This is a genomic window from Mycobacteroides sp. H001 (assembly GCF_001440005.1).
Lineage (GTDB): Bacteria > Actinomycetota > Actinomycetes > Mycobacteriales > Mycobacteriaceae > Mycobacterium > Mycobacterium gwanakae.
In genome coordinates, this window is sequence record NZ_LJYH01000021.1 from 567,721 (window position 1) to 792,736 (window position 225,016).

At 63.5% G+C, this 225,016-nt stretch carries 236 protein-coding genes and 5 tRNA genes (1 of these 241 cut by a window edge); 151 read left to right on the forward strand and 90 right to left on the reverse strand.

The annotated features are described in order from the left end of the window. The 13 genes from AOT83_RS04745 to dnaN all read left to right on the forward strand — a co-directional run. Positions 1-368, forward strand: partial view of a hypothetical protein gene (locus tag AOT83_RS04745; RefSeq protein WP_240483006.1) — the final stretch only. 1,768 nt of this gene lie to the left of the window's left edge; only the last 368 of its 2,136 coding nucleotides appear in the window; its start codon lies off the left edge, out of view; the stop codon is at positions 366-368. Then, the gene (locus tag AOT83_RS04750) at positions 368-2,113 is read left to right on the forward strand and encodes a hypothetical protein (RefSeq protein ID WP_240483004.1); all 1,746 of its coding nucleotides are present in this window, start codon (positions 368-370) and stop codon (positions 2,111-2,113) included. Before AOT83_RS04745 ends, AOT83_RS04750 begins: the two co-directional genes overlap by 1 nt. 76 nt (positions 2,114-2,189) lie before the next feature. Next, entirely contained in the window at positions 2,190-2,597 is a 408-nt protein-coding gene (locus AOT83_RS04755) for a hypothetical protein (protein ID WP_057965035.1), read from the forward strand. Then, the gene (locus AOT83_RS04760; RefSeq protein WP_057965034.1) at positions 2,594-2,872 is read left to right on the forward strand and encodes a hypothetical protein; all 279 of its coding nucleotides are present in this window, start codon (positions 2,594-2,596) and stop codon (positions 2,870-2,872) included. The genes AOT83_RS04755 and AOT83_RS04760 overlap by 4 nt, the downstream gene beginning before the upstream one ends. Further along, positions 2,872-3,021 carry a hypothetical protein gene (locus AOT83_RS27780; RefSeq protein WP_157858363.1) on the forward strand — a complete coding sequence of 50 codons (150 nt, stop codon included), beginning with the start codon at positions 2,872-2,874 and terminating at the stop codon, positions 3,019-3,021. Before AOT83_RS04760 ends, AOT83_RS27780 begins: the two co-directional genes overlap by 1 nt. 4 nt (positions 3,022-3,025) lie before the next feature. Beyond that, positions 3,026-4,486, forward strand: a complete 1,461-nt coding sequence (locus AOT83_RS04765) for an N-acetylmuramoyl-L-alanine amidase (RefSeq protein ID WP_057965033.1) — start codon at positions 3,026-3,028, stop codon at positions 4,484-4,486. Further along, positions 4,483-5,559 carry a peptidoglycan-binding protein gene (locus AOT83_RS04770; RefSeq protein WP_057965032.1) on the forward strand — a complete coding sequence of 359 codons (1,077 nt, stop codon included), beginning with the start codon at positions 4,483-4,485 and terminating at the stop codon, positions 5,557-5,559. The genes AOT83_RS04765 and AOT83_RS04770 overlap by 4 nt, the downstream gene beginning before the upstream one ends. Before the next feature lie 21 nt (positions 5,560-5,580). Next, positions 5,581-5,793, forward strand: a complete 213-nt coding sequence (locus tag AOT83_RS04775) for a hypothetical protein (RefSeq protein ID WP_046253082.1) — start codon at positions 5,581-5,583, stop codon at positions 5,791-5,793. Position 5,794: 1 nt separating this feature from the next. Then, complete coding sequence (locus AOT83_RS04780) at positions 5,795-6,121, forward strand: DUF2746 domain-containing protein (RefSeq protein WP_057965031.1); 327 nt, start codon at positions 5,795-5,797, stop codon at positions 6,119-6,121. Continuing rightward, on the forward strand, positions 6,111-6,431 hold the full coding sequence (locus tag AOT83_RS04785) for a hypothetical protein (protein WP_057965030.1): 321 nt from the start codon (positions 6,111-6,113) through the stop codon (positions 6,429-6,431). Before AOT83_RS04780 ends, AOT83_RS04785 begins: the two co-directional genes overlap by 11 nt. A gap of 3 nt (positions 6,432-6,434) precedes the next feature. Next, positions 6,435-6,755, forward strand: a complete 321-nt coding sequence (locus AOT83_RS04790) for a hypothetical protein (protein WP_057965029.1) — start codon at positions 6,435-6,437, stop codon at positions 6,753-6,755. Then, on the forward strand, positions 6,752-7,447 hold the full coding sequence (locus AOT83_RS04795) for a hypothetical protein (protein ID WP_057965028.1): 696 nt from the start codon (positions 6,752-6,754) through the stop codon (positions 7,445-7,447). The genes AOT83_RS04790 and AOT83_RS04795 overlap by 4 nt, the downstream gene beginning before the upstream one ends. Positions 7,448-7,530: 83 nt before the next feature. Then, entirely contained in the window at positions 7,531-8,709 is a 1,179-nt protein-coding gene (dnaN, locus tag AOT83_RS04800; RefSeq protein WP_057965027.1) for a DNA polymerase III subunit beta, read from the forward strand. Between the two features lie 11 nt (positions 8,710-8,720). Here dnaN and AOT83_RS04805 read toward each other — a convergent pair whose 3' ends face one another. The 4 genes from AOT83_RS04805 to AOT83_RS04815 form a co-directional block, all read right to left on the reverse strand. Continuing rightward, positions 8,721-8,966, reverse strand: coding sequence for a hypothetical protein (locus AOT83_RS04805; RefSeq protein WP_057965026.1), 246 nt, complete (start codon positions 8,964-8,966; stop codon positions 8,721-8,723). Between the two features lie 158 nt (positions 8,967-9,124). Beyond that, the gene (locus tag AOT83_RS27785) at positions 9,125-9,292 is read right to left on the reverse strand and encodes a hypothetical protein (RefSeq protein WP_157858362.1); all 168 of its coding nucleotides are present in this window, start codon (positions 9,290-9,292) and stop codon (positions 9,125-9,127) included. Then, positions 9,289-9,561: a hypothetical protein gene (locus AOT83_RS04810; RefSeq protein ID WP_057965025.1), complete on the reverse strand. Its 273-nt coding sequence runs from the start codon at positions 9,559-9,561 to the stop codon at positions 9,289-9,291. The genes AOT83_RS27785 and AOT83_RS04810 overlap by 4 nt, the downstream gene beginning before the upstream one ends. Then, the gene (locus AOT83_RS04815; RefSeq protein ID WP_082628278.1) at positions 9,561-10,640 is read right to left on the reverse strand and encodes an ADP-ribosylglycohydrolase family protein; all 1,080 of its coding nucleotides are present in this window, start codon (positions 10,638-10,640) and stop codon (positions 9,561-9,563) included. The genes AOT83_RS04810 and AOT83_RS04815 overlap by 1 nt, the downstream gene beginning before the upstream one ends. Positions 10,641-10,893: 253 nt before the next feature. Between AOT83_RS04815 and AOT83_RS04825 the strand changes: the two genes are divergently transcribed. From AOT83_RS04825 to AOT83_RS04835, 3 genes are read left to right on the forward strand one after another with little or no spacing between them, the layout of a single operon-like run. Continuing rightward, positions 10,894-11,691 (forward strand): DUF2786 domain-containing protein, encoded by a 798-nt coding sequence (locus tag AOT83_RS04825; RefSeq protein ID WP_057965022.1) that lies wholly within the window; start codon positions 10,894-10,896, stop codon positions 11,689-11,691. Between the two features lie 57 nt (positions 11,692-11,748). After that, positions 11,749-12,117, forward strand: coding sequence for a hypothetical protein (locus tag AOT83_RS04830; RefSeq protein ID WP_057965021.1), 369 nt, complete (start codon positions 11,749-11,751; stop codon positions 12,115-12,117). Further along, positions 12,114-12,401: a hypothetical protein gene (locus AOT83_RS04835; protein WP_057965020.1), complete on the forward strand. Its 288-nt coding sequence runs from the start codon at positions 12,114-12,116 to the stop codon at positions 12,399-12,401. Before AOT83_RS04830 ends, AOT83_RS04835 begins: the two co-directional genes overlap by 4 nt. Before the next feature lie 86 nt (positions 12,402-12,487). On the opposite strand, the gene AOT83_RS04840 is transcribed toward AOT83_RS04835, so the two are convergent. Further along, positions 12,488-13,909 carry an ATP-binding protein gene (locus AOT83_RS04840; RefSeq protein ID WP_057965019.1) on the reverse strand — a complete coding sequence of 474 codons (1,422 nt, stop codon included), beginning with the start codon at positions 13,907-13,909 and terminating at the stop codon, positions 12,488-12,490. 279 nt (positions 13,910-14,188) lie between these two features. Next, positions 14,189-14,374, reverse strand: a complete 186-nt coding sequence (locus tag AOT83_RS04845; protein ID WP_057979732.1) for a hypothetical protein — start codon at positions 14,372-14,374, stop codon at positions 14,189-14,191. Between the two features lie 206 nt (positions 14,375-14,580). On the opposite strand from AOT83_RS04845, the gene AOT83_RS04850 reads away from it, so the two are divergent. After that, complete coding sequence (locus tag AOT83_RS04850) at positions 14,581-14,778, forward strand: hypothetical protein (protein ID WP_057965017.1); 198 nt, start codon at positions 14,581-14,583, stop codon at positions 14,776-14,778. A 131-nt stretch (positions 14,779-14,909) separates the two neighbouring features. On the opposite strand, the gene AOT83_RS04855 is transcribed toward AOT83_RS04850, so the two are convergent. The 6 genes from AOT83_RS04855 to AOT83_RS04880 all read right to left on the reverse strand — a co-directional run bounded on the left by AOT83_RS04855 (position 14,910) and on the right by AOT83_RS04880 (position 18,787). Then, positions 14,910-15,263, reverse strand: a complete 354-nt coding sequence (locus tag AOT83_RS04855; protein ID WP_057965016.1) for a hypothetical protein — start codon at positions 15,261-15,263, stop codon at positions 14,910-14,912. 80 nt (positions 15,264-15,343) lie between these two features. Next, complete coding sequence (locus tag AOT83_RS04860) at positions 15,344-15,817, reverse strand: hypothetical protein (protein ID WP_057965015.1); 474 nt, start codon at positions 15,815-15,817, stop codon at positions 15,344-15,346. Then, positions 15,814-17,856, reverse strand: coding sequence for an HNH endonuclease (locus tag AOT83_RS04865; protein ID WP_346424250.1), 2,043 nt, complete (start codon positions 17,854-17,856; stop codon positions 15,814-15,816). The genes AOT83_RS04860 and AOT83_RS04865 overlap by 4 nt, the downstream gene beginning before the upstream one ends. Positions 17,857-17,867: 11 nt before the next feature. Continuing rightward, positions 17,868-18,188 (reverse strand): hypothetical protein, encoded by a 321-nt coding sequence (locus AOT83_RS04870; RefSeq protein ID WP_057965172.1) that lies wholly within the window; start codon positions 18,186-18,188, stop codon positions 17,868-17,870. Positions 18,189-18,336: 148 nt separating this feature from the next. Next, positions 18,337-18,585, reverse strand: a complete 249-nt coding sequence (locus AOT83_RS04875; RefSeq protein ID WP_057965014.1) for a hypothetical protein — start codon at positions 18,583-18,585, stop codon at positions 18,337-18,339. A 129-nt stretch (positions 18,586-18,714) separates the two neighbouring features. Continuing rightward, positions 18,715-18,787 (reverse strand) — tRNA-Lys (locus AOT83_RS04880). 157 nt (positions 18,788-18,944) lie between these two features. On the opposite strand from AOT83_RS04880, the gene AOT83_RS04885 reads away from it, so the two are divergent. After that, positions 18,945-20,162 (forward strand): Ig-like domain-containing protein, encoded by a 1,218-nt coding sequence (locus AOT83_RS04885; RefSeq protein ID WP_030094998.1) that lies wholly within the window; start codon positions 18,945-18,947, stop codon positions 20,160-20,162. 69 nt (positions 20,163-20,231) lie between these two features. Here AOT83_RS04885 and AOT83_RS04890 read toward each other — a convergent pair whose 3' ends face one another. From AOT83_RS04890 to AOT83_RS27245, 4 genes are all read right to left on the reverse strand, one after another. Further along, positions 20,232-21,119 (reverse strand): DivIVA domain-containing protein, encoded by an 888-nt coding sequence (locus AOT83_RS04890; RefSeq protein WP_030094999.1) that lies wholly within the window; start codon positions 21,117-21,119, stop codon positions 20,232-20,234. Positions 21,120-21,564: 445 nt separating this feature from the next. Continuing rightward, positions 21,565-22,536 (reverse strand): hypothetical protein, encoded by a 972-nt coding sequence (locus AOT83_RS04895; protein ID WP_057965013.1) that lies wholly within the window; start codon positions 22,534-22,536, stop codon positions 21,565-21,567. 1,358 nt (positions 22,537-23,894) lie between these two features. After that, the gene (locus AOT83_RS04900; RefSeq protein WP_162295409.1) at positions 23,895-25,127 is read right to left on the reverse strand and encodes a site-specific integrase; all 1,233 of its coding nucleotides are present in this window, start codon (positions 25,125-25,127) and stop codon (positions 23,895-23,897) included. Beyond that, on the reverse strand, positions 25,120-25,611 hold the full coding sequence (locus AOT83_RS27245) for a helix-turn-helix transcriptional regulator (RefSeq protein ID WP_070914457.1): 492 nt from the start codon (positions 25,609-25,611) through the stop codon (positions 25,120-25,122). Before AOT83_RS27245 ends, AOT83_RS04900 begins: the two co-directional genes overlap by 8 nt. 91 nt (positions 25,612-25,702) lie before the next feature. Between AOT83_RS27245 and AOT83_RS04910 the strand changes: the two genes are divergently transcribed. From AOT83_RS04910 to AOT83_RS04945, 8 genes are all read left to right on the forward strand, one after another. Next, positions 25,703-25,951, forward strand: a complete 249-nt coding sequence (locus AOT83_RS04910) for a helix-turn-helix domain-containing protein (RefSeq protein ID WP_030095003.1) — start codon at positions 25,703-25,705, stop codon at positions 25,949-25,951. A gap of 84 nt (positions 25,952-26,035) precedes the next feature. Next, positions 26,036-26,281: a glutaredoxin-like protein NrdH gene (gene nrdH, locus AOT83_RS04915; protein WP_030095004.1), complete on the forward strand. Its 246-nt coding sequence runs from the start codon at positions 26,036-26,038 to the stop codon at positions 26,279-26,281. 240 nt (positions 26,282-26,521) lie between these two features. Continuing rightward, positions 26,522-27,154, forward strand: a complete 633-nt coding sequence (locus tag AOT83_RS04920) for a hypothetical protein (RefSeq protein WP_030095005.1) — start codon at positions 26,522-26,524, stop codon at positions 27,152-27,154. Between the two features lie 11 nt (positions 27,155-27,165). Next, the gene (locus AOT83_RS04925) at positions 27,166-28,008 is read left to right on the forward strand and encodes a GIY-YIG nuclease family protein (RefSeq protein ID WP_030095006.1); all 843 of its coding nucleotides are present in this window, start codon (positions 27,166-27,168) and stop codon (positions 28,006-28,008) included. A 2-nt stretch (positions 28,009-28,010) separates the two neighbouring features. Continuing rightward, entirely contained in the window at positions 28,011-28,634 is a 624-nt protein-coding gene (locus AOT83_RS04930; protein WP_044104306.1) for a hypothetical protein, read from the forward strand. Between the two features lie 86 nt (positions 28,635-28,720). Further along, entirely contained in the window at positions 28,721-29,038 is a 318-nt protein-coding gene (locus AOT83_RS04935; protein ID WP_230325251.1) for a hypothetical protein, read from the forward strand. Positions 29,039-29,221: 183 nt separating this feature from the next. Then, the gene (locus AOT83_RS04940; RefSeq protein ID WP_057965012.1) at positions 29,222-29,785 is read left to right on the forward strand and encodes a recombinase family protein; all 564 of its coding nucleotides are present in this window, start codon (positions 29,222-29,224) and stop codon (positions 29,783-29,785) included. 17 nt (positions 29,786-29,802) lie between these two features. Continuing rightward, positions 29,803-30,393, forward strand: coding sequence for a hypothetical protein (locus AOT83_RS04945; RefSeq protein ID WP_057965011.1), 591 nt, complete (start codon positions 29,803-29,805; stop codon positions 30,391-30,393). Positions 30,394-30,729: 336 nt separating this feature from the next. On the opposite strand, the gene AOT83_RS04955 is transcribed toward AOT83_RS04945, so the two are convergent. From AOT83_RS04955 to AOT83_RS04990, 9 genes are all read right to left on the reverse strand, one after another. Beyond that, positions 30,730-31,101 carry a DUF3887 domain-containing protein gene (locus AOT83_RS04955; protein WP_052399456.1) on the reverse strand — a complete coding sequence of 124 codons (372 nt, stop codon included), beginning with the start codon at positions 31,099-31,101 and terminating at the stop codon, positions 30,730-30,732. Positions 31,102-31,184: 83 nt separating this feature from the next. Then, entirely contained in the window at positions 31,185-31,748 is a 564-nt protein-coding gene (locus AOT83_RS04960) for a hypothetical protein (RefSeq protein WP_230325250.1), read from the reverse strand. Positions 31,749-31,887: 139 nt separating this feature from the next. Beyond that, positions 31,888-32,310, reverse strand: coding sequence for a hypothetical protein (locus AOT83_RS04965; protein ID WP_057965010.1), 423 nt, complete (start codon positions 32,308-32,310; stop codon positions 31,888-31,890). Positions 32,311-32,312: 2 nt separating this feature from the next. Then, a complete protein-coding gene (locus AOT83_RS26660) occupies positions 32,313-32,870 on the reverse strand; it encodes a hypothetical protein (RefSeq protein WP_070940791.1) in 558 nt (185 codons plus the stop codon). 44 nt (positions 32,871-32,914) lie between these two features. After that, positions 32,915-34,570 carry a DUF4185 domain-containing protein gene (locus tag AOT83_RS04970; RefSeq protein ID WP_057980016.1) on the reverse strand — a complete coding sequence of 552 codons (1,656 nt, stop codon included), beginning with the start codon at positions 34,568-34,570 and terminating at the stop codon, positions 32,915-32,917. Between the two features lie 48 nt (positions 34,571-34,618). Next, on the reverse strand, positions 34,619-34,969 hold the full coding sequence (locus tag AOT83_RS04975; RefSeq protein WP_030095016.1) for a hypothetical protein: 351 nt from the start codon (positions 34,967-34,969) through the stop codon (positions 34,619-34,621). Positions 34,970-35,033: 64 nt separating this feature from the next. Further along, on the reverse strand, positions 35,034-35,444 hold the full coding sequence (locus AOT83_RS04980) for a hypothetical protein (RefSeq protein ID WP_030095017.1): 411 nt from the start codon (positions 35,442-35,444) through the stop codon (positions 35,034-35,036). 62 nt (positions 35,445-35,506) lie between these two features. Further along, complete coding sequence (locus AOT83_RS04985; RefSeq protein ID WP_030095018.1) at positions 35,507-36,172, reverse strand: hypothetical protein; 666 nt, start codon at positions 36,170-36,172, stop codon at positions 35,507-35,509. Between the two features lie 210 nt (positions 36,173-36,382). Then, positions 36,383-36,640 carry a helix-turn-helix transcriptional regulator gene (locus AOT83_RS04990; RefSeq protein ID WP_052399462.1) on the reverse strand — a complete coding sequence of 86 codons (258 nt, stop codon included), beginning with the start codon at positions 36,638-36,640 and terminating at the stop codon, positions 36,383-36,385. Positions 36,641-36,736: 96 nt separating this feature from the next. Between AOT83_RS04990 and AOT83_RS04995 the strand changes: the two genes are divergently transcribed. From AOT83_RS04995 to AOT83_RS27595, 4 genes are all read left to right on the forward strand, one after another. Further along, entirely contained in the window at positions 36,737-38,116 is a 1,380-nt protein-coding gene (locus tag AOT83_RS04995; protein ID WP_057965008.1) for a hypothetical protein, read from the forward strand. Between the two features lie 17 nt (positions 38,117-38,133). Next, positions 38,134-38,508, forward strand: coding sequence for a hypothetical protein (locus tag AOT83_RS05000; protein WP_030095021.1), 375 nt, complete (start codon positions 38,134-38,136; stop codon positions 38,506-38,508). A gap of 4 nt (positions 38,509-38,512) precedes the next feature. Beyond that, positions 38,513-38,965, forward strand: coding sequence for a hypothetical protein (locus AOT83_RS05005; RefSeq protein ID WP_030095022.1), 453 nt, complete (start codon positions 38,513-38,515; stop codon positions 38,963-38,965). 401 nt (positions 38,966-39,366) lie between these two features. Further along, complete coding sequence (locus AOT83_RS27595) at positions 39,367-39,624, forward strand: hypothetical protein (RefSeq protein WP_125911107.1); 258 nt, start codon at positions 39,367-39,369, stop codon at positions 39,622-39,624. Positions 39,625-39,640: 16 nt separating this feature from the next. Here the strand turns inward: AOT83_RS27595 and AOT83_RS05015 are convergent, their stop codons facing one another. Then, a complete protein-coding gene (locus AOT83_RS05015) occupies positions 39,641-39,874 on the reverse strand; it encodes a hypothetical protein (RefSeq protein WP_234795682.1) in 234 nt (77 codons plus the stop codon). 207 nt (positions 39,875-40,081) lie between these two features. Beyond that, complete coding sequence (locus tag AOT83_RS05020; protein WP_052399464.1) at positions 40,082-40,639, reverse strand: hypothetical protein; 558 nt, start codon at positions 40,637-40,639, stop codon at positions 40,082-40,084. Between the two features lie 214 nt (positions 40,640-40,853). On the opposite strand from AOT83_RS05020, the gene AOT83_RS05025 reads away from it, so the two are divergent. Beyond that, positions 40,854-42,155 carry a hypothetical protein gene (locus AOT83_RS05025; RefSeq protein ID WP_030095026.1) on the forward strand — a complete coding sequence of 434 codons (1,302 nt, stop codon included), beginning with the start codon at positions 40,854-40,856 and terminating at the stop codon, positions 42,153-42,155. 2 nt (positions 42,156-42,157) lie between these two features. Here the strand turns inward: AOT83_RS05025 and AOT83_RS05030 are convergent, their stop codons facing one another. After that, positions 42,158-42,970 (reverse strand): TIGR02391 family protein, encoded by an 813-nt coding sequence (locus tag AOT83_RS05030; RefSeq protein ID WP_030095027.1) that lies wholly within the window; start codon positions 42,968-42,970, stop codon positions 42,158-42,160. Between the two features lie 228 nt (positions 42,971-43,198). Here AOT83_RS05030 and AOT83_RS05035 point away from each other — a divergent pair, with 228 nt between their 5' ends. Continuing rightward, a complete protein-coding gene (locus tag AOT83_RS05035) occupies positions 43,199-43,396 on the forward strand; it encodes a hypothetical protein (RefSeq protein ID WP_057965007.1) in 198 nt (65 codons plus the stop codon). A gap of 78 nt (positions 43,397-43,474) precedes the next feature. Here AOT83_RS05035 and AOT83_RS05040 read toward each other — a convergent pair whose 3' ends face one another. Then, positions 43,475-44,524, reverse strand: coding sequence for a CPBP family intramembrane glutamic endopeptidase (locus AOT83_RS05040; protein WP_030095029.1), 1,050 nt, complete (start codon positions 44,522-44,524; stop codon positions 43,475-43,477). A gap of 208 nt (positions 44,525-44,732) precedes the next feature. Between AOT83_RS05040 and AOT83_RS05045 the strand changes: the two genes are divergently transcribed. The 17 genes from AOT83_RS05045 (at position 44,733) to AOT83_RS27790 (ending at position 59,645) form a co-directional block, all read left to right on the forward strand. After that, positions 44,733-45,173: a hypothetical protein gene (locus AOT83_RS05045; RefSeq protein WP_131726906.1), complete on the forward strand. Its 441-nt coding sequence runs from the start codon at positions 44,733-44,735 to the stop codon at positions 45,171-45,173. Positions 45,174-46,245: 1,072 nt separating this feature from the next. After that, a complete protein-coding gene (locus AOT83_RS27250; protein WP_074247806.1) occupies positions 46,246-46,440 on the forward strand; it encodes a helix-turn-helix domain-containing protein in 195 nt (64 codons plus the stop codon). A 103-nt stretch (positions 46,441-46,543) separates the two neighbouring features. Further along, positions 46,544-47,248, forward strand: a complete 705-nt coding sequence (locus tag AOT83_RS05050) for a hypothetical protein (RefSeq protein ID WP_030095031.1) — start codon at positions 46,544-46,546, stop codon at positions 47,246-47,248. Between the two features lie 16 nt (positions 47,249-47,264). Further along, positions 47,265-49,628: a phage/plasmid primase, P4 family gene (locus AOT83_RS05055; protein ID WP_057980017.1), complete on the forward strand. Its 2,364-nt coding sequence runs from the start codon at positions 47,265-47,267 to the stop codon at positions 49,626-49,628. Positions 49,629-49,736: 108 nt separating this feature from the next. Next, a complete protein-coding gene (locus AOT83_RS05060) occupies positions 49,737-50,015 on the forward strand; it encodes a hypothetical protein (RefSeq protein WP_030095033.1) in 279 nt (92 codons plus the stop codon). Between the two features lie 34 nt (positions 50,016-50,049). Further along, positions 50,050-51,000 (forward strand): hypothetical protein, encoded by a 951-nt coding sequence (locus AOT83_RS05065; protein ID WP_030095034.1) that lies wholly within the window; start codon positions 50,050-50,052, stop codon positions 50,998-51,000. A 48-nt stretch (positions 51,001-51,048) separates the two neighbouring features. Next, positions 51,049-51,300 carry a hypothetical protein gene (locus tag AOT83_RS05070; protein ID WP_030095035.1) on the forward strand — a complete coding sequence of 84 codons (252 nt, stop codon included), beginning with the start codon at positions 51,049-51,051 and terminating at the stop codon, positions 51,298-51,300. Between the two features lie 717 nt (positions 51,301-52,017). Next, positions 52,018-52,350 (forward strand): hypothetical protein, encoded by a 333-nt coding sequence (locus AOT83_RS05075; RefSeq protein ID WP_057979729.1) that lies wholly within the window; start codon positions 52,018-52,020, stop codon positions 52,348-52,350. Further along, positions 52,347-54,218 (forward strand): hypothetical protein, encoded by a 1,872-nt coding sequence (locus AOT83_RS05080; protein WP_057965006.1) that lies wholly within the window; start codon positions 52,347-52,349, stop codon positions 54,216-54,218. The genes AOT83_RS05075 and AOT83_RS05080 overlap by 4 nt, the downstream gene beginning before the upstream one ends. Further along, entirely contained in the window at positions 54,215-54,844 is a 630-nt protein-coding gene (locus AOT83_RS05085) for a hypothetical protein (protein WP_030095038.1), read from the forward strand. Before AOT83_RS05080 ends, AOT83_RS05085 begins: the two co-directional genes overlap by 4 nt. A gap of 8 nt (positions 54,845-54,852) precedes the next feature. Further along, positions 54,853-55,086, forward strand: coding sequence for a hypothetical protein (locus tag AOT83_RS27600; RefSeq protein WP_030095039.1), 234 nt, complete (start codon positions 54,853-54,855; stop codon positions 55,084-55,086). A gap of 17 nt (positions 55,087-55,103) precedes the next feature. Next, entirely contained in the window at positions 55,104-55,325 is a 222-nt protein-coding gene (locus AOT83_RS05090) for a hypothetical protein (protein ID WP_030095040.1), read from the forward strand. 8 nt (positions 55,326-55,333) lie between these two features. After that, a complete protein-coding gene (locus AOT83_RS05095) occupies positions 55,334-55,855 on the forward strand; it encodes a hypothetical protein (protein ID WP_125911109.1) in 522 nt (173 codons plus the stop codon). 39 nt (positions 55,856-55,894) lie between these two features. Next, positions 55,895-56,389 carry a hypothetical protein gene (locus AOT83_RS05100; protein ID WP_030095042.1) on the forward strand — a complete coding sequence of 165 codons (495 nt, stop codon included), beginning with the start codon at positions 55,895-55,897 and terminating at the stop codon, positions 56,387-56,389. 338 nt (positions 56,390-56,727) lie between these two features. Continuing rightward, the gene (locus tag AOT83_RS28105; RefSeq protein WP_230325269.1) at positions 56,728-57,231 is read left to right on the forward strand and encodes a hypothetical protein; all 504 of its coding nucleotides are present in this window, start codon (positions 56,728-56,730) and stop codon (positions 57,229-57,231) included. Positions 57,232-58,225: 994 nt separating this feature from the next. Continuing rightward, positions 58,226-59,200: a hypothetical protein gene (locus tag AOT83_RS28110; RefSeq protein WP_234795683.1), complete on the forward strand. Its 975-nt coding sequence runs from the start codon at positions 58,226-58,228 to the stop codon at positions 59,198-59,200. A 130-nt stretch (positions 59,201-59,330) separates the two neighbouring features. Then, complete coding sequence (locus AOT83_RS27790; RefSeq protein ID WP_070914459.1) at positions 59,331-59,645, forward strand: hypothetical protein; 315 nt, start codon at positions 59,331-59,333, stop codon at positions 59,643-59,645. A 50-nt stretch (positions 59,646-59,695) separates the two neighbouring features. Here AOT83_RS27790 and AOT83_RS05120 read toward each other — a convergent pair whose 3' ends face one another. The 5 genes from AOT83_RS05120 to orn form a co-directional block, all read right to left on the reverse strand. Next, on the reverse strand, positions 59,696-61,213 hold the full coding sequence (locus AOT83_RS05120; protein WP_057965005.1) for a PIN domain-containing protein: 1,518 nt from the start codon (positions 61,211-61,213) through the stop codon (positions 59,696-59,698). Between the two features lie 188 nt (positions 61,214-61,401). Then, the gene (locus AOT83_RS05125; RefSeq protein ID WP_230325278.1) at positions 61,402-61,791 is read right to left on the reverse strand and encodes a hypothetical protein; all 390 of its coding nucleotides are present in this window, start codon (positions 61,789-61,791) and stop codon (positions 61,402-61,404) included. Positions 61,792-61,793: 2 nt separating this feature from the next. Continuing rightward, on the reverse strand, positions 61,794-63,317 hold the full coding sequence (locus tag AOT83_RS05130) for a GNAT family N-acetyltransferase (RefSeq protein WP_234795684.1): 1,524 nt from the start codon (positions 63,315-63,317) through the stop codon (positions 61,794-61,796). 238 nt (positions 63,318-63,555) lie between these two features. Beyond that, a tRNA-His gene (locus tag AOT83_RS05135) sits at positions 63,556-63,631 on the reverse strand. 47 nt (positions 63,632-63,678) lie between these two features. After that, entirely contained in the window at positions 63,679-64,305 is a 627-nt protein-coding gene (gene orn / locus AOT83_RS05140; RefSeq protein WP_030095049.1) for an oligoribonuclease, read from the reverse strand. 127 nt (positions 64,306-64,432) lie between these two features. Between orn and AOT83_RS05145 the strand changes: the two genes are divergently transcribed. Then, positions 64,433-65,956: a helicase HerA-like domain-containing protein gene (locus tag AOT83_RS05145; RefSeq protein ID WP_057965004.1), complete on the forward strand. Its 1,524-nt coding sequence runs from the start codon at positions 64,433-64,435 to the stop codon at positions 65,954-65,956. A 23-nt stretch (positions 65,957-65,979) separates the two neighbouring features. On the opposite strand, the gene AOT83_RS05150 is transcribed toward AOT83_RS05145, so the two are convergent. Further along, entirely contained in the window at positions 65,980-66,930 is a 951-nt protein-coding gene (locus tag AOT83_RS05150) for a diiron oxygenase (protein ID WP_057965003.1), read from the reverse strand. Between the two features lie 79 nt (positions 66,931-67,009). Between AOT83_RS05150 and AOT83_RS05155 the strand changes: the two genes are divergently transcribed. Further along, entirely contained in the window at positions 67,010-67,735 is a 726-nt protein-coding gene (locus tag AOT83_RS05155) for a TetR/AcrR family transcriptional regulator (protein ID WP_057965002.1), read from the forward strand. On the opposite strand, the gene cmrA is transcribed toward AOT83_RS05155, so the two are convergent. Beyond that, complete coding sequence (cmrA, locus tag AOT83_RS05160; RefSeq protein ID WP_030095053.1) at positions 67,714-68,517, reverse strand: mycolate reductase; 804 nt, start codon at positions 68,515-68,517, stop codon at positions 67,714-67,716. The genes AOT83_RS05155 and cmrA overlap by 22 nt on opposite strands. Positions 68,518-68,573: 56 nt before the next feature. Here cmrA and AOT83_RS05165 point away from each other — a divergent pair, with 56 nt between their 5' ends. Then, positions 68,574-69,947: an MFS transporter gene (locus AOT83_RS05165; RefSeq protein ID WP_057965171.1), complete on the forward strand. Its 1,374-nt coding sequence runs from the start codon at positions 68,574-68,576 to the stop codon at positions 69,945-69,947. On the opposite strand, the gene AOT83_RS05170 is transcribed toward AOT83_RS05165, so the two are convergent. Then, positions 69,944-70,675: an MmpS family transport accessory protein gene (locus AOT83_RS05170; RefSeq protein WP_057965001.1), complete on the reverse strand. Its 732-nt coding sequence runs from the start codon at positions 70,673-70,675 to the stop codon at positions 69,944-69,946. The genes AOT83_RS05165 and AOT83_RS05170 overlap by 4 nt on opposite strands. Before the next feature lie 136 nt (positions 70,676-70,811). On the opposite strand from AOT83_RS05170, the gene AOT83_RS05175 reads away from it, so the two are divergent. Beyond that, positions 70,812-72,191, forward strand: coding sequence for a cation:dicarboxylase symporter family transporter (locus AOT83_RS05175; protein WP_057965000.1), 1,380 nt, complete (start codon positions 70,812-70,814; stop codon positions 72,189-72,191). 15 nt (positions 72,192-72,206) lie between these two features. Here the strand turns inward: AOT83_RS05175 and AOT83_RS05180 are convergent, their stop codons facing one another. Beyond that, positions 72,207-74,042: an APC family permease gene (locus AOT83_RS05180; RefSeq protein WP_057964999.1), complete on the reverse strand. Its 1,836-nt coding sequence runs from the start codon at positions 74,040-74,042 to the stop codon at positions 72,207-72,209. A gap of 133 nt (positions 74,043-74,175) precedes the next feature. Between AOT83_RS05180 and AOT83_RS05185 the strand changes: the two genes are divergently transcribed. After that, the gene (locus AOT83_RS05185) at positions 74,176-74,517 is read left to right on the forward strand and encodes a DUF732 domain-containing protein (RefSeq protein ID WP_030095058.1); all 342 of its coding nucleotides are present in this window, start codon (positions 74,176-74,178) and stop codon (positions 74,515-74,517) included. A gap of 22 nt (positions 74,518-74,539) precedes the next feature. Here the strand turns inward: AOT83_RS05185 and cysC are convergent, their stop codons facing one another. From cysC to AOT83_RS05210, 5 genes are all read right to left on the reverse strand, one after another. Beyond that, entirely contained in the window at positions 74,540-76,417 is a 1,878-nt protein-coding gene (gene cysC, locus AOT83_RS05190; RefSeq protein ID WP_030095059.1) for an adenylyl-sulfate kinase, read from the reverse strand. Then, complete coding sequence (cysD, locus tag AOT83_RS05195; RefSeq protein ID WP_057964998.1) at positions 76,417-77,343, reverse strand: sulfate adenylyltransferase subunit CysD; 927 nt, start codon at positions 77,341-77,343, stop codon at positions 76,417-76,419. Before cysD (AOT83_RS05195) ends, cysC begins: the two co-directional genes overlap by 1 nt. Continuing rightward, entirely contained in the window at positions 77,340-78,143 is an 804-nt protein-coding gene (locus tag AOT83_RS05200; protein ID WP_057964997.1) for a Stf0 family sulfotransferase, read from the reverse strand. The genes cysD (AOT83_RS05195) and AOT83_RS05200 overlap by 4 nt, the downstream gene beginning before the upstream one ends. Positions 78,144-78,219: 76 nt before the next feature. Continuing rightward, the gene (locus tag AOT83_RS05205; protein ID WP_057964996.1) at positions 78,220-79,581 is read right to left on the reverse strand and encodes a sulfatase; all 1,362 of its coding nucleotides are present in this window, start codon (positions 79,579-79,581) and stop codon (positions 78,220-78,222) included. A gap of 88 nt (positions 79,582-79,669) precedes the next feature. Further along, the gene (locus AOT83_RS05210; protein ID WP_057965170.1) at positions 79,670-80,611 is read right to left on the reverse strand and encodes a LysR family transcriptional regulator; all 942 of its coding nucleotides are present in this window, start codon (positions 80,609-80,611) and stop codon (positions 79,670-79,672) included. 83 nt (positions 80,612-80,694) lie between these two features. Here AOT83_RS05210 and AOT83_RS05215 point away from each other — a divergent pair, with 83 nt between their 5' ends. Then, a complete protein-coding gene (locus AOT83_RS05215) occupies positions 80,695-80,961 on the forward strand; it encodes a hypothetical protein (protein ID WP_057964995.1) in 267 nt (88 codons plus the stop codon). Between the two features lie 12 nt (positions 80,962-80,973). Here AOT83_RS05215 and AOT83_RS05220 read toward each other — a convergent pair whose 3' ends face one another. Further along, positions 80,974-82,173: an AAA family ATPase gene (locus AOT83_RS05220; RefSeq protein WP_057964994.1), complete on the reverse strand. Its 1,200-nt coding sequence runs from the start codon at positions 82,171-82,173 to the stop codon at positions 80,974-80,976. A 56-nt stretch (positions 82,174-82,229) separates the two neighbouring features. Between AOT83_RS05220 and AOT83_RS05225 the strand changes: the two genes are divergently transcribed. Next, positions 82,230-82,952 (forward strand): hypothetical protein, encoded by a 723-nt coding sequence (locus AOT83_RS05225; protein ID WP_057964993.1) that lies wholly within the window; start codon positions 82,230-82,232, stop codon positions 82,950-82,952. Positions 82,953-82,959: 7 nt separating this feature from the next. Here AOT83_RS05225 and AOT83_RS05230 read toward each other — a convergent pair whose 3' ends face one another. Next, complete coding sequence (locus AOT83_RS05230) at positions 82,960-85,308, reverse strand: Tex family protein (RefSeq protein ID WP_057964992.1); 2,349 nt, start codon at positions 85,306-85,308, stop codon at positions 82,960-82,962. A gap of 45 nt (positions 85,309-85,353) precedes the next feature. Between AOT83_RS05230 and AOT83_RS05235 the strand changes: the two genes are divergently transcribed. Beyond that, on the forward strand, positions 85,354-86,043 hold the full coding sequence (locus AOT83_RS05235) for a hypothetical protein (RefSeq protein ID WP_057964991.1): 690 nt from the start codon (positions 85,354-85,356) through the stop codon (positions 86,041-86,043). Positions 86,044-86,050: 7 nt separating this feature from the next. On the opposite strand, the gene AOT83_RS05240 is transcribed toward AOT83_RS05235, so the two are convergent. The 3 genes from AOT83_RS05240 to AOT83_RS05250 form a co-directional block, all read right to left on the reverse strand. Continuing rightward, positions 86,051-87,112: a hypothetical protein gene (locus AOT83_RS05240; protein WP_057979728.1), complete on the reverse strand. Its 1,062-nt coding sequence runs from the start codon at positions 87,110-87,112 to the stop codon at positions 86,051-86,053. A 98-nt stretch (positions 87,113-87,210) separates the two neighbouring features. Next, on the reverse strand, positions 87,211-87,555 hold the full coding sequence (locus tag AOT83_RS05245) for a DUF732 domain-containing protein (RefSeq protein WP_057964989.1): 345 nt from the start codon (positions 87,553-87,555) through the stop codon (positions 87,211-87,213). A gap of 77 nt (positions 87,556-87,632) precedes the next feature. After that, positions 87,633-88,382 carry an SDR family oxidoreductase gene (locus AOT83_RS05250; protein ID WP_057964988.1) on the reverse strand — a complete coding sequence of 250 codons (750 nt, stop codon included), beginning with the start codon at positions 88,380-88,382 and terminating at the stop codon, positions 87,633-87,635. A 191-nt stretch (positions 88,383-88,573) separates the two neighbouring features. Between AOT83_RS05250 and AOT83_RS05255 the strand changes: the two genes are divergently transcribed. The 8 genes from AOT83_RS05255 (at position 88,574) to AOT83_RS28015 (ending at position 98,060) form a co-directional block, all read left to right on the forward strand. Beyond that, positions 88,574-89,401 carry a helix-turn-helix transcriptional regulator gene (locus tag AOT83_RS05255; protein WP_057964987.1) on the forward strand — a complete coding sequence of 276 codons (828 nt, stop codon included), beginning with the start codon at positions 88,574-88,576 and terminating at the stop codon, positions 89,399-89,401. A gap of 76 nt (positions 89,402-89,477) precedes the next feature. Then, the gene (locus AOT83_RS05260) at positions 89,478-90,368 is read left to right on the forward strand and encodes an aldo/keto reductase (protein WP_057964986.1); all 891 of its coding nucleotides are present in this window, start codon (positions 89,478-89,480) and stop codon (positions 90,366-90,368) included. Between the two features lie 4 nt (positions 90,369-90,372). Beyond that, the gene (locus AOT83_RS05265; protein WP_057964985.1) at positions 90,373-91,206 is read left to right on the forward strand and encodes an LLM class F420-dependent oxidoreductase; all 834 of its coding nucleotides are present in this window, start codon (positions 90,373-90,375) and stop codon (positions 91,204-91,206) included. Positions 91,207-91,357: 151 nt separating this feature from the next. Then, positions 91,358-92,338 carry a GNAT family N-acetyltransferase gene (locus AOT83_RS05270; RefSeq protein WP_057964984.1) on the forward strand — a complete coding sequence of 327 codons (981 nt, stop codon included), beginning with the start codon at positions 91,358-91,360 and terminating at the stop codon, positions 92,336-92,338. A 106-nt stretch (positions 92,339-92,444) separates the two neighbouring features. Beyond that, on the forward strand, positions 92,445-93,074 hold the full coding sequence (locus AOT83_RS05275; RefSeq protein ID WP_234797628.1) for a hypothetical protein: 630 nt from the start codon (positions 92,445-92,447) through the stop codon (positions 93,072-93,074). 299 nt (positions 93,075-93,373) lie between these two features. After that, positions 93,374-96,991, forward strand: a complete 3,618-nt coding sequence (locus tag AOT83_RS05280; RefSeq protein ID WP_081343695.1) for an HNH endonuclease — start codon at positions 93,374-93,376, stop codon at positions 96,989-96,991. Beyond that, complete coding sequence (locus AOT83_RS05285; RefSeq protein ID WP_046253145.1) at positions 96,988-97,467, forward strand: hypothetical protein; 480 nt, start codon at positions 96,988-96,990, stop codon at positions 97,465-97,467. The genes AOT83_RS05280 and AOT83_RS05285 overlap by 4 nt, the downstream gene beginning before the upstream one ends. A gap of 329 nt (positions 97,468-97,796) precedes the next feature. Then, the gene (locus AOT83_RS28015; protein ID WP_082628281.1) at positions 97,797-98,060 is read left to right on the forward strand and encodes a hypothetical protein; all 264 of its coding nucleotides are present in this window, start codon (positions 97,797-97,799) and stop codon (positions 98,058-98,060) included. Positions 98,061-98,122: 62 nt separating this feature from the next. Here the strand turns inward: AOT83_RS28015 and AOT83_RS05295 are convergent. Continuing rightward, positions 98,123-98,196, reverse strand: a tRNA-Arg gene (locus AOT83_RS05295). A 73-nt stretch (positions 98,197-98,269) separates the two neighbouring features. Between AOT83_RS05295 and AOT83_RS05300 the strand changes: the two genes are divergently transcribed. Next, a complete protein-coding gene (locus AOT83_RS05300) occupies positions 98,270-100,276 on the forward strand; it encodes a cytochrome c oxidase assembly protein (protein WP_057964982.1) in 2,007 nt (668 codons plus the stop codon). Here AOT83_RS05300 and atzF read toward each other — a convergent pair. After that, positions 100,273-101,886, reverse strand: coding sequence for an allophanate hydrolase (gene atzF / locus AOT83_RS05305; RefSeq protein WP_057965169.1), 1,614 nt, complete (start codon positions 101,884-101,886; stop codon positions 100,273-100,275). The genes AOT83_RS05300 and atzF overlap by 4 nt on opposite strands. Before the next feature lie 190 nt (positions 101,887-102,076). Here atzF and ssb point away from each other — a divergent pair, with 190 nt between their 5' ends. The 5 genes from ssb (at position 102,077) to AOT83_RS05330 (ending at position 110,359) form a co-directional block, all read left to right on the forward strand. Further along, entirely contained in the window at positions 102,077-102,559 is a 483-nt protein-coding gene (ssb, locus tag AOT83_RS05310) for a single-stranded DNA-binding protein (protein WP_057964981.1), read from the forward strand. Between the two features lie 118 nt (positions 102,560-102,677). Continuing rightward, entirely contained in the window at positions 102,678-104,351 is a 1,674-nt protein-coding gene (ettA, locus tag AOT83_RS05315; protein ID WP_030095083.1) for an energy-dependent translational throttle protein EttA, read from the forward strand. Positions 104,352-104,578: 227 nt separating this feature from the next. Further along, a complete protein-coding gene (locus tag AOT83_RS05320; protein ID WP_030095084.1) occupies positions 104,579-109,249 on the forward strand; it encodes an NAD-glutamate dehydrogenase in 4,671 nt (1,556 codons plus the stop codon). A 37-nt stretch (positions 109,250-109,286) separates the two neighbouring features. Next, positions 109,287-109,715, forward strand: coding sequence for a thioesterase family protein (locus AOT83_RS05325; protein WP_030095085.1), 429 nt, complete (start codon positions 109,287-109,289; stop codon positions 109,713-109,715). Then, entirely contained in the window at positions 109,712-110,359 is a 648-nt protein-coding gene (locus AOT83_RS05330; RefSeq protein ID WP_030095086.1) for a hypothetical protein, read from the forward strand. Before AOT83_RS05325 ends, AOT83_RS05330 begins: the two co-directional genes overlap by 4 nt. Here the strand turns inward: AOT83_RS05330 and AOT83_RS05335 are convergent. Then, positions 110,356-111,945 (reverse strand): glycoside hydrolase family 13 protein, encoded by a 1,590-nt coding sequence (locus AOT83_RS05335; RefSeq protein WP_057964980.1) that lies wholly within the window; start codon positions 111,943-111,945, stop codon positions 110,356-110,358. The genes AOT83_RS05330 and AOT83_RS05335 overlap by 4 nt on opposite strands. Positions 111,946-111,997: 52 nt before the next feature. After that, positions 111,998-112,405 carry a globin gene (locus tag AOT83_RS05340; RefSeq protein ID WP_030095088.1) on the reverse strand — a complete coding sequence of 136 codons (408 nt, stop codon included), beginning with the start codon at positions 112,403-112,405 and terminating at the stop codon, positions 111,998-112,000. Between the two features lie 237 nt (positions 112,406-112,642). On the opposite strand from AOT83_RS05340, the gene AOT83_RS05345 reads away from it, so the two are divergent. The 4 genes from AOT83_RS05345 (at position 112,643) to AOT83_RS05360 (ending at position 114,928) form a co-directional block, all read left to right on the forward strand. Further along, the gene (locus AOT83_RS05345) at positions 112,643-113,194 is read left to right on the forward strand and encodes an HNH endonuclease (RefSeq protein WP_101312223.1); all 552 of its coding nucleotides are present in this window, start codon (positions 112,643-112,645) and stop codon (positions 113,192-113,194) included. Between the two features lie 31 nt (positions 113,195-113,225). After that, positions 113,226-113,492, forward strand: a complete 267-nt coding sequence (locus AOT83_RS05350; RefSeq protein ID WP_030095090.1) for a hypothetical protein — start codon at positions 113,226-113,228, stop codon at positions 113,490-113,492. Continuing rightward, a complete protein-coding gene (locus tag AOT83_RS05355; protein ID WP_030095091.1) occupies positions 113,479-113,946 on the forward strand; it encodes a DUF5130 domain-containing protein in 468 nt (155 codons plus the stop codon). The genes AOT83_RS05350 and AOT83_RS05355 overlap by 14 nt, the downstream gene beginning before the upstream one ends. 112 nt (positions 113,947-114,058) lie before the next feature. Further along, positions 114,059-114,928, forward strand: a complete 870-nt coding sequence (locus tag AOT83_RS05360) for a hypothetical protein (protein ID WP_030095092.1) — start codon at positions 114,059-114,061, stop codon at positions 114,926-114,928. Positions 114,929-114,971: 43 nt separating this feature from the next. Here AOT83_RS05360 and pepN read toward each other — a convergent pair whose 3' ends face one another. Beyond that, the gene (pepN, locus tag AOT83_RS05365; RefSeq protein ID WP_057964979.1) at positions 114,972-117,533 is read right to left on the reverse strand and encodes an aminopeptidase N; all 2,562 of its coding nucleotides are present in this window, start codon (positions 117,531-117,533) and stop codon (positions 114,972-114,974) included. A gap of 103 nt (positions 117,534-117,636) precedes the next feature. Here pepN and AOT83_RS05370 point away from each other — a divergent pair, with 103 nt between their 5' ends. Next, a complete protein-coding gene (locus tag AOT83_RS05370; RefSeq protein WP_030095094.1) occupies positions 117,637-118,254 on the forward strand; it encodes a DsbA family protein in 618 nt (205 codons plus the stop codon). On the opposite strand, the gene AOT83_RS05375 is transcribed toward AOT83_RS05370, so the two are convergent. Beyond that, complete coding sequence (locus AOT83_RS05375) at positions 118,251-119,207, reverse strand: M48 family metallopeptidase (protein ID WP_030095095.1); 957 nt, start codon at positions 119,205-119,207, stop codon at positions 118,251-118,253. The genes AOT83_RS05370 and AOT83_RS05375 overlap by 4 nt on opposite strands. A gap of 47 nt (positions 119,208-119,254) precedes the next feature. Here AOT83_RS05375 and AOT83_RS05380 point away from each other — a divergent pair, with 47 nt between their 5' ends. From AOT83_RS05380 to AOT83_RS05390, 3 genes are all read left to right on the forward strand, one after another. After that, on the forward strand, positions 119,255-119,734 hold the full coding sequence (locus AOT83_RS05380; RefSeq protein ID WP_030095096.1) for a ribose-5-phosphate isomerase: 480 nt from the start codon (positions 119,255-119,257) through the stop codon (positions 119,732-119,734). A gap of 6 nt (positions 119,735-119,740) precedes the next feature. Then, on the forward strand, positions 119,741-120,538 hold the full coding sequence (locus AOT83_RS05385; protein WP_057964978.1) for a zinc finger domain-containing protein: 798 nt from the start codon (positions 119,741-119,743) through the stop codon (positions 120,536-120,538). Positions 120,539-120,616: 78 nt separating this feature from the next. Further along, on the forward strand, positions 120,617-121,279 hold the full coding sequence (locus tag AOT83_RS05390) for a TetR/AcrR family transcriptional regulator (RefSeq protein ID WP_030095098.1): 663 nt from the start codon (positions 120,617-120,619) through the stop codon (positions 121,277-121,279). Positions 121,280-121,285: 6 nt separating this feature from the next. Here AOT83_RS05390 and AOT83_RS05395 read toward each other — a convergent pair whose 3' ends face one another. Further along, a complete protein-coding gene (locus AOT83_RS05395; protein ID WP_030095099.1) occupies positions 121,286-122,158 on the reverse strand; it encodes a hypothetical protein in 873 nt (290 codons plus the stop codon). Positions 122,159-122,179: 21 nt separating this feature from the next. After that, positions 122,180-122,253: transfer RNA gene (locus AOT83_RS05400), tRNA-Gly, on the reverse strand. Between the two features lie 142 nt (positions 122,254-122,395). Between AOT83_RS05400 and AOT83_RS05405 the strand changes: the two genes are divergently transcribed. The 7 genes from AOT83_RS05405 (at position 122,396) to AOT83_RS05435 (ending at position 128,103) form a co-directional block, all read left to right on the forward strand. Further along, positions 122,396-122,469, forward strand: a tRNA-Pro gene (locus AOT83_RS05405). Positions 122,470-122,535: 66 nt separating this feature from the next. Then, positions 122,536-124,005 carry a trigger factor gene (tig, locus tag AOT83_RS05410; RefSeq protein WP_057964977.1) on the forward strand — a complete coding sequence of 490 codons (1,470 nt, stop codon included), beginning with the start codon at positions 122,536-122,538 and terminating at the stop codon, positions 124,003-124,005. Between the two features lie 141 nt (positions 124,006-124,146). Further along, the gene (locus tag AOT83_RS05415) at positions 124,147-124,740 is read left to right on the forward strand and encodes an ATP-dependent Clp protease proteolytic subunit (RefSeq protein WP_030095101.1); all 594 of its coding nucleotides are present in this window, start codon (positions 124,147-124,149) and stop codon (positions 124,738-124,740) included. Then, positions 124,737-125,390 carry an ATP-dependent Clp protease proteolytic subunit gene (locus AOT83_RS05420; RefSeq protein ID WP_030095102.1) on the forward strand — a complete coding sequence of 218 codons (654 nt, stop codon included), beginning with the start codon at positions 124,737-124,739 and terminating at the stop codon, positions 125,388-125,390. The genes AOT83_RS05415 and AOT83_RS05420 overlap by 4 nt, the downstream gene beginning before the upstream one ends. Before the next feature lie 242 nt (positions 125,391-125,632). After that, entirely contained in the window at positions 125,633-126,913 is a 1,281-nt protein-coding gene (gene clpX / locus AOT83_RS05425; protein ID WP_030095103.1) for an ATP-dependent Clp protease ATP-binding subunit ClpX, read from the forward strand. Between the two features lie 6 nt (positions 126,914-126,919). After that, a complete protein-coding gene (locus AOT83_RS05430; RefSeq protein ID WP_030095104.1) occupies positions 126,920-127,543 on the forward strand; it encodes a maleylpyruvate isomerase family mycothiol-dependent enzyme in 624 nt (207 codons plus the stop codon). Positions 127,544-127,563: 20 nt separating this feature from the next. Further along, entirely contained in the window at positions 127,564-128,103 is a 540-nt protein-coding gene (locus AOT83_RS05435) for a GNAT family protein (protein WP_044104318.1), read from the forward strand. A gap of 48 nt (positions 128,104-128,151) precedes the next feature. Here AOT83_RS05435 and AOT83_RS05440 read toward each other — a convergent pair whose 3' ends face one another. From AOT83_RS05440 to AOT83_RS05450, 3 genes are read right to left on the reverse strand one after another with little or no spacing between them, the layout of a single operon-like run. Beyond that, a complete protein-coding gene (locus AOT83_RS05440; protein WP_030095106.1) occupies positions 128,152-128,382 on the reverse strand; it encodes a hypothetical protein in 231 nt (76 codons plus the stop codon). 10 nt (positions 128,383-128,392) lie between these two features. Next, positions 128,393-129,568: an acyl-CoA desaturase gene (locus AOT83_RS05445; RefSeq protein ID WP_030095107.1), complete on the reverse strand. Its 1,176-nt coding sequence runs from the start codon at positions 129,566-129,568 to the stop codon at positions 128,393-128,395. Positions 129,569-129,591: 23 nt separating this feature from the next. Continuing rightward, positions 129,592-130,683, reverse strand: coding sequence for a ferredoxin reductase (locus AOT83_RS05450; protein WP_030095108.1), 1,092 nt, complete (start codon positions 130,681-130,683; stop codon positions 129,592-129,594). A 104-nt stretch (positions 130,684-130,787) separates the two neighbouring features. Between AOT83_RS05450 and AOT83_RS05455 the strand changes: the two genes are divergently transcribed. After that, on the forward strand, positions 130,788-131,444 hold the full coding sequence (locus tag AOT83_RS05455) for a TetR family transcriptional regulator (protein ID WP_030095109.1): 657 nt from the start codon (positions 130,788-130,790) through the stop codon (positions 131,442-131,444). On the opposite strand, the gene AOT83_RS27265 is transcribed toward AOT83_RS05455, so the two are convergent. After that, positions 131,441-131,617 (reverse strand): hypothetical protein, encoded by a 177-nt coding sequence (locus AOT83_RS27265; protein WP_044104320.1) that lies wholly within the window; start codon positions 131,615-131,617, stop codon positions 131,441-131,443. The two genes, AOT83_RS05455 and AOT83_RS27265, sit on opposite strands and share 4 nt — an antisense overlap. A gap of 40 nt (positions 131,618-131,657) precedes the next feature. Here AOT83_RS27265 and AOT83_RS05460 point away from each other — a divergent pair, with 40 nt between their 5' ends. Continuing rightward, entirely contained in the window at positions 131,658-132,344 is a 687-nt protein-coding gene (locus AOT83_RS05460; RefSeq protein WP_193606310.1) for a guanylate cyclase, read from the forward strand. On the opposite strand, the gene fdhD is transcribed toward AOT83_RS05460, so the two are convergent. Both fdhD and AOT83_RS05470 read right to left on the reverse strand, forming a co-directional pair. Then, positions 132,341-133,162 (reverse strand): formate dehydrogenase accessory sulfurtransferase FdhD, encoded by an 822-nt coding sequence (gene fdhD / locus AOT83_RS05465; RefSeq protein ID WP_057964975.1) that lies wholly within the window; start codon positions 133,160-133,162, stop codon positions 132,341-132,343. The two genes, AOT83_RS05460 and fdhD, sit on opposite strands and share 4 nt — an antisense overlap. Further along, positions 133,155-135,491 (reverse strand): FdhF/YdeP family oxidoreductase, encoded by a 2,337-nt coding sequence (locus AOT83_RS05470; protein WP_057964974.1) that lies wholly within the window; start codon positions 135,489-135,491, stop codon positions 133,155-133,157. The genes fdhD and AOT83_RS05470 overlap by 8 nt, the downstream gene beginning before the upstream one ends. Before the next feature lie 274 nt (positions 135,492-135,765). Between AOT83_RS05470 and AOT83_RS05475 the strand changes: the two genes are divergently transcribed. From AOT83_RS05475 to AOT83_RS05500, 6 genes are all read left to right on the forward strand, one after another. Continuing rightward, on the forward strand, positions 135,766-137,727 hold the full coding sequence (locus tag AOT83_RS05475) for a 2-oxoacid:acceptor oxidoreductase subunit alpha (RefSeq protein ID WP_057964973.1): 1,962 nt from the start codon (positions 135,766-135,768) through the stop codon (positions 137,725-137,727). After that, positions 137,724-138,821, forward strand: a complete 1,098-nt coding sequence (locus tag AOT83_RS05480) for a 2-oxoacid:ferredoxin oxidoreductase subunit beta (RefSeq protein ID WP_030095113.1) — start codon at positions 137,724-137,726, stop codon at positions 138,819-138,821. Before AOT83_RS05475 ends, AOT83_RS05480 begins: the two co-directional genes overlap by 4 nt. A gap of 192 nt (positions 138,822-139,013) precedes the next feature. Further along, positions 139,014-139,322, forward strand: coding sequence for a hypothetical protein (locus tag AOT83_RS05485; protein ID WP_030095114.1), 309 nt, complete (start codon positions 139,014-139,016; stop codon positions 139,320-139,322). A 765-nt stretch (positions 139,323-140,087) separates the two neighbouring features. Then, complete coding sequence (locus AOT83_RS05490) at positions 140,088-140,420, forward strand: transglycosylase family protein (RefSeq protein ID WP_030095115.1); 333 nt, start codon at positions 140,088-140,090, stop codon at positions 140,418-140,420. A 101-nt stretch (positions 140,421-140,521) separates the two neighbouring features. Continuing rightward, positions 140,522-141,088, forward strand: coding sequence for a molybdenum cofactor guanylyltransferase (mobA, locus tag AOT83_RS05495; RefSeq protein WP_030095116.1), 567 nt, complete (start codon positions 140,522-140,524; stop codon positions 141,086-141,088). Positions 141,089-141,093: 5 nt separating this feature from the next. Then, a complete protein-coding gene (locus AOT83_RS05500; protein WP_196325585.1) occupies positions 141,094-142,353 on the forward strand; it encodes a YibE/F family protein in 1,260 nt (419 codons plus the stop codon). Between the two features lie 20 nt (positions 142,354-142,373). Here the strand turns inward: AOT83_RS05500 and AOT83_RS05505 are convergent, their stop codons facing one another. Both AOT83_RS05505 and AOT83_RS05510 read right to left on the reverse strand, forming a co-directional pair. Continuing rightward, positions 142,374-143,060, reverse strand: coding sequence for a VOC family protein (locus tag AOT83_RS05505; RefSeq protein ID WP_030095118.1), 687 nt, complete (start codon positions 143,058-143,060; stop codon positions 142,374-142,376). A 9-nt stretch (positions 143,061-143,069) separates the two neighbouring features. Beyond that, positions 143,070-144,224 carry an FAD-dependent monooxygenase gene (locus tag AOT83_RS05510; RefSeq protein ID WP_030095119.1) on the reverse strand — a complete coding sequence of 385 codons (1,155 nt, stop codon included), beginning with the start codon at positions 144,222-144,224 and terminating at the stop codon, positions 143,070-143,072. 127 nt (positions 144,225-144,351) lie between these two features. Between AOT83_RS05510 and AOT83_RS05515 the strand changes: the two genes are divergently transcribed. The 6 genes from AOT83_RS05515 (at position 144,352) to AOT83_RS05540 (ending at position 153,264) form a co-directional block, all read left to right on the forward strand. Continuing rightward, on the forward strand, positions 144,352-144,963 hold the full coding sequence (locus tag AOT83_RS05515) for a DUF937 domain-containing protein (protein ID WP_030095120.1): 612 nt from the start codon (positions 144,352-144,354) through the stop codon (positions 144,961-144,963). A gap of 125 nt (positions 144,964-145,088) precedes the next feature. After that, a complete protein-coding gene (locus AOT83_RS05520) occupies positions 145,089-147,728 on the forward strand; it encodes a valine--tRNA ligase (protein WP_030095121.1) in 2,640 nt (879 codons plus the stop codon). Beyond that, entirely contained in the window at positions 147,725-149,161 is a 1,437-nt protein-coding gene (locus AOT83_RS05525) for a folylpolyglutamate synthase/dihydrofolate synthase family protein (protein ID WP_030095122.1), read from the forward strand. The genes AOT83_RS05520 and AOT83_RS05525 overlap by 4 nt, the downstream gene beginning before the upstream one ends. A 74-nt stretch (positions 149,162-149,235) precedes the next feature. Then, complete coding sequence (locus AOT83_RS05530) at positions 149,236-149,580, forward strand: DUF4233 domain-containing protein (RefSeq protein ID WP_101312220.1); 345 nt, start codon at positions 149,236-149,238, stop codon at positions 149,578-149,580. Positions 149,581-149,590: 10 nt separating this feature from the next. Beyond that, on the forward strand, positions 149,591-150,001 hold the full coding sequence (gene ndk / locus AOT83_RS05535; protein ID WP_057964972.1) for a nucleoside-diphosphate kinase: 411 nt from the start codon (positions 149,591-149,593) through the stop codon (positions 149,999-150,001). A gap of 575 nt (positions 150,002-150,576) precedes the next feature. Then, the gene (locus tag AOT83_RS05540) at positions 150,577-153,264 is read left to right on the forward strand and encodes an Rne/Rng family ribonuclease (protein ID WP_057965167.1); all 2,688 of its coding nucleotides are present in this window, start codon (positions 150,577-150,579) and stop codon (positions 153,262-153,264) included. A gap of 14 nt (positions 153,265-153,278) precedes the next feature. Here the strand turns inward: AOT83_RS05540 and AOT83_RS05545 are convergent, their stop codons facing one another. Together AOT83_RS05545 and AOT83_RS05550 are read right to left on the reverse strand one after the other, a co-directional pair. After that, the gene (locus AOT83_RS05545; RefSeq protein WP_057964971.1) at positions 153,279-153,608 is read right to left on the reverse strand and encodes a heme-binding protein; all 330 of its coding nucleotides are present in this window, start codon (positions 153,606-153,608) and stop codon (positions 153,279-153,281) included. A gap of 46 nt (positions 153,609-153,654) precedes the next feature. After that, positions 153,655-153,996, reverse strand: a complete 342-nt coding sequence (locus AOT83_RS05550; RefSeq protein ID WP_109394431.1) for a hypothetical protein — start codon at positions 153,994-153,996, stop codon at positions 153,655-153,657. 316 nt (positions 153,997-154,312) lie between these two features. Between AOT83_RS05550 and rplU the strand changes: the two genes are divergently transcribed. From rplU to AOT83_RS05590, 8 genes are all read left to right on the forward strand, one after another. Then, entirely contained in the window at positions 154,313-154,624 is a 312-nt protein-coding gene (gene rplU / locus AOT83_RS05555; protein ID WP_030095128.1) for a 50S ribosomal protein L21, read from the forward strand. Between the two features lie 13 nt (positions 154,625-154,637). Further along, positions 154,638-154,895, forward strand: coding sequence for a 50S ribosomal protein L27 (gene rpmA / locus AOT83_RS05560; protein WP_030095129.1), 258 nt, complete (start codon positions 154,638-154,640; stop codon positions 154,893-154,895). A gap of 55 nt (positions 154,896-154,950) precedes the next feature. Beyond that, the gene (obgE, locus tag AOT83_RS05565) at positions 154,951-156,399 is read left to right on the forward strand and encodes a GTPase ObgE (RefSeq protein ID WP_030095130.1); all 1,449 of its coding nucleotides are present in this window, start codon (positions 154,951-154,953) and stop codon (positions 156,397-156,399) included. Beyond that, positions 156,396-157,502 (forward strand): glutamate 5-kinase, encoded by a 1,107-nt coding sequence (gene proB / locus AOT83_RS05570; RefSeq protein ID WP_057964969.1) that lies wholly within the window; start codon positions 156,396-156,398, stop codon positions 157,500-157,502. Before obgE ends, proB begins: the two co-directional genes overlap by 4 nt. Before the next feature lie 89 nt (positions 157,503-157,591). Beyond that, positions 157,592-158,230, forward strand: a complete 639-nt coding sequence (locus tag AOT83_RS05575; protein ID WP_030095132.1) for a hypothetical protein — start codon at positions 157,592-157,594, stop codon at positions 158,228-158,230. A 34-nt stretch (positions 158,231-158,264) separates the two neighbouring features. Further along, positions 158,265-158,882 carry a hypothetical protein gene (locus tag AOT83_RS05580; protein WP_125911111.1) on the forward strand — a complete coding sequence of 206 codons (618 nt, stop codon included), beginning with the start codon at positions 158,265-158,267 and terminating at the stop codon, positions 158,880-158,882. A gap of 171 nt (positions 158,883-159,053) precedes the next feature. After that, on the forward strand, positions 159,054-159,647 hold the full coding sequence (locus AOT83_RS05585) for a hypothetical protein (protein WP_030095134.1): 594 nt from the start codon (positions 159,054-159,056) through the stop codon (positions 159,645-159,647). A 70-nt stretch (positions 159,648-159,717) separates the two neighbouring features. Beyond that, positions 159,718-160,260 (forward strand): hypothetical protein, encoded by a 543-nt coding sequence (locus tag AOT83_RS05590; protein ID WP_030095135.1) that lies wholly within the window; start codon positions 159,718-159,720, stop codon positions 160,258-160,260. Positions 160,261-160,262: 2 nt separating this feature from the next. Here AOT83_RS05590 and AOT83_RS05595 read toward each other — a convergent pair whose 3' ends face one another. Next, on the reverse strand, positions 160,263-161,129 hold the full coding sequence (locus AOT83_RS05595) for a ribokinase (RefSeq protein WP_075907706.1): 867 nt from the start codon (positions 161,127-161,129) through the stop codon (positions 160,263-160,265). 56 nt (positions 161,130-161,185) lie between these two features. Here AOT83_RS05595 and AOT83_RS05600 point away from each other — a divergent pair, with 56 nt between their 5' ends. The 10 genes from AOT83_RS05600 to AOT83_RS05645 all read left to right on the forward strand — a co-directional run bounded on the left by AOT83_RS05600 (position 161,186) and on the right by AOT83_RS05645 (position 170,578). Further along, positions 161,186-162,490, forward strand: a complete 1,305-nt coding sequence (locus tag AOT83_RS05600) for a glutamate-5-semialdehyde dehydrogenase (protein WP_057964968.1) — start codon at positions 161,186-161,188, stop codon at positions 162,488-162,490. A gap of 38 nt (positions 162,491-162,528) precedes the next feature. Further along, entirely contained in the window at positions 162,529-163,377 is an 849-nt protein-coding gene (locus AOT83_RS05605; protein WP_057965166.1) for a MoxR family ATPase, read from the forward strand. Between the two features lie 31 nt (positions 163,378-163,408). Further along, positions 163,409-164,821: a VWA domain-containing protein gene (locus tag AOT83_RS05610; RefSeq protein WP_057964967.1), complete on the forward strand. Its 1,413-nt coding sequence runs from the start codon at positions 163,409-163,411 to the stop codon at positions 164,819-164,821. Between the two features lie 71 nt (positions 164,822-164,892). Further along, a complete protein-coding gene (nadD, locus tag AOT83_RS05615) occupies positions 164,893-165,522 on the forward strand; it encodes a nicotinate-nucleotide adenylyltransferase (protein ID WP_256364560.1) in 630 nt (209 codons plus the stop codon). Beyond that, positions 165,519-165,932 carry a ribosome silencing factor gene (gene rsfS, locus AOT83_RS05620; protein WP_030095141.1) on the forward strand — a complete coding sequence of 138 codons (414 nt, stop codon included), beginning with the start codon at positions 165,519-165,521 and terminating at the stop codon, positions 165,930-165,932. The genes nadD and rsfS overlap by 4 nt, the downstream gene beginning before the upstream one ends. Next, positions 165,929-166,594, forward strand: a complete 666-nt coding sequence (gene gpgP / locus AOT83_RS05625) for a glucosyl-3-phosphoglycerate phosphatase (RefSeq protein ID WP_057964966.1) — start codon at positions 165,929-165,931, stop codon at positions 166,592-166,594. Before rsfS ends, gpgP begins: the two co-directional genes overlap by 4 nt. Then, positions 166,581-167,324: a diglucosylglycerate octanoyltransferase gene (gene octT / locus AOT83_RS05630; protein WP_030095143.1), complete on the forward strand. Its 744-nt coding sequence runs from the start codon at positions 166,581-166,583 to the stop codon at positions 167,322-167,324. The genes gpgP and octT overlap by 14 nt, the downstream gene beginning before the upstream one ends. Positions 167,325-167,327: 3 nt before the next feature. Then, entirely contained in the window at positions 167,328-168,164 is an 837-nt protein-coding gene (locus AOT83_RS05635; RefSeq protein WP_057964965.1) for a DegV family protein, read from the forward strand. An 87-nt stretch (positions 168,165-168,251) separates the two neighbouring features. Next, positions 168,252-169,046, forward strand: coding sequence for a ComEA family DNA-binding protein (locus AOT83_RS05640; protein ID WP_057964964.1), 795 nt, complete (start codon positions 168,252-168,254; stop codon positions 169,044-169,046). Between the two features lie 104 nt (positions 169,047-169,150). Beyond that, positions 169,151-170,578, forward strand: coding sequence for a ComEC/Rec2 family competence protein (locus tag AOT83_RS05645; RefSeq protein WP_081343714.1), 1,428 nt, complete (start codon positions 169,151-169,153; stop codon positions 170,576-170,578). Positions 170,579-170,585: 7 nt separating this feature from the next. Here AOT83_RS05645 and AOT83_RS05650 read toward each other — a convergent pair whose 3' ends face one another. The 6 genes from AOT83_RS05650 to AOT83_RS05670 all read right to left on the reverse strand — a co-directional run bounded on the left by AOT83_RS05650 (position 170,586) and on the right by AOT83_RS05670 (position 176,541). Beyond that, positions 170,586-171,320: a maleylpyruvate isomerase N-terminal domain-containing protein gene (locus tag AOT83_RS05650; RefSeq protein WP_057964963.1), complete on the reverse strand. Its 735-nt coding sequence runs from the start codon at positions 171,318-171,320 to the stop codon at positions 170,586-170,588. 6 nt (positions 171,321-171,326) lie between these two features. Beyond that, positions 171,327-172,742 (reverse strand): FAD-dependent monooxygenase, encoded by a 1,416-nt coding sequence (locus tag AOT83_RS05655; protein ID WP_057964962.1) that lies wholly within the window; start codon positions 172,740-172,742, stop codon positions 171,327-171,329. An 84-nt stretch (positions 172,743-172,826) separates the two neighbouring features. Then, positions 172,827-174,152 (reverse strand): hypothetical protein, encoded by a 1,326-nt coding sequence (locus AOT83_RS05660; RefSeq protein ID WP_057964961.1) that lies wholly within the window; start codon positions 174,150-174,152, stop codon positions 172,827-172,829. After that, positions 174,149-174,520 carry a hypothetical protein gene (locus tag AOT83_RS05665; RefSeq protein WP_044104329.1) on the reverse strand — a complete coding sequence of 124 codons (372 nt, stop codon included), beginning with the start codon at positions 174,518-174,520 and terminating at the stop codon, positions 174,149-174,151. The genes AOT83_RS05660 and AOT83_RS05665 overlap by 4 nt, the downstream gene beginning before the upstream one ends. A gap of 12 nt (positions 174,521-174,532) precedes the next feature. Beyond that, positions 174,533-174,691 carry a hypothetical protein gene (locus AOT83_RS27270; protein WP_044104331.1) on the reverse strand — a complete coding sequence of 53 codons (159 nt, stop codon included), beginning with the start codon at positions 174,689-174,691 and terminating at the stop codon, positions 174,533-174,535. Then, positions 174,688-176,541, reverse strand: coding sequence for a hypothetical protein (locus AOT83_RS05670; RefSeq protein WP_057964960.1), 1,854 nt, complete (start codon positions 176,539-176,541; stop codon positions 174,688-174,690). Before AOT83_RS05670 ends, AOT83_RS27270 begins: the two co-directional genes overlap by 4 nt. A 131-nt stretch (positions 176,542-176,672) precedes the next feature. Here AOT83_RS05670 and holA point away from each other — a divergent pair, with 131 nt between their 5' ends. After that, entirely contained in the window at positions 176,673-177,623 is a 951-nt protein-coding gene (gene holA, locus AOT83_RS05675) for a DNA polymerase III subunit delta (protein ID WP_057964959.1), read from the forward strand. 73 nt (positions 177,624-177,696) lie between these two features. On the opposite strand, the gene rpsT is transcribed toward holA, so the two are convergent. After that, a complete protein-coding gene (gene rpsT / locus AOT83_RS05680) occupies positions 177,697-177,957 on the reverse strand; it encodes a 30S ribosomal protein S20 (protein WP_030095153.1) in 261 nt (86 codons plus the stop codon). A gap of 244 nt (positions 177,958-178,201) precedes the next feature. Here rpsT and AOT83_RS05685 point away from each other — a divergent pair, with 244 nt between their 5' ends. The 4 genes from AOT83_RS05685 (at position 178,202) to AOT83_RS05700 (ending at position 182,440) form a co-directional block, all read left to right on the forward strand. After that, positions 178,202-179,857 (forward strand): circularly permuted type 2 ATP-grasp protein, encoded by a 1,656-nt coding sequence (locus tag AOT83_RS05685; protein WP_030095154.1) that lies wholly within the window; start codon positions 178,202-178,204, stop codon positions 179,855-179,857. After that, on the forward strand, positions 179,857-180,834 hold the full coding sequence (locus AOT83_RS05690; protein WP_030095155.1) for an alpha-E domain-containing protein: 978 nt from the start codon (positions 179,857-179,859) through the stop codon (positions 180,832-180,834). Before AOT83_RS05685 ends, AOT83_RS05690 begins: the two co-directional genes overlap by 1 nt. 56 nt (positions 180,835-180,890) lie before the next feature. Then, the gene (locus AOT83_RS05695; RefSeq protein WP_046253206.1) at positions 180,891-181,730 is read left to right on the forward strand and encodes a transglutaminase family protein; all 840 of its coding nucleotides are present in this window, start codon (positions 180,891-180,893) and stop codon (positions 181,728-181,730) included. Between the two features lie 62 nt (positions 181,731-181,792). Then, the gene (locus tag AOT83_RS05700) at positions 181,793-182,440 is read left to right on the forward strand and encodes a TetR/AcrR family transcriptional regulator (RefSeq protein ID WP_057964958.1); all 648 of its coding nucleotides are present in this window, start codon (positions 181,793-181,795) and stop codon (positions 182,438-182,440) included. A 19-nt stretch (positions 182,441-182,459) separates the two neighbouring features. Here AOT83_RS05700 and AOT83_RS05705 read toward each other — a convergent pair whose 3' ends face one another. Continuing rightward, positions 182,460-183,059: a type II toxin-antitoxin system PemK/MazF family toxin gene (locus tag AOT83_RS05705; protein ID WP_030095158.1), complete on the reverse strand. Its 600-nt coding sequence runs from the start codon at positions 183,057-183,059 to the stop codon at positions 182,460-182,462. A 77-nt stretch (positions 183,060-183,136) separates the two neighbouring features. Between AOT83_RS05705 and lepA the strand changes: the two genes are divergently transcribed. Continuing rightward, positions 183,137-184,990, forward strand: coding sequence for a translation elongation factor 4 (gene lepA, locus AOT83_RS05710; protein ID WP_030095159.1), 1,854 nt, complete (start codon positions 183,137-183,139; stop codon positions 184,988-184,990). Positions 184,991-185,089: 99 nt separating this feature from the next. Here the strand turns inward: lepA and AOT83_RS05715 are convergent, their stop codons facing one another. Further along, a complete protein-coding gene (locus AOT83_RS05715; RefSeq protein ID WP_057964957.1) occupies positions 185,090-185,854 on the reverse strand; it encodes a DUF899 domain-containing protein in 765 nt (254 codons plus the stop codon). A gap of 55 nt (positions 185,855-185,909) precedes the next feature. Here AOT83_RS05715 and AOT83_RS05720 point away from each other — a divergent pair, with 55 nt between their 5' ends. The 5 genes from AOT83_RS05720 to AOT83_RS05740 are packed head-to-tail and all read left to right on the forward strand — an operon-like array spanning position 185,910 to position 190,673. Continuing rightward, entirely contained in the window at positions 185,910-186,920 is a 1,011-nt protein-coding gene (locus AOT83_RS05720; RefSeq protein ID WP_070925812.1) for a nitronate monooxygenase, read from the forward strand. After that, positions 186,917-187,099 (forward strand): hypothetical protein, encoded by a 183-nt coding sequence (locus tag AOT83_RS05725; RefSeq protein ID WP_030095162.1) that lies wholly within the window; start codon positions 186,917-186,919, stop codon positions 187,097-187,099. Before AOT83_RS05720 ends, AOT83_RS05725 begins: the two co-directional genes overlap by 4 nt. Positions 187,100-187,139: 40 nt before the next feature. Then, positions 187,140-189,110, forward strand: coding sequence for a glycoside hydrolase family 15 protein (locus tag AOT83_RS05730; protein ID WP_030095163.1), 1,971 nt, complete (start codon positions 187,140-187,142; stop codon positions 189,108-189,110). Beyond that, the gene (locus AOT83_RS05735; protein WP_057964956.1) at positions 189,107-189,871 is read left to right on the forward strand and encodes a hypothetical protein; all 765 of its coding nucleotides are present in this window, start codon (positions 189,107-189,109) and stop codon (positions 189,869-189,871) included. The genes AOT83_RS05730 and AOT83_RS05735 overlap by 4 nt, the downstream gene beginning before the upstream one ends. A gap of 16 nt (positions 189,872-189,887) precedes the next feature. Next, on the forward strand, positions 189,888-190,673 hold the full coding sequence (locus tag AOT83_RS05740) for a hypothetical protein (protein WP_030095165.1): 786 nt from the start codon (positions 189,888-189,890) through the stop codon (positions 190,671-190,673). Here the strand turns inward: AOT83_RS05740 and AOT83_RS05745 are convergent. The 5 genes from AOT83_RS05745 to AOT83_RS05765 are packed head-to-tail and all read right to left on the reverse strand — an operon-like array spanning position 190,663 to position 195,540. Next, a complete protein-coding gene (locus AOT83_RS05745) occupies positions 190,663-191,916 on the reverse strand; it encodes an FAD-dependent oxidoreductase (RefSeq protein ID WP_057964955.1) in 1,254 nt (417 codons plus the stop codon). The two genes, AOT83_RS05740 and AOT83_RS05745, sit on opposite strands and share 11 nt — an antisense overlap. Next, positions 191,903-192,424: a hypothetical protein gene (locus tag AOT83_RS05750; RefSeq protein ID WP_052399474.1), complete on the reverse strand. Its 522-nt coding sequence runs from the start codon at positions 192,422-192,424 to the stop codon at positions 191,903-191,905. Before AOT83_RS05750 ends, AOT83_RS05745 begins: the two co-directional genes overlap by 14 nt. Then, the gene (locus AOT83_RS05755; RefSeq protein WP_057964954.1) at positions 192,421-193,578 is read right to left on the reverse strand and encodes a hypothetical protein; all 1,158 of its coding nucleotides are present in this window, start codon (positions 193,576-193,578) and stop codon (positions 192,421-192,423) included. The genes AOT83_RS05750 and AOT83_RS05755 overlap by 4 nt, the downstream gene beginning before the upstream one ends. A 1-nt stretch (position 193,579) precedes the next feature. Next, on the reverse strand, positions 193,580-193,993 hold the full coding sequence (locus AOT83_RS05760) for a hypothetical protein (RefSeq protein ID WP_030095169.1): 414 nt from the start codon (positions 193,991-193,993) through the stop codon (positions 193,580-193,582). Beyond that, entirely contained in the window at positions 193,990-195,540 is a 1,551-nt protein-coding gene (locus tag AOT83_RS05765; RefSeq protein ID WP_057964953.1) for a hypothetical protein, read from the reverse strand. The genes AOT83_RS05760 and AOT83_RS05765 overlap by 4 nt, the downstream gene beginning before the upstream one ends. Before the next feature lie 75 nt (positions 195,541-195,615). Here AOT83_RS05765 and AOT83_RS05770 point away from each other — a divergent pair, with 75 nt between their 5' ends. The 5 genes from AOT83_RS05770 to AOT83_RS05790 all read left to right on the forward strand — a co-directional run bounded on the left by AOT83_RS05770 (position 195,616) and on the right by AOT83_RS05790 (position 200,039). Beyond that, positions 195,616-195,861, forward strand: a complete 246-nt coding sequence (locus AOT83_RS05770) for a hypothetical protein (RefSeq protein ID WP_324610064.1) — start codon at positions 195,616-195,618, stop codon at positions 195,859-195,861. A 395-nt stretch (positions 195,862-196,256) separates the two neighbouring features. Beyond that, the gene (locus tag AOT83_RS05775; RefSeq protein ID WP_044104336.1) at positions 196,257-197,300 is read left to right on the forward strand and encodes a sulfate ABC transporter substrate-binding protein; all 1,044 of its coding nucleotides are present in this window, start codon (positions 196,257-196,259) and stop codon (positions 197,298-197,300) included. Continuing rightward, a complete protein-coding gene (gene cysT / locus AOT83_RS05780; RefSeq protein WP_078285302.1) occupies positions 197,297-198,193 on the forward strand; it encodes a sulfate ABC transporter permease subunit CysT in 897 nt (298 codons plus the stop codon). The genes AOT83_RS05775 and cysT overlap by 4 nt, the downstream gene beginning before the upstream one ends. Next, the gene (gene cysW, locus AOT83_RS05785; protein WP_030095174.1) at positions 198,190-199,005 is read left to right on the forward strand and encodes a sulfate ABC transporter permease subunit CysW; all 816 of its coding nucleotides are present in this window, start codon (positions 198,190-198,192) and stop codon (positions 199,003-199,005) included. The genes cysT and cysW overlap by 4 nt, the downstream gene beginning before the upstream one ends. A gap of 14 nt (positions 199,006-199,019) precedes the next feature. After that, on the forward strand, positions 199,020-200,039 hold the full coding sequence (locus AOT83_RS05790; protein WP_030095175.1) for a TOBE-like domain-containing protein: 1,020 nt from the start codon (positions 199,020-199,022) through the stop codon (positions 200,037-200,039). 158 nt (positions 200,040-200,197) lie between these two features. Here the strand turns inward: AOT83_RS05790 and AOT83_RS05795 are convergent, their stop codons facing one another. Then, positions 200,198-201,988 (reverse strand): long-chain fatty acid--CoA ligase, encoded by a 1,791-nt coding sequence (locus AOT83_RS05795; RefSeq protein WP_057964952.1) that lies wholly within the window; start codon positions 201,986-201,988, stop codon positions 200,198-200,200. 297 nt (positions 201,989-202,285) lie between these two features. Here AOT83_RS05795 and AOT83_RS05800 point away from each other — a divergent pair, with 297 nt between their 5' ends. The 6 genes from AOT83_RS05800 to AOT83_RS05820 all read left to right on the forward strand — a co-directional run bounded on the left by AOT83_RS05800 (position 202,286) and on the right by AOT83_RS05820 (position 207,074). Then, a complete protein-coding gene (locus tag AOT83_RS05800; RefSeq protein ID WP_030095177.1) occupies positions 202,286-202,720 on the forward strand; it encodes a nuclear transport factor 2 family protein in 435 nt (144 codons plus the stop codon). Positions 202,721-202,824: 104 nt separating this feature from the next. Beyond that, positions 202,825-203,319 (forward strand): hypothetical protein, encoded by a 495-nt coding sequence (locus AOT83_RS05805; RefSeq protein WP_030095178.1) that lies wholly within the window; start codon positions 202,825-202,827, stop codon positions 203,317-203,319. Positions 203,320-203,503: 184 nt separating this feature from the next. Beyond that, complete coding sequence (locus AOT83_RS05810; protein WP_057964951.1) at positions 203,504-204,742, forward strand: acyl-CoA dehydrogenase family protein; 1,239 nt, start codon at positions 203,504-203,506, stop codon at positions 204,740-204,742. Further along, positions 204,739-205,515, forward strand: a complete 777-nt coding sequence (locus AOT83_RS05815) for an SDR family NAD(P)-dependent oxidoreductase (RefSeq protein ID WP_030095180.1) — start codon at positions 204,739-204,741, stop codon at positions 205,513-205,515. Before AOT83_RS05810 ends, AOT83_RS05815 begins: the two co-directional genes overlap by 4 nt. Positions 205,516-205,556: 41 nt before the next feature. Beyond that, the gene (locus AOT83_RS26670) at positions 205,557-206,315 is read left to right on the forward strand and encodes an SGNH/GDSL hydrolase family protein (RefSeq protein WP_081343692.1); all 759 of its coding nucleotides are present in this window, start codon (positions 205,557-205,559) and stop codon (positions 206,313-206,315) included. A gap of 144 nt (positions 206,316-206,459) precedes the next feature. Then, on the forward strand, positions 206,460-207,074 hold the full coding sequence (locus AOT83_RS05820; RefSeq protein ID WP_057964950.1) for a PadR family transcriptional regulator: 615 nt from the start codon (positions 206,460-206,462) through the stop codon (positions 207,072-207,074). Positions 207,075-207,245: 171 nt separating this feature from the next. Here the strand turns inward: AOT83_RS05820 and AOT83_RS05825 are convergent, their stop codons facing one another. Next, a complete protein-coding gene (locus tag AOT83_RS05825; RefSeq protein ID WP_057964949.1) occupies positions 207,246-207,857 on the reverse strand; it encodes a TetR/AcrR family transcriptional regulator in 612 nt (203 codons plus the stop codon). 186 nt (positions 207,858-208,043) lie between these two features. Here AOT83_RS05825 and AOT83_RS05830 point away from each other — a divergent pair, with 186 nt between their 5' ends. Next, on the forward strand, positions 208,044-209,219 hold the full coding sequence (locus tag AOT83_RS05830; protein WP_057964948.1) for an aromatic ring-hydroxylating dioxygenase subunit alpha: 1,176 nt from the start codon (positions 208,044-208,046) through the stop codon (positions 209,217-209,219). Positions 209,220-209,352: 133 nt separating this feature from the next. On the opposite strand, the gene AOT83_RS26675 is transcribed toward AOT83_RS05830, so the two are convergent. The 6 genes from AOT83_RS26675 to AOT83_RS05860 form a co-directional block, all read right to left on the reverse strand. Further along, positions 209,353-209,505 (reverse strand): hypothetical protein, encoded by a 153-nt coding sequence (locus tag AOT83_RS26675; RefSeq protein WP_057968846.1) that lies wholly within the window; start codon positions 209,503-209,505, stop codon positions 209,353-209,355. 77 nt (positions 209,506-209,582) lie between these two features. Continuing rightward, positions 209,583-210,281: a sirohydrochlorin chelatase gene (locus AOT83_RS05840; protein ID WP_057964947.1), complete on the reverse strand. Its 699-nt coding sequence runs from the start codon at positions 210,279-210,281 to the stop codon at positions 209,583-209,585. Continuing rightward, a complete protein-coding gene (locus AOT83_RS05845; RefSeq protein ID WP_057964946.1) occupies positions 210,274-211,554 on the reverse strand; it encodes a GTP-binding protein in 1,281 nt (426 codons plus the stop codon). The genes AOT83_RS05840 and AOT83_RS05845 overlap by 8 nt, the downstream gene beginning before the upstream one ends. Before the next feature lie 2 nt (positions 211,555-211,556). Further along, on the reverse strand, positions 211,557-212,486 hold the full coding sequence (cysD, locus tag AOT83_RS05850) for a sulfate adenylyltransferase subunit CysD (protein WP_030095185.1): 930 nt from the start codon (positions 212,484-212,486) through the stop codon (positions 211,557-211,559). Continuing rightward, positions 212,483-213,196, reverse strand: coding sequence for a phosphoadenylyl-sulfate reductase (locus tag AOT83_RS05855; RefSeq protein ID WP_030095186.1), 714 nt, complete (start codon positions 213,194-213,196; stop codon positions 212,483-212,485). The genes cysD (AOT83_RS05850) and AOT83_RS05855 overlap by 4 nt, the downstream gene beginning before the upstream one ends. Continuing rightward, positions 213,193-214,875, reverse strand: coding sequence for a nitrite/sulfite reductase (locus AOT83_RS05860; RefSeq protein ID WP_030095187.1), 1,683 nt, complete (start codon positions 214,873-214,875; stop codon positions 213,193-213,195). Before AOT83_RS05860 ends, AOT83_RS05855 begins: the two co-directional genes overlap by 4 nt. A 336-nt stretch (positions 214,876-215,211) precedes the next feature. Here AOT83_RS05860 and hemW point away from each other — a divergent pair, with 336 nt between their 5' ends. Then, positions 215,212-216,387 carry a radical SAM family heme chaperone HemW gene (gene hemW / locus AOT83_RS05865; protein ID WP_057964945.1) on the forward strand — a complete coding sequence of 392 codons (1,176 nt, stop codon included), beginning with the start codon at positions 215,212-215,214 and terminating at the stop codon, positions 216,385-216,387. A 6-nt stretch (positions 216,388-216,393) separates the two neighbouring features. On the opposite strand, the gene AOT83_RS05870 is transcribed toward hemW, so the two are convergent. Then, positions 216,394-216,702: a type II toxin-antitoxin system VapB family antitoxin gene (locus AOT83_RS05870; protein WP_030095189.1), complete on the reverse strand. Its 309-nt coding sequence runs from the start codon at positions 216,700-216,702 to the stop codon at positions 216,394-216,396. Positions 216,703-216,826: 124 nt separating this feature from the next. Here AOT83_RS05870 and hrcA point away from each other — a divergent pair, with 124 nt between their 5' ends. From hrcA to AOT83_RS05915, 9 genes are all read left to right on the forward strand, one after another. Then, entirely contained in the window at positions 216,827-217,852 is a 1,026-nt protein-coding gene (hrcA, locus tag AOT83_RS05875) for a heat-inducible transcriptional repressor HrcA (protein WP_030095190.1), read from the forward strand. 34 nt (positions 217,853-217,886) lie between these two features. Further along, positions 217,887-219,032 carry a molecular chaperone DnaJ gene (dnaJ, locus tag AOT83_RS05880; RefSeq protein ID WP_030095191.1) on the forward strand — a complete coding sequence of 382 codons (1,146 nt, stop codon included), beginning with the start codon at positions 217,887-217,889 and terminating at the stop codon, positions 219,030-219,032. A 3-nt stretch (positions 219,033-219,035) separates the two neighbouring features. Next, complete coding sequence (locus tag AOT83_RS05885; RefSeq protein ID WP_057964944.1) at positions 219,036-219,809, forward strand: 16S rRNA (uracil(1498)-N(3))-methyltransferase; 774 nt, start codon at positions 219,036-219,038, stop codon at positions 219,807-219,809. A gap of 162 nt (positions 219,810-219,971) precedes the next feature. Next, the gene (locus AOT83_RS05890) at positions 219,972-220,937 is read left to right on the forward strand and encodes a PhoH family protein (RefSeq protein ID WP_199340262.1); all 966 of its coding nucleotides are present in this window, start codon (positions 219,972-219,974) and stop codon (positions 220,935-220,937) included. Then, positions 220,934-221,446 (forward strand): rRNA maturation RNase YbeY, encoded by a 513-nt coding sequence (ybeY, locus tag AOT83_RS05895; protein ID WP_005060346.1) that lies wholly within the window; start codon positions 220,934-220,936, stop codon positions 221,444-221,446. The genes AOT83_RS05890 and ybeY overlap by 4 nt, the downstream gene beginning before the upstream one ends. Next, positions 221,446-222,762 (forward strand): hemolysin family protein, encoded by a 1,317-nt coding sequence (locus tag AOT83_RS05900; RefSeq protein WP_030095194.1) that lies wholly within the window; start codon positions 221,446-221,448, stop codon positions 222,760-222,762. Before ybeY ends, AOT83_RS05900 begins: the two co-directional genes overlap by 1 nt. Then, entirely contained in the window at positions 222,755-223,081 is a 327-nt protein-coding gene (locus tag AOT83_RS05905; RefSeq protein ID WP_030095195.1) for a cytidine deaminase, read from the forward strand. The genes AOT83_RS05900 and AOT83_RS05905 overlap by 8 nt, the downstream gene beginning before the upstream one ends. Continuing rightward, positions 223,078-223,992, forward strand: coding sequence for a GTPase Era (gene era, locus AOT83_RS05910; RefSeq protein WP_030095196.1), 915 nt, complete (start codon positions 223,078-223,080; stop codon positions 223,990-223,992). Before AOT83_RS05905 ends, era begins: the two co-directional genes overlap by 4 nt. Positions 223,993-224,125: 133 nt before the next feature. Beyond that, positions 224,126-224,974 carry a DUF559 domain-containing protein gene (locus AOT83_RS05915; RefSeq protein WP_030095197.1) on the forward strand — a complete coding sequence of 283 codons (849 nt, stop codon included), beginning with the start codon at positions 224,126-224,128 and terminating at the stop codon, positions 224,972-224,974. Positions 224,975-225,016: the final 42 nt, after the last annotated feature.

Here is a 225,016-nt window from a genome sequence, read left to right on the forward strand (position 1 = left end):
TCACGGAGTTGGAGATCTACCTCCCGTCTGGCGGTGCAGGCGCTCCCGGTAGGGAGCAGAACGGCAGCGCAGGCGGTGCGCTGAATGTTCACTTCGCAGGTAGTCCATTCACGGTTCTACTGAACATCCCCGGTGGTGTGGGTGGTCGACTGGCATATGGCGGGTTTTTCAATCGCGACCCGGTTGGCGAAGCCCAGGTGAACTACCCGTTCTTTGGTCGGCTCTTCGTGGGCGGTCTCGCGGCGGCAATGGACACCAATGGCAATTCGCCTGGTGGCGGCGGCGGTGGCGGTGACGGTGGCGTGGGTGGATCGGCCAATGGCGGCCGTCCAGGTGGTTCCGGCTTCTGCGCGATAAGGACCGCCTGATGCCCCAGGGTTTCCCGGTCAAGAGTTCAGGCGGCCAGTGGTACGGACGATTCGGTATGTCCGTTCCGTCGATCGCCTCGGCGGAGGCGTTCGGTACACCCGAGCTGGTGAAACTGGTCTACAACCTGCGCCCCGCCAGCATTCCATCGGGTGAGGCGATCGGCTCACCGCTGGTTACGTTCCCGCAGTTCACGTACCCCACCGGCATCCCGTCAGGGGAGTCATTCGGTACAGCGCTGCTGCGCAACACATTCAATCCCGTTGCGATTCCATCGGCGGAAGCGTTCGGCACACCCGTGTTCACCGTGGGACCCGTAACAGTGACCCCCACGGGTATTCCATCGGCAGAGGCTTTCGGCACGGCGAAGATCTCCCATGTCGTCATCGTCATCGCTGGCATTCCATCAGCCGAGGCGGTACCCAGCCCGCAAATAAGCCGCAACGTCGCCCCGACCAGCATCGTCAGCGCCGAGGCGTTCGGCGCGACGACAGTCACCCGCGGCCCGATGACCATCGCCACCACGGGAATTGCATCAGCCGAGGCGTTCGGTGCACCCGCGATAACACAGACGGCACTAGTCGTTTTCGACACGGTGGGCGTTGGATCAGAAACGACTGGCTCGCCAACCTCATGCACCATAAGCCCGGCTGCCGGGGCGGATGTGCTGGCCTTCTACTCGGTGGGCAGCATCGGACCACTCAGCGCCACGTACGGTGCGAGCAACTTGCCGATGATCTGCCTTGGCCAGGCGCTCAATGGTGGTGTTGTCATGGGCGCGTACCTGATTCGCAATGTCGCCGCTGGCAGCGCAACCGTCAACATCAACAAGGCCGGATTCAGTTGGGGCCAAGTGGTGGCCGCGTCCTACACGGGTGTTCAGGGCTACGGCCCGGCCAAACAGACGACAGGCGTCGGTACCGCCTTCTCACAATCAGTCACAGTGCCCCTGAACGGCAGAACGGTGCACGCGTTCACCCCGGGCGAGAACAGCACCACCCTGTCGAGTCTCACGGGTGGTACAAGTCGCTATCTCGACAACGCTGGATTCTTGACCCAATCGGTCAGAGACACAGACGCCGACACATCATTTACGGGCTCACTGAGCGCGTCGCGAAACTGGGCCGCTCTGGCGGTCCCACTTCAACCCGCCGCACAGTCTGGGGTGGCTCTCGGATGCAGCTACGGCACTACATCAGAAGGTAACGGAGGCACCTCCACCTTCGATGTCTATGCCGCAGTGGGCGATTACGTGTACTGCGCCGTCGCACAGGACCGCGCCGGCAACCCGTCTTCGGTTACCTGTGCCGGTGCCGCCATGACGCTGGTGGATACCCAGACGTTCACGTCAGGCGTGGGTACTGGATTCATCAAGATCTACCGGAGCGCAATAGCCATGGGATCGGCGGGCGCTAAGACGATTTCGGTGACGGCTACTGGTAGCGGTTGGTGGCGCATGGCAGGAGTTGCGCTGTCCGGTGTCACAGCCCCATCAGGAACCGTAACTAAGACATCGGGTACTTCATCGCAGCCGACACAGGCTGTGACCTGCACCGCGGGTCAGATGATCCTCCAGGTCTTCGGCACTTCCACGGCCCCCACCGGGACCGAGGGTGGTGGCGCATTGTTCCTCTCCCAGGGCGCATCTCAGATTTATCTGATTATGAACATTGCCTCTGAGACAACGACTTTCAAGCTCGCAAACACCTCTATCAACTGGGGTGCCATGGCCGTCGTACTCAGCTAGTTCGCGAGTTCCCTCCACGCACCGGGTCACCTCTGATCCGGGCGTTAGCCCTGCGCAAAAGAAAGTGGAAAGCACAATGGCAAATGCACTGTACGACAAGGGCCGTGAAGCGTTCGCGACCGGTGGCATCAACTGGACCGGTGACACGATCAGGGCTGTCCTGGTGGACACCGGAGCGTACACGGTCAATCTTGCGACACACCAGTTTCTTTCGGATATTGCAGCCGGTGCGCGCATCGCCACCTCAGCGGCGTTGGGCTCCAAGACGGCGACCGCTGGTGTCTGTGATGCGGCCGACGTTACGCACCCCGCAGTATCGGGTGCGAGCGTCGAGGCGGTGGTTCTCATCAAGGACACCGGCAGTGCGGCCACGTCTCCGCTGATCGCCTACATCGACACGGCGACAGGGCTTCCCGTTTCGCCCAACGGTGGTGACATCAACATCGTTTGGGACAACGGCGCGAACAAGATTTTCAAGCTATGAACCCGCGGGTGCTGGGCAAGTGGATCGTCACCGTGGCGCTGGAGGCTGCCCAGGAATATTTCGAGGAGCGGCCCGAACTGCTCGACAAACTGGCAGACAAGTTCGCGGACATTCTCACAGCGAAAATCGCTGCGGCGCTTCCGAAGATCATCGACAACATGACCAACGTGACCCCGTGGAAGATCGACGATGTCGTGCTAGACGGCCTGGCGCAACGGCTAGCCAAGCTGATGCCCTCGTTCCTGCCCGACTTCTTGAGATTCAAGCGGCCGTAATGAATCAGCTCGTCAAGGCCGCGCTCTTCGGTTTGGGGCTCGTCGGTGTCGCCGGACTTACCGCAGGGGTGACATTCCTGGTGATCACGCGGCTCTATTCGCCCGGCGAGAAAGACCCGCGCCTTGTGAAAGGCAGATACGGATGGTGACCAGATGATGCGATTCACTCGCTCCAAGCCGATGCTGACGCGAGAAGAGATTGCGCGCGAAGTGATCTCAGTGGCCGCGATGCTCGCTGTAGAACCCAAGGGTGTCAAGATCGCCCTCGCCACGATCGCTGTGGAGGTCGGCACCACCAACCCCGACTCTGGCGAGTACGGCTGGTGGTGCTTCGCCAATATCAAGGACCCGCAATGCCTGGCGCTGCCACACGACGCCGAGGGAGACGACGGCTACTCTTCGGGGTACTTCCAGCAGCAGGCGCCTAAGGGTGCCAACTGGGGCTGGGGCGGGCTCTTCGGTGATCCCGTCGGCGCGTTCCGGCGCATGGACATTCGCGAGTCCTCACGCATGTTCCTAGAGGCGCTGTTGCGTCTGCCGTACGACTACCGCGGGAACTCGCGCTCACCGGGCCGGATGGCTCAAGACGTGCAGCGGTCAGCGTTCCCGGATCGCTACGACGAGCGCTGGCGCGAGGCCAACGAGGTCTATGACCGCGCCGTAAGTGGTAATCCCGGCGAGCCGGAACAACCCTCGGGACCGTGGACGGGCGACCCGGTATGGCTGGCTGACGTACTGCGCGCCGAGGGTGTGACCGTCGTCGAGTGCTCGATAGGCGATGTGAGTTGGCTGGAGCGCGGCCACGGCGACATGGGCTCGCTCTGGGGCGTCGTCAACCACCACACCGGAAGCAACGAATCCACATGGCAATCCATCTGGAATGGGCGGCCGGATCTGAAAGGGCCGCTTTCGCATATCCATTTGCGCCGTGACGGAGTGGCGGAGCTTGTCGCTGTCGGTGTGTGCTGGCACGCCGGAACGGGTGCGTACGGCGATCTGAGACCCGGAACGGGCAATCAGCGGACCATCGGCATCGAATGCCAGAACGACGGCGGTGGCTCATCGAAGCTGCCTCTGCGCCACCGCAGCTCGTGGCCCGATGCCCAATACGAGGCGCTGGTCAAGATCAACGCCGCGATCAATCACCGTATCGGCGTCGATGCCAGCCGAAGCATCTCACACAAGGAATACGACGACGGTGACCCACAGACCGACGAGGGCAAGTGGGACCCCGGCCAGATCGACATGGACATCTTCCGTGCTGAAGTTCAGCGCCAAATCGGCTCCAAAACAGGAGGTTTCCTCATGGCACTATCTGACGACGAACAGCGCGAAATTCTCAACTTCGTGCGCGAGCAACAGGAGATCGTGGAATCGCTCTCCCCGCTGCGCCATCTCGGCGAGAAGAAGGCGAACAACGTACGCGGATACATCCGGGTGATGGACGCCAACAGTCACGTCGAGGCTATTGAGAAGCGCGCCGAGTATGGCGACGCCAAGGCGATCGATCTGCTGGAGGAGATCGCCGGGGCCGACCCCGACCAGTACCCGGATCGGCAGCGGGACGCCGAGCTGGCGCGCCGCATCCTGGCCAAGGTCAGGGGTGAGAAGTGATCGTTAACGGTCAGTTCGTCGGCTACGGCGAGGGTGATCAGGGGCCCGAGGTTGAACGAGTCCGGTACTACCTCACTGAGAAATTCCGCTGGGCGCGCGATATGGGCATGACCCACGGCGACTACTTCGATGAGCTGACTGAGCGTGTGCTGATTCAGTTCCAGAAGAATGTTGGACTACCGGCGGTCGGCATCGCGAACTACGCGACTCGGATGCGGCTGTATGGGCTCAAACCGCTGCCGTGGCAGCGCATTACCGTGTACACGTTCGCTGGTACCTGGTCTGCTGCGGACTGGGGTTTCCAAGCCGACGTGGCGCGCGGTCTTGACCCCGGGTTCTTCACGTGGGTACCGATCGACTACCCGGCCAGCTTCGGCCCCATCCCCGGGGGGCTGGTCACTGGTATCACGTCGCTGTCTTACCAGGAGTCAGTCGAGGTCGCCGTACGCGCTGGCATCAAGCGGATCGCGGCCACGCCGGGGAAGTTCATGCTCGGCGGCTACTCGCAGGGTGCCGAGGCGGCGTCGCTACTGTTGCGTGAAGTCATCCACGGTGGCTCGCTGTCGCATCGCTTCGCGGACCTAACCGGCGGCTACACCTTCGGCAATCCGTCCCGCGAAGAGAACCACACATGGCCCGGTGACACGCTACCGGGCCGCGGCATCTCTCCGAGACGAATCGAAGGCACGCCGTCCACCTGGCACGATTACGCGCACGCTGGCGATATGTATACAGCCGTGCCGAAAGGTGATGCTGGTGACGACATTACAGCCGTCTATGACGTGCTGACACGTCTCCAGATTCACGACCCATTCCAGATGGCCACAGACATGGTGGCGGCATTGACCGGAAAGGGTGGTCTGGTTGAGCAGATTACCGAGCTGTTGGGCAACCCGCTGAACCTGATCGACGCCGCACGCGCCGCTGGTATCGCGATCCGATTCGCGGCATCCGGTGCGCGCGATCACGGAACCTACGGGATTGATGACGTGATGGACGGCTCAGGGCGTAGCTCTGTCCGGCACGCCATCGACTCGATGAACGCCTATGGCCGCAAAGCACTTGCGGCATAGCGACTTACGAGAGGAACTATCATGCCAAATCTGAGTGAGAAGCTGACATCGACACAGCGAATCGCGCTATACGGCGTTACTTTCGTTGTTCTCACGGGGCTTGCGGCTGCCAATGTCATCGACAAGGAAGCGGTGCCGCCATTGCTGGACATGGCCGGAACAATGCTGGGGCTCGGAGTGATCGGCGTGGCCGGTCGAGTGCTGCACGAGCAGCGGCGAGACGGGTTGTTCTGACGTGAACTGGAGCGGCATCGGAGCCGACAACCTGATGGACTTGATCGCCTACGGCATCATCAGCATTGCCTACGTGCTGTCGCAACGGCAGACGCGCAATCAGTTGGAAGCCATTCGCGGTCAGGTCCAAAACGGTCATAAGACACCGATGCGCACCGACCTTGACGAGGTAAAGGACGACGTTCGCGGTATACGAAAGGACTTCGGCGACTTCCGCTCTGAGGTCCGCACTGGGTTCCGCAATCTTCGCGAAGACCTCAATGCCGAACGCGACGAACGTATTGCATCGGACCAGGAACTAGCGAAAAGGCACCGAAATGATAGGTAATGTCGCGATCGTCGATCGCATCAACCTCATTCAGGGCCAGGACCTCGCGCACCGATGGGACGTGCCCGCGGGTGATACGCTCCCCGCTGGCACCACCGTCACGCTGTACATGTACTCGCACAATTTCAGTGAGACGCTGGGCATCTGGCCATCTATCGATGTTGATACCTCCGGTGCAAGCTTCTTCATCGAGGCTGATGATCTAGAGCCGATCCCAGCCGGGGCGCGATTCCGCGTCTATGTCGTCTACCCGGACGCGCCAAAGCCGCGTCTGGTCTGGATTCTCGGCACCGTCTCAAGGCAGGGGTAGCAGATGATTGATGAAGCTGTTCTGAATGCCATGTGCACCACAATGGTTGGCTACTTCGATGAGGTCTCACTACACAACGCCGAGCCTGGTGCCGGTGGAGCCAACGAGATGCCAGGCATCGTGCGGAAAGTGCCGACGTGGGCGACAGCCGACAACGGCGAGTCAACCTCGGTGGTCACGTTCGCGGCGTACGTCGGGACATCGACACACATCGGGTTCTGGAATGCTGGCGCGTTCGTCGCATCACGGCCGTTCGTCACGAACTTCGAGACTGCTGCCGATCTGGTGGTGGCGCTCAATCCGTATGTGCAGGAACGCGCATGACCCTAGTTCGGCCGCCCAAGCCGTTCACGCGGATGGTTCACGCGCGGCCCGGTGTGCTGTCTCAACCCATCGAGGGTGTCGGCAAGGGCGCTCGCATCGGCGTCGTCGCTGACGTTCGCGTGACGGGCAAGATGCACGTCACCGACACCTTCACGAACCTGGACAAGTTCACGATGGTCTACGGTGGCCTGCCGTTCTTCGGTGGCGATCCCTACATCGACGGCGGAAAGCTGGCTGGCCGCGGCCTGGTGCGCCACAAGGTGCAGGCGATGAGCGACAACGGCCGCGCCAACGCCGTCATAGGCTCGCTGGCGGGTGGGAAGACTCGGCTGGTGATCTGTGGTGACGCGCTGTTCAACACGTACTACGGCATCGAGGTTGAGACCGGCATCATCAACAACAAGCTGCACATCATCAAGGGCCGCGGCAACGCAGCCACGGTGACCAAGCACGCGACGGTCAGTGTTGCGTGGGCCAACAGCGATTCGGTGTCGGTGTGGTACGACGAGCCCAACCACACCATTCGCGCATACCGGAACAGCACGCAGGTGACGAGTCTGCCGGTGCGCGCCAATGAGATCAACCACGGGCCGGGGTTCAGAAACCACGGAGTCGCGGTCGGCGTCGATCTGTTCCTGGGTGTGATCAACGTCGGCGCGCTGTTCACATCGTACGAATATCTCGACGTGTAGCACTGCCAAAACTGTAGGACATGCACTGTCAACTACCGGGCTACATTCAGCTCTGAGACCCATCATCCGAGCCTGGAGTAGAGATGCCCGATCTGTCATTCACCATGGACCGCGACGCTTTCACAGAGGCTGTCACCTGGGCCGCACGCATCATCCCTGGTAAGCCACAGACACCGATACTGGCCGGAATGCTGGTCACGGGCGGGCCGCCCGGGCTGACACTGAGCAGCTTCGATCTGGATGTGAGCGCCGAGATCGGCTTACCCGACGCGCAGCACGTGACGCCGGGTAGCTCTCTAGTCAGTGGCCGACTGCTCGCGACGATCGCCAAGGTGCTGCCACGCAAGCCGGTCACCTGGACCGACAACGGCTCAACCGTGGCTATCCGGTGCGGCAAGGTTGACTTCAGTCTCCCGACGATGCTCGCTGACCAGTACCCCGTACTGCCGGCGCTACCCGAGGACACCGGCACCGTCAGCGCCGACGAGTTCAGCCACGCAGTAACGCAGGTGATCGGCGCGGCAAGCAGCGACGAGGCCAAACCCGGTCAGATGTGCGTGAGCCTGGAGATCACCAGCGAGTCCACGCTGACACTCACAACGACCAACGGCCACCGGATCGCCATGCGTGAGATCGACTGGACGCCGCTGTCTGACCACCCAGCCATTGGGCAACGCTTATTGATCCCAACGCGCGCTCTGGCGGAGATCGGCCGACTCGGCGACGATCAGGTCTATCTCGCCATTAGCGGCGATGAGAGCAACGCGCAGCTTCTCGGCATCCATGGCGGCACCCGACGCATGACTTCACGACTCGTCGATGACAAGTTCCCCAACTGCCGAGCGGCGCTTCCGAAGCAATATCTGACCACCGCGGCCGTTGTCGTTCCTGAGATCGCCGAGTCCGTCACTCGCGCACTAGCCGTCACCGGCTCGTCGGCTGACAACCATCCGAGAATGAAGTTGACCTTTGGTGACAACACGTTGAATGTCTACGCGAGCACGTCGATCGGCACGGTCAATGAGGACATTGACGTGCAGCTCACCGGAGAGCCTGAGACCGTGTGGATCAACCCCGTGTACCTCATGGATAGCCTGAATGCTCTCGACAGCGACAAGGCGACCATCGGTCTGCAAGGTGGTCTGCGCGGATTGATGTTCGCGCCGGATGTTGTCGAGGCGGATGATCTACTGGCAAATCCGCTTGCCGGTGAGACGATTCAGATGATTCAGCCGATTCGCCACACCGAACCGGCCGCGTAGATCGTTGGAAATCAGGTGATTTCGCGAATCTCTTCTAGGATGTCTATGTCGGACTTACCGGTGGCTGTTGACACCGCGGAGAGAAGGATGGTCACCAATATCCTGAGTCCACGGGACACGTCGTCCTTGAAGTTTGGATTACCAAGATCTTTCGCTAGATCGATCAAAGGTTCCGATTTCAGCTGCGAGACGCAGAGCCCAATTGCAAGATCGAGCGCTTCCTTCTCTTCATCTCTTTCTTCATCATCATTGTTCATCGCGGGATTGTGTCACGAAATCGCCTCCATAGACCACCCCTGACGGTCGTAGTACTGGAGCCCGTCCGGTGAACCGGGTTATCTGGCGCTCCCGTCAGGGGTCCTAAAACGAAACGCCCCAACCGCATTAAGTTGCGGTTGGGGCGTATCTTTGCGTTCTACTGCAATGTCTCATAGGCGGTGGCGATCTGGCCTTTCAGATCATCGATCGTGTCCAGCGCCTCAAGGTGCGAGTCGATGAGCTGGTGTTCACGCTCCGGGCTCGGATGGTAATCCATCTTGCTCACGACTCGACGCCAACTGGTGAGCGTTTCGCGTTTGATCATGAGTAGTCCTTGTCCAATTCGGTTGTGATGTCGGAGATCAGACGCTCTCCCGGTTCTGGTGTGTAGTTGTCAGTCCAACCATCTTGCACGCCTTCGGCATACGCGTGAGCAGCCTCCGGCCATCCGTCAGACCGCTTCGGTCCCGGATCTGCTGACCACCGCATAGGGATGGACACGCAGGCTGGGAACTTTTTCACGAACGGCGCCATCTTCTTGCCGTTGTCGTAGCCGTGTTTGTACGGTTCGCTGTCGTGATCTGCATGGATCATCAGAACTCGAACCCTTCTGCCTCTGAAATCTCTTTCTGGTAGCGCATTTCCAGCCGATCGAACCAACCGTCAGGCCAGGGGTCAGGATGGATCGCACCGAGGATGGACCCAGCGACCGCAGCGATCGAGTCACTGTCTCCACTGGTGACCGTCGCGCGACGTAGCGCGGAGATCGGATCTTCCGGGAAAAGGTCGACACACAGCAGCGCGGTTGAAAGCGCGTGGTGCGCACGCCATCCCGGACCTGCTAGCTCGCACGGGTCCAGGTCCCAAGGATCTAGATCCTTCGCGCGAATGTTTCTCAGCGCAATGTCCGCGTCTACCAACGTGTGTGCGAGATTCAGCATCCCGCGCGTGATGAATCGGCGTACACCCTCTTGATGCGCTGGACCGTAGTAGTCGCCATTCTCATCGATCCACTGGTCAAGACCGCTCAACAGCAGATCATCCGGGTTGCTGATTGCATCCATAGTGAGATCAAGTGCGAATTCCACCGACTCACCCGGCGTCGGTTCCAGACGAATCAGCGCAGCACCTAGCAGTGATGCTGCTGCGCCGGTCGGTGACCCATGTGTGGTGAGGGCCTGCCAGGTTGAAATACCTTGCCAGCTATGGAATTTACTGCTCACGAGAGCGGCTGGACTGACGCGCATCACGGTTCCACAACCGTCCGAGTCGGGCACCGCGGCGTCCAGCCAGTGCGTACCTTGCTTGATAGCGCCAATCGCGCGCATGCAGGTATTGCCAGGTGCGCGGTTGTTATCAGGGTCGCCGTACCAGTTGACCCATTCTGAGAGCACATCGTCACGGATCTCACTGTCAGTCTTGTTACTCGCATCGCGTAGACCGCGCGCGAGCGCGAGTGTCATCTGAGTGTCGTCGCTGATGATCAGCTTCTCAGGCAGCGCAGGACCCATGAGACCGTGCTGGGTGAGCTGAGCGTACGACCTGAATTCATTGCGGTAGCCCCACGCGTCGCCAAAGGCGACACCGCGGAGCACGTTGGACCATTTAATGGGCATTTGGGTTCCTCGTGTGGAAGGGGACGCAGGTTTCGCACTCGTACTTTCCGGACTCATCTGCGACGTACACACCGAGAGGTGTGGTGTGCCGCTTCGCGCTGGGTCGCTCCTTGATGGCGAAACGCATGTACATACCCGAGTGCTCGTCGCAGGTGACCATTCCGCCGTTATCGATCCAAACCCTCTTGGCCATGAGCAGCCCTTTCGTCCGTTGTTTGGTAGACCAATCTACCGTAGCACAATGGTAGAGATGTCTACTAGCATGTCGGTAGAATGAACTACCAATACAACGCGACATCAGGGGACACCCATGACCGACGACAAGATCGTGGACAAGATCGCAAAGCTGTTGCGACAGGCCGAGGATGTGACAGGGACGCCCGAGGAGGAGGCGTTCCAGGGCCGCGCCTTCGCGCTGCTCGCCAAACACGGCATCGATCTGGCGACCGTGCGCGCACACCAGCGCGGTCTCGACATCAGCGACATCCCGAACGCCATCGACATGCTGTTACTGGTGCGCGATCCCTATCCGGCCGAGCAGAAGCACATGCTGTCCGTCCTCGCGGAGGCGCTGCACTGCAAGACCGTTGGTCTGAATAACATGCCGCTCGTGCACGTGTTCGGCATGTCTCACCATGTCGAACGCCTGAGGATGCTCTGGGAGATATTGCAACCACAGGCGACGCGCTTGGTCGCCAAAGTGGAGATGCCTAAACGAGAGACGTTCCGCGCGGCCACCGTGGATGAGTGGGCGGCCATGAATCGGGCAGAGCGGTTGGACCACCTGGTGCAGATGACGCGCGACAAGCGAGCGCCGCAATCGTTGCACGTCTACCGTCAATCCTGGCTCATTGGGTTCGCGGCGTCGATCGCTGAGCGCATCAAACAGCAGGAAGGTGACGCGGCCAACCAGGCGGGCGTCGTCGCGCTGTACAAGTCCGACCGTGAGCGCGCTCGCGACGCGATGCGAGACGCGTATCCGGATGCGGTCAACACGATGGTGGATCAGTTCAGTGACGACGGATTCAAACAGGGCGCGCGCGCTGGCTTAACCGCGGCGATGGACCGTCCGATTGATTCGGTAGACCCTCTAGGTTTGCCGCGCTAGTAGCTTGGACTACCGGCCGCGTCACTAGACTAGAAGGTGACAACTGGAGGACACTTCATGACCATGGCAACAGCTCCCACCAACGCGACCGGATGGCTACGCGAGAACGGTTTCAAGCTGTCTCGCGCAGCGTCGGTGCGTTTCGCGGACACGTTCAACGATCTGGTCGAACGCTACGCCGACCCTGCCGAGTATCCGATGCGGGACGCCGCGATGATGGCCGCGGCGCGGTACCTCGCGGAAGAGCTGACACTAGAAGACGCGGGGCAAGCGCTGGAGCGCGCGCGGAGCCGCGCCGACACGGGCATGGCCGTCGCGCGCGTCGTGGCGCTGCTGTCGATGGAAGACGGACTGAGCGAGCATGGCGCACAGCGCGCAGCACGCGTCGACCGCATGACGGTGCGCCGCTGGAGAGGCAAGCGGTGACGGAGTATCTGGGTCTCACGGACATCTGCGCGTGCGGCCACGATCTGGATAGTCACGACCTTGGCGACCCGCATCACCGCGCCGGCGCGTGCGCTGGCCATGAGCTGGATGGCCCCTGCGACTGCACGCACTACCGGGAGAAGTGCCGGTGTCCCGAGTGTGACGACCTGGAGGAGATTGAGGTCGAAGAGATGACCACGCGAACCTTGCTGACGACCCTGGGTGTACTGGTCGGGTTCGGCGCTCTGCTCGGTATGTCGTTCGGGAGACTGATCAGGCGCTAGATGCGCCACAGTGGCGAAATGCGTTGATACGGAAGCACCCCCGAGATTCGCTCTCGGGGGTGCTTCTTTGTATCTGCGGTGCGGATTCAGCTCTTCTTGAGCTTCAAGGTACCGACATAATCGTTGTCGTAATCCCGGATCTCGAAGTCGCTCATGAGACCCTGGATCTGATCGTCGATCGTCGGCTTGGCGATACCCTCTTCGGCCTCAAACTGGGCCTTGAGCTGGTTGTGCAGCGAGACCGCCGCGCCGACCAGATCGGTGGTGTCCAGCTTGTAGTTGGTTCCACCGTTGAGCCGACCGATGGCGAACGTCTTGGCGCGCTCCAGCGCCTCGCGCACGAACGCTGGATAGAAGCCGACCACCACACCATCACCAAGTTGGATCGTCATCGCCTCATAGACCTTGTCATAGTCCACGTCCTCGGCAAGACGCTCGGACGCAACGACGGCCTTGATCAGACGCTCAACACCGTTGCGGTCCAGTGCCGCGACCTCCACCACTGCATCGATGCGACCCGGACGAAGCATGCCCTTGTGGATGCGCTCAAAGTGGTTGGTAGTCATCAGAAGTGCGACCTCGGACCCCTTGGATGTCACACCATCGAAGGTCTCCAGCAGCTTGGACACCTGATCCACGTCGCTGGTCGATGTCTGGTTGTCCACATCCTCGATGAAGACCACTGCGGGCTGGTACAGCTTAGCGGTGCGCAGCACATCGTTGATGTCGTCGCCCGGTCGAGCGGCGATGAAGGTCCAACCGTTCTGGACGGCCTCCAGTGCGGTGAGCTGACCGGCCGAGGTCTTACCGGTACCGTATGGACCCTCCAGTAGCAGCGCACGCTTGATGCGTACACCCTCGCCCTTGAGCGCCTTGCGGTGCCGAATCACTGACCACAGAGTGCCTTCCAGCGTGCTCATCACCTCGTCGGAGAAGACGATCTCGCTCGGCACGATGGTCGTAAGGTTCAGGAACTCCGGTTCTTCGGTGCCGACGATCGCCTTACCGCGATAGATCGAGTTGGTTTTCAGCTCCTCACCGATCGCATCCAGGAACTCACGCGCGATCTTGGCGTTCTTCTTCGCCGTGATGACGGTGACATGCGTGACAATCCCGTTGTCGCGATCGCGTTTGCCGCCGACGTTGACCAACGTCCGGTTGTCAACGCTGGGCAGGTAGACGTTGCCCCATGGAACTTCCAGGGTCTCGGTTGCCGAAATCTGCACCGTGCGGGTTTCCGGGGGTTCGGGCGGGGAGAAGAAGCCTCCACCGCTCGGAGCGCCGATGGTGATACCGAACATGCGCTTCATCACCCGAGAGGTGGCGACCGCGCCGTCAAACGGACGGAACTGGTAGGTCCGGCTGGTCTGCTGCACCGACTCGGCCTCATCCTGCATGCGCTCCAGGATCTCCTTGGCGCGACCGTATGTAATGCCTTCCGGCAGAACGATCTGCGGGTTCTTGTGAAAGGTAACCTCATCACCAGTGATGATGTCGGTATCGTTCATTGGTTTTCTCGCTTTCATTGCATGCACCTTTCGCGCCTTGCGAAAGAGGTTGTTGTTGATGATGTTTGAACACCCCCGCCCGCCACCCGGTATAGAAAGAACGGGCGGGGGTGCGTTGTGTTGGTGACGTGAGCCAGTCGAAACGGAGCGCGCCCAATGATCACCTAGCGCGCTAGCTCGCGTCCTTGCCGTGACCGCGACCAACGAAATCACCTCTCGGACAAGCGAGACGAGACCAGGGGCCGAGAGGGTCGCTTCCGACCCCTGGTGATCTGCTGACTAGCTAGACAGCAGATCTTCGCCTTGTTCGATGTGGGCTAGCTCTGTCTCCAGAGATTGCACTTCGGCCACGAGAGCACGAAGCTCACGTTTGCGATTTGCAATCTTCTGGGTGACAACCCTGCGCCGTTGGCGCAGCGCTGCTAACGCCTCATCTCGGCTCATCCCGTCAGGCAGTTGAACCATGTTCACCTCCTTGTTTCCGCTTGTCGTCGTTGTGATTGACACCTTGCGGTGTCGCTGATCAGTGTAGCAGTACTGGTAGAGCAGTCTACCAATATCAACACACCGGAGTTGTTGTACAAGGCAACGCTACGTCAAACAGTGGACATAGACCTTGCACAGTTTCGGCAGTAGAGTGATCTACTGTCAGGCTATGAAGGAGGTTCACCATGTCAGAACAGGTCTTCACCGCGACCGACCCGGATGGCGACACGCTGGACGTGCAGCACTGGGCCAAGGCGCAGAAGATCACCGTCAAGGTTCTGGACCGAGACGGCGATTTTCAGTCGGTCGAGCTGGATTATGGCGACGCCGCTGAGTTGGCGACCGCCATCACTGGAACACTTACGGAGGTGGCGGGGGCGTGACTGAAACCCCTACGCGGCGATGTGTACGACTCTCTGGCGCGCAGCCATTCTTGGCGTTCTCGTCGTCATCGCGTTGGGCGTTTGGGCGCGCTGACAAAAAGGAACTGAGACCTGCTGTATAGCAACAGGTCTCAGTTTCCGTCGTCTACCTTAGTGATCGCTTGATCGATGTGAGATACGCGAGCGGGACAGACGTAACTCATGCCCATGCGCGTCGCGTCGATGACCCCGTTGCTGCCTTTGTCGTGATTGAGCGCGACCCACTTGGCCATCTCTTCGGCGCTGTAGTTGCAATGCTCGACCGCTTGGTCATAGAGCGCGTCAAAGCGGAAATTACCATTTGGGTAGGCGCGTCTGAATTCAGTGCCCCAGGCCTGCTGGTTGACCTCGGACTTCGTTTTGAGCGCATCAGGTGCGCTAGCCGGCGCTGAGCACGCCATGACGCAACCAGCGGCCACCGCGGCTAGTGCGATCTTGGTGAACATGGCGTGATGCTAGTACCAACTGGGAACCCAGGGGAGGGGTATCGACATACGAAAAACCCTCCAGACCCGAACGTGCGAAGCTACAGCACAATGTCTTGTGGGCCGACCTCAACGACTTTCTCGTTGACTATCTTCACGGCTAAGCCGTGGCCCGGGTCCCAAGTGCAGTTGGACAACAAACCGATCACGCGGTCATCTGTCACCACTGGCTCACGAACAAAGAAGGCGGTCGGAGTTACCAGTCGCGCTAGGCCAGACTTGTCTCCGAGGATGGGCATGAGATTGTCGGCGCTGTCACCGAGCTGTGCGCGCATTTCAGAGAGACGTTCGGTGTAGTAGGCGTAGATGGCGTCATCGGCTTGCGCCGAAAGCGTTTCCTTTAGGTCGGTGAACCGTTCGACCGCGTCGCGCTGGATTGGATCAACTGGCTCTCCCTCGTCGCCCCCGAGTTCGAGGGGGACTGTGACCTCAGACCCGAGGAAGGGATAGGTGTAGCTGCCTGCCCACCCGACCGAACTGGTGTATGTGATTTCACCGAGCACGGGGTCGATCACGGTCCGTCGCCTCCTATCGGGGGAACTGCCCCGCGGTTGAGTTCACCAATGCCACCAAGGTGGCCGAGTCTGCCATTAACAATAGTTGGTACAAGTTGCATTGTTTTCAGGTCCGGTTCTTCGTGCCACGTGTACTCGTTCTGGATACGCCAGCGCTCGACTTCCTTGCGCGTCATACCCCACTCGTGGCCGAGTAATTCGTCCGCACTCCGGAAATTGGCGTTTCGGTTGGTGGTCATCTCGGGTATCTCGACCTGCCCCTTCGCAACCGGGCTGAAGTCGGGTTGACCGTTGCTGTAGTGGATCCCGTCAACATTCGCGTCTTGCAGGTGTTGGTTGACTTCCGGGTTTTGCGAAATCCACTGGGACTCACCGCGTTCACCGGTCCAGTGGCCGTTATTGACCGGTGTCTGGTCGATGCGTTCCTTGTACGAAGACCCGCCGCCATCATCAATGTGTGGATGCTCAATCGGAGCGAGATGCACGTCGGTAGGGGTGTGATCATTGTGATCCGATGGGAGGGACGTATGGTCACCTCCGGCTGGTGCCGGGTGGTCCACTGTTGGTGCGAGATGAGTTGGGCCGCTTGGCGGTTCGGTAGGTGCGTGGCCTGTGACTGGCGTGTGGGGTTCGGCGCTATGCGGGGTGGGTGGGTGCCCTGGCGCAGCGTCTTCGAGTCCGTGGGTGAGGGCGCGGCCTTCGGTGCCGAGTAGTGCGCCTTCACCGCCCACGGGTGCTGTGGCGATGCCTGCGGCGATTTCTATGCCGTGTTTGCCGATGAAGGCTTTGGGGTTGTCGATGCCGGATTTGACCTCATCGATAGTGCCCTTAGCCTGGTCGATCCCGCGTTCAACCTGGTGGGCGGGATCGGGGTTGACCACATCCCACAGCCCCTTAGCGACGCCCGTCCACGCCTCTTTCGCGTGGTCGCCACCGTTGATACCCAGCAGGTCATCCTTGGCGCGGCCAGCTTGATCCCACGACTCGGCGAATGCCTCCCCGCCAGATTGTCGGACACGCTCAGGCGTACCGGGTTCGGGTGTTGCGACCATGGGCCGGTCCTGCTGGGCACCCTTGATGGCCTCAGACAGCTTGGCCTCCACCTGATCGGGTGGGTACTGCGTGGCCAAGATGCTGCGGAACTTGTCGATGGCCGCTTTGCCCTGTGGGGTGTTGGGGTCCAGTTTGGTTGCGGGCACGGTGCGCGCATCTGGTGGCGGCGGCGGTTTGTCCAAGGGGCTTTTGGGCTCGTTGATGCCCATCACGCCCAGGTTCCCGGTCAACGACCCCGTCCTTGGATCGACGGGTGGCTTGTCGCCGGGCGAGGGTGGCCCCAGCACGGGTGCGTGCGGATCGGCAGCGGTCGCGGCTGCGGCCTGTGTGCTGGCCGGGTCGGTGGCTTTGGGGTACCAGTCCTTGTAGAAGTTGGCGGGCTGAGCCGACGAGTCACCCGGTTTCGGGGCCGTGGCGTCGCGCAGGATTTTGCGGCCGTCCACCAGGGCGGTTTTGGGGTTGATGCAGCCGGTGATCGTTTGGGCCGTGGCGTCGGCCTGGGTTTTGAGGGTTTGACAGCCCTGCTCCCATTTGGCGACATACTCTTTGATCTGGCGCTCAATGTCGGCGACGTGTTCGCGGTTTCGGGCTATCGACTCATCGCTTTCACCCTCGGCCGGGGTGTAGTGACAGTTGTAGCTCTGATCGATCGAGACACCCTGGTCCTTGTGCGCCAGCACGCTCTCGATGAGACGTTGACCGCCGAGCAGGGGCTCGACCACCTCGTATTGGACGGTGGCAGCAACGAGTTTTCCACGCTCTTCCACGGTGTCGTCGGTGTTATTAGAGCCGTGGCAATCGGTGGATGCCGTGTCATAGGCTGCGTTCGAGGTGCGCCCGGTCCACTCCGTGCCATTAGGAGCCCCGACCCACCGTTTGTATTCGTCGTAGATTTCCTTGAACTGCCGGGTCTGTGGGCGCCAGGTGTCCACCACCGCCATATAGTCATTGGCCTTCTTGGCCATGAACTCATCCAGTGGCGTCACCACGAGTGCTCCTATGCGCGCTTCGGTGGTTGATAGATGCTGGGCAGATTGCTGTACCCGGCCGCCAGTGAACTTTCCGTGATCGCGAAAGCCTGCTGGGCCTCGTCGGCGAAATCGGCGATGGTGTTCAACCGCGCGGCCCCGATCCGCTTCACATCCGCGATGGCCTTGGACACCCCATACAGCGCCGCCAACCCCGGATCTGCACCAGCCGGAGGTGCAACGTTGGCCGCGGTACTACCTGTGAGTTGATCGGCGAGTGTCCGCAGGTGCGGGCCGAGCTTGCCCAACGCCGCAAGGTCAACCTTGAGAACGTTCTCATCACCCGACATCAACACCCCCGGCGCAATAAATTAGAACCGGCCTCTAGTCCGGCCGATTGGCTACTGGAAGCGTAGTGGCAAAAATCGTTTGCCGTCCAGCCAAACGGGGTGAATTCGGGTGACAGAGGCAAATGTGAGGATTCCTATAACCAGAGAATCAGCTCATGAGGTCTGGTGTTGGCGCCCGGTCGGAGTCAACACGCAGCCATTGCCCCTTCGCGAACGCGTAGTACTTCAGACGACCACCGATTGGTTCTGGTTCGCGGGTGTATTGGTGGTCTCTGATGATCAGGGTGCCGCCCGGCTGCACGCACCATGCTGCGCTGGTGCCGAACGCGTCGTATATCTCCGGGACCTCCAAGAAGACCCGAATCGGCATCTCGTCCTTGTTCGTTGCATCAGGCATAGAACCGAAGGCTAGCGGAGTGCGCTGGTTCGCGGGGGAGCGCTTGAAGTTGGCGCTGAAGATTCCTTCTAAGCTACAGGGCAAGCTACAGGATGACCTGTAGCTTGCCCTGAAATAGCCTCTGAGCTGTGCGCCGTCAGGGGCTCGAACCCCGGACCCGCTGATTAAGAGTCAGCTGCTCTACCAACTGAGCTAACGGCGCGTGAACGTGCGTGGAAGACCTTAGCAGCCTCGGAGCCCGTAACGAAAATTGTCATCCCCCCGATAGCCCGGTCGCGGTTATTGAGGTCGTCGCCGACCATCCTGAACCCGTACAATCATCGTTGAGTTTGTGCATCAAGTTTCAAAGGGAGCAAAGCATGACCCAGGGTCGTCCACGCCTGCTAGTTGGCGCGCGTCGGCGGTGGGCCACCGCGCTCGCACTCCCTGTTGTGGCCATGGCTGTGCTGGCCGGATGCACAGACGCCGCCTCCAAGGAACCGCCGAAAGTTATTGACAAGGCAACGCCTTACGCGGATCTGCTGGTGCCCAAGCTGGCGATGTCGGTCAAGGATGGAGCTGTCGGCGTTCCGGTCGATGCGCCGGTGACGGTGACTGCGGGCGAAGGCGTGCTCGGAACCGTCACCATGGTCAACTCCGACGGCAAAGAGATTGCCGGTGAGGTCGGCGCCGACGGTGTGACGTGGTCCACCACCGAGCCACTCGGCTATGACAAGCAGTACACCATCAAGGCCGATGCCAGAGGTCTTGGCGGCGTGGCACGCGCCAACGCGTCGTTCCGCACTCATTCGCCGGACAACATGACGATGCCGTATGTCATGCCGGGTGATGGTGAGGTGGTCGGTATCGGTCAAACGGTCGCCATCCGGTTCGATGAGAGCATCCCGAATCGGGCGGCGGCGGAGAAAGCCATCAAGATCACCACCGACCCGCCCGTCGAGGGTGCTTTCTACTGGTTGAACAACCGCGAAGTGCGTTGGCGCCCAGAGGCGTTTTGGGAGCCCGGAACGTCGATCGATGTGAAGGTCAACACCTATGGGGTGGACCTGGGCAACGGCGTCTTTGGGCAGGACAACGTGACGTCCCGCTTCTCCATCGGCGACGCGATCATCAGCCGGGTGGATGACAACAACAAGGTCGTCAACGTCGAGCGCAACGGCGAGATCATCAAGACGATGCCGACCTCGATGGGTAAGGACAAGGCGCCCACCAATAACGGCACGTACATCATTGGTGAGCGGTTCAAGGATCTGATCATGGATTCCTCGACCTATGGTGTCGCGGTCAACTCGCCCGACGGCTACCGCACCAAAGTGCAGTACGCCACCCAGATGTCCTACAGCGGGATCTACGTGCACGCCGCACCGTGGTCCGTCGGCGCGCAGGGGCGCACCAACACCAGCCACGGCTGCCTGAACGTCAGCACCGCGAACGCGAAGTGGTTCTACGAGAACACCAAGCGCGGTGACATCGTGATCGTTTCCAACACGGTTGGCCCCGTTCTTCCTGTCACCGACGGGCTTGGCGACTGGAACATTCCTTGGTCCCAGTGGAAGGCCGGAAACGCCCGGAACTAGCGTCGCCGCAGACGAAAAAGCCCCCGACACGTCGAGCGTGCGGGGGCTTTTCTGCGAACTGGTCCGCTTCTAGCCTTCTATGACCTTCTGGTCGAGCACTCGCTTGGACGGCACCATGATGATGGACTTGGAGTTGTCACGATCGCGGTAGGCCGACTCCAGGATGGACGGGATGCTCTCGAGCTTGCCGTGTACGCTCATCAGCTGCTCCAGAATCGAAATACGCTGCTGGCCAACCTCTTCCACGGAGCGGCGGGCCTGGTCCAGGCGGCGCTCGATCTGCTCGTCGGCCAGACGCAGGCGGCGGTCAGCTTCTTCCTTGGCGTCGGCGAGGCGCTTCTCGCACTCGGCCTGGGTGCCGCGCCGCTGCTCGTCGACGGCTGACTGGGTCTCTGTACGCAGCTTGGTCAGCTCTTCGTCCAGTTCGGTCTCCGCCTTTTCGCGCCGCTTGGTCTCGGCGGCACGTAGTCGCTCGGACTCGCTGACGGCCTGGGCGACAATCTGATTGGCTTCCTCGCGGGCGCGGGCCATCACCTCGGTGTACTCGGTCTCCAGCGCGCTCTGCCGGGCCGCCATATCGGCCAGCATTTCTTTGTGCTTGGTGCGCATGGCCTCCGCGTCGGACTTGGCCGAGGCGACCAGGGCTGCCGATTCGGTGCGCGCCTCGTTCTGCATCTCGGAGACCTCGTCGACCGCGATGCGCAGCATCTTGGCCATCCGGTCGGTCATCGCGTGCGCCGAGGGGGAGGTGTCGCTGAGGTTGGACACCTCATCCTTGAGCGAGCCGATCTGCTTGGTGGCGTCCTCAAGTCGGCTCTTGAGCGTCTCGACGTCGTTCAGCCCGGACTGATGCATGATCGTCAGCCGGCTGATGTACTCGTTGACCTCAATGGGGTCGTACCCGTTGCGGGTGCGGGTGAAGTTCCGAGTGGACTCGTTGGTGGTGGTCGCGGTCACTGGTACCCCTTGGAAACAGGTGCGGAAAAAGTGGATGGACGTTAGCCCGCGAAGAGTATGACACGCGTTACCAGTTCTCGTATACACCTGTTGGTAAAGACTGGATCATTGCGTAACCAGATTTGTCATCCTTCGACGTGCCTGGTCATAGCGCCAATATTGATCGGAACGTTCAGGATTTCATCGGCATCAGCATGCGGGTAGAAGGTTTCCTGCGGCCGCGATGCTCTGTATTCATGATTAGCTGACGGCTTCTGGCGGCGGTCACTGTCGACGTGCACTTTTAGGGCCTGCCGGTTTGCCATGGATCGCGTAATGAAACGTATCGCCTACACGGGGCGTTTCCTGAAATCGATCTTGATCGCTTAATCCCAGGTAGCGATGGTGTGAATTACCCGATCGCGGTATGGGTTATCTGGCTAGCGGCGGGGGTGTCCAGTCGTCGTCAGCAGGAAGGAAGCGGTACGCCATCTCGGTCTTCGCTCATGTCACTGCTTGGTTGTGACCCCGATCCGCCCACGGGCTTGTCGCCGAGAAGGCGCACCATAATCGAATCGTCGTCGGCCGGCAGGATCGCGGTGTACGTGTGCTGACTCCAAGGTTGGCGGTAAAGGAACCAGCGATCATTCGCGTAGACAAGCACCTTGTAGCCAACATATGTGTACCGCCATGGGTATTGGTTATCGACCGGGGCTCCTGGAAGGGAAAGGTCGGCAAAGCCTTCCAGCATGAGTTGATTTTTGCTGTAGATGATGATGCCTCGACCGGCATTATCACAAGCATATGCGCGTGCGGCTTTCAGACCTTCATCTTGCGCATAGATAGTGGTCCACCAGAATGCTGCCGCGCCAATCAACAGTGCAGTGGCGCCGGTCATTACCATTTCAGTTGAACGACTCGTCTTTCGGCCGCTGCGGTACATCTTGTACTGAACAATCGCCAAAGCGGCAGAAAGGCCGAGCGCTATCGCGGCTCTCTTACCGTTGCCGACGCCCAGGAGGCCGCAGATCGCGTAGATGGCCGCCACTAACGTTGCAAGCGCTAGGGTGCAACGAAATCCGGTACGAAATTTTCCGACCGTCTCTCGCTCGATGTAGACAGCGCCGACGGTCAGCGCGTAAAAAGCAACAACAGCCAGAGTGATCCAGACCAGGGGATGAAAAAACAATTGGGCCGCGCGTAGATTGTAGTCTGTCGCACTTAGGTGTAGTGCGCCGACATCAACGCCAAAAAACAAGTATAGATCTCGAGTTCGAATGTAGCCGAAATATAGCATTAATGCCGATATCACGGCTGCGTACCCTACGAGTGTTGTGACCAGTCCGATAATTGTTTTTGCTGTCGATGCGGCGTCGTTGGCGTAGTTGCCGTCTAGCGTGCTCGGGTCTTGTGCTTCGTCAGCGGCGTTGGCGCTCATTTAGCACCGAGGTGCACAGCTAGAGTGTCCAACTTGGGTTTCTTTCATCACCAGTTAATGCATCGATAGTACGAATGATTGTCTACGTGATAAATCCCGACGCCTGGAGTGCCTTGCCATACTTCGGGCGGGCGCGCTCCTGGTCCGGTTTCTGCCGGAAGAAGATGTGTTCCAACGGGAAGTTGGCTGATCGGAGGGGCTGGAATGGCGTTGATCGGGGGAGCTGATTGGGGAGCTTCGGCTCCATCTCTGTCGTGGTCGACGCCGACGTCCAGCATGGGGCCGTCCGGTCTTTGGGGGAGGCCGCCAATCGGCAGGTAATCCACAAAAACGCACACGGGGGTCTGTGCTTGAGCACGTCCCGGATATCCAATCGCTCCCGCCGACGCGGCAATCGCGATTACGGCTGCCAAGCCAGATCGTCGTGCGAGCATGTTTCCCATGGCCTTGAAGCCTCTCTGACCTGGGCTGCCGTTGGCCGGCAGTCATGCCGAATCCTACTTTGGTTGAGGTTCTGTCACATCGCTTTAGTTGAATTTATCGATGGTGTACATGAGCGGGTGGCATTACCTCGGATGGATTCGAGATACGAGTGAAAGTGATTGGTAATAGTGGTATTACGGTGATTTTTCTGTCGCATCGGCTCGGACGCATTCGGTGGCGGTGCCCAACTAAAGCGTGCCGCGTTACCGGTACATGCATCGGTAGTACGAGTGGCTGTTTATGCGAATAACCCGGACTCCTGGCGCACCTAGCCACGTCTCGGGTGGGGTCGCGAATGTGCCGGTTTCGGGTGGAAGAAAGCGCGATCCTGCAGGAGGTCTGGGGACCGGCGCGTCCGCATCGTGATCGACGCCAGCATCGAGCATCGGTCCGTCTGGCCTTTGTGAAACGCCGCCATTGGGCACGTAATCCACAAAGACGCATACAGGGGGCTGGGCGTCGGCGGGTCCGGCGTATCCAACTGCTCCCGCCAACGCGGCAATGGTGGTCGCGACTGCTACACCAGATCGTCGCGTGAGTACGTTTCCCATGGTCTTGGAGCCTCTCTGACCTGGGCTGCCGTTGGCCGACAGTCATGCTGGATCTTACTTTGGAGGGGGTCTGCCACGTCGCTTAACTGAGTTCTCCAAGTCGCCAAAATGAAGATCGCCCCATCTGCGATTGCGCAGATGGGGCGATCTTCTTGGTGGGGTGGCTGACGGGACTCGAACTCCTGTCACGGTCAGTGACCTGCGCTTTCCGCATGTTACGGAAATAAGATCTGAGCAGGTGTTTTAGTGGTGTTGCAGCGGTGTATCGGGGGAGTCGAGACGAGGTTTTCTCGAACGCATTACGCATCGGATTACGCATTGTGCTCAACCGAAGTCCAGCAGCGCGGCGGCGCGATCATCGGACTGCTTCGTCACGTGCGTGTAGATGTCTAGGGTGATGCGGACGGACTCATGGCCGAGGCGTTCGGCGACCGTCTTCGGGTCGGTGCCGTGGGCGATCAGAATGGTCGCGGCGCTGTGCCGCACCTCGTGCAGGTGAATCGTCGGGAGCACATCCTCACCGCCGAGCGCCGCTTGTGCCCATTCGACGCGGCGGGTGAACATCTCGGACGTGCTCGCCGGATTGCGGTGACGCTCCCAATCGCCGGGCATCGGGAACACCCACCGATCACCACGTACGAGATTCAGGTCACGCGCAGCCAGCAGCCGCCGCCAGTCCTTGAGGACAGTCACTGTGGACGGCGACACCCCGAATGAGCGGGCCTTGCCGTTCTTCGGCTTCTTGGTCTCGCCCGGACGGGCAGTGTCCAGGGTGCGCCGGATGTGTACCTTGCCGGTCTTGAGGTCGATGTCCGACCATCGCAGCGCCAGCACCTCAGAGCGCCGGGCACCGGACGCGGCGTACAGGTTCCACAGCGGGTGATCCGGGTCGCGGCGGACCTCTCGGTTCCAGGTGAGGAACGCGGTCATCTGCTCAGCGGTCCAGACCGTCATCTCGGCGGACTGCTCCGTCACTGCCTGCTTGCTCGGCTTGCGGATTCCGTCGCTCTTGGCGGGGTTGTCCAGGATGTGTTTATCGGCAATCGCCGCGTCCAGGAGTGCCCCGAGAGTGGTGGCGATCTTACGAACCGAGTTCGCGCCCAACGGCTTCGGATCAGACCACCGCCCCGAGATGGCGGGCGGCGCTTCGGTCTGCATCTGCCGGTACAAAGTGTTCAGACCCGTGGTGGTGATGGCGTCCAGCGTCAGGTCACCGATGCGGGGGAGTACGTGGCGGTAGAACTGGCGGCGGTATCCCGCCACGGTTGCTGCCGCCAAGTCCAGGGAATCCAGCCACTGCGCCGAGTAGTCCCGCAGCGTCGGGACCTTGGTGCCGATACGGAGTCCACGGGCGGCATCGCGCTGCGCTTTCTGCTTGGCCGTGTCGGCGGCTTTCTCGGTGAGAAACCCGGCCTTGGTGATGGTTTTCGTGCCGCGTTCAGGATGCGCAGGGTCACGCGGCACCTGAATCTGGTACCGCCAGCGGGTACCGCCCTTGATCGCGTAGCTGCGGGTGTATCCCGCCCCGTGGTACGCCTTCTTTCTCTTCTCAGCCACGGCGGTCACCTGGCCGCATCCGGTGCGCGAATGGCGGCACCTGCGCCCGCCGCCACGCTTCGACGGCGAACTCGTCTCGCCCGGTGTCCGTGTGCAGGGGTTCACTCAAAGGAGCGTCAGCGGTCAGCCAGTCCCAGAACTGGCCGGACTGAATGGTCGGTACCGTCTCTTCGCCACGGTCCGGTTCGGCGCTGGTGGGAATGAGCCATGCGATTCCGCCGTCTTCGTCCTCATCTACTTGAGGCATGAGTAGGGCAGCGGGAGACACCTCAAGGGCGGCGGCAATGGCCACTAGGTCGTCCACATCGGCCCTGCGGTCGAGGTTCTCGATGGCCGAGAGGGTGTTACCAGTGAGCGGACGCCCCACCTCCACCATCCGGTCGGACAGCTGAGCCAAGGTCAGCCCGCGAAGGCCACGGAAACGGGTGATGTTCGTGGCTACGGTGCGCCCGGTTGCGCCGAGTTCGATGGCTTTCCTGCCCATGTCAAGGGAGTATGCCACATCTTTCCGAATCTTCTCCCCGTATTGATCTATATATCTGTATCTTACGGAATTATCTGATAGATTGGAACTCATGATGGAGATGGATGCGGACCTGAGTCCGCTGCTGAGCTACACCGAAGCAGGCCGGTACCTGCGGAAGTCGGCGCGGTTCGTTCGTGACCTTGTGTATGCCGGTGAGCTGAGCATCCGTCGTATCGGACGCACGCCCTATGTGCACCGCGCCGACCTGGATCGCTACGTCGCTGATCGGGTGGAAACCGGGGACACTGCGCGTCGTCCGGGGATGACTCCGGCGCACAAGCGGCGAGGTGCCGCCTGATGACGAGTGAAACGATCGCGCCGCGCGGCAACGGATACGACGGATACTCGATGTCCAACAATGCTCGTGCGGCGGTGAGCTGCGATGCATGAGATCGTCGTGTACACCAAAACCGCGTGCCCCCAGTGCAACGCCACCAAGAAGGCGTTCGGCCACCATGGCATCTCATATCGTGCGGTAGACGTGGACGCTGATCCGTCAGCGCGGGATGAAGTTCGGGCGCTCGGATATTCGAGTCTGCCGGTGGTCGTGCTCCCTGATGGTCGGCACTGGGCGGGATTCCGCCCAGACAGGATCGCCGAACTGACGGAGAAGAAGCACGCCGCGTAAAGGATGAGCCGATCTCCCGGATTGACGTGATCCCGGCCAGCCAGGTGCCCGCGTGGATAGCCTGGCTCGCGATCTCAGGCTCAGCAGGGCGATGTGCAATGGTTCGTGCACGGGCAATGGGCGCCAAGAGTGTTGTGGGCGAACCGGATTGCGCGAAGCGGGGACAGAGGGGCGTTCGGTGACTAGCGTTCTGGGTAGGTCGGGGAGGCCACTCGGTTTTCCGAGGATTGAGGGGATTCGATGTCGGACGAGGTTGCGTTGTTGTTGGCGCGTGTTCGTGCGGAGTTGCCGCCGTCACTCGATCACGTTCCCGATGGTTGGCCGGGTGCGATTGAGTTGGCGTTGATTGATGCGGTGCTGTCGATACAAGCCCGCTATGGCACGTCTGCCGATACGGGGGTTCGGGGCGCTATCGGCAGATACAAGAAGGCTTTCCCAGATCGCGCTCCGTGGGACGATTTGCGGGTGCTGGCGGCTGTAGATGAGCAGTCCCTCGCAGAGGTACTGGGGAACCGTCAGAGCACGGGTGGTGTCCTTAAGGCTGTGGCCATTGTGGATGCGGCAGGAAGGCTTGCAGCTTCCGGTGCGGTGCACGCCCGCGATGTGCGGGACAGTCCCGGCCACCGGGGTGCCTACGTGGGGACAAAAGGGTTGGGGCCGGTCACCTGGTCGTATTTCCTGATGCTGTTGGGCCATGACGGGGTGAAGGCGGACACGCTGGTGACTCGCTTTGTCGCCCAGGCGATTAACCGCGAAGTGTCCGCAGAGCAAGTCGCTGAGCTGGTGACGGATGTCGCGAAGGAGCTTGAGGTTTCCTCTACGGTGCTCGATCACGCGATCTGGCGATATATGAGCGCGCCGCGCAAGAACTGAGAGGGGCTGGGATGTCAGGTGAGCCCGGCGCGTTGCCGATACCGCTTCGCGGGTTGCTCGGTGATCTGAACCCTGCCGAATGCAAGCTGCACTGCGCGGTGTGGAACGGCAAAGAGCATCCGATTGACGTTCTTGCCCGTTCTTGGGAGGAATGGGTTCAGTGGAGTCGTTGGCGTGGAGCCCGTGATGATTTCAACCGCAGGTACATCTTCGCGATGGCGCGAGAGAAGAAGGCCACGGAAAGCTGGCTTTTCGGTGGTGTGTTTGAGGTGTTGGGACGCAAGACAACTGCGCACACCCACTCCTACGACCTTGCGCTGCGTGAGGACATCATGGCCCCGTACATCAAGCGGTTAGTAGTGCGCTTCGGCTTGCCTGCGCGGATCACTCGGCTGAACCTGGAAACGTACCTGGAACGGATGAGCGTTGGTTCGGTGCTCGAACAGCCCTACGCGGGTGAGGCATTCCCCGGCCATGACCGGATTGATCATTCGCTGCAAGAGCTGCGCGTCGTGGTCAGTCAGAATCGACCGGATTGGCGTATCGCGCTGGAACACATGAAGGGCGTCTATGTCATTCACGACCAGGTGACGGGCGCACCTTACGTGGGTGCGGCCTACGGGGGCGAGGGTATCTGGCAGCGGCTGCGGCGGTACACCGAGACGCTGCACGGCGACAATGTGGCGCTGCGGGCGCTGGTGGCGGACAAGGGCACCGATTACGCCCTCCAGAATCTGCGGTTCGCGCTCCTGGAATTCTGGTCCAATCGAACCGAGGACCAAGATGTCACCGACCGCGAAACCTACTGGAAGCGCGTTCTGATGTCGCGGACCTTCGGCAACAACAGGAACTAGCCATGGGAGCCCGCGAAACCGTGTTGGCCCGACTGCTGGGCGCAGCGCCGCACACTCGGTCCCGGATCTACCTGCACACGGTGCCGCCGCAGGCCCAGCAGCAGCTTCACCGGCTGTACCGGGCGATGGGCGGGATAGCCGACAACTTGCCGCCCTATTACACGGGCGGCTGGGACGTGACGTTGCCTGATGGCCGGGTGGTCGAACTGGATGAGGAGCAGCATTTCACGTGCTACCGCGAGGTCAGCCTCCAGCAGAAGTGGGGCCGGGAGCTGCCGTGGCGGCAGCAATACCTCGAATACCTGGTCCGTTATGAAGCCGAAGGCGCGCGGGCAGCGGCCTCGCGGCCCGGCTACTGGACCAGCGACAAAGCGGTGCGGATGTTCGGGCCGTCCAGCCCGCGCGGCGTCTGGGAACCACTCGGGTCATCCCGAAGCAGGCAGCGCGCCCTCTACGACGCCACCAAAGATCTGATGGCGCTGCATGGAATGGTGCGCCTGGCCCGCCTGTCGATATGGGACCAGGTGGGTGGGGTACTGATGGGGGACGCGCTCAAGGGCCGCGCCCAGGTGGATACGAAGGCGTTGATGAAGCTAGTGGAGGAGCGGACGTTCCGGGGAGCCTGACCAATTCCCTCAAAATGTCCCGACTAGCTCGGGGACGTGCACCCATCCCAATTGTCCTTGTCGGCCAACCGTTCTAGCGTCGAGGCATGTCCGAAACCCCCACCATTCGAACTCATCTCATGGCACTGGCCGACCTGTTCGATGAACCACAACATCTCGCTGGACCCGACGCCGAGTCGTGCTCGGCTGCTGATCGTCCCGAGGCGTGGGCCGAGCTGACTACGGGGTGGTCTCGTGTCGTCGGTGCTGCTCGGGTCATCCAGAGCCGCCACGAGCTGGACAGCAGAGATGACGTGTTGAGCATGTGCGCCGATGCGGCCAGGGAAGCCGCTGTAGCCGAGCTGCGTTGGGTGTGGGCAAGACTCGTGAACAAGTTCATTGAGGCGGTCGAGTCCGATGCTTGATGCCGAGCCTCCATTGACGCCCGAGGAACGGCTGCTCGTCGTCAGCCTGTATGCCGGTCTCACATCTAAAGATGTGTTACACCCACGACAACACAATGCCGGCAATGGGAAACAGCAGGTCGGGCAGTCTCACATCTTGGTGTCACATACTCTGTCGCACAACCCGTCTCACTGGGAGTGTGCATGAGCACGGCGACCTATGTCCGTGTCTCCACGGGGCATCAGTCCATCGAGCAGCAGCGGGACGCCCTGGACTCGGCAGGAATCAAGCCCGACCGTGAGTTCTGCGATGTGGCATCAGGTCGTGCTGGGTCCGAGCGTCCTGGTTGGGCCGAGTGCCTGGCGTGGCTCAGGGAGGGCGACACGCTGGTCGTCGCGGCAGTGGACAGGATTGGGCGGTCGGTGCGCGAGGTCGCCACTGCCCTGGCCGATCTGACCGCGCGAGGCATCGCGCTGCGGTCGCTTCGGGAGGGTGTGGACACCAGCACACCCACGGGGCGGGCCATCGTGCAGATCATGTCCTCGATTGCCGAGTTGGAACTTGAGCTGGGGAAAGAACGGCGCACCGCTTCTCGTGAGGCGCGAGTGAGCCGTGGACTACCTGCTACCCGCCCACCGAAACTTCCAATGGGGCAGCAGGAACGGCTTGTTCGGCTCTATCAGTCGGGTGAGCCCGTGAGCGAGCTGATGTCGATGTTCGGAGTGTCCAGGGCGACGGTGTTCCGGTATGTGCGACAGGCTGGATGACCTGGTTGTATTGCGGGATGAACGTTCATGGAGACGACGCACCTCAGCGCGAGGACTATGAGGACGTTCGAGAGTTCATCCGCGACCATGACGCGTACTGGAACGCTGCTACGCCGACAAAACTGGCTGTCTTGCAACGGGCTGCGCGGCTGGCCAACGATGCCGCGATGGCCATAAAGATGCAGTTTGATCGCATTGATGGAGGCCCGATGGCTGGCGACCCTGATGGCTTCTGGAAAGCCCTCATCGACGTTGACTTCTTGATCGCGGCGTTGTGGCGTCTACATCTGGCGGGACGCCTCGCACAGTCAGCCCTCGGCGGTCGTTGGGTACCGCTGGAAGAGTTCAACGCGGCGCTGCCTGATTTGAAGCTCATGCGCGATGTGACACAACACATCCACGAGTACGGGACCGACTTCGACAGACGGCACAACCCCAACGTGGGTCGTCGTGCACTGGAGGTGAAAAGCCTTGGCAAAGAAGCATTCAACTGGCTTGGCGGCACACTCGATTTCAACAAGGCAGCGGAAGCATCGTCTGCACTGCTTTCTGCGATTCGTGCCGCACGAGACGATGAATACGAGCAGTCTCGTCGGGATATGACGTGAACTCCGATCACCTCATATCCAGGATCGACGCGCTGCTCGATGATGACGAGCCGCTCGATGATTGGCAGTACGGCTGGTCGGACGCTATGCGGTGGGCTCCCGGCGATGCTGGTACGTACGGGGTCGAGGAGGATCAGCCCGACAGTGAGCTGGATTGCGGGTGGGATTGGCACCTCGACGCCCAGATTCACGCTATTCCTGCCGAGCAGGTTCCCGAGTGGACGAGATGGCTGGAGACATTGGCGGAAGCCGAACGGGGCGAGATTGCTTGGTATGTAGTGTGTTTCCGTTGTGGTGCAGTAGGGGAGCGGTCGGTGGATTGTGGGTGCAGCGAGTTCAGGGTACGGGGACGCCTTCTTTGAGGAAGTACAGGCCCGCGATGGTGCCGTCGGGGTGCACGGTCAGCCTGAACTGGCCAGGCGCACGTTCCATCTGCAGAGGCACGTTGACCACGGTCAGCTCCCCGCGCCGAATGTCTTCGGGTTCCCCGTGTGATTGGTATGTGCCCAGCAGTTCTTGGTAGGTGATCCATGATTGCCCCAAAGCTGGAGCCGACAGCATGTCCGCCATGGTCGGGTCGAAATGGGCTGTGGCGGCTGCATTGTTGCCTTGCACGATCTGATCCAGCGTCGCTAAAGCCAGTTGGTCGGGGCTATCGGCAACGCTCGCTTTTGGTGTGTCCGCCCCACCGCAGGCAGTCGCACTCATGGCAAGAGCACCGAGCGTTTCAGCATCGCCAGCGTTTGCCGCATATGCAAGACGGTACGCGATGGACAACGAGGTCGGGGCGGTTATCCGTCGAGCACCGTGGGGATGAGGTTACGGACTTGCTCGGTGTACTGGGTCTGGGTCTCTTCGAACGCTGTCACTATGCGTGTGATGCGTTCGCGGTAGGCCGTTGCGCGTTCGGTGCGCATGGCCTTCTCAGCCTGACGCTGGACAAGTAGTTCGGGGTCGGCGTCGGCCCCCAAGGCAGGCCAGGTGTGGGCGTCGGTGATTTCCCAGTCGTTGGCGACCTCGAAGCCTTCCGATTGCAGGCGGTCGAGGAATTTGATCATTACCTCGCGGCGCGGTCCCACGATGTCGGCCCATTCGGTGATGAGATTGTCCAGTGCCATGAGGGTGTCCACTAGCGCCGAGAGTGCTTCCACCACCACGGGCATTTCCACGATAAGTCGAGGGTTCACCGCTTCCTCTTCGGGATACTGGTCTGCGATGACTTGTGCGCGACGGGTCAGCTCAGCGAGCACCTCGTGGACAGCGACTCCCACTTCTCCTGCGTGGTGGGATAATTCGGCTGCTTGGTCGCGGCGCGCACGCAGCAGCGCCAACACGTCGTGCGGACTACCTTCCACGCGGTCAGTTTCCCACAGCACGTGATTGCGAGTGTGAAGCTGTCGCCAAGTGCTTTATCCGTTTGCCAACTGACGCTGTTCGACGGCGTGGAGAGGTCAGAGAGGCAGACGGGTGGTGCGCGGGCACTGAAAGGTGTGCCTATTGAACTGATTGCATCCATGACGTAGGACTACCGCCGTCATCGTCGTCGGGATCGTCGCGCCGCTGCAGGTAGGTGCGCCACTCCTGCTGGATTCGGCGTTGGCAGTCCTGTTCAATCTGTTGTCGCACATCGACGGGAACGGTTCGGTCGCCTAAATCGAATAGGGAACCAGCGTCGCGTTCCCGCTCGTCAGCGAGCCAATCCGCAAGTCTCTCATCCACCATTGCGCGGTAGCGTGCGCGGAACACCTCGGCGTCAGGGTCTTCGAGCTCTGCGGTGTTCTTCTCATCCTCGTCGTCTGGACGCGGGATGTCCTCAATCTTCTTGCCCAACAGGCGAGCCAACTCTTCACGGGACGGCACCGCGCCTGTGCGCAGGGCTTCCTGCATCAACGGATGCAGATGCGCAATGTCAGACATACTCAGACTTTGGGTATCCAGCCAGACCACGACGGCGACAACACAAAAGCGCGGCCCTGCGGGTCCTTGCACGCCGTGGTCCCCTTGTCATCAACACCACAGGTCACGTCGCTGACCGTGATGGAATGAAACGGAGGCAGAGCCTTAATCTGCTGCCCGAGAACGACACCGGACGCTGGAGCCGCGTTGGTTTGCTTTAGTCCCCCATCCGTACTGATCCAGTTCACTCCATTGGCTCCGGCAGAGGGATTAGAAGCTGCGGGGGGGACTCCAGGGAAGTTGTTCCCCATACATTGGGCAACCAGAGTGGGGAAGTTGCACATGATGCCATCTGGGGTGAGGAAGTATGTTCCTGAGCTGGGATGTCCAGGGCTTGTAGTGTCGATGCGGTAATCGACAATGTCAACGGGCGTGTAGCTGCTGAGGTCGGGGAATCGGGCTGCGTCGCCGGATTTGGGTGGCTCGGTGGGAGTCGTTGTTGGTTCGGCGGTTGCTGTGCATGCGCTGAGCAGGGCGGCACTGATGAGTCCTACCGTGACGGCGATGGTCTTGGCGGTCATGTGGTGTCCTATCGGCTCAGACGGTGTTGGCGTTATCAACACCTCTAGTTGTGGGGGTTCACTTGGAATTGCTCGACGGTATAGGGGATGCCGTTGTTGTCTGGTGTGGTGTTCCATTGGCTGACCAGGATTCCCATGTTGTCCAGTGTGGCACCGGGCATGATGTAGCCGCCGTAGTTCTGCGGGACTCTGGTGGGATCACCCCACGGACCACCCTGCGCAACTGTTGTGGTCTGGCTCTGGCCAGCGTCAAATATCTGCGTAGCAAGCCCGCTGCTGACGTGCACTTCGGTGTTTCCTGTACTGCCGTTGAAACCTGACAGAACGGGTCGTCCTTCCACCTCGCGGAAGCTGATTTCCCCAAAATTGTCGCCGCTCACACGAGCGGCTGATTGCGCGGAGTTTTCGCCTGGTTGTCCCCAGCCGTTGCCGTTCCAGGGTTGCCAGGCGTTGCGGTCGGTGATGTGGTCGGGATCGACGCTGTACATGGTGACGCTTTGGTGGCGGTCAAAGCCGTCGGCGGCGATGTAGATGCGTCCGTCGTTGCCTTGGTAGCCGCTGATTTGGGTGGGTGGTTTGGTGGGGTCGCTGATCCGTGGGGGCTCCCCCGGTGCCTTGTTGGGGTTTTCTATCGACGCCCAGGGTTTGTAGCTGCCATCCACGGGTTTCCAACCGCCGGCGGGGTTGTTGTTGACTTCGACGAGCCAGGAGCCGCCTTTGGGTGCTAAGCCTTCGTTGGTGTTGGTGCCTACGACCATCATGTAGGTGCGTCCGTCGCGGGTGGTGATACTGCCTGCGGGCAACGAGTTGTTGGCCCCGGCGTCTTTGGCTGCCTGTGGTAGTGGGAACAGGGTGTTGCTGCCGTCTGGTCCGGTAATTGGTGCCCCGAAATGTGCCTTGCCGTTCGCGTCGAAGGTGACTGGCACGGCCACTGAGGGGAAGTGTTCGCCTTCGCCCATCCTGCCGCCGCGATACGAGTCGCCAAGAACCGCGACGTATTGCCCGTTGGGCAGCTGCACGATCTCGCCCAGGTCGGCGGCACCGATACCAGGGATGTTCGCGCCCGTTCCTGCAACAGAGCCGAGGTTGCGCACCTGTCCATCAGATAGACCCGGTGGCAGCACAAGCGGTGTCCCGGTTCCAGTGAGTGCGTCGATGGCGCTACCGATCGCGGTGGCGGTGTTTTGGTCGGCCACGCCAAGTTCGTCGGCGAGGCGTCGCATGTTGGCGGTTTCGGTTTTGGCTTCGTTGGTGCGTTGGGCTTCCAGCTGGTTGATTTGTGCTTGCAGTCCCGCTGTGTCGTTGGGGTCCATCATTTTTGCGAGTCGTCGGCAGGCGGGGTAGTCGTAGGTGTCTTTGGCTTCCCAGTCCTCGGTGACGCTGTAGCCGTTGCCTTCCAACCCTTGGGCTTTGGATTTGAGGCCGTCGATCATCGGCCCCATGGTCTTTTTGCCGTTCTCGTAAGCGTCGGCCAGGGCGTTCAGGTCGGCGGCGACGATACGCTTTTGGGTCAGTTCACGGTCGGAGCGTGCTACAGCGGATTCGCGGGCCTTACCTTCCCAGTCGAAGTTGTTGATGGTGGTGTGCACGCGTTCCCCCGAGGAGGCCACCTTCGAGGCGGCATCGCGCAGGGGTTGGGCCATGTCCCCGAGGGCGTTGACGTTGGCCTTGAACACCTGGCTCTTTGATGGGCGACCCATCAGGCGCTCCTCGTTGACGTGATCGTGGCCGCAGTCGGTGGCATGAGGCTACTTGCGGGACAGGTTCATATCGCCCATCCCGGTCAGTCCGGTAGCGACTTGCTGGGACATCCACGGCGGGGTCAGCAAGCCGGGAGCGAGTGTGCTGGAAACCAACTCGAAGGTGTTGCCGGTGTTGCGTAGCAGGTTGGCCATGATTTCGTCGCGTCCCCCCACGATTTTCAATGCTGATTTCACCGCGTCATCGGCAGCCGAAAGCTTGCTGGCCGTCACAAACCCCTCCAGCCCTGTGACCGCTGCGGTCTCGTCGGGTATCGCGATCCCGGTGATCACTGCCTTTTCGGCGTCAATGCTGTTCGCGCCCGCGCGCAACTCATTCGGTGTGACCTTGAGAGTCATCGACAGCCCCTCCCCGCAGCTAACTGGTGACCGCAGTTTACCGCAACGCTGTTTGCGCAGGGGCTCATCGTGGTCGTTGAGGGGCTGTGCGTGGGCGTTTGCCTGGCGGGGTGTCGTAGTGCTGGGCTATGTCGTCGAGTTTGGTGGCGGTGTCGTTGAGGCGGGCGGCGACCAGGGCATGTTTTTCGTTGATGCGGTCCAGGGCCTCGTTGCAGGCGTAGGCGCTGGCTTGCAAGGCGGTGGTGTCGTAGCGGGTGTCGATAGGCACCAGTTGAGCGGTACGCTCGCGCAGGTCTTGGGCGAGTGGCCGTAAGCCTCGGGTGTCGGCTTTCTCGCCTTTTCGGTCTGTTTCTTCGGCGATGTCGTACATATCGACGGCGTGCCCGTGGGCTACGGCAGCGCTGCGCCAGGCTTTGACCGCTTCCATCATGTTTCGGCGGGTTTCGTCCAGGTGCGCGGTGGGCCAGTTCTCCATCTGGTAGCCCGCCGCACAGGCGGTGGGGGGACACAAGCATGTTGTTGAGCGTCGCAAGCTCTTTAGCTGGCGGCTGCGCCGGTGTCGGCTGTGGTGGTGATGGGTGTCCATAGGTTGGTGTCGCGGTACTGGCGGTGGGCGGTCTGGATGGTGTCGGCCAGGTGAGTCAGGTGTTGTTGCATGGTGGTGGATGTGATGGCCATCGCGGCGGCGTGTTCGACCATGATGGTGTCGAATGCTTCGGTGAGTTCACCGACCAGTAGCTCGCTGCGCACGAAGGTGGTGAATGCCTCGATGCTGGGGGTGGCGAAGGTGTTGCTGACGTGGCGTACTCGTACGAGCACGTCTTCGAGATAGGCGGGGTCGAGGATTTCACCGCCGGCCAGTGGGCGTGGGGCTGCGGCGGTGATGGCGATGGTCAGTTCGGGCAGCTGGGGTGCTCGCAGATCCTCGGGTACGTTCCAGTCTCCGCTGGCTCCGTAGGGGGTCCAGGCCGATGTGAGGGCGGTGGCTGCGGTGCCCATATGGGTGCCGATGGCGTGGATGTGTCGGCGGTACGCGGCCATGACGGTGGCGGTGCCTGAGAGCAGCGCACTAGCAGCCACTTGCTGAGGTTCATGGTGTTGGGCGTCGATGACTGCTTGCAGGATTTCTGCTCCCGCGACGGCCATCGTGTCGGCAAGCTCACTTAGGCCGGTGAGCGCGACTCCGATGATGGGATTAAGCATCGAATACACCAGGGTGTGCGGGGCACCGGGGCAAGTGTTCGGCGAACGGCTCAGCCATGGACGCGATTGTGCAGCAACCCTCGGCGATCTGTCACAATCGGTTCTGGGTGCCGCTCTCTGACGGTCCTCCGTAACCCCCAGTGAACAGAGGGCGGCACCTATCTCATGCTGGAGCCCGGTCCCGACCGAGTGCTGATCTCGCGTGTGGTCCTACCGCAGGTGATTGAGGGGTTTCACCAGCTCACTGATGTTGATTTCTAGCCCGATGGCCAGGCGCAACAGCGCCTTGGCGGTGGGGTTCAGCTTTCCATTTTCGTACCGGTGGATCGTGTTGCGGGGGATGCCCGTGCGTTCGGCAAGCTGGTCCAACGTGAGTCCTGCGGTGACGCGCTGCTTCTGAATCTCGACCGCGAGTGCGGTGATGTCGGTGTCCGGGTCGGGGACAAGGGACACCTTTTTGCTCGGCACCCGTCAAGACTGGATGCCGCGAACCCCCAGGTCATCGACGTATAAGTAGACAAATCTACGTATGAGTTGATACGTTCGGCGTAACACCACGAACTCGTGACACCAGGAACTGAGGGGGCTGGGATCGGCGGATACAAAGCTGTCTCGCTGCTGGCGGGTGGTGCGGGTTTGGTCATCGCGGTGGCGGGATTTCAGACCTGGGTCGAAATACCCAGCGTGGGAGTGAGGGTCTCGGGGACCGGCGCGTTCAGCTCCGTCGTGGCGTGGATGGCGGATACACCCGTCATGGAGCACGGCTATCCCATCGCGTGGGTCACGCTGATACTGGGTCTGGCCATCATCGGTGCGTCTGCGTTGCACTACACCGAGTCTCTCGATTCCGACTCGGCTCTGAAAACCGTTGCACTACCTGGTTTTCTGGGCGTGGCGCTCGCCGTGCTCGCGATATTCAACAAGGCCACTCTCATCAAGGTGCCCGAGGACGAGTTGCAGGGCGTGTCGCTGGACACGGGCAGCGGGGCCATCGAGGTGCTTATGGCCTCCATTGCCGTCCTGGTGCTCGGGTTCGTGTTGTCGGGTCTTGATACATCCACCTATGTGCCTCGGCGTCCGAGCGCTCCTTCACGCCCAGCGAGCACAGCATCAACGACGCAGAACAGGTCCGCTAAGAAGAAATCCACCTCCAAGAAAAAGAAGAAAGCCAAGAAGAAGCCACTGAGCAAGACGGCGGTAAGCGCGGTCGCAGCGCCGAACGCTGATCACGTCACCGCAGCGCCCGAACGGGACATCGCACAGGCAACCGAGGAGTCCAAGACGGTCGAGGTCGCCGAACAGGTGGTGTACACGGGCGGTTCGGACGGGCAGCCGCCGATCTGGGTGACGCACTGGTGCGCACAGCTCCCTGTGTCACTGCGTTCCGCTTTGGCGGTTCCTGGTGTCACGGACAGTGGCCCGGTTCTGCTATTGCATCCCGGTGGCGGTGTGATAGAAGAAGACCTGCTGTCGTCGATTGTGCGCGACGAAAAGCCCTGGCTCCTTGACGATTTGTCGTACGTCTCCTGGGAGGCCGGACTCGGCCCCGTAATCGTCGAAATCGGACGACGGTACACCGTGCTCGAACTCATCCGTGACGACACCTGGCTGACTCCACTGATGCAAGCCGCTGGCATCGCCACCACCGAGACCCGTGTGGAGACCGGAGGCGACGAACGCGGACGCTACGAGCGGCACGTGACGACCATTGACGTTCCAGTGCTCATCGGCGCTGCCGTAGACGAGAGCGGTCTGGTTCTTCGGTTCGCCGAACGGGCAGGCGATTCAGCAGACCGATGGACCCGTGGCCTACCAGCGCTGCGCGAAGGCTTGGCAGCCGAGGGTATGAACACCGCGCACCTGCACGTGGCGGACGGCCCCGAAGGCAGCATCGAGCTGCGGTTCAACGACACCGAAGAACTTGCCGTAAGCGTCAAAGAGTAAGTGACACAGGAGAAACCATGGCACAAAAAGAGCCCGCCTCGGCAGGTCAGTGGGCAGGGAGCCTGATATTCGCCGGGGGCCTGGTGGGAGCTTTCCTGGCTGGTCAGGTGGTCAAGAGCGGCGGCATGGCGGTCGGCGCGTTCTGTCTAGCGCTGGTCGGACTGGGAATCTACCTCGTCAGTGTCGTAGGCCAGGCGGCAGCCGCCAACCGTGAGAGGCACCCACGCCCCGAACAGCCGATCGTCGAGGACTACCCCGACGATGACGACACCGCGTTGCCGGAGAAAGGCATTCGTGCCTCGGGGGAGCAAGCAACCGTGCCACGCAAACGCGGCTTCCTCGGCAGCCTCGGTGACGGGACGACCTCACTTCCACACACCAACGATAGGTAATGCGATGAGCCAAAAGCTGTTCCACACGGCATTCGGGGTGCTAGTCGCGGCCAGTGCTGTGTTCGCACCGTCTGCGGGCGCGGATCCTGGCGAGATGAGCGGTCACTACATCGAGACCAGCACGAACCGTGAAGGTGGCGGAACAGTAAGCAATCATTGGTTTTTCACGTCGTGCGGCCAAGACTGTCGCTCGGTGCAGGTGTGCGACAACGAGAAGCATGAAGGCTGCACCTCCGCGCAGGCGAGGCTCACGAAGGGGCGGTGGGAAATGGATGTCTCTCACCTGGACATAGCGTGCCCAGGCGGCGCAATCATCCCCGATGCCACGAGCTTTCACTACACGTGGAACCCGCAGACTCTGGACGGCGTGGGGGAGGGAACCCGCTACGGTCCAGGCTATCCTGGCGGCATCACACCACCGTCCGCGACCATCGACTTCACGCTCAAACCCGCGTGATGACGATGAACGTCAGCACACGTTCCACACTCGGGTCGTGTTTACCTCCTGCGGTTTATGTAGCCCTGATTTCTGCAGAAGAGCGGGAGAGGTGCAATGCCGAGCTGCGTTGCGCCGACTCAGCGAAGTTTTGACATACTCGTTCAGTGAGGTCGCGGCGTAGGGGATCGTTCACGGGATCACGAGCGAAGGCAAGCATCCATGTGCTCGTCGCTATCTTGTTCATCTCGTCATTTGTTGTCGCGGTGATGTACGGAGCTACCGCATGGAATTGGTTCTTTGCAAGTATCGCACTACTGGCTGGGGTGTTCATGCTCCCCCCTGCGCTAACTAGGATCGCGGAACCCCGCAGCAGGGTGTTTGTAGATGCGGGTAGACACACACGCCCAGAAGATCGTCTCGTGCCGTCTCAGACTGCCCGCCGATCGTGGCTCTATTGGGCCATCCTCGTCGTCGCTGGCCTGATGGCATTGGCGGCGATCGCCGATCTCTGTGCCGCTCCGACCCGTTCTGCACATTGGGTGAGCCTGGCATGGTGGCTCTGGGTAGGCCTGGACCGTGCGGAATTAGTGGACGGTTGGCGGTGGGCACGAGGTGCGTCTTCCGAGGAGCTCATCGGCGGGCAGCTCCCCCATAAGGACAAACCGTGCCCTAGCTGAGCGCTCGGGTTCTCTATCAGTGTGTGCCGATGTATTCCGCGAGCGCAGGGTGCAGGCGGTGCCGGGTGTAGGCGCTGTCGGGGTCAGCTCGCCAGAACACGGGCAGATCGTGGTCATCGACAATCTGGTCGAAGCGGCGCAGCAAGTCATCGGAAAGGGGCTGGTTCGGGTTTGCGCGCAGTTCGGTTTGCAGGGTTTTGGGCAGGGCACGCCACACTGCGGCCGGGTCCAGTTCTGTCACCTTGCTCACGCTAGATCAGCGTTGGGCTAACTCGCGAGTAGACGCGGGCGAGGCGGTGGTCTAGTTGCGGCGCGCCCTTGTGCATGGATAGGGCGTGGGGGACACCAATTTGAGCCGGCGTTGTCTCGTCCAGCGTGCGACTAGCAAGTTTGAATACCGACTCCGTGAATCTCCCCGCAATCCCTTGGGGTGATAGCCCTATCTGCGATGGGGCTTTTACTCGATGGTGCTGTCGGTCGGGCCCAGCACGAAACTCCGGGTCCGGTCGTCTTCGGGCAAGGTGGTGTGCACCGTACAGCTGGTGGTGTCAACATCGACCGCGCACGTGCCCGACCAGACGCTGCTGGTGTAGGTGATACTGCTACCTACAGGCAGCGGGTAGAAGGCTGATTCGCCGGTCGGCTCGCTGGCCAGGTAACCGCCTGCCGTCTGTTCGGCGAGGAATTTATCCTTGGTGGTGGCGAATATGCCCGACCCGACCGATGTGGTACTGATGTCTGCCTTATTACTCCCCTCGACACCAGGCAGTTTACCGAAACACTGTGCATAGGCGAACATTCCACGAGAGATGACCACGATCCGGCATAGCAGCCCGGTCGGTGAGGTGAACTGCACACCCCCACCGCCGTAGGTGCTGTAGGTCTGAAAAGGTTTCGGGTCGATAGCCTGATATGCGGAGTAATCAGGAGGGTCAGCAGCGGCACACGGGGCCGTGATGGTTGCCAGCAAGATCGCAGCACCGATACCGCGCGCTGCCCGGAGTCTAGGTGCCATGGGTGGTAAGGCTACGTCCTCGGGTCTGACCTCTGGCGATTGAGTAGCCCAACGGTCAGCGATCATGCGGACCCTTGTATGGCCTCCGATCAAGCTCGATTTGGAGGCATTGGGTCGTTTGCGCAGGCCATCCGGGCTTGTCGGACGAACTCTCTAGTCTCACCGTATGTTGGACATTGGACGTGCGAGCACCACTGTTCGGGTTTGTATCGGGGTGGCTGCTGCTGCGGTTATCTGCCTGCTGCTGATGGCAGTTGTGAAGTTGCTTGGCTGGAACGGCGAACTGCAGCAGCCTGTCCTGAACTTTGTCTACAACTCGGTGCTTGTTCTGTGGGTGATGTGGGCGCTTCGCAAGCGGCTTGTCAAAGGTGTTATCGCCTACCTTCTGTTCTTCTATGCCGTCGCGGGGATGCTGGCATTTAGTGCTGTTGGGCTGGCAGTGATTGAACCCCGTGTCGCTGATGCTTTCGGCACCGAGATTGAACTGGTGATAGACCAATGCCAACCGCGCGGAAGTCAGTACATCTGTGCCGCAAAGACCACAGAGCGTCCACCTCGGGCGGGTGTAGGTACTCTGAGCGGCTTCCATGAGCATGGTGACATCGTGCGCGGGACGTACTACAGCGGGATCTTTGGCGGCTTCGCGGAGGGCGGGCATGCGCCACCGCGTCCAGCGATTGGTTCCTCGCTCGCGGCGGCAGTGGCACTGCTCGCGGGCATCCTCTTGGTCATGTGGGCTCTGGTGAAGGCTCTCCGCACCCCTCGCGGTTCTCCGGTCTGGGAGCCGAAAGACTCGGTATTCGTCAACGCCCGTCTGGAGCCGCTCTTCGGATGGATCGGGCTGTTGGGTGCGGTCGTGGCCACAGCGGTCAGTGGCTATCTCTTCATGGCGCAGTTGGGTGCAGCCAACGAGACCATCACGGCAATGGGTCTGTCGGTGGGTGACTGGATGACCGTGGCCAGCGTGATGGTCGGACTGGTGGCGTGGGGCTACCGGAAAGCCGAGACTCCGTTTGGCAAGAAGGTCATCGCGATTCTATCGAAGGCTACTCGCATAGGATTGTTGTGCATCTGCGCTATTGGTGCGATATTTGCGGTACTGCAGTCAGCGTCACTGTCGAGGCGATTCATCACGACAGCGCCACAAGCCATCTGGGACTCCACCGAGTACATCGGCAGATTGCAACAGGGCTTCACGGTGCCAATGCTGCTGGCCGCTGCCGCGCTTCTCCTTGCCGCGCATCTGATGACACTTCAGTTCTGGGAAGCGGGGGAAGCGCTCAGACAACAGAGCGAGGCGTCGTCGGTGTTCCGTCCTGACATTCAAGAGTTGATTGACTTCTTGGCGGTGCACGCCAACGGCTACGAACGTGCCCGCCTTGACGAGCGGTTCCCCGAAAGCGAGCCCATCTTGGCGCAATTGCACAGCATTGGGCTGGTCGTACAGGTCAGAAAGCGTCCCCGCCTAACGTCGCAAGGCAAGCGCGTCGCAACCAGCAACATCACTGGGACGTAGCATCACAGCGTTTCGCTGGGACGCAATGTCGCGGTGTCGAGTCGGCGGTGAATCATCGAGAGGGTACCCATCACGTCGAGGGCATCTTGTTCGGTCATCGACCATTTAAGGCGCGGTTCATGTCCTGCCGGATTGCGGAAGGCTGCGAACGTGCCCTTAGCGAGTTGGGCTATGCCGCGCTGCTCATTGCGTAGCGTTCGTGTGGACAGGTCATTGAGCTGAACCGGTGGTGTTGCGCCCTCCAAAGCGCTCTCGATCAGATTCCACCCGTCAGCGTCCAGACCGCTCATCGCGCGCAGCCGGTCACCAAGGCCTTTGATGGACTCGAACACCGCTTCGTAGAAGTCGGTCGTCAGCAGCTCGGGACGGCAGTAGCGCAACACCTCTCCGTGTGCGCCTCGGTGGATCAGCCCGGTGCGTAGCCGTGTGCTGCGTTGGGCAGCTTCGGTGTCGGTTGTCGTGCGGGTCGCGATGCCGACCTTGCCGTTGTCGAGAACGCGGTACCCCGATAGCGATAGCACTTGGTTCAGCTCGTCACGGGCGACGGACGCTTTGTCACGGCGAGACAGCGTTCGGTCCGGGGACATCGCCGCATTGATGAGCGCGACCACAGGTCGTCCGTCGCCTTGCTGAGCTTGTTTCTGGCCCATGGCAGCAGCGAGGCGTTTCCACTTGGTGGCACCTTCGCCGAGCGGGTCGGGAAGACGCACCTCGGCCAACAGGCGGGTCAACTCGCTTCCGCTGTACAGCTCTCCGAGGGCATGCGCCACTGATTCGACAGTGCCGAGGGCGAACACGCAGATGGTCTTGGACATAGACGCAGGCTAAGCCCGCGCTCTGACAAGACGAAGGACTCGACACTCCGAGAGCGACGACGCACACCGGGGGTGTTCGGGTCACTAGCGTCTCGTGGAGGCGGACAGGGGCTCGGCATTTTCACGCACGGCAGATGCGCTACGGCGTGTCGCACACAAGATCACGCCGCACTTTTACGCTTCTCGGGGTGGGGACGATAGGCGTCCCTCGGAGAGAGGAAATCGAGTATGTCAGCGACGCAAGTGGTTCCGGTCGCGCCGGGAATTTTCATTGACGAGAACCCGGTCGTGGCAATCGTGTACGACCCCAGCGAGGGCGCGTCGTTCGCCGACGCTGTGCCGCTGGTGATCAACGGGAGCGGGGGTATTGAGGCATGCGAGCTAGGAGGGGAGAAGCTGCGGACGTACACGGGCTCGTGGTCGTGATCGCCTGACCCTGCGGCGTGCAGGGGACTCGACACTCCCAGCACAACGGCGTGTCGTCGGCGGGTCATTGGTGTTGGGCTAAGGCACTGCGGGTTGTGGTGGTGCACTCTTGGATTGACGGGCTTTGAGAATCTCGTCTCGGACATAAAGCACGATGAAGATGATGAATCCGATGACGGCGGCACCCAGTGCTGTTACCTCGGCAAGCAGGATCGGTACCGGCCAGAATCCTTCGAGGTTCCATGTGGATGGGTCGTTTTCCATGAGGTTGTGCATCCCGTGTCCGATGATGATGGGTAGCAGGCTCTTGGTCCAGTACAAGACGGCCAGGCTGATGGTGGACCACACTGCACACCAGGCGAATTCAGCAGAAACGGTTCCCAGAGTGTTGCCTTGGCCAGAGCCGTAGTACACGTGCAAGAGGGTGCGTGCGATCGAGGTGACGGCAGCGACGGTGGCGAACGACTTCCATGAGCGGACGGCTCCGGGGAACAGCAGGAAGGCCACACCGATGTAGACGGGTTCTTCTTCAAGTCCCGCGACAGCCAGGTCGAGTGTCTGTGCGATCCACCCGCCCGTATCTCCTGTGTCCGGGTGCATGTCGGGGTTTAAGGAGGCACCCGTGAGGGCGAGAACGATCTGACGGGGGATCAGCGCGAAGTAGGAGGCGTACGCCACGGTGAGCACGGCCGCAGATGTCATCGCGTACTTGCGTAGTGCAGACCTCGAATCGGTCCGAGGCGGTAGGTGTTCGCGGATACCTCGCGATAGCCAGGTGCGGACCATTATGAATGCCCACAGTGACAGCGCGCCTGTGGCGAACGAGCACAGGACGGACAGGGCCGCAGGGGCGGCTGGTGCACCAGGACCACGGGGGAACGCCAGGGCGAAAATGGCACTGAGCATTCCCACCGCTTGAGTAGAGAGCACGGCGCAGGTGTAGACCAGGAATCGCCGGCTCATCGCGCGGGGTACTGGGCGTAGAAGGGATGTGACGAAGCCGCAGAGGCTGGCGATCTCGACTGCCAGTAGTGTCCCGCCGCGCCAATTGTGGATGCCGTCGATAGTGACGATGGGGACCACGAGAGCGAGCACCGAATAGACACCGAGCTGGAGCGGGAGCCTCATCGTCCACCACCTTTCTGCCCAGTAGGGCGTGATGGACGCAGTATGTCGAACAGCTCTGACACTTCGAGCCCGACGACGGCGCGCCGACAGCGATGACGCACACCGAGGGTGCTCGGGTCGGTAGCGTCTGCGGTATGCGGGGACGTGACAGGAGTCCCTGGAATCGGGAGGGGATCTGATGTTGGATATGCGCGTTATGACGCGGAGGGTGGCTGGAATAACCGCGCTTGTGCTGGTCGGGTTGGGAAGCGCGGCGTGTAATTCCGAGAAAGACCCGTCATCTGTCGATTTCAAAGACCCCTTCTGGTCGAGCCCTCCCCTGGTCGATTACACGGCGCAGGACTATCAAGACAAGGTGGACTTGGACAGCAGGAAGAGCGGTGGATACACCTGGGAGCAGGCAGTTTCACGCTGCTTCACCAGCGTGGTCGAGCGCAATCTCGCCGCCGTGCGCGTCCAATCGGCCATTGACCGCGACGACCAGGCACGCAAACTCAAGCAACTACCGTCACAGACGATTGCCGAGGTGCCAATTCCGACACCAAGTCTGCACGCTGCTATCGCGAGTGACCCTGGTGTGAGCGGTCACGACCTCACGAAGTGCTTCACGGTGATCTACACGAACAAGTCACTCGCCAGTCCCCGATAGCACCCAATCCAAGGGCATTGGGGGACTCGACATCCCCAGCTCAGCGGGTGTTGTCTGCGCTATCGGACAAATCGGACATCCTCACGGAAACTTGAATCGGCCCCTGGAACGCACGGGGGTTGGTGGGATGAATCCCCAGGTCATCGTGTTCATTGGTCCGAGAGTCCGCGATATCGCATGTCTAGGTGGCCGGACGGAGCCGAATCCGGCAGTCCATCAGCGACCTACATGTCCTGTTTTCGCAGCTCAAAGGCTAATCGGACAATTCGGACACTTCTGGCTCAAGTTACACAGGGTCTGGAAATTCTCTCTCCCTAATGCGACACGCCGTACGACACGCCGAGAATCGGAAGATGGAGAATTTCCAGACCACATGTAACTTCGCTGAATCTTGTCCGATTTGTCCGATTCTCGGGCTAGCAGCAGTGCGGGCATCCGCACGAGCATGTGGGTGAGATGTATCTGGGGTTGTCGACTTTCGACGGGGTGAGGTATCTCAGAGCATCACGTGCCCTGGCGTCGAGCGCCGTAGCGGGATCGTCTCCCCGGCAGATGCTCCCTCCGCGCACCACGCCGTCTTCGTAGTTCCACTGGTTGTCTTGAGGCATCTTGGTCCTCCTTGGTCGAGGGCTCCCTGGTGGAGCCCATCGGGGTGGATGGTGGACTCCACTCCGTCCTGGCGACGAACGCGGCGCGTGATGCGCACCCCCGAATACCGCTATGTGACCAAGGTCACATTCGATTGTCTAGCGATGCGAGGTGTTAACACCCGGCACACCCTCGCGGAACCTTGAATCCGTTGTCTTTTGGCGAGTTTGAGCAGCCGCTTCGTTCCTTATCCCCGTTGAGCTGCGCTTTTGTTGGCGGGGACACCAATCCCCGCTGTGCCCTAAGGCGAGGCTCCAGGTCATTCAGCTAACTCGAACAGGGAGGGTGTTCGAGTGCTCAAGAATACACCCATATGGGTGTATTCCAATGCGTAACAGTTGATTTCGAGCGGACTTCACGTAACAGTGTGGTTATGTAAGTCGTACGAAACCCGTACATCTAGCAACTAGGAAAGGGGCACCTGATGACCGCAGTGTTAGAACCAGTCGCTTTGCGAGACCGCGAGCGCGCTGCCGCTTATCTGTCCATGACAGTCCGCCGACTCGATGACTTGCGCCGAAGTGGCGCAATCCGAGCGGTTCGCGACGGAAACCGTTGGAAGTACACGACTTCGGCGCTGGATGAGTACGTGGACTCCCTGCCCACCAACGCCGCTTAGACCCTCAAAACAAACGGGACCGGTAACACCCGCCTAGACAACGAGTACCGGTCCCGATATCCACCGACCACGCCAGCAGTACGAGTAGATAGGACAAAGATACATGAGCACTCCCTATGCGACGCCCGAAGCGCGCGAAGAAGCCGTGAGTCGCTGCCAGACAAGGCATATCAGCACCAAACATTCCGCCCTGTCCGATGCCGAACGCATTGAACTCGCGGAAGCCGCGCGCCGCAACGCCTTCCTGTACCGGGCGCTCGATGATGAAGATCTTCCCAAAAATGTTGTCCCCGAGGCGCATTACCCCTGGTCCTATGACTTGTATCAAGGTGTTTGTCGGGTGCATGGGGTGCTTCGCCGGTTGGTGGTGGCGCTGGAGAAGGCCGTTGCGATGGGCAGTGTGATGCCCGTGCAGGTGTGGGCTGAGGTGCATCCCGTGCAGGTCCAGGGTGACGATCTGGAAGGTATCACGCTGGCGGTCTACAGGTTCTTGGGATGGCCAAACCCGCTGCTGGTGCCCGAGGAAGACGGATCAGTGGTAGACGACGAGCCTGAGTCGATCACCGTTGAGGATCTGCTGCGTATTGCGAGTGCTTGCTGGACGGGTTACGGCACCGAGTATCTGGACACCGTGGCGCGGGTGCGGCCGGACAACGCCGACGAGGTGGTCGGCGCGGTGACCATGGCGATGTCCGATGTGCATGTGCTGGTGCGGAATTTCCGCGAGTGGGGGCTGTTTAGCCACGCCAACGAGCTGGAGAGCGCCTTGGTTTCGATGGGGCATACCCGGCAGATGCACGCGGAGTAACGGAGGGTGAAACATGATGTCCGAAAACACTTCTGAGGGCGCTGCTGCTGTCGAGTTGCCGGGGCAGCCGCTGACCGTCGAGGACTGCGCGATGCTGCTCGAAGGTGGCATTGGCGCTGAGTACCTCAACGCCGACCCGGCTCCACTCATCCGCAGCGCGGCAACATCCACGGATTTGCGGTTGTTCCCGAGGCCGGGAATGGATGCGACGCCGTGGGATTGGGTGCCCGACCCGGCTGGCATTCTATTCGGCTGGCAGGACGTGAACGGTGTTGTCGAGTGGCAGTTCCGTCCCCACAATCCGCCTGTCGGCGAAGACGGGAGGGCACGAAAGTATCTGTTTCGCAAGGGCGCGGCAGCGCGGTACGCGATTCTGTCTAGCGCGGCCGGAGCCGAGCGGGCCTGGGTAGTCGAGGGAACGAAACAGAGCCACGCTGTGGCAGCCGTGGTCGGCGAGACCGACGTGGTGATCGGGATTCCCGGCTGCTCGGGCTGGTCGGCGGGCGGCTGGACGCTGCCGATGGAAATCGCCACGCTGCTCACGGGCAAGGTGGTGCTCATCGCGCTGGACGCCGACGCTCAGACCAATCCTGCGGTCTATGACGCCGGGGTGAAACTGGCTGACCGGCTTTCCGCATCAGCGTCAGTGAGCTTCGTCCGCACACCTGGTGGCGGGTCGAACGGACTGGACGACTACCTGGCGACACTTGATGTCGAGCGCCGTGCGGGAGCCTTGGCTGCCCTGGCCAAGTCCGCCAAGGGGAGGCCCGCCCGTCAGCGTCCGAAGGCGAAGCTGCGGGTGGTACACGACGATGAACGCGCCGAAGGCTCAAGCGGTGACGGTGAGTCTGACGGTGGCGGTGTTCAGGAGTGGATGTTCACCGAAGCAGGCAAGCTACGGCCGGACACCATCGCCAAGCATGTGCTTGCTGAGCGGCCAGTGGCCGAGGGTGGCGGGCAGCTCGCGGTGTATGAGGGTGGCTACTACCACTTGCACCGCGACGCCGTGACCGCACTAGTGGGAGACCTTCTGCGGGATCAGTACAACTCCGGCCACGAAACCAACATCGAAAAGCGGCTGTTGGGTTTGTGTTTCGAACGCAAACTCTCCCTGCCGAACCGAGCCAATACGGCATTGTTGAACTGCGGCAACGGAATGCTGGACTTGGAGACCGGCGAGCTGTTGGAGCATGATCCCAAGTACCTGTCCACCCGGCAGGTCGCGGTGGACTGGGACCCAGACGCCAAATGCCCCAGGTATCTGGCGTGGTTGGTGGACCGGGTGGGCGAGGCCCAGGTTCCGGTGGTCGAGGAAGCCATCAGCCAGTTCCTGAACCCGAGCCGCACCCCATCCAAGGCGCTGTTCCTGTTCGGTCCATCCCGCAGCGGCAAGTCCACGATGCTGCGGCTGGCCAAGGAAATGGTAGGCGGGGAGGACGGCGGACACGTCTCGGCGGTGAGCTTGCAGCAGCTCAGTGATGACAAGTTTGCGGCGGCAGAGCTTTTCGGCAAGACGCTGAACATCGGAGCCGACCTTCCCAAAGACCATATCAAAGACCTGTCGGCGTTCAAGATGCTTTCCGGGGATGACCCCATCACCGCCAACCGCAAGTACGGCGCAATGCTCACCTTCCGCAACAACGCATTGTTTCTGTTCTCGGCGAACACGATTCCGACCGTGGGTGAAGAGTCGAGCGCATACCTGAATCGCATGGTGCCTGTTGTGTTCCCGAAGACTTATGCGGGCAGTGAAGATCCGCGTATCGAATCAGAGTTGCTTGAAGAGTTACCGGGAATCTTGGTGCGGTGGGTGCGGGCATACCAGGCGTACATGACACGCGGCTACGCGTTCGCGAACGTGCCTTCGCGGGTGGCCGAACACTTCGGTGCCGCGTCTGATCGTGTCGCGCGGTTCATCGCCGAATGCTGTGTGGTGGGTGTTGATGTGCCCTCGACGCGGCAGACCGACGTTGCTCCGGCGCGGCGCACTTTCGGGCCGGACACCGTGTCGGTCACGGCAACCTATCCCACCGGCACGCCGGTCAACCTGACGCAGCTGCACGCCGCGTTCGGCGATTGGGTGGCAGATGAGAAGGCGGGCTCGATGGGACGCAACACGTTCGGCGTGCGGGTCAAGGCCCTGCCGGGTGTTCAGGTGGTCCGCCGCGCAGACACCGACTACTTGAACGTCGCAGTCAAGCCCAAGGAGCAATGGACACAGGCGGGCGGAATCGAAGACCTCATCGCGATGGTCGAGCAGCCCATACACCCAAAATCTCCGATGAGCCAAGCAGTGAGTGGAACTTTTGGAACTTTTCCCATCGAAACCGGAGTGCGGACAAAACTCTTTTCGGCCACAGGGCCATTGGGGAGGAGATGAAAAGTTTTGTGTGCGACAGGTGCTCTAGGAGCAAAGTTCCAAAAGTTCCACTCACACACGTGGAGTCCGCATGTGGCATGTACCCGAAACTCTCGAAAGGACAGCAGCATGACCATCGAACATGACGACTACCCCGAGCTTCCGCCACTCCCGGTGCCGGTCCAGCTCGCGTGCCAGTCCATCGAACCCGAGCATCTCCTTCTCCCAAGGGAAGACATGCAGGTGCTCGCTGATGTCGGCCACGCAATTCATGCGTTCGTAAGCCGTTGCATCCCGCATCTCGACACCGAGACGGTGGAGATGACCACCTACCGAGCGCTACTCGCGGTCCAGGGAGTTGTCCAAGACGCCTGGATGGCCGGCGGGGACGTGACAAGCCGTGAGTAGCGAAATGTTGAGTGACGCAGGGACACTGATTCCCATGAAGGAGAGCGCCCCGATGCTGTCTGTGGTGCCGACCCGCGCTGCGCGGGTCTACTGGACCTTGTGTGCTGTCGTGGGTGGCGTGCTCACCGTTCTGGTGAATGTGGCACATGGTCTTGGCATGGTTCCTGCGCCGCACACGGTGCCTGCCGGTTTGGTCTCGGCGGTGCCGCCGCTCATGACCATCGCCCTCTTTGAGGGGTATTTCATCGCCAAGCGTTGCGCTCCCCAGCGGGTGCTCCGCGTGGTGATGGGCGCGGTCATCGTGCTCGGTGGAGCGGCGTTCAGCATCAGCTACACGTCCATCGCCATGTTCTTGAACCGCCAGTCCGGCGACCTTCCGAAGTGGACTGGTTGGGTGATGCCTGCTCTCCTGGACATCTTCGTGGTGGTGTCCGCGTATGTCCTCTATGTCTTGTCCAAGCACTCGATTCAGACTCCGCAGACCTCCACCGCGCCGAGCACCTCAAACCGCTGGCGCAGGCTCGCGGACGCCGCGACCGCCCGTGCCGAAGCCGCCCTGGCAACCCCCACATCGTTGCAGGCAGAACCCCTCGTAGAGGTTCGTGCAGGCTCCACCGAGCCAGTCTCGGACGCTCCCACTGAGGCAGTCGCGCCCTCCGCAGAGCCCGCCACGACACCCGCCGTGGAGACGCCACGGACGCGCACAAAGCCCGCCGCGAAGCCTTCCGTGGACGCCTCGCTGGAGCCCTTCATAGACACCGCGCAGCGGCTCGTGGACGGGGGTGTGGTGGCTCGTAAGACCGCTGTCGAACTGGCTCGGGTCATCCGTGGCATCGAGCAGGGTATGACCGACAACGCCATCAAGAGCGCGGGGATCGCCTCGGCCAGCACGGCGTCGAAGGTGCGGTTGGCTTGTTCCTTGGACGCTGGTGATGATGGGCAGCCATCAGCCTCCGAACCCGGCAGAGTTCTCACAGCGGTCTAATTTGCCGTCATGTAGACAACGGCCAGATGAGGTGGAACCGTTTTCGCCATGACCGACCAGGACGCCACGATCACCTTCATTCCTGCTCCTCCGGGCTTGACTGTTCTCAATGTTGGCGAGGTGTACCCGATAGCGGCGCTACGGGTGAAGCAGACAGCAGACTCTGTGGAAGTCACTCCGATGATTCTGTATCCCGGTAAGAACTTCCTCGTCGCGGTGCCCGCTGACATGGCGAAGTACGGCATGTCAGCGGACTGGACGCCGAAATCGACTGACAAACAACTTCCTGGGATTCACTAACCCTCTCCGACACCGGTTTCGTAAGGCCGCGTGGAAGACCGTCCGTAAGACGACTTGGAAGATGGCCCGTAAGACGGTCCGTAAGATTCCCGAGCCTCTTGATTTTCATCGGGCACACACTCCTATATGCCCTGCTAGAGAACCCCTTCGCACGCCATCATGAGTCCGTCCGGTCGCCCTCCCGCAAGACCCCGTGGAACGCCTCCCGTAAGACGGTCTGGGAGCCCAATTCCCCGGCCCCATAACGCCTTCTGGCGACCAACCTCCCCATCTCGTAAGCCGTGTGTGCCCCAATCCGTCAGATCAACTGATCCTCATCGACCCGCCAAAAACTTTTCTTGCCAAAAGTTTTTGGCCTTGCGGCGAACTTCTAGCTCACCAAAAACCTTGTGAGCTGCGATATTTCAGCATTAACACCCTCCGGTCAGAGTTGGTCGAAATCCTCTGACCTGCATGAATGGCGAGCCCTTGCCGCCAGTCGCACTCTCTGCACTCAACGAAACCCCAGTTCAGCGGGCATTCTAATGCATATAGCAAAGTCAACTGTTAATGTCAGAGTAACAGAAAGCACTGGTAGGCAAGCAATTTGGTGTGAATCCTGCTTGACATGGCAAAGAGTCGGATTAGACTCATTAACGACGAACTCCCCTAACTCCGTTCGTCGGATTAAGAGAAGGGGCCTCGCAAACGGCCCCAGAAAACCAGGAGGTGAGCACGATGGGCAAGTGGATCGGTGCTGTGATCCTGGGAGTTCTGGGTCTCGGGTCGATTGGCCAGTACCCCTTGGTTGGCTTTGGGATGTTGGGTGCCGCTGGACTTTTGATCTGGATGGGCATGCAGTCCCGCCAAGCTGTCCGGATTGAGCGGTCTCGACCCACAGCCGCGCGCCAGGCGCGGCAGGAAGTCCAAGCAGAGGTCAACGAGGCGCAACGCGACGCGAATCGTCAACTGCGCCGGGAAGTCGCGCGTGCCCGCGCACAGGCCCAAAGGAACGTCGATGACGCGGTGGCGCGTGTGCAGGCCGAGCAGTCTCAAAGGTGGATCGCATGACGCGCCAGCAACGCCGTGCGCTCCGGGCCCGACGCGCCGAAAAGCGTGAGGACTTCCTGTGGCAGCGCTCGGTCAAGCAACAGGACTCGCGCTTGGACGCTATCGAGCGGGACGCCGACCAAGCTGAGCGCGAGTACGAGAAGCTCTCCGAGAAGGTCGCGGCTATCGAGTCGCGAGCGCGCCAGGACATCGAAAAGGCGGTCGCGGAGATTGTGCGTCAGACCGCGTCCGAAGAGAAGCGCGTGTTGAGCGCGCCACTCACGCGGTACGCGGGAGCTGGGCATGGACGCCCGCCGACTTGGGTGTGGCACATCAAGGCCACGATGCCTTCTGGGCTCGCCCAGCGAGTTGGAATCAGCGGACAAGGTGGTGGTCCGTTGCTGGTGCTGCGGCCTGGTGGAGGAGTTGCTGAAACCGACTTGGCCCCCAATGTCATTCGTGCTGAGATGCCCGAGTTGGCGCATGACGCGGCGTTCGTGGGATGGGCTGATGGGGTGCTCGCGCTGCTTCCCGAGGTCTCCGTGCGGTACAGCATCTTGGAGCTTTTGAGGAACGACGACCGGATGGCCGGACTGCTGGAAGCCGCTGGGATCACGTCATCGAGCACCGTCTCGGAATCGGTGCAAGGCGTCTATGGAGTCGTTGACAGAAAGGTCACGACAGCTGTCGTTCCCTCGCTGAGCGATGCATGGATCACCCGTACGGGACTTCGGATGGTGTTCGCGCATCAGCCAGGAAAGAGCGCGAAGGACTGGAACTCCAAGCTCGACGCACTCCGCGCGGGGCTCAAAGCGGCGGGGCTCGACGCATCGAACTTCAAGATTTCTGATGGAACGGATGGAACGGTGGTACTGCATATGAACGACGTGGACCCCTTCGCGGGCACTGCGCCTGAGAGTGGCACGTTCGACTCCGAGCGTGGCCGGTCGCTCCTCGGTATCACCGAGTCCGGTGAAGAATGCTGGATCACCTGGGCTGGTTCCAGTGGTCTCGTGGTGGGTGGTGTACCCGGTTCTGGAAAAACAGCGTCCTTGCTCCCTGTCTTCTCGGGCATGGCCGAGATGTGCGAGCTGCATGTCTTCGATGGCAAGGCCGGGTTCGATCTTCACCCTTTGCGGCACATCGCGAAGACCTACGATCGCTCGGGCGATGTGACGGCTCCACTCGAAACGCTTCGACGCCTGGACGCCCTCCGGACCGCCCGTGCCGAAGCACTGTACGAGACGTTGAGCGCCAGTAACTTCTGGAATCTCACGCAAGTTCAGCGCGACCAGCTAGGCGTAAAGCCTGTCTTCATCGTGCTCGACGAATGTCAAACATGGCTGGACACCAGCGGCATGGACAAGGAAGAGAAGTCCGTGGCTGATGAAGTTCGGAAGCTCGTCAGGACGCTCGTACAAAAGGGTCGGTCGGCGGGAATCGTCGTCGTCCTGACTACTCAGAAGCCGGATGCCACGAGCATTCCCACAGTGATTCGCGACAACGCCGCGTTGAAGATCAGTTTCCGCGTGAGCACTCCCGAGCAAGCCGTCACAGTGCTCGGTCGTCAAGCACCTGGTGCTCCCGACCCGACAGAAATCATGATGTCCACGAAGGGCCGTGGAGTCATGGAGACCGAGGGGATGGGCATCGTCCTGTTCCAGGCGGGCTACCGCGATCCGTCCGACCTGGATGCTGAGCTGGCTCAGCACAAGCCCGTCGAGAGCCAGTCCGCTGTGGCCGCACGGCTCCTCAACCGAACCGAAAAAGCTGCGTTGTCTGCTCCGCACACCCGCCCTTCGGCTTCGCCTCAGTCCGCGTCACGTCCCACCGCACCCGAGACCGGCGAGGACACGGAACCGACTGGATTGGAAGGATTTTCGCTATGAAGCGATTCGTCGTGGGGATTGACGCCGTAGTGACTGGAGTGTCCGTGTGCGCGTTCGTGGAGGGCGCGGACACCCCGGTGACTAAGTTCGTGCCCGCTCCCCGCATCGACAGCTTCGACGTGATGCATCAGGTCGTCCGGATGATCGTGACAACCAATTCGGTGATGGAATCCATTGCCAAGTCGGGAACGCCCGCCCTGGTGGTGATTATGAAACCAAGCATGGGTGATGCCCGGAAAGACACGTCCGCGCCCCGCCGCATGATGCTCGCTGGCGACATTCAGCGCCGCCTTGTGGAAGCCGGAATCCCAGTGGCTGAGGTTTCCTCGATGACGCTCGTCAACTGGCTCATGGGTAGTGGACGTAAATATCCGCCAAGGGATTTCGGCCCTCTAGAGGCCGCTATCCAAGACGCCTGGCGTCCGAGTGGGCTGGATGACGGCTTCCGTTTGACGACAGTCGGAGTGGCCGCTGCGGCAGCCGTGATAGCTGGAATCCCGACGAGGAAGGGTGTCGAGAACTCCAGCTTGGCGGCTCTACAGGAGATCAAACTTCCGCAGGGCTGGGACCTCCCGGCAAGGGCGAGTGAGTGGAACTCACGCTTCACGAAAACGCAAGTGGCATAGGAGGAAGAATGGATACCAAAGCAGCGGCAACCAAGTACATCCGTGGACTGACAGATGGAGCTGCGTTGCATTACATACTGGTCTCGATCCTTGTGGCCGTAGATGGCCACGGAAATATTTCCGTGTTTCAAGTAACCACCTTCGAGACCGCTGCTATGGCTGTTATCGGACTTGTGACGACTGTGACCCTCATCGTGCGGCTGCGGCGATCTCAAAACAGTCAACTTCAGAATCGAAAGTGACAGCAGGAGAAGGAAGAATGGACACCAAAGCAGGGCAGTGGATCGGCAGTTTGATGTTCGCAGGTGGGCTCGTGGCGGCGTTCCTGTCAGGCCAAGTCGCCAAGGATGGCGGGCAGGCCGTCACATGTTTCATCGTGGCAATCGTCGGATTGATCATCTACCTGGCGAGTGTGGGCCGTTCGCTCTCAGAGCACGCGCGTGAGGCCGAGCGGGACGACGATCAGCGGGGGCGGCGATGAAGCGCCGCATGGGGTTGGTGACCGTCGCCGCGTTCGCGGCGCTCCTGCTGGTCGGGTGCGATGGTGGTGGGCGTGCTGTGACCGCCACACCTACGACGACGACGAAGGCCGCGCAGACGCTCTCGCCAGGGTTCCGGGAAAGTTATTGCCCGATCAATCAGGCGACGCAAAAAGCGTGCCGAGACTACGACGCGGAGGCGGCGCACCCCAAGCCGCAGCCTCAGAAGAAGCGAGGCGCACCTCTGATGGCCTGGCTTCTGATCCCAGCCGCACTTGGCGCTGGTTGGTGGGCGCTGGCACCCGTGCGGGAAGCCCGCGCAGCGCGACAGGCCGAGATGGAGGCGCAATTGCGACGTGACCGTGATGAGGATGAGGTCGAGGACTACCCGGAGGACTACCCGGAGGACGATGACGACTTCACTTACGAGGACGAGACACCCGTCGCGCCGGTCGCCGCGCCCGAACCCACGCCCGCACCTCCCGTAGGGAATCTGCTGAGTTCACTGCGACAGCAGCAGCAGAACTCGTGACAGAAGCATCCGAAGTTAACACAAGGACAGGGAAGAACAATGAAGCACTACAAGGTTATTGGAGCAGTAGCAGCCGCGACCATCGCGGTCGGTCTGTCTGCGTGCAGTTCCTCGGACACGGACTCCGAATTGGATCAGAAGGGTCGGTTCCCGATGGAGGAGCCGTGTCAGCATTCGAGCGCCCCTGATCCATATGACTTGCGTCTTGGATCCACTCTCAAGACTGATGATCACTGCACGGTGATGCTCACCAGTGAGCCGGGCGCAGGCGTGAGCCCCGAGCAGGCCCGGAGGATCGTGTACGACGCCCGCCGCAAAGCCGAAGGGGCTGAATGGCGCATCGCCAATCTCGTCACTTTGGGTACCCGGACTATCGACGCGGCTCCCGCTGATCATCGCACGGCTCTCATCGAGCGGTTCCGGGGCCGGGTTGCCGAACAGGTCTACCGTGCGAATCAGGATCAGGCCGGAAGCGGCCTGGCTCTCGGCGGGAAACCCCAGCCCGGTTTCGAGATTCGGTGGGTGCAGAAGTGATGAAAGTCCTTGTTGTCGTGCCCGTCACGATGCTCGTCCTGCTCAGTGCCGCGTGCACTGGGCAGGACGAGCAGCCCACGCCTAACACGACCACGAGTCCGGCCGATCAGCCGAGCGCCAGCCCCGCACTGACTCAAGGCTGTGCGGAGGGCCAGGCGCGTGTGTACGCAGAAACTGAGTGCCTGCCGACTCATGGGCCTGCGCCAGTGTGCATCTGGACTCCTCATGGGGACACCACCGGGTGCGGTCTGGTGGCGGGCTCGCCCCCGGCAGGCACCCTCATTCCAGGGCCAGGAGACTGGTCTACTGGAGAGATACGGACGAAGTAGCCTGTTCTCATGGTGAAATCGGAATCTCGACCGGGCGCAACGAAGCTCGCCGTCATGGCCATCGCGGTGTCCCTCGGGGTGGCCGGATGCTCGACGGCCACCACGGCATCGAGTCAGATGGGGGACACCAGCGCCACGACATCGACTCAGACGCTGGTGGACGTGAGCGCCGTGTGGGCGAGTCACCCGATGCCTGAGTGCCCGAAGCCGCCGATTAAGCGCAATGGCGGGGCTGTACCGCCTGGAATCGAACTGCCAACGGAATCAACAGTGTCGGACATTCTCGGCGGTGTGAAGAGTCCCGCGACCGAAGAGTGGGTAAGGGTCAAGTTGGGTTGGGTTACTCAGGAACTTCTCGCAGCACGCGCGGACATCATTTCGGCGAATGCTCCGGGGGATGACTCAATGCTGGAGGGATTCAAACGGTACGTGAGTCACGTGCGCGATGAACTTCAAGCAGGGCATGACGTTTCAAATCCCATCGACAAGACTTATCCCGAAGGATGTTCGTAGAAACATGGCCCCACAGCTTGATGTTGAGAAGCCCGCCGACGACCCGTTCGCCCTCATCGGCCCTTCCTGGCCGGTCGAGTCAGAGTCGGCGTACCACTCGGCTGAGGTGATGGCCGACGACGCCTCGACTACTGCGCAATCCCAGGCTCAATCGGTGGCAGACGCCGAAGGAAAGATGACCGGTGAGAAGGGTAAAGCGGCGGATAGCGTTTCGGATGGATATGGGAACGCCGCAACACATCTAGGTGAGCAGAGCCAGAATTTCGCTGCAATCTCAGCGTGGATGACGGACGCGGCGGGCAAGATTCGCGGAGCCAAAAAGCACATCGCTAATCTCGTATCGGCAGGGACATCTGAAATCCGAGACGCCTTCAGCAGCGAGACTACTGGCACTGCCGTATCACCGTCATCGTCAGAACTAACCGCAAAGTATCGAGGCGAAATCGCGAGTATTTCAACAAAACTCAAGATGGAACTCGACAACATCGGCCACTCACTTCATGGGGATGTGGGAGCCTCAACAACACCTGCTTATGTCCGTACTGCGCCAGCATCGACAGCACCGACCATCCAGCAGGCGGCTCACCAGGAAGCGTCGGGTGAATCGCCTGCGCCCGATCCCGTCCACCTGCCTGAGATGCCTCGTGCCACGGCCACCACAACCGCCGAAACGCCTAGCACTCCCAGCACGCCACACCCGATGAACCCCACACTGGCTAGCCTGATCTCTCCGCAAGGAGCTAGCACAGCGGCCCCCTCGACTTCGACCGGCTCGGGCACACAAAGCACTTCTGGCGCGAACACTCCCACCGGCCAGCAGCAGGGACACCAACCGACCGGGCAGCACCACCAGTCCAAGTCGCTAGCCCCACCGACAATCCCATCAATCCCACTGCCTGACCTTCCGGTAGCAGCAGCGACTATCGCTACAGCGGTCACAAGCGCAGCCAACGGCCCTCTGCTCCCCACGGCACCGGCCAGCACGGCACCACAGGTGCCCGCATCCACCGGACTCACACCAGGCTCCAGTGGCACGGCACCCGTGCCGCCCGTGAGCCCCGGACTCGGCCCAATCGGCGGGCTCGGCACCCCACCTGTCGTGCAGGCTGCTCCCGCACCGCAGGGCACAACATCGACCACGGCACCAGGAGTCCAGACACCTGCCCAGCAGAGTCCACCAGCACCCGCGCGCGGCCCGCTGGTCACCGCTGAATGGCTCCAGCGGACGTACGGTCTATCCCCTCTGGACCTACCTAAGCCCGAGACGGCCTTAGTACCGGCACTATTCATCGCCAGCCTTCCCGAGGACGAGGCTCACCTGCACCGTGCATTGGTCTCGATCCGCCAAGCCTTCGAACAGGCCGACTGGGGCCAGCCCCTCGCGGTCGCCACCATTCGACGGGGACTAGAAAGCTGCACGGTGTACACCACAACAGACGCCATCTCCATCTGGCCGCAGGGCATCCTCCTGCCCACGGGAGTGATCCCGCTGGACGAGATGCCCAACAGGCCAGCCGTTTCCGAGTTGCCGGGAAGCCTCATGGTGGTCGAGAAGCTGACCAGCCTGATCCCGCGTGGCTGGACCATCGAGCACCTCTTGAGCACTGTTCCCGGTGGAGAGAACAGCCAGTCCATCGAGCAATATCAGGCACTCGTTGAAGCCGGTGAACTCTTGCCCTGCAAGGTGTCTCGCGGTCGTGATGATGTGACTGAGTCGGAGGCCGTGAGTGCATTCGCCCTGGCTGTGCTTGGCCAGAATGCCGGGGGCATCTCGGACCTCGGCACCGATTCCGCGCGGCTCCGGGCTGCGAGGTGGGTTGGCGTTCAGCCCACGGGATACCTCGATGTGCTGAGCCGCTGGTATCTCTCCGATGCCGCCGAGTCGATGGGCCGTGGCCGTTGGGATGAGGTGGTTTACGCCATCGAGAAGCACGTGTCCGTCAGGGCCGTGAAAAGTCAATCAGCATAGGAGAAGTGATGAATCCGCCAGAGCTTCGAGTCGAGGGTCTGCACCCGGATCATGTTGAGCCGTAGCAAAGGGCACTCGCGGAGGCACGTGCCCTGTTGGAGGACGCGGGACGATCTAAGAAGGAGGACTGATGTTGATTGCGACTACGGGCGACCCGGTGATTCAGATGCACCGTGGCATCGCGGAGTCCGCGCGGTCGGCGGCTGCGGGACTGCCGGTCGTTTCGGCGGTGGGTATGCGGGCGGACCATGCTGCGATTTTGGAGAGCGCGCTCGGTGAGACGCGGAGGGAGCTAGGGGAGCTGGTGCGGTTGGCAGATGTGGGCGCTGCTGGTGCTGAGGGGATCAGCCAACAGGACGTCGAGAACGCGAGTAGGTACGAAGGGTGGGACGGCCCTGAGCGTAGGAGGAACGGCACGGTGCCGCCCGAGGGGCGAGTGGTCTAGCGGATATCGGGGGTATGACTTCAGCAGGTTGGCAATATACCTATTGCCGTTCAGCGCATTTCATCGCTACGTCTTTCGGATTCGGTTCCCTCCTGGTAGGTGGGCGCATTAGTGATTGGCTTGAATGCAGGCCGATTTAATCTGCGGAGTGACTTTATCGCGGGAGACTTGTAGAGCGCGCTGATCGACTCGTACGCCGGTCTCATCTGCTTATCGAAGGTCTCTTTGAACTTCCTCACGGGGTCGTTTATCTCATCGAGCTGTGATCTGAATCCATGGACGCGCTCGAAGCTCCTCGCGATTTCGTCTTGGCGGGCTTTTAAGGAGGTGGCGATACCGCCTATTCCGAGGGCGTTTTGCACCAGTTTTGCGCGTGCTTCCTGTTGGGTATGGAGCAGGTCTGCGTAGGGCGGCGAACTAAGACTCGCTTGGATATTAGATATCGTGCGTAGCAACTCATCGGTTTGACCGAGAATGCCATGAGCACTGTATGTGGTGGTCCGGTCGTTGCGCCGAATCCATCTGTCCCGCATGGGATCGTTGGGAAGGGCTTCGATGGAATCTACTACCAGGTCAGCGATACTGCCGTCTGGCGCGATGCTGACCTGTCCTTTGACGGTGAGTGTTTTGGTGTGCTCGGTGCTGACCAGGGCAGCACCGATTAGCGAGAGGTCGGTTTCAACCTCAACGGCGAATTGTGCTGTCCAGCCTGCTTGTCCTCGTCGTGCAGCTTCGGTGAATCGCCAACCTTCCATAGGCTCTCGTGCACCGATGATTTTTGCGTTGACGACTTCAGTTGGCAACGCGGTGGTTTCTGGATGCACGTTCAGGTCAGTTATAGCGTCAACTAACTTAGATGCCAGTGTTTCCATGTGAATGCCGTTGACCTGCTTGGCGAGTTCGTCGTTGTCGATGGGAGCGAACTGCGCGGCGATATGCTGCTCCAATCGCTTGATACTAGCGACGTACCGAACCCGCTCGCGCAGCCCTTGCTCGGCGAGTTCTTCAACGAGGTCGTCGTGGAGGGGATGCTGTGGCTCGCGTTCATCTCTCCCCGCCTTGCCTGATGCGCCGAAATCGGAAGTGTTCTGGCTGACAAGCCACACGTCGGCGTCGCTTGCGTCCGCAGATATCGAAAGAACGGTCAGCCAGATGAGCGTGTCGCGGTAGCTATCCTTGGTCCCTTTGAACGGTGCACGTCCCTCGCATGCGCGGCGGGCGATGTCCATGGCGTCGATAGCGGGGAGCGATGCTATGGCGATGTCGTTATTTCGGCAATAGTCGCGCAACCAGTCCTCGTAGTCTTCGGAGTGATTGGTGATACTGCTGGTGATGGTATCGACGTGTTGCGCCACGCCGAATGTACCCAGTTTCAGCTTGTTTAGCTCATTGCCTGTGTGTCGCCAGGCCTCTCTAACTTTGTTAACAGTCTCCATGAAGACGACCTCTGGCACCATGATTTGGACATCCCAGTCGGCGGCATGCTCAATCAGCGAGATCCACTCAGGGCGTTGTAGTCGCGGTGACTCAACCAATACGTTGGTGTCCACGACGATGACGGTGCTCACCCTCGATATTGTGCCGCCAGGCGCGACATCGGATGCGTAATTCGTGTGGCCTCATCCCGTGTTGCACTCACTTGCCGCCACGCCTCTTCGCCCCATCGACACCAATGGCCGACATCTGCCTGGCGCGCCGCCTGCGGTCGCCCGCGATATGATGTCGATGTTCGTCTGGCTTGTCTGGGATGTCTCTTTCAGTTGACCGTTCTCTTACGGAGTGTTGGGGTGCCCACGTAGGCGTAGCTCTGCGGTGGCACGCCAGAGGGCAGCAAGTCGGCGATATGGGCGGGGCTACGCAGACGTACTGCCTTGCGGATGCCAATGCCCGCCCCAGTATGGCTATCGGCGTAGTACCTGTCGAAGGCGGCTCTGTCGATGCAGCCCACATCGGCGAATTTGCGCCAGAGGTCTATTGGCTTGGCGGTGTGGATGGTTCCGACTTCGAAGTAACCGATCACCCGTCTGACAGGAGCAGTGGCGTAGACCCAGACTACGGTGACATCATCGGCGAGCCGACGCTTGCGGAACTCAACTTTCTTGCGCCCGTCCATGATCGCTTCGGCAAACTGTGGATGGACGGACATGACTACATGGCGTCCAACTGCTGATGCACCCATTGGGCACCTGCCTCCTTCACTTTGGTCACGGTTTGCGGTGGAGCCTTCAGAACTCCGTGATTCTGGAGCTCTGTCAGGGTCCATTCGGGATCAACCACGCGATCTTGCCGGAAGAGGATGACAAGTACCTGGGAGCTGTGCGACGCCAGTTGCGCGATGTCGGCTGGTCCGTAGACAGTTCGTCCACCAACCAGGTTCAGCACTTCGTCCGGTGCGGATGATCTGGCGGTCTCCTCGACGACTCCAACTACGGATACGGTCTGAAAGCCTGAGCGATAGAATAGAATTGCGTCACCCGGCTGAACCTGTTTTGTCGAGGAGTTGCATAAGTACGCCTTGCGGAGTGCGTTACCCCAGGGGTGTGTCGTGCCGTCCAAGCCGGGGAGCATGAGTTGTGTTGTATCGGGTATGCACTCTGGAAACAACTGATCGTGCCAGCGCTCAACGATCGGGATTACGAACACGTTGGCTTGGTCCGATATGGCGGGTGGACCGTACGCAATGTGGAAGTCCAGCGGTGACAACGAGACGTCTTGTGGCTTATAGCGCTTTGCGAGGACGATCTCGCCGCGCGCCGACCTGCCAGCGTCGGAGTACCCGAACATTCCCATGAAGTCGATGAGCCGCTGGTGATGCTCCCAAACCTCGACGTAAGCGCTTCCGACACCGTGGTCACTGTGTGAGCGCAGAACGGCTTTGAGTAGAAGCTCTCCGTAGCGGTGCCCACCGAAGTCAGGCTCTACTTTGAACGTGGAAATCTTGGTGACGGGCTGGGGCAAGTCGTACGGACATTCGGGCGCCGGTTCATTGATCTTCATGATGGTGATGGCGGCGTAGGTTCCATCATCCTCGGTGATGATGAAGCACTCGCGGTTCGGTGAGTCTCCACGTACCTTGTCGATCCATGCGTCGAAGCCGTCGTAGTCGTTTCTGATGCTGGCGAAGATGTTCTGGTCTAGGTCGAGGGCGTAAGACTCGACTGGCGTCACCTTTGGCGGAGGCTCGACGGTGGCCGGTTCGAAAGTCTCTAGCATTGCCACCGCGTCAGCGAGAGTGAGAATGCGATCACCTAGACCCACCCTCTTAGCCCGCTTACCAAGAGGGATGTCATCAGTAACGAGGAAGTTCACGGCATTTGCTTGCAGAGCCGCCAGGATTCGCAGATCACGGTGGTTGTTGGAGTCGGCAACGACCGGGCCGAGCACGTCGAGGAGGCGTGCACTGATCGGCACTTCGGCGAGCATCTCGATTTTGTCGAGTTCGGCGATCCGCTGCGTCGCGCGTGTCTGATCCTTGCCTTCAGCAAGTTCATCCCTGGTTGCGGGATGGACGAAGACAAGGTTGCGCTGCTTCATCACCAGCCGCATGAAGGTGGCGGCTGGTCCGAGTCCAGGCTCCATATGGCCGTCGAACGGTTCGAGTGCGATGAAGGCGTTAGTGTCGAGCAGGAATCGGGTGGGCGTAGCCGCCGCCGTCTTCCTGTTCTCCACCATAGTCGGGATTATCACCCGCCACACTGGTCACACCGTATTGAGACACGCACTTGATCGTGGCAGGCGTTAGCGGCACGCCCCAGTCAACCCGCTGAGTGCTTGGACTGCCCGTTTCGTCCCGTCAGTTTTTTTATGCTCAGTTCCGCATTTTCCAGCGCATTACGCATTGGATTACGCATCGACCCCAAAATGAACATCGCCCCACCCGCGAATATGCAGGTGGGGCGATGTTCGCAGTTGGGGTGGCTGACGGGACTCGAACCCGCGACAGCCAGGATCACAACCTGGTGCTCTACCAACTGAACTACAGCCACCATTGCCGCGCGAAGCGGCGTGAAAGATCTTAACCGGTGATGGCGCCTTAGGCCGAATCGGTATCCGCAGCGTTGTCCAGGTTCGCCACGATCGCGACAAGGTCACTGGTAGACGGCCCAGGGTCGGGAACGAAGGCGGCGCGCCGGTAGTAGCGCAGCTCGCGGATCGACTCCTTGATATCGGCCAGCGCCCGGTGGGCCAGGCCCTTGTCGGGCTGGCCGAAGTAGATCCGCGGGTACCAGCGGCGGCAGAGCTCCTTGATGGAGCTGACGTCGATCATTCGGTAGTGCAGGAACTCGTCGAGCGCCGGCATATCCCGTGCGATGAATCCGCGGTCAGTGGCAATGGAGTTCCCGGCCAGGGGAGCGACCTTGGCCGAAGGCACATGCTGGCGGATGTAATCGAGTACCTGGGCCTCGGCCTCTTCCAGAGTGACCGTCGACTTGCGGACCTCATTGGTGAGCCCGGACTTGGCATGCATGTCCTTGACCACCGGAGGCATCGCGGCCAGCGCCGCATCATCGGCGTGAATGACGAGGTCAACGCCTTCGCCGAGGATGTTGAGGTCGCCGTCGGTGACCAGGGCGGCGATCTCGATCAGTTTGTCTGAGCCGAGGTCGAGCCCGGTCATCTCGCAGTCGATCCAGACCAGTTCATCGCGTGGGGCACTCACAGTCTGACCACATTAGCGGTACGTGCGATCCGTGAGTGTGACGTCAGCACGGAATTTCGCGAGCAATCCCGTGTCGACGCCACACTGAGCGATGACGGAGACGGTTGGGGGCATTAGGGTCGTGGCCATGGCCGAGCAGACCACCGCGGGATCCACGCCCGCACAGCAGATCGCCGCCGGATACGCCACCACAGGTCAGGCACTTGAACTGGGGTCGGTCGTGGTCGACGGCACCGTCGATCCTGCGGCGCGTATCCGCATTCCGTTGGCGACCCTCAACCGGCACGGCCTCATCGCCGGCGCGACCGGTACCGGTAAGACCAAGACCCTTCAGGTGATCGCCGAGCAGCTCAGCGCCGCGGGGGTGCCGGTGGTCATGGCCGACGTCAAGGGCGACCTGTCCGGCATCTCCAAGCCCGGCGAGGCCAGCGACAAGACGGCGGCACGTGCCAAGGACACCGGCGACGATTGGGTGGCCTCGGGCTTCCCGGCGGAGTTCGTCTCCCTCGGTACCACCGGGATCGGTGTGCCCATCCGCGCCACCATCCGCAGCTTTGGGCCGATTTTGTTGTCAAAGGTGCTGGGGCTCAACGCCACCCAGGAATCCACGCTGGGGCTGATCTTCCACTGGGCAGACCAACAGCAGCTACCACTGCAGGATCTGAAGGATCTGCGCGCGGTCATCACGTACCTGACCAGCGATGAGGGCAAGGCGGACCTGAAGAACCTCGGTGGCGTGTCGGCGGCGACGGCGGGCGTGATCCTGCGAGCGCTGATCAACCTGGAGGCAGACGGCGGCGATACGTTCTTCGGCGAACCCGAAATCGATCCGAACGATCTGATGCGTACATCCGGAGACAAGGGCGTCATCACGCTTGTCGAGCTGGGGGCGCAGGCTGCGCGGCCGGTTCTGTTCTCCACTTTCCTGATGTGGATTCTGGCCAACCTGTTCACGAAGCTGCCCGAGGTCGGCGACGTTGACAAGCCGAAGCTCGTGTTCATCTTCGACGAGGCGCACCTGCTGTTCGCCGACGCGTCGAAGGCGTTCCTGGAGCAGGTGGAGCAGACCGTCAAGCTCATCCGGTCCAAGGGTGTTGGCGTCTTCTTCTGCACCCAGCTGCCCACCGATGTGCCCAACAACGTGCTCTCGCAGTTGGGTGCGCGCATTCAGCACGCGCTGCGTGCCTTCACGCCCGAGGACCAGCAGGCCCTTACCAAGACCGTCAAGACCTATCCCAAGACTGACGTGTACGACATGGGCGCGGCGCTGACCTCGTTGGGCATCGGCGAGGCCATCGTCACGGTGCTCTCCGAGAGAGGCGCGCCGACGCCGGTGGCGTGGACCCGGATGCGCGCGCCGCGTTCGTTGATGGCCGCCATCGGTGACGACGCCATCAAGGCGGCCGCCGCGTCCAGCCCCCTGCAATCCAAGTACGGCCAGACGGTCGATTCGCGATCCGCCTTCGAGGTTCTCGCCGAGAAGGCGGCCCAGGCAGCGCAGGACGCACCCATCGAGGCTCCCGCGAAGAAGGGCGCTAAGCCGGCACCTGAGAAGCCCAGCTGGTGGCGGCGCCTACTCAGCAACAGGAGCTTTCAGAGCTTCCTCAGCGCGCTGGGCAAGCAGCTCATCCGCAATATGGGCAAGAAGTAAGGGCTGTCGAGTCGATCGTCGATCTAGCCGTCCGCTGTCCGTTTCGACTGTGGCACAAAGCCTTCGGGCAGCATCCGGGAGCGCTGCCAGAGGAACTGCACCAGACGGCCCTCCAGCATGTTGGCCTCATCCATGACGCGGACAAGGCGCTCGCCGAAGAACCGTAGATTTGCGTGATAGTGCGGATTGCGTAGCGCGGCCCACGTTGCCTTGAGAGGCGGAAGCCCGGCGTCGCGGTACACGGCCGGTTGCACCATGACCAGTGGGATTACCGATGCCCCGGCGGCGACGATTACGCGCTCGACAGCCATTCGGGCTCGGCCCGTTCGTGTGACCGCGCGGTTCAGCGCCGTGCGGGCGTAGCTGATGTGACGAGCCTCTTCGATGACGTGAATCTTGGCGATCGCACGGGTGCGGGGCTGCAGCGTCTCGTCATTCATGGTCTGGCGCTGCAATCGGTCCAGTATCTCCTCGACCATGAGCATCATCGAGAAGATCGTCGCGGACAACGGTGCGAGCGCGGTGATGCCCACCAATGCCCGGGCGATCTTGGGTGGGTTATAGCTGCGGTCGCTCAACGTGTTGATCTGGCGGCCGAACATCACCGAGTGGCGACACTCGTCAGCGACTTCGGTCAGAGCGTATTGCGCTGTGGCGCTGCGGGGATCGCTGACCGAGGCCAGTTTGAGCATGGGGTGCATCAAGGCGCTCTCGGCAAGAATGCCCCAACTGGCCAGGGCCGATGCTTCCAGGCGCCCGAGTGTGATCTTCTCGTCCTCGGTCATCCGCTCGAACATTTTCGTGCCGAACAGCGAGATGTACTTGTCGGGCACGTAGCGCAGGCCCGGCACGTCGGGGGCGTCCCAATCGACATCCACTTCCGGGTTGTAGGAACGCTCGACCGATGAGCGCAGGAGCCGCACCGCCGTGCGTTCGATGGGTGAGTCGTCGTGATCGATGGGCGTTTGCGACATGACATGCCTCCCGCTGCTCAGTCCGCCATTCCGTAGCTAGTACCGAAAAGTACCGGGTACTTCGCGTATCGTCAATGGCATGGCGGATGGCGGTGATGCGCGGCGCGACCGGTGGGCTCAGCACAAGGTCCGGGTGCGCCGAAAATTTGTCTCGGCGGCGGTGGTGGCAATCGAGAGAAATGGCCCGTCGGCCACGGTCGAGGACGTCGTCCGCGCGGCACACTCCGCTAAACCCAAGCTGTACAGGCATTTCGAAGACCGCAACGACCTTTTCGACTCGGTGGCGCAGGCCATGGTGGGCGCCATCCGGCGGCGACTGACCTCGGCCGTCGACATCGCCATCCCGCCGCGAGAATCCGCGCAGCGCGCCGCATCCCGCTTCATCGAGCTGGTGCGGCGGTATCCGCAGTCGACCCGATTCCTTTTCGAACATCAGATGGTGAGTGTGCGCGGAAAGTCCGCCCCGGCGCTTCGGCACGATGGGGCCATCGCCGAACTGGCCGCGGCGATGTCATCGTTCCTCGAGCGGGTCAACGTGCATCCCGCCGGTGTCGATCAGCTGGCCGCCGCATTGATCGGCACGGCGGCGACGACGGCGATATGGCAAGCAGCGCAGGGTGCCACGTCCGAGGAGGCTGTGGGCCAGCGACTTGCCGAGACGTTGTGGGCCTCGGTCGACGTCTTCCTGCGGTCCAAGGGCGTCATCGTCGACCCCGACCACGTGCTCGATCAGGGCCGAGTCGAGACCGCCGGCGCTACGCTACGTGACTTGCGGGGCGAGGGTCAGTCGCCGAGCTTCTTATAGAAGCTGCCCACGATCGGGGCCACTATGGCGCGCGGTGCGTACCCCGCGGCTACCGACATTGCCTTAGAAGTGATGCCGGGCACGACGCGCATCTTGTTGCGTTCCAATGCATTCAATGACACGCGAGCGGTGTACTCCCCGTTGATCCACAGGAAGTCCGGGACCACCTTATCGACAATCGAGGCTTCGGCAGGGTCGGGTTCGACGGTGCGCACCGGTCCCGGTGCCAGCAGCGTGACATGCACCCCGGTGCCCTTGAGTTCGCCGCGCAGCGACTCGGAGAAGGTGTTCGCGAATGCCTTGGTGGCGGCGTAGGTGGCATTGTTGGGAATCGGAGAGTTCCCGGCCGCCGATCCCGAGATGAGGATGCCGCCGGCCCCACGCTCAAGCATGCCCGGCAGCACCGCCAGCGTAAGGTCATGCACCGCAACGGCGTTGAGCTGTACCTGCTTGCGTTCGCCCTCGGGATCCAGGCCGCGGATGGGCCCGAACGTTGCGGTCCCCGCGTTGTTGCACAGGATCGAGATGTTGCGCTCGGACAACTCGGTGCAGAGGGCGCCGCGCGCACCGGGGTCAGCGAGGTCCACTGCGCGCACCTCGACGATCACCCCTGTCTTCTCGGTGAGGGTGTTGGCCAGGTCATTGAGGATCTCGCCACGGCGGGCGGTGATGATGAGGCTGTGTCCGCGGGCGGCAAGCTCTTCGGCGAGCGCCGCTCCGATCCCCTGAGAGGCTCCGGTGACAACGGCGCGGGCATCGGGACTTGGTGCGGGTATCGGCATGGGGCAATCGTAAAGGTTGCCCACTGTGGGCCAAGCTACGCTTGTCGTTAATGAGCATGCCTGGCGTCGAGGAGCCTGTGGAGCGTCAAGACCCAGGACCGAACCGACAATCGGACACCCCCACCTCACGTGGCCGGATAGCTGCCTGGGCGGCGTTTGACTGGGGGTCTGCGGCCTTCAACACCGTCATCGTGATGTTCATCTTCACGCCGTATCTGACGGGCCGAGTCGGCGCCGGGATGCCCGATGGTGTCCCCCAGGGACTCCTCGGCTGGATGATGGGCCTGGGCGGTGTCCTTGTTTTCCTGCTCGCTCCGGTGATCGGGGTATGGGCCGACACGCCACAGCGGCGCCGTATCGCGCTGGGCACACTCACCACATTGGTGGTGCTGGTCGCCACGGCGATGAGCCTGGTGCGTGAGGACAACCGCTACCTCTGGCTGGGTCTCGGGTTATATTGCGCGGGTTCGGTTTTCAACGAACTCGCGCAGGTTCCCTACAACGCGACGCTGCACGGACTCACCACATCGGCCAACGCCTCGCGGGTATCCGGGCTCGGCCTGGCGGCCGCCTACATCGGCGGCGTAGTCGTTCTGCTGATCTGCTATCTGGGCTTCATCTCGGGGGACGGACCGACTCGCGGCTTCTTCCACATACCCGCTGCCGACGGATACGACGTGCGGGTCTCCGCGTTGTTGGCGGCGGCGTGGTTCGCGGTGTTCGCGCTGCCGCTGGTGCTCAGCCGACCGGTGACCGATCCGGAGGACCCGCCACCCACCTCGCCCGGGTTTTTCGGGGTGTACCGGGAATTGTGGCGTGACCTTGTCGAGCAGTGGCACATGGATCGGCGCATCATCTACTTCCTGGGGGCAAGCGCGATCTTCCGCGACGGGATGGTCGCAATGTTCGCGCTGACCCCCGTCATCGCCAACGGGGTCTTCCACTTATCCGGGGCCGACATCACGTTGTTCGGCGTGGCCGGGAATGTGATGGCCGCGGCCGGTGCGATTGTCGGCGGTTTGATCGACACTCGTTTGGGGTCCAAGGGGATCATCGTCGGCTCCTTGGTCGCGATCGTCACCCTCGGCATCGTGATGATGTGCCTGTCCGGTGAGCCCTCGTTCTGGATCTGTGGGCTCGCGATCGCCGCGTTCGTCGGCCCGCCCCAGTCGGCGGCCCGAACGCTGGTGCTACGCATGGCGCCGGCGGGCCGGGAGGCGTTCGTCTTCGGCCTCTACACCATGACCGGGCGGGCGGTCTCTTTCGTCGGTCCGTGGCTTTTCGCCGTCTTTGCGCTGCTGTTCCACGCCACCCGTGCGGGAATCGCCGGCCCGGTGCTGATGATCGCGCTGGGAATGGTGGCGGTGATGTTGGTGAAGGTTCCCCGGTACCACCCGGTGACCGGCGAAAACATCAGCGGCGCAAGCTAGCCCATACCGCTACAGGTCGCCATCTTTCCCGAGGTGGTGCTCTTCTGCGCTCCGTTGACGAGCAGGGTGCAGGAGACGTCGTGCGAGAAATCGGCGGCGATCACGACGGCGTTCGTCAACTGTTCGGAGTTGAGCTTGACTTCCTTGCGCCACGGCAGCTTGACGTTGAACTCCATCTGCAGGGAGCCGCTGGCGTCGAAGTATGTGATGTTGAGGGCGGGGCCGCGTCCGGACACCTCATAGACGACAGCCTCGGTGGCCGCCTGACTTCCCTGTGTCGGAGGATTCACCGGAATTGGGGGAATGGTGAAACTCGGTATCGGCGGGAGGCTCGGCACGCTGGGCGCGGTGGTCGTCGAGGTTCGGGTGGAGGGAGTGGCGATAACTGTGGGGGGCTGCTCATCCTGGCGCTGGATCAGAACGACGAGCGTGGCGATGAGCGCGATGATGACGACCAGCGCCCCGATGCCGACGACCCACAGCCAGAAGGTGTTCGATCGGCGCGGGGGCGGGGGATCCTGTGGGGGAGGACCGTAAGACCCGTATTGCTGCGGCAGCACAGCCGTTTGGTTGGGCTGGGCAGTGCTGGAGAGCGCGGGATACTCGAACGCCTGCGAGGCGTAGGCCGGGTCATCGGGGTAATCCAACGGTTGGCTGGACTGCGACCACGACCCGTATGACGTGGAGCCGCCCTGGGCGGCCGCATCGTCGCGGCGGTTGCTGTCCATGGCCGCCAGGGTACCCGCCAACCTATCGATGCAGGTGAAAGCCCGTCGGCCGTGTTTCCGGCAGTTCATCGCCGCACGTGGGTCAATGGGCGGGGCCGTGCTGTGATCCCGGTCACGGTACGGCACGATAGGGGCCATGACAGTGACCGAATCCACGGCCTCCGAGAGCACCCCGCCCAAGAAACGCAAGGACCGCACCCATTGGCTCTATATCGCGGTCATCGTCGCGGTGGTGCTGGGCGTCGTGGTCGGCATGCTGTGGCCGGGGTTCGGCAAGTCGGTGGGGGTGCTTGGCGAGATCTTCGTCAGCCTCATCAAGATGATGATCAGCCCGGTGATCTTCTGCACGATCGTGTTGGGCATCGGATCGGTGCGCAAGGCCGCCAGTGTCGGCCGCGTCGGCGGGCTGGCGTTCGTGTACTTCCTGGCGATGTCGACCGTCGCGCTGGCGATCGGTCTGGTTGTTGGCAACCTGCTCGCGCCGGGCACCGGGTTGCATTTGTCCGGGGCGAATCAGGGGGCGGGTGCCAAGTACGCCGACCAGGCGCATGCCGCCGGTGGCACCTGGCATTTCATCAAATCGATTGTGCCGGAGACGATGTTCTCGGCGCTGACCTCAGGCAGCGTGCTGCAAACGCTGTTTATCGCGCTGCTGGTCGGTTTCGCGGTGCAAGCTCTGGGATCCACCGGTGAGTCGATCGTGCGCGGTGTCGGGATGCTTCAGAAGCTGGTGTTCAAGGTCCTCATCATGGTGCTCTGGCTGGCGCCCATCGGCGCCTTCGGTGCCATCGCCAATGTGGTCGGCCAGACCGGCTGGAACGCCGTGAAGGAGCTGGGCGCACTGATGCTCGGCTTCTACACCACGTGTGTGATCTTCATCTTTGGTGTGCTGGGCGCGCTGCTGTGGGCGGTGGCCCGGGTGTCGATCTTCAAGCTGGTGCGCTATCTGGCGCGTGAGTATCTGCTGATCGTCTCGACGTCTTCCTCCGAATCGGCGCTGCCGCGACTGATCGCGAAGATGACGCACCTCGGCGTCGAGAAGTCGACGGTGGGAATCGTTGTCCCAACCGGCTACTCGTTCAACCTGGATGGAACGGCGATTTATCTGACGATGGCCTCACTGTTCGTCGCCGACGCGATGGGCAAGCCGTTGTCGATCGGTGAGCAGATCTCGCTGCTGGCGTTCATGATCATCGCTTCCAAGGGCGCGGCCGGGGTGACCGGTGCCGGCATGGCCACGCTGGCGGGTGGATTGCAGAGCCATCGGCCCGACTTGATCGACGGGGTCGGGATGATTGTCGGCATTGACCGGTTCATGTCGGAGGCGCGGGCACTGACCAACTTCTCCGGTAATGCGGTGGCCACGTTGCTCATCGGAACCTGGACCAAGACAACGGATCGTGAGCGGATCAAGACGGTGCTCTCCGGTGCCGATCCGTTCGACGAAACCACCATGCTCGACGATCACACAGACGACGCCGTCGCCGAGAAGGTGCCCGCGCAGGCGGCCAACTGACGGCGGTGTGTGCCGTCAGTTCATGCGGTATGGATAGTTCGCGACAATCGCGTCGGTGCGATCAATGAGATTGGCCGTCAGCACAATTCCGGTCTGATTGTGCAGGATCTGGTGCCAGCGGCGCTTGGTCTTGATCTCGGTGATGAGCACGGTCACCTGGCGGCCGTCGGACTGACGCTTCTTGACGTACTCCACCAGTGGTGTCACCAGCGATCGGTGCGCGGTCGGCAGCACCACGAGCTCAAGCCCAGGGTTCCATTGATCCCAGCGTTTGGTCATGGCGTGCGCCTTCTGATCCGTGCGGCTGATGGTGACCGGAACCACCTCGCCACCGAGGTGCAATGCCGCCTCGAGTAACTGAACCGTTCGTTTGTTGATGTCGTCGATCGGCACGATCACCAGGGGTGTTTGATCGGGGGGATTGGGTGTCAGCGTGGGCAATTCATCGAGCTCCAGTTCGCGTTTGACGCCCTGGTAGTAGTTTTCGGTGCGCCCGAAAAGCAGAATCAGCAGGGGAATGACGATGACCAGCAGCCACGCGCCCTCGGTGAACTTGCTGCTGAAGAACACGACCATGGCGATGGCCGACAGGGCCGCGCCGAACCCGTTCAGTGCAGCCTTCCAGTGCCAGCCCGGGGTGCGCGCACAAAACCAGTGTTTGACCAAACCGGCTTGGCTGATGGTGAATCCGATGAACACACCGATCGCGAACAGGGGCAGCAGCCGGTGGGTGTCGGCGCCGCTGGCGATGAGGATCACCGCCGCGAAGGCGGCCAGTGCCGCCACTCCGTATCGGTAGACCGGCTTCTCGGCTCGCAACGCGAAGAGATGGGGCATCCGATCGTCTTTGGCGAGCAGGCTCATCAACACCGGCAACCCGCCGAAGCTGGTGTTGGCGGCGAACCCGAGGATCAGTGCGACGGTCACATTGGTGATGTAGAAGGGGATTCCGGTGCCGAAGGCCGCAGCGGAAAGCTGCGCCAGAATGGTGACGTCGCCGCGGGGGACCACATGGTGTGCCTTGATGAGGATGCTCAGTCCGATCAACATGACGCCCAAGAGAATTCCCAACGCGACCTCGGTGTGCTGGGCCCGTTTGATGGCGGGTGTCTTGAACGCCGGGACGCCGTTCGCGATGGCCTCGACACCCGTCAGCGACGAACATCCGGCCGCGAATGCCTTGAGAACCAGGATGATTCCGAGCGCGCTGACCGGTTCGATGGGCCCGAGGTCCTTGCCGATGACGGCCACGGGGGTGGGATGCGACAACCCAAAGACGATGACCGCGAGGATGCACACGATGAAGACGAAGGTCGGCAGCATGAGCACCTTGGCCGACTCGCTGATGCCGATGAGATTGAGGACGGTCAGGATGGCCAGTCCGATGAGCGTGATGGACAGCAGATGCGGGGCGAGGGCGGGAAAGGCGCTCGCCAGGCTCGCCGCCCCGGCAGCCAGGCTCACCGCGACAGTCAGCACATAGTCGACGACGAGGCTCGCGGCCGCCAGCAGGCTCGCGCCCCGGCCGAGGTCTTTCTTGGCCACGGCGTAGGAGCCGCCACCTTCGGGGTGTACCGCGATCACCTGGCGGTAGGAGAACACCAACACGATGAGCAGCACCGAGATCGCGATGGCCACCGGCAAGGTGAAGGCGACGGCGCCGACCCCGCCCGCGATCAGGGCCAGGACGATGGCCTCCGGGCCGTAGGCCACCGAGGACAGCGCGTCCAGGGACAGCGCGGCGAGGCCGCCGACTGCAGTCAGTTTGTGTGCGTCATCCTTCAGGACGCGGCGTAGCCGCGGGTCGGCGACGCGCGGCGGTACGGGCTGGGTCGGGGGCGCAGAAACCACCGGGGGAGAGTAGACCCGGAGGTGGCGCTTTTCGTGGGTCTTTACGCGATCTTGAGGCCCGGATAGTGGTGTCAATCACGATGACATCGTCGAACCTATGTCCCATGAGGTCAACGGATGTAGACTCACCGGCATGAAGGGACTCAGTCTTACTGCGATGATCGCGATGGGTGCGGGTGCTGCCGCGATCGCCATGGCCTCCCCGGCGCATGCCGATGACGTCAGCTTCAACGAGACACTGCACTCCTACGGCATCTACGCGCCGCCGGACAAGACTGCATACCTCGGCAAGATCGCCTGCCACCGTCTGGACACCGGTCTGGACAAGGACGCCTACCAGGCCACCAGCTTCCTGACCAAGAACCTGGACCGCAACACCTCCACCGAGCAGAAGTGGCAGTTCCTGGGCGCTTCGATCGATGAGTACTGCCCCGAGCAGCGTCCGGTTCTCGAGCGCGCAGCCAGCCGTACCTAAGCCGGTTCGCTCTTAACCGCGCTCAGCGAGCGCGGTTAAGAACGTCGATGACCTGCGCCACCAGCCCGTCGATATCGGCACCGGTGGTGTCGAGAACGAGTTCGGGATTTTCCGGAGCCTCGTAGGGTGCTTCCACACCCGTCAACCCCTTCAATTCGCCGGCGCGAGCCCGTGCATACAGCCCCTTGGGGTCCCGCTTCTCGCATTCGGCCAGCGGGGTGGAGATGTACACCTCGATGAACGGCAGTTTGGCCGCGGCGTTGATGCTGCGCGCGGTCTCCCGATCGGAGCGCAGCGGCGACACCAGTGATGCCAGCGCGACCACTCCGGCGTCGGCGAAGAGCCGCGCGAGGTGTGATACCCGGCGAATGTTCTCGGCGCGGTCGCCCGGTGAGAACCCGAGGTCATCGGAAAGTCCATGGCGCAGGTTGTCGCCGTCGAGTAGGTAGGCCACCTGGCCGGACTCCACCAGCGCCCGTTCCACCGCGACTGCGATGGTCGACTTGCCGGACGCGGGCAGGCCGGTGAACCAGATGATGGCGCCGCGCTGAGTGGTGCTATCCCAGCGGTATTCGCGATCCAGGGCCGAGGGATGCCACCGGATATCGGTGCGCGAGTGCGTCTCCGGTTTCACCTCGCGTGCCTCGGTGATGGTGCCGGCGCCGACGGTGTCGTTGGATGCCTCATCGATCAGGATGAACGCGCCGCTGTCCCTGCTGTCGGCGTAGGAGTCGGCCACCACGACCGAGCTGGTGCGCAGAGTTACCGAGCCGATGTCGTTGAGCGCCAACTCAACCGGACCGTCCAGCTCGTCGAGAGTTTCCGGGTCCAGCCGGGTGTGCAGAGCCTGAACGGTGGCCCGCACCGTCCGGGTGCCCTGCTTGAGTGCGAGCCGGTCACCGGCTCGCAGCGGGCCGTTGGTGAACCAGCAGACCGTGGCGTCCAGCTCGCGCGCCAGCACCGGCAGCACCGCATCCTCTACGCCGCTCACCAGCACATCGCCGCGGCCCACATCGATGTCGTCGGCCAATTCGATCGAGACCGACAGTGGAGCCACACCGGTAGAACGGTTTTCATCCAGAGTGTCGACCACCGTCACCGTCGACCGGGTTCCCGACGGCAGGTTCACCACCGGGTCTCCGACGCTGAGGGTGCCACCCGCCAACCGTCCGGTGTATCGCCGACGCTGATCGGCCGTTGGGCGCGAAACCCACTGCACGGGCAGGCGCAGTTTGGCGGCCTCCGGTTGCGGGGGCGAAAGCTCGACGTTCTCAAGGTATTCGAGCAGCGTCGGCCCGCTGTACCAGGCTGTGTTCTCGGAGCGGTGCACCACGTTGTCGCCGAGCTTGGCTGCGATAGGAATGACGGTGATGTCTACCTTGCCGAGCCGGTCGGCCAGTAGATGCAGCTCGCGCTCGACTTCCGCGAACCGCTCCGCATCGAAGTCAACCAGGTCGATCTTGTTGATCGCGGCCACGAAGTGCTTGATACCCAAGAGCTTTGCGATGCGGGCGTGGCGACGGGTCTGGCGCAGCACTCCGGCTCGCGCGTCGACAAGCAGGATCGCGACATGCGCGTTGGAGGCGCCGGTGAACATGTTGCGGGTGTAGCGCTCGTGACCCGGGGTGTCGGCCAGGATGTAGCTGCGGGTCGCGGTGGAGAAGAAGCGGTACGCGACGTCGATCGTTATGCCTTGCTCGCGTTCGGCGCGCAGGCCGTCGGAAAGCGCAGCGAGGTCGGCGTTTCCCTCGTCGTCGGTGACGGCCTCCAGGTGGTCGACCGGCAGGCTGTCGGTGTCATGCAGCAGTCGCCCGATGAGGGTGCTCTTGCCGTCGTCCACCGAACCGGCGGTGGCGATGCGCAGTAGTTGGCGGGTGTCCACCGCGGTGTGGGTGCTCATCAGAAGTAGCCCTCTCGTTTCCGGTCTTCCATGGCGGCCACGGATGTGCGGTCATCGGCGCGAGTCTCGCCGCGCTCGGACACGGTGGCCACGGAGATCTCCGCGATCACCCCTTCGATCTCGGTGGCCTGGGAGCGGACCGCGCCGGTGATCGTCATGTCGCCGACGGTGCGGTAGCGGACCCATTCGGTGGCTGCCACCTCGTCGCCCTGTGGGGTGGCGTACTCGGAGGTGGCCAGCAGGATGCCGTCACGCCCGAACACCTCGCGTTGGTGTGCGTAGTAGATCGAGGGCAGCTCAAGGTCTTCCAGCTGTATGTAGCGCCAGATGTCCAGTTCGGTCCAGTTGCTCAACGGAAAGACCCGGACCTGTTCGCCCTTACGGATGCGGCCGTTGTACAGCGACCAGGGCTCGGGACGCTGTGCCCGCGGATCCCATTGCCCGAACTCGTCGCGGAAGCTCAGGATGCGCTCCTTGGCGCGGGCACGTTCCTCGTCACGGCGGGCACCGCCGAATGCCGCGTCGAAATCGCCGGCTTCCAATGCATCGAGCAGGGTGCGCGTCTGCTGACGGTTGCGTGAGGCGCCTGGGCCCGGGTCGGCGACCCGTCCGGCGTCGATGGTGTCCTGCACCGAGGCGACGATCAGCTTGTGTCCGTGCCCGGTGGTGCGGCGGTCACGGAACTCGATGACCTCGGGGAAGTTGTGCCCGGTGTCGACATGCAGCACGGGGAAGGGTAACGGCGCGGGGCGAAATGCCTTCTCGGCCAACCTCAGCAGGACGATCGAGTCCTTGCCCGCCGAGAACAGCAGCACCGGGCGTTGCAGCTCGGCAACCACCTCCCGGATGATGTGCACCGCCTCGGCCTCCAACAGCCGAAGCTCGTTGACCTGTAAGAGATCGGGCGTTGTCGCGGTGTCGCTCATAGTGGCAGTCCCTCTCGTTCCGCATCGCTCCGGTAGCGGTCCACCCAGTCGTCAGACCGCTGATCTGCCTGCCGTTCCAGTACCGGTGCCGGTGCGAGCCGGGGGTCTTGGCCCAGCGCCTCCAGCACGGTGCCCACCACCTGCGTCAGGTTGCGCCACAGGAATGGGTACGAGACATCGATGGGCTGGATGTTCTCCTCGGCGAACCAGCGGCGCCACCCGGCTTCCTGCGCCTGCAACATGGTGATGACATGGGCGATGGCCCCCGCGTGGTATTCGGCGCGGGCATCGCGCACCGGGTCGGGGCGTCCACGCCACACGCGGGTCTGCACCGCGCGCCAGAACGAAACCGCTTGGGACACCACGTCTGGTCGGTATACGTGCACCAGCACCGGGTCGCTGCCGACGACGTCGCGTATCGCGGCGAGTAGACCGTCGCCGGATCGGTCGGGAAGACCTTGGGCGCGGTTCAGCAGCAGCGGGGTCTGGTTCCACATGAGCTTGCCGCCCCAGATTCCGTTGGGGGTGCGTCCCACGGTGCGGATGTAATCGCGCCAGATGGTGGCGGGCGCCAGGTCGGGCTTGCCCGCGTCCAGCGGATCGAGCAGGCGCAGGATCGACTCGTCCTGGACGCCGGCGAACCACTCCCGCGGCTGCGGGGACTGGCTTGTGGTGGGCAGGTACTGGAAGAACTCCTGCGGCTCGCCCGCTACACCGGTTGCGCGCAGAGATTCCACCAGGAGTGTGCTGCCACTGCGCTGCGAGGCGAGCACCAGATATGCGGTGGGATGTTCGGGCATGCGCAGTAGCCTAACCGCAATTGTTTTGTATTCGACTAATTGGGTTCGCCGTGAATTGCAATCATAGCGAACATAACTATTGTTCGATGCCGCGTTCGTCGGCGATGGCGGAACGGTTGGCTCCGGGGCGGCCATGGATGCGCAGGAATGTCTCGGTGTAACGCTCAGATATGCGTGTGCCCGCAAAATCCGAGGGAATGACGTCGAGGGTCTTCTCACGCCAGTCGTTGAGGCGCAGCGCCAAGTCGTCGGCGACGGCCCGTGCCTCCGGATCGGCATCGAGTGCCAGCAGGTTATGTGCTTCTCCCGGATCTGCGACAAGGTCGTAGAGCTCCCGGTGTGGGCGTGGGTTGGTGATGTGCGTGGCGACAGCCCGGCCCGGGGGGCTGTCGGCAATGTCCCATGGCAGGTCCAGGACCGGTCTGGGTGCGTAATTCTCTATATAGCTGTAGTTCTTTGTCCGAATGGCACGAATGGGGTCAAAGGAATCGTGATATGTCTTCGCGGTGAATAGTTCGGAGCGGACTTGTTCTAATTCTTCCGCCGGTTTCAGGATATTGCCGGCGTGAGAAATTCCCTGAATTTCCCCGGGAATATCGACACCGAGTAATTCCAGGAGCGTGGGCAGCAGATCGACGCCGCTGAAGAGTTCGTCGTAGCGCAGTGACTCGGCGCGTCGGCCACGTGGGGGGCGCACGATCAGCGCGATGCCGGTGCCGGCGTCGTACAGGGTGGACTTGGCGCGCGGCAATGCCGGGCCGTGATCGGTCATGAAGACGACCCAAGTGTTCTCGTCGAGGCCGGTCTCGGTTAACACGTCCAGCAATTCACCGACTTTGGCATCCGCCACCGCGATTGAGCCATAGAACTCGGCCAGGTCGTCGCGCACCTCGGGGGTGTCGGGCAGATAGTCGGGCACGTTCACCGTGTCGGCGTCGGAAGGTTCATAGCGCTCCCGTGGAAACGGGCGATGTGTTTCGAAGAATCCAGCGGTCAGCAGAAACGGTGCCTTGGGAGAATTGCGCAACCACCGGGATGCATGCTCCACCACGTATTCGCAATACGAGTTCGACACGTCGTACTCGTCGAATCCCAGCGTCGCGGGATACGCCGTTTCATGCTGCATTCCGAACAGCGCTGTGTGCCAGCCCGATCCGGACAGAATGTGGGGGAGTGTGCGCACGCCGGCGCGATACTCCCAGCCGTGATGGGCCAGCCCGATGAGGCCATTGCTTTGCGGGTATCGGCCGGTGAAAAGCGAGCCGCGCGATGGTGAACACAGTGGCGCCGTGGCGTGTGCGCGGGTGAACAGGATGCCGTCGGCCGCCAGCTGGTCCAGGTGTGGGCTGGACACATCGGGATGTCCGTAGACGCCCAGGTAGCGACCGAGGTCGTGCCAATGGACGATCAGAACGTTGTCCCGTGACGCTTCGGTCACTGCGCTCCCTTCCTGAGGTTCGACGGTCTACCCAACAGTGTGCCTCGGTTATCTGGCAACCCTTCGGCTCACCCGGAGCAACTAACTCTCAACGCGAGCCCCGGAATCCCACGATATGGCTGAGAAGGTCACGGACGGCTCCGGCGGGTGGTACGCGCGCTCCGCGCCAGATGGCGCGAAGATCGCGGTGCAGGTCGATATCGCATACTGCGACGGCGCGAAGTCTGCCCATGGCCAAGTCGTCGCCGACCGCCAACGCACTCATCACCGCCGGGCCGGCTCCCGCGCGTACCGCTGCCCGTACCGCTGCGGCGGAGGACAGTTCCAGGGCAGGCGCGGCCTGATCGACGGTGCCGAGTGCGGTGCGCAGCGCTGCGGTCAGCGAGTCTCGGGTACCCGACCCGGCCTCGCGCGCGACCAGCGGTGTCTGAGTGAGCTCGATGGGGTTGACCAGTCGGGTTCGTTTGGCCCACTTGTGATCCGGCGCTACCACGACGACGAGTTGGTCATGGGCCACCACTTTGCTGCGCAGGCCCTTGGGTGCCAGGGGGCTCTCGATGAATCCGACATCGGCGCTGCCGTCCTGCACCGCCTCGGCGGCGTGCTCGCTGTTGGTCGCGGTGAGTACCACCGTGGCAGCCGAGGTGCCCAAGCGTGCCGCCGCAGCCTGCAGCGACACCAACCAGCGCGGCATCAGCTGCTCGGCGATGGTCTGGCTCGCCGCGACCTTGACGCGGGCTCGGCTCTCTTCGCGCAGTGATGCCAGCGCGGTGTCGACCTGCGTGGCGACCGCCAGCAGCTTGGCGGCCCATTCGGCTACCGCGACGCCGGTGGCGGTGAGCTGAGACCCGCGTGGAGTTCTAGTGACCAGTGGCACGCCGGTCTGTGCTTCAAGGGAGGCGATGCGCGCCGATACGGCCTGCTGGGTCAGGCCGAGGTCGCGGCCCGTGGCACTGAGACTGCCGGTCCTTGCGATACCCAGCAGCACCTCGAACGCGGACAGTTCTGGCATCCGGCTGCTCAACATGATCCATGTTAGGCACAAATCAGCCTTGTGAGCCCACAAATTCGCGAGGTCTACTGCCGGATCTCCCTCAGATCGACGATTGATTCATGAGCAAGACATCCTCCAACGCAAAGGAAATGACCATGAACACTCTCGTCGCCAACGCAGCCGGCAAGGTCGTCATCTGGGCCGGATTGGCACTCGCCGTTCTCGCCCCCGTCATTGCCGCCCTCTGGATGATGGCCGCACCCAGTGTCGTGGCCGAAGGCAGCAGCCAGAGCGCACATCATCATCACGCCGTTACCCAGACCGGCGACGCCAGCCACCAGAGCGTCATCAATGGTGGGGGCGCCAAGCTCAACAACCAGTGGTGATGCGGCCTCTGCCTACCGAGTACCCCAATGCCAGGACGGGGCTCTCAGCGCGTCAAGTCCCACGATCTGCGTCTCGCCCCAGTCTTTGACGAGTTCGAGCCGCACCGCTGATCCCGCATCGTCGAATCGATCCTCATCGCCGGCGAGGATCTCGCGCAGCGGCCGCGCCGCAAGATGATCCACCAACGCATTGGCGTGGGTGATTACCACCACCTGGGTTTTCGCCGCAGCGGCGCGAATGAGTGCCGCCAGCGGTGCGATGAGATCCGGATGCAGCGACGTCTCGGGCTCGTTGAGCACCATCAGTGGTGGTGGTTCAGGGCTCAGCAGTGCCGCCGCCCACAGCAGGAAACGTAGAGTGCCATCGGATAATTCGGCCGCACGCAATGCGCGCAGCATGCCGGCCTGCTGCACCTGCAGATCAAAGACCCCGTCGCGTACCGCAACGGCCACCGAGGCGCCGTCGAATGCGTCGGCGATGACCCTGTCCAGGATGTCACTGCGAGTCTCGATGATGGTCTGGATAGCGGCGGCCACATCGCTGCCGTCATTCGAGAGCACCGTTGTGCGCGTGCCGATCTGGGGCTGGCGTGCCGGGGAGAGCATGTCGACACGGAAACCGTCGTAGAACCGCCAGCAGCGCAGCGTGTCCCGGACGGCGCCCAATTCGGGGAACCTGCCGGGGAATTCAGAGAGCATGCTGCGGTAGGTCGGCAGCGAGCGACTGAAATCCTTGAACCCGCGCCCCGACTCCGCACGCGCTTCAACCACGGGGCGGGTTCTGCGGGCCAGGGTCGAACTTGGGCGAACCGATGGTCCGGTGAATACGACCTCGCGCTTGATCTCCGGGTCGCGGCCGAAGGCGGAATCGCTGGGTATCGGCAGGCCGAGGTCCACCAGGTAACCAAAATCTGTTGATGCAAAACCTAATTCGATGGATACAGGGCGTGTGCGGACCGTGGGCTGAACGGCGCCTGTGCGTCGTGCGCCCTTGAGAAACTCCGGCCCGGCCCACATCGCCGATTGCAGTCCACCCTGGCGCGCCAGCGAGCCGATGACCTCGCCGCGGCCGCAGTCGGCCAGTAGCTGCAGTGCCCGGTACAGGGAGGATTTTCCGGTGCCGTTAGCGCCGGTGACGACCGTGAGTTGGGTAAGCGGCAGCACGATATCGCGCAAGGACCGGTATCCCCGGATGGCGACAGTGGTGAGCACGGCGCCAGGTTAGCCAAGGGCACCGACATCTGAGGGTGAACGGTTACGCTGCGACTGTGCTCCGGGTACGAGGCTTGGTCGCGGTTGTCGCGGCGCTGCTCTGCGCTGCGGGGGCGCCGTCGTGCCGTGTCGGCACCGATTCGCTGGCGCAGTGCAGGAACATCCTCAGTAGCGTCGGTGCCAAGAACTGCGAGTTCACCTCGACCGACGCGCTAGGGCTCCGGTTCGAGAAACGGATTGTTGGTACATCTGCCCGGATTCGCATCTTCACGGGTTCCGGAGTGATGGTTCAAACGGTCAGCCACGCCATCGAGGACTCGCCCGAATCCGGCATCATGCTGTTGCGAGATTTGGACGGCGACGGCCGCGATGAGCTGCTCCTTTCATTGGACACCGGTGGCGCGCATCCGAATTCGCACTGGGCGCTGTGGCGGACGACGGGTAACTCCACACAGTTCCGTGCGGTGCGTGCTCCGCACCTGCGTGATGACGTGATGCATGATGTCGGTGCACTGTTCGGCAGTGACTTCTGGCATGCCGGAGACGGTTTTATCGCGGAGTACGGGACCGGCCCAACACGCAGCTGGCTCACGCGGATCTATCGGTTCGATGGTGACGAGCTCGCGCCGATCGTGTCGGTTCAGAACGATGGAGTCGGCATGGACGGCACCGCCGGTCCTTGTCGGCTGGCGACGTCATATGACCTAGGGCTCACGAATCTCACCGCGGATCAGGCCCGAGATCGGTTCTGTGCCGCCACCGAAAAGCGGCGCGGGTAGTCGTCGGCTACCGCCCGAAACCTGCGTTGCGCAACGCATCGGCCATGGCGCCACCGGGCCGGGTCTCTTCTCGCGGACGGGAATTCTTGCTGCGGTTCTGGTTTGGCCGTCCCTGATTCCTGTCGTCGCGTCGGGGAGTGCTGGCGCGGTCGGGACGCTTGCCCTGCTGCGGGTCGTCGTTGAGGCGCAGGGTCAGACCGATGCGCTGACGCGGAATGTCGACCTCGGTGACCTTGACCCGAACCACCTGGCCGGACTTGACCACCTCGTGGGGGTCGGAGACATACCGATCCGACATCGCCGACACGTGCACGAGGCCGTCCTGGTGCACGCCGACATCGACAAACGCGCCGAAGGCGGCGACGTTGGTCACCACACCCTCGAGCACCATGCCGACCTTCAGGTCCGAGACCTTCTCGACGCCCGCGGCGAAGGTGGCCGTGGTGAACGCGGGCCGCGGGTCGCGTCCGGGCTTCTCCAGCTCGCCGAGAATGTCTGTCACGGTAGGAATCCCGAACCGGTCATCGGCGAAATCGGCGGGTTTGAGCGAGCGCAGCGAGCGCTCGTTGCCGATCAGTTCGGCGAGGGTGACACCGGAGCGGTCCAGAATCTTGCGCACCACCGGGTAGGACTCGGGATGCACGCCGGACGCATCGAGCGGGTCGTCGCCTTCACGGATACGCAGGAACCCGGCGCACTGTTCAAAGGCTTTGGGGCCCAGACGGGGAACCTCCAACAGGCCCTTGCGGCTACGGAAGGCACCCACCTTCTCGCGGTGCGCGACGATGGATTCTGCCAGGGATTCCGTCACCCCGGAGACTCGCGCCAGCAGCGGTACCGAGGCGGTGTTCAGGTCGACACCAACGGCATTGACGGCGTCTTCGACAACGGCATTGAGGCTGCGCGCGAGGGTGCCGGGAGTGACGTCGTGCTGGTACTGCCCCACGCCGATCGATTTGGGCTCGATCTTCACGAGCTCAGCCAGCGGATCCTGCAGGCGCCGCGCGATCGAGACCGCACCCCGCAGTGTCACGTCGAGTTCGGGTAGCTCATGCGCGGCGTAGGCGGAGGCCGAATAGACCGATGCGCCCGCCTCGCTGACCATCGCCTTTGTCGGGGCCTTGGCACCGGCGGCCTTAATGTCGGCGATGAGTTCGGCTGCCAGGGCATCGGTTTCGCGTGAGGCCGTGCCGTTGCCGACGGCGATCAGCTCGACACCATGGCGAGCGACGAACGCCGCGAGCGTGGCCTTGGCCTCGTCCCACTTCTTCTGCGGCTGGTGCGGGTAGACCGCGCAGGTGTCGACCACCTTGCCGGTGCCGTCCACCACGGCCACCTTGACGCCGGTCCGGAACCCGGGGTCCAGGCCGAGGGTGGCGCGCGTGCCGGCGGGGGCCGCGAGCAGCAGATCCTTGAGGTTGCGGGCGAAGACGCCGACGGCGTCTTCCTCAGCGCGTTGACGCAGTTTGAGGCGGGCATCGACGGAGGCGGAGAACATGAGCTTGGCCCGCCAGGCGACCCGGACGGTACCGGCCAGCCACGGCGTTGCTGGGGTCTTGGCGGTCAGGTTGACCCCGAGCGACTGCGCGACCATGGCCTCATACGGTGCGTCGTCGCCGCCGTCGAAATTCAGGGCCAGGACCTGCTCCTTCTCGCCGCGCATGACGGCGAGCACGCGGTGCGAGGGCATGGTCTCCAGGGATTCGGAGAACTCGAAGTAATCACGGTACTTCTGTGCCGCTTCGGTTTTCGCGGCGTCCTCCGACCACGGGGCGGTGCGCAGCGCGCCGTCTGCCCAGAACTTGGTGCGGGTAGCGCCGACGAGCTCGGCATCCTCGGACGCGCGCTCGATCAGGATGTGACGCGCGCCGTCGAGGGCGGCGTTGGCGTCGGCGACCTCCTCGGTGAGGAACTCGGAGGCCACCTCATCGGGCACCAGGTTCGGGTCTGCCAGCAGCCGGTCGGCGAGCGGCTCCAGACCGGCCTCGCGGGCTATCTGCGCCTTGGTGCGTCGCTTGGGCTTGTACGGCAGATAGATGTCTTCGACACGCGCCTTGGTATCGGCCGAGAGCAGTGCCGCCTTGAGCTCGTCGGTGAGCTTGCCCTGTTCCTCGATGGAGGACAGCACCGCGGCGCGGCGCTCATCGAGTTCCCGCAGGTAGCGCAGCCGCTCTTCCAGACTGCGCAGCTGGCCGTCGTCCAGGCTGCCGGTGACTTCCTTGCGGTAACGCGCGATGAACGGGACCGTCGCGCCCTCGTCGAGCAGCCGCACAGCCGCCGCGACCTGGGCCTCGGCGACCTCCAGTTCAGCAGCGAGGCGGGCATTTACAGATTTCACGGTCACGCTCTGAGTCACGCCGAGGGACCCTACCCAATGCGGAGGACAAGCTACGCTCACCGGGTGCGTGTCTGGAGCGTGTTGTGCCTGATCTTCCTGGTCGCGGGTTGTGTCGCACACACGCAGCAGCAGGCGCCGACCTCCTCCACATCTCCATCCGCCAGTGCACCGTCCACGGCGCCGGCAACAACGACGTCGACGGCCACGACAGCCCCGGGGCCGGAGGCGTCCGTGGAGTCGGTGACCCGTTGGATCGAGGCGGGTGCGCCCGTCGACGCCGAGGAATTTCGCACGGTCGATCAGGACGGCGCACCGTCTCAGCTGTCTGAAGGTGAGGTGGCGTTCCGCTCACCCGGTGAGCTCGGTCCCCGGATCATCGGGGGATGCATCACAGCGTTCAAGTACAAGATGCCGCTGTCCTGTCTGCCGGGGATTCACAATGCGCCGCCCCGTCCTCCCGATTTGCCCGGCCAATGGATCTCGGGCTGGGTGAGTTTCGACGGAGCGACCGTCACCGTGGGCAGCCTGCATGGAGACCCTGGGCCGTTCAGTGAGGGGGTGGGCCTGCCGTTAGAACACGGCAAGCGGCTGAAATTTGGTGACTACCAATGCAGATCGGACCAGAAGGGTCTGTATTGCGTGAACTACCCGCATCACTCGGCTATCCGAATGAGCGACGAGCTTTCGGTGTACGGATGCACCAAGCGGGCAACTCCGCCGCGCGGTATCGGAGTGCAGTACGACTGCGGGTGAGTGCCGGTCAGCTATGGCATACGTCAAGAACTACCGCTGCTTCGTCATACATGTGGGCGATGAGCTTGGCGTAGACAACTTGCTGCTGTAGCTGCTCTCGTTGCGTTCCTGGCACTTTGCGGGTTTCGTGAACAACGGAGACGGCTTGACCGGATAGCTCGGCAATGTGTTGTGCCCTCGGTGCGAGATCGGATCTGGTCACCTGAGCCGCGCGAGTGCGAATCTCGTTGGACCACTTCTCGTAGTCGGCCAGGCTTGGGCCGCCCGGGACGATCGATTGAGAGTCCGTGAGATCCTCGCGCTCGCTGAAGACAGCCAGGGTTGTTATGGCCTTACCGCATTCGCTGCGCCCGGTGGCGCCATGTCCGGGCTGCGCGCGCTCCATCAAATAGGCGGCGGCACCGGCGATTACGGACATGGCGATCACGGCGCCGAAGACGATCAGCCACACCTTCCGTGACGGTGTCACCGACGGGTACTCGGACTCGGCAAGGGCGGGAACCTCTCCCAGCGATGAGGCAGCTGCGGCACGTAACAGGTTCAGCTGCTGTTGTAGCCGACGCAATGTGCGTGCATCCCACCAAAAAACCAACGCCATCAGCGCGGCCACCGCAAGCCACGCCATGGCACGCCAGACATCGTGATCAACGAGGCGGGCGACTGCGATGAGCGCCGCACCCGCTGGAACTAGGTATGCGACCCATCGCGCCCATGTGGGCGTCCGCAGCCTGGTGCCAACAAGGAGCGTGCACAGCCGCACAGCCGCCGACAGCACTGGCGCCTCGGTGGGTGCGGCACCGCGCTGGCTTGCCTCGATGGCCTGGCGTCGCTGCGTCGCGTCTAACCCATCAAGGACGGCGAGAAAGGACTGACGGAATCGTTCCTGAACAACGATCAGCAGGGTTGCAACACCGATGCTGAGCACCGGTATCTGCACCGCGCGGGCTGTCCAGTCCGATCCGTCGTCGGGCATGAGGAAGATCCACAGCGGGCCGCCGATTGCTGTCATGAGGGCGACCATCACCAACCAGCGCACCCACCGCGGAGCCAGTAGCAACCGAATGTTCACAGCAAACATTCTGACAGGTCGAATGGTTGTTGTGTGTCCGGGTAGCCGCTGCTACATCAAGGAGGCCGCTGCTGGGCCAGCAAGGTCGCAGAGAACGGTTATGCCGGCTGGGGTGGCGCGGGGTTCAGCGCATTCGGGCATAGCTCGCTTTGCAGAATGTCGACATACACGTTGGGAGCAGGCGCGGGCGCGACACCGGAACCCACCGGGAACTGCGATCCCACTTCTTCGGGTGGCACACCGTTGCGTAGATCGCGGCAGGCCTGGTGTCCCGCCTGAACCACATACGGTTCTGCGTCCTTGTGGATGAAGACTCCCGCGGCGCGCAGGCTGTCCAGGAATGTGTGGTCATTAGCCTGCGCAGTCCCCATGCCGAACAGGCCGCCAGCCGACATGCCAGAGGCAGTGATCGCGACGACGATCCTGGTGCAGAGCTTGCCCATCGTTGATTCCTTCCGGCCACCAGCATTATTGCCAGGGGAGCGGGCTCTACATCGGCGAACGGACGAAGAAGGGCCGTTTAGTTCAGGCCGCCGCCGATGACCAGGATCTCTCCAGTGATCCACGAGGCGCGGTCCGAGGCCAGGAATGTCACTGCTGGTGCGATGTCCTCCGGGATGCCGATCCGGCCAAGGGGTGTGATGTTCTCAATCTCGTTGCGGAACTCGCGGCTTGAGAAGGCGCTGGATTGCATGCCGTCGGTCACGGTCAAGCCGGGATTGACCGAGTTCACCCTGATGCCCCGCGGGCCCAGCTCCTTGGCGAGGGTGCCGGTAATCGCGTCCACCGCCCCCTTCGAGGCGGTGTACACCAGCGAGTTGGCGGGCGTGAAGCTGGTGACACTCGATCCGATGTTGACGATGCTCGAGCCGGGTCCAAGGGCGCTGCCGAGCGCTTCGGTGATTGTGATGGCCAGGCCGAAGACGTTCAGGCCGAACTGGCGCTGAAGTTCATCTGCCGTCACCGATTCAACCGCGCCCATCTCGTACACCCCGGCGTTGTTAACGAGGATGTCGAGTGCGTCGAACTGAGTGCTGAGCTCGGCGAACAGTCCTTTGACGCTGGCCGGGTTGGAGATATCGGCCTGGAGTGCGAAGGCCTGTCCGCCAGCGTCGTGTATTGACTTCACGACATGATCAGCGCCGCTCTTGCTTGACGAGTAGTGGACTGCTACACGTGCTCCCGCGGAAGCCAGGTCGCGCGCGATAGCCGCGCCGATTCCCTTCGACGCGCCTGTAACAAGTGCCGTCTTGCCTGCCAGAATGCTCATGGATCTCCGTCTTTCATTTGACCGCAACATATTTCATTCATATCTGGTTGCTTCTCGAGCGTAGATTCGCGGGCGTCGTCCTGGAAGGGTGCGCTACTCCTACCTGGCATCCCGTGCGGCTGAAGCGATGTGTCACTGGGTGGGTGTATTACACCCTGGTTGGGGTGAGTTGCCGTGAGTATGTTGAGGAGATGGATCGGCGAAATGAGTTGGGCGACTTTCTGAAGGCGCGCCGTGCTCTGGTTTCGCCGCGACAAGTGGGGCTGCCGGAGGACGAGCCGCGCCGCGTTTTGGGCTTGCGCCGAGAAGAGGTTGCGGCGCTGGCGGGGGTGAGTGCCGACTACTACAGCAGGCTTGAGCAGGGGCGTGAGCGGCATCCCTCGGAGCAGGTGCTGCGGTCGATTTCCCGCGCACTGCAGCTGGATACGCACGCGGCTGAACATCTGGCCGGCCTTGCCCGGCCGTCTGGGGTAGCACCTGCCGCCGGTCAGCGCGATGCCAGCGAGGGAACCATGAGAATCGTCAACAATGTGGTGCACGCCCCAGCTTTGGTAGTCAGCCCGGCACTGGACATTCTGGCGATGAATGCTCATGCGCAGGCTCTTTACGGTGACTTCTCGCGTGCCGACAACCTCGCGTACATGGTATTTCTCGACCCCGCGGCCAACGAGTTCTACGCCGAATGGGACGAGATCGCGCGGGATACCGCCCGAAATCTGCGTGCTATGTCGGTGTCGTTTCGCGACGACCCCCGCGTGGCAGAAGTCGTGGGTGAGTTAACGATTCAGAGCGACGTTTTCACGTTCGTGTGGATGCAGCACGACGTGAGGCCTCGAACGAGCGGGACGAAGCGATTCCGCCACAGCCAGGTCGGTGAGATCAACCTCCAGTACGACAGCTTCGCGGTCGGTGGGGCACCCGGGCAGCAGCTGCTCATCTACTCGGCCGACCCGGGTGGTCCCGACGCCGATGGGCTTGAGTTGCTGGCCCGGCTTGCGCTGGACCAGCAGCCCGAATAGCGGAAAACACATCAAATCCATTTGAGACGACTAGGTTTCGCCGTCTCTTGAGTTCAGATTGCGCAGGATAGATTTCGTGACGTCACAGCAGGCTGCTAATGCGGGAACACTCACCATCGGTGGCGACATCACCGTCAACAGGCTCGGCTACGGCACGATGCAGTTGACCGGCCCGGGCGTTTGGGGCCCGCCGCGGGATCCGGCTGCCGCGGTGCGGCTGCTCAAACGTGTGGTTGAGCTGGGAGTGAATTTCCTGGATACCGCGGATGCGTATGGTCCGCAGACCGTCGAAGACTTGATCAGTGAAGCGTTGCACCCGTACTCCCGCGATCTGGTGATCGCCACGAAGGTAGGGCTCGCGCGCACAGGTCCGGCGGACTGGGGTTGGATTCCGCTGGGGCGGCCCGAATACTTGCGCCAGCAGACAGAAATGAGCCTGCGGCGCCTGAAACTGGAGCGCATCGATCTGCTTCAGCTGCATCGAGTCGACCCCACTGTTCCTTTCGAAGACCAGATCGGCGAACTCAAACTCCTACAGGACGAAGGCAAGATCAGGCACATCGGACTTTCAGAGGTCTCGGTGGAACAGCTGCGCGCCGCACGTCAGATCGTGCCCATTGCCTCGGTGCAAAACCTGTTCAACCTCGCCAATCGGTCAGCGGCTGACGTGGTGGACTACGCCACTGCCCACGGCATCGCGTTCATCCCATACTTCCCGCTGGCTACCGGGGGCCTGGAAGGTCCCGGCGGTGCGCTGGATGTCGTCGCGCGTGCGCACGGCGCAAGTGCGGCGCAGATTGCCTTGGCATGGCTTTTGCGAAGCTCGCCGAATGTGCTTCCCATCCCGGGAACTTCGTCGGAAGCACACCTCGCACAGAACCTGGCCGCCGCAGACATCACTCTGAGCGATGCCGAGTTCGAGGCCCTTTCTGCGGCGGTACCGCCGCTGGACGACAAAGAGGTTTAGCTTCATGCGGATTGGTGTTTTCACCGCGCTCACTGACGAAAGCCTGGAGCCCGGTGAACTAGCGGTCGAGATCGAGACGCGCGGTTTCGAATCCCTTTTCGTGCCAGAGCACACGCACATTCCCGTGACGATCGAAGCGATCCATGACGGTTGGGATGAGATACCCCACGACTATTGCCGCACCCTCGACCCGTTCGTAGCGTTGTCCTTCGCGGCGGCCGCGACGAGGGACCTGCGCATCGGTACCGCTGTGGCGCTGCTTGTCCAGCGAGATCCGATCACGTTCGCCAAAGAAGCCGCGACCCTGGACAGGGCATCGGGCGGACGGCTGGAACTGGGAATCGGCGTCGGGTGGCTGCGCGAGGAGATACGAAATCACGGCACCGACCCGCGCACGCGGGTGGCATTGCAGAGCGAGCGCATCCAAGCGGTCAAGAAGATCTGGACGGAAGAAGAGGCCGAATTCCACGGCAGGTATGTGGCTTTCGATCCGATCCGTTCCTGGCCCAAGCCTGTTCAACGACCACACCCGCCGGTGTGGTTAGGAGGCTGGGGGCCGTCTACCCACGAGCGGATACTTGACCACGCCGACGGCTGGATGGCACCGACAATGCTTGGAGTCGAAGAGCTTCAGAAGGGGATCGGCGAACTCAACCTGCTGGCAGCGCAGATGGGCAAGCCGACGGTTCCGGTGACCGCGACCATCCTGGCGCCCCGGCCTGGAGATATCGAACGCCGCGCCGACCTTGGCGTGCATCGTGTGCTGTTGGGGCTGCCGGTGGAGTCCCGCGACACCACTTTGCGCACGCTGGACCGCTTGGCCGCGCTGGCGGCGTGAGAATGTCGTGGTTCCGTCAATACCTCATCGGATATGCCGGTGATGATTACGATGCGAACAGACTCAGCTGTTCGAGCTAAGGGCGGTGCACATCGTGGACGCAGTGTGGGCCACTTGGGCATCGTCGAACTGCTCGAAGGTCCTGTAGGAGATGGCCGGATCCGCGGGTGTAGACGCCGTCGAACTCGCGGAGTTGGAGTTCTTCGCAGGTAATCCGGCCAGTGCGCTTGCTCCGCTAGCCGAGCTTCTTTCGCCCCTTGAAGCGGCTCCCGGGCAGGTGCTGATGCGTCAGCGCGAGCCGGCCGATTGGTTCCTGCTCGTCGGCTCGGGTGGCGGCGAGATCCTTCACGCCGGCGACAACGGAGATTCGGTCGTCGCGCATCTGGTGCCCGGCATGGTCGTCGGTGAGATCGCGCTCCTGCGTGGGAACGCCCGGACGGCGACCGTCGTGGCCACCGAACGACTTCGGGGCTGGGCCGGTGGCAGCGATGCGTTCACCGCGATGCTTGAAATCCCTGGTGTGTCAGATGCATTGGTATCGACTGCGCGTCAACGCCTGGCCGCATTCGTCACACCTATTCCGGTGCGGCTACGCGACGGCGGCCAGTTCTACCTGCGGCCTATCCTACCCGGTGACAGGAGGCGGCTGGCGAGGATGTCGCGACGCACGGTGTACCGCCGGTTTCTGGGAGTGCCGAACAAGCGGATGATTACCTACCTCTTCGAAGTGGACTATCGCGACCACTTCGCATGGGCACTCACCGCTGGACCCGACGGTCTTGTCGTGGCCGATGCTCGATTCATCCGCCACCTCGATGAGCCCGACAGTGCTGAACTGGCTTTCACGGTCGGTGACGACTACCAGGGCCGTGGGATCGGAACACTGCTGATGGAGGCGTTGGCGGTGTCCGCGCATGCCGACGGTGTCCACAGATTCACGGCCTCAGTGCTCTCGGAGAACTACGCGATGCGGAGCATTCTGAATCGATACGGTGCGCAGTGGGAATCGGATGGGCCGGGGGTAGTCACCACAGTCATCGATGTTCCCCATCTGAGGGAACTCAGTCTTTCTTCTCGGTTGTTCCGGCAGATCCACGTCGCTACGCGGCAGGTGGTGCAAACGTTGTGTTGATGGTTGCGTGACGTAGTTACGAGCTTGAACCCTCAGCGCTCCAGGGGCACCACAGTCCTACTCTGGCGTCAGATGACTCGACCCTGCCAAATGGATTAGGAGCAACGTGGCCCCAGTAACGCGATACCCAAATCCGTTTCCGAAGGATCGCATCGAAGCCGCCACAAAAGCCGCTTCGTTAAGACAGTTGTTTGTTTATGGGCTGTCGAGTGCACAGCGTGCCGTGACGTTTGGAGCTGAGGTTCTTGGAGGCTTTGCTGAGCCCGAGAAGGTGATTATTGATGCCGCTCTAGAGGCCTCCTGGAATGAGGTCAAAGGGATCTTGAGTGCTGACCTAGCAACACACGTTCCTGGGTTGCTTCAACGGATAATTCCTGAGGAGGAAGAGGGGTATTCGTTCTGCAACTCGGTTGTCAATGATGCTGTGGCCGCGACGGCATATGCAATCAGTGCTCTAACTGGCTCTGTTGCGACAAGTTCGGAGAGTGCGTACTACGCAGCAGAAAGTCTGTTCAACCTGGCGGACCTCGTTTTGCACCGTAACGAGATCGAGTATGTGACTGATATTACGTGCGCGCCGATTCTTGCCGCGACTCTCGGTTACGTCGAATCCGATCTGGACCGAATGGAGTGCGGTATTACAGTGCCAGAACCAGCGAGCATTCGACCTCGATTGATCGCTGAGGGGCAGCACCTCGCCCGACTTGCAGAGCAGATTGCGCCGCCGTCTGGATAGAGCTGCAGGTAACACTTTGCCTTCAGGATCTACCAGCGCCCGGCAGGAACCGAACCTGCAACCTAGGGATTGAGAGTCGCTCTGGCTTGGGGTTACCTAAGGGGATTTGAGCAACGTTGGTTGAGTGAGTGTCCGCTGGTCATGTCAAATTGGATCTTGGTGCCTCGCACGTCAAAGAGGACGTGGTGAACATTGTTTGCCACTGGGTCTAACGCGATCTTGGTTCGTGGCTTATGCTGGTCTGATTATTGGGTCGCAATGCATAGCTTGGTTGCGGGTGTCGGGAGGGTGAACGGTCGGTGAGTTCCGTGAACCGTGATGCAACCGAGGCGACAAGCGTACTGACATGCCGAGATCTGACTCATGCCAGCGAACCGCAGAAGGTGCCCGTTGCCGAGTCGATGTCTGCGGGTGGTGGCGGTCGCCGGGGCGGTGCTGTGGTTGCCGGAGCGGTGTTGTTGGTTGCGGCGGTCGCAGGCTTGCATGGCTTGTATCGGGCCGGTGGCGATATCGGAGCCTGGGGTGTGTGGGTGGCGGCGCTGCTGGCGGGGATGACGGCGCTGGGCGGCGGGATCAAGCTCATCATGTGGGGTAGCAGGCCTGTGGTCGCGGCTGTGTCCGCTGCCGGTAAAGAACGGTTGTCTGAGCCCGTACAGACCGTGATTGCTGCTGTGGCGGTCATCGCCGGGGCGCTGGGTATGTGGTGGACCTTCCGGGGCGGCTATGCCGCCTGGTGGCAATACCTTTCCGGAGAAACTCGTTGGTCGTTGCTGCTCGGTATTGGGCAGATGATGGTGGTCGTGCTCGCTGGAGCTGCGCTGTTTGTGGGCGGTAAGTACCTGACGGGCCTGGTCAAAGAGGTCTTGACCGATGGCGGGATGCTCGGGGCGCGCGACCACGCTGCTGTTGCAGAAGGTGTTGGGGCACATCGTAATCAGTCCCGGAACAATCGGGATGAGCCGGTGTGGCATCCGGGGCTATTGGCTGCGTTGATCGCGGGCGGGGCCGGGCTGGTGTTGTTGGCAGCTGGGATTACTCCGCGGTTGTATGTGTGGATCACTGGTCCGGATGTGTTTCCGGCCGCCGCAGCGATCACTCTGGTCCTCCTGTGGGCAATCAGCTCCAATTTGGGGTGGTGGAAAGGTCTTGCGGGCCTGTATGCGTGGGCAACGGATGCTTCCCAGAGAGCCTCAGCGGTTGCCGGTGTGGTTGCGTTGCTGATGTTTTCGGCAAGCGGTGTGGGTTTGGGCTGGTTCACCCCGGACACGGTGCCGCAGGCGCATGCGGCGTGCCCACCGGATTGTGGTGGCGGTGGTGGTTTGGATGGCCCACCTGGGGGCGGGCAGATTTTCCAGCCACCGAGTCAAGGTGGGCAGCAGATGCCCGACTATCAGGGCGGTATTAATCAGCCGCCGATGGACCAAAACGGTTCGGTGTCGATCTACAACACTCAGGCACCCTCGATCACCAATAACGGTACTCAGGGGTCCAGTGGGCGGCAGGGGCCTCAGCAAGGGTGGGATCAGCCTGCACACGGCACCCAGATCCCGGACTACCAGAACGCCACGCCCTATACGCAAGGACCGGGCAAGCCGAACCCTGATTTCAACCCAGGATCACAAGGCGCACAAACCAACCCGGGCTCCAATGCGGGATCGCAAGGTGGTCAATCGAATCAGGGTGTGCAGCAGCGAGCCCAACAACCGCAGCAGGGCGTGCAGCAGGCACCTCAGCAGCAGCCGCCGCAACAAGATGCGGGGCAGCAGCCGAACCAGTCACCGGATCAGCAGAAGATCGATGACCTGACCAAGCAGCTGCAGGATCAACAGCAGCAGTCCGGTCAGGATCGGCAGCGCATTGACGATCTGACTAAACAGTTGCAGCAGCAGGGGCAGCAGAAGCAGAGCGGCAACCAGAAACTCCCCAAAGCGCCGTCCAAGGACAAGAAGCAGGACGACAAAGACCAGCAGGATCAGGACGACCAATCAGGCAACAATGACCTGTCGGCGTTGTTGATGGGGGCGGCGTCCACACGCCGCCGCAAGCAGGAGGACCAGTCTCAGCCCGACCAACAGCAGGAGCAGGGTCCGGACACTCAGGCGCTCGCGGAAGACGGCGCGCAGTTGGGGCAGTCCCTACCTGGAGACATCGCCAATACCGTCTCCGACAGTGTGAATCTGGGTCAATCGGCGGGATCGGCGGCACAGAACTTCGGGTCCGCTGCCCAAGCGGGAGCGTCGCTGGCATCGTCGGCGCAGTCCGGTGCGGTCAACCCGATGGACGCTGTTGCGTTGGTACAAGGGGTGTCTGGGGGTATCAGTGACACAGCCGACGCCGTGGGCTCTGGAGCTTCGATCGCCTCGACATGGCTCAATGAGGCCGGGCAGGGCGCACAACTGGCCGCCGATGCGAACCCGCAACTCAAACCGCAAGCGCAGCAGGTTCAGCAGCTCGCCCAGGCCGGTGGCCAGGTCGCCGACCTCACCGGCCAAGTCGCAGGTGGTGTCTCCCAGGTATCCGGAATGGTTAACACCGCGTCAAGTCTGGGTACATCCGGTGTGCCCGACACCTCAGGGGCCACCGATGCACTCTCGGGCACTGCGACTGCGGTCAACGGACCTGGCGATGTTCCGACGCCACCCACACCACCGTCGGCGCCGTCGCAATCGTCCTCGGGTGTGCAGGCGCTCGACAGCACCACCACGCGGGCACCCCAGCAGCCCACCCCGGTTGCACCGAAGACGACCCAGAACAACTTCTACAAAGACTGGTATCCCAAGCAACCTGCCGAACCCGATCCGACCGCTGGTGCGTTCACGGGCTCACTGAACAAAATGGGCATTACCGAACCCAAGAGCCCTTTGGACAAACCCGCGCCCGCGCCAGATCCGCGCACCGTGCCCGCGCCGAAGCTGGACATGAACAACCCCGCCGACAAGGCAGCGGTCGATCAGTTCCGCAGCATCTTGTCCACGCAACTACCCCCTGACCAGGTTGACGCGAAGGTGGCTGAGGCTGTCAAGGGATCACAACAGGATCGCCCGCTCTACGCGGTGCCCGAAGGTCTGCCGCAGCCTGTCCGGGAGACCTTTAGCGATGCGTTCCATGACTCGTGGGATAAGGGCATCAAAGGCACTCAGGACTTGGTGGGAGCTAATGGACTCGATGCCGCCAAAGATGCCTGGGGCGACATCGGTACGGGTATCAAGAGCAGCTTTGGCGAGCTAGCCCATCCCACGGAAGTCACCCCCCAGCGGGTCGACAACATGCAGCGAATGATCGACAACCCCAAGGCATTCCTGGGCGAACAGGCAGCCATTGGCGTACAGGCAATACCCGGAGCCATGCTCGGCGGCGAAGGCGCACTCGCACGTGTCGGCCTCGAAGACGCAGCCGTGTCCGGCACGCGAGCTGAAATCACCCGCGGCCTACCCGAACCTCGCGAACTGCCAACACCATCCTCAGCGGGTGGGTCAACCTACAAGCAGCGCCTCGATCAAACGCCCATCAACAACGGGCAATGGACAGACCAGCGCGGAGAGTCGACGTGGCTGTCACAGAACCCAATGGTTAATCAGTTCCTGCGCGAAGCAGGAGTCGAGGGGATCGAATACAGCAACGCCCGACCTGATTTCGGGCCTGTCGCGCAGGGGCAAGTCGAGATTCCAAATATGTCCACCAACAGAGACGTAAACTTCAAGGCAGCTGACAAGTTGCTTGCGAAACAATGGGGAGTCTCACCGCAGGATATTGCCGACTTCCGCAAGGCCAACAAGTACACGTGGCACGAGGAACCAAACCTGACGACTATGCAGCTTGTACCATCCGTAGTTAACAACAGGTTGGGACACCTGGGCGGCATCGGTGAACTCAATGCCGGCAAAACCCTCCCCCCGATTGGAGAAGGCGCACCGTGATCGACCCCGTACTTGGAGAAATTGTCTACACCGAGGAACGCGGTTGGGAAGGTAGCTACACTTTCCCATTCCTAGGGCGCGAGGTGACAGTCCCACTCATCGTTGCGGCATGGGACGAGGCTGATGCAATAGAAACAGCCCAGAGAGATGCAGTCCAACTGTTCACCGAACGGAAGGTTGAACTATCTCGGCGGGCGGATGATGCGCTCTACGCGCACTATCTCGAACGACTGCCTGAGCTTCGCGAGCAGTTCGGGGGCAGCGCCGACGAACTTATGCCGATCATCGGGGATAAAGAGGACCTCGCCCGAATGATTACGCCCACAACACTTTTTGTGCCGAACCCCTTCCGGGGCTCGACCGACCGCGTTATTGGGCCCCTGTACAACTGCACCTGGGAACCTGAACTCGGGCTCACCGTAAAGTTTGTCAATGAGGCTATCGAGGAAGTCGGCCCGCAAGACATCATCTTGTAAGTGAGCGATGGCCACACTGAGCGCAGGCCAAAGGAACGGCGACCCCGCAACGACGCTTCCAGGCCTGACGATGATGGGGCGTGGCGTGCTTATTGCGCAACAGTTCACTCGGAAATATACGTCCCGCGCCGACTTGCCTTCCGTGATGGCTCCACAACCACTGATGCCGCCAGCCACGCCCGCTGGCGGGACAGCGCATTGCAGCTGACTACACCGAGTCCGTCATCGTCGCTATCGCCGACGCTGCAACCAATATCGGTAGGCCAGGTGTCGGCTTCTCTACCAACGCATTACGAGCACCAGTGTTTCCGGGCCAGTCCGGTGGGTTGATGGATTTTGTGGACACGACAACCCGTGGCCATGCGAAGCTGTTCACCAGCATGCAATCCGCGCTGGCGTCGAGTCTGCATGACAATATTGATCGCACGCAGATCCCGGACGTAACTCTTGGTTCGTTCTTGGCTCTGTGTTTCCATGTGTCCACTCAGCGGGCCATCGGTCGAATTTCCTTGCAATGCCGGATCGTCGTGACCAAGGTGCGTGATGCGCCGTGCCTTTTGTCAACGCACCATCATCCCGCTGGCGTCGTCTAGCGGCTCCGAGGGTGTCTCACCTGGCCTCGCGCCGCGTTGCGGAACAAATCCGTATCTATCAGCGCCCCCGGCAGGAATCGAACCTGCGACCTAGGGATTAGAAGGCCCTTGCTCTATCCAACTGAGCTACGGAGGCATGCGGCGCTAGCCGGACCGCAGTCTATCGAACCGGTGACCGTGCGGATCGCATCTCGCCATACCCTTGACTGGTGACCACCACCTCCACCGCCAGCAAGACCGATTCGCCGATCTGGACGATCGTCGTCGGCCTTGCGGCACTGGCGGGCCTGGTCGCGGCCGCCATCGGCGCGCTGTCACTGGCAGAGGCCCTGCTTGCGACGGGTCTGCCCAACCCCGGCCCCGTCACCTCGTACGGTCTGCCGTTCGTGCGCGCGGCCGCCGAAATCGTCGCCGTGGTCGCCGTCGGCGCCTTCCTGCTCACGGCCTTCTTCGTCCCACCGCAGTCCACCGGCGTGCTCGACGTGGATGGCTACCGCTCGCTGCGCGTCGGCACCGCGGCATCGACTGCGCTTGCGGTGCTCTCGGCGGTCATGGTGCCGTTGTCGATCTCCGATGTGGCCGGTCAGCCGGTGAGCGATTTCGGGCTCGGGGAGCTGTGGACGCTCGCGGGTGAGATCGAAACCGTGAATGCCTGGCGCTGGATGGCCTTCATCGCAGCTGGCGTCGCGATCGCCAGCCGGGTGGTGCTGCGCTGGTCGTGGACACCGCTGCTCGTGGTCGGGTCGGTGGCGACGCTGATGCCGCTGGCCCTGGTGGGGCATTCGGCCACCGGCGGCGCGCATGACCTGGGCACCAACAGCCTCATCATCCATTTGGTATCGGCGGCGTTGTGGGCCGGCGGTCTGGTCGCATTGCTGATCCACGCGCTGCGCGGCGGCGGCTATCTGGACGTGGCCACACGCCGGTTCTCCACGCTGGCGCTGTGGTGCTATGTCGCGATCGGGCTCAGCGGCATCATCAACGCGCTTATCCGGGTGCAGCTTTCGGACCTGTTCACCACCCGCTACGGCTGGCTGCTGGTGGGCAAGGCCACCGCGCTGCTAGTCCTCGGTGTCTTGGGGTATCTACAGCGGCGATCGGCGATCACGGCACTGAGCGAGGAACCGCAGAACCGTCGGCCGCTGATCCGGCTCGCCGGGATGGAGGCCGTCATCTTCGCGGTCACGTTCGGTATCGCCGTCGGCCTGGGCCGCACCCCACCGCCGCCTCCGGTCAATCTCAACCCTTCACCGGTCGAGGTCGCCATCGGTTACACGCTCGACGGCCCGCCGACCCCGCAGCGATTAATGTTCGACTGGCGATTTGATCTCATCTTCGGAACGGCCGCCATCGTTTTCGCGGTCACCTACTTGGTGGGTGTCCGCCGCCTCAAGGCACGTGGCGACGCGTGGCCCGTGGGGCGCACCATCGCCTGGCTGTCCGGCTGTGCCTTCCTGCTCATCGCCACATCGTCGGGTGTCGGCCGGTACATGCCCGCGATGTTCAGCATGCACATGGTGGCGCACATGATGCTCTCGATGCTGGTGCCCGTGCTGCTGGTCCTCGGTGGCCCCATCACGCTGCTACTTCGCGTGTTACCTGCTGCAGGCAAGGGGGATCCGCCGGGTCTGCGGGAATGGGTGCAGCTGCTGTTGCACAGCAGCTTCTCTCGCTTCCTGACCCATCCACTGGTGGCGACATCGCTGTTCATCGGCGGGTTCTACGGCCTGTATCTCAGCGGGCTCTACGACGCTGCCGTCGATGTGCATGCTGCGCACCTGGCGATGAATCTGCACTTCCTGCTCAGCGGATACCTGTTCTATTGGGTGGTCATCGGCATCGACCCGTCGCCGCGGCGCCTGCCGCCAGTGGCCAAGCTGGGCATCGTGCTGGTGTCGCTGCCACTACATGCCTTCTTCGGTGTCATCTTGATGGGCACGAAATCGATTCTGGGCGAAAAGTTCTACAGCAATCTGGCACTGCCGTGGCGGATCGACCTGGCCTCCGACCAGCACATGGGCGGCGCCATCACCTGGGCGACGGGAGAGCTGCCGCTGCTGGTGGTGATGATCGCCCTGGTCATCCAGTGGTCGCGTTCGGACGAACGGCTGGCTCGCAGGCAGGACCGCGCCGCCGACCGTGACGACGACGCAGACCTGGCCGCCTACAACGCGATGCTCGCCAAAATGGCTCAGCTGGACGAGAACTCGCGTTAGTTCACCGCGCCCGCAGCGATGGCCGCCGGCCAGCTGCCATGTTCGCTGATGTCGATACCTGCCTGCGCGGCGCCGCCGTCACACCCAAAGCCGGTGCGCCACACGCCGTCTTCGCACTCCACCTTGCCCAGCAGCATGGGCTCGGGCAGCTGCGCGAGGAAAGTGCCCAGTGCGGCAGGGGATAGGCGCCAGATTTCTCCGCCGATGCTCACCCCGTCCTCTACCGAGCGGGTCAGGCCAGGCTTAGGGGGAGTGGTGCGCAGCGCCGCCATCCGGTACTTCGAAGCGGTACGGACCGGACCCACCCAGCGTGCACCCAGATCGGTGAGCTGAAACTCCAAGGGACCGCCCTTGAGATGCGCGCCGAACACCGCGAGCTCATAGGACAAAGTGATCGCGGTCGGCCAAACATCTTGTTCTGCAGCATCTCCGGTGATCAGAGCGGCGATGTCGAAGGCCACCGCATCATCGAAGGCGCGTGCCAGGACCGTCACCCCGAACTGGGCGTCACCGGCGGTACCGGCGGGCACCGCGACCGCGCACAGGTCGAACAGGTTGCAGAAGTTGGTGTAGGTGCCCATCGTCGCGTTGACACCGATCGGGTCGGCCTGTACCTGCTCGATCGTCGGATGCAGCGGCGCCGTGGGTACCAACAGCGCATCCGCGCCCGCCAGGGTGGCCATGGCCTCGTCGCGCAGGCGCTGCACCTCGGCGCGATCGCGCACCAAGCGGTGTGCGGGGATATCACGTGCACCGGAAACAATCTGCGCAACAGTGGGATCGAGTGCCGCCCCGGGATTGGCGTCGATGAACTCGCCGACGGCCGCGTAACGCTCGCTGACCAGAGCGCCCTCGTACAGCAATTTCGCGGCGGCAAGGAACGGAGCCAGATCGATCTCGACGATCGTCACTCCCGCCGCGCGTAGACGCTCTACGGCCGCCTGAAAAGCGTTGCCCCACACCTTGTCGAGTGCGGGCAGCTCACGCGGGACGGCGACGGTGGGCTGAGGAGGCGCCGCAAGCCGGGTGTTGGCGGGCCACAGCCGGGGCCCTGACGCGGCACTCATGGCGGCCATCGCCCCATTGGCGGTGGCCAGTGACGCGGCGAAAATAGTTACACAGTCATAGGATTCGCAGGCCGGGACCACGCCCTGGGTGGAGATGACGCCGACGGTCGGTTTGATCCCGACAATGCCCTGCAGCCCCGCCGGGACGCGCCCCGAGCCGGCGGTGTCGGTACCGATCGCGATATCCGCCTCGCCGGTGGCCACGGCTACGGCGGATCCCGAGCTGGAGCCACCGCTGATGTATTCGGGACGGCGTGAATCCGGCACCGGGCCGTACGGAGAGCGCGTACCGACGAGCCCGGTCGCGAACTGGTCCAGATTGGTCTTGCCGACGACAACGGCACCGGCCGCGCGCAAGGCCGCGACCACCGGTGCATCGTGCTCGGGAATGTAGGCGTATTCCGGACAGGCGGCCGTGGTCGGCACGCCACCGACGTCTACGTTGTCCTTCACCGCGAGCCGAATGCCGGCCAACGTCCCTGATGAGGCCTGCAATTCGGCGGCGATGTCGTCTTCGGGGCGCTGCATGATCCAAACCGTCATGTCAAGCAAGGTACGGGGGGCCGGACTCATCGGCCAGTTGTCCCCAATCTCGCATTCATCCACAGCTGTCACCGGAACGTGCCCACATGTCGGTCCGCGGTGTCGGTGCGTGGCGGGTTACTGGAGTGGCCAAGGGCACCCGTTCGGCGGTGCCGAGAAGAGATATAGAGATTGAGGAAAGGCACGAACCATGTTTGAAACTCCAGTGACTGTGATCGGCTCCATCGTCGGAGACCTCAAGCGGCGCCAGGTCGGCTCCGACGAAATGATCAAGTTCCGCGTCGCCAGTAATGCACGCCGACGGCGTGACGACGGCAGTTGGGTGAATTCGAACTCTCTCTTCATCAATGTCACCTGCTGGGGACGTCTAGTCACCGGGGTGGGTGCTGCGCTGGGGAAGGGAGCGCCGGTGATCGTGCACGGTCATCTGCATACCAGCGAGTTTGAGGACAAGGACGGCAACCGCCGTCAGGTCACAGAGATGAAGGCGATCGCTGTCGGGCCGGATCTGTCCCGGACCATCGCGCGGATCGAGAAGGTCGGGTACACCGGTAAGCAGGAGGACACCGAGGCGGTGGAGCAACCCGATACCGGCACCGAAGACGCCACCCCGGAGCTCTCGGAAACCGACGAGAGCAGCGAGGAGTCGGTGAACCTGCGCCTTAGCGCGTGATCTGCGAGCTGACACCGGCGACCGCGCGGTCGCCTCTCACCTAGGATGGTTCGGGCAGCCCACCAGAACGGTCGTGAGCTGCGGCTAAAGAACTTAGAGGAGAGGCGACAGCGCGGCAATGGCTGAGTACATCTACACGATGATGAAAGTCCGCAAGGCGCATGGCGACAAGGTCATCCTCGACGATGTCACCCTGAACTTCCTGCCCGGCGCCAAGATTGGTGTGGTCGGTCCTAACGGTGCCGGTAAATCCAGCGTCCTGAAGATCATGGCCGGGCTGGACAAGCCGAACAACGGCGAAGCATTCCTGGCCAACGGGGCCAGCGTCGGAATCCTGATGCAGGAGCCGGAGCTGGACGAAACGAAGACGGTGCGCGAGAACGTCGAGGCTGGCGTCGCGCTCAAGGGCAAGCTGAATCGGTACAACGAGGTCGCCGAATTGATGGCCACTGACTACTCCGATGAACTCATGGAAGAGATGGGCAAGCTCCAGGAAGAGCTGGACGCCGCCGATGCCTGGGACATTGACTCGCAGCTGGAGCAGGCCATGGACGCGCTGCGCTGCCCGCCACCGGACGAGCCCGTGACGCATCTGTCCGGGGGCGAGCGCCGCCGGGTCGCGCTGTGCAAGCTGCTGCTGTCCAAGCCTGATCTGCTGCTGCTCGACGAGCCCACCAACCACTTGGACGCCGAAAGCGTGCTGTGGCTTGAACAGCACCTGGCCAGCTACCCGGGTGCCATCCTGGCCGTCACCCACGACCGGTACTTCCTGGACAACGTGGCCGAGTGGATCCTCGAGCTGGACCGCGGCCGCGCGTACCCCTATGAGGGCAACTACTCCACCTACCTGGAGAAGAAGGCCGAGCGCATCGCCGTGCAGGGGCGCAAGGACGCCAAGCTGCACAAGCGTCTGCAGGAAGAGCTCGCATGGGTGCGTTCAGGCGCCAAGGCCCGTCAAGCCAAGAACAAGGCACGGCTCGGGCGCTACGAGGAGATGGCCGCCGAGGCGGAGAAGACGCGGAAGCTCGACTTCGAGGAAATCCAGATTCCCACCGGCCCGCGCCTGGGCAATGTGGTGGTCGAGGTGAGTCATCTCGACAAGGGATTCGAGGAACGCGCCCTCATCAAAGATCTCTCGTTCACGCTGCCCCGTAACGGCATCGTCGGAGTGATCGGCCCCAACGGTGTCGGTAAGACCACCCTGTTCAAGACCATCGTCGGGTTGGAGAATCCCGATGGCGGCGAGGTCAAGGTGGGCGAGACCGTCAAGCTGAGCTACGTCGACCAGAGTCGTGCCGGTATCGATCCCAAGAAGAACGTCTGGGAGGTTGTTTCCGACGGGCTCGACCACATTGTGGTCGGTCAGAATGAAATGCCTTCGCGGGCTTATGTTTCCGCATTCGGCTTCAAGGGGCCGGATCAGCAGAAGCCTGCGGGCGTGCTCTCCGGCGGTGAGCGCAACCGTCTGAACCTGGCGTTGACCCTCAAGCAGGGCGGCAACCTGATCCTGCTCGACGAGCCCACCAACGACCTTGACGTCGAAACCCTGAGCTCACTGGAAAACGCACTTGAGCAGTTCCCGGGCTGCGCGGTCGTCATCTCGCACGACCGGTGGTTCCTGGACCGCACCTGTACGCACATCCTGGCGTGGGAGGGAAGCGACGACAACCCTGCTTCCTGGTTCTGGTTTGAAGGCAACTTCCAGGCCTACGAAGAGAACAAAGTGGAACGTTTGGGTATCGATGCAGCCAGACCTCATAGAGTTACCCACCGCCGCCTGACACGCGACTAGGGTGAGATTGCGTGCCGAAACCCGGTACGCAAACTCGGCCAGGAGCGTTCTGCGTGACTGTTAACACAGGGACCACAACTTCCGAAAACACGCCATCTGCCAATGGATCTGGCGTGCCCACCATCGAGGCGCTGAGCGCTGCGTTCAGCCACGCCCGGTATGCGGGGGAGATGGATTGGGACGAGGTGGCCGACGCAGATGGGCACACCGCGACACCGGCGCCGCCGGTGCGCGAGGCCCTCATGCGCGCGCTGCTGCGGTTGGCCGCACGGCGAGCGCCGCACGAGATAACGATGGCCACCTACCGCAACGGTGACGACGCGGGGCTGGGAACCGCTCTACAACTGGTCACCGATTACACGCCGTTGCTGACCGAATCCATCACGGTGCTGCTGCGCCGTCAAGGTGTGGCGATCGTCGACCTGATGGACCCGGTCTTCACCGTGAAACGTGCCGCCGATGGCACGCTGCTGTCGGCGGTCCCGGTGGAAAACCTGCAAAGCGATATCGCGCCCGATACCGAGTGCTGGATCCACCTGCAGCTGCCGCCCTCCATTGACGCCGAGCGTCTGGGATTCATCGAAACGCAGCTACCGCACACCCTGGAGGACGGCAGCCACGTCGCCGCGGATACCGATGCCATGCGTGATGCGGTTGTCGAGCTGGCCGGCGCTCTGGACGCCTCGGCCGGTAGCGCCAGGTTCTCGTCCGCCGAGCTGACTGAGGTCGCCAACCTGCTGCGTTGGCTCGTCGACGGAAACTTCACCATATTGGGCTACCAGCGCTGCACCGTCGAGAACGGTCGCGCAACCGCTGACGAGTCGAGCCGGCTCGGCCTGCTCAAACGCCGCGAAGAGGTACTGCCGCAGCTCACCCATAACGACCAGCTACTGGTCCTCGCGCAGGCCACCACACCTACCTATCTGCGATACGCCATCTATCCGAACATCGTGGTGATCAGACAAGAAGACGGCAATGGTCCGGCCGTCGAGCATCGCCTTGTCGGTGTCTTCACTGTCGCCGCGACCAACGCCGATGTGCTGGCCATCCCGGTGATCTCCGACCGCGTGCATCAGGTGCTCGGCCGCTCAGATGCCAGCCAGGACTCGTTGGCGGGCCACATGCTGATCGAGTTCATGCAGAACCTGCCTCGTGCCGAGCTCTTCGCATCGAGTGTCGATCGGCTCTACGACGTGGTGACCGCCGTGAGAAACATTGGCGCGCATCCGGGTTCGCTACTGTTCCTGCGCGCCGACGAGTTGGGGAACTTCGTCACGGCGCTGGTGTACCTGCCTCGCGACCGCTACACCACCACGGTGCGGCTGGCCATGCAAGACATCTTGGTGCGCGAACTCGGCGGTACCGGTATCGACTACACCGCTCGTGTCAGTGAATCACCCTGGGCATTGGTCCATTTCACCGTCCGCATGCCGGAGAACAGCCTGCACGGCAGCGTCGACACCTCGGAAGCCAACCGGGTGCGCATCCAGGCGTTGCTCACCCAGACCACCCGGACCTGGAGCGACCGTCTGGTCCGCGCGGTGCGCCCCGATTCACCGATCGACCGCGCCTGCGCGGAGCGCTACTCGGTCATCCTGCCCGAGGTTTTCAAGACGAATGTGCCGCCCGCAGAGGCTATTGCCGACATCGCAAGAATCGAAGGGCTGCAAGAGAACTCCATCGACCTGGCCTATGACGCCGACGAGCTGGGCACCGGCGTGCTTAGCATGTACCTCGGTGGTCGCTCGGCCTCCCTGAGCCAGGTGCTGCCGGTGTTGCACAGCATGGGCGTCGACGTGCTCGAAGAACGCCCGTATCACTTCACCCGGCCGGACGGTCTGGCGGTCTCGCTGTACGCATTCCGCATCGTGGTGCACCCGGCGATCACCCGTACCTTCGATGCCGAGGGCACCGCGCGCCGCGCCGAACTGCTCACCAACGCCATCGACGATGTGTGGCACGGCCGTGTCGAAATCGACAGATTCAACGAGCTGGTGCTGCGTGCCGGGCTCACGGCTGGACAGATCACCATCCTGCGCGGTTATGCCAAGTACCTCCGGCAGGCCGGCTTCCCCTACAGCCAGGCGCATATCGAGACGGTCCTAGCCGATAACTCCCAGACCGCACGCGATTTCGTCGAACTGTTCGAAGCCCGATTCGACCCCGCCGTCACCGACGACACACTGGCCGATGCCAAGGCCGCCCAAGTGCTCGCCGAGATCGACAAGGTGGTCAGTCTGGACACCGACCGGGTGCTGCGCGCGTTCTTCGGCCTGATCCAGGCCACCTTGCGTACCAACTACTTTGTGACCAAGCCGGATTCGGCGCGTGCCAACGGCGTGCTGTCTTTCAAGCTCAACCCGCGCGAGATCGCCGAGCTGCCCGAGCCACGGCCCCGCTTCGAGATCTTCGTGTACTCCCCGCGGGTGGAGGGAGTGCACCTGCGCTTCGGCCCGGTCGCCCGCGGCGGGCTGCGCTGGTCGGACCGCCGCGAGGACTTCCGCACCGAGATCCTTGGTCTGGTCAAGGCGCAGGCCGTGAAGAACGCGGTCATCGTTCCGGTCGGCGCCAAGGGCGGATTCGTTGTCAAGAATCCGCCGGCCAGCACCGGCGACGCCGCCGTCGACCGCGACGCGTTCCGCGCCGAGGGCGTCGAGTGCTACCGGCGCTTCATCAGCGGTCTGCTCGATATCACCGACAACCGCGACCGCGCGACTAATGCGGTCGTGCCCCCCGAGGGAGTGCGGCGCCGTGACGGCGACGACCCGTACCTCGTTGTCGCCGCCGACAAGGGCACCGCCACCTTCTCCGATATCGCCAACGATGTCGCCCTGTCGTACGGGTTCTGGCTCGGCGACGCGTTCGCCTCGGGCGGCTCCGTCGGCTACGACCACAAGGCCATGGGCATCACCGCTCGCGGGGCCTGGGAGAGTGTGAAACGCCACTTCCTGGAAATGGGGATCGACACCCAGACACAGGATTTCACTGTCGCGGGTGTCGGTGATATGAGCGGAGACGTCTTCGGCAACGGCATGCTGCTGTCCCAGCACATCAAGCTGGTGGCTGCCTTCGACCACCGGGACATCTTCTTAGATCCGAACCCCGATCCAGCATCGTCCTGGGCTGAACGTAAGAGGATGTTCGCGCTGGAGCGCTCCAGCTGGGCCGACTACAACGCGGCGCTCATCAGCCCGGGGGGCGGTGTCTTCAGTAAGGCACAAAAATCCATACCGATCAGCCCCGAGGTCCGTGACGCGCTCGGAATCGACAGCGACGTCAAAGAAATGACACCTCCGCAGCTCGTCCGCGCGATCCTGCTGGCTCCGGTCGATCTGTTCTTCAACGGCGGCATCGGCACCTACGTCAAGGCCGAGAGCGAATCGCACGCGGACGTGGGGGACAAGGCCAACGATGCCGTTCGCGTCAACGGAAACCAAGTGCGCGCGCGAGTGATCGGCGAAGGTGGCAATCTTGGCCTGACATCGCGGGGCCGTATCGAGTTCGAGCTCAACGGCGGTCGGGTCAACACCGACGCACTGGACAACTCCGCCGGAGTAGACTGCTCGGACCACGAGGTCAACATCAAGATCCTGATCGATTCGCTGGTCAGCGCCGGCAAGGTCGAAGCCTCCGAACGGACGGCATTGCTGGAGTCGATGACCGACGATGTTGCCGCCCTTGTATTGGCCGACAACGAATCCCAGAACAACCTCATGGGCACCAGCCGGGCCAACGCGGCCTCACTGCTGAGCGTGCATGCGCGCCAGATCGCCTACCTGGTTGCCGAACGTGGACTCGATCGTGAACTGGAGGCGTTGCCGTCCGAGAAGGAGATCGAGCGCCGCGCGGCACTCGGGATCGGTTTGACCTCACCGGAATTGGCAACCCTCATGGCACACGTCAAGCTCGGGCTCAAGGACGATCTGCTGGCCAGCGACGCCCCGGATCAAGAGGTCACGCTGCGCCGCATGGTGCACTACTTCCCGAACGTGCTGCGTGAACGGTTCGACGCGGAGATCCGCCAGCATCCGCTGCGCAAAGAGATCTACGCCACCATGCTGGTCAATTCGGTGGTCGACTGCGGCGGAATCACCTACGTGTACCGGCTCTTCGAGGATGCCGGAACGGGTTCGGTGGACGGGCTCAAGACGTATGTGGCCGTGGAGGCCATCTTCGGACTGCGCTCATTGTGGGACCGCATCCGGCATGCCGATGTGCCAGTGGCGGTTTCGGATCGGCTGACGCTGGACATGCGGCGCCTGCTGGACCGTGCATCGCGGTGGCTCATCAGCTACCGGCCGCAGCCTCTGGCTGTCGGCGCCGAGATCAACCGGTTCGCGCAGGGTATCGCCGAGCTGACCCCAATGCTCACCACCTGGCTGCGTGGTCACGACCTGGAGATCGTCACCAAGCAGGCCGAAGACCTGATGGAGCTGGGCGTTCCGGCCGATCTTGCCCGTGATGTGGCCGGCTGCCTGTACGGCTTCAGCCTGCTGGACATCATCGACATCGCCGACATCGCCGATCGTGACGGTGCGGAGGTTGCCGATCTGTACTTCACCCTGATGGACGACCTGCGGGTGGACGATCTGCTGACCGCGGTCTCCCAGCTCGAGCGCAACGACCGTTGGCATTCCCTGGCCCGGTTGGCGATCCGTGACGACATCTACTCCTCGTTGCGGGCGCTCACCATGGATGTGCTCTCTGTCGGCGAGCCCGATGAGACTGGCGAGCAGAAGATCGCCGAGTGGGAGTTCACCAACGCCTCGCGCCTGGAACGGGCCCGCGGTACGCTCGCGGAGATCTTCGCGTCGGGTGAACCGGACCTGGCGACGTTGTCGGTGGCAGCACGCCAGATCAGAGGGATGATCAGGAGCAGCATCAGCGGTCCTGCATGATGGTGCGATGAGCGTTAGCGAAGAGCAGCAGACACCGATGAGCATCGGCGACAAGCCAGGTTATGTCGCGGCGGTGCCGGTCCGCTGGTCCGATATCGACATGTACCAGCACGTGAACCACGCGACGATGGTGACGATCCTGGAAGAAGCGCGAGTGCCGTTCCTGCGGGACGTGTTTGGCGCCGAGATCACCACCACGGGCCTGCTCATCGCCGATGTTCACGTGAAATACAAGGGGCAGGTGCGGCTCGCCGACTCTCCACTGCAGGTGACCATGTGGGTCTCGAAGATCAGAGCGGTGGACTTCACGATCAACTACGAGGTGCGTTCGGTGAACGCGGCGCCGGATTCAAAACCCGCGGTGATCGCGGACACCCAGCTGGTGACTTTTCACCTGGACAGCCAAACCCTGTTGCGTCTCACCGATACCCATCGCGAGTACCTGCAACGCTGGTCGCGACCGTGACCGAGGCCCCGCTGCGGGTGCCCGACGCCTTCGACCGCAAGGACCTGGCGACGTTCCTTACCCGCGCCGCACGACTGGACGAGTCCGCAGTGGTGCGGCTGCGTCTTCGAGACGACGGCCGGATAGTCGTCTGGACCGCAACACAATTCGACGTGCTGGCCTGCCGCGCCGTGCGCGGTGAGCTGAGAACCCCCGATATCACCGCCGCAGTCGACGAAGTGCTGCGTGGCCTACAGGCCCCGGACGCAGACGGCTACGTGCACACGGGTTTCCCGATGGACTCGGTGTGGCGGGGTGCGTTGCCCGCCGATAGCGGATTTGAGTATCTGGACGACATTCCGGCACGGACAGTGCTCGAACTGGCGCAGCGCGGGGGAGAGCTGGCACGCGAACACGGCAGTGCCCACGGTCCACCGGTGTCGCTGCTGGACCAATCCGTCGTGACGGTCGATGGAACCGATGGCCGACCGGTCGACGTGCCGATGCGATGCGTATTTGCTTTGGCAGCAATGGGATTTGTGCCCACTAACCCTGCCGAGGATGAACCGGTGCGGGTGCGCGCCGTGCCCGCATGGTTACGGCTGGACGCCCGCTTCGGATCGGTGTACCGCCGCCGGACCGATCTGTCGCTATCGGTCCGCTAGACGATCCAGGCCGCGGTATTGCGTGGCAGCTTGCCGTTGACGAGCGGCCCGCTGGTCAGGATGACCTCGCCCGCAGGCAAGTCCACCAGGTCGCTGCTGACATTCAGGGCGCAGGTCAGCCCGCCGCCCTTGACGCGGAACGCCAGCGCGCCCGGTGGGCTGCCGTACCACTCCAGGCTGGTGCCGTTGAATTCTTTTCGGTTCTTGCGTAATTCGATGGCACGCCGGTACAGCGACAGCGTGGAATCGGCCTGTTCCAGCTGATGTTCGACGGTGAAGTCGGCCCAGCCGTGGGGCATCGGCAGCCAGGTCTGATCGTTGGACGAGAAGCCGTACGGTGGGTCGGTGCCCTCCCAGGGGATCGGAACCCGGCAGCCGTCGCGACCCCGTTCGGTGTGGCCGGAGCGTTCCCACACCGGGTCCTGCAGAGCCTCGTCGGGTAGATCCACATTCGGCAGCCCCAGCTCGGAACCGTTGTAGATGAACACAGTTCCGGGTAGCGCAAGCATCACCAGGGCCATGGCCCGGGCCCGCCACTGGCCGATCTGGCCGTTGCCGTAGCGCGTCACCTCGCGCTCCACGTCATGGTTGGACAGCGTCCAGGTGGGGGTTGCGCCTACGGAATCGACTGCAGCAAGGGAATTTTCGATGGCGGCGCGGATCTTGTCCGCGTCGAAGTCGGCCTCTACCAGCTTGAAGTTGAATCCGAGATGCAGCTCGTCGGGCCTGACGTACTCGGCGAAGCGAGTGTTGTCGTTGACCCAGATCTCGCCGACGGCAACCACATCGCGGTACTGGTCGAGCACCTTGCGGATCTTGCGGTGGTACTCGTGTACGCCCTCGTTGTTGAAACGTGGGTCCTCATCGGCGATGTGCAGCATCGAGGTTTCGGTGTCCTCGATATCGGGAAGACCCGGCGGCTTGGCCATGCCATGGGCAACATCGAGCCGGAAGCCGTCAATGCCACGGTCCAGCCAGAACCGCAAGGTCTCGGCGAAGTCGTCGAACACTTCCGGGTTGTCCCAGTTGACATCTGGCTGTTCCGGGGCGAACAAATGCAGGTACCACTGGCCGGGTGTGCCATCGGGCTCGGTCACCCGGGTCCAGGCCGGACCGCCGAACACCGAGGGCCAATTGTTAGGCGGCAGTTCGCCGTTGACGCCCTTGCCGTCGCGGAAGATGTAACGCGAGCGAGCCTCACTGCCAGGTTCGGCGGCGAGAGCCTCGATGAACCAGCGGTGCTCGGAGCTGGTGTGGTTGGGCACCAAGTCCATGATGACCTTGATGTTGTGGCGGTGGGCGGAGGCGATGAGCCGGTGCATCGCGATCGATCCACCGAACAACGGGTCGATCTCCCGGGGGTTCGACACGTCGTAGCCGTGGTCGGCCATCGGAGATTTGGTAACGGGATTTAGCCAGATCCCTTGGATGCCGAGCAAATCAAGGTAGCCGAGTTTTGCTGATATGCCATCGAGATCACCTACGCCATCGCCGTCGCTGTCGCCGAACGAGCGTGGGTAGATCTGATAGAAGACGGCTCGCGACCACCAGGGGTCGTCATGTTGGCCCAAGTAGGCGGCGGTCACGGTTGATCATTCTGCACCACGACAGCGCTGGCCTCGAATCGCGATCGACGTATCAGAAGGGTGAGTTGACCATCGACTGCGCCGCCATCTCCAGGTAGCTCCACAGCTGGGCGCGATGGTCGTCGTCAAGGGTGTTCCGGTCGATGGAATCAACGGCGGTCCGCATGCAGCGCAGCCACGCGTCTCGCTCGATGGGGCCGATCCGATACGGCGCGTGGCGCATCCGCAGTCGAGGATGTCCGCGCTGGTCGGAGTAGGTGCGCGGGCCGCCCCAATACTGTTCCAGAAACATCCGCAGGCGATCCTCGGCACCGGTGAGGTCTTCCTCCGGATATAGGGGCCGCAGCACCTCATCGTCGGCGACAAGCTCGTAGAAACGAGCAACGATCGCATGGAAAGTGTCGGCTCCACCGACGGCGTCGTAGAAGTTTTCAGGGGTGGGGGCTGCCACGTCGTCCATTGTGCCGGTACGCACTTGGGTCGGTCAGCCGGGTTGGTTACGCGATGTTCATTGGATTGACCTGCGAACACGGCGCAAATTGTCGTGCGAAGACCGCCGAATCGTGGTGCACTGGTTGTAATGGTGCAACACAAGAAGAGCCGCGGGCACCGGCATAACAGTGCCAGCGCTGGGCCGACCCAGAACGGGTCGGCCCGAATACTGCACAGTGTCCCAGGGACGAGGGTCCCCGGGGCCATCCCCCCACAGCAATCCAACGACGCCGGTTCCCTATGGGGCCGGCGTCGTGTGTTATTGCTGAACTCCACATATGAGCCGCTCACAGCGCTGCCGATGCGCCGTGCGGTGATCATGCTGCTATGCGGCAAGGCCGATGTGGTGCACGACGATCCGGGTGCTCCCGTCATCCATTCGGCCACCACGTCGGTGGCAGTGCCGTCGGTGATCAGGCTCAGGACCTTCGTGCGGGTGCCCTACCGGGCGCGGGTCCCCATGACGCGGGCCGCGCTGATGCATCGCGATCGGTTCCGCTGCGCGTACTGCGGTGGACGCGCCGACACCATCGATCACGTCATCCCGCGCAGTAAGGGCGGCGCGCATTCCTGGGAGAACTGCGTGGCCTGCTGTTCGTCGTGTAATCACCGCAAGGCCGACCGGCTGCTGGCGGACTTGGGCTGGGCGTTGCACACCACACCGATGCCGCCGAAGGGCCAGCACTGGCGGCTGCTGTCGTCGGTCAAGGAACTCGACCCGGCATGGGTCCGATATCTAGGGGAGGGCGCGGCATGACTTCCCGGCGCGGTCGGCTACGGTTTGCATCGTGAGCTTTCTCAACAGCCCCACATACATCGGGATGCCGGTCTGGGTAGCCCTGATCACGCCCGTCTTCTTTGTGCTCGTCGGATTGTGGACGATGCGCAAGAAGGGCCCGCACCCCGCGACCTTCAACATGAACGACGGCTGGACACACGCGCCGATCCTGTGGGCCGCTGTCGACGAGAACATTGGTGACGCGCACGGGCATGGCCACGGCCATGGACACGCAGGCACCGAGGCGATTGGAGGGTCCGCAAGTGGCAAGTGGTGAAGTCATCAAGACTGCTCCCGCCGATCTGCCGCGCGGGTGGGCCGAGACCATCAGCGGACGCCTCTCGGGGGTCACCGAGCCGGGCGCGCTGTCGGTCGAGTACCCGTTCCCCAACTACGAGCTGGCGACTCTCGACGATGCGCTGACCTACGGGTCGCGTCAGTCGAAGGCGCGATTTTCCGTGTACATCGGCGATCTGGGATCAGACACCGCCGCCGGAGCACGCGACGTGTTCCTCAAGGTGCCGACGCCGGATGAGGCCGTGCTGATCGCGGTGTCGCCCAACCAGCATGTCGTGGAGGTCGTCTACGGCGAGGGACTCAAGGGTCGCGGTGCCGAGTCGGCCGCCGACCTGGGGGTCGCTGCTGCTGTGGCGTCGTTCAAGGAAGGCAACCTGCTCGACGGGATCATCAGCGCGGTGCGCGTGATGAGCGCCGCCATCTCGCGCCCCTGATCCCCACCTCTCTCTGCGCCGAGCGCATACCGCATGCATGCGAAATCTCTGAAATCGCTGCGTCTGGTATGCGCTCGATGCTTTTGTCGGTGGCCTGTCGCATGATTCGGCAATGGGGAGCGGGGTAATCCTTGGGAGCGAGGCGATTCGCGCGGGTTTGGTGACCCGGCATGAGCTGTCAACGACGTACGTGGCCAGGCACAAGGACGTCTACGTTCCGCGGGGCATCGCGGTAACGCCGACCATCCGTGCGGAGGCGGCATGGCTGCGATCGCGTAGGCAGGGAGTGCTTGCAGGGTTCTCCGCGGCAGCACTACACGGGTCGCAATGGGTTGACCCATCGCGACCGGCGGAGATTGTTGACGACCACAACCGGCGTCGCGAGCCAGGCGTAGTGACTCTTCGATGCACCCTCCAGGACGGCGAGGTGTGTGTAATCGGCGGGATGCGGACCACGACTGCGGCTCGCACCGCGGTTGATCTCGCCTGCCGCTATCCGCAGGGCGTCGCGGTGGCCGCGCTGGACTCTCTTGTGCGCGCTACGCAACTCGCACTGTCAGACGTCGCTGAACTCGCGTCGCGACACCCGGGTATGCGTGGCATTCGTCGGGCGCATGCAGCGCTTGATCTGGTGGATGCCGGGGCGCAGTCGCCTAAGGAGACCTGGCTGCGGCTGCTGCTGATACGGGCCGGGTTGCCGTGCCCTGCCACGCAGGTCATGGTGCATAACGGCGACTTCGTTGCGCTCGCGTACATCGACATGGGGTGGGAGGACCTCATGGTCGGCGTCGAGTACGACGGAGACCAGCACCGCAGCGACCGTCGGCAGTACCTCAAGGACATCAAGCGTCTGGAGATGCTCGAGGGCATGGGCTGGCAGATTGTCAGGGTGGTCGCGGAAGACCACCCCGACGACATCATCCGGCGCGTGCGTGACGCCCTGGCTCGCCGAGCGCATACCGCAGGCAGGCGAATCGCGTGAAAGGCCTGCGCTTGGTATGCACTCGGCGTCAAACGAAGGGCCGCTACTGGGCGTCGAACTCGCGGGCCCGCAGTGACCGGACGATGCCCGCGCGCCCCTCGGAGACCAGACGGCGCAGCGCCGACGGGATCTCCTTGGCCAAGAAGCCATCTGCTGACTCCACCGCACGCTGCGAGATGTCCCACGACGGGTACAAACCGATCACCACGGTCTGCGCCACCTCGCTGGAACGCCGCGCCCACACATCCTCGATGACGTCGAAGTAGCGACCCGCGAACGGTGCCAGCAGCTCAGCCTGTCCGGGCTGCACGATTCCCGCGATGACCGAACGCGCGGTGATGTTCGGCAGCGTGTCATCGTCGATGACCTGCTTCCACGCCGCCTCTTTCACCTCGGCGACCGGCCTGGCCGCGCGGGCCTGGGCCGCCTGACGCTTGCCTGCGGCCGTCGGGTCGCGCTCCAGCTCGGCATCGATGAACACCGATGCGTCCGGCTCCAGTGCTCCGGAGGCCGCCAGCGCGTTCACGATTCGCCACCGTAGGTCGGTGTCCACCGTCAGGCCGGGCAGATCCAGCGACGCCGGATCGGAGTCCAGCAGCGCCTGCAGCACGACGGTATGCCCTGCCGACAACACCGAGTTGGTGAAGGCATTCACGAATGCCAGCTGATGATCCGAGCCTGCCTCGGCGGCGCGCGCCAGTTCCAGCAGACGGTCGGCGAACGCCGGCCAGCCATGCTCGCGTGCCCACTCGGGCTCCACGTACGAGCTCAACGCAGTCTGCGCCTGCAGCAGCAGACGCTGCGCCACACCGACTTCGGACTCGGCGTGCACACCCGAGGACACCAGTGCCACGAAGTCGCGCGCCCGCAGCTCGGCCTCGCGGGTCATCTCCCAGGCCGCCGACCACGCGAGCGTGCGCGGCAGCGGCTCGGCGATATCGGCTACCCGCGAGAGCACCGTCTGAAGTGACTCGTCGTCCAGGCGCAGCGAGCAGTAGGTCAGATCGTCGTCGTTGACGATGATCAGCTTCCCGCGGGAAACACCAACCAGCCCGGGCACGTCCGTCGACGGTCCTTCGACGTCCAACTCAAGCCGGTGGGTGCGCACCAGCTTGCCGTCCACGTCGTCGTAGATTCCGACGGCCAGGCGGTGCACCCGTGTCTCGCCGGTGCCCGGGGCGGCCCCGGACTGCTTGACGGCGAACCTAGTGAACTTGCCGTCCGCGTCCACCTCGAAGTCAGGCGAGAGCGTGTTCAGTCCGGTGGTCTTGAGCCACTGCGTGCCCCAGTCCGACAGATCGCGTCCCGAGGCCTCTTCCAGCGCACCTAGCAGATCGTCGAATGTCGCGTTGCCGAACGCGTGGTCGCGGAAGTACGACCGGAGGCCGGCCAAGAAATTCTCCAGACCGACATACGCCACAAGCTGTTTGAGCACACTGGCGCCCTTGGCGTAGGTGATGCCGTCGAAGTTCACCTCCACAGCGGCCAGATCGGGGATGTCGGCGGCCACCGGATGGGTCGACGGCAGCTGATCCTGGCGGTACGCCCACGACTTCTCGACATTGGCGAACGTGGTCCATGCCTCGGTGTACTCGGTGGCCTCCGCCTGGCACAGCACCGAGGCGAAGGTCGCGAAGGACTCGTTGAGCCACAGGTCATCCCACCAACGCATGGTGACCAGATCGCCGAACCACATGTGCGCCATCTCGTGCAGCACGGTCTCGGCACGTCGCTCATAGGAGTACTTGGTGACCTTGGAGCGGAAGACGTAGTCCTCCAGGAAGGTCACCGCACCGGCGTTCTCCATGGCGCCGGCGTTGAACTCGGGCACGAACAGCTGGTCGTACTTGCCGAACGCGTACGGAGTGCCAAAGTTCTTGTGATAGAAGCCGAATCCCTGCTTGGTTTCGGTGAAAAGCCGGTCGGCGTCCATGAACTCCGACAGTGAGGCGCGGCAATAGATGCCCAGGTCGATGGTTCCGTGGTCATCGGAGTACACGTCGTTCCACCGCGCGTATGGCCCGGCGATCAGCGCGACCAGGTAGGTGCTCATCTTGGCGGTGGTCGCGAAGGTGTGCACACCGTCGGCAACCGATAGCGGGGCACCGTTGGAGATCACCTGCCAATGCGCCGGGGCAGTCACCGTGACGTCGAAGGCAGCCTTGAGGTCGGGCTGATCGAAGCACGCGAACATGCGCTTGGCATCGGCGGTTTCGAACTGCGAGTAAAGGTACACCTCGTCGTCCACCGGGTCCACGAAGCGGTGCAGACCCTCACCGGTGTGCGAGTACTCGAGGTCAGCCTCGACCACCACAGTGTTCGTGGCGGCCAGCCCGTCGAGCGTGATGCCGTTCTCCTCGTCGTACCCACTGACGTCTATTTCGACGCCGTTGAGCTCGGCGCGGCGCACGGTGCGGGCCGCGATATCGATAACCGTTGAGGCCCCCGGCTGCGCGGTAAAAGTGACGGTGGTCGACGAGTGAAAGGTTTCTTCGCTCGGACCGCCGTTACCGTCGGTGAGGTCGAGGGTTATCGCGTAATGCTCGACGTCGATCGCAGCGGCGCGTGCCGCGGCCTGGTCACGGGTGAGGTTGGGGAGTGCCACGTACCCAACGTAGCCGGTAGACGCGTCGGGAACACGGCGGCGGGAACGTGAGTTGGGACAAACTGGAGCTAACCCTGCCCGACTCACATCCGAAAGGTGCGCAATGTCTGCAGACAAGAAGGATCTCGCCGAGTTCTGGTTCGACCCGCTATGTCCGTGGTGCTGGATCACCTCGCGGTGGATCCTGGAGGTCCAGAAGGTTCGCGATATCGACGTGAAATTCCGGGTGATGAGTCTGGCCGTCCTCAACGAGGGCCGCGAGGACCTGCCGGAGCGCTACCAGGAACTCATGAAGACGGCCTGGGGACCGGTGCGGGTGGCTATCGCCGCCGAGCAGGCCAAGGGACCGGAGATCCTCGAGCCGCTGTACACCGCGCTGGGGACCCGGATCCACAATCAGGACAACAAGGACCTCCCGGCGGTCATCGCGGAGTCCCTTGCCGAGGTGGGCCTGCCCGCCGAGCTGGCCGACGCGGCCGAGTCGACCGAGTACGACGCGGCGCTACGCGAGAGCCACCACGCCGGCATGGACAAGGTGGGCCCGGACGTGGGCACCCCGACGATCCACGTCAATGGTGTGGCCTTCTTCGGTCCGGTGATCTCCAAGATCCCGCGTGGTGAAGAGGCGGGGAAGCTCTGGGATGCGTCGGTGATCTTTGCCTCGTACCCGCACTTCTTCGAGCTCAAGCGCACCCGCACCGAGCCGCCGACGTTCGACTAGTAGCGCGGCGGCGGATTGTCGAAGGTGTACGCCTGCTGATGTGGCAGGTAGCCGTGCGGTATCGGCGGCGGCGCGGGCGGTAGCAGCGGCGGCACCGGAGGAATGGGAGTCGGCGGCAGTAGCTTGGGCCGGAAGAACAACGACCCGGCCTGCTGCCGATTCCGCAGCGCCGCCGCGCGCCAGGTGTGCACAGGGTGGCTGGAGAGCATGTTGACCAGCCAGACGAAGAACCCCGTCTCCAGGGTGGCGCGGTTGGCCAGCGTGTCGAACTCGACCCGCTTGAGCAGGTACTTACCGGCCGCCATGACGCCGATGGCTCCCTGAATTCCTGTGGGGCGCATGGCGTATCCGTGGTTGTCGGCGGTGTACTCCATGGACCGCGACAGCGAGGTGCCCAGGAACGGGACGAAGTTCATAGCGGTCTGGGCGAACTGTCGCCAATAGGAGGCGTGCCCGGCGGCGATGTGGCCGACCTCGTGCCCGATGATGAAGGCCAGGGCCTCCGGATCACGCGCCTCGCCGCCGATCTCGAACAGGTCGCTGTAGACGACGACGAACCGGCGGAAGCCGTGGCCGCTGGCGAAGGCGTTGATCTGGCCGTTGCCCAGCACAACGTAAGCGTCGGGCAGCTCCTGCAGACCGAAACGCTGCGCTGCCTCGACCACCAGCGCGTACCCCTCGGGGAACTGGGTGGGGGACATCTTCACGCCGTTCACCCGCTGCTGCCCGTAGAGAATGCCTCGACCCAGGTACAAGGTCAGAGGGGTGGCGGCCAGCGCGACGATGATGATGTTCAGATCGGCGTTCTCGGGGTCGGCGAGATACCCGACGATGCTGAAAATCGCTCCGATGTACAGCAGCACTGTGAACAGGATCACGACGACGAGCAACCCGATCTCCCAGGGATGTCGACGTGGGGGATAGGTGTACTGGGGCAGTCCGACCGGGTACATGCGCGCCACGGTAACCGACCGCAGGGCAACCTGACACAATCAGCGGCATGCGCGTCTATGTCGGAGCCGATCACGCCGGATACGAGTTGAAGCAGAAGATCATCGAGCATCTTCGTGGCCGTGGCCACGAGCCGGTGGACTGCGGTGCCTTTGAGCTGGACCCGCAGGACGACTACCCGGCGTTCTGCATCGATGCCGCGCGGCGCACCGTCGCCGATCCGGGCAGCCTCGGCATCGTGCTGGGCGGTTCGGGTAACGGTGAGCAGATCGCGGCCAACAAGGTCCCCGGCGCCCGATGTGCGCTGGCCTGGAGCCTGGAGACTGCGGTACTGGCCCGCGAGCACAACAACGCCCAACTGATCGGCATCGGCGGCCGCATGCACACCGTGCCGGAGGCACTGGCCATCGTCGATGCCTTCCTTGCGGCCAAGTGGTCCGAGGAGCCGAGGCACCAGCGCCGCATCGACATCCTGGCCGAGTACGAGACCACCCACGAAGCGCCGCCGGTACCGGGCGCCAACGCGTAAACGCCTGTGCCGGAGGGGCATACCCTGCACCGGCTGGCGCGGCTGCACCAGCGCCGGTTCGCCGGTTCGGCGGTGGCTGTCAGTAGTCCGCAAGGCCGATTCGCTGAAGGTGCGGCCGTGGTCAACGGACGCACCTTGGTGAAGGCCCATGCCTGGGGCAAGCATCTGTTCCACGATTACGGCCCGGCCGGTGTGGTGCATGTGCACCTGGGGCTGTACGGCACGTTCACCGAGCTGCCGGTGCCGATGGGTGTGCCGGTGGGGCAGGTGCGGATGCGCATCGAGGGCCCGCAGTTCGGTACCGATCTGCGGGGCGCGACGGCATGTGAGCTCATCGACGCGCCGCAGGTCGACGCCATCCTGGCGCGCCTGGGTCCCGACCCGCTGCGCCCCCGATCCGACCCGTCATCCGCCTTCGAGCGGATCGCTAAGTCGCACAGGCCAATCGGTGCGCTGCTGATGGACCAGAAGATCATCGCCGGGGTTGGCAATGTGTATCGCAGCGAGGTGTTGTTCCGTCAGCGGATCGACCCGTACCGGCCCGGCAGCCACCTGCAATCCGGGGAACTCACCGCATTGTGGAATGACCTTGTGGACCGCATGCGTGTCGGGCTGCGCGTCGGGAAGATCGTTGTCGTCGACCCCGAATACGACCATGGCGAGCCCTCGTACGCACCGGACCGCCCGCGCACCTACGTGTATCGGCGCGCGGGTGCGCCGTGCCGGGTGTGCGGCACTCCGATCCTCACCGCGGAGATGGACGCGCGAAACCTGTTCTGGTGTCCCTCATGTCAAAACGCGTGATGTCAGCCGCGGTGACGTGTCGAGTTGTAAGCTGCACTGAGTGGGACCGCGAGTACCAATAACCCGAAAGGGGAGCTCATGACGCGACCGGGTGCGCCATTGGGAAAGCTCATGGCGCGCGCGGTGCGCGGACTGGGTTCGCACCCCGAACCCGACGATATCGAGATCCGGTTGCTGGACGCCGCCATTGAAGTACTGGCCGAGCGAGGCACGCAGACGGCCACTATCGATGAGGTCGCGCGGCGGGCGAAAGTGGGCCGCGCCACAGTATTTCGGCGATTCTCCAGTAAGGATCAATTGTTCGAGCGGGCTCTTGCTCAAGAAATGCAGAAGTTCCTGGACGAACTGCAGGAACGCGCGGGCGGTTTCGACGACATCGGCGAGCGGGTCGCCGAGGGGTTCGCGGTTTGCATCGAGGTTGTGAATCACCCTCTGCTGCGCGGTGATTCACTCGTCGCCAGGATGACGGCGATAGAAGCGATCACTCAGGGCGACCCTGCCCCCATCGAGCTGGCACGGAACTATCTCGCCGCGCAGATCGACCAGATGCGGGCGGAAGGGCGTATTCCGCCGGGTGACTCCAGGCGGCAGGTCGACGTCTTGATTCATCTGGTGTTGGGATACATGGCCTCGCCCGCGACAACGATCGACCTCGGCAACACCGAAGAGGTGCGTGCGCTGGCGCGCGAGACATTCGCGCCGATCCTGCTGGCGCCCAATGTGCCCGTCAACGCGCAATAGCGCGCCCTAGAAGTCGCCGAAGTCCCCACCGAAATCGCCGCCGCCGCCATCCCAACCGCCGCCGCTGTCCCAGCCACCGCCTTGGTCCCAGCCTCCGCCGCTTTGATCCCAGCTGGAACCACCCTGGTCCCAGCCGCCTTGATCGGCTCCGCCTGAACCCTGATCCCAACCGCCCTGATTCGCGCCGCCGTCGTTGCCTGCGTTCAGGCCGGCGTCGTATCCGTCCGAATAGCCCTGGCCGAAACCGCTTTCGAAGCCCGAGGCGCCGTACCCGACGCCGTGCATGCCGGAGAAAAGCGAGTTGAACAGCAGCGCCGAACCCACGCCCCAGGCACCGGCGACAAGAGCGGGCTTCCACCATGGTTCGGAGTACCAGCCCGCGGGTACGGGACGTCCGGCGACGGTGCCGCCGGGGTAGTAGTTGGGGGTGCGGCCCGACGGCTCCGGGGAAGCCTCGATCTCGCGTCCCTCGAAGTTGATCCGCCGATCCTCGCTGACAGATCCGGCCTTGCTCTGCCCGGCGGTGGAGGGAAGTTCGGGTCCGGGGTCCATGCCCATGGCCAGGCGCGCCGCTCGTACGTAGTACAGCCCCTCGATGGCGCTTTCCTTGGCCAGCGTTGCCTGCGCGGGGGTCCGGGCCTGCTCGATGGCTGAGGACGCCGCGGTATAGCGCTCGGAGGCGTCGGCGAGTGCCTGCCGGGACGCGTCATCGTTCCCGCTCAGTCCCAGCACCTGACCGCCGAGGCGTTCGGTGAGGCGGCGGGCGTCGGCCTTGGCGTCCTCGAGCTGGTCGCCACGGCGGCGGCTCGATCCCTGTGTGTAGATGATCGCGCCGCCGACGATCACGCCGAGGAGAAGCAGGCCCAGGATGATTTCCATGGCACCTACGGTACTGATGTGTGGAGCGGGTGACGGGAATCGAACCCGCGTAGCTAGTTTGGAAGACTAGGGCTCTACCATTGAGCTACACCCGCATGCTTGCGAGGTTGTCCCGCACGCGCTGACGAATGTACAGCGCCGGGGCGGATCAAATCCAATTCATGCCGTTGCATGTCGAGGCCGTAAGATCGCTTGGTCTCGTACGGAGTCTTGGACGAAGTATGGACGCAGGTCCGACGGGGTGTAGCGCAGCTTGGTAGCGCATCCGCTTTGGGAGCGGAGGGTCGCAGGTTCAAATCCTGTCACCCCGACAGCACGACAGCACGAAGAACCGCAGGTCACGACGATCTGCCGCGAACCATAAAGGAGCACTGCACGTGAAGAGCACCGTCGAAAAGCTGAGCCCGACCCGGGTTCGCATCAACGTCGAGGTTCCCTTCGCAGAGCTCGAACCAGATTTCTCAAAGGCCTACAAGGAGCTCGCCCAGCAGGTCCGACTGCCCGGTTTCCGCCCCGGCAAGGCCCCCGCGAAGCTGCTCGAGGCGCGCGTCGGCCGCGCCGCGGTGCTGGAGCAGGTCGTCAACTCGGCGCTCCCGGGCCGCTACAGCGAGGCCGTCACCGCGTCCGACGTCAAGCCGCTCGGACAGCCGGAGATCGAGGTCACCAAGATCGAGGACGGCCAGGAGCTGACCTTCACCGCTGAGGTGGATGTGCGTCCCGAGATCGAGCTCCCCGACCTGAGCACCGTCGCGGTCACGGTTGAGCCCGTCACCGTCGAGGACACCGAGGTCGACGCCGAGCTGGAAGCGCTGCGCGCGCGGTTCGGAACCCTCAAGGGTGTCGAGCGTGCCGCCGAGAACGGCGACTTCGTCTCGATCGACCTGTCGGCCACCGTGGACGGCAAGGAGGTCGAGGAGGCCTCGACCACCGGCCTGTCTCATGAGATCGGCTCCGGACAGCTGATCGACGGCCTCGACGAGGCCATCATCGGCCTGAAGTCCGGCGAGGAGAAGGTGTTCACCACCAAGCTGGTCGCCGGCGAATTCGCCGGACAGGACGCCGAAGTCACCGTCAAGGTCGGCTCCGTCAAGGAGCGTGAGCTTCCCGCCGCTGACGACGATTTCGCCCAGCTGGCAAGCGAATTCGACACCATCGGCGAGCTCAAGGACAGCCTCGTCGAGCAGGTGAAGGGTCGCAAGCGCATCGCGCAGGCCGACGAGATCCGTAACGAGACCATCACCGCGCTGCTCGACCAGATCGAGATCCCGGTGCCCGAGAAGATCCTCGAAGAGCAGATCGGCAACAGCCTGCACGAGGCCGTCCACGGTCTGGACCACAACGAGGAGCGCCTCAACGAGCTGCTCGAAGAGCAGGGCACCTCGCGTGAAGAGTTCGACAAGGACATGCGCGAGTCCGCCACCAAGTCGATCAAGACCGAGCTGCTGCTCGACGTGATCGCCGACAAATTCGACATCAACGTCGACCAGCAGGACCTCACCGAGCGTCTGGTCCTGATGTCGCGTCAGTACGGCATCGAGCCGCAGCAGCTGATCCAGTACCTGACCCAGCAGCAGCAGCTGCCCGGCCTGTACGTCGACGTGCGCCGCGGTAAGGCCATCGCCGAGGTCATCCGCCAGGCCAAGGTGACCGACTCCACCGGCGCGAACGTGGACGTCGACGCCGTGCTGGGGCCGCGTCGCGGTGGGGCCGACGAGGCCGCTGCCGAGCCTGATGCCGAGGAGAAGCCGGCCAAGGCCAAGAAGAGCGCGGACAGCGAGAAAACAGACAAGTCCGAAAAGGCCGAGAAGAAGGCCAAGAAGAAGAGCAAGGACGACGACGCCGAGTAGTCCGCGTCACGCTCTGAGCGAACTCGCCCGTGGCGGGGAGTGCGCAGCACCCGATGTTGGTTAATGTCGGCAGTACACGGAATTGGTTTCTTAAGCGGAATCCCGAAGAGCTAGACGAAGGCAGGTTGCACAGTGACTGAAATGCGTTCGGCGACAGCCGGGCTCAACCTGATCGACTCGGTGTATGAGCGTCTGCTCTCCGAGCGCATTATTTTCCTGGGCCAGCAGGTGGACGACGACATCGCCAATAAGCTGTGCGCGCAGATTCTGCTGCTGACGGCCGAGGACCCCACCAAGGACATCCACCTGTACATCAACTCCCCGGGTGGGTCGATCAGCGCCGGCATGGCGATCTTCGACACCATGGAGCTGTCCGAGTGCGATATCGCCACCTACGCGATGGGCATGGCGGCATCGATGGGCGAGTTCCTGCTGGCCGCCGGCACTAAGGGCAAGCGGCACGCGCTGCCGCACGCCCGGATCCTGATGCACCAGCCCCTCGGTGGCGTGACGGGTAGCGCCTCCGATATCGCCATTCAGGCCGAGCAGTTCACGGTCATCAAGAAGGAAATGTTCCGCCTCAACGCTGAATTCACCGGCAAGAGTGTGGAACAGATCGAGACCGATTCGGACCGTGACCGCTGGTTCACCGCGGCGGAGGCACTGGAGTACGGGTTCGTGGACAAGATCATTACCCGCGGCAATCTCAACGGCAGCAAGGGAGCCTCCAAGTGATCTCGAAGCACCTCAACCCGGAACTGGCTCCGCAGGCGCGCTACATCCTGCCCTCGTTCATCGAGCACTCGAGCTTCGGTGTCAAGGAGTCGAACCCCTACAACAAGCTGTTCGAGGAGCGCATCATCTTCCTCGGCGTGCAGGTGGATGACGCCTCGGCCAACGACATCATGGCCCAGCTGCTGGTGCTGGAGTCGCTGGATCCCGACCGTGAGATCACCATGTACATCAACTCCCCGGGTGGTTCTTTCACCTCGTTGATGGCGATCTACGACACCATGCAGTACGTCCGCTCCGACATCCGCACGGTGGTGCTGGGCCAGGCCGCCTCGGCTGCAGCCGTGCTGCTCGCCGCCGGTACCCCCGGTAAGCGGATGGCGCTGCCCAACGCCCGCGTGCTGATCCACCAGCCATCGCTGTCCGGTGTCATTCAGGGTCAGTTCACCGACCTGGAGATCCAGGCCAAGGAGATCGAGCGCATGCGGGTGCTCCAGGAGACGACACTGTCCCGGCACACCGGTAAAGATGCGGAGATCATCCGCAAGGACACCGACCGCGACAAGATCTTCACGGCCGAGGAGGCCAAGGAGTACGGGATCATCGACGTCGTCCTGGAGTACCGCAAGCTCTCCGCGCAGGCAGCTTCGTAGCTGCCTGCCGGCGGGCTCGGATAACAGTTGCAACACACCGGTCTCGGGTGCGCGTCATCGGCGGCTTCGGTCGGTGCGAGGCGATATGTTCTCCAGCACGGCAGGGTGTAAATGCCGTCGGTGCTATTCGGTTTATCGGTCGCGGGGTGTCCGGTATAGCGGGTAGCGTCGGGACCAACAGGTCAGAGGACGTGCTGACACCACGATCCACCACCATGTGACAGGAAGTAGGACTGGCCACCATGGCACGTATCGGAGACGGCGGCGACCTGCTGAAATGCTCGTTCTGCGGAAAGAGCCAGAAGCAGGTCAAGAAGCTCATCGCCGGCCCCGGCGTGTACATCTGCGATGAATGCATCGACCTCTGCAACGAGATCATCGAAGAGGAACTGGCCGACGCCGACGACGTCAAGCTCGATGAGCTGCCCAAGCCTGCTGAGATCCGTGAGTTCCTGGAGAACTACGTCATCGGCCAGGACACCGCGAAGAAGACGCTGGCAGTCGCCGTCTACAACCACTACAAGCGCATCCAGGCCGGCGATAAGGCCCGCGACGCCCGTGGTGAGACCGTTGAGCTGGCCAAATCCAACATCTTGATGCTCGGCCCCACCGGTTGCGGCAAGACCTACCTGGCCCAGACGCTGGCCAAGATGCTCAACGTGCCGTTCGCCATCGCCGACGCCACCGCCCTCACCGAGGCCGGATACGTGGGCGAGGACGTGGAGAACATTCTCCTCAAGCTGATTCAGGCGGCCGACTACGACGTGAAGCGTGCCGAGACCGGCATCATCTACATCGACGAGGTCGACAAGATCGCCCGCAAGAGCGAAAACCCGTCGATCACCCGCGACGTCTCCGGCGAGGGTGTGCAGCAGGCGCTGCTGAAGATCCTGGAAGGCACGCAGGCTTCGGTGCCCCCGCAAGGCGGCCGCAAGCACCCGCATCAGGAGTTCATCCAGATCGACACCACCAACGTGCTGTTCATCGTGGCCGGCGCCTTCGCGGGCCTGGAGAAGATCGTGTCGGACCGCGTCGGCAAGCGCGGCCTGGGCTTTGGTGCCGAGGTCAAGTCGAAGGCCGATATCGACACCACCGACCACTTCGCCGAGGTCATGCCCGAGGATCTGATCAAGTTCGGGCTGATCCCCGAGTTCATCGGTCGTCTGCCGATTGTCGCCTCGGTGACCAACCTGGACCGCGAATCGCTCATCACGATCCTGTCCGAGCCGAAGAACGCGCTGGTGAAGCAGTACACCCGCCTGTTCGACATGGACGGCGTCGAGCTGGAATTCAGCCAGGATGCGCTGGAAGCCATTGCCGATCAGGCCATCCACCGTGGCACCGGCGCTCGCGGTCTGCGCGCCATCATGGAAGAAGTGCTGCAGCCGGTGATGTACGACATCCCCAGCCGCGACGATGTCGCCAAGGTTGTCGTGACCGGGGAGACCGTCATCGACAACGTGCTGCCGACGATCGTGCCGCGCAAGCCCTCACGTGCCGAACGGCGCGATAAGTCCGCGTAGTTCGCCATGCTGAGCGCCATGGAGCTGGCGCGGGCCGAACGTATCGACCTCGCCGATTTCCTGGCGGGTCTAACCCCCGAACAGTGGGATGCACCGTCGCTGTGTACCAAGTGGCGAGTGCGCGATGTGGTGACACACATGATCGGGTACGAGGACCTCAACCGGGCAGAGTTCTACTCGCGGGTGGCCAAGGCGGGTTTCAACCCGAATAAGGCCAACGCGAATCGTGTTGCCGAACTGGCCGGGCGGACCCCCGCGCAGTTGCTGGAAATGGTTCGGGCGGCGGAAGTACCGGGAGTGTTGACAGCGGGGTTCGGCGGCCGGATTTCCTTGCTGGACGGCATCGTCCACCAACAGGACATCCGTCGCCCACTCGGGCTCCCACGCGACATTCCGGGGGAGCGGATGCGCGTCGCCATGGATTTCGCGCGCTGGGCACCCCCGATCCGGGGCGCGTTGCGCGCCCGCGGTGTGCGGCTTGTGGCTACCGACCTCGACTGGTCACGCGGTAGCGGGCCTGAGGTCACCGGCCCCGCCGAGGCGCTGCTGATGGCGATGGCCGCGCGGCCCTGCGCGCTCGCAGATCTCGAAGGCCCGGGTAAATCGACCCTGGCGCAACATATTTCGTAAACCCTCGTAAGCTGGTAGTGATGTCCACCGAGTTCATGAGCCAGCCGACGCTGGAGGGGCCAACGCTCACCCTGCGTCCATTGGCAGACGACGACCTTGAGCCGCTCTACCGTGCGGCCAGCGATCCGCTCATTTGGGCGCAGCACCCGAGTTCGGACCGTCACCAGCGGCCGGTCTTCGAGAAATGGTTTGTGGAGGCCCTCGCCGCAAAATCGCTTGTCATCATCGATCACTCCACCGGGGAGATGATCGGCTCATCCCGTTTTTACGAGTGGGACCCGGACAAGCGCGAGGTCGCGATCGGGTACACGTTCCTCACTCGCGAGTACTGGGGCGGCACGGTGAATGCTGAGCTCAAGACGCTCATGCTGGACTACGCGTTCATCAATGCCGACCTGGTGTGGTTCCACGTGGCTGCCGACAATCTGCGGTCGCAGAAGGCGCTCGCCAAGATCGGTGCCCACGAGCACCACCGCCAGAAGCGTGAGATCAACGGCGCGCTGGAGGATTACGTGTACTTCACCATTACCGCCGCCGACTGGCGAGATGCCTCCGACTGAGCGCGACGTCCACTGCGAAGTAGAACGTCGCGCTCAGCCGATGACCGATCAGTGCGTCGCCGGATCCTCGTCGGCGTCCACGCCATCCCGAGACTGATCCTGCTCGGCGCGCTTGGCCGCCTCGCGCATCTCAAAGGCATCGGTGGCGATCTCGCCGATCTGCCGGGTGACATCAACCACGGCGTTGGTGATGATCTTGGCGATCTCGCCGACGTGCTCGGCGGTTGACGACACGACCTCTTGGGCCAGGTCCTTGTTGCGTTCGAACTTGCTCACCACGTCACCTAACTTACGCGTCGACCAGCTGACCGCGCTCGTCGACGACAACGACCTCTGGTTCGGCGGCCGCTTCCTTGCGCTTGTCCCGCTCGATGTGCACGACGAGCTCCTCGTCGTCGCGGAACCAGCCGTTAGGCAAGGACAGGCGAGCGATCTTCTTCCAGGTGGACGAGAGCTGGGCGAAGAGGCCCCCCGTGTTGTAGGGCAGGCCGTACTTCTGGCACAGCTCGCGCACCTCGGTGGCCATCTCCGGATAGCGATTGGCCGGCAGATCCGGGAACAGGTGATGCTCGATCTGGTGGGACAGGTTGCCGCTCATGATGTGAAACAGCCTGCTGCCCTCGATGTTCGCCGAACCAAGCAACTGCCGGATGTACCACTCGCCGCGCGTTTCGTTGGCGGTCTCCTCCTTCGAGAAGGTCTGGGTGCCGGACGGGAAATGCCCGCAGAAGATGATCGAGAACGTCCACACGTTGCGCACGAAGTTGGCGGACAAGTTGCCCAGGAAGGTGATCGGAAACAGCGGGCCGGTCAGCGCCGGGAAGATCACGTAGTCCTTGAGAACCTGCTTACTGGCCTTGCGCCACATGCCCTTGATCAACGGCTTGAGGTCGTACCATTTGCGCTTGCCCCTCACGATGTTCTCGGCCTCAAGCTCGTGCACCATGACGCCCCACTCGAAGAACACCATCAGGGCGGTCGCCCAGGCCAGGTTGCCCAGGTAGTAGGGGTTCCACTTCTGCTCGGGCGCCATCCGCAGGATGCCGTAACCCACGTCGCGGTCCATGTCGACGATGTTGGTGTAGGTGTGGTGCATGTAGTTGTGCGAGTGTCGCCACTGGTCGGCGGGGCACACGGTGTCCCATTCGAACTCGCGTGAGTTAAGGCCCTTTTCGCGCATCCAGTCGTACTGGCCGTGCATGACGTTGTGGCCGATCTCCATGTTGTCGAGGATCTTGGAGACGGACAGCGCGCCCACCGCAGCGAGCCACACGGGCGGGATGAACCCCAGGTACATCAGGGCGCGCCCAGCGGCCTCGCAGCCGCGTTGTGTCTTGATGATCGAGTAGATGTACTCGCGATCACGCTCGCCCAGATCGGCGACAATGCGGTCGCGCAATTCATCGAGATCCTTGCCCAGCGCCTCGATATCCGATGCGCTGATGGTGATTTCGTTGCTTGGCATCTGGCTGCCCTCCTTGGGGTCTGTTAGAGGTTGATCGAGACGTCACCGACGGGGGCGGTGATGCAGAGCTGGATGTGCTGATCGGGGTCGTCGTTCTCATCGCCGGTGCGCAGGTTCCGGGTGCATCCGGATGTCTTCACCGCCGTGCAGGCGAAGCAGATTCCCATCCGGCAGCCGAATTCGGGTTGCAGTCCGGCGGCCTCAGCCTGTTCGAGGATCGGCCTGCCGTCGTTTTCGGCGGTGATGTCGGAGGTGGCGAATCGCAGCACGCCTCCGGCCTCCCCAGTGGTGCTCGACGTGGTGACGTAGAACTCTTCGGTGTGCAGACGGTCGGAGAGTCCACGCTCGGCGTATAGCGTGCTCACCGCGTCGTGCAGCGAGGGCGGCCCGCACAGGAACGTCTGGGCATCGGCGCTCCAGGGCGCGAGCGCATCGAGCTGCTCGGCACTGAAGTGCCGACCGCCCTCACGCGTGTACACCGTGTGCACCGCCACCGATGGCACCTCGCCGAGAGCGGTGAGCTCGCGTGCGTAGGCGTTTTCTGCGGCGGTCGGCGCGTAGTAGAGCACCGCGAGCTGCCCGGGGTATCCGTTGCCGATGAGAGTTCTCGCCATTGAGAGAACGGGTGTAATCCCGCTACCGGCGGCGATTAGAACGGTCCGAATGGGGCGCGGCGAGGGAAGGACGAACGTGCCGGCGGCCGGGGTGATGCTGTACACGTCACCCACCGCGGCGTGCTTGTACAGGTAGTTCGACACCAGCCCTTCGGGCCTGCGGGCAATGGTCAGCTCGATGAGGTCGCGGGTGTCATCGGCGCCGGACGGTGAGAAGCAGCGGACGTGGCGCACGCCATCGATCACGACACCCAGCTGTACGAACTGACCTGCGCGAAAGCCTTTGAACTGGTGGGTTGTGCGCAAGGTCAAGGTCACCGATCGGGTGGTGCGGCGCTGCACGCGAACGACGCGCGCGCGGGCCTCTTCCCAGGTGATCATCGGGTCGACCAGTTCGAGATACCGGTCGACGGCGTGCGGGGTGAGGGCGGCGGTCAACAACCGGCCCAGTGACGACTCGGGAGTGAGGATTCGTCGGGTGGCTTTAGTTAGAAATGTCATTCGAACTCCCTCCGTTAGGTTAACGAATGTACACTGAAATTGTGAACCAACTTGCCCCCACTGAGTCAAGCCGTAATCACCGTGTCGGTCATCACAGCGATACAGTGATCGCCATGACCAGTCGTCGAGAGCGGAGCTCTCATGCGGGCGCCTCCGCGCGACGTGACTCGGTTCGCGGTGAGCAGAAACTGCGCACCCGCACCGCACTGATGGAAGCCGCCCTTGAGCTTTCGCGTACTCAGGCGTTCTCGGGACTGAGCCTGCGTGATGTCGCCCGTGGCGCGGGAATCTCGCCGACGGCCTTCTACCGGCACTTCGCTTCCCTGGATGACCTGGGTGTCGCGCTGGCCGAAGAGGGAATGCGCATCGCCCGGGGGATCGCCCGGGAGATACGCCGGCGCGAACCGGCGACGTTGGCCGAAGCCATGCGCATCCTTGCCGAGCAGGTTCAGGAAAACCCTGATCAGCTGCGGTTTGTCGCCACCGAGCGGTACACCGCACCCACCGAGGTGCGCAGGGCCGTGAACATCGAGATGCGGCTGCTCGCCGGTGAGCTGGCCATCGACCTGGCGCGTCGCGAAAAGATGCGGCTCTGGGATTCGGCCGATCTCACGACGGCGGCCAGCCTGCTGTTATCGATCGGCGCCAATGCGGTGGCCGAGTTGGTACAGCCCGACGCCGACACCGACGATGTCGTCGACAGCGCCACCAGCGCCCTGACCATGGCCTTCGTGGGCCTGCAGAATTGGCGCTCCAATTAGTGTGAGGACTCGTTAGTCCCCGCGCCCGATTCGCCGAGTCGCTGGTGCAACCGGTCGCGGATCTCATCGACCGTGTACGCCTCGCGTTTGCGTTGATCGCGGGCGACCAGCACGCCTCCCGCTGCCACCCCGACAGCCCCGGCGAGCCCGAGCCACTTCCACATGTTGGCCATCGCTCCAGGCTACGGTGCGGGAATGAGTGAGATAGGAGCCGTGTCGATCGACGAGGCGCTCGATGCGACGCGGACGGGCGACATCTGGGTGTTCCGTGGACGGTCGGGTCCCGATCGTCTCATCCAGACCTTGTCGAACAGTCCGGTCAACCATGTCGGTATGACGGTGGCCATCGATGATCTGCCGCCGCTGATGTGGCATGCCGAACTCGGTAACAAGCTCACCGATGTATGGACCGGCGATAACCATCGGGGGGTGCAACTGCACGATGCGCGTGAGGCGATCGAGCGGTGGGCGCACGTGTATGGACAGCGGTGCTGGCTGCGGCAGCTGAGCCCGCGGATAACCCGCGAGCAGGAAGACATCGCACTGCGCGTGGTGGCCCGGATGGACGGGACGCCGTTTCCGGCTACCGCGCGGCTGACCGGTCGCTGGATGCGGGGCCGGCTTCCTACGGTCAGCGATCTCACGCGGGGACTTCCCTTCGTGCACAAGAAGGTTCGCGAGGTGGCCGAGCGGGACATCACAAAAAAACGGCAAGCCGGGCTGGAGACGGCGTTCTGCGCCGAGACGGTGGCGATCACTCTCGAGGAGATGGGGTTGCTCATCACCGAGAAGCGCTCGAACTACTTCGATCCGGGGTCGTTCTGGAGCGGTGATGATCTACCGCTGGCGCCGGGCTACTCACTGGGCAGGGAGATCGCCGTCGAGGTGCCGGAGGCTTAGAGCACCCGATCCGCCCGGGTGTAGACGTTCATGCTGTCCTCACGCAGGAACGCCACCAGCGTCATCCCGGACTGTGCCGCGAGATCCACAGCCAACGAGGACGGCGCCGACACCGCGGCCAGGATGGGAATGCCCGCCATGGTGGCCTTCTGGGCGAGCTCGAAGGAGGCCCGCCCGCTGACCAACAGTGTGGTCCCGGTGAGGGGCACCCTGCCGTTTTCGAGAGCCCACCCGATGACCTTGTCCACCGCGTTGTGCCGGCCGATGTCCTCGCGGACCGCCAACATGGCGCCGTCCGTGGTGAACAGTGCCGCGGCATGCAGCCCGCCGGTGGTCGCGAAAACCTTTTGCGCCGAGCGAAGTTTGTCGGGCAGACCCGCCAGCGTGGTCGATTCGATGGTGGATGGGTCGTCGCCGGGGGAGAAGCGGCTGATGGTGCGGACCGCCTCCAGCGATCCCTTGCCGCAGACACCGCAGGACGAGGTGGTGTAGAAGTTTCTCGTCACCGCCGGGTTGGGGGCGGGAACGCCGGGGGCGAGGGTCACGTCCAGGACGTTGTAGGTATTCAGGCCGTCGGGCCCTTCGCCCTGGCAGTAGCGCACGGTCAGCAGATCGTCGCGGCCGGCGATGACCCCCTCGGTGAGCAGGAATCCCTGGGTGAGTTCGACATCCGATCCAGGGGTGCGCATGGTGACGGCTACCGCCTGCCCGTTGACCCGGATCTCCAGGGGCTCCTCGACGACGAGTGTCTCGCTGCGCTCGCCCCGTCCGACCCCGTCGATGCGGCGTATCTTGCGCCTGTCGGTGACCCTACCCACGAGCCACCAGACGGATGACGACGGCCTTCGACACCGGAGTGTTGGACCGTTCCGCGACATGGTCCAGGGGCACAAGTGGATTGGTCTCTGGGTAGTAGGCGGCGGCGTTGCCGCGCGGGGTGGAGTACGGCACCACCAGAAAATCCTCGGCACGCCGCTCCTCGAGCACTCCGTCGGCGCTCGGGTACTCGGACACCAGATCAACCCGCGCACCCTCGGACAACCCAAATGCGGCAAGGTCTTCGGGATTGACGAAGACCACCCGGCGGCCGCCCTTGACGCCGCGATAGCGGTCATCGAGGCCGTAGATAGTGGTGTTGTACTGGTCATGGCTGCGCAACGTCTGTAGCACCAGTCGGCCTGCCGGTACCGGCACCCACTCCAGTGGTGCCGCAGAGAAATTGGCCTTACCCGTGTGCGTGGGAAATTGGCGATCGTCGCGCGGCGGATGCGGCAACGCGAACCCGTCCGGTTGCCGGACCTTGGTGTTGTAGTCGGCGCATCCGGGTACCACCCGCGAGATGGCATCGCGGATGGTGTCGTAGTCGTCGACAAACCTTTCCCATGGCACCGGGTGTTCCGGTCCCAGGACGATGCGTGCCAGTTGACAGACGATGGCGACCTCGCTGCGTAGCGCGGTGCTCGGTGGATGCAGACTGCCACGGGAGAGGTGCACGATGGACATCGAATCTTCCACGGAAACAAGCTGTTTACCCGACTCTTGGATGTCGCGATCGGTGCGTCCGAGAGTGGGCAGGATCAGCGCGGTGCGCCCGTTCACCAGATGACTGCGATTGAGTTTGGTGGAGATCTGTACGGTCAGTGAGCAATTGCGCAGCGCGGCCTCGGTGAGGGCGGTGTCGGGGGTGGCAGAGGCGAAATTGCCACCCATGCCGATGAAGACGGAGACCTTGTCGTCACGCATGGCCCGGATCGCGTCCACCGTGTCGAACCCGTGCTTGCGGGGAGTCTCGATGCCGAACTCGGAATCCAATGCGGCCAAGAAGGCTTCGGGCATTTTCTCCCAGATGCCCATGGTGCGGTCGCCCTGGACGTTCGAGTGGCCTCGCACCGGGCACACCCCCGCACCCGGCTTGCCGATCATCCCGCGCATCAGCAGCAGGTTGGTCGCCTCACCGATGGTGGCGACGGCGTGCCGGTGTTGGGTGAGGCCCATGGCCCAGCAGAAGATCGTGCGCTGTGATTCGGCCAGGAGTGTGGCAACCGTGGTCAGCTGCTCCATGTCGATACCCGTTGCCTGCGCGACGGTTTCCCAATCAACCGCCCGTGTCCGCGCGGCCCATTCCTCGTACCCTGCGCAGTGCTCCTCGATGAATTGCCGGTCGACGATGCTGCCGGGGTTCGCGTCGTCGGCCTCCAGAAGCAGTCTGCCAATCCCTGCGAAGAGCGCCATGTCTCCGCCGAGCCGGATCTGTACGAACTCGTCGGCGATGGCCACACCGTGCCCGACCACGCCGTTGACCTTCTGCGGGTCCTTGAAGCGGAGCAGTCCGGCCTCGGGGAGCGGGTTGACGGCAATGATCTTGGCGCCGTTGGCCTTTGCCTTCTCCAGCACCGAGAGCATGCGCGGATGGTTGGTACCGGGATTTTGGCCCGCGATGAGAATGACGTCCGCGTGCTCGATATCGGGTACCGACACCGAGCCCTTGCCGATTCCGATCGAGTCCGTCAGCGCGGTGCCCGAGGACTCGTGGCACATGTTGGAGCAGTCGGGCAGGTTGTTGGTACCCAGGCTGCGCACCAGCAGCTGGTAGCAGAACGCGGCCTCATTACTGGTGCGCCCGGAGGTGTAGAAAACCAGCCGGTCCGGGTCGGCGGCCGCCCTGACCTCCTCGGCGATGAGCGCGTACGCGTCGTCCCAATCAATGGGCCGGTAATGCGATTCACCGGGGCGCAGCACCATGGGGTGGGTGAGGCGGCCTTGTTGGCTGAGCCAGTACTCGGGGAGTTCGCGGAGTTCCTCGACCGAGTGCTGGGCGAAAAATTCTGGGGTGACCGTGCGTTTGGTGGCCTCTTCGGCGACTGCCTTGGCGCCGTTCTCGCAGAACTCGGCGAGTTTGCGGTGTCCCGGTGTTTCCGGCCAGGCACATCCGGGACAGTCAAAGCCGTGACGTTGATTCAGCTTGGACAGCGTTGCGACGGTGCGCAATGGGCCCATCTGTTCGAGGCCGCGTTGCAGGGAAACGCCGACCGCGGTCATTCCCGCGGCGACGTCCTTCGCGCCGGTGACGGCGATATCGGGTTCGCCGATCTCGCCCGGCCCGGCTTCCTCGTGGTGGCCAGCCGTCGGTATCCGGTGCCCGGTCATGCTTCTCATTCTGGACCCGTTGTCGAGCCGGGGTGTCACAACCCTCGGATGGCCGACCCGCGGTGACAGCACCGAGAGGCAACCAAGCAGATGCTTGGCCTCTTCTTGTGATTTGCCTCACGTCTACTGGAGAGTAGTGAGGCAACGGCACAGGCCAGGCGGCAGGGGAGAACTCGACAGGTGTCAAGTTCTGTGCCTGCGGGTATGCCCTCGTCAAGGTCAGCGGCGTGAAAGTGCAATAATCGGTACCAAGAGTGACAGAAAACTCTGCGGAATGGTGGCGTACGTACCGTCACCGTCAGAGTTCGTCGTGAAAGGTAGGTCACCGGTGGGCGACGGAGCCGTATCGGAGAAGCTGGAAAAGGTCGTCATCCGGTTTGCTGGAGATTCTGGTGACGGTATGCAGCTCACCGGAGACCGATTCACCTCTGAGGCCGCCGTCTTCGGCAATGACCTCGCGACCCAGCCGAACTATCCCGCCGAGATCCGGGCCCCTCAGGGCACGCTCCCGGGTGTTTCGTCCTTCCAGATCCAGATTGCCGACTACGACATCCTCACCGCGGGCGACCGGCCCGACGTGCTGGTGGCCATGAATCCTGCGGCGCTCAAGGCCAACATCGGCGACCTGCCGCGCGGCGGCATGGTGATCGCCAATTCCGATGAGTTCACCAAGCGCAACCTGGCCAAGGTCGGCTATCAGTCCGACCCGCTGGAGCACGACGACATGTCGGATTACGTCGTCTACCAGGTTCCGATGACCACGCTGGCGCTCGGCGCCGTCGAGCCTGCCGGAGTCTCCAAGAAGGACGGCGCACGCACCAAGAACATGTTCGCGTTGGGGCTGCTGTCCTGGATGTACCACCGCCCACTCGAGGGCACCGAGCAGTTCCTGCGTGAGAAGTTCGCGAAGAAGCCCGATGTGGCCGAGGCCAACATCCTGGCCTTCCGTGCCGGCTGGAACTACGGCGAAACCACGGAAGCCTTCGGCACCACGTACGAGGTGGCCAAGGCATCGCTGCCGCCGGGCGAGTACCGACAGGTTTCCGGTAACACCGCGATGGCTTACGGCGTTGTGGCGGCGGGCCGGCTCGCGAACACCAAGGTGGTGCTGGGCACCTACCCGATCACACCGGCGTCGGACATCCTGCACGAGCTGAGCAAGTACAAGAACTTCGATGTGCTGACCTTCCAGGCCGAGGACGAGATCGCCGGAATCGGTGCGGCTCTGGGGGCTTCGTTCGGTGGTGCCCTGGGTGTCACCAGCACCTCCGGCCCCGGTGTGGCGCTCAAGAGCGAGGCCGTGGGTCTGGCGGTCATGACAGAGCTGCCGCTGCTGGTCATCGACGTGCAGCGCGGCGGGCCGTCGACGGGCCTGCCCACCAAGACCGAGCAGGCCGACCTGTTGCAGGCGCTGTACGGCCGCAATGGTGAATCGCCGATCGCGGTGCTCGCACCGCGTTCGCCTTCGGACTGCTTCGACATCGCCATCGAGGCGGTGCGCATCGCGTTGATCTACCGGACCCCGGTGATGATCCTGTCCGACGGCGCGATCGCCAACGGCTCTGAGCCGTGGGCGATCCCGGACATCGCGAGCTATCCGGCGATTGAGCACACCTTCGCCTCGCCCGACCAGGACTTCGCACCCTACAACCGAGATCCGGAGACGCTGGCCCGCCAGTTCGCCGTTCCGGGCACTCCGGGCCTGGAGCACCGTATCGGTGGCCTGGAGAAGGCCAACGGTTCGGGCAACATCTCCTACGACCCGGCCAACCACGACTTGATGGTGCGGTTGCGCCAGCTCAAGATCGATGGAATCACCGTGCCGGACTTGGAGGTTGATGATCCCACCGGTGACGCACAACTGCTGATGATCGGGTGGGGCAGCTCCTACGGCCCCATCGGCGAGGCATGCCGGCGCGCCCGCCGCAAGGGACTCAAGGTGGCTCACGCTCACCTGCGCCATCTCAATCCGTTCCCGGGGAACTTGGGCGAGGTGCTGCGCAAGTACCCGAAGGTCGTCGCGCCGGAGATGAACCTCGGACAGTTGTCGCTGCTGCTGCGCGGCAAGTTCCTGGTGGATGTGCAGTCGGTGACGAAGGTGCAGGGTATGGCCTTCCTCGCTGATGAGGTCGAAGAAATCATCGATGCGGCCCTGGACGGGTCGCTCGCCGAAAAGGAAAGCCAGAAGGCCGTTCTCGCGCGTGAATCCGCGGTGGCCGTAGGGGATCGAGCATGACTGACGTTTTGAACGGAATCAACGGAATCAGTGGCCTGGCCGGTACCGATCTGGGCCTGACGGCCAATGCTCTGGTGCCGACCACCGATGTGGAGCAGAAGTCGAAGGACTTCACCTCCGATCAGGAAGTGCGCTGGTGCCCCGGTTGCGGTGACTACGTCATCCTCAACACCATCCGTGGATTCCTGCCGGAGCTCGGGCTCAAGCGCGAGAACATCGTGTTCATCAGCGGCATTGGCTGCTCGAGCCGGTTCCCGTACTACCTGGATACCTACGGCATGCACTCGATCCACGGGCGTGCCCCGGCCATCGCGACCGGCCTGGCGCTGGCTCGCGAGGACCTTTCGGTATGGGTGGTGACCGGTGACGGTGACGCACTGTCCATCGGCGGTAACCATCTGATCCACACCCTGCGCCGCAACGTGAACCTGACGATCCTGTTGTTCAACAACCGGATCTATGGCCTCACCAAGGGCCAGTACTCGCCCACCTCGGAGACCGGCAAGGTCACCAAGTCGACCCCGATGGGTTCGCTGGACTACCCCTTCAACCCGGTGTCGCTGGCCCTGGGGGCCGAGGCCACGTTCGTGGGACGGGCCCTGGATTCGGATAAGAAGGGTCTCTCGGAGGTGCTGCGTGCCGCGGCCGCGCACCGCGGTTCGGCCCTGGTCGAGATCCTGCAGGACTGCCCGATCTTCAACGACGGGTCCTTTGACCTGTTGCGTAAGGAAGGCGCCGAGCAGCGCGTCATCAACGTGAGCCACGGCCAGCCGATCACATTCGGTGCCGAGGGCGAACTCTGCGTCATCCGTTCGGGTTTCGGACTCGAAGTAGCCAAGACCGCGGATGTGAAGGCCGAGGACATCGTGGTGCACGACGCGCACTCGGATGATCCCGCCTACGCCTTCGCGCTGTCGCGGTTGTCCGAGCAGGATCTGGAGCACACCGTGATGGGTGTATTCCGCAGCGTGCAGCGGCCGACGTACGACGATCTGGCCCGTGAGCAGCTGACCACCGCTGCGGCGGCCAAGCCGAGCGACACCGCGGCGCTGCAGGCGCTGCTGACCGGTCGCGACACCTGGACCGTCAGCTAGGTGCTGGCGTGCTGCCGAGGAAATAGCGTCGGCAGCACGCATTTTGGCTTCTTTGTCGTCTGCTCGTTCGGATGCTTCGGCGTCTCCTCGCGCGCAATGTGCGGTTGCTCTCGTAGGATGCAGGGACGTTGATGTTCCGGGCCGCCGGTGTGGAACGCAACCTTCATGCCCTAGATGCGAGGTGAGAAGGCCGTGAGGCAGTCGCTGATTGCGATAGCAGCAGTAGTGGCGATGATCGGTGTCTCGTTGGGGGGCGCAGGCACCGCGGCAGCCGCTCCGTCGGGTGGCAACGCCAACGATGTCATCAACGAGCTCAAGGCCAACGGGTATCGGGTGATCATCACTCGAAGCGGGGGTGGCGACCTGAGCAAGTGCACGGTCACCTCTGTGGAGAAGCAGTCCCCGGTGACGGATGTGGGGGCGGGCCGCGATGCGCAGAACTATCCGACCACCGTCCCGGTGACTTCGCGCAAGATCGCTGTCGTCGCATTGCGCTGCTAGCCCGGTAGCGCTGAAAAGGCCTCTGCCGCAAGTAGTTCTGAGCGGTACAGCGGTAAATGCCGCCGCTGCGGCAGTCACGTCGCGTATGGTGCTCGCGCACTGGGCTTTTGGCATCCGTGCGGCGAATCAGTCTGCATATCAGCGTGTCTCACTTGCATTGGCCAACAAGGCGGGGAATGGCCGCATTGTTTCCTCGTTAATAGTGTGCCGCAATTGATAAATGGCAAATAGTGGTGCAATTGATAACAGAGTGAATAGAGTGAACTTGTCAATTCGCCACGCCGTGTGTTGTTAAAGTTCCTAATGTTACTTGAGTGATTTGCCGCATTGGTGGCGCGGCTCACAAAATCTGCGTGATCTGACTCACTTTTCGCAGGTGGGGGCGATCCTAAGAGAACCTGAGAATTTCCTAAGCGACCTGGGGTTAGTCGCTGAAGATTGGCTCTGTAATTGTTTCGTTATTGGTTTGGGATGTGCGTGTCGTGAGATGACTTTCGCTGAGTGGTTCCGTACGGTCCGACACGTCTACAAATCGGAGCAAAACTCCGAACCGTGAACCCTGTGTGCAAATGGGGCCTAGAACGCCGCGAGGCGGTCTGGCCGCCGGCCACCACGAGCCGGTGAGGCAGCAGCCGCCTCCCTTGTCGCGCCCGACCGAGACGGCGCGATCCGACGAAGATGTCCACCTCGCCTGGAGGTGAACCAGACCCGCTGCGGTATCCGCTGGCGGGTGGTGTTCGGTGCGTACCCGGCGAGAGGAACGACATGAATTACATCCGCAAAACGCTTACCACGCGTGCTGCTTTCGGGGCCCTGGCCGCTGCACTTGTCGCGGCTCCGCTGGCACTGGCTGGAACAGCGAGTGCGGATCCGGTCAACTGGGATGCCATCGCCAACTGCGAGTCCGGTGGCAACTGGGGAATCAACACCGGAAACGGCTACTACGGCGGTCTGCAGTTCAACATGGGCACCTGGCGTGCCAACGGCGGCTCCGGCTCCCCGCACCTCGCCTCGCGCGAGGAGCAGATCCGGATTGCCGAGAACGTGCTGGCCCGTCAGGGCATCGGCGCATGGCCCGTCTGCGGACGGCGCGGCTAGACCCCGAGTAACAGAGATCTATTTCAACAAGTCATCAAGAGCGGAACCTTCGGTGCCCCGCCTCTTGGTGGCTTGTTGGCATCTGTGCGTACCTTTCTTCCATGAACCAACTCGCGGCGGTGGTGCTCACCGGCGGGGCGTCGCGCCGCATGGGGCGCGATAAGGCGGCCATCCGCTGGGGTGGGCAGACGCTGACACAACGCATCGTGCAGACGGTGGGTTCACGATGCGCACCGGTGATCGTGGTGCGCGCGCCGTTTCAGGACATTGCCGATGTGGACGCGGTCATCATCGCCGACCGTGAGCCCGGCCAGGGTCCACTGGTGGCGCTGGGGCAGGGGCTACGGGCCGCGGCGCACGTGGGCGCGCGCAGAGCCTTTGTCTGCGCCGTCGATATGCCGCTGGTGCGCGCGGCACTCATCGAGGAGCTCGCGACCGGCACCGGCCGCATCGTCCTTGCCACTGCCGAGGGCCGGGATCACTACCTGGCCGCCGTCTATGACGTAGGCCTATGCGACACCATTGATGAATTGACCGCTGGCGGGGAACGCCGACTCGGCGCACTCGTTGAGCACGTTGGTGCGCAACGAATTTCGATATCCGACCCGAATTGGGTCGTGAACGTGAACACAGAGGCGGAGCTGAACGCGTTGCCACCTCTACCCTGACAGGCGTGTCGCATTCTCATAGCCATTCCCACGCGATGTCGACAGGGCCGGCGCCTCTCGGATCCAACGCGGCCCGGATCGTGGTGGGCCTGCTCGCCGCGATGGGTGTCGCGGTTCTCATCGGGCTGGTGACGTTGTGGCCTGAGCACCGCACCGTGGACATTCCGCTGCCCTACCAAAACGCGCACGGTGGCGCGGTGACCACGGAGTCGGGCACGGTGCTCTCGACGCGCCTCGGCGAATGTGGCAGTCCGTCCACCGGGCAGGTGCTGACCGCCGATCCCACCGGGGGACAGACCCCCGAATCAACATGTGCGCTCGACCTGATCGCCATCACGTCCGGCCCGAATTCGGGTGCGAAGACGCAGCTGGAATTCACCTCTGGCGGGGGGCAACCGACTCTTGCCGCGGGCGAGCACATCCGGATCACCAGGCAGGTCGACGCGCAGGGCGCCACCACCTACAGCTTCTACGACTACGAACGCACCTGGCCGCTGGTCGCTGTCGCCGCGGCGTTCGCGATCGTCATCTGCCTGGTGGCGCGCTGGCGTGGGCTCCGCGCGTTGGTGGGCATCCTGGTGGCGTTCCTGGTGCTGGCGGTGTTCCTGCTTCCGGCGCTGCGGGACGGCGGGCCCGCCTTGCCACTGGCCCTGGTCGCGTCGGCGACGATCCTCTTCGTGGTCATCTACCTTGCCCACGGTGTCAGCATGCGTACCAGTGCGGCGCTCCTGGGCACGCTGACCGCGATGCTTTTCGCGGCGGCCCTGTCCTGGGCCGTCATCGAGGTGACGCACCTGACCGGTCTGTCCGACGAGCAGAACAACGAAGTCGCCGCGTACATGGGGGGAGTGTCGATATCGGGGCTGCTGCTGGCCGGGTTCATCATCGGTTCGCTGGGTGTCCTCAACGATGTGACCGTCACCCAGGCCTCAACGGTCTTCGAACTGGCAGAGCTGGGCGACGGTTCTACGCGCAAGGACGTGTTCCTCGGTGCCATGCGGGTGGGGCGCGATCACATCGCCAGTACGGTCTACACCCTCGTGCTCGCCTATGCGGGTAACTCGCTACCGCTCATGTTGTTGTTCAGTGTCGCCAATCGATCCCTGGGGGATGTGCTGACCAGTGAGGGTGTGGCGATCGAGATCGCCCGATCCGCGGTCGGTGGTATCGCCTTGGTGCTGTCTGTTCCGTTGACGACCGCGATCGCAGCGGCCCTGGCGACTCCGGGCAAGCGCACCCAACCGAAGGCGGGCGCGGCGGCCTAACCGAGGGCGGGCTTGGCGGCCTAACCGAAGGCGCAGAACTCGTTTCCATCCGGGTCGGTCAGCACGGTCCAGCGGATATCGGTATCGGGGCCGCGCAGCGCGCGGGCGCCGTCGTGCACCAATTCAGCGGCATCGGCGCGAACATCCCAGTGCCAGCGGTTCTTCACCACGCGCTCATCGGCAACCCGGACAAATTTCCAGATCAGCTCACCCCAGCCGGCGGCGCCACGCAGCCACCGCAGTGTGCCGTCGGGCCCGGGTGTAATCGTTCCACCCACGAGCCCATGCCACCACTGAGCGATTTCGACGGGTTTGTCACTATCGGTGCACACCGCGAAGAGTTTTGCGGGCGTATCACTTTCGAGTTCGGGGTCCAGAAACGCACAGAACTCGTTGCCCTCTACGTCGGCCATCACGACCCATTCCGGCTCCTGCGTCAGCACCGTCGCGCCCAACGCGACGAGATCTTCGGCAGCGCGGGCGTAGACATCGAAATGCACACGGTTCTTGACGGACTTGGCCTCCGGGACGCGATTGACCCAGATGTCCACGTCTTTGCCGCGCCGGATCAGCGCCTCACCGGCCTCGTCGATATCGGCCTCGCCGCCGATGGCCGCCGCCCAGAACTTGGCGACGGGAACGGGCTGTATCGCGTCGATACAGAAGTCCTTGAGGCTGGCGCTAGGCGCGGGCTCGGGGTGGGACACAAGGGAATCCTATGGGTGAACCGTGATGTCAGATGCGTCATATCCCGCGATGTTCTGCAGCTGTCGCCAGAACAAGGAGGCGGGTATCCGTCCCGAAGCGCGCATCAACAACCCACTCAACGCCGCGGGCCGTGCGTATGTCGCGTGTCCGATCTGGCGGCTACGGGCAACCACCGTGCGGGTGCGCGACTTTCGTCTGCGCGCGTACTCACGGAAAGCGCTGGGGAGAGAGGATCGTTCGGATACCGCCGCACCGAGTACCGCGGCATCCTCGAGCGCCTGGCATCCGCCCTGACCCAGGTGCGGTCGCATCGGATGCGCGGCGTCGCCCACCAGCACCACCCTGCCGCCGGTGATTCGCCGCAGTCGTCCGCGATCGTAGATATCGCCACGCAGCACCGAGGACTCGCCGCTCTGGCTCAGCAGGTCAGGTATTGGCTTCGCCCACTCGGCGAACTTTCCTGTCAGATAGTCGATTTCGCGGCCAGATGCGCGTTGTGCTTCGTGTGATCGTTCGCCCGCGAACCAGTAAGTGCGGCCGCCGGGCATCGGCAGGTGGCCGAACTCGATCCCCGGGCCTACGGTGATCCCGGCCAGCTCATCCGAAATCGCGATATCGGCGATGCCGCGCCACGCGGTGTATCCGGAGTATCGGAAGGACAGCGGCCCATTGAGATACTGCGCGGCCAACGATCCGATTCCGTCGGCTCCGACGACCGCTGCGGCGGTCAGTGAATGACCGTCGGCAAGCTCGACAGAAGTTCCGTGCAGCCCATCCCGAACGTTGCTCACCCGGGCGCCGTAGCGCACCGTCCCGGGTGCCAGCCGGGCGGACAGAATCGCCAGGAGTTGATTGCGTTCGGTGACCGCCACCGGCTCGCCCACGGCTTTGGTGAGCTGTCCGTTCGGGGGCTCTCGCAGTATTCGTCCGTCGTGCCAGCGCACCATGCCGGCCTCCACGCGCGCGCTCACATCACGTACATCATCCCCGACGCCGAGGGCATCGCAGGCTGCTAGTGCGTTGGGCCACAAGGTAATCGCGTATCCGGCAGAGGAGCCGTCGCGGTCCTCGAGAACGACGGCATCACGTCCGGACTGTTGTAACGCGACTGCGGTGGCAAGGCCGGCGATACCGGCACCAACCACGACGATGTGGTCGCTCATAGCTCGACGTTATGGGTGGACCCCACAGCGGTAAAGGGTCTGGGGTTGTGATGTTCGGCATTCGTTCACTCGGGGCTGATCTGCTTGGCTAAGGTTTACCAAACCCCAGTTATCTAGGAGGAGACCCATGGCCACACTCGACGAGCTGCTCAACGAGATTCCCACCGACCAGATCGCAGCGAAGCTCGGGGTCGACAGCGAGACGGCCGACAAGGCGATCAAATCCGTGGTTCCGCTGCTGGTCGGCGGTTTGCAGGCCAATGCGGACGATCCGGACAAGGCCGCCGATCTGCAGGCCAATGTCAGCAGCGCCCCGAGCACTCTCCTCGACGGCGGAGTCAACGTTGAGGACGTCGACCAGAACGCGGGCAGCGCGGTGGTCGCCTCGCTGTTCGGCGACAACAACGCCGACGATGTCGCCCAGAAGCTGGCAGGTGCCGGTGCGGGTAACAGCGACCTGATCAAGCAGCTGCTCCCGATTCTCGCCCCGATCGTCCTGGCCTTCGTGGCCAAGAAGCTCACCGGTGGCGGCGCCGCGCCCGCGCCCGCCGAGGCCCCCGCGGCCAGCGGCGGCATCGGTGACATCCTGGGGAACATCCTCGGCAGCGCCGTCGGTGGCGGGGCCGCCGCGGGCGGTAACAACCCGCTCGGCAGCATCCTGGGCAGCGTGCTCGGCAGCAAGGGCGGGAGCGACGCCCTCGGCAGCATCCTGGGCGGGCTCCTCGGCGGCAAGAAGTAGCCGCACCGCCGCACACCTTCACACGAAACCACCCGGTGCGTTGTTCGCCGGGTGGTTTCGTCATCTCTGGGCGTGTGAAAACGCCCGTGAAAATGGGCGCGACAGACAACCCTAGAATCTGATGGGTGACCCAAAGCCCTGATACGAACGCCGCCAGCTCCCTGCCCACCTCATGGGACCCGGGAGCGGTAGAGGCGGATCTCTATCAGGGCTGGGTGGACGCCGGATACTTCACCGCCGATCCCACCAGCGACAAGCCTGGCTACTCGATTGTGCTGCCGCCCCCCAACGTCACCGGCAGCCTGCACATGGGCCACGCGCTCGACCACACCCTCATGGACGCGTTGACTCGCCGCAAACGTATGCAGGGTTACGAGGTGCTGTGGTTGCCGGGCATGGACCATGCGGGCATCGCCACCCAATCGGTGGTGGAAAAGCAGCTGGCCGCCGACGGCAAGACCAAAGAAGACTTCGGTCGCGAGCTGTTCATCGACAAGGTGTGGGACTGGAAGCGTGAGTCCGGCGGCACCATCGGCGGGCAGATGCGTCGTCTCGGTGACGGCGTGGACTGGAGCCGCGATCGATTCACCATGGACGAGGGCCTGTCCCGCGCGGTGCGCACCATCTTCAAGAAGCTCTTCGACGCCGGGCTGATCTACCGGGCCGAGCGGCTGGTCAACTGGTCGCCCGAGCTGAAGACCGCGATATCGGACTTAGAGGTCAAGTACGACGAGGTCGAGGGCGAGCTGGTGTCCTTCCGATACGGCTCCCTCGACGACAATGAGCCGTACCTGGTGGTGGCGACCACGCGTCTGGAAACGATGCTGGGTGACACCGCGATCGCTGTGCATCCCGATGACGAGCGCTACCGGCATCTCGTCGGCACCGAGCTCCCGCATCCGTTCCAGGACCGCAGCATCCCGATCGTCGCCGACACCCACGTCGACCCCGAATTCGGCACCGGCGCGGTCAAGGTCACGCCCGCCCACGACCCGAACGACTTCGAGATCGGCTTGCGACACGGCTTGCCGATGCCCACCATCATGGACATCCATGGCCGCATCTGCGACAGCGGAACGCAATTCGACGGGATGGACCGGTTCGAGGCGCGGGTGAAGGTGCGCGAGGCCCTGGCTGAGCAGGGGCGCATCGTTGCCGAGAAGCGCCCGTACCTACACAGCGTCGGCCACTCGGAACGCTCGGGTGAACCGATCGAGCCACGCCTTTCCCTGCAGTGGTGGGTCAAGGTCGAGTCGCTGGCCAAGGCCGCCGGCGATGCGGTCCGCAACCGTGACACCGTGATTCACCCGGCCAGCCTGGAGCCGCGCTGGTTCGCCTGGGTCGACGACATGCACGACTGGTGCATCTCTCGCCAGCTGTGGTGGGGCCACCGTATCCCCATCTGGCATGGCCCGGACGGTGAGATCGTGTGTCTGGGACCCGACGAGACCGCGCCCGAAGGTTACGTGCAGGACCCCGATGTGCTCGACACCTGGTTCTCCTCGGCGCTGTGGCCGTTCTCCACCATGGGATGGCCCGATGCCACCCCGGAGCTGGAGAAGTTCTATCCCACAAGCGTTCTTGTCACCGGATACGACATCATCTTCTTCTGGGTGGCTCGGATGATGATGTTCGGCACCTTCGTGGCCGGCGACCCGGTGCTGCACGGGGGCAAGGTGCCCTTCGACAACGTCTTCCTGCACGGTCTGATCCGCGACCAGTTCGGCCAAAAGATGAGCAAGTCCAAGGGAAACGGCATCGACCCGCTGGACTGGGTGGAGATGTTCGGCGCGGATGCTTTGCGCTTCACTCTGGCCCGTGGCGCCAGCCCCGGCGGTGACCTGTCCATCGGCGAGGACGCGGCACGCGCCTCGCGCAACTTCACCACGAAGTTGTTCAATGCCACCCGATTTGCGTTGATGAACGGTGCCGCGCTGGGCGAGCTGCCCGACGCCGCCGAGCTCACCGACGCCGACCGGTGGATCCTGGGCCGCCTCGAACAGGTGCGGGCCGAGGTGGACACCGCGCTCGATCGCTACGAATTCAGCGTGGCCTGCGAGGGGCTGTATCACTTCGCCTGGGACGAGTTCTGTGACTGGTACCTGGAATTGGCCAAGGTGCAGTTGGCCGAGAAGCCCGACAGCACCCGCATTGTGCTGGCTACGGTGCTGGACACCCTGCTGCGGCTGCTGCATCCGGTGATTCCGTTCGTCACCGAGGTGCTGTGGAAGACGGTCACCGGCCGGGAGTCGGTGGTCATCGCTGAGTGGCCAACCGAATCCGGTATCGAGCTGGACGATGTTGCCGTGCAACGCATCGCCGACATGCAGAAGCTGGTGACCGAGGTCCGCCGGTTCCGCAGCGATCAGGGTCTGGGCGACCGGCAGAAGGTCGCGGCCCGCCTCGCCGGTGTCTCGGCTGCCGGCCTGGACGGCCAGCTCGCCGCCGTGACGTCATTGGCCTGGCTGACCCCGGCCGAGGACGGTTTCAGCCCGACGGCCTCGGTGGAGGTCCGACTGTCCGGCGCTACCGTGACCGTCGAGGTCGACACCTCCGGCACCGTCGACGTCGAGGCGGAACGGCGACGGTTGGAGAAGGATCTGGCTGCCGCGCGCAAGGAACTCGACGGCACCACAAGCAAACTGGGCAACGATGCGTTCCTGGCGAAGGCGCCTGACGCCGTCGTCGAGAAGATTCGGGCTCGTCAGCAGGTGGCCACCGAGGAGGTCGAGCGGATCACCGCGCGTTTGGCAGGGCTGGCGTGAGCGAGTCATTGGGCATCGAGCCCACTCCCGACGAGATCGCGGCCCTGCTGCAGATCGAGTATCTGCTTGACCAGCGCTGGCCCGAAACGAAGATCGAGCCGTCCACCGACCGCATTGTCGCGCTGATGGAACTGCTGGGTTCGCCCCAGCGGGCGTATCCGTGTATCCATGTCGCCGGGACCAATGGCAAGACGTCGGTGACGCGGATGATCGACGCGCTGCTGACGGCACTGCACCGGCGCACCGGACGCACCACCAGCCCGCATCTGCAGTCGGCTGTCGAACGCATAGCCATTGACGGTCAACCGATCTCACCGGCGAAGTACGTGGAGATCTATTCCGAGATCGAGCCGTTCGTGGAGTTGGTGGACAAGCGCTCGCAGGAGCAGGGCGGGCCCGCGATGAGCAAGTTCGAGGTGCTGGTCGCCATGGCGTTTGTGGCGTTCGCGGACGCGCCCGTCGATATCGCCGTGGTGGAGGTCGGGCTTGGCGGGCGTTGGGATGCCACCAACATCATCGACGCCCCGGTCGCCGTCATCACTCCGATCGGTATCGACCATGTCGAGTTCCTGGGCCCGGACCTTGCCTCCATTGCCAATGAAAAGGCCGGAATCATCAAGCGGCACAAGCTTGATGCGATGACCGGTGAGGCGGGTCCCGATACGGTTGCCGTTATCGCCCAGCAGGCACCCGAGGCGATGGAGGTGCTGCTGCGCCAAACCGTGGAAGCGGATGCGGCCGTGGCTCGCGAAGGCTCTGAGTTCTCGGTGTTGTCGCGCCAGGTCGCGGTGGGCGGGCAGGTGCTCGAACTGCAGGGGCTCGGCGGGGTCTACCCGGAGATATTTCTGCCGCTGCACGGTGAGCATCAGGCGCATAACGCGGCCGTCGCGCTGGCCGCGGTGGAGGCGTTCTTCGGTGCGGGCAGCGACCGTCAGCTCGATATCGATGCGATACGAGCAGGATTCGCGTCGGTAATCGTTCCCGGGCGGCTTGAGCGAGTGCGCAGTGCGCCCGCGGTCTTCCTGGACGCCGCGCACAATCCCCATGGTGCGGCCGCATTGGCGGAGACCCTGCAGTCCGAGTTCGATTTCCGGCGTCTGGTTGGTGTGATCAGCGTGATGGCCGACAAGGACGTGCCTGGGATTCTCGCCGCCCTCGAGCCTGCGTTCGACGAGATCGTGGTGACACACAACGGTTCTCCGCGTGCATTGGAGACGGATGCCTTGGCCGGTATCGCTCTGGAACTCTTCGGAGAGGACCGCGTTGTCGTTGCGCCCACATTGCTCGACGCCATCGAAACCGCCACTGCGATGGTGGAGGAGGCCGCCGAAGATGGGGGAGCGGAAGGTTTTTCCGGCACCGGCATCGTCATCACCGGGTCGGTCGTCACCGCGGGTGCGGCACGGACACTGTTCGGAAAGGACCCGCAGTGAGCAACCCCGAGGGCGAGAATCACGAGACCGACGGCCAAGCTCCGGTTGACCCTTGGCGGGGATTTCGTGGGGTGATGGCGGGCACGCTCATCCTGGAGACCATCGTGGTGTTGTTGGCGGTACCGGTGGTCAAGATGGTGGGCGGCGGGCTTTCGCCGCTGTCGCTGATCTACCTCATCGGGGTCGCCGTCGCCATGATCCTGCTCTCGGGCATGCAGGGCCGGCCGTGGGCGCTTCAGGCGAACTTGGCACTCCAGGTGGTGCTGGTGGCAGGTTTCTTCGTGCACGCCGCCATTGGCTTCGTCGGGCTGTTGTTTCTGGGTGTCTGGTTGCTGATCTGGTACATGCGCAACCAGGTTCGTGACCGTCAGGGCCGCGGGGAGCTGCCGGGTCAGCGGGGGACTACTACCGACCAGTAGGCTGTCGCCCGTGACTGAGCGGACGCTGGTTTTGATCAAGCCCGATGGTGTGCGGCGGGGACTTGTCGGTGAGGTGCTGAACCGTATTGAGCGCAAGGGCCTGACGCTGGCTGCCCTCGAGCTCAAGAACGTCGATGAGTCGCTGGCAAGCGCGCACTATGCCGAGCACAAGGACAAGCCGTTCTTCGGCTCGCTACTGGAATTCATCACTTCGGGGCCCGTGGTGGCAGCCGTGCTGGAGGGGCCGCGTGCCATCGCCGCCTTCCGTCAGCTCGCCGGTGGCACCGATCCCGTCGAGAAGGCTGCGACCGGCAGCATCCGCGGCGACTTCGCCCTGGAGACCCAGGAGAACCTGGTGCACGGATCCGACTCACCTGAGTCGGCGGCGCGTGAGATCGCGCTCTGGTTCCCGGCCCTCTGACCCAATTCATCTGATCTGAATCCGCGAGTGTGCGGTTTGCGTCGGTTTCTCCTGAAATCTCGACGTAAATCGCACACTCGCTTCGTTTTGTGACCCTGCGGATCGCGCGGGTTCCAGGCTTGGTGCCCACCGTCTGATTCGTATGGGATACTGAGTGTGGGCCACGGCACTTCGACCCCAATAGGGGCCGGCCGGAAACCCGAATGACGACACGGCGAGCGCGATTACCATTGCAGCACGTCAAGCCATCATTCCAGCCAGGCACTGGGTGGGTTCGGAACTGCGGCATCGCAGCTACGGATCGCTCGGAGCAAGACCCCCACAAACCCGGACCTAGCCCGGGTACATAGAGAGAAAAGCCCTCGCGTGGCCGCGTCTGAAGGACGCGCCCGGGGGCTTGAGGAGAATAAGTGGCCGATTATGAGCTACCAGAAGACCTACACACCAGCGCTCCAGAAGGGGACAGCGCCGCGCTAGCGCCGGACACCCCGCAAGCCCCTGCTGAGCAGGGAGAATTACCCGAGAAGCTGAGGGTGCACACCCTGGCGCGAGTGCTCGGGACCTCCACCCGCCGCGTGCTCGACGCGCTGTCCAAGCTGGACGGGCGCGCCCGCAGCCCCCATTCGAACGTCGACAAGCAGGACGCCGCGAAGGTTCGTGAGGCGCTTGCCGGCGAGGCGGAACCGACCGCTGCCGCGGAGACCGTGGCACCGGCACAGACCGAGGCCCCGGCGAAGGTTGTCGCCGAAAGCCCGGCCGAGGACCCCGACAACCCGCCGACCGCGCCGATCCTTGTCGCGGAGCCGACCATCATCGAGGCCGCGGCAGTACCGGCACCGGCACCGGCGACCGCGGGACCCACCGCGTACGACTACGGGCCGCTCTTCGTGGCCCCACAGGCTCCCGAGCCGCAGGAGGATCGCCCCGCGCCCGCCGTAGCGGCGAGCACCGAGGACGTCGACGAGGACTCCGGCGACGGAGACGATCCCGAGTCCGAGGGCGACGGTGACCGCCCGGCCAACCGGCGCAGGCGGCGCGGACGTCGCGGGCGCGGACGCGGCCGTGGTGAGCAGGCCGGTGGCGACGGTTCCGACGAATCCTCGGAGGACTCAGCAGCCGAGGGTGGCGAGAGCGCCGACGACGAGGACGCTGCCGACAACGCTGATGGCGATGTCGCTGCGGCGGACGGTGATGAATCGAGTGCCGAGGATGGCGACACGCCTGAGGGGGCGAGCCGTCGGCGGCGTCGCCGCCGCCGGCGCAAGGCCGGAAGTGGTGACGAGGGTGACAGCGCATCGGAAGACGATCCGCCAAACACCGTGGTGCATGAGCGCAAACCCCGCGCCGAGCGAGGCGACGAGATTCAGGGTATTTCCGGGTCCACCCGCCTGGAGGCCAAGCGTCAGCGCCGCCGCGACGGGCGGGATGCCGGACGGCGCCGCCCACCGATCCTGACCGAGGCGGAGTTCCTGGCCCGGCGTGAGGCCGTCGACCGGGTGATGGTGGTTCGGGACAAGACCCGTACCGAGCCGCCGCACGAGGGCGCCCGGTACACACAGATCGCCGTCCTGGAGGACGGTGTGCTCGTCGAGCACTTCGTGACGTCGGCGGCGTCCGCCTCGCTGGTGGGCAACATCTACCTCGGTGTGGTGCAGAACGTACTTCCCTCGATGGAGGCCGCCTTCGTCGACATCGGCCGTGGTCGCAACGGCGTGCTGTACGCCGGTGAGGTCAACTGGGACGCTGCCGGTCTGGGCGGTTCGAACCGCAAGATCGAACAGGCACTCAAGTCGGGCGACTACGTCCTGGTCCAGGTCAGCAAGGACCCGGTGGGGCACAAGGGCGCCCGACTGACCACCCAGATCTCGCTGGCGGGTCGCTACCTGGTGTACGTGCCGGGTGCGTCCTCGACCGGAATCAGCCGCAAGCTCCCGGACACCGAACGGCAGCGTCTCAAGGAGATCCTGCGCGATATCGTCCCCTCGGATGCCGGCGTCATCATTCGCACCGCATCAGAAGGTGTGCGCGAAGAGGACATTCGCGCCGACGTGCAGCGGCTGCAAGAACAGTGGCAGGGCATCGAGCAGAGCTCGGCGGACCTTTCCGCTAAAGCATCCGGTGCCGCCATGGCGCTCTACGAGGAGCCCGATGTACTGGTCAAGGTGGTCCGCGACCTGTTCAACGAGGACTTCTCCAAGCTCATCATCGAAGGTGATGCGGCGTGGGAAACCATCGACGAATACGTGAAAACCGTTGCTCCAGATCTTCTTTCGCGTATCAACCGGTATGAGCCCGCCGACGGTCCAGATGTCTTCGCGGTGCACCGCATCGACGAGCAGCTGGCCAAGGCGCTGGACCGCAAGGTGTGGTTGCCCTCCGGCGGCACGCTCGTCATCGACCGCACCGAGGCCATGACGGTTGTCGACGTCAACACCGGAAAGTTCACGGGTGCCGGCGGCAACCTGGAGGAGACGGTCACCCGCAACAACCTGGAAGCGGCCGAGGAAACCGTTCGGCAATTGCGCCTGCGCGACGTCGGCGGGATTGTCGTCATCGACTTCATCGACATGGTGCTGGAGTCGAACCGGGATCTGGTGCTTCGTCGCCTGACCGAGGCGCTGGGCCGCGATCGCACCCGCCACCAGGTGTCGGAAGTGACATCGCTGGGCCTGGTGCAGCTGACTCGTAAGAAACTCGGCACGGGCCTGATCGAGGCGTTCTCGTCGACCTGCGCGCACTGCGCGGGGCGCGGCATCGTGCTGCATGTCGACCCGGTCGATAACGCCGGCACCGCGGCGACCGGCGCCAAGAAGCCCGAGACCGGGCGGCGTGCCAAGCGTTCCCGCAAGGGCAAGGCTGATGAGCCCGAAGTTGTGGTCGCCCGCACCCCACCGCACCCGCAGGGCGAGCACCCGATGTTCAAGGCGATGGCGGCGGCGAACGGCCACCACGAGGACGACGAAGAGGGCGTCTCGGCGCAGGACGTGCCGGATAACGACGTGGTCGACGAGGTCGACGAGATTGTCGAGATCGTCCAGAGCGCGCCGACTCCGGGCGATCCGGAAACGACGCCTGAGCCCGCCGACAGTGACGTCGCGCAGGACACCGAGGCCGAAGACGTGCCCGAGGTTTCTTCCGAAGACTCAGATGAGCCTGCGGTGGCCGAAGCCGAAGCCGAACCCGAGCCCGCTGCCAAGGCGCCCACCCGGCCCCGGCGCAGGCGGTCCGCCGCACGTGCGGCCGGGCCTCCGGTCGAGCACTAGGCCCAGGCCTGCGACTACTTGCAGCGCTCCCGGAAATCACCGAGGGGCTGACGGATCTCCTGTAGGTCCGCCTTGACCTGCGGGTTTTCGTCGAGGTACTGCCGTGCCTTGTCGCGGACCTGGTCCTTGGGCTGGCCCTTGAGATTCGTGAAGAACTCGTTCACGTCGGGGTGTGTGAACAGGTATGTCGACGTGGCCGCCGATACGCCCGTTGCGACACCTGCCATGTCGGCGGCGGTGCAGTTGGGTGGATCGGCCGCGGCGATGGCGGGTCCGCCCAGCGCCAGCGCGGCGACCCCGCCGAGTACCACCACGGCTGCCCTGCCCGCGGTCCATGCTGTCATTGCGACTCCTCTGCAATCGAATTCTTCACTGCGAGAACAATATTGATCAACGTGGACCGACGATGCCGCCTCCTCCGCCACCGCCTCCCGGTCGGCCGGGGCGCCCGAAATCGGGCGGTGGCGACGGATTGACGGTGGGGGGTCTGTATTCGGATCCGAGGATGACGTCCATTCCCCAGTTGTCGCAGTACCAGTCGTTTTCGCAGGGGTAGGGGACATACGGCGTCGACGATGTGGTGCTGCCACCACCGCGCACATCGCCTTGTGCGCACAAGGTGGTGCCGTTGGCGTTCACACAGTCGGCGGTGGAGGGCGGTGCCGCGGTCAGGCTCAATGCGGGCAGGGCTGCCACCAGGGCGGCCGAGAGATAGGGCCGGATCGTGCGCACCGTCATTACCTCCGCACTCAGGGGAGCTGATCGCCGGCTGACCTATAGGCTGATCAGCGGCATCCCGGGCTCGGTGAGGTGAGTGTAGTTCCGATCACGGCCCGTGAGAGTCCGAACGGGTTGCGAGAGCGCTGCACGGAGGGTGTCGGTTTGACCCTTAGCCCGCTGGTCACGTAGCCTTGAGCAGTTGTCGCGAGGCTTCCGGCCCGCGGCATGTGGCCCAGTGGAACAACCGAGCGGGCCCACCCCACGATCCAGATGCGTCAGCCGACCTGGTTGCGCGCGTCCGAACAGCAGAGCAGAGGTAGACGCAACGATGGCGACCTACGCAATCGTCAAGACCGGCGGCAAGCAGTACAAGGTTGCCGTTGGTGACCTGGTCAAGGTCGAGAAGATCGAGTCGGAGCCCGGCTCCTCGGTGCAGCTGCCCGTCGCCCTGGTCGTGGACGGCGCCACCGTCACCACCGACGCCGACAAGCTGGCCAAGGTCTCGGTGACCGGCGAGATCGTCGAGCACACCAAGGGCCCGAAGATCCGCATCCACAAGTTCAAGAACAAGACCGGCTACCACAAGCGGCAGGGTCACCGTCAGCGGCTGACCGTGCTCAAGGTCACCGGAATCAAGTAGGAGCGTCTGACACATGGCACACAAGAAGGGCGCGTCCAGCTCGCGCAACGGTCGTGACTCCGCCGCACAGCGGCTCGGCGTCAAGCGGTTCGGTGGCCAGCTCGTCAAGGCCGGCGAGATCCTGGTCCGTCAGCGCGGCACCCACTTCCACCCGGGCGTGAATGTCGGGCGTGGCGGCGATGACACCCTGTTCGCGACCTCCGCGGGCACCGTCGAGTTCGGCGCTCGCCGTGGTCGCCGGGTCGTCAACATCCTCCCGGTCGACGCTTAATTGGTGTTCTGTGTTCGGTGTATGACCGGACACAGAACAGTGTGAAGGAGGCTTCATGCCTCGTTTTGTTGACCGCGTTGTCATCCATGCCAAGGCAGGTACCGGTGGTCACGGCTGCGCTTCGGTGCACCGTGAGAAGTTCAAACCACTCGGCGGGCCTGACGGCGGTAACGGCGGTCGCGGCGGCAGCGTAATTCTGGAAGTGGACCCGCAGGTGCATACCCTGCTGGACTTCCACTTTCATCCGCACGTGCAGGCACCCAACGGATCGCAGGGCATGGGTGGCCACCGCAGCGGCGCCAACGGCGACGACCTGATTCTCAAGGTGCCCGACGGCACCGTGGTGCTCGACGATGACGGCCGTATCCTCGCCGACTTGGTCGGGGCCGGTACACGTTTCGACGCGGTGGCTGGTGGCCGGGGCGGATTGGGGAACGCCGCATTGGCGTCCCGCGCCCGCAAGGCCCCCGGATTTGCCCTGCTCGGTGAGGCCGGTGCCGAAGCCGATCTCACCCTCGAACTAAAAACCGTCGCCGATGTCGGGCTGGTCGGATTTCCGTCGGCCGGTAAGTCCTCGCTTGTCTCGGTCCTTTCGGCGGCCAAGCCAAAGATCGCCGACTATCCGTTCACGACATTGGTGCCCAACCTGGGCGTGGTCACCACTGGTGAGCACTCCTTTGTGATGGCCGATGTCCCCGGCTTGATTCCCGGCGCTGCCGACGGCCGCGGACTGGGTCTGGAGTTCCTGCGGCACATCGAGCGCTGCGCGGTGCTGGTTCACGTCGTCGACTGCGCGACACTGGAACCGGGCCGCGACCCCGTCTCCGATATCGACGCCCTGGAAAATGAGTTGGCGCGGTACCAGCCGACGTTGCAAGCTGATTCTGTGCTGGGTGATCTGGCCGACCGGCCTCGTGCGGTGGTGCTCAACAAGGTTGACGTGCCCGAAGCTGCTGAGCTTGCCGACTTCGTCACCGAAGAGGTCTCCAAGCGTGGTTGGCCGGTGTTCAAGGTGTCGACGCTGACCCGTGATGGATTGCGTCCGTTGACTTTCGCGCTGTGGGAGATGATCGAGGCGGCCCGTGCGGCACAGCCCGCGCCGGTGAAGACCCGCCCCGTCATTCGGCCTATCCCGGTCGACGAGAGTGGCTTCTCGGTGACTCCCGACCCGCAGAACCCCGGTGGGTTCGTGGTCCGCGGAGTGCGCCCCGAGCGTTGGATCCGTCAGACCAACTTCGAAAACGACGAGGCCGTCGGCTATCTCGGTGACCGGCTGGCACGCCTGGGAGTGGAAGATAAGCTGCTCAAGCTGGGGGCACAGCCCGGCTGCGCGGTGACCATCGGCGATATGACCTTTGACTGGGAGCCACAGACCCCGGCGGGTGTCGATGTGACCATGAGTGGGCGCGGCACCGATGCCCGTATCGACAAGACCGACCGTGTGGGCGCGGCCGAGCGCCGACAGGCCCGGAGGGTACGCCGCGGGCAGGTGGAGCCGGAGTGACCACAGGTGTGCACGCGCGCCAGGCAATTCAGGCGGCACGCACCGTCGTGGTGAAGGTCGGCACCGCTGCCCTCACCGATGCGACCGGGACATTCAGTGCCGACCGGATGGAATACCTCGTCGAGGCCATCGAGGGCCGGATGAAGGCCGGATCCGATGTGGTGATCGTCTCTTCGGGAGCTATCGCGGCCGGCATGGTTCCGCTTGGACTGACCAAGCGCCCAACAGATCTGGCGACCAAGCAGGCGGCGGCCAGCGCGGGACAGGTTGCGCTCATCAGTGCCTGGAGCGCGGCGTTCGCGCGCTATCAGCGCACCGTGGGCCAGGTGCTGTTGACGGCGCACGACATTTCGATGCGCGTGCATCACACCAACGCGCAGCGCACGCTCGACAAGCTGCGCGCGCTGCACGCGGTCGCTGTCGTGAACGAGAACGACACCGTGGCCACCAACGAGATTCGCTTCGGTGACAACGATCGGCTGTCGGCGCTCGTCGCCCATCTCGTAGGTGCCGACGCGCTCATCTTGCTCTCCGATATCGACGGGCTTTACGACTCTGATCCTCGAAAAGGGAACGCCCGCTTCATTTCTGAGGTAGCCGACCCGGAAGATCTGGACGGTGTGATCGCCGGGCCGGGTGGTTCCCGTGGCACCGGAGGAATGGCCTCGAAGCTCTCCTCGGCGCTGCTGGCCGCCGACGCCGGTGTCCCGGTGCTGCTGGCTTCGGCGACCGAGGCGGCGGCCGCGTTGGGGGACGGCTCCTGCGGAACGGTCTTCGCCGCGCGACCGCAACGCATGTCGTCGCGCAAGTTCTGGGTGCGGTACGCGGCCGAGGCGACCGGATCGCTGACCCTGGACGAGGGCGCCGTACGCGCGGTGGTGGCCTCACGACGTTCGTTGCTGCCCGCCGGGATCACCGAGGTATCCGGGCGTTTCCACGGCGGCGATGTCGTCGAACTTCGCGATGCCGGGGGCGCCATGGTCGGCCGTGGCGTGGTGGCCTATGACGCGGCCGAATTGGCGACCATGCTGGGCCGATCCAGCGGTGAGCTGCCCGAGGACCTGCGGCGCCCGGCCGTACACGCCGACGACCTCGTCACCTGAGCGCTTCGCGCATTTGCTCCAAAGAGTGGCGCATCGCAACCGCGCCTGATAGAACTTGTCAGCTGGTTCACAGCTTGGGGAGGCTATCGATGGCTAGGCGATTCACCGGATTCGTGAGTGCGGTGGCACTCGTGCTTGGAGTGCTGAGCCCGCCGGCAGTTGCCGCCGCGACATCGACGGACGAAAGCCAGATCCGGCAGGTTGTCGCCGCCGAGCTGACCGCGCTGCGCGCGCTCGATCCTGCCGCCTACGCGCAGAGTTTCTGCGCCGAGCACCGCGACGCATACGAAGCGTGGATGCAACGCAACATCACGCCGCCGCCTTTTGAGGACCTTGAGGGCGCCAACTCGAAGCGTTTGACGTCGGTGCTGCGCAAGAACTTCCCGTCGGTGTCGGATGCCGCGATCAATGCTTTCGTCGACGCCGTCGCCGACGGCGACCGCGACGCGTATCACCGGACGTGGCTGGGGATTCTTCGGGAAGAGTTCTCCCACTACTCCTATCGGGTGCGACAGGTGGAGATCACCGGCGACCAGGCGGACGTGACGGTTCAAGCCAGATTGGGCAGGGCCTCGGGCACAGTCCAATGGCAGTTCCTTCGCGAGGACGGCGACTGGAAGGACTGCACGGCGCCTCCCGCCGAATCCGACTCGGCGGTGCCGTCATTGAAGGGCGAAGCGCCCCAAGGGCTTCTCGGTGCGATCGACGATGTGCGTGCCGCGGGATAGGGACCAGAAAATTCCAGATCGGAGGACAATGATCGTGTCAAGGAGCGTCTTCACATGGTTGGCCGCGTTTTTCGTAGCCATCGGGCTGGTCGCACAGACCGCCGTCGCAAGTGCCGCGCCGGCCGATGAGACCGAGATCCGGGATGTCACCGCCGGACGGCTTTCGGCATTGCAGGCGGTAGATGCGATCCAGTACGCGTCGTTCTTCTGCGCCGATGTCCGGGACAAGATCGAATCGGATTGGGAGCAGTCCTTCACCCCGCCGGAGGTCGGCCGGTTGGAGGGGGCCAACCTCAAGAAGCTGCGCGCGAAGGTTCACGAGGTGTTCCCGCTCGCCTCGGATACCGCCGTCGAGGACTTTGTGACCGCGGTGGACAACCAGGACCAGCAGGCGTTGTCGGCGGCCTGGCACCGCTTCTGGGTGGAGACTTTCGCGCACCTGACCTTCAAGGTCAGCAAGGTGACGGTGACCGGCGATACCGCCAAGGCGACCATCGCGTTCCGTAACACCGTAGGACGCGGGAACGAGCCGAGGAAGTTCGTGCACGAGGACGGCTTCTGGAAGGACTGCACACCCGAAGCGACGCAGACTGAGACTGCGATCGGTAACGATGAGCCTCTGCTGGAGGCTCTAACCGGCGCCGAGGGCTAAGAAGCTCCCGCTCGGTCGGGGCGCCCATGAGCACGATCCGCGCACCGTATTCACTGGTAAGTTTGCTCGGTGAGGGTGCACGAGCTGATCTGTACTGATAGAAATTAGCTCGGAGACGAGTGGGCGATACGAGCGAGGGTTGTCATGGTTTGCCGGAGATGGACCGGAGCGGTGCTGTTGGTGGCACTGTTGTTCGGTGGTGTGGGGTGTACGCAAACGGTGGACGGAGACGGTCAGCCCAACGCTGAGGCGCTCGCGACCGCGCGCGACGAGAATCAGATCAAGGCGCTGATTGCGCAGCAGAACACCTACACCGCCAGCTTTGACTTCGCGAAGCTGGCCGAGACCAAGTGCGCCAAGTATCGGGACGCGACCGCCCAGAGCGGACCGCCCATCCCGCCCATGAGCGAAATCGCACCGCCTGAGATCGCCACGGTGCCCGGTGCGGGCGATGCGTTGCGGGGGTTGCTGGCCCAGAAGTTCCCGACGGTGCCGCAAGATGTCATCAACGCCGTGGTCGACAGCCTCGTCGCCCAGGATGAGCAGGCGTATCAAGCGGCGATGCGCAATCTGCTGAAATCGCTCATCACGGTCAAGGTCACCGATGTCCAGAACATCGAAGTCAAGGGCGACCAGGCCACCGCGGACATCACGATCACCACCACCTCCGGGAACAAGACACCTTCCGAGGAGAAGCAGACCGTCAAGTACGTCAAGGAAGACGGAAAGTGGCTGGACTGCGCGCCGCCGACCGGCGGTGCCTAGCCCACACGTAACGGACCCGGTGTCCTGCGGCGATAACGTCATGAAGTACTGCCAACCAGGGGAGGGAACCGTGAAGCGCACGCTCGTCGTCACCGCAGCGGCTGCCGCACTGGCAACTTTCGTCGCCCCCATTGCCGATGCGGCACCCAACCGCGACGCGGTGACAGAACATGTGCGGGCCTGGGAAAAGGCCTACAACGATGTCGACACCAACAAGATCGGTGACCTGACCTGCGATAAGTATCGCGATCGCGAAATGGCGAACAACGAGTCGCGAATCCCCACCTGGGACGACTTCGTCAAGCCGTCGGACCTGTACGCCAAGTTCCCCAAGCTCTCGCAGGGGACCCTCGACCAATTGCTCGACGCCGCCAAGCGCAAAGACGCCGCCGCCTTCCGGCAGGCATCGGTGCAGGTAGTGCGCGAGAACGCGCACCTGACAGTTACCAACATCGACAAGATCAACGTCATCGAGGCCAAGAACGCGACGGCGACGGTGACCACGTCGTCGGTGTGGGGCAACGACGCGCCCAAGACCACCACCTCCGACTGGTACCTGACCTACGAGCGTGACGCCTGGCGCTACTGCAACCCCGTGCTGACGGTCCGCTGAGGCTAGGACCCCTTGAGCGACAGCTCGATCCTGGCGGCCGACGGCGCGCAGTTCCCGGCGCCCGACCGCAGGGTCGCAAGTGCACCGGCAACATTGGCCCGGCGCAGTGCCGTCTCGGCTCCGTGCGGCCACCAGGCCGCCAGCACACCGGCGAACACATCGCCGGCGCCGGTGGTGTCCAGGGGGCGCACCGGATACGACGGAACCGTGATCTCACCCTGAGGGCTGCGGTAGCGCGATCCCTCGTCGCCCAGCGTGGTCACCAGGTGCCGCGACGGGTACAGCCAGGATTTGGCCTCGGTCTCGTTGACGACGACCACACTCGCACGAAAGGCCAGCTCGGCCAGGTCTGGTGAGCGCACGGGGGCTGGCGAGGCGTTGAGTACGAATTGCTTTCCGGCCTCGGCGGCCCACCGTGCCGCTGTCAGCGCGACCTGCACCGGGATCTCCAGCTGGCACAGCAACACATCGTGCGAACAGATGATGTCCTTGTGCAGCTTCTCGTCCAAGGTGAACGCGCTGTTGGCGCCGGGGGCCACCACGATGCTGTTCTCGCCGGAGTCCTCCACGGTGATGGCGGCCATTCCGCTGGGCCCGTCGACTTCGACGAGCCCGTCGAGGCCAATGTTGTTGTCTGCCAGGTGAGATCGCAGCATCGGTGCGGCACCGTCAGAGCCCACGGCGCCGATGAACTGCACCGAGGCGCCCGCGCGCGCCGCGGCGACGGCTTGATTGGCGCCCTTACCGCCCGGGGCGGGCAGGGCCGACGTCGCCAGCACCGTCGCGCCCGGGGCGGGCAGCTCCTCCACCCGCAACGTCAAATCCATATTGACGCTGCCGAGGACACATACCGTGGCTAACTCAGTCACCCGACTAGGCTAGTCCTGGCGCAGCTACATTTCGGGCACCCGGATACCCTGACACGATGAGCGTTTCAACCAACGAGTTGGCCGCACCCACGGCGGACGTCTCCGGCGTCGCCACGGATCTGCGCGCGGACGTTCATGATGCCGCCCGGCGGGCACGGGTCGCGGCCCGCGACCTGGCCAGGCTGACCGCCGATACCAAGAATTCCGCACTACTGGCGGCGGCCGACGCGATCGTGGGTGCCACCGCCTCGATCATCGCGGCCAATGCCGATGACCTGCGGCGTGCACGCGATGCCGGTATCGGTGAGGCCATGCTTGATCGGCTCGCGCTGGACGATCGCCGGATCGTCGGTATTGCCGAGGGACTACGTCAGGTCGCGGGCCTGCCGGACCCCGTCGGGGAGGTGCTGCGGGGCTCCACCCGGCCCAATGGATTGCGGCTGCGTCAGGTCAGAGTGCCGCTCGGGGTGGTCGGCATGGTCTACGAAGGGCGCCCGAACGTCACGGTCGACGCATTCGGCTTGACGCTCAAGTCGGGCAACGCGGTGCTGCTGCGTGGCAGCTCCTCGGCCGCAACCTCCAATACCGAACTCGTGCGGGTGCTGCGTGAATCGCTGATCGCCAGTGGGCTGCCCGCCGATACCGTGCAGCTGCTCGACAGCCGGGACCGGGCGACGGTGACCCACCTCATCCAGGCCCGCGGCCTTGTCGACGTGGTGATTCCGCGCGGCGGAGCGGGTCTCATCGATGCCGTGGTCCGTGACGCGCAGGTGCCCACCATCGAAACCGGGGTCGGTAACTGCCACGTGTACGTGCATGCCGATGCCGATCTCGACCTGGCCGAGCGCATCCTGTTGAACTCCAAGACCCGTCGGCCCAGCGTGTGCAACGCCGCGGAGACGCTTCTGATCGACCGGACCATCGCCGAGGTCGCGGTGCCGCGACTGGTCGGCGCACTGCAGGCCGCCGGGGTCACGGTTCACGCCGATCTTGCGGTACCGGGTGTTGTTCCGGTGACGGCGGAGGACTTCGACACCGAATACCTGTCCCTGGATATCGCGGCCGCCGTCGTCGATGACCTTGACGCTGCGATCCGTCACATCGAGCGGCATTCCAGCGGCCACACCGATGCCATCGTCACCGCGAATCTTGGTGCGGCCCAGGAGTTCACCGACCGTGTCGATAGCGCGGCCGTGATGGTCAACGCCTCCACCGCGTTCACCGACGGCGAGCAGTTCGGGTTCGGTGCCGAGATCGGCATCTCCACCCAGAAGTTGCATGCCCGTGGCCCCATGGGGCTGCCCGAACTGACCACCACCAAGTGGATCGTCCTCGGAGACGGTCAGATCCGCCCCGCCTAACACCTGGAGTACGAGTGGACCGAACGCAGACCGCGCCGATGTTCAGCAGCATCGACGACGTGGCCGCCCGGCTGGCCGAGACCGGATACCTTGCCGACACTGCCACGGCGACAGCGGTATTCCTTGCCGACCGGCTCGGCAAGCCCCTCCTGGTGGAGGGCCCCGCGGGTGTCGGCAAGACCGAATTGGCCAGGGCGGTGGCACAGACCACCGGCTCGGGTCTGGTGCGTCTGCAGTGCTACGAGGGTGTCGACGAGGCACGTGCCCTGTACGAGTGGAACCACGCCAAGCAGATTCTGCGTATCCAGGCCGGATCCGGTGACTGGGATGAGACCAAGACCGATGTCTTCGCCGAGGAGTTCCTGCTTTCACGGCCGCTGTTGACGGCGATCCGCCGCGAGGATCCGACGGTTCTGCTCATCGACGAGACCGACAAGGCCGATATCGAAATCGAGGGCCTGCTCTTGGAGGTGCTCAGCGACTTCGCCGTCACTGTTCCCGAACTGGGCACCATCAAGGCCAGCAGGCAGCCCTTCGTGCTGCTGACCTCCAACGCCACCCGCGAGCTTTCCGAGGCCCTCAAGCGGCGCTGCTTGTTCCTGCATATCGACTTTCCCGATGCCGAACTGGAGCGGCGCATCCTGCTCAAGAGGGTGCCCGAGCTGCCGGCCGCGCTGGCCGAGGAGCTGGTGCGCATCATCGGTGTGCTGCGCAACATGCAGCTCAAGAAGGTCCCCTCGGTGGCCGAGACCATCGACTGGGGGCGCACCATCCTGGCGCTCGGCCTGGACACCCTCGACGACGCCGTCATCGCGTCGACGCTCGGCGTGATTCTCAAACATCACTCCGACCAGCAGCGGGCCGCGGGAGAGCTGAGGCTGAACTGATGAGCGCTCGAGCGAAGAAGAGACGGCACTAATGCCCGCGCGTAAGCCCGCGAAGGTGGTGCTGCCCCTGGCGCCGCACGGTCTGCCGGGTCATCTGGTGGGTTTCGTGGAAGCGTTACGCGAACAAGGCATCTCGGTGGGTCCGTCGGAGACGGTGGACGCGGGCCGAGTCATGACGGTGCTGGGGCTGCAGAGCCGCACGGAACTGCGCGAAGGGCTGGCATGTGCGGTGCTGCGCCGCGCCGATCACCGGCCCACATTCGATGTGTTGTTCGACCTGTGGTTCCCGCCCGCGCTCGGCGCCCGTTTCGTCGAGGTCGACGACGACAGCGTTGATATTCAGGACATCGATCAGGTGCGTGATCAGCTCGTGGACCTGTTGGCCTCCGATGCCGGCGACCTGCCACTGAATTCGTTGATCGCGCAGATCGTGGAGGCCTACGGCAAGTACAACTCCACCCGGGGAACGTCGTACTCGGCGTACCAGGCCATGAAGTCGCTGTCCCTGGACCAGATCGAGGCCAAGCTGCTGCTGGGCCTGCTCGGCAGTGGCGACGATGCATCACCCTCGGATGAAGCCGTCGCGAAAGCGATTGCCAAACAACGTATCTCGAAGGTGCGTCAGCTCGTCGAGGCGGAGACCAAGCGTCGCACCGCCGAACAGCTGGGGCGCGAGCGCGTGACCGCATACGGGGTGCCGCAACTGGCCGAGAACGTGGAGTTCCTGCGTGCTTCGGGGGAGCAGCTGCGCAACATGCGCCGAGTGGTGCACCCGTTGGCACGGATGCTGGCCAGCCGGCTGGCGGCACGGCGCCGGCGTGCGCACACCGGTCAGATCGATCTGCGTCGCACGCTGCGTAAATCCATGTCCACCGGCGGTGTGCCCATCGATGTCGTGCAGAAGAAGCCACGCCCGGCGCGGCCCGAGCTGGTAGTGCTGTGCGATGTGTCGGGGTCGGTGGCAGGGTTTTCGCATTTCACGCTGCTTCTTGTGCACGCATTGCGTCAGCAGTTCTCGCGGGTGCGTGTCTTCGCGTTCATCGACACCACCGACGAGGTGACCCATCTGTTCACGCCCGATACCGACCTGGCCGAGGCCATTGTGCGGATCACCCGGGAGGCCCAGGTGTTCACCGGCGACGGGCATAGCGACTATGGGCACGCGTTCAAGACCTTTGTCGAGAAGTTCCCGACGGTCCTTTCCCCGCGCAGTGCGTTGCTCATCCTGGGGGACGCACGCACCAACTACCGCAATCCGGCCGTCGAGGTGCTCTCGACGATGGTTTCTTCCAGCCGGCACGCCCATTGGCTCAACCCCGAGCCCAAGAACCACTGGGGAACCGGTGATTCGGCCGCCACGCGGTACCAGGACGCCATCGCCATGCACGAATGCCGATCGGCCAAGCAGCTGGCCACGGTGATCGACAACCTGCTGCCGGTCTAGCTCCGGTAGTTGGTCCAGTAAGCTGGCAATTCGTGCAATCTGACCCCGACGTTCCTGGCGCAAGCGGCTCAGTGCAGCGGCGCCGGCTCGGGGTGATGGGCGGGACATTCGATCCCATCCACAATGGTCACTTGGTTGCCGCCAGCGAGGTCGCCGACCGATTCGAGCTCGACGAGGTCATCTTCGTGCCGACGGGTCAGCCGTGGCAGAAGCAGGGGCGCAAGGTCAGCGCCGCCGAGCACCGGTATCTGATGACCGTCATCGCCACGGCGTCGAATCCGCGGTTCACCGTCAGCCGGGCCGATATCGACCGGGGCGGCGCGACCTACACCGTCGATACGCTCATCGATCTGCGTGACGCGCATCCCGATGCGGACCTGTACTTCATCACCGGTGCGGATGCGTTGGCATCGATCCTGTCGTGGGAGAACTGGGAGCAGCTGTTCACCTTGGCCAAGTTCATCGGGGTCAGTCGGCCAGGGTACGAACTGAGCTCCGATCACATCGCCCATGCCGAGCTGCCGCCCGACGGCCTCTCGCTCGTCGAGGTGCCCGCGCTCGCCATTTCGTCGACCGACTGCAGAATCCGGGCTGGGCAGGCTCGCCCGATCTGGTACCTGGTGCCCGACGGCGTGGTGCAGTACGTCGCCAAACATCGCCTTTACGGCGGAAACAAGGAAGATCGAGGAGTCCACGCATGACCGCCGCAACAGACGCCGTTGAGCTGGCGACGCTGGCCGCACAGGCCGCCGCCTCCAAGCTCGCCACCGACGTCGTCGTCATAGACGTCTCCGAACAGTTGGTCATCACCGACTGTTTCGTCATCGCATCCGCCTCCAACGAGCGGCAGGTGAACGCGATCGTCGACCAGGTCGAGGAGGTGCTGCGTCGGGCCGGACAGAAGCCGGTGCGCCGCGAAGGTGGCCGCGAGGGGCGCTGGACACTTCTGGACTATGTGGACGTGGTGGTGCATGTCCAGCATGAAGACGAACGCAATTACTATGCACTGGAACGGCTTTGGCGTGACTGCCCGACCATTGCGGTGGACCTGGACGCGTTGCCGGCGGATCTTTCCGTCGATGGCGACGCCGACGCGGAGGACGGCGCATGATCCGCCGGTTGGTGTTACTGCGGCACGGGCAAACGACCTTCAACGCCGATAGCCGAATGCAGGGGCAGCTGGATACCGGACTTTCGGATCTGGGCCGGGCACAGGCAGTGGCCGCGGCCGAGGTGCTGGCCAAGAGGCTCCCGCTGGTGATTGTGTCCTCGGATCTGCAGCGGGCGTACGACACCGCGACTGCCCTCGCGGACCGCTGCCATGTGGGGGTATCCGTCGATGAGCGGCTGCGCGAAACACATCTCGGCGATTGGCAGGGCCTGACCCATCACGAGGTCGACGCCATTGCCCCCGGTGCCCGGGCCGAGTGGCGCGATGACGCGACGCTGGCGCCGCACGGCGGCGAGAGCCGCATCGATGTGGCCAATCGCAGCGTGCCCCTAGTAGCCGAACTTGTTGAGTCGGTGACGGAATGGGGAACAGACGAGCGCGATCACCCGGTGGTTCTTGTCGCCCATGGTGGTCTGATCGCTGCGCTGACCGCCGCACTGCTGCGGCTGGATGTCAGCAATTGGCCGGTGCTCGGCGGGATGGGCAATGCGAGCTGGGTTCAGCTGGGCGGACATTCGGCCGACGGCGCCGGATTCGAGGACATCCGGTGGCGCCTGGATGTGTGGAACGCCTCGGCGCAGGTGACCAATGACGTCCTCTGACGAAGGTGCAGGGCGTAAGAAGCTACTGATCTTCGCGGACTCGTTGTCCTATTACGGGCCCACCGGGGGCCTACCCGCGGACGACCCCAGAATTTGGCCCAATATCGTTGGGCGGTATCTCGATTGGGATGTCGAACTGATCGCGCGCATCGGCTGGACCTGCCGGGATGTGTGGTGGGCGGCCATCCAGGACCCGCGCGCGTGGGCGGCGGTCCCGCATGCCGGGGCCGTCATCTTTGCGACCAGCGGCATGGATTCGCTGCCGTCCCCGCTCCCGACGGCGCTGCGCGAGTCGATCAGATTGATCCGTCCACCGAGGCTGCGGAGCTGGGTCCGTGACGGTTATGGCTGGTTGCAGCCCCGGCTTTCGCCGATCGCCCGGGTGGCGCTGCCACCCAAGCTCACCGTGGAGTATCTCGAAAAGACCCGTGGTGCACTCGATTTCAATCGCCCCGGGCTGCCCATGATCGCCTCGCTGCCATCGGTGCACATCGCCGAGTCGTACGGTCGTGTGCACTCCGGCAGGGAAGCCACCGCGACCGCGATCCAGACCTGGGCGGCCGAACACGAGCTGCCCGTGGTGGACCTCAAGGAGGCCGTCGGCGAGGAGATCTTCTCAGGCCGGGGAAACCCGGACGGGATCCACTGGAACTTTGTCGCACATGAGCGCGTTGCCGAATTGATGATCAACGCATTGCGGAGTGTGCTGCCCGAGCTTGGGGTTCGGTGACCCATGCCGGTCGTGGTGGTGACGGATTCAGGGGCGCGACTGCAGCCGCAAGATGCCGGCATGCTGGGTATTCGGCTAGTGCCGTTGCACGTGTTGACCGGTGAGCAGGATATGCGCGACGGTGTGGATCCGATCCCCGCCTCGGTGTACGAGAAGGGCCGTGCCACCACCGCTGGCGCCTCGCCCGCCGAACTCAGCGAGGTGTATCGGCAGGCCCTGATCGACAGCGGCGGTGATGGCGTGGTCGCCGTCCATCTGTCCGGCAGACTGTCCAGCACATTCGAGGCTGCCGAACAGGCCGCTCGTGAGTACGGCGATCGCGTGCATGTCGTTGATTCGCGGTCGGCCGCGATGGGCAGTGGTTTCGTCGCGCTGGCCGCGGCGCGGGCCGCGGCGGCCGGTGCCGATCTGAGTGCGGCATACCAGGCGGCACGGGATGCGGTCGGGCGCAGTCGATGCGTCATGGTGGTGCACAAGCTGGATCATCTGCGGCGTAGCGGGCGTATCAGCGCCACCTCCTCGTGGTTGGGCACCGCGCTGGCGCTCAAGCCGGTGCTGCAGATCGACGATGACGGCAAGCTGGTGCTGGCGCAGCGTGTTCGCACCGCCACCAAGGCGATCGGCGCGATGGTCGACAACATCGTCGAGTTCGTGGGGGAGCGCCGTGTCTCGGTGACGATCCACCATGTCGACAACACCGAAACCGCGGAGAAGGTCAACGAGCTGGTGTGCTCGCGATTGCTCACCGCTCATGATCCGGTGATCTCGGAGATGGGGCCGGTGCTGGCGGTGCATGTGGGCCCTGGTGCCGTCGGGGTGTGCGCCGAACCTGTGGATTGACGCCGTCCGGTTTCCACAGTTCCGTATTCATCCACAGATCGCGCGTCATCCCTGGCCGGATGCATGGGCGCTTTCTAGCGTCGAGATATGGATTCCGAGCTGCTGCACCGACGCCTCGCACCGCCCGGGCGCGAGCCCGATGAGGATGACGACGACGTGGGGGCGGCGACAGGTGCGGAACCGGATTCCGCGTTGCGTTGGCTTCCGGATTCACTGACGACAGACGGTGCGCGGAGTTGGCTGGAGTCCGTCCGTACCGACCCTGGTCGTGCCGGGGTCGTCGCCCTGGGAGCCATCGGCGTGCTGGCAGTGCTGGTCACCGTCTTCACCGTGATGCGTCAGCCGCCGCCTCCGGTGAGTGCACATCTGCCTCCGGTGCAACCGGTTTCATCGAGTTCTGTGTCGGCACCCAGTTCGTTGGTCATCAGTGTGGCCGGTTTGGTGACAAGACCGGGCCTGGTCACGTTGACCAGCGGCGCACGGGTCGCCGACGCGGTGACGGCGGCCGGCGGGGCGGCCAACGGCGCCGATATCGTGACGCTGAACATGGCTCGGCCGGTTGCCGATGGCGACCAGATAGTGGTCGGCCTGGCGCCGGCAGCCGGTCAGCCCGCGGGGATGGCGAGTTCCATCATCGCCGCCGGGCAATCGCCATCTGCCGGTAGCGCAGCCAGCGGGGCGGCACCGCCGGGGCGGGTAAACCTCAACACGGCAACGGAATCCGAGCTGGATGAGTTGCCCGGCGTGGGGCCGGTCATGGCGGCGTCGATTGTGCGGTGGCGATCCGAGCATGGCAAGTTCACCAGCATCGACCAGCTCTCGGAAGTAGACGGGATAGGCCCCTCGCGTCTGGACAAGCTGCGCGCCCTCGTCGTGCTGTGACTCAAACCAATCCGGTGAAGGAGGTTCACCCCGAAGACACTGTCCTGGATCTGCGGCTGGTACCTCCCGCACTCGCCGCTTGGGCGGCGACCGCCGCGGGAATCATGTGGCCAATAGGGTATTTCAGTGCTGCCGTACTGGGAGTCGGGGCACTCGCGGTGCACGTGTCCCGCCACCGCCTGAACAAGGCCTTCGCCGGTGCGGCGCTCGTCGTCCTGATTGCCGGTGTTGGATTCTCGGTGGCCGCGGCCATACGGCGCGACGGAGTGCAGAGTCATCCTTTGCGCTCACGTGTGGGGCATGTTGTCGCGGTGCAGTTGCGGGTCTCCGATGACCCGAGGTCGATCGCTGGGGGCCGGGCGATGCTGCGCGCCGACCTTGTCGCACTGGGGGATCCCGCACTGCCGAGCGCCGGGCCCGTGATCGTCTTCGGGTCGGTGTCGCTACTGGGTGCGATGGCCGTCGGTGACACCGTACAGCTGCGTGCGGTGGTCACGCGCCCCACCCGCCGTGACCTGACTGTCGCGATGCTCAACGCCACGGGAGAGCCCAGGGTTATCGATCGCTCACCAATTCATGGGGCGGCCAATGGTGTTCGCGATCGATTTGTCGAGGTGGCGCGAACTGTACTGCCCGCCGACCAAGCCGCATTGCTGCCGGCCCTCGTGCTCGGGGACACCGGTGCGCTCGACGCGGGCACCGTGGCGATGTTCCGGACATCGGGACTCACCCATCTGATGGCGGTATCCGGGGCCAACGTGTCAATCGTGTGCGGGGCCATGCTGCTGCTGGGACGGCTGATCGGGCTGCGTACCTCGGTGGTGTTGGCGGGGCTCGTCCTGGTCGGCTTCGTCATCCTCGTCAGGCCCTCACCGAGTGTGTTGCGTGCCGCGGTAATGGGTGCCATCGGGCTGCTCGGTGTGTTGACTGCGCGGCGCCGACAAGCGATACCCGCCTTGGCGGCAACGACTTTGATTCTGCTGACCATGTCGCCCGGTCTTGCCGTCGATATCGGTTTTGCCCTGTCGGTGGTCGCCACGGCCGCATTGGTGGTGTTGGCGCCGCGCTGGTCGCTACGTCTGACCGCGCGGGGCTGGCCCAAGCCCTTGGCCGACGCGTTGTGCATCGCGGTCGCCGCACAGGTGGTTACCGCACCGCTGATCGCCGCGATATCGGGAAGTGTCAGCGTGGCGTCCATCGCGGCGAATCTGGTCGCCGGGTGCGTGATCGCGCCCATCACCATCCTCGGCACCGCAGCTGCGGGGCTTGCCGTCATCTCACCGCCGACCGCAGGTGTGCTGCTGCGGTTTTGTGGCCCGGAACTATGGTGGCTGCTGCGCGTCGCCGATTATGCGGCCGCGGGTGGATCGACGGCGGTTCCGGTGCCCTCGGGAGCGGTTGGCTTCATTATGGTTGCTGTGCTGCTTGGTATTTCGGTATGGCTGTGGCGCCGAAGGTGGTTTCGAGCGTTGGCCTGGTCCGCAGCGCTGTGCGTATTCGCGTTGGTTATCTCGGCAAGATTGTCGGGTTGAGTGGTCGTCATTCGATCAGATCGTTCCGCGGCGGCCGGATGGACTCATTACCGAGGGTGGCCAGAAGATCCCCCGGATCTCCATGCCAGGGGAGGGCCGACAGTTGTCGCACGCTACGTCGTCCGCCAAAGGCGCGGAGCGCCTCGAAGTCCGGAATCGAGAGGGTGAGTCTATCTGTGGCCGTGGCGGGTTCGCCGAGTTGTACGGAACCGGTCGTTGGGGTGTTCAGCATGAGCGTCAGCACCCCGTTCTGTCGGGCCATTCCGTCGAATCTCATCATCAGGAATTCCAGGGCGACGGCGAAGACCGGATCCTCGGTGCGGGTGCCAGGTTGCCCGAGTGCGCCGCGGATGTCGTGCTCATGGGTGAGGGAATCGAAGACGAGTTGGGCGGCTGGCGCTTCGAGTCCATCCTGGCCCACCCGCTCGATCACCGTGTCGATCGCCTCGCTCCAGAGATCGAGCAACTCATCGATAGTCTTACCTGCCAGGCGATCAACCTGCGCGCGGGTCCACGCCTCGGTACCTATACCTTCCAGATTGAACGACACGATGTCTTGCGCGAGTCCAGCGAGGTGAGCGAGCGTCTGGCGCACGGTCCAGGCCGGGCATGCGGGCACAGGCAGTTCGGCGATCTGGGCGCGCTCTCGAAGAAGTGCGTCAATACGTTGGTAGACAAGGCGGTACGCGGCGACCGCCTCACCACCCGGCCGTAGTGCCGGCAGCCGCTCGTCGGTGGGCACCGCGGGCTACGTCCCGGCAAGGACGAGTTGACGCTCGGGTGCCGTCGTTACGTGTGTGTCGTGACGACGCCAGCAGTGACGCAGTACCCGTAGTAGGAACGCGGGCCGCCGCATCAACAACGGTGAATCGTGCATGTTGTTGACACGCAGAATCGTTTCGGTGATCTGAATGTCGTTGCGCGCTGCGATCATGACCCTGTCCGACCACCACGCCGTCAGCTTCCACAGCACGCGCTGGGTGAGGGGGATGTCGGCAGGCATTGCGGTGAACAGCGGTGCCGATAGCTTGTTGTGCTGCCACACCGTGTTGATGTGCCGACCGACGGTGCGGAAGTACCGGCGGGCCAGCTGGGCGTCGCCCTCGAAGAGGCAGTCCCGAAGCGCGACCGCTTCCAGCAGCGCCATGGTCATGCCCTGGCCCTTGATGGGGTCCAGACTGCAAATCGCGTCACCCATCACCAGCAGGCCCTCGGGGAACTGCTCCATCTGGTCGTAGCGTCGCCAGAGCGCCTCGCGGTACCTAAAGACGTGCACATCACCTATCGGTACCGCCGAGCGGATGGTGTCCAGGAGTCTTTCGGGCACGAATTGTGCTGCAAAAGAGATCATTTCATCGAAAGTGCTGGGCGGTTCGTCCAGATTGAACTTGCCCAGGGTCAGCATCACGGTGCCGTTCTCGCAGCGCGCAATGGCTCCGCCGTACGGGCGTCCGGGCGCCGGGTTGAAGAAGGTGAGCTTGTCCATGTCGGTGTCGTCGGAGACATGCAGCAGTTGGCTCGCGTACGTCACCGGTGATTCCATGCGGACCGTGGCCGGCCGGGGGTAGCCGAGCCGATCGAGGAAGGTTTGGGTCCGCGGCGTGCGCCCGGTGGCATCGATTACCAGGTCCGAGATCAACGTCGTCACCAGGCCGGTGGATCGCCGCGCCACCCGAACGCCGGTCACGCGATGCCCCTCGGTCATCGGCTCGATGACGTCGTGGCCGTCCAGGAATTTCACGTTGTCCAGGCGTTGAACACGTTGCCGTACATGCATTTCCAGAAACGGTCGGGTCGCGAGGTAGAGCCGCAGTGTTTCTGGGTCGCGGAACTTCCCTGATCGAGGGAAGATCTCGCGAGATCCGATCAGCATCGTGATGCGTGACAGGTCACCCTCGTCGCACACCGTGGCGCCGTTGGTCTGGAGCTCGTCGCGGATTCCGGGAAACAACCGCTCCAGTCCTTGCGTGCCGGAGCTCATGAACATGTGAATGTGCCGCCCCTGGGGCACCCCGCTGCGTGCGGCGGCGGTCTCAAGGTCGTCGCGCTCGACCACGGTGACCATTTCGTACGACTCCGACAGCACCCTGGCTGCCAGTAGTCCGGCCATCCCGGCCCCGAGGACTACCGCGTGATCTCTGTGTTCCCGCTTGTCAGGTGTCATCGCCGATCCTTTCGTCCCGATGCACCCTACTCTTACTAACCTCTTAATTTCTTAGAAAAGCCTTAGATTTGCATGAGCCGGCCGTTAGCCACCGAACAGCAGGTACAGCCCGGTGAAGGTGTAGCCCACCATCACCAGCATCATCGCGAGCTGGCCCGTCACCTGGTGTTTCTTGGGCAGGACACGCAGCGCCCGGTCATGGGCGGCGACCACACCCGCGATGTGCCCGGCCAGTACGAATCCCACCTTGAGAGTGGAAAGCACCGCGGGGTGCATCGACAAGACGTAGGAGACGTCGACATCGGAGAGCCATCCGCGCCCGAGAGGGTCGGCGAGCCGCAGCAGCGTCTGCTGACCCCGCTCCACGAGATAAGTCAGATAGTGAGCGAACACGTATCCGATGACGATCGGGATCAATGAATGTGCCAGCAGGCCCGGCAGAGCGCTGCGTGTGGACGCGTCGACGCCGCCGGTCGCGCGCGCGGCGAGCCAGAAGGTGGTGGCAACGGTGGCCACGAAGACCGCCAGCCCGACGGTTCGGATCGTCACGGCCGCAACTGTCGAGTCGCCGGCGAGTTCGTCGACAAACGCGCGCCAGCCGGGCATGGCGGAGAAACTGTCGAACGCGGTCGAACCCAGCAGTACCGCGAGCACCGCCACGATGCCCGGCCGAATCGGCAGTGACGGCAGATGATCGAACGGATTGCCGACAGCGATGCGGCCATCGGCGTTGCGCCGCAACGGTGACAACCGCGAGGCCACCATGCTGTAGACCTCGAACGGATCGGCCCGCGCACACCAGCGGGTGCCGCAGGCCAGCGCGCCGGCGAGGGTTATCGCCACGTACACCACGAGCCAGATCTTCACCGCACCAAGCGATCCGGGGTCGGCACTGGCCAGCTCGAGCCAGACAAACATGTACAGACCCGCAGCCGCGGGCCAATATCCCCATCGCTGTGGGTAATCGGCGGGTAGCGGCCGTCGGGAGAACGGTAGTACTCGGTACACGGCGCGCACGGGTGACAGCACCCGCCAGGCGGGCCCGCATAGCAGCGACAGCGCGACCACGCCGACCCACAGCAGAACGTAGAAGACACCGGGCAGCGGATTCATGGCGTCCTGTGGGCCGAGTGTCGCGGCCACACCGATCCACGCGATTGCCAGGAGCACCAGCGCGGTGCCGGCCCGGCGGGTGACCGGGCTATCGGCGGCGGCGGTGACCCAGTCGGGCAGCGGTCGCCCGGGCCGACTTGCGTCGAACCGGGGCTTTTTCCAGGCCAGTGCGACCACGGCGAAGGTGAACGTCAACGCCCACGCCGCGCCAATCAGTGCGTAGGAGTAGGGGATCGGAAGATCGGACGAACCGCCGAGTCCGTGGGCGAGTACCGCCGTCGACCGATCAGCCGTCACGGCTGGACGGAGATCGTCGCGATCGTCTTCTTGAGTTTGTGAAGTTCGACGTCGACCTTTCCGGGCACACTGACGCTGAACTGGAACGTCTGGCCGCTCTTCGGCTCGATCTCGAAGCTGTGGTCGGGAGTGGAGTGAACGTGCAACTCGTCGGCGGTATCGCTGTCTACGCGGATCACGATGGGTTCGGCGACGCGCGTCTGCAGCGTGGCATTGGTTGGCGTGACGACTCCGTTCTTGATGGTGACGCTGACGGTCAGCGGTGCCGGCGGCGCACTGGAGTCGGTGGCCGGTGCCTTCGTCGAAGTGGTGCACCCGGCACACGCCAGCACTGCGATGGTGATCGCGGTCAGGGCTCTCATCGTCATCCTTGATTCCTCCTAATCGGGGTGTTCTTCCTCGCCGAGCGGATCGTCCTCGTCGGCCTGGCGCCGGTCTCGCATCGCCACCCAGATCACGACACCCGCCACCACGACCGCGGGTGCGAACGCGGGCAACGCCAACAGCAGTGAGTGGTCGGCCAGGTATTCGACGGTCATGGGCCGTGAGACACCGGCTCCTTGGGATCCGGAGTCGGCAATGCGTCACTGGCGCTGCGAGTTTCGGTGCCATTGATACGCCCGGCGCCCCAGCTCAAGGCGGCGATGAGCACCAGCGTGCAGAACAGCACCACCAGTGATGCCACGTTGAACAGCCACGAGGGATGGTTCTGGTTGCGTTCACGTTGCAGGATCGTCAGCTCCTGGGTGAACGGACGGGTGCTTGACGTCAACGCCGGTGTCTCCGGTGCGCCGATGCCGGGATCGGCGGGAAGGAAGATCGGCACCCCGGTCATGGTGGTGCCGTCCTGCACGCGCAGCAGCGTCTTCCACGACCCATACACCGGAATGGGCTGTGTCGAACGGTAATGGCCCTCACTGATCTTCTGAAGCCTGTCGATGGCCAGACCATGATCATTGGCCAGTCCGCCCTGCCAGGACAGAATGGTCACCCATTCGGGATCGTCACTGATGAGGTCGCGCGGGTTGATCACCACGTCCGCCGACACCATCCGCTTACCGCCGTCGTTGGACAGTTCGTTCAATGTGATTGTCGCGGTGGCATGTTCGGGCACCTCGGTGCGCAGGCCGTTGGCCACCGCGGCACCCAGCACCAGCACCGTCAGGACGACCGCCGTGATGCTCACCGATCGTTTCGGCAGCTTCTGGCCGGTGAGCACCATGCCCAGCAGCGCGCCGCAGACGCCCATGGCGATGGCGGCAGGCACCGACATCGCCAGCGCTTCCGGCCACATGCTCAGTGGCCACGGGTAGCGATAGACAGCCCCGATCCAGAGCGATTCCAGCCACAGGCCGGCGGTGCCCACCCCGAGGCCCGCAATGGCGCCGAACAGGATGGGGCGCTTGATGAGCGGGGTCAGTGCGATGAGTTCGACGACCAGAGCCGGCCCGAGATACAGCGCGAACCAACTCGTCGGTCCGCCGAGGATGGGTCCGGCGAGTAGTGAGACCGCCGCACGCAGGACGATGGCGAGCAGGGCGCCGATGATGGCCGCGCCGCGTCCCATCACGGTCCGCGCGCATACCGCGGCGAAGGCGGCGGCCGCGGCGATCATCATGGGCTGCTGGACCAGCCGGAACTGTTCGACACCGAAGTCGTACTCGATCTGGAACACCGACAGCCCGATGAACAAGCCCCCGAAGGACAAGTAACGCAAGAACTTCACGAAATTGGTGTCGTCATCTGCATTGAAGCCGATGGCCCGGCGGCCTTCGTATTCCAGGATCAGCACGGAGACCAGCGACAGTCCGGCACCACCGATCAGCATCAGATGCGTGGGACCCCACAGCGTGACGTCCTGGCCGAAGATGCGGTGCCAGATGTCATCCAGCGGGAACCCGATCAACGCATACAGGCCGCACATCGCCATCAGCAGTCCGCCCACCGGCGCGTACCAGGTGCGGGTGATGCGCACCGCCGCCGAACCGGGCCTGTCATAGGGCAGAACTATCGCCAGCGTGCCCGCGATGAACAGCAGGAACAACCCGAACAGGATGAAGTAATGCGCGGGGTTGGCCAGCGGGCCCGCGTCGCGGCCCTTGCCGATGTGCAGGCTGACGTCCCAGATGAAACCGAACAGCGCGGCGACGATCGTGGAGACGAACAGGCAGATCTGCAGGGCCACCCAGGGTGGTCGATTGAACTTGTTGCCGATCTTGTCTGCCAGGTTCTGGAGCCAGGTGATGCGTCGCTGGCGGTGCAGGTACCCGATCCACAGCAGGCCGCCCGAGACGATCGTGGCGGCCACCGACATGCCGATCACCTGGTCGAGCGCGGCGCCGCCGCCTTCGTCGGCAGCAGCGATGATGTGCAGAGACTCCGTTGTCATTGGCCGGCCATCCTGTCCGCTGAGTGGGGGAGCAACAGTGCTACTGGTCGGTAATGTTTCCAGAATTCCTCGGCTCAAACAGGAGTACGTGCTAATCACTCACTGTCCCCGCGGCATGGGACGATCGTCAGGTGACCGATGCGCTGCACCTGATCCTGGGGGACGAAGAACTACTGATCGAGCGTGCGGTGACCTCGGTGCTGCACGCGGTGCGCGGTAAGGCGGGTGCGGACATCCCCGTCAATCGGCTGCGTGCGGGGCAGGTCGACGTGGCGGAGCTGGCCGAGTTGCTGAGCCCCTCGCTGTTCTCCGATGAAAGAGTCATCGTCGTGGAGGCCGCTGCCGAGGCGGGCAAGGACTCCGTCACCCTCATCGAGCAGGCGGCTGCCGATCTTCCACCGGGAACCTTTCTGCTCGTTCAACATTCGGGGGGTGGACGTGCGAAGGCGCTCGCCGCCACGTTGCAGAAGCTCGGTGCCGCGGTTCACGACTGCGCGCGGATCACCAAGGCCGCCGAGCGAGCCGACTTCGTGCACAAGGAATTCCGCCGCCTGGGGCAGAAGGTGGACGCCGATGTGGTCGCGATCGTGATCGATGCCGTCGGCTCCGATATTCGTGAACTAGCCGCCGCGTGCTCTCAGTTGGTATCGGACACCGACGGCAACGTCGATGAGGCCGCGGTGCGCCGCTACCACTCCGGACGTGCGGAGGTCTCCGGATTCGATATCGCCGACAAGGCGGTGGTGGGTGATGTCGCCGGCTCGACGGAGGCGCTGCGCTGGGCAATGCAGCGGGGCGTTCCGCATGTGCTGTTGGCCGATGCGCTCGCCGAGGCGGTGCACACCATCGCCCGGGTGGGGCCGATCAAACAGAACGCCTACGCGGCCGCGTCCGAACTCGGGATGCCGCCCTGGCGTATCGAGAAGGCGCAGAAGCAAGCGCGCCGGTGGTCGCGTGACGCGGTGGCCGAGGCCATCCGGGTGGTGGCCGCGCTCAACGCCGATGTGAAGGGGGTGGCGGCCGATGCCGACTACGCACTGGAATCGGCGGTGCGCAAGGTGGCCGAGCTGGTGAACACCTGACCCCGCGGGGCTGCCTCAAGACACGAAAAACGCCGAGCGCGCTCGCGCGCTCGGCGTTGATCGGAAAATTAGATCAGAGCTTGTTCAGAGCCAGGGCGAGCGCCGACTTCTTGTTGGCGGCCTGGTTCTTGTGGATGACACCCTTGGTGACGGCCTTGTCCAGCTTGCGGCTGGTCGAGACGAGCAGCTCGCCCGCCTTCTCCTTGTCACCCTCGGCGAGCGCGTCGCGGAAACCGCGGACGGCCGTGCGCAGGGATGACTTGGTCGCCTGGTTGCGCAACCGGGCACGCTCGTTGGTGCGGATGCGCTTTTCCTGCGACTTGATATTGGCCACGCGTCTAAGTCCTTCGGTAAATCGTCTGGTAGGGCGGCGGCCTCCAGATCATTGGACCCGGGGCAGCTGAGCAGCGCCGCAAGGGAAGAGACTACCAGGAGTCTGGCCGAAACCTGAAACCGGCGGGTGGCCGCACAACGCCAGATTGCGTCCAGGTATCCAGCAAGTATCGGCGATACGCGCGCACGCACTGCCGAATCCGGCGAGTTGGTGCAGCATAGGCAAGGTGAGCCTGCGAACAGTGATGCCGAACTCGGGGCGACCCACACGCACGGCGGCAACGCCACGGCTAACCCGGCGAGATGACCAGATATTCGGCGGTTACCGCGAACTGGTGTCCGAGAAGGGTGCTTACGCCAAGGCCTTCGACGAGATGTTCGACGCCGATGGCAACGTGCGCGGGCCGTATAAGGGGATTTACGCCGAGCTGGCGCCCACCGATGCCGCCGACCTTGCCGCGCGTGCCGACGCGCTGGGCAGGGCATTCATCGACCAGGGCATCACCTTCTCGCTGTCGGGGCAGGAACGCCCGTTTCCGCTGGACCTGGTGCCGCGCGTCATCGCCGCGGCCGAATGGTCGCGGCTGGAGCGGGGCATCGCTCAGCGAGTCCGCGCGCTGGAGATGTACCTGGCCGACATCTACGGCGATCAGGAGATCCTGCGAGACGGCGTGATCCCGCGTGCCCTGGTCACGTCCTGCGAGCACTTCCACCGCGAGGCCGCCGGAATCAATCCGCCCAACGGGGTGCGTATCCACGTCGCGGGTATCGACCTGGTGCGCGACGCGCAAGGCACCTTCCGGGTACTCGAGGACAATCTGCGGTCCCCGTCCGGGGTGTCGTACGTGATGGAGAACCGTCGCACCATGGCGCGGGTCTTCCCGGACCTGTTCGCCACTCACCGGGTGCGCGCGGTGGACGACTACTCCTCGCATCTGCTGCGCGCCCTGCGTAAGTCGGCGGCCACCAATGAGGCGGACCCGACCGTGGTGGTTCTCACACCGGGTGTCGCGAACTCGGCCTACTTCGAGCACTCCCTGCTAGCCCGCCAGATGGGTGTGGAGCTTGTCGAGGGACGCGACCTGTTCTGCCGCGACAACCAGGTCTACATGCGCACCACCGAGGGTGAGCGTCAGGTCGACGTCATCTACCGCCGCATCGACGACACCTTCCTGGACCCCATGCAGTTCCGTCCCGATTCGGTGCTCGGTGTCGCGGGTCTACTCAACGCCGCACGCGCCGGGAACGTCGTCATCTCCAGCGCCGTCGGCAACGGAGTGGGCGACGACAAGCTCGTCTACACCTACGTGCCGACCATCATCGAGTACTACCTCGGCGAGAAGCCCATAGTCGCGAACGTGGATACCTACCGATGTTGGCTCGACGACGAGCGCGAGGAAGTGCTTGACCGCATCGACTCGCTCGTCATCAAGCCGGTGGAGGGGTCCGGCGGGTACGGCATCGTCTTCGGCCCCGACGCCACCGAGAAGGAACGCGCCGCGATCGCCAAGAAGATCAGGGCTGACCCGCGTGGCTGGGTGGCCCAGCCCGTGGTCCAGTTGTCCACGGTGCCCACAAAGGTCGGCGACCAGCTGGTACCGCGCCACGTGGACCTGCGCCCATTCGCGGTCAATGACGGTGACGACGTCTGGGTGCTACCCGGTGGTCTCACCCGGGTGGCATTGCCGGAAGGCTCTCTGGTGGTCAACTCCAGTCAGGGTGGCGGCTCCAAGGACACCTGGGTGCTGGCCTCGCGGGCTTCTGTCGCCGAGCGTGAGCTCTCGGGGGCCGAGGTGGTCCCCGAGCTGCCCAAGGCGGCGGAGGTCGAACAGGGACCCGAGGCGGCCACCGCGGGTCTGCAGGTACAACAGCAGCAACAACAACAGCAGGTGATGTCCTAATGCTGGCGCGAAACGCGGAGTCGCTCTACTGGATTGGCCGATACGTCGAGCGTGCCGACGACACCGCGCGCATCCTCGATGTCACGGTGCACCAGCTGCTCGAGGATGCCAGCGTGGATCCCGATCATGCCTCCCGCGTGCTGCTGCGCGTGCTGGGCATCGACGCGCCGGACACCGTGCTCGATGTGTGGTCACTCACCGAGCTGGTCGCGTTCAGCAGGGGAGTGCAGGGTGGGTCGATTGTCGACTCCATCTCCGAGGCGCGTGAAAATGCGCGCGGCGCACGCGAAGTGACGTCCACCGAGATGTGGGAGTGCCTCAACACCACCTACAACGCGCTGGCCGATCGCGAGCGCGCCGCCCGCAGACTTGGCCCGCATGAATTCTTCACCTACGTGGAGGGGCGCGCCGCACAGTTCGCGGGACTTGCCGACTCCACGCTCAGCCGCGATGACGGTTACCGATTCCTGGTGCTGGGCCGCTCCATCGAGCGGGTGGATATGACGGTGCGGCTGCTGCTGTCCCGTGTTGGTGACCGCGCGTCCTCACCCGCCTGGGTCACGCTGTTGCGTAGCGCGGGCGCGCATGACACCTACCTGCGCACCTATCGCGGGGTCCTGGACGCGAGCCGGGTCGTCGAGTTCATGCTGCTGGACCGGCTTTTCCCGCGCTCGGTGTTTCACTCGCTGCGCCAGGCCGAGCTGAGCCTGGAGGAGCTGGATCACCAGCCACACAGCCGAGTCGGTGCGCGTGCCGAGGCGCAGCGGTTGCTGGGACGGGCCCGCAGTGAGTTGGAGTTCATGCGTCCCGGAGTGCTGCTGGAGGACTTGCCGACACGACTGGCCGGCCTCCAACAGACCTGCCGGGAACTGGGTGAGGCGGTGGCGCTGCAGTACTTCCACGCCGCGCCGTGGGTGGCGTGGACCGATGCCGGTGGCCGCCACGATGTGGATCCCATTGAAGAAGGCGAGATCTGACGATGCGGCACCCACCCGCGGGAGGTACCCCCAACGTGCGCGAAGAGGAGAAGTAGATGTGGCGCTTGCGAGTCGTCCACGCCACCGGTTATGCCTACAAGACGCCGGTGACCGCCTCCTACAACGAGGCGCGGCTGACACCGCGCAGTGACGGTCGCCAGAACGTCATCCTCAATCGCGTGGAGACGGTGCCGGCCACCCGCTCGTATCGGTACGTCGACTACTGGGGTACCGCCGTCACGACATTCGACCTGCACGCACCCCATACCGAGCTGGAGGTGACAGGCCTGTCGGTGGTGGAGACCGATGTCGCGGAGAAGCCGGAGGAAACGGTGGGCTGGGATGACATCCACGCCGACGCCGTCATCGACCGATTCGACGAGTATCTGTCGCCCAGCGCGTACGTCCCACACAGCAAGAAGGTGCAGTCGGTGGGCAAGCGGATCGCCAAGGATGCAACTCCCGCCGAGGCCATTGTCGCGGCATCGAAATGGGTGCACTCGGAGCTCGACTATGTGCCCGGAACCACCGGTGTGCACTCGTCGGCGCTGGATGCGTTGCGTGAGAGAAAAGGTGTGTGCCAGGACTACGCGCACCTGACCTTGGTCCTGCTGCGCAGCATGGGGATCCCGGCGCGCTACGTCTCGGGATACCTGCACCCCAAGGGCGACGCGGCGGTGGGCGAGACGGTGGACGGACAGAGCCACGCGTGGATCCAGGGCTGGGCCGGTGCGTGGTGGGATTACGACCCCACCAATGACAGCGAGATCAACGAGCAGTACATCACCGTGGGCGTCGGCCGGGACTACTCGGACGTCAGCCCCCTCAAGGGCATCTACTCGGGGGGTGGCTCGACCGATTTGGACGTCGTGGTCGAAGTCACACGACTCGCCTAAACACCGCAGAAAAGCCAGTTATTGCACAGGTGTCTGGCAAGAAGAGTAATAATGCGTAGACCATGGTGACCAAACAAGCTACCGGGCTATACGGCGGACGAACGGCAGACGAGCGCCGCGCGGAGCGGAGGCGACGCCTTCTTGAGGCGGGGCTCGAGGTTATGGCCAGCTCCGGCTGGGCTGCGACAACGGTTCGGGAGATCTGCAAGACCGCCGGACTGAACACCCGTTACTTCTACGAGTGCTTCGACGGCCTCGACGAGCTGCTGGTCGCCGTTTTCGACTGGATCATCGAGGACAGCATCGCCACCGCAGGGTCGGCGATGGCCGCTGCCGAGAAGGACTCACGCTCGCAGGTGCATGCCGGTGTCGTGGGTGCGGTGACCGCACTGACCGCCGATCCCCGGCGCGCCCGCGTGATCGCCACCGAGGCGATGGGCAGCCAGCGGCTCACTCGTCGCCGCATGCGGTTGACGCACTACATGGCGTTGATGCTCGGTGCCGCGCGCGCCGAGTTCGATCCGGATGCCGACCCCAACTACACCGCTGTGCAGGCCGAAGCCCTGGCTGCCGGTGTCGCGGGCACCGTGCTGGCATGGCTCGACGGACGGCTGCGTCTTGAGCGTGAAGAACTGGCTGAATACACCGCACAGTTCGTTGACCAGGCCATGTTCACGCCGTTGCCGGTGCGCAACTCCGTAGAGCACTGAGCTGCGCTGATCGGTTCGATCAGCTCCAGGAGAAGTGCGTGCGCAGGCGCATCGCGACGATGTTGAATCGCTCCACGTCCAGAATGGCGCCCTCGCGCCGGATTCCCTCTTCGGGAACATCGAGCACGCGATCCAGGCGCACCCAGCTGGGGCGGCCGTCGTAATCCCAGCTGCCGCTGCCGAGGGCCACCCAGTCCGGATCGGTGTCGTGGCGTTCCTGGCTCGAGAGCATCAGGCCCAGCAGCACCGAGCCATCCCGTCCCACCACGAGCACCGGACGATCCTTGCCCTGTGACGGGTCATCCTCGTAAACCACCCAGGTCCAGACGATTTCGCCGGGATCGGCGCGACCGTCCAGGTCGGGCGTGTATTCGATGCGACGGGCCCGATGGGCCGTGGGCACACTGCGGTTGGTGACCGGACGCCCCGGAATGGCGGTCTGCTGCTCGGTCTCCACGACGCCGATCGCTTCCAGCCCGCGCTGCAGCCCCCGCTGAACGAATTCCGACCCCTGTAGTTGCCGCAGCACCTTCGGGCCTTCGCGGAACACGACTTGTTCAAGAGTGTCGACCGCGATCTTCCCGAGCTTCCGCCCGAGCGTCTGCCACTGTGACGCCATGCTGCGAGCATACTGACCGGTAGTCCCTCACGACGTGTGTGTCAGGAGCATGGTGCGCGGCATGGGAGCATGGTGCCGTGCCAAGTTTTGCCGACACGACGTTCACGGACCCGGCGCTTATCCGTAACTTCTGCATCATCGCCCATATCGACCATGGGAAGTCGACCCTGGCCGACCGGATGCTGCAGTTGACGGGCGTGGTCGATGAGCGGTCCATGCGTGCCCAGTATCTGGACCGCATGGATATCGAGCGTGAGCGCGGCATCACCATCAAGGCACAGAATGTGCGGCTGCCCTGGCAGCTCAAGGGCGAGAACGGGCCCGAGGACTATGTCCTGCACCTCATCGACACCCCCGGGCACGTGGACTTCACCTACGAGGTCTCGCGGGCGCTGGAGGCGTGCGAGGGCGCGGTGCTGCTCGTGGACGCCGCGCAGGGCATCGAGGCGCAGACGCTGGCCAACCTGTACCTGGCACTGGACAAGGACCTGACCATCATTCCGGTCCTCAACAAGATTGACTTGCCCGCGGCCGACCCCGAGCGCTACTCCGAGGAGATCGCGCACATCATCGGCTGCGAGCCCTCGGATGTGCTGCGGGTCTCCGGCAAGACCGGCGAGGGCGTCGAGGCACTGCTGGACGAGGTGGTGCGGCTCATTCCTGCGCCACAGGGTGATCCGGATGCTCCGGCGCGCGCGATGATCTTCGACTCGGTGTACGACATCTACCGGGGCGTCGTCACCTACGTCCGCGTCGTCGACGGCAAGATCACCCCGCGCGAGAAGATCGCGATGATGTCGACGGGCGCCACCCACGAGCTGCTGGAAGTGGGCATCGTCTCACCCGACCCCAAACCCTCTGCGGGCCTTGGGGTGGGCGAGGTGGGCTACCTGATCACCGGCGTGAAGGACGTGCGCCAATCCAAGGTCGGTGACACCGTCACCTCTGCGCGCAAGGGTGCGACCGAACCGCTCACCGGTTATCGCGAACCGCGGCCGATGGTGTACTCCGGGTTGTATCCGGTGGACGGATCCGACTACCCGAATCTTCGTGAGGCGCTGGACAAGCTGCAGCTCAACGACGCCGCGCTTACCTATGAGCCGGAGACGTCGGTGGCGCTGGGCTTCGGATTCCGTTGCGGCTTTCTGGGATTGCTGCACATGGAGATCACCCGTGAGCGGCTGGAACGCGAGTTTAATCTCGACCTGATCTCGACCGCACCCAACGTGGTGTACCGCGTGGTCAAGGAGGACGGCACCGAAATGATGGTGACCAACCCGTCCATCTGGCCCGAGGGCAAGATCCGTTCGGTGTTCGAGCCCGTCGTCAAGACGACTGTCATCGCACCGAGCGAGTTCATCGGTTCGATCATGGAGCTGTGTCAGTCACGGCGCGGTGAACTCGGCGGCATGGATTACCTCTCGCCGGAGCGTGTCGAGCTGCGGTACACAATGCCGTTGGGCGAGATCATCTTCGACTTCTTCGATTCGCTGAAATCGCGCACCCGCGGCTACGCCAGCCTGGACTACGAAGAGGCCGGCGAGCAGGAAGCCGACCTGGTCAAGGTCGACATCCTGCTGCAGGGTGAGGCGGTCGACGCGTTCAGTGCCATCGTGCACAAGGACGGCGCCTCGGCGTACGGCAACAAAATGACCGTCAAGCTCAAGGAGCTCATTCCGCGCCAGCAGTTCGAAGTGCCGGTGCAGGCCGCTGTTGGCTCGAGAATCATTGCGCGTGAGAACATTCGGGCCATCCGTAAGGACGTGCTCTCCAAGTGCTACGGCGGTGACATCACCCGTAAGCGCAAGCTGCTGGAGAAGCAGAAGGAGGGCAAGAAGCGCATGAAGACCATCGGACGGGTCGAGGTGCCGCAGGAGGCCTTCGTGGCGGCGCTGTCCACCGAGTCCACGGCGGACAAACCGAAGAAGTAGCCCTGGCGCAGGCTTCTCGCAGCGGGTGACCCAACCTCGCCGAGTGTGCGAATAGTGTCGATATTTCCGTGAATTTCGACCGTATCGGCACACTCGGGCTCAGTGCTCGCACTCCTGACTCGGCATCCCGACGACGGCCCCACCCTGCGGCCAGCCCGCGGGCGATTCCTCCCACGGCTCCTGACGCCCATACGGTGTCAGGTCCAAAAACGGATACCCGACCGCGGAATGATCCAGCCCGCGCGCGAAGGCCGAATAGGTGTGAAATACCTCGTTTCCACGGCGCAGGAAGACACTGGCGCCGGGCCAATCCCCGCGCAGGTCTTCCTCGCTGAATCCGTCGGCATGTAACTCCTCGAGCGACTTGTAGTTGTACTCGATCGGCGTGCGTGACGGGTCGAGCGTGACGTGGAAGTCGTAGCTGAAATCGCCGTCATTGGTGGAGTACCACGGGAACGTCCACCCGTGTTCGTCGCGGTAACGGGCGATGCTGGCATACGGCGCACGGGACACGCAGGCGAAGGTGACGCCCTTGTCGGTCAACAACGCGCGATCTCGTTCGGTGAACGTCATATCGGCCGCGCCGGTGCAGCTGGGGCATCCGCGGTCGGCGGCGTCGATCCACATGAAATGGTGGATGTACAGGGTGTGACGGCCCTCGAACATGTCCAGCAGCCGCACCGGCCCGTCGGGGCCTTCGAAGAGATAGTCCTTCTCGACTTTCACCATGGGAAGGCGTCGGCGTTCGGCATTGACGGCATCGCGCAGATGGGTGACCTCGCGCTCGCGGGCCAGCAGTTGCTTGCGGGCCGTCAGCCATTCCTCGCGGGTGACGGCGGTGGGATAGGCGGATGAGGTTGTCATACCGATACCGACCCACCCCGGCCGGAAAACTCATCGCGTCGATACGCTGAGCGGCATGAGTACCGTGCTTGCCGGGCTTCGTCTTCCAGTCGTCGGCGCCCCGATGGCCGGCGGTATCACCGTTCCCGCGTTGGCGCGCGGGGTGAGTGCGGCCGGCGGTTTCGGTCTGTTGCCTGCGGGGTACCGCAGCGTCGAGCAGCTGGACCAGGACCGCGAGGCGATGGGCGGTCTTCCCTTCGGTTTCAACGTCTTCGTTCCCACGCCAGACCTCGGCGCCGACCTGGGTGAGTACCTGGACAAGCTGAAGATCTGGGCCGACAAACTCGAGGTGGCTCCGGGCGATCCGGTCTGGCACGACGACGCGTATGCCGACAAGATCGAGTATCTGGTGGCCAATCCTGTCCCGGTGGTGTCGTTCACGTTTGGCGTGCCGTCCGCGCGGGACGCGCACCGGCTGCGCGAGGCCGGATCCGAGGTGTGGATCACCGTCACCAGTGCCGCCGAGGCCACGATCGCCGAAGGCATCGGTGCCGACGCGCTGGTTGTCCAGGGCCCCGAGGCCGGCGGTCACCGCAGCAGTTTCGATGCCGGTGCCCCCGAAGAACCGCTGGCCGATCTGATCGCGAATGTGCGGGCGGTCACCGCGTTACCGCTGGTGGCAGCGGGCGGAATCATGGACGGCGCCGACATCGCCCGGGTACTCGCCGCGGGAGCCTCGGCAGCCCAGTTGGGCACCGCGCTGGTGGTCACCGACGAGTCAGGTGCCAAACAGGTCTACAAAGACGCCCTGCTGCAACCGGCCGAAACGGTGGTGACGCGGGTCTTCTCGGGCCGCCCGGCGCGAAGCATCTCGAATGCGTTCCAGCGGGATATGGAATCGGTTGCCCCGGTGAGCTTCCCGGCGCTGAACTCGGCGACCAAGGAGCTGCGGGCAAGCGGAGATCCGGACGTGATGTCGCTGTGGGCCGGCACCGAACATCATCGGGCCCGGGCCCTGCCGGTGGCGGAACTGATGTCGGTATTGGCCGGCGAACTGGACGCGGCACGGGGTCAGGAGACAGCATGAAACCGACCACCCTGATCTGGACCGCACTTGTCGCCGCATGCCTGCTTGTCGGCATCGACCTGGTGATCTACCTGGCAGGTCCGCGTAGCGGAGGGTCCACCGGTGTCCTTGTGTCGCTCTTGGTGTTCAACCTGCTGCTCTTCGGTGGACTCGGCATCTACCTGCTTCGCAGGCGCTAATGAGCCGGGCGGGTAGCCAGATCGCACCTACGATGGTCGGATGGTGTCGTCTCTTGATCCCGAGCTGTCGCTAGAAGGACTGCTTTCCAGCCAGTCTCCTGTTCAGCGGCGCGGCCCGTTTCCGCCCATTGCCGACTACGCATTTCTCTCGGATTGGGAGAACACCTGCCTGATCGCCGCCAACGGATCGGTGGAGTGGATGTGCGTTCCGCGGCCGGATTCGCCGAGCATCTTCGGGGCGATCCTTGATCGTGGGGCGGGGCATTTCCGGATCGCGCCATACGGGCACAACGTGCCGGCCGCGCGCCGCTACCTGCCGGGCAGCCTGATGGTGGAAACCACGTGGCAGACCAAGACCGGATGGCTGACCGTCCGCGACGCGTTGGTGCTGGGGCCCTGGCACGACGTCGATTCCCGGTCGAAAACGCATAAGCGCACCCCGACAGATTGGGATGCCGAGCATATCTTGCTGCGTACCGTGCGCTGTGTCAGCGGGACGGTCGAAGTGCTCATGAACTGCGAGCCCGCGTTCGACTATCACCGTGAGGGTGCCACCTGGGAGTACTCCGGCGATGGATACGGCGAGGCGACCTGTCGGGCCACCAAGAACCCCGACGCCAATCCGACGCTGAAGCTAACCACGAATCTTCGGCTGGGGCTGGAGGGCCGGGAAGCGCGTGCCCGCACCCGGCTCACCGAGGGCGATAACGTGTTCGTCGCGTTGAGCTGGTCCAAACACCCTGTGCCGCAGACATATGCGGAGGCTGCCGACAAGATGTGGAAGACCGCCGAGGCCTGGCGGCAATGGATCAACATCGGCGAATTTCCCGACCATCCGTGGCGCTCGTACCTGCAGAGCAGCGCGCTGGTCCTCAAGGGCCTGGCGTACTCGCCGACCGGCGCGCTGCTGGCGGCCTCGACCACATCGCTACCGGAAACTCCTGGGGGAGTGCGTAACTGGGACTATCGCTACTCGTGGGTGAGAGACTCCACCTTCGCGCTGTGGGGTCTCTACACGCTGGGTCTGGACCGTGAGGCCGACGACTTCTTCTCATTCATCGCCGATGCTTCGGGTGCGAACAATGGCGAGAAACATCCGTTGCAGGTCATGTATGGCGTGGGTGGCGAACGCACCCTGACCGAGGGGGAGCTGCCCCACCTGTCCGGGTACGACGGGGCACGGCCGGTGCGCATCGGCAACGGTGCCTTTGATCAGATCCAGCACGACATCTGGGGCACCATGCTCGATTCGGTGTATGTGCACGCCAGGTCGCGGGAGCAGATTCCCGCGACCCTGTGGCCGATCCTGAAGAACCAGGCCGAAGAGGCGGCACGGCATTGGCGTGAGCCCGACCGTGGCATCTGGGAAGTACGCGGGGAGCCGCAGCATTTCACCTCGTCCAAGATCATGTGTTGGGTCGCGATGGACCGCGGCGCGAAACTTGCCGAGATGCATGGTGAAAAGAGTTATGCCCAGCAGTGGCGTGCTGTCGCCGACGAGATCAAGGACGACATCCTGGAGAATGGTGTCGATGAACGCGGGGTGTTGGTACAGCGTTACGGCTCAACGGCTTTGGATGCCTCGCTGCTGCTCGCGGTGCTGAACCGTTTCCTGCCGTCCGACGATCCGCGGATTCGGGCGACGGTACTGGCCATCGCCGATGAGCTGACCCATGACGGCCTGGTGCTGCGTTACCGGGTGGAGGAGACCGACGACGGACTCTCGGGTGAGGAAGGAACCTTCACCATCTGTTCGTTCTGGCTGGTGTCGGCGTTGGTGGAGATCGGTGAGGTACGCCGGGCTCGCCACCTGTGCGAGCGACTGCTCTCCTTCGCCAGCCCGCTGCAGCTCTACGCCGAGGAGATCGACCCGCGCACCGGTCGGCATCTGGGCAACTTCCCGCAGGCCTTCACCCATCTGGCGTTGATCAACGCGGTCGTGCACGTCATCCGGGCCGAGGAGGAAGCGGATGTGAGCGGCACCTTCCAGCCCGCGAATGCGCCCACGTGAGCATCCGGGGCGGCGTCGTGGCCGCTGTGGCGATGTGTGTGGTCGCGTCCGGATGCGGGCGCGCCGCGGATGAGGCGGCGCAGGCACCCACCGCAACCGAGTCTTCCTCGGGGACAACGTCATCGGCACCTCCGGCGAGCCCCGCCCCGGCCTTCGGGTATACGCCGGTGTTGGAGCCGGTCAAGGGCGCCGAGGGGATGGTGACTTATGACGTGCCACTGCCGCAGCTCTCGGGCGGAGTGCCCGCCGTCCGCGATCGATTTAACGACGGCATGCGCAGCGCGCTGCGTGATGTGATCGATGCGCTGTCCGGTCCCGCGAAGAGCCAGCAGGTTTCGATCGGTGAGGGCGATATCGGTCCTGAGCGGGAGCGCACTCGTGTCGCGATGATCGGACCGCACGTGGTGGCGGGCATCCAGGTGTATCTCTGGTACGCGGGCGGTGCACATCCGAATCAGTCGGTCTCGACGTTCGTCGTCAACAGCGATACCGCGCAACCGATTACCTATGACGATCTGTTCCCCAACCGATATGCCGCCCTGGAACGGCTGAGGCAGGTGCTACCCGAGCTGGACCCGACCGCGCGGGTGCGCCAGGAGACCGTCAATGGGCGGCTCGAACAATGGATACCCGTGCCGGCCGGGTTGCGGTTCTACGTTCCGGTGTCACACGCTGCCGGTGATTTCGTTCCGATTACCGTGCCGTGGGAAAAGATTCGTGATCAGGTTGCGCCCGAAATCATTCCGGTGCTGAGCCAGTAACAAGGGGGATCGGCTTGTGAGATGTGGTCTTGCGTTGATGCTGGTGGTGACCTGCGGCGTGGCTGCCGGTTGCCTCAAACCACCCGACCAACCTACGCAGACGCCGGAAGCTCCGCCGTCCACCACGACCCCATCCAAACCAGTTGTGTCCGTTACCCCGGCGCAAGCACCGCCGACCGCGAAGCCTGCCTTCGGTTTTGGTCCTACGCTGCAGCAGGAGAGCGGAAAGCAAGGCAAGGTCGACTACAACGTCAAACTGCCTCAGGTCACCGGCGATAAGGCCGGTGCCCGAGACCGATTCAACGACGGCATGCGCGTGGCGCTCAAAGACGTCGTGCGGACCCTGGACGATCCGAAGGCGGCGAAGCCCGCGACAGTAGGTGACGGGCAGCTGCAGGCGGGGGAATCGAGTCGGGTCGTGTTCATCGGCCCGCATGTGTTGTCGGGAGTCGCCGTGTTCCTTTCGAACAGCGGCGGCCCGTACCCCAGCAACAGGGTCGCGACCATCACGATCAACACCGATACGGCGCAGCCGATCATGTTCGGCGATGTGTTCGCAGACCAGGGGGCGGCACGGGAGCAGCTACGGAAGTTGGTTCAGGAGCTTGGGCCGCCCGATCGGATCAAGGCGGCCGGGGATATGAAGTCTGAGCAGTTTTTGCATTGGCTTCCCGTACCCACCGGACTGACTTTCTATGTCTCCGTTCCCCACGTCGCCGGAGATTATGTGCCGGTTACCGTGCCGTGGGCGAAGATTCGCGACCGGGTGGCTCCCGGCATGCAGACGATTCTTAGCCAGTAGGCGGACGCCGCGCGAAATCCGGTGCGTGTTCGGGCAGCGGCCCGATCGCCACCCCGTAGGCGGGAACTGCCTGTAGCCATGGGTATTTGGTGGCGGCGGACAACACCGATGCCACTCTGTTGCTGGGAGTGACGGTGGTGTTCGACCCCACTGCCGAGAACACTCGCCGGTGAACGGCGCGCTGCACCCGCTGGATCAGTGCGGTGGGGGCCCACCGGCGCAGCTGTACCTTGCGCAGGTCGGCGGTGGTCAGAGATCCGGTGCGTAGCGGCTCGGCAAGGATGCGGGCAGTCGCCACCGCGTCGGCGATCGCGAGGTTGATACCGACCCCGCCGACGGGAGACATGGCGTGGGCGGCATCGCCGATGAACAGTAGGCCTTCGCGATACCACTTGCGAAGTCTGTTGAGCTGTACATCAAGCAGTTTCACGTCATCCCAGGTGGTGATGGCATCGGTGCGGTCAGCCAGCCACGGCACCATTTCGGCGATTCGGTCGCGCAACACCTGCACGTCGCCGCTGCGCATCTGCGAGTCGGTGCCCTTTCCGATCAGATACCCGCACTGGAAATAGTCGCCACGATCGAGCATCACCATGAATCGGTTGGTACCCACCCGGGCGCGTGGTCCCTGAGGGTCGTCGGGATGCTTGGGAAGGCGGAACCACCAGACGTCGATGGGCACACCGAACTGCCGCGGCCGCATGCCCGCGGCGGCGCGCAGTACCGATCCGCGACCGTCGCAGGCCACTGTCAGGTCCGCCTTGAGCTGCCCGGTTTCTCCTGTAGCGGTGCGATATTCGACGCCGGTGATGCGGTCGCCGGCGCGCAGGAGCCCGGTCACCTCGGTGCTGCGGAGCAAGGTGAAGGTGGGCTCGGTGGCCGCGGCACTGGCCAGCATCTCCAGGAAGTCCCATTGGGGTGCCATCGCGATGTGTTTGTGCGGTCCCGGAAGTCGGTTGAGATCGCCCAGGCGATATGTCTGCTCCCCGAGGTCGACGGTGACTTGCTCGACCAAGTTGTGGGGCATGGCCGCGAATTTCGGGCCGAGCCCCAGTTCATCCAGCAGATTTAGTGTGCTGGCGTGCACCGTGTCTCCACGGAAGTCGCGCAGGAAATCGGGATGCTTCTCGAGCACCGTGACGTCGACTCCGCCGCGTGCGAGCAGCAGCGCCAGCATCATTCCGGCCGGTCCGCCGCCGGCGATAGCGCAGGTGGTGCTTTGCGAGGGTTCAGGTTTGGTCACGAGTTCTCCTCCACGCCACGATCAAAACTGCTGCCAACGCGAACACCGGTATCAACGAGACGATCCAACTCAGGGCCAGCGGTGGTCCCGGTTGGGGCAGCACCTCCAGATCAAGGATGCCCTGCCCGGGCCCCTGTGGTCCGGTGATATCGAAGATGAACTGGTGACGGCCTTCTTCCTGCAGTGCCCGGACATCCAGCCCCCAGACCTCCCGCTTGCGCGGATGGCGTGCCAGCCGTTCGGCATGCCCTTGCTTCCCGTCGGGCGACACAATGGTGAGCGTGCCCGATTTATCGGCGATCCCGCCGGCGGGGATGAACGTGAAGTCCAGTGATTGCATGGCGCGCAGCGGCCAGGTTGAGAACCCGACGGTCAGGGGATAGGGGCCGACGGTGACCTGTTCGGTGTGCACCACATTTACGGGTGCGTAGGCGTTGGCAGGGACGCTAAGGCCCAGGGACAGGCTGATGACTGTGATGAGTGACAACAGGATTCGAATGTGTCTCACGCGGCTACCCCCGCAGTCTCGGCATCGCTTCCGGGCACCCGCAACATCAGTGCGATGCGCTGCGCCAGAAATCCGGCGAGTGCGCCCAACACCAGTCCCGCCACGCCGACGGTGACGTAGTTGCTCGCGGTTTCGGTGCCCTGCCGATACAGCATTGCGCCCTGCAGCAGATAGCCCATGCCCGCCACCGAACCCAGGATCGCGCCGATGACGGTGGTCGGCCACCGCTGCCATTTCCGGTCCCCGGCCAGGTGCAGCATCCCGGCGGCGAGTACTGCGAAGATCGCGAGGAACATGGGCATCATTCCCGGGATTGTGGGTGGCCCGCCCCAGAGATCGTCGCGCAACGGCAACCCGACTGCCGCGGCGTATTCGTGTGCGGCCCAGGGAGAAAACCACCAGAAGATGGCTTGAATGGCACCCATGATCACCGCGACCCCGAGCGGCGCCAGCGTCGAGCGTACGACGCCCGCGATGAGCAGCAGCACGAGCGGAACGATGAACGCCGAGCCCAGCGAAATCGGGTTGAAATCGAACTTGAAGAGGAACAGCGCCGTGAACGGAATGGCAGTCATCGCCGCCACCAGTGAGGCTTGGGCCATCAAACCCACCACACCCCAACGGAATCGGCGTGCCGCCGCAAAGGTCACGATACTGCCGAGGTCGGTGACGGTTCCGGACACGAACAATGCGAAATGTGGGGGAGAGGCCAGGACGGCGTCGAACCCGTAGACCGTATGCCACCACAGATCCAACAGCCCGTACATGAGAAACGAGGCCGCGCCACAGCCGGAGAGCAGGAAGCCCAGGGGAGCGGTGAATCTGCCCCCGAACACCCGGATCGGTACGCCGCCCACCCAGCGGGGTACTTTCTCACCCACGCGCTGTGCGGCCGTGACCATCAAAACCATGACAAGGCTGGTGATTCCGCCGATCGCGCTACCCGAGTACAGGAACAGATGTGGCAGCGTGAAGAACGTATCGGGACCCACATCGTCGTGCCATTCGACATCCCAGGTGGTCCCCACCGCGCCTACCACGCTGCCCAGCAGCACGCCGTAGGCACCCAATGGCGCGTACTTCTCGATGACGGCGCGGGTGATCCGCGGCGTCTGTTCGGCGCCGGTGCCTGCGGTGCTCGTCTCGGCGTTCATGTCAACCTCCACTCACCCATAGTGGCATCGTCGTGCGTTCATCGGGATCGCCGGAGGGTGGCGTGACGGTCACGATGATGTCCCAGGGCCCCGCCATCGACAGCATCACCTGGTCGAACTTCGTGCGGCCCGATATCACCTCGCGCAGCGGCGGCATGGCGTGGCCCATCAGTGGCATCGCCAATTCAACTGATACCGATTGAGATTCGGGGTAACCGTCATCCTCTCTTTTGGTGATGGCGACTTCCAGAGCGGTCATCCCGACGCGGGGGTTATCCACCGTCACGGCGACGACATAGTGTTCGGTACCCGAGTGCAGCGTGACGGTCTCGGGGGCGCTGGGCCAGGCAATCCACGCCAGGCCCAGCACGGCAGCAACGATCAGCGCGAGCCCTGCCCACACCTGACGGGTCATGAGATGTCCAGTCGTACTGGGATCGTCAGCACCCGGTAGTCGCGCTGTGCCTGAATCCAGGCGAGGTATCGGCCGGGCTTGGGAAATGTAAAGGTGAACGGCACGTCCGGACCGAAGGCGGCCACTGTCTCGTCGGGTGGACTGTCACCGTTGAGCGGTGGTGCCCCCACCATGGGTGGCATCGCATCATCTTGAGTGGGCACATGACCGGTGCTGTGGTCCATGCCGGGCATGTCGGTGCCGCCATGCCCGCCCATGGAATGAGCGTGGGCCCATACCGCCGAATCCTGCACCGCTGTACCGAGTTCACCGGCGGGGACATCGCGCGGGATGGGGCCGGCGATCACCAGATGGCCGAGCATGCCCAGCCACGGTTGCAGAACGGGATCGGCCCCGATGGTCACCGAGAGCGTTGTCGGCCGTCCCGCACGCAGTCCGACGGCGCTCACGTGCACATGCTGCCCGTCGAGCATGCGCATACCGGGACCTTCGAATGGCGCCGGAGCCGTGGGTTTTCCGCCACGTGATGTCAGTCCACCCGGCAGGCGCACCGTCTGTACGCCACCGCCGCGCCGCACGAACTCTGCCGAGACCGCGTACCTGCCGGCCACCTCGGGTGACAACTGCACCGAATAGCGACCCGGTGCAACCCTTATCGGATGTAGGTGAGATAGCCGCCCATCCGGGGCCACCACCAGCAGATGGATCAACGCGCTGTCGTGGATGACAAGGTCATCGGTGGGCAGTCCGGTCGCGGTGTCGATCAGGGAGAAATCGATGTCCGTCGTGCGTCCCGAATCCACGTCTGGCCGTTCGGCGATGAGCATGGCCGAAGGCCGCGAGTAGTCGGTGACCGCGGGGCGGTCAAGGCGGTAGGGGTTGGCGGCGTTGTCGACAGTGGGATCGCGTTGCGGACCCGGCTCGGGCGGTGGCGGGGCGGACGTGGACAGCACCGCCGCAGTGATGGCGATCGCCAGGGCCGTCACGGTCGCGGTCACGGGCACCGCGATCCATATCCCGCGGCGCACCCGGGTCGCGACCACCAGCGAGACCACCAGCAGCAGTCCGGTGGCCGCCAGCCCCAGATAGGCCACCCGCTCGGATGGCGACATCGCCTGACCGACCAGGACCAACGGGATCCGGGCGGTGTGGACGCCGTCACTGATGGTGAGGTCGGTGGGCCCTGGGCGGTCCACGTCGAGAGTCGCGCCGTACGGGCCGGGTTTCTCACCGAGCACGACCAGCGCCGTTGCGGTGGGCACACCCGGCGCGGGCTGGTATTCATCGGTGCTGACGCCCGTGGGCACGAGCTGCACGCGCAGTGGACCGGCCGCGGTGCCCTGGTGAGCGATCAGATCGACATGTAGCGGGCCGGGAATGCTGGTCACCCGGCGGGCCACCACAGTGAGCTCGCGGTCACCCAGGCTCTGTGCGACCTGCACGTCCGCGCCCGCGACGGCGGAGTCCGCCGCCGCGATGTGGGCCCCGCTGAACAGTGCGGAGAATGCGAGCACCAAGAACAGGCACTTCGCGCGCAAATGACTCATCGGTATCCAGTCTGCCCTGCGCCGAAAGGCCCGCGGCATGGTCCGCCTAAACTGGCCCGCGTGAACAGCGACAGCGTGATCGGCCTCCTGAGTTGGTGGGACGGCGTGGAGCTGTGGCTCAGCGGACGCGGGTTCATCCTTCAAACAATCATCGTGATGCCGGTTGTGCTGGTGCTGGCTTACGCGATGGCCGTGGCCGGTGACAAGGTCTTGTTTCTGCTGCTCAGCCTGGCGAATCGGCTCGGTCGGTGGTACCAGGCCGCGCGTCGCCACGCCGTGGAAAATCGGGTAGCCCCGGCCACCCAGGCGGACCTCTCATGAGCGGCATGCCGCAGTCTCGTGTCACGTTGGCGCTGGTTGCGCTGGCGGTTCTGGTCATAGTCGCCTGGCTGTTGAGCCGGTAGTTACTGACTGTTGACGCAATAGTGCTTCTACCTGCCGATTCAGCCGTAAAGAAGGCATTAAGGGGCTCTGCTACGCTTCCGCTCATGCATTCCGCAGCCCGGGGTAACCGCGTGCGCCACATCCTGGCGCTCATTGCGGTCGGTACATGCGCGGTCGCAGACGTTCACTGTTGTCGCTAGACCCATCCCGTCCGCGGTTTGGTGTCGGTAGCGGCTAGTTTGAAGCCCACTGGCTGTTTCGCTGCCTTTCTGTCGTCACGGGATTCCATGAGATATCTGTCCCAGGTAATCGTCATCCCACGAAAGGTCCTCATGCTCAAGATCGCGAAGACGGTCGGTGCCCGCCGGTGGCACCACATCGGAGTACTTGCCACAGCGGCAACAGTTCTCGCCGCCTGCGGTGGGGGATCCAGTGACGTCGTCGGGGGCGAGTCGCATTCCGATGCCGACACCACCTTGACTCTCGTCGCCTATGCGGTGCCGGAGCCAGGCTGGAAGAAGATCATTCCGGCATTCGCGAACACCGCCGAGGGTAAGGGTGTAGCGGTCACTACTTCTTACGGTGCGTCCGGCGATCAGTCCAGGGCCGTGGTCGACGGTAAGCCGGCCGACATCGTCAACTTCTCGGTGGAGCCCGATGTGAGCCGCTTGGTCAAGGCGGGCAAGGTCTCCGAGGATTGGAATGCCGACGCCACCAAGGGTGTGCCGTTCGGCTCGGTCGTTTCTCTCGTGGTGCGCAAGGGCAACCCGAAGAACATCAAGGACTGGGATGACCTGCTTCAGCCTGGTATCACGGTCATCACGCCGAGCCCGTTGAGCTCGGGCTCGGCCAAGTGGAACCTGCTGGCTCCCTATGCTGCCAAGAGCAATGGCGGCCGCGACGAGCAGGCGGGCATCGACTACGTCAGCAAGCTCGTCGGCGAGCACATCAAGCAGCGTCCCGGTTCCGGGCGCGAGGCCACCGACGTCTTCCTGCAGGGCAGCGGTGACGTGTTGATCAGCTACGAGAACGAGGCCATCAACGTCGAACGTCAGGGCAAGGACGTCGAGCACGTCAACCCGCCGCAGACGTTCAAGATCGAGAACCCGGTCGCCGTGGTCAAGGGCAGCGCGCACCAGGACAAGGTGAACGCCCTGAAGAACTTCCTGTACACCCCGGAGGCGCAGAAGCTCTGGGCTGAGGCAGGTTTCCGCCCCGTAGATCCGGCCGTTACGGCAGAATTCGCCAAGGACTTCCCGACGCCTGAGAAGCTGTGGACCATCGCCGAGCTAGGTGGCTGGAAGACAGTTGACCCCGCGTTGTTCGACAAGGAAAACGGCAGCATCACCAAGATCTACAAGAAGGCCACCGGATGACAGCGACCGAACAATCGACGGAACCGGCCTCCGAGCCGAAATCGTCTGCCCGGCCCGACCGTAAAGTCGGTGCCGGGCAGACGGGGGGATTGTTGACTCGCCGCTACGGCAGCACCTCGCTGCGGGTCGGTGCGGCATCGATCTGGCTCAGCATCATCGTGCTGCTACCCCTGGCCGCAATTGTCTGGCAGTCGGCCGGTGGTGGATGGACCGCGTTCTGGAACGCGATCACCTCCAATGCCGCGGTGAGCTCGTTCAAGGTGACCCTGGGGGTCTCCTTCGGGGTGGCCGTCATCAACCTGTTCTTCGGGCTGTTGGTGGCCTGGGTGCTGACGCGTGACGACTTCCCTGGCAAGCGGCTGGTGGACGCCGTCATCGACTTGCCTTTCGCGTTGCCGACGATTGTGGCGAGTCTGGTGATGCTCGCGCTGTACGGCCCGGGCAGCCCCGTGGGCATCCACATCCAACACACCAAGTGGGGTATCGGGATTGCGCTGCTGTTCGTCACCCTGCCGTTCGTGGTGCGGTCTGTGCAGCCGGTCCTCTTGGAACTCGACCAGTCCGTCGAGGAGGCCGCCGCTTCTCTAGGGGCCGACAACTGGACGATCTTCCGCGCGGTGATCCTTCCGGCACTGCTCCCGTCGCTGTTATCGGGTGCGGGACTGGCATTTTCGCGCGCTATCGGCGAATACGGTTCGGTGGTGCTGATCGGCGGTGCGGTGCCCGGCGAGACGGAAGTGTCCTCGCAGTGGATCAGGACGCTCATCGAAAACGACGACCGCACCGGTGCCGCGGCGATCTCGATTGTGCTGCTGATCATTTCGTTTGTCGTGTTGTTTGTCCTACGCACCATTGGTTCGCGTGCGGCTAAGCGAGAGGAGCTGGCGCAGTGACGCCGTCACCGCTCGTCAAATATGTGGCCCGCTATGCGGCGCTGCTGTATATCGGCATCCTGGTGATCGTTCCGGTGGGCCTCATTTTGTGGCGCACGTTCGAGCCCGGAGTCGGTGCGTTCTTCGAGTCGATCGCCACCCCTGCCGCGATATCGGCTTTGCAGCTGTCGCTGCTGGTGGTCGCGATTGTGGTGCCGCTCAACGTCATCTTCGGCATTCCCACGGCGCTGGTTCTGGCGCGGAACAAGTTCCGCGGCAAGGCCGTGCTGCAGGCGATCATCGACCTTCCGTTCGCCGTCTCACCCGTGGTGGTGGGTGTCGCGCTGATCCTGTTGTGGGGATCGGCGGGCGTCTTCGGGTTTGTCGAGAACGATTTCGGACTCAAGGTCATCTTTGGGTTCCCGGGCATTGTGCTCGCCAGCATCTTCGTCACGATTCCGTTCATCATTCGTGAGGTCGAGCCGGTGCTGCATGAGCTGGGCACCGAGCAGGAAGAGGCCGCTGCCACGCTGGGAGCCACTGCGTGGCAGACGTTCTGGCGTATCACGTTGCCGTCGATTCGGTGGGGTTTGACCTACGGCATCGTGCTCACCATCGCGCGCACGCTCGGTGAGTACGGCGCCGTGATCATGGTGTCCTCGAACCTGCCGGGGACGTCGCAGACCCTGACCCTGCTCGTGTCCGATCGTCATCAGCGTGGTGCCGAGTACGGCGCCTACGCCATCTCGGCGCTACTGATGGCTGTTGCGGTGATCGTCCTGGTGGTCCAGGTCGTCATCGATGCGCGACGAGCAAAAGCCAATAGTGAATAGCAAGGAGCCACAGAATGACTGACGCGATTACCGTTCGCGGCGCGAACAAGCATTACGGCGACTTCGCCGCGCTGGACAACATCGACTTCGAGGTGCCGTCGGGTTCGCTGACCGCGCTGCTGGGGCCCAGTGGCTCGGGCAAGTCAACGTTGTTGCGGGCCATCGCCGGGCTGGACCAGCCCGATACCGGCACGATCACCATCAATGGGCGTGACGTCACCGGTGTGCCGCCGCAGCGGCGCGGCATCGGTTTCGTGTTCCAGCATTACGCCGCCTTCAAGCACCTGACCGTGCGTGAAAACGTCGGGTTCGGACTCAAGATCCGTAAGAGGCCGAAGGCCGAGATCAAGGAGAAGGTCGACAACCTGTTGGAAGTGGTGGGGCTGGCGGGTTTTCACACCCGCTACCCCAACCAGCTTTCCGGCGGCCAGCGCCAGCGCATGGCGCTGGCACGCGCACTGGCCGTCGACCCGGAGGTGCTGCTCCTGGACGAGCCGTTCGGCGCGCTCGACGCCAAGGTGCGCGAGGACCTGCGGGCCTGGCTGCGCCGGCTGCACGAGGAAGTACACGTCACGACGGTGCTGGTGACCCATGACCAGGCCGAGGCACTCGATGTCGCAGACCGGATCGCGGTGCTCAACAAGGGGCGTATCGAGCAGGTGGGTTCTCCTGACGACCTGTACGACCGTCCGGCGAACAGCTTCGTGATGTCCTTCCTGGGCCCGGTGGCCAAGCTGAACGGAATCCTGGTGCGCCCGCACGATATTCGTGTGGGGCGCAATGCCGACCTCTCCCGCGCCGCGGCGGAGGGCACCGGCGAGACCACCGGGGTGACGAAGGCGACGGTGGGACGCGTCGTGCACCTCGGTTTCGAGGTGCGGGTCGAGTTGACCAGTGCCGCGACCGGGGAACAGTTCACCGCGCAGATCACCCGCGGAGACGCCGAGGCACTCGGGTTGCACGAAGGCGACCAGGTGTATGTGCGCGTGACTCGCGTTCCCGATCTGGGCGATCTGGCCGAGGTCGCGTCCTAGGGCGTCGTCTCTGCTGCATTGTGAGGGCACCGGCAAGTGCCCGGCTGTATGCCGGTCTTTCCGCGGTGCGTGCCATCGTGCTGTGATGGCGGAAATTTTCGGCCGTTCACAGCTAATGTGGCCCACTACAACGGCTTTGTTCTTGTGGGAGCCGATCACTATCGATAGAGGTCTTCGATCTCTGACGCGTACTTGGCCGTTATATGCCGGCGCTTAAGTTTCATGGTGGGTGTCATCTCATCGCCGCCAGGTTCCCAGGTCCGCGGCAAAATCAGGTACTTCTTGACCTGCTCTGCACGAGACAATTTAGCGTTGGCCCTTTCGATCCCGGCCGCCATTTCCTTGGTGATAATGGGGTGGTGGCACAGGTTTTCCGTTGACGCGAGTGTCAAATCATGCTTCACAGCAAGCAATTTCAATTCTGCCTGATCGAGAGTTACGAGTGCGGTGATGTAGGGCCGCTGTTCACCGACCGCCATAACAGCTCCGGCGAGGTGGCATGCGGCGGCGATCGTGTTTTCGATCCGAGTTGGTGACATGTTTTTGCCGGATGAGTTGATGATCAGTTCCTTTTTGCGGTCGATGATGGTGACGAATCCGTCTGGATCGATTGTCGCGATGTCGCCGGTGTGGAACCAGCCGTCGGAATCTATTGCTTCCGAGGTTTTTTCGGGTTCACCACGGTATCCGCGCATGATCTGTTGTCCGCGTACGAGTAGTTCGCCGTCGTCGGCGAGACGGATTTCGGTGCTTGAGAGTGCTTGTCCGACGGTGCCGATCCGCATGTTGTTGGGTCGGTTGATGGTGACTATGGCGCTTGTCTCGGTCAATCCGTATGCCTCGCAGATGGGGATTCCCAGGCCCAGGATGAACGTGTGCGTTTCCGGTGGGATTGGTGCGGCGCCGGACGCTCCGAGTTGGACGGCGTCCAGGCCAAGCGTCATGCGTATCTTGGCCAATACAAGTCGATCGGCGAGAGCGTGCTGGACGCGCAACCATGGCGTCACAGGCCGCTGACTGGACCGGCGGCGTATTCGTTCCTGGCCGACTCGTAGCGCCCACGCGGTAAGCCTTCTTTTCGAGGGGCTCGGGTCTGCCACTAATTGGGACTCTAACGCCGACTTGATCTTTATCCAGATCCTTGGAACGCCCATAAAGATGGTGGGCCGAATCTCTCTGAGGGTTTCCAGTATTTGGCTGATGTCACTGACGGTCGTAATCTGCACTCCCAGCAGGAGGTTGGCATAGTGACCGACCCATCTGTTCGCGGCGTGCGCATCGGGCAGGTATGACACCGCTCGATCGTGTGGGCCGATCGGCGCTAGTTGCGTGAGGGCGTTGGCGTTGGTCATGAAGTTTTCGTGGCTTAGCTCAGCGCCCTTGGGAAGCCCGGTGGTGCCGGAGGTGTAGACGATAGTCAGAATGTCGGTCGCATTTACGGCTTGCCATGTCGCATCGAAGTCGAATGTGCTGTTCGGCGTGGCTTCTACCGATGACAGGCTGATCGTTTCATCGCCGTGACCGTCGACGCTGATGATGTGTTCGACCTTCCCCCCAATGCGCGTAGCGGCGAGTACGCGATCAACAAACTGTTCCTCGCAGATCACCACGCGGTTGCATGCGTTCTCGAAAAGATGCGCCAACACATCGGGCGGGTTGGTGTTGTACATCGAGAATGGAGTTGCGCCGGTATGGAGTACCGCGGTGTCGCAAAGGTGAAACTCGGGCCGGTTGGTGAGCATCAGCGCGACTGTGTCGCCCGCCGTTACACCAAGTGCGGCTAGGCCGGTCGCGATATGACGGACACGTTCTCCGTACTCACGCCAGGTGATGCTGACCTTGTTATGCGGGGTTCGGATCGCGACGCGATCCGAGTAAGCCTTCACGTTGTACTGAAACGCTTCGCACAGTGTGCGATGACCTACGTAAGTCGCGGCGTCAGCGGGCACGCCGGCGGCACCTGTGCAAGGGCGGTCGACATGACGGTGGCGGGCTGTCGATGACTGCATAAACAAGTTCCCCCAGATCCGACGAGTGGGCCATCTCTTCATCAGCGCGGCCCCCAAGGGGCGATGGCAACCGATGGAGTCGCCAATCTCAACTTCTGGAGGTGCTGTTTGTTCTTTGGTAGCAACAGTTTCGGCGTCGGACGCGAGGTGCTCATCGAGAATCTCCTAGACAAGATAGTCATATATACTTATAGTCAATATTATGACTATAAACCCCGCTTTGGAAGGACTTCTGACGTGACAACCGTTGATCGTTTCCGGGCCGCAGTTGAGGCTCGCGAGGTCTCGGCGCTGGAGCCTCTGTTCACCGAGGATGCACGGTTCTACAGCCCGATGAAGTTCTCCGCATTCGTTGGTCGGCCTGTGGTGCTCAAGGTTTTCGGCGTGCTGCTGACCCAGGTCTTTGAAGACTTTCGTTATGTAGGAGAACTTGCCGGAACCGCTGAGACCGCGGCAGGTGGCAGCGTCGAATCGCATGTGATGGTTTTCCGGGCGACTGTGGGCGACAAGCAAGTTCATGGCATCGACTTGATCCAACTCGACGAGATCGGGCTGATCCAGGAATTCACCGTGATGCTGCGCCCGCGCAGTGCGCTTGACACCGTTGCCAAGAAGGTCGCGGAGGGGTTGGTCGCAGAAGGGCTGCTGCCTGCGTCCGCGCTCGCATTCTGAAGGTATCGAGCGACCATCCCTGACGTCTTTAAACCTGCAAAAGTTCTGGAAAACAGCTCATCGCAATGTAATTCAGTATCTATCACTAACCAAGGAGTTGTACTATGCCAAACCTCGACGCCTACATTCCGAAAGGTGCTCTGTCACCTGATGCCGAACGTGCACTCATCGCAAGACTGACCGATATTGTGCTGCGGCACGAAGGGGCTGACCCGGCAAACCCGCTGGTGCGCTCGATCGCGTGGGTCTCGGTGCACCGCCCGGAAGAGGTCTACGTCGGTGGAGAGCCTGTGACGGGCGCCCCTCGCTATCGGTTTTACGCGGCCGCTCCAGAAGGGCAGTTCACCGACGATCGACGCAGAGCCATGGTCTCGGACATCACCACCGCGGTGCTTGATGCCGAGGAAGGTGAGCACCCGCGCGACCCCCAACGCGTATGGGTGCTCACGCCCGACATCAAAGAGGGGACATGGGGAGCAGCCGGCCAAATCGTCCGATTGGCTGACATCCTTACCTTCGCGGTCGGTGACCCAGAAGTAGGTCGCAAGCTTGCAAACAAAGCACTAGCCCGAAGCCGTACCGAGTCTGCAGCAGGCTAGCCCCGAGTAGGCCGAACTAGCTGAACCTCAACAGTTCTGAATCACAAGCCCGGAGCCGCCCGGTGCAGCGCCGCCAGAACGTGACGGCGCTGCACCGGGAGCAAGTTCGAACTCAATTCACGGCGATGCCGTAGCCGTTTGGCCAGTGGTAGCGCCGCGCACACCCAACCAAAATGAGGAATACATGAGTGTCACAACCGACAGCTCGGCAGCATCATCGCTAGTCGACCTACCTAACGAAATTGCCGAAGCACGTACCTGGGCACATGATTTTGCCGAAAAATACGTACGGCCGGTCGGAGCAGAATACGACGAGAAAGAAGAAACACCGTGGCCGGTCTTGCGTGAGGCGGCCGCCGCTGGCCTGTACTCGCCGGAGTTCGCGCTGCAGTCCCGCGACGATGCTACGGGCTTGCTGATGCCTGTTGTGGCTGAGGAGCTCTTCTGGGGCGACGGTGGGATCGGTCAAGCTCTCGTTGGTACATACTTACCGGTCTACGCCCTGTTCGGTGCCGCCACCGAAGAACAAATTCATGACTGGCTTCCGTCCTTTTTCGGAACCCCGTCCGAACCTGCCGTTGCGGCTTTATGCGCCAGCGAGCCCGGCGCCGGAAGTGACGCCGCCGCCATACGCACACGCGCGCAGTTCGATCAGCACACCGGTGAATGGGTGCTCAACGGGGTCAAGACCTGGGCCTCCAACGGTGGCATCGCCGGTGTGCACGTTGTGAACGCAGTGACCGATCCCGATCTCGGAGCCCGTGGCCACGCGCTCTTTTACATACCGCCCGGCACACCCGGGCTTCGTCAAGGACAGAAATTCCGTAAACATGGAATCCGGGCATCACACACCGCCGAGGTGCTGCTCGAAGATGTGCGGATCCCGGCTGACAATGTCCTGGGCGGCAAGGATCAACTTGAGGAGCGTCTGGCAGCCGTGCGGGAAGGCAGGCGAGTCCGAGTCCCAGCGGGCATGGCGATATTTGAACGGGCCCGGCCAGCCAACGGTGCTATGGCGATCGGAATTGCGCGCGCCGCTTACGAGCACGCACTTGAATACGCCACTGTACGTGAGCAATTCGGGCGGCCGATCATCGAAAACCAGGCCATCGCATTCATGCTGGCCGATATGGCGACCGATATCGACGCCGCACGCTTACTGGTCTGGCGCGCAGCCTCCATGGCCGCCCTCGAGCGCCCCTTTACCCGCGGAGAGGGCAGTATGGCAAAGCTACGCGCCAGCGAAGTGGCAGTGCGCACCACCGAACGGGCTATCCAAATCCTTGGCGGCAACGGATACACACGCGACTACCCCGTAGAACGATGGGCCCGAGACGCAAAGATCTTCACCATTTTCGAGGGCACCAGCGAGATCCAAAGGCTCATGATCAGCAGCGCCATCGCGAAACGGAGGATCCGATGAACGCCGGCCAGCGCTCACTTGCCGGCAAGACGGTGGTGGTCACCGGAGGCGGCCGCGGCATAGGCCGCATGATCACCGAAGGACTACTCCTACGGGGCGCCACCGTATACATCAGTAGCAGAAAAGGAGACGAACTACGCACAGCTGCAAAGGAACTGGAAGAGTACGGCGCGGTGCACGCCATACCCGCGGATCTCGGTACGGCCATAGGCGTCGGCAAACTCGCCTCCGAGCTTGGGGAGCGGGAGACCAAGGTGCACGCATTGATCAACAACGCTGGCGCCAATTGGGGTGCCCCGTTTCAGGATTTCCCAGCCGACGCATGGGATCGGGTGCTTTCGGTGAATCTCAAGGGCGTCTTTCTCCTGACCCAAGCCTTGGTCCCACTTCTCATGGCTGCGTCTACCGTTGACGATCCGGCCCGGGTGGTCAATATCGGCAGCATCGATGGGCTTCGTGCGCCGCAGCCTGGTATCACCAACTTTTCCTACAGTGCAAGCAAGGCGGGTGTGCACATGCTCACCCAACATCTAGCTGGAGAACTAGCTCCGGCGATTCTCGTCAATGCCGTCGCGCCGGGCCTATTCCCATCCAAGATGACAGCACCGCTGCTGGCATTTGGAGAAGATGCTATCGCCGCCCAGATTCCCTTGCGCAGAGTCGGCCGCTCATCAGATATCGCGGGGTTGGTGGGGTTTCTACTTGGTCCCGGCAGCACTTACATCGCCGGAGCGATCATCCCCATCGACGGCGGCGTCACTGCCCGACGGTGAACACACGGTCGGTCCAAGGCAGATATGAGAGTGGACACGAAATGGTCTATCGCTACGTAGCTCTAGGCGACAGTCTGTCGGAAGGAATCGGTGACACCCCATGGCCCGATGGGCGGGCCATGGGGTGGGCAGATCGCTTGGCACAAAAGATCGCAACCCACCGCGGCGAGATCCTTTATGCCAACCTCGCAGTCCGCGGCAAGCGCGCAGAACAGGTGCTTGCCGAACAGGTTGAATCGGCCCTAGCGCTCTGTCCAGACTTGGTAACTGTTACTGCAGGGGTCAACGACATACTGCGTCCAGGCGCCCGTCCAGACGCGGTGGTGGACGCCCTCGACCAGATCGTGCGCCGCCTCCGTGCGCGACACACACAAGTGCTCTTAGTCTGCGCGCCAGACCTTGGAGCACTGACCTTCCTGGGGAGTCTGATGTCGAGGCGCGTAACTGCATTGAATGCGGGAACCACTGCCATGGTTGATTCTTACGGCGTTTACGTACCCACGCTTCCCGCAGGCTCAGTATTCGAGGACCTCCGGGCGTGGTCACCAGATCGGCTGCATCTAAGTCCGCTGGGCCACGAGTGTCTCGCATGTTGCGCTGCGTCGAGTCTGTCAATCCCCGGGGATCAAGAATGGGCCCAGCCTCCGGCCGGACAAGCACCCAAGCGCGGAGCAGTCACTGAAATTCGCTGGGCAGCAACATATTTAGTGCCTTGGATCGGGCGTCGGATCCGCGGTGTGTCTTCCGGTGATGGCCGTGTGGCAAAACTGCCTGAGCTCAAGTATTTGCAGGCCAGATGATTATGTCGTTGGCTGCGAGATCACACGAAAGTACCCTCGCCGTATCCGGCCGCGGTTCGTACGTGCAGATCGACACTTCGGTTGTACTGGCAGGTCCAGATCGCTTCAGAACCCTTGATATGTTGATCCCTGAGGGAGGCCCTGATGGCATTGCGGCATGCCGTGCTCGCAGCACTACTTAACGGCGAACGAAGTGGCTACCAGCTAGCCAAAGCATTCGACATCGGTGTCTCAAATTTCTGGCAGACCGGCCCCCAGCAGCTATACCTCGAACTGAACAAGCTCGAAGAGCAAGGCCTGGTCACAGGACGACAAGTCATCCAGCAACAACGCCCAAACAAACGCATGTTCACTGTGACCGCCGCGGGAATTGATGAGCTTGAACAGTTCGCCACTGCGACATGTAAGCCCTCGTTCATCCGCGACGATCTGATGGTCATGGTGCAAGCAGCTGACTCGATCAGTCTGGACGCCGTGGTGCGACAACTCGAAGAACGCGCACAGATTGCTTCGGGCAAGGTTGCCGCGTATGACAGTCTGCTTCACGCTATGCGCGGCGAGCTCGACGAAGAATCATTCCTACAGCAAGCCACTCAAGTTGGCCCCTACCTCACATGCTTGCGGGGCCGAGCATTCGAGGCCGAAAACCACGCATGGTGTCAGCGCGCGACTGCGGTACTTCGTTCACGAGCATCAGGCCAACACACGTTGAAGACACGCGAAAGAACTCAACCAACCAAACGGGCAGACCGCGCGTAGGGCGTCCGTTCGACTACTGCAGCTGACGACCTTGAGAATGTGACGACCGTCGCGCGGCCTCGGGCATAGATGCTGATTGGCTTGAAAGTCAGGGGTATCGCAGTAACAACTCTGCGGCCACGGTGGCCCAACGCGAGGATCTAACGTCAGCCGAGCATTGGTCTGGAGTCGCTAACGGTTCAGTTGCGTTGCTCCATCGATTCCGATTTCGCGGACGGCGGGAGCGATCCAGCGCAGCAGGTAATCGCGAAGTTGTCTGCCGTTCCTAGCGGGCGTGCCTGGATCAACGAGAAACGACTGCAACGTACGCAGCATCAGTTCGCTAAGTTCGTCGAGAAGATCTTCTGTGTAACCGACTGCTGCCCAGTCGATATGGAACTTTTCGATAAGGGCGCGTCCGAAGGCCAGGGAGCGCGGCGCTGTGACGGCGGCTGCCCGATCTGGGTGAAAAACCAGAGCTAGATATTTGTGGCGTGGCAGTTGTTCGTATGTGTAAGCGATAGTTTCGACGATGATCTGGTCAGGGGCGTTGAGTTCCCGGACGTGTTCGGTCAGCCGATCGATGAATCCGGCGGTCGCTGATATCGCGGCCCCCATTACGAGGTCGTCCTGGGTGGGGAAGTATCGGTATACGGTGCGTCGAGTGATGCCTAGGTCGCGGGCGACCTCAGCAATAGTCGCATGGCCATGCCCATCGATGTTGCGTTTAGCCGCCGCGACGATCCGCTCGATGGCCTCGTCGTCGCTCGCCGGCATGTCACCGGACCAGCCGTGTCGTCGCATCCATCCATCTTGGCACGTAGACCGCACCCATCCCTTGACAACACATAATCGGCAATGTGTATCCTCTGAACTGCTCGGCTCCACTTCAGGCACGTAAGGCCCGGCGCGCCTTCGGTGGCTGGTCTCGGGCATTTTGTCCATGTCACTGCTGCCGATTCAGGCACAGGGCACAAGGAGGAGAGGTCAATGACGATTACAGATACCCACGAAGTGGCGAACCCCGATAGGCACGTCACTGTCCGCGGGCTACGTCACGCCACTGCGGGAACTACCGACATGGCTGCATCTGAATTACGGGTGCCGTTGCGCTACTACCGAGATCCCAAGCTTGCGGAGATCGAACAGTCTCAAATCCTGCGCCAAGTCCCATTATTGATCGCGCCGTCGGCGCAACTGCCGAGGCCAAACGATTATCTGGTCCGGACGATACTCGGGGATTCGCTGCTTGTTACCCGTGATGAAAACGGCTGTAGCCACGTGTTTTTGAACTACTGTCGGCATCGCGGCGCCATGCCGGCGTGTGGTTCGGGCAATGCCAAGCGGTTCGTGTGTCCATATCACGCCTGGACCTACCGCAACACCGGCGAGCTGTCGGTGATCCCCGGTAGGGAAGGCTTCGACGCGATCGAGAAATCGAAGTACGGGTTGGTGGAACTACCCGCTCAGGAGCGTCACGGTTTCATCTGGGCCGTGATGTCTGCGGGCGCTCCAATAGACGTGGACGCTCATTTGGGCAATCTCGGTACCGAACTCGAGGCGATGAACTACTCATCCTATGGCTATCACGTGCACCGCGATTTCGATTCCGCGGTGTCATGGCGATGTGCTTTGGAGGCGTTCGGTGAGGGCTACCACTTCCCATACGTTCATGGGAAAAGTGTTGTGGGAATGAATACTTGCCCCAACGTCGCACTATACGACGAGTACGGCTTACATCACCGGATCGGTTTCCCCTATTCATGGATCACGAACCTCAACACCGACCCGGGTTTGTCCTGGGACCCGCAGCTGAATGTCAGCTACGTGTACTGGATCTACCCCAACATCATCTTGGCCAACAGTCCTGTGGGAGTGGAGATTATCGACGTTCTACCCTCCGCGGACAACCCCATGCATTCCTCGGTACGGCACGCATGGATGGCCAAGGTCCCCGCAGCCACCGATGAAGACCGCGCCAATTATGACGCCCTCTACGAACTAGCGCACGCCGCATTCAAGGACGAAGACTTCGCGATGCTGCCCCAGTGCGGACAGGCGGTCCTTCACGCACAGCAAGACCACATGGTCATCGGCCGCAACGAAATGGGTGTACAGCACATGATCAAGCTGTTCGCCGAAAAGCTCGGTATCGCACTGCAGTAGTGATATCGAATGTCGGGCCGAGAGAAGGCGATGTTGTCGCTCATAAGCGGGTACGACCGAGCATGGTCGCCGAGCCGGGTTGGGTAAAGAAAATGGCCCCCGGTTCTCCGGGGGCCATTTTGTCTATCGCGCTCTAGTGCTCGTCGTAGTGATCGCCGTGCGGGGCGTGGCGGTGCCCGTCGTGGATGTAATCCACGTGGTCCTCGTGAGCAACTGCTTCGTGGCCGCAGTCAGGGCCGTGAACGTGGTCGGGGTGGTCGTGGGTCTTGTGCTCGGTGCTGGTCACGCATCCGACCCTACGTCAGACATGCGCATATAACAATGCGTTCGTCGGGATGCGGCGCGGACGTGCTGTGGGTTTTGTCAGTGCGTTACCGGGACCGGCGCTGCGACTGCCGATGCGTACCGGTGCACCACGACCTCGGCGACCAGCCGGTTAGAGCCCAGCGGTGCCGCCACGTGGATACCCGCGTCTGCGGCCTCGGCGCGCACCCGGTCCAGCAGCAGACCTGAGGACAGGAACCAGGGTGCGACAACGATTTCCGTGGCACCACGGGAACGCAGCGAGTCCGCGGCGTCGGCAAGGGTGCTCGATTCGCCGGTGGCGAAAACTGTCGTTGAGATCTCCCACTGCATAGCGAGCGAGCGGGTGCGGTCGTTGGCTGTGGAGTCCGAGGATCCGACCGCGGACAGAATCACACCGGGATTGTCGATGCCGAGCTCGACCACCCGACGCCGGGCCAGGCGTAACAGCCGGTCATCTGCCCCGAGCACAGGTGCTTGGGTGACTCGCAATCCCGGGGGTGCCGAAGACAGCACGGTCGGCAAGTCGATCCGGGCGTGGTAGGCGTCGGACAGCAGCAGTGGCACCACCACCACCACGTCACCGCTCAGATCGCGCAGTACGTCTACCAGGTTCGGCTCGGAGAGCTCCAGAAACGCGAGCCGGACTTCCAGATCCGGCCGGAGCAACCGCACCTGCGCTACCAATCGGCGCGCATTCTCCGCGAACCGCGGGTCGCGGCTCCCGTGCGCGACGGCAAGGAGCGTCGGATTACGCACGATTCAGTTCGACGGCGCGCAGGGCGTCGCCGACCAGTCCCGCCGCCAGCGTGTTGCCACTCGACGGATCGATCAGCAGGAAGCTCCCCGCGGTCCGGTCATCGACGTACTCGTCGACGCTGATCGCTTCCGCGAGGCGAATGCTGATCTGACCGATGTCGTTGAGCTCCAAGGATTCCGGTGCGGGATCGGCAGACAGGTTCTGCTCGTCGAAGCGTTCCACCAGCTCGCCGACGATCGCGGGAACGGTGCGGGTGCCGTGCTTGAGCAGCAGGCGCGCCCCGGCCTTCAGCGGCTTGTCGGCCAGCCAGCACACGGTGCCTTCGATCTCAGAAACCGGTTCGGGCACGTCGGGCGCAGCGATCAGATCGCCACGTGAGGCATCCACATCATCGGCCAGGATCAGCGTCACGCTGCGTCCAGCCTCGGCGACCTCGAGCGGCCCATCGGCGGTGTCGATGCCCGCCACCGTGGTGCGCTGTCCGGCGGGGGAGATAACCACCTCGTCACCCACCCGCACCGCGCCGGCGGCGACCTGCCCGGCGTAACCACGGTAGTCGGGGTACTCGGCGGTACGCGGCCGGATCACATACTGGACCGGGAAGCGCAGACCGACGGTGCTCGACTCCTCATGTGCCGGAATCGATTCCAGATGCTCGATGAGGGTTGGCCCGCTGTAGAAGCCGGTGCGCTCGCTGCGGGTGGCGATGTTGTCACCATGCAGTGCCGAGACCGGGATCTCCACGACGTTCTCGGGCTTCCAGCCCAGCGAGCTGGTCAGCTCGTTGAACTCGGCGCTGATCGCTTCGAAGATGCGGGCGCTGTCGGCCACCAGGTCGATCTTGTTGACCGCCAACACCAGCCGTGGTACCCCCAACAGCGCCAGCACCGCCGCGTGACGGCGGGTCTGCTCGATGACACCCTTGCGGGCGTCGACGAGAAGGATCACCAGCTGTGCGGTCGACGCCCCCGACACCGTGTTTCGGGTGTACTGCACGTGCCCGGGGGTATCGGCAAGGATGAACGAACGCTTCGGGGTGGCGAAGTACCGATACGCCACGTCGATGGTGATGCCCTGCTCACGCTCGGCGCGCAGGCCGTCGACAAGCAGCGAGAGATCGGGGGCATCAAGCCCGCGTGACTCGGAAGCCTTTGTGACGGCATCGAATTGGTCTATAAGCACCGACTTTGTGTCATACAGCAGCCGACCCACCAGAGTGGACTTACCGTCGTCAACACTGCCGGCGGTGGCGATGCGCAGAAGATCGCTCATGATCAGAAGTAGCCCTCTCGCTTGCGGTCTTCCATGGCCGCCTCGGACACTCGGTCGTCGCCGCGGGTCGCGCCGCGTTCGGTGATCCGCGATGCGGCCACCTCGGCGAGCACGGCATGGACGTCGGCGGCATCGGAGAGCACCGCGCCGGTGGTCGAGCCGTCGCCCACGGTGCGGTAACGCACCGAAAGTGTTTGCAGCTCTTCGCCGTCGCGCGGTCCACCCCACGGGCCGGGAGTCAGCAGCATGCCGTCGCGGTTGAACACCTCGCGCTCATGGGCGTAGTAGAGGTCGGCCAGCTGTACGTTTTCGCGCGCGATGTAGCGCCACACGTCCAACTCGGTCCAGTTGCTGATCGGGAACACCCGCACGTGCTCACCCGGGGCATGCCGGCCGTTGTAGAGGCTCCACAGCTCGGGACGTTGCTTCTTGGGATCCCACTGGCCGAACGCATTACGCAGACTGAAGATGCGCTCCTTGGCGCGCGAGCGCTCCTCGTCGCGACGTCCACCACCGAGCACCGCGTCGAACTTGTTGTCGGTGATGGCCTCGAGCAGCGGGATGGTCTGCAGCGGATTGCGGATTCCGTCGGGCCGCTCGGTCAGGCGCCCGTCGGCCAGGTAGTCCTCGACTTTCGCGACGACGAGGCGCAGGTTGTGGCGTTCGACGATCTCGTCGCGGAAGTCCAGCACCTCGGGCAGGTTGTGGCCGGTGTCGACGTGCAGCAGCGCGAAGGGAAGCGGTGCGGGCCAGAAGGCCTTGAGCGCGGTGTGCAACAGCACCGTCGAATCCTTGCCGCCGGAGAACAGCAGCACCGGGCGCTCGAACTCGCCGGCCACCTCACGAATGATGTGAATCGACTCGGATTCGAGGTCGGTCAGTGTTTCCGTCTGATTCAACACAGACTCCATTTCGGTCTCCGTCGTCGTCATGAGGCGTGCAGCCCACATTCTGTCTTGGCCAGGCCCTGCCAGCGGCCGCTGCGCGCGTCGGCGCCCAGTGCCGGTTTGGCCGTGCACGGGGCACAGCCGATCGACGGATAGCCCTCGTCCACAAGCGGATTCACCAGGGTGCCGTGCTCGTCGATGTACTTCTGCATGTCCTCGTCGGTCCATGCGGCGATCGCGTTGATCTTCACCAGCCCGAACGCCTCGTCGAAGCTGATCAGCGGTGCGTTGGCGCGAGTCGGGGCATCGACGCGGCGCAACCCGGTCACCCACGCGGAGTACCCGGAGAGCGACTTGCGCAGCGGCACAACCTTACGGAGGCGGCAGCATTCGCCGGGGTTGCTCGCGAACAGGTCCTTGCCCACCAACTCGTTCTGCTGCGCCACCGTCTGCTCGGGAGCCACATTGACGATGTGGATGTCGTACACCGATTCCACGGCATCGCGCGTGCCGATCGTCTCGGCGAAGTGGTATCCGGTGTCCAGGAACAAGACGTCGACGCCCGGACGCACTTGTACGGCAAGGTCGATGAGTACTGCGTCCTGCATGTTGGAGGCCACGACGTACTCGCCGCCGAAGTTCTCGTCGGTCCAGCGCAGCAGTTCCTCGGCAGAGGCATCCTGCAGTTCGGCAGCGCCGCGCTCGGCCAGCTCGCGCAGCTGGTCGAGGTTCTTCTGGCCCTCCAGCACGCTCATCGCAGATCCGCCTCCTCGGCCCGAACCGCCCACTGCGCGAAGCGCTCTCCGTCGGTGCGCTGCTTGACGAAGTTGCGGACCACCCGGTCGATGTAATCGCCGAGTTCGGTGCTGGTGACCTTGTGCTGACGCAGCTTGCGGCCGAATCCGCTGTCCAGGCCGAGGCTTCCGCCCAGGTGCACCTGGAAGCCCTCGACACTGTTGCCCTCGCCGTCATCGACCATCTGGCCTTTGAAGCCGATGTCTGCGACCTGCGAACGCGCGCACGAGTTGGGGCAGCCGTTGATGTTTATGGTGACCGGAGTATCCAGCTGCGCGTTGAGATCGTCCAACCGCTTGTCCAGCTCGGGCACCAGATCCTGTGCGCGCTTGCGGGTTTCGGTGAAAGACAGCTTGCAGAACTCAATACCGGTGCAAGCCATCAGATTCTTGCGCCAGTGCGACGGACGCGATGGCAACCCGAGTGCGTCCAGCGCGGCGGTGAGTTCCGCCAGGTTCTCATCGGGGACGTCGAGGATGATCAGCTTCTGGTACGGCGTGAACCTGACCCGGTTGGATCCCGCCTTCTCGGCGATATCGGCGACCGCCGACAAGATGGTGCCGGACACCCGGCCCGCGATGGGGGAGACACCAACGGCGTTGAGCCCGTTCTTGAGTCGCTGCACGCCGACGTGGTCGATGGGCCGCGGCGGCTGCACCGGGGCAGGCCCGTCGATGAGTGGGCGCTTCAGGTATTCGGTCTCGAGAACCTCGCGGAACTTCTCGACGCCCCAGTCCTTGACCAGGAACTTCAACCGGGCCTTGGCGCGCAGACGGCGGTAGCCGTAGTCACGGAAGATGCTGACGACGCCCTCCCACACGTCGGGCACCTCATCCAGTGGCACCCACACCCCGAGGCGCTGCGCCAGCATCGGGTTGGTCGACAGGCCGCCGCCCACCCACAAGTCCAGGCCCGGGCCGTGCTCGGGGTGCACCACGCCGATGAAGGCGACGTCGTTGATCTCGTGCACCACATCCTGCAGGCCGGAAATGGCCGTCTTGAACTTGCGGGGAAGGTTCGCGTACTCCTTCTTCCCGATGTAGCGGCGCACGATCTCGTCGATGGCCGGCGTCGGATCGAGCACCTCGTCCAGGGATTCACCGGCCAGCGGCGAGCCCAGGATCACGCGGGGGCAGTCGCCGCAGGCCTGCGTGGTGTGCAGACCGACCTCGTCGAGACGGCGCCAGATCTCCGGCATGTCCTCGACCCGGATCCAGTGGTACTGCACGTTCTCGCGGTCCGACAGATCGGCGGTGTCCCGCGCGTACGTCGTGGACAGATCACCCAGGGTGCGAAGCGCCTGAGTCGTCAGTGCGCCGCCGTCCGAACGCACCCGCAGCATGAAGTGATCGTCTTCGAGCATGTCGGTGTTCTCGTCACCGGTCCAGGAGCCGTCGAAACCCGGCTTGCGCTGGGTATACAGACCCCACCAGCGGAATCGGCCACGCAGGTCGGTCTTGTCGATGCTCTCGAAGCCCTTGTGGGCGTAGATGGTTTCGATGCGCTCCCGCACGTTCAGCGGGTGATCGTCCTTCTTGGCTTGCTCATTGGGGTTCAGCGGCTCGTGTTCTCCGAGTGCCCACTGGCCCTCGCTGCGCTGTGGCTTCGGGCGAGCGGGCCGGGTCTCGCTGGTGGTCATGGTGCTCCTCAGAAAGGCAGGCACAGTCGTGGGCGACACACCGGGGGCTGACCGGAGGCGCAAATCCTCACGACCGTTTGGGTGGCAGACGGGTAGGACTACGTCACTAAGGGAGACAACACGCGCTACAGACACGCTTCAGGTCGATGTGTCGCCGCGCGACAAGAGGGACCTGATGTGTGCTCACCCGGCCAATTGTGCCATGAGAAACTGACACCCCACACGACCGGGTCGTAATTCCGCTCATTGTGAGCAAAACCTCTATTGGGCTTGGGGGATTCCCGCTATTGACCGCGCAGATTTTTTCTGCCGTCGACCCTGGCACACACTGGACCGGTGAGACCCGAAACGATTGCCACCCTGCCGCCCCTGGTGCCGGCGCCGGGGCGCCCGTTGGGGATCTATGTGCATGTTCCGTTCTGCGCCACACGCTGCGGATACTGCGATTTCAACACCTACACCGCCGACGAACTCGGTGACGGCACCTCGCCCGCGGGCTGGCTTGAGGCGCTGCGTGCCGAGCTGGACCTGGCCGCGCGGACCCTGGACGGAAAACCACCGGTGGAAACCGTGTTCGTCGGGGGCGGGACGCCTTCGCTGTTGGGTGGTTCCGGGCTCGCCGAGGTGCTCGACGCCATCGGGGCCCACTTCACGTTGGTGCCGGGTGCCGAGGTCACTACCGAGGCCAACCCCGAATCGACTTCGCCGGCGTTCTTCGAGACGATTCGCTCCGCCGGATACACCCGGGTCTCGTTGGGCATGCAGTCCGCGGCCCCGCACGTGCTGGCGACGCTGGATCGCGTGCATGCGCCCGGCCGGGCGGTGGCGGCGGCGCGGGAGGCACGCGCGGCCGGTCTTGAGCACGTCAATCTCGACCTCATCTATGGCACTCCGGGCGAAACCGACGATGACTTGCGCCGGTCCATCGATGCGGTGCTCGACGCCGGGGTCGACCACGTGTCGGCGTATGCGCTGGTCGTCGAGGAGGGCACCGCGCTGGCGCGGCGTGTGCGGCGCGGCGAGCTGCCCAATCCCGATGAGGACGCCCTGGCCGATCGGTATCAGCTGCTGGACACCGCGCTGTCGCAGGCCGGGCTGAGTTGGTACGAGGTGTCCAACTGGGCACGCCCCGGCGGGCAGTGCCGTCATAACCTCGGATACTGGGCCGGCGGCGACTGGTGGGGTGCCGGGCCGGGTGCGCACGGACACGTCAACGGGGTGCGGTGGTGGAACGTCAAGCACCCCAACACCTATGCCAAGCAATTGGGGGCAGGGCAGCTCCCCGTCGGCGGGCACGAGATCCTCAGCCCGGCCGAACGGCATACCGAGGATGTGCTGCTGGCAGTCCGGCTGAACACGGGAATCGCCTTGGCAGACTTGACTGTTGAGGAACGTGGCCGCGTGCCTGCCGTGGTGTCCGGGGGACTGGCGCGGCTCGTGGATGATCGGCTGGTGCTCACCGATCAGGGGCGCCTGCTGGCCGACGGCGTGGTGCGCACCATCCTGGACTAGCGCCGGCTAAACGGAGCGCAGCTGGTCCATATCGAAAACCCTGGCGTGCAACACGACCCGATTACGCAGCGCGGCGCGCACCGCGCGATGCAGCCCGTCCTCCAGATAGGTGACGCCCTGCCATTTCACCGCGTGCGGAAACAGGTCTCCATAGAACGTGGAGTCCTCACTGAGCAGCCGGTCCAAGGCGAGCACCGTGGTGGTGGTGACGAGTTCATCGAGTCGGATCTGCCGGGGCGGGATGCGTGACCAATCTCTGGTCGATAGCCCGTGTTCTGGATAGGGCTTCCCCTCGCGGACACCTTTGAAGATCACCGCAAACCACTCCGTAATGATCCCGCCATAACACCTGAGGTTAGCGTGGACGGCCGTGGTGGAGGGTTGGGGCAGCCTGGCCCCGTAAAATGGGAGGCAAATCGCTGCTCCGAGGGAGGTGACCATGGCCAGTGCCGATGACAGACGCTTCGAGGTGCTGCGCGCCATCGTCGCCGACTACGTCACCACCAAAGAGCCGATCGGCTCCAAGGCCCTGGTCGACAGGCACGGACTAGGGGTTTCCAGCGCCACCGTCCGCAACGACATGGCGGTACTGGAGGCAGAGGGCTACATCGCGCAACCGCACACCAGTTCAGGACGCATTCCGACCGAAAAGGGCTACCGCGAATTCGTCAACCGGCTCGAGGACGTCAAACCGCTCTCGGGTGCCGAACGCAAGGCCATCCTGAACTTCCTGGAAGGCGGCGTCGACCTCGATGACGTGTTGCGCCGCGCGGTGCGGCTGCTGGCACAGATGACTCGTCAGGTTGCCGTGGTGCAGTACCCGACGCTGTCCTCGTCGAGCGTGCGTCATCTGGAAGTGGTGCTGCTGACCCCGGCCCGGCTGTTGTTGGTGGTCATCACCGACACCGGGCGCGTTGATCAGCGGATTGTCGAGCTGGGCGACGTGATCAACGACGAGCAGCTGGGCCGCCTCCGGGTGCTGCTGGGCGCGGCCCTGGACGGCAAGAAGTTGTCGGCGGCCTCGGTGGCCGTCGCCGAGCTGGCCGAACAGTCCGACGATGACCTGCGCAATCCCCTGACGCGTGCGGCGACGGTGCTGGTTGAAACGCTCGTCGAGCATCACGAGGAACGCCTGCTGCTCGGCGGCACCGCCAATCTGACCCGCAACGCGGGCGATTTCGGCGGTCAGCTGCGCACCGTGTTGGAGGCGCTCGAGGAGCAGGTGGTGGTGCTGCGCTTGCTCGCCGCACAGCAGGAGGCGGGCCGGGTCACCGTGCACATCGGTCACGAAACCGCTGCTGAGCAGATGATCGGGACCTCCGTCGTCTCCACCCCGTATGGTGCGGGCGGAGCGGTGTTCGGCGGTATGGGTGTGCTGGGGCCCACACGGATGGACTACCCGGGAACCATCGCGAACGTCGCGGCGGTTGCCATGTATATCGGCGAAGTGTTAGCCAATCGCTAGCAGTATGTGAACTAGACAGGACGTAACAGGCACAGTGGCGCGTGATTACTTCAGCATTCTTGGGGTCAGCAAGGGTGCCAGCGACAGCGAACTCAAGCGGGCGTACCGCAAGCTCGCCCGCGAGCTGCACCCCGACATCAACCCCGATGAGCAGGCACAGGCGCGGTTCAAGGAGGTCAGCGTCGCCTACGAGGTGCTGACCGATCCGGAGAAGCGGCGCATCGTCGACCTCGGTGGTGACCCGCTGGAGAACGGCGGCGGTGGCAACGGGTTCGGCGGTTTCGGTTCGGGCTTCGGTGGCCTGGGCGACGTCTTCGAGGCATTTTTCGGTGGTTCGGCCGGCGGATCACGCGGTCCGCGCGGACGGGTGCAGCCCGGGTCCGATTCGCTGCTGCGGATGCGCCTGGAACTCGTGGAATGCGCGACAGGCGTCAGCAAGCAGGTGACGGTCGACACCGCGATTCTGTGCGACGGATGCGCGGGCAAGGGCACCCACGGCGACTCGGCACCGAGCGCCTGCGAGACCTGTGGTGGCCGTGGCGAGGTGCAGACGGTGCAGCGGTCCCTGCTTGGCCAGGTGTTGACCTCGCGCCCCTGTCCGACTTGCCAGGGGGCCGGAGAGGTCATCACCGATCCGTGCCACAAGTGCGGTGGCGACGGCCGGGTGCGCGCGCGTCGCGAGATCACGGTCAAGATCCCGGCCGGTGTGGGCGACGGCATGCGGGTGCGGCTGGCCGCGCAGGGTGAGGTCGGCCCCGGCGGCGGGCCTGCTGGTGACCTGTACGTCGAGGTGCATGAGAAGCCCCATGACGTGTTCATTCGTGACGGGGACGACCTGCACTTCACGGTCCGCGTCCCGATGGTGGAGGCGGCGCTGGGTACCAGTGTGTCCGTCGACGCCATTCTCGACGGCGACACCACCATCAAGGTCGAGCCGGGCTCGCAGCCCGGATCGGTGGTGACGCTGCGCGGTAAGGGCATGCCTCATCTGCGCACCGGTGTGCGCGGCAATCTGCACGCCCACCTGGATGTGGTGGTGCCGACCCGGCTGGACTCCAAGGAGCGTGAGCTCTTGAAGGACTTCCGGACCCGCCACAAGGACGGCGCCGAGGTCGTGTGGGCCGAATCCGCATCCGGCGGGGTGTTCTCGCGGCTGCGCGAGGCGTTCACGGGCCGGTAATCGATGGCGGCAGCCACGATCTTCTACGTTGACCACGTCCCCGCCGCTGGTGAACGGGTAATCCTCGACGGCGATGAGGGACATCACGCGACGCGGGTGCTGCGCATGCGGGTCGGTGAGCCGGTCATGGTCTGCGATGGCGCGGGCGAGGTCGGTGACGGCGTGGTCGCCTCCGTTGAGCGCGCCACCCTGTCGATTGAGGTGACCGGGCGCTGGGCCGTGGTCGCGGCGACACCCAAAGTGACTGTGGTGCAGGCGCTTCCCAAATCCGATCGCTCCGATCTTGCCGTCGATCTGGCGGTGGAGGCGGGTGCCGACGAGATCGTCCCGTGGCAGGCACAGCGCTGTGTGTCGCGCTGGGACGCAAAGGCGGCGAAGGGGCAGCAGCGTTGGGAGGCGGTGGCCCGGGCGGCGTCACGCCAGTCCCGTCGGGCCTTCGTGCCGACGGTGTCGGAACTGCACTCGACGGCGCAGCTGGCCGAGCTGGTCCGGGCGCGGATCGCCGACGGTGCCGTGGTGCTGGTGCTGCATGAATCGGCGGATTCCGGGCTCAGTGCGCTGGGTGAGCGGCTGTCCACGTCGTCGTCGGTGGTCTTGATCGTGGGTCCCGAGGGCGGTGTCGCCGACGAGGAACTGGGGGTTTTGACCGATGCGGGCGCGGCTGCGGTGCGCCTGGGGCCGACGGTGTTGCGCACGTCCAGTGCCGCGGCCGTCGCGCTGGGCGCCCTCGGGGTGCTCACGGATCGGTGGGCGGCAGGTCCGCTTACGCACCGTTGAGCGCTAATCGCGTGGAGGCTGACGGTTGCCGGCGGTAAACTCGAGGCAACTCCACAACCCAAGAAAGCAGGCGACCGTAACCACGTGACGAGCCGAGAACAAGGTGCCGCTGCGCCGGCTTCGGAAGCACGCAGCAGCGTCGAGATTCCGAATGACCTCATCATGGGCCTGCTGGGTTCAGCCGATGAAAACCTGCGAGAGCTTGAGGACGTCCTTGCCGCCGATGTCCACGCCCGCGGAAACACCATCACCTTCACGGGCGAGCCTGCCGATATCGCGCTTGCCGAGCGGGTGATTTCCGAGCTGATCGTGATCGCCCGGCGGGGTCAGCAGCTCACGCCGTCGACCGTGCGGCACACCGTGGGGATGCTGACCGGCGATGGGGACGAGTCTCCCGCCGAGGTGCTGAGCCTGGACATCCTGTCGCGGCGCGGCAAGACGATCCGGCCAAAGACGTTGAACCAGAAGCGTTATGTGGACGCGATCGACGCCAACACGATCGTCTTCGGCATAGGCCCGGCCGGTACCGGTAAGACGTACCTGGCAATGGCGAAGGCGGTCAACGCCTTACAGAGCAAGCAGGTCACCCGCATCATCCTGACGCGGCCGGCCGTGGAGGCGGGCGAGCGGCTGGGGTTCCTGCCCGGCACACTGAGCGAGAAGATCGACCCGTACCTGCGGCCCCTGTACGACGCGCTGCACGACATGATGGATCCCGAGCTGATTCCCAAGCTGATGGATGCGGGGGTCATCGAGGTCGCGCCGCTGGCCTACATGCGCGGCCGGACCATCAACGACGCGTTCATCATTCTCGACGAGGCGCAGAACACCACCGCCGAGCAGATGAAGATGTTTCTCACCCGGCTGGGCTTCGGCTCCAAGATCGTGGTGACCGGTGACATCACTCAGGTCGATCTGCCGGGCAACGCCCGTTCCGGGCTGCGCGCGGCCATGGACATCCTCGACAACATCGAGGGAATTCATTTCTCGGAGTTGACCAGTGCCGATGTGGTGCGCCACCGGTTGGTCTCGGAGATCGTGGATGCCTACGCGCGGTTTGAGGACTCGGACTTGACGGGCAATCGCGCGCAGCGGCGCGCATCGGGGAACCGGAGCAGGCACCGATGAGCATTGAGGTCGTCAACGAGTCGGGTATCGACGTCGCCGAGGGCGAGTTGGTCAGCGTCGCACGGTTCGCCATCGCGGCAATGGATGTCCATCCGGCCGCTGAACTTTCGATGATGCTCGTCGATCTGGCGGCGATGGCCGACCTGCACATGCGGTGGATGGACCTGCCCGGCCCCACCGACGTGATGTCCTTCCCGATGGACGAACTGGAGCCCGGTGGACGTCCCGACGCGCCCGAGCCGGGTCCGTCGATGCTGGGCGATATCGTGCTGTGCCCCCAGTTCGCGGCCGAACAGGCTGAGGCGGCGGGACATTCGTTGGCGCACGAGCTGGCGCTGCTGACGGTGCACGGTGTGCTGCACCTGCTCGGCTACGACCATGCCGAGCCCGAGGAAGAGCGCGAGATGTTCGCGCTGCAGAACCAGCTGCTGCAGGATTGGTACGAGCAGCAGGCCCAGCTGTACCGAGATAGCCGTCTGCTCGACAAGTCGCGCAACTTCGACGAGTGATGTCTGGCATAGGGCTGCTGCTGGCGGCGATCGTGCTCGTCGGCCTGGGCGGGGCGTTCGCGGCCATCGACGCGGCCATCAATACGGTGTCCTCGGCGCGTGTCGACGAGCTGGTCCGTGAGGAACGGCCTGGCGCGGTGCGGCTTTCGGCGGTGATCCGGGAGCGTCCACGCTATGTGAACCTGGTGGTGTTGCTGCGCACCACCTGCGAGATCTTGTCGACGGTGTTCCTGGTCGGCTATCTCACCGCGCGGATGAGCCTTGGTGCGGCGTTGATGATTTCGGCGATTGTCATGGTGGTGACGAGTTTTGTGGCCATCGGGGTGGGGCCGCGCACGTTGGGGCGTCAGCATGCGTACTCGATCGCGCTGGGCGCCGCCGTCCCCCTGCAGGTGATTTCGGTGCTGCTGGGCCCGATTTCGCGGTTGCTGATTGTGCTCGGCAACGCGGTGACGCCCGGACGCGGTTTCCGCAACGGACCGTTCTCCTCCGAGATCGAGCTGCGCGAGGTGGTCGACATGGCGCAGCAGCGCGGCGTGGTGGCCGATGACGAACGCCGGATGATCCAGTCGGTGTTCGAGCTGGGCGATACGCCCGCCCGCGAGGTGATGGTGCCGCGCACCGAGATGGTGTGGATCGAATCCGACAAGACGGCTGGTCAAGCGACTTCTCTGGCGGTGCGCAGCGGGCATTCCCGCATTCCGGTGGTTGGGGAGAACGTGGACGACGTCGTCGGCGTGGTCTTCCTCAAAGATCTTGTCCAGCAGACGTACTACTCGGTGAACGGCGGGCGCGATGTCACCGTGGCGCAGGTGATGAGGCCTGCGGTGTTCATCCCGGACTCCAAGCCGCTGGATGCACTGCTGCGTGAGATGCAGCAGCACCGCAAGCACATGGCGCTGCTGGTCGACGAGTACGGGGCGATCGCCGGGCTGGTGACCATCGAGGACGTGCTGGAGGAGATCGTCGGGGAGATCGCCGACGAGTATGACCATGACGAGGTCGCCCCGGTGGAAGATCTGGACGACAAGGTGTTTCGTGTCTCCGCCAGACTGCCGATCGAGGACTTGGGGGAGCTGTACGACATCGAGTTCGACGAGGACCTGGACGTCGAGACGGTCGGCGGACTGCTGGCGCTCGAGCTGGGACGCGTTCCACTGCCGGGGTCAACGGCTGCCTCGCACGGACTTTTGTTACAGGCCGAGGGCGGTCCGGACACGCGCGGCCGGGTGCGCATCGGGACAATCCTGGTGCAACCCGACCCCGACAGCGGCACTGCGGCAGACGACGAGAAAACGGAGGAAAAAGATGACTGAGTTGGATGCAGAAGACAACAAGCTCGTCGTGCTGGCCCGTGGCGCGATGGGGCGTGCCGAAGCGAAGTCGGGAGCGGCGGTGCGTGACGGCGACGGCCGTACCTACGCCGGTGCGCCGGTGTCGCTTTCGGCGTTGTCGTTGACGGCGTTGCAGGCGGCGGTGGCGGCGGCGGTGTCCAGTGGGGCCTCGGTCATCGAGGCGGCGGTGCTGGTTGGCGGTTCACACGAGGATCCGGGCCTGGCTGCGGTGCGTGAGCTTTCGCCGTCGGCGACGGTCATCGTCACCGATCGCACCGGCGTACCTGCGGGGCAGCTGTGACCTCGCCGGAATTCCGTTCGGGTTTCGTCTGTTTCGTCGGCCGGCCCAATACCGGTAAGTCGACGTTGACCAATGCGCTGGTCGGCCAGAAGGTGGCCATCACGTCGAACCGGCCGCAGACCACCCGGCACACCATCCGCGGCATCGTGCACCGCGAGAACTTCCAGATCGTGCTCGTCGACACTCCCGGGCTGCATCGACCGCGCACGCTGCTCGGGCAACGGCTCAACGACCTTGTGCGCGATACGTATTCCGAGGTTGATGTGATCGGCCTGTGTATCCCGGCCGATGAGGGCATCGGGCCGGGGGACAAGTGGATCTACGAGCAGATCAAGCTTGTCGCACCGCGCACCACGCTGATCGCGATCGTCACCAAGATCGACAAGGTGAGCAAGGAGCGGGTGGCCGAGCAGCTGCTGTCGGTGTCGCAGCTCGTCGGGCCGGACGTCGACATCGTGCCGGTGTCCGCCGTCTCGGGCGCCCAAGTCGAGGTGCTGACAGAGGTTTTGGCGTCCAAGCTGCAGCCAGGGCCCGCGTTCTACCCCGACGGTGAACTGACCGATGAGCCCGAAGAGGTGCTCATGGCCGAGCTGATCCGCGAGGCGGCGCTCGAAGGTGTGCGCGATGAGCTGCCGCACTCGCTGGCAGTGGTGATCGACGAGGTGAACGAACGTGAGGGGCGGCCCGAGGGTTCGGAGCTGATCGACGTGCATGCGATTCTCTACGTCGAGCGGGACAGCCAAAAGGGCATCGTCATCGGTAAGGGCGGCACGCGGCTGCGTGAAGTCGGGACCAACGCGCGCAAGCAGATCGAAAAGCTGCTCGGCACCAAGGTTTTCCTGGATCTGCGGGTCAAGGTCGCCAAGAACTGGCAGCGCGACCCCAAGCAGCTCGGCAAGCTCGGCTTCTAGCGGCGGGGTCCTTTCCGCGCCCGCCCGTTTTGCGCTCTGCGCCGAGACCGAGGTTATGGCGGTTTCGTCTCGCACAAATTCACCACAACCTCGGTCTCGCGTACCTGTCAGAGGTGCATGGCATGGTCGCGACATGGGGAACCTGGTCACGGGGAGTACGGCCATTGCGTCTGGCCTGCTGACACGTCACGAGCTGCGCACCGGCTATCGACGCATTTATCGCAATGTCTATCTGCCCATCGGGGTGGAGCTCACCGCGACTATCCGTGCTGAGGCTGCCTTCTTGTGGTCCGACGGGAGCGCGGTGGTGTGTGGTGCCTCAGCTGCCGCCGTGCATGGCAATCCGTGGATATCGGCCGACCGTCCGGCCGAGCTGATTCGCGAATGGCGCAGTGCGCCCACGGGGATCATCGTGCATGCGGACACGCTGTGCTCCGGCGAGTCGAGGGTGCTCGGCGGGGTCCAGGTCACGACACACGCCAGGACGGTGTTCGATATCGGGCGCCGGGTGCACACCTCGCGTGCTGTCGAGTTGATCGACGTGCTTCTCCGTAACTGCTCGATGAGCGAGGTACGTGAGGTCGCTTCGCGGCATAGGGGCGCGCGGGGAATCCGGCGACTGATGAATGTGCTGTCGCTGGCAGACCCTGGCGCCGAATCTGTTCAGGAGACACGCTTGCGGATGTGCCTTGTCGGTGCGGGGTTACCGCGTCCGGAAACCCAGATCGAGCTGTGTGGTCCTGACGGGCGGACCATTCGTCTCGACATGGGCTGGCGGGAACAACGGGTGGCTGCCGAGTTCGACGGTGCGCAGCACTGGGGCGATTCTGTGCAGCATCGCCGCGATATCGAACGGCAAGAGACGATCGCTGCGATGGGCTGGCGGTTGGTGCGCGTTAGTCGGGACCAGCTCATCAATCAACCGTTGGCGGTCGTCCACCGAGTTCGCGCAGCCCTGAGCGCTGCGTCAAGAGCGGCCTAGCCGCCGAGACCGAGGTTTTGGCGAATTTGTGCGAGACGAAAC

Coding starts and splice junctions, on each gene's coding strand:
- AOT83_RS04750 (WP_240483004.1), top strand. CDS start 368: ATGCCCCAGGGTTTCCCGGTCAAGAGTTCAGGCGGCCAGTGGTACGGA.
- AOT83_RS04755 (WP_057965035.1), top strand. CDS start 2,190: ATGGCAAATGCACTGTACGACAAGGGCCGTGAAGCGTTCGCGACCGGT.
- AOT83_RS04760 (WP_057965034.1), top strand. CDS start 2,594: ATGAACCCGCGGGTGCTGGGCAAGTGGATCGTCACCGTGGCGCTGGAG.
- AOT83_RS27780 (WP_157858363.1), top strand. CDS start 2,872: ATGAATCAGCTCGTCAAGGCCGCGCTCTTCGGTTTGGGGCTCGTCGGT.
- AOT83_RS04765 (WP_057965033.1), top strand. CDS start 3,026: ATGATGCGATTCACTCGCTCCAAGCCGATGCTGACGCGAGAAGAGATT.
- AOT83_RS04775 (WP_046253082.1), top strand. CDS start 5,581: ATGCCAAATCTGAGTGAGAAGCTGACATCGACACAGCGAATCGCGCTA.
- AOT83_RS04785 (WP_057965030.1), top strand. CDS start 6,111: ATGATAGGTAATGTCGCGATCGTCGATCGCATCAACCTCATTCAGGGC.
- AOT83_RS04790 (WP_057965029.1), top strand. CDS start 6,435: ATGATTGATGAAGCTGTTCTGAATGCCATGTGCACCACAATGGTTGGC.
- AOT83_RS04795 (WP_057965028.1), top strand. CDS start 6,752: ATGACCCTAGTTCGGCCGCCCAAGCCGTTCACGCGGATGGTTCACGCG.
- dnaN (WP_057965027.1), top strand. CDS start 7,531: ATGCCCGATCTGTCATTCACCATGGACCGCGACGCTTTCACAGAGGCT.
- AOT83_RS04805 (WP_057965026.1), bottom strand. CDS start 8,966: ATGAACAATGATGATGAAGAAAGAGATGAAGAGAAGGAAGCGCTCGAT.
- AOT83_RS27785 (WP_157858362.1), bottom strand. CDS start 9,292: ATGATCAAACGCGAAACGCTCACCAGTTGGCGTCGAGTCGTGAGCAAG.
- AOT83_RS04810 (WP_057965025.1), bottom strand. CDS start 9,561: ATGATCCATGCAGATCACGACAGCGAACCGTACAAACACGGCTACGAC.
- AOT83_RS04815 (WP_082628278.1), bottom strand. CDS start 10,640: ATGAGTCCGGAAAGTACGAGTGCGAAACCTGCGTCCCCTTCCACACGA.
- AOT83_RS04825 (WP_057965022.1), top strand. CDS start 10,894: ATGACCGACGACAAGATCGTGGACAAGATCGCAAAGCTGTTGCGACAG.
- AOT83_RS04830 (WP_057965021.1), top strand. CDS start 11,749: ATGACCATGGCAACAGCTCCCACCAACGCGACCGGATGGCTACGCGAG.
- AOT83_RS04840 (WP_057965019.1), bottom strand. CDS start 13,909: ATGAACGATACCGACATCATCACTGGTGATGAGGTTACCTTTCACAAG.
- AOT83_RS04845 (WP_057979732.1), bottom strand. CDS start 14,374: ATGGTTCAACTGCCTGACGGGATGAGCCGAGATGAGGCGTTAGCAGCG.
- AOT83_RS04850 (WP_057965017.1), top strand. CDS start 14,581: ATGTCAGAACAGGTCTTCACCGCGACCGACCCGGATGGCGACACGCTG.
- AOT83_RS04855 (WP_057965016.1), bottom strand. CDS start 15,263: ATGTTCACCAAGATCGCACTAGCCGCGGTGGCCGCTGGTTGCGTCATG.
- AOT83_RS04870 (WP_057965172.1), bottom strand. CDS start 18,188: ATGTCGGGTGATGAGAACGTTCTCAAGGTTGACCTTGCGGCGTTGGGC.
- AOT83_RS04875 (WP_057965014.1), bottom strand. CDS start 18,585: ATGCCTGATGCAACGAACAAGGACGAGATGCCGATTCGGGTCTTCTTG.
- AOT83_RS04885 (WP_030094998.1), top strand. CDS start 18,945: ATGACCCAGGGTCGTCCACGCCTGCTAGTTGGCGCGCGTCGGCGGTGG.
- AOT83_RS04895 (WP_057965013.1), bottom strand. CDS start 22,536: ATGAGCGCCAACGCCGCTGACGAAGCACAAGACCCGAGCACGCTAGAC.
- AOT83_RS27245 (WP_070914457.1), bottom strand. CDS start 25,611: ATGGGCAGGAAAGCCATCGAACTCGGCGCAACCGGGCGCACCGTAGCC.
- AOT83_RS04910 (WP_030095003.1), top strand. CDS start 25,703: ATGATGGAGATGGATGCGGACCTGAGTCCGCTGCTGAGCTACACCGAA.
- nrdH (WP_030095004.1), top strand. CDS start 26,036: ATGCATGAGATCGTCGTGTACACCAAAACCGCGTGCCCCCAGTGCAAC.
- AOT83_RS04920 (WP_030095005.1), top strand. CDS start 26,522: ATGTCGGACGAGGTTGCGTTGTTGTTGGCGCGTGTTCGTGCGGAGTTG.
- AOT83_RS04925 (WP_030095006.1), top strand. CDS start 27,166: ATGTCAGGTGAGCCCGGCGCGTTGCCGATACCGCTTCGCGGGTTGCTC.
- AOT83_RS04930 (WP_044104306.1), top strand. CDS start 28,011: ATGGGAGCCCGCGAAACCGTGTTGGCCCGACTGCTGGGCGCAGCGCCG.
- AOT83_RS04935 (WP_230325251.1), top strand. CDS start 28,721: ATGTCCGAAACCCCCACCATTCGAACTCATCTCATGGCACTGGCCGAC.
- AOT83_RS04940 (WP_057965012.1), top strand. CDS start 29,222: ATGAGCACGGCGACCTATGTCCGTGTCTCCACGGGGCATCAGTCCATC.
- AOT83_RS04945 (WP_057965011.1), top strand. CDS start 29,803: ATGAACGTTCATGGAGACGACGCACCTCAGCGCGAGGACTATGAGGAC.
- AOT83_RS04955 (WP_052399456.1), bottom strand. CDS start 31,101: ATGAGTGCGACTGCCTGCGGTGGGGCGGACACACCAAAAGCGAGCGTT.
- AOT83_RS04965 (WP_057965010.1), bottom strand. CDS start 32,310: ATGTCTGACATTGCGCATCTGCATCCGTTGATGCAGGAAGCCCTGCGC.
- AOT83_RS26660 (WP_070940791.1), bottom strand. CDS start 32,870: ATGACCGCCAAGACCATCGCCGTCACGGTAGGACTCATCAGTGCCGCC.
- AOT83_RS04970 (WP_057980016.1), bottom strand. CDS start 34,570: ATGGGTCGCCCATCAAAGAGCCAGGTGTTCAAGGCCAACGTCAACGCC.
- AOT83_RS04975 (WP_030095016.1), bottom strand. CDS start 34,969: ATGACTCTCAAGGTCACACCGAATGAGTTGCGCGCGGGCGCGAACAGC.
- AOT83_RS04980 (WP_030095017.1), bottom strand. CDS start 35,444: ATGGAGAACTGGCCCACCGCGCACCTGGACGAAACCCGCCGAAACATG.
- AOT83_RS04985 (WP_030095018.1), bottom strand. CDS start 36,172: ATGCTTAATCCCATCATCGGAGTCGCGCTCACCGGCCTAAGTGAGCTT.
- AOT83_RS05000 (WP_030095021.1), top strand. CDS start 38,134: ATGGCACAAAAAGAGCCCGCCTCGGCAGGTCAGTGGGCAGGGAGCCTG.
- AOT83_RS05005 (WP_030095022.1), top strand. CDS start 38,513: ATGAGCCAAAAGCTGTTCCACACGGCATTCGGGGTGCTAGTCGCGGCC.
- AOT83_RS05020 (WP_052399464.1), bottom strand. CDS start 40,639: ATGGCACCTAGACTCCGGGCAGCGCGCGGTATCGGTGCTGCGATCTTG.
- AOT83_RS05030 (WP_030095027.1), bottom strand. CDS start 42,970: ATGTCCAAGACCATCTGCGTGTTCGCCCTCGGCACTGTCGAATCAGTG.
- AOT83_RS05035 (WP_057965007.1), top strand. CDS start 43,199: ATGTCAGCGACGCAAGTGGTTCCGGTCGCGCCGGGAATTTTCATTGAC.
- AOT83_RS05040 (WP_030095029.1), bottom strand. CDS start 44,524: ATGAGGCTCCCGCTCCAGCTCGGTGTCTATTCGGTGCTCGCTCTCGTG.
- AOT83_RS27250 (WP_074247806.1), top strand. CDS start 46,246: ATGACCGCAGTGTTAGAACCAGTCGCTTTGCGAGACCGCGAGCGCGCT.
- AOT83_RS05050 (WP_030095031.1), top strand. CDS start 46,544: ATGAGCACTCCCTATGCGACGCCCGAAGCGCGCGAAGAAGCCGTGAGT.
- AOT83_RS05055 (WP_057980017.1), top strand. CDS start 47,265: ATGTCCGAAAACACTTCTGAGGGCGCTGCTGCTGTCGAGTTGCCGGGG.
- AOT83_RS05060 (WP_030095033.1), top strand. CDS start 49,737: ATGACCATCGAACATGACGACTACCCCGAGCTTCCGCCACTCCCGGTG.
- AOT83_RS05065 (WP_030095034.1), top strand. CDS start 50,050: ATGAAGGAGAGCGCCCCGATGCTGTCTGTGGTGCCGACCCGCGCTGCG.
- AOT83_RS05070 (WP_030095035.1), top strand. CDS start 51,049: ATGACCGACCAGGACGCCACGATCACCTTCATTCCTGCTCCTCCGGGC.
- AOT83_RS05075 (WP_057979729.1), top strand. CDS start 52,018: ATGGGCAAGTGGATCGGTGCTGTGATCCTGGGAGTTCTGGGTCTCGGG.
- AOT83_RS05080 (WP_057965006.1), top strand. CDS start 52,347: ATGACGCGCCAGCAACGCCGTGCGCTCCGGGCCCGACGCGCCGAAAAG.
- AOT83_RS05085 (WP_030095038.1), top strand. CDS start 54,215: ATGAAGCGATTCGTCGTGGGGATTGACGCCGTAGTGACTGGAGTGTCC.
- AOT83_RS27600 (WP_030095039.1), top strand. CDS start 54,853: ATGGATACCAAAGCAGCGGCAACCAAGTACATCCGTGGACTGACAGAT.
- AOT83_RS05090 (WP_030095040.1), top strand. CDS start 55,104: ATGGACACCAAAGCAGGGCAGTGGATCGGCAGTTTGATGTTCGCAGGT.
- AOT83_RS05095 (WP_125911109.1), top strand. CDS start 55,334: ATGGGGTTGGTGACCGTCGCCGCGTTCGCGGCGCTCCTGCTGGTCGGG.
- AOT83_RS05100 (WP_030095042.1), top strand. CDS start 55,895: ATGAAGCACTACAAGGTTATTGGAGCAGTAGCAGCCGCGACCATCGCG.
- AOT83_RS28105 (WP_230325269.1), top strand. CDS start 56,728: ATGGTGAAATCGGAATCTCGACCGGGCGCAACGAAGCTCGCCGTCATG.
- AOT83_RS27790 (WP_070914459.1), top strand. CDS start 59,331: ATGTTGATTGCGACTACGGGCGACCCGGTGATTCAGATGCACCGTGGC.
- AOT83_RS05125 (WP_230325278.1), bottom strand. CDS start 61,791: ATGTCCGTCCATCCACAGTTTGCCGAAGCGATCATGGACGGGCGCAAG.
- AOT83_RS05130 (WP_234795684.1), bottom strand. CDS start 63,317: ATGGTGGAGAACAGGAAGACGGCGGCGGCTACGCCCACCCGATTCCTG.
- AOT83_RS05145 (WP_057965004.1), top strand. CDS start 64,433: ATGGCCGAGCAGACCACCGCGGGATCCACGCCCGCACAGCAGATCGCC.
- AOT83_RS05150 (WP_057965003.1), bottom strand. CDS start 66,930: ATGTCGCAAACGCCCATCGATCACGACGACTCACCCATCGAACGCACG.
- AOT83_RS05155 (WP_057965002.1), top strand. CDS start 67,010: ATGGCGGATGGCGGTGATGCGCGGCGCGACCGGTGGGCTCAGCACAAG.
- cmrA (WP_030095053.1), bottom strand. CDS start 68,517: ATGCCGATACCCGCACCAAGTCCCGATGCCCGCGCCGTTGTCACCGGA.
- AOT83_RS05165 (WP_057965171.1), top strand. CDS start 68,574: ATGCCTGGCGTCGAGGAGCCTGTGGAGCGTCAAGACCCAGGACCGAAC.
- AOT83_RS05170 (WP_057965001.1), bottom strand. CDS start 70,675: ATGGACAGCAACCGCCGCGACGATGCGGCCGCCCAGGGCGGCTCCACG.
- AOT83_RS05175 (WP_057965000.1), top strand. CDS start 70,812: ATGACAGTGACCGAATCCACGGCCTCCGAGAGCACCCCGCCCAAGAAA.
- AOT83_RS05185 (WP_030095058.1), top strand. CDS start 74,176: ATGAAGGGACTCAGTCTTACTGCGATGATCGCGATGGGTGCGGGTGCT.
- cysC (WP_030095059.1), bottom strand. CDS start 76,417: ATGAGCACCCACACCGCGGTGGACACCCGCCAACTACTGCGCATCGCC.
- cysD (WP_057964998.1), bottom strand. CDS start 77,343: ATGAGCGACACCGCGACAACGCCCGATCTCTTACAGGTCAACGAGCTT.
- AOT83_RS05200 (WP_057964997.1), bottom strand. CDS start 78,143: ATGCCCGAACATCCCACCGCATATCTGGTGCTCGCCTCGCAGCGCAGT.
- AOT83_RS05215 (WP_057964995.1), top strand. CDS start 80,695: ATGAGCAAGACATCCTCCAACGCAAAGGAAATGACCATGAACACTCTC.
- AOT83_RS05245 (WP_057964989.1), bottom strand. CDS start 87,555: ATGGGCAAGCTCTGCACCAGGATCGTCGTCGCGATCACTGCCTCTGGC.
- AOT83_RS05250 (WP_057964988.1), bottom strand. CDS start 88,382: ATGAGCATTCTGGCAGGCAAGACGGCACTTGTTACAGGCGCGTCGAAG.
- AOT83_RS05255 (WP_057964987.1), top strand. CDS start 88,574: ATGGATCGGCGAAATGAGTTGGGCGACTTTCTGAAGGCGCGCCGTGCT.
- AOT83_RS05265 (WP_057964985.1), top strand. CDS start 90,373: ATGCGGATTGGTGTTTTCACCGCGCTCACTGACGAAAGCCTGGAGCCC.
- AOT83_RS05270 (WP_057964984.1), top strand. CDS start 91,358: ATGGCCGGATCCGCGGGTGTAGACGCCGTCGAACTCGCGGAGTTGGAG.
- AOT83_RS28015 (WP_082628281.1), top strand. CDS start 97,797: ATGGATTTTGTGGACACGACAACCCGTGGCCATGCGAAGCTGTTCACC.
- atzF (WP_057965169.1), bottom strand. CDS start 101,886: ATGACGGTTTGGATCATGCAGCGCCCCGAAGACGACATCGCCGCCGAA.
- ssb (WP_057964981.1), top strand. CDS start 102,077: ATGTTTGAAACTCCAGTGACTGTGATCGGCTCCATCGTCGGAGACCTC.
- ettA (WP_030095083.1), top strand. CDS start 102,678: ATGGCTGAGTACATCTACACGATGATGAAAGTCCGCAAGGCGCATGGC.
- AOT83_RS05325 (WP_030095085.1), top strand. CDS start 109,287: ATGAGCATCGGCGACAAGCCAGGTTATGTCGCGGCGGTGCCGGTCCGC.
- AOT83_RS05340 (WP_030095088.1), bottom strand. CDS start 112,405: ATGGACGACGTGGCAGCCCCCACCCCTGAAAACTTCTACGACGCCGTC.
- AOT83_RS05360 (WP_030095092.1), top strand. CDS start 114,059: ATGGGGAGCGGGGTAATCCTTGGGAGCGAGGCGATTCGCGCGGGTTTG.
- AOT83_RS05370 (WP_030095094.1), top strand. CDS start 117,637: ATGTCTGCAGACAAGAAGGATCTCGCCGAGTTCTGGTTCGACCCGCTA.
- AOT83_RS05375 (WP_030095095.1), bottom strand. CDS start 119,207: ATGTACCCGGTCGGACTGCCCCAGTACACCTATCCCCCACGTCGACAT.
- AOT83_RS05380 (WP_030095096.1), top strand. CDS start 119,255: ATGCGCGTCTATGTCGGAGCCGATCACGCCGGATACGAGTTGAAGCAG.
- AOT83_RS05390 (WP_030095098.1), top strand. CDS start 120,617: ATGACGCGACCGGGTGCGCCATTGGGAAAGCTCATGGCGCGCGCGGTG.
- AOT83_RS05395 (WP_030095099.1), bottom strand. CDS start 122,158: ATGGAAATCATCCTGGGCCTGCTTCTCCTCGGCGTGATCGTCGGCGGC.
- AOT83_RS05415 (WP_030095101.1), top strand. CDS start 124,147: ATGCGTTCGGCGACAGCCGGGCTCAACCTGATCGACTCGGTGTATGAG.
- clpX (WP_030095103.1), top strand. CDS start 125,633: ATGGCACGTATCGGAGACGGCGGCGACCTGCTGAAATGCTCGTTCTGC.
- AOT83_RS05430 (WP_030095104.1), top strand. CDS start 126,920: ATGCTGAGCGCCATGGAGCTGGCGCGGGCCGAACGTATCGACCTCGCC.
- AOT83_RS05435 (WP_044104318.1), top strand. CDS start 127,564: ATGTCCACCGAGTTCATGAGCCAGCCGACGCTGGAGGGGCCAACGCTC.
- AOT83_RS05445 (WP_030095107.1), bottom strand. CDS start 129,568: ATGCCAAGCAACGAAATCACCATCAGCGCATCGGATATCGAGGCGCTG.
- AOT83_RS05450 (WP_030095108.1), bottom strand. CDS start 130,683: ATGACATTTCTAACTAAAGCCACCCGACGAATCCTCACTCCCGAGTCG.
- AOT83_RS27265 (WP_044104320.1), bottom strand. CDS start 131,617: ATGGCCAACATGTGGAAGTGGCTCGGGCTCGCCGGGGCTGTCGGGGTG.
- AOT83_RS05470 (WP_057964974.1), bottom strand. CDS start 135,491: ATGACCGGGCACCGGATACCGACGGCTGGCCACCACGAGGAAGCCGGG.
- AOT83_RS05475 (WP_057964973.1), top strand. CDS start 135,766: ATGGTGGCGTACGTACCGTCACCGTCAGAGTTCGTCGTGAAAGGTAGG.
- AOT83_RS05480 (WP_030095113.1), top strand. CDS start 137,724: ATGACTGACGTTTTGAACGGAATCAACGGAATCAGTGGCCTGGCCGGT.
- AOT83_RS05490 (WP_030095115.1), top strand. CDS start 140,088: ATGAATTACATCCGCAAAACGCTTACCACGCGTGCTGCTTTCGGGGCC.
- mobA (WP_030095116.1), top strand. CDS start 140,522: ATGAACCAACTCGCGGCGGTGGTGCTCACCGGCGGGGCGTCGCGCCGC.
- AOT83_RS05510 (WP_030095119.1), bottom strand. CDS start 144,224: ATGAGCGACCACATCGTCGTGGTTGGTGCCGGTATCGCCGGCCTTGCC.
- AOT83_RS05515 (WP_030095120.1), top strand. CDS start 144,352: ATGGCCACACTCGACGAGCTGCTCAACGAGATTCCCACCGACCAGATC.
- AOT83_RS05530 (WP_101312220.1), top strand. CDS start 149,236: ATGGCGGGCACGCTCATCCTGGAGACCATCGTGGTGTTGTTGGCGGTA.
- AOT83_RS05545 (WP_057964971.1), bottom strand. CDS start 153,608: ATGACAGCATGGACCGCGGGCAGGGCAGCCGTGGTGGTACTCGGCGGG.
- rplU (WP_030095128.1), top strand. CDS start 154,313: ATGGCGACCTACGCAATCGTCAAGACCGGCGGCAAGCAGTACAAGGTT.
- rpmA (WP_030095129.1), top strand. CDS start 154,638: ATGGCACACAAGAAGGGCGCGTCCAGCTCGCGCAACGGTCGTGACTCC.
- obgE (WP_030095130.1), top strand. CDS start 154,951: ATGCCTCGTTTTGTTGACCGCGTTGTCATCCATGCCAAGGCAGGTACC.
- AOT83_RS05575 (WP_030095132.1), top strand. CDS start 157,592: ATGGCTAGGCGATTCACCGGATTCGTGAGTGCGGTGGCACTCGTGCTT.
- AOT83_RS05600 (WP_057964968.1), top strand. CDS start 161,186: ATGAGCGTTTCAACCAACGAGTTGGCCGCACCCACGGCGGACGTCTCC.
- AOT83_RS05605 (WP_057965166.1), top strand. CDS start 162,529: ATGTTCAGCAGCATCGACGACGTGGCCGCCCGGCTGGCCGAGACCGGA.
- AOT83_RS05610 (WP_057964967.1), top strand. CDS start 163,409: ATGCCCGCGCGTAAGCCCGCGAAGGTGGTGCTGCCCCTGGCGCCGCAC.
- rsfS (WP_030095141.1), top strand. CDS start 165,519: ATGACCGCCGCAACAGACGCCGTTGAGCTGGCGACGCTGGCCGCACAG.
- gpgP (WP_057964966.1), top strand. CDS start 165,929: ATGATCCGCCGGTTGGTGTTACTGCGGCACGGGCAAACGACCTTCAAC.
- octT (WP_030095143.1), top strand. CDS start 166,581: ATGACGTCCTCTGACGAAGGTGCAGGGCGTAAGAAGCTACTGATCTTC.
- AOT83_RS05635 (WP_057964965.1), top strand. CDS start 167,328: ATGCCGGTCGTGGTGGTGACGGATTCAGGGGCGCGACTGCAGCCGCAA.
- AOT83_RS05640 (WP_057964964.1), top strand. CDS start 168,252: ATGGATTCCGAGCTGCTGCACCGACGCCTCGCACCGCCCGGGCGCGAG.
- AOT83_RS05645 (WP_081343714.1), top strand. CDS start 169,151: ATGTGGCCAATAGGGTATTTCAGTGCTGCCGTACTGGGAGTCGGGGCA.
- AOT83_RS05655 (WP_057964962.1), bottom strand. CDS start 172,742: ATGACACCTGACAAGCGGGAACACAGAGATCACGCGGTAGTCCTCGGG.
- AOT83_RS05665 (WP_044104329.1), bottom strand. CDS start 174,520: ATGACGATGAGAGCCCTGACCGCGATCACCATCGCAGTGCTGGCGTGT.
- AOT83_RS27270 (WP_044104331.1), bottom strand. CDS start 174,691: ATGACCGTCGAATACCTGGCCGACCACTCACTGCTGTTGGCGTTGCCC.
- AOT83_RS05670 (WP_057964960.1), bottom strand. CDS start 176,541: ATGACAACGGAGTCTCTGCACATCATCGCTGCTGCCGACGAAGGCGGC.
- AOT83_RS05685 (WP_030095154.1), top strand. CDS start 178,202: ATGCCGAACTCGGGGCGACCCACACGCACGGCGGCAACGCCACGGCTA.
- AOT83_RS05690 (WP_030095155.1), top strand. CDS start 179,857: ATGCTGGCGCGAAACGCGGAGTCGCTCTACTGGATTGGCCGATACGTC.
- AOT83_RS05695 (WP_046253206.1), top strand. CDS start 180,891: ATGTGGCGCTTGCGAGTCGTCCACGCCACCGGTTATGCCTACAAGACG.
- AOT83_RS05700 (WP_057964958.1), top strand. CDS start 181,793: ATGGTGACCAAACAAGCTACCGGGCTATACGGCGGACGAACGGCAGAC.
- AOT83_RS05705 (WP_030095158.1), bottom strand. CDS start 183,059: ATGGCGTCACAGTGGCAGACGCTCGGGCGGAAGCTCGGGAAGATCGCG.
- AOT83_RS05715 (WP_057964957.1), bottom strand. CDS start 185,854: ATGACAACCTCATCCGCCTATCCCACCGCCGTCACCCGCGAGGAATGG.
- AOT83_RS05720 (WP_070925812.1), top strand. CDS start 185,910: ATGAGTACCGTGCTTGCCGGGCTTCGTCTTCCAGTCGTCGGCGCCCCG.
- AOT83_RS05725 (WP_030095162.1), top strand. CDS start 186,917: ATGAAACCGACCACCCTGATCTGGACCGCACTTGTCGCCGCATGCCTG.
- AOT83_RS05730 (WP_030095163.1), top strand. CDS start 187,140: ATGGTGTCGTCTCTTGATCCCGAGCTGTCGCTAGAAGGACTGCTTTCC.
- AOT83_RS05755 (WP_057964954.1), bottom strand. CDS start 193,578: ATGAACGCCGAGACGAGCACCGCAGGCACCGGCGCCGAACAGACGCCG.
- AOT83_RS05760 (WP_030095169.1), bottom strand. CDS start 193,993: ATGACCCGTCAGGTGTGGGCAGGGCTCGCGCTGATCGTTGCTGCCGTG.
- AOT83_RS05765 (WP_057964953.1), bottom strand. CDS start 195,540: ATGAGTCATTTGCGCGCGAAGTGCCTGTTCTTGGTGCTCGCATTCTCC.
- AOT83_RS05775 (WP_044104336.1), top strand. CDS start 196,257: ATGCTCAAGATCGCGAAGACGGTCGGTGCCCGCCGGTGGCACCACATC.
- cysT (WP_078285302.1), top strand. CDS start 197,297: ATGACAGCGACCGAACAATCGACGGAACCGGCCTCCGAGCCGAAATCG.
- AOT83_RS05790 (WP_030095175.1), top strand. CDS start 199,020: ATGACTGACGCGATTACCGTTCGCGGCGCGAACAAGCATTACGGCGAC.
- AOT83_RS05805 (WP_030095178.1), top strand. CDS start 202,825: ATGCCAAACCTCGACGCCTACATTCCGAAAGGTGCTCTGTCACCTGAT.
- AOT83_RS05810 (WP_057964951.1), top strand. CDS start 203,504: ATGAGTGTCACAACCGACAGCTCGGCAGCATCATCGCTAGTCGACCTA.
- AOT83_RS05815 (WP_030095180.1), top strand. CDS start 204,739: ATGAACGCCGGCCAGCGCTCACTTGCCGGCAAGACGGTGGTGGTCACC.
- AOT83_RS26670 (WP_081343692.1), top strand. CDS start 205,557: ATGGTCTATCGCTACGTAGCTCTAGGCGACAGTCTGTCGGAAGGAATC.
- AOT83_RS05820 (WP_057964950.1), top strand. CDS start 206,460: ATGGCATTGCGGCATGCCGTGCTCGCAGCACTACTTAACGGCGAACGA.
- AOT83_RS05825 (WP_057964949.1), bottom strand. CDS start 207,857: ATGCGACGACACGGCTGGTCCGGTGACATGCCGGCGAGCGACGACGAG.
- AOT83_RS05830 (WP_057964948.1), top strand. CDS start 208,044: ATGACGATTACAGATACCCACGAAGTGGCGAACCCCGATAGGCACGTC.
- AOT83_RS05845 (WP_057964946.1), bottom strand. CDS start 211,554: ATGAGCGATCTTCTGCGCATCGCCACCGCCGGCAGTGTTGACGACGGT.
- cysD (WP_030095185.1), bottom strand. CDS start 212,486: ATGACGACGACGGAGACCGAAATGGAGTCTGTGTTGAATCAGACGGAA.
- AOT83_RS05855 (WP_030095186.1), bottom strand. CDS start 213,196: ATGAGCGTGCTGGAGGGCCAGAAGAACCTCGACCAGCTGCGCGAGCTG.
- AOT83_RS05860 (WP_030095187.1), bottom strand. CDS start 214,875: ATGACCACCAGCGAGACCCGGCCCGCTCGCCCGAAGCCACAGCGCAGC.
- hrcA (WP_030095190.1), top strand. CDS start 216,827: ATGGCCAGTGCCGATGACAGACGCTTCGAGGTGCTGCGCGCCATCGTC.
- AOT83_RS05885 (WP_057964944.1), top strand. CDS start 219,036: ATGGCGGCAGCCACGATCTTCTACGTTGACCACGTCCCCGCCGCTGGT.
- AOT83_RS05890 (WP_199340262.1), top strand. CDS start 219,972: ATGGGCCTGCTGGGTTCAGCCGATGAAAACCTGCGAGAGCTTGAGGAC.
- ybeY (WP_005060346.1), top strand. CDS start 220,934: ATGAGCATTGAGGTCGTCAACGAGTCGGGTATCGACGTCGCCGAGGGC.
- AOT83_RS05900 (WP_030095194.1), top strand. CDS start 221,446: ATGTCTGGCATAGGGCTGCTGCTGGCGGCGATCGTGCTCGTCGGCCTG.
- AOT83_RS05905 (WP_030095195.1), top strand. CDS start 222,755: ATGACTGAGTTGGATGCAGAAGACAACAAGCTCGTCGTGCTGGCCCGT.
- AOT83_RS05915 (WP_030095197.1), top strand. CDS start 224,126: ATGGGGAACCTGGTCACGGGGAGTACGGCCATTGCGTCTGGCCTGCTG.